General features: G+C 60.0%; 214 protein-coding genes, 4 tRNA genes and 1 pseudogene. 115 read left to right on the forward strand and 104 right to left on the reverse strand.

The window, feature by feature from the left end:
- Positions 1-60: 60 nt before the first annotated feature.
- Together alr and RHSP_RS20505 are read right to left on the reverse strand one after the other, a co-directional pair.
- Positions 61-1224 (reverse strand): alanine racemase, encoded by a 1164-nt coding sequence (alr, locus tag RHSP_RS20500; RefSeq protein ID WP_004122088.1) that lies wholly within the window; start codon positions 1222-1224, stop codon positions 61-63.
- Between the two features lie 112 nt (positions 1225-1336).
- Entirely contained in the window at positions 1337-2833 is a 1497-nt protein-coding gene (locus tag RHSP_RS20505; protein WP_037153392.1) for a replicative DNA helicase, read from the reverse strand.
- Between the two features lie 348 nt (positions 2834-3181).
- Here RHSP_RS20505 and RHSP_RS20510 point away from each other — a divergent pair, with 348 nt between their 5' ends.
- Genes RHSP_RS20510 through RHSP_RS20520 form a run of 3 tightly spaced genes read left to right on the forward strand, consistent with a single transcriptional unit; the run spans position 3182 to position 6366 of the window.
- Complete coding sequence (locus RHSP_RS20510) at positions 3182-3625, forward strand: MarR family winged helix-turn-helix transcriptional regulator (RefSeq protein WP_004122093.1); 444 nt, start codon at positions 3182-3184, stop codon at positions 3623-3625.
- Positions 3626-3633: 8 nt separating this feature from the next.
- Positions 3634-5280 (forward strand): MFS transporter, encoded by a 1647-nt coding sequence (locus RHSP_RS20515; protein WP_004122094.1) that lies wholly within the window; start codon positions 3634-3636, stop codon positions 5278-5280.
- A gap of 18 nt (positions 5281-5298) precedes the next feature.
- The gene (locus RHSP_RS20520; protein WP_004122095.1) at positions 5299-6366 is read left to right on the forward strand and encodes an HlyD family secretion protein; all 1068 of its coding nucleotides are present in this window, start codon (positions 5299-5301) and stop codon (positions 6364-6366) included.
- A gap of 89 nt (positions 6367-6455) precedes the next feature.
- Here RHSP_RS20520 and rplI read toward each other — a convergent pair whose 3' ends face one another.
- The 4 genes from rplI to rpsF form a co-directional block, all read right to left on the reverse strand.
- The gene (rplI, locus tag RHSP_RS20525; protein WP_004122097.1) at positions 6456-7034 is read right to left on the reverse strand and encodes a 50S ribosomal protein L9; all 579 of its coding nucleotides are present in this window, start codon (positions 7032-7034) and stop codon (positions 6456-6458) included.
- A gap of 19 nt (positions 7035-7053) precedes the next feature.
- Positions 7054-8034: a DUF2232 domain-containing protein gene (locus RHSP_RS20530; protein WP_004122099.1), complete on the reverse strand. Its 981-nt coding sequence runs from the start codon at positions 8032-8034 to the stop codon at positions 7054-7056.
- A 162-nt stretch (positions 8035-8196) separates the two neighbouring features.
- The gene (gene rpsR, locus RHSP_RS20535; protein ID WP_004122103.1) at positions 8197-8445 is read right to left on the reverse strand and encodes a 30S ribosomal protein S18; all 249 of its coding nucleotides are present in this window, start codon (positions 8443-8445) and stop codon (positions 8197-8199) included.
- A 12-nt stretch (positions 8446-8457) separates the two neighbouring features.
- Positions 8458-8910 carry a 30S ribosomal protein S6 gene (rpsF, locus tag RHSP_RS20540; RefSeq protein WP_004122105.1) on the reverse strand — a complete coding sequence of 151 codons (453 nt, stop codon included), beginning with the start codon at positions 8908-8910 and terminating at the stop codon, positions 8458-8460.
- A 401-nt stretch (positions 8911-9311) separates the two neighbouring features.
- Here rpsF and RHSP_RS20545 point away from each other — a divergent pair, with 401 nt between their 5' ends.
- Complete coding sequence (locus RHSP_RS20545; protein WP_004122107.1) at positions 9312-10058, forward strand: histidine phosphatase family protein; 747 nt, start codon at positions 9312-9314, stop codon at positions 10056-10058.
- A gap of 81 nt (positions 10059-10139) precedes the next feature.
- On the opposite strand, the gene RHSP_RS20550 is transcribed toward RHSP_RS20545, so the two are convergent.
- Positions 10140-11183, reverse strand: coding sequence for an aldo/keto reductase (locus RHSP_RS20550; RefSeq protein WP_037153396.1), 1044 nt, complete (start codon positions 11181-11183; stop codon positions 10140-10142).
- Positions 11184-11378: 195 nt separating this feature from the next.
- Between RHSP_RS20550 and fabD the strand changes: the two genes are divergently transcribed.
- The 7 genes from fabD (at position 11379) to gmk (ending at position 18189) form a co-directional block, all read left to right on the forward strand.
- Positions 11379-12323: an ACP S-malonyltransferase gene (gene fabD / locus RHSP_RS20555; RefSeq protein ID WP_037153404.1), complete on the forward strand. Its 945-nt coding sequence runs from the start codon at positions 11379-11381 to the stop codon at positions 12321-12323.
- 24 nt (positions 12324-12347) lie between these two features.
- Positions 12348-13085 carry a 3-oxoacyl-[acyl-carrier-protein] reductase gene (gene fabG / locus RHSP_RS20560; RefSeq protein ID WP_004122112.1) on the forward strand — a complete coding sequence of 246 codons (738 nt, stop codon included), beginning with the start codon at positions 12348-12350 and terminating at the stop codon, positions 13083-13085.
- Positions 13086-13369: 284 nt separating this feature from the next.
- Positions 13370-13606: an acyl carrier protein gene (locus tag RHSP_RS20565; protein ID WP_004122114.1), complete on the forward strand. Its 237-nt coding sequence runs from the start codon at positions 13370-13372 to the stop codon at positions 13604-13606.
- Positions 13607-13720: 114 nt separating this feature from the next.
- A complete protein-coding gene (gene fabF, locus RHSP_RS20570; RefSeq protein ID WP_037153408.1) occupies positions 13721-14983 on the forward strand; it encodes a beta-ketoacyl-ACP synthase II in 1263 nt (420 codons plus the stop codon).
- A gap of 218 nt (positions 14984-15201) precedes the next feature.
- Positions 15202-16416 carry an endolytic transglycosylase MltG gene (gene mltG / locus RHSP_RS20575; protein ID WP_037153609.1) on the forward strand — a complete coding sequence of 405 codons (1215 nt, stop codon included), beginning with the start codon at positions 15202-15204 and terminating at the stop codon, positions 16414-16416.
- A 219-nt stretch (positions 16417-16635) separates the two neighbouring features.
- The gene (locus RHSP_RS20580) at positions 16636-17523 is read left to right on the forward strand and encodes a YicC/YloC family endoribonuclease (RefSeq protein ID WP_037153617.1); all 888 of its coding nucleotides are present in this window, start codon (positions 16636-16638) and stop codon (positions 17521-17523) included.
- 3 nt (positions 17524-17526) lie between these two features.
- Positions 17527-18189, forward strand: a complete 663-nt coding sequence (gmk, locus tag RHSP_RS20585) for a guanylate kinase (RefSeq protein ID WP_037153411.1) — start codon at positions 17527-17529, stop codon at positions 18187-18189.
- A gap of 25 nt (positions 18190-18214) precedes the next feature.
- On the opposite strand, the gene rsmA is transcribed toward gmk, so the two are convergent.
- From rsmA to RHSP_RS20620, 7 genes are all read right to left on the reverse strand, one after another.
- Complete coding sequence (gene rsmA / locus RHSP_RS20590; protein WP_004122129.1) at positions 18215-19042, reverse strand: 16S rRNA (adenine(1518)-N(6)/adenine(1519)-N(6))-dimethyltransferase RsmA; 828 nt, start codon at positions 19040-19042, stop codon at positions 18215-18217.
- The gene (gene pdxA / locus RHSP_RS20595) at positions 19042-20067 is read right to left on the reverse strand and encodes a 4-hydroxythreonine-4-phosphate dehydrogenase PdxA (protein WP_004122132.1); all 1026 of its coding nucleotides are present in this window, start codon (positions 20065-20067) and stop codon (positions 19042-19044) included. Before pdxA ends, rsmA begins: the two co-directional genes overlap by 1 nt.
- A gap of 6 nt (positions 20068-20073) precedes the next feature.
- Complete coding sequence (locus tag RHSP_RS20600; RefSeq protein WP_037153414.1) at positions 20074-21018, reverse strand: SurA N-terminal domain-containing protein; 945 nt, start codon at positions 21016-21018, stop codon at positions 20074-20076.
- 210 nt (positions 21019-21228) lie between these two features.
- Positions 21229-23607, reverse strand: coding sequence for an LPS-assembly protein LptD (locus RHSP_RS20605; protein WP_004122152.1), 2379 nt, complete (start codon positions 23605-23607; stop codon positions 21229-21231).
- Positions 23608-24693 (reverse strand): LPS export ABC transporter permease LptG, encoded by a 1086-nt coding sequence (lptG, locus tag RHSP_RS20610; RefSeq protein WP_004122154.1) that lies wholly within the window; start codon positions 24691-24693, stop codon positions 23608-23610.
- The gene (locus RHSP_RS20615) at positions 24690-25868 is read right to left on the reverse strand and encodes an LptF/LptG family permease (protein ID WP_037153417.1); all 1179 of its coding nucleotides are present in this window, start codon (positions 25866-25868) and stop codon (positions 24690-24692) included. The genes lptG and RHSP_RS20615 overlap by 4 nt, the downstream gene beginning before the upstream one ends.
- A gap of 102 nt (positions 25869-25970) precedes the next feature.
- Positions 25971-26753, reverse strand: coding sequence for a phosphatase PAP2 family protein (locus RHSP_RS20620; protein WP_037153620.1), 783 nt, complete (start codon positions 26751-26753; stop codon positions 25971-25973).
- A 204-nt stretch (positions 26754-26957) separates the two neighbouring features.
- Between RHSP_RS20620 and RHSP_RS20625 the strand changes: the two genes are divergently transcribed.
- Together RHSP_RS20625 and RHSP_RS20630 are read left to right on the forward strand one after the other, a co-directional pair.
- Positions 26958-28454, forward strand: coding sequence for a leucyl aminopeptidase (locus RHSP_RS20625; RefSeq protein WP_004122164.1), 1497 nt, complete (start codon positions 26958-26960; stop codon positions 28452-28454).
- A gap of 32 nt (positions 28455-28486) precedes the next feature.
- The gene (locus RHSP_RS20630) at positions 28487-28936 is read left to right on the forward strand and encodes a DNA polymerase III subunit chi (RefSeq protein WP_004122168.1); all 450 of its coding nucleotides are present in this window, start codon (positions 28487-28489) and stop codon (positions 28934-28936) included.
- Between the two features lie 133 nt (positions 28937-29069).
- Here RHSP_RS20630 and RHSP_RS20635 read toward each other — a convergent pair whose 3' ends face one another.
- From RHSP_RS20635 to RHSP_RS20660, 6 genes are all read right to left on the reverse strand, one after another.
- Positions 29070-29615, reverse strand: a complete 546-nt coding sequence (locus tag RHSP_RS20635; protein ID WP_004122171.1) for a GrpB family protein — start codon at positions 29613-29615, stop codon at positions 29070-29072.
- A gap of 76 nt (positions 29616-29691) precedes the next feature.
- Positions 29692-30615, reverse strand: a complete 924-nt coding sequence (locus RHSP_RS20640; protein ID WP_037153419.1) for a Gfo/Idh/MocA family protein — start codon at positions 30613-30615, stop codon at positions 29692-29694.
- Positions 30616-30930: 315 nt separating this feature from the next.
- Entirely contained in the window at positions 30931-31821 is an 891-nt protein-coding gene (locus tag RHSP_RS20645; RefSeq protein ID WP_004122178.1) for a polysaccharide deacetylase family protein, read from the reverse strand.
- Positions 31822-31927: 106 nt separating this feature from the next.
- The gene (locus RHSP_RS20650) at positions 31928-33817 is read right to left on the reverse strand and encodes an ABC-F family ATP-binding cassette domain-containing protein (RefSeq protein ID WP_004122181.1); all 1890 of its coding nucleotides are present in this window, start codon (positions 33815-33817) and stop codon (positions 31928-31930) included.
- 49 nt (positions 33818-33866) lie between these two features.
- The gene (locus tag RHSP_RS20655; RefSeq protein WP_004122183.1) at positions 33867-34364 is read right to left on the reverse strand and encodes a hypothetical protein; all 498 of its coding nucleotides are present in this window, start codon (positions 34362-34364) and stop codon (positions 33867-33869) included.
- Positions 34365-34520: 156 nt separating this feature from the next.
- Positions 34521-35030, reverse strand: coding sequence for a DinB family protein (locus RHSP_RS20660; protein ID WP_004122186.1), 510 nt, complete (start codon positions 35028-35030; stop codon positions 34521-34523).
- Between the two features lie 192 nt (positions 35031-35222).
- Here RHSP_RS20660 and ndk point away from each other — a divergent pair, with 192 nt between their 5' ends.
- On the forward strand, positions 35223-35645 hold the full coding sequence (gene ndk, locus RHSP_RS20665; RefSeq protein WP_004122188.1) for a nucleoside-diphosphate kinase: 423 nt from the start codon (positions 35223-35225) through the stop codon (positions 35643-35645).
- A 181-nt stretch (positions 35646-35826) separates the two neighbouring features.
- On the opposite strand, the gene RHSP_RS20670 is transcribed toward ndk, so the two are convergent.
- The gene (locus RHSP_RS20670; protein ID WP_004122190.1) at positions 35827-36348 is read right to left on the reverse strand and encodes a hypothetical protein; all 522 of its coding nucleotides are present in this window, start codon (positions 36346-36348) and stop codon (positions 35827-35829) included.
- Positions 36345-36893, reverse strand: coding sequence for a CGNR zinc finger domain-containing protein (locus RHSP_RS20675; protein ID WP_004122193.1), 549 nt, complete (start codon positions 36891-36893; stop codon positions 36345-36347). The genes RHSP_RS20670 and RHSP_RS20675 overlap by 4 nt, the downstream gene beginning before the upstream one ends.
- 66 nt (positions 36894-36959) lie before the next feature.
- Here RHSP_RS20675 and RHSP_RS20680 point away from each other — a divergent pair, with 66 nt between their 5' ends.
- Positions 36960-37856, forward strand: a complete 897-nt coding sequence (locus RHSP_RS20680) for a branched-chain amino acid ABC transporter permease (RefSeq protein ID WP_004122195.1) — start codon at positions 36960-36962, stop codon at positions 37854-37856.
- A gap of 3 nt (positions 37857-37859) precedes the next feature.
- Here RHSP_RS20680 and RHSP_RS20685 read toward each other — a convergent pair whose 3' ends face one another.
- The 5 genes from RHSP_RS20685 to RHSP_RS20705 all read right to left on the reverse strand — a co-directional run bounded on the left by RHSP_RS20685 (position 37860) and on the right by RHSP_RS20705 (position 42192).
- Positions 37860-38330 (reverse strand): molybdenum cofactor biosynthesis protein MoaE, encoded by a 471-nt coding sequence (locus tag RHSP_RS20685; RefSeq protein ID WP_004122198.1) that lies wholly within the window; start codon positions 38328-38330, stop codon positions 37860-37862.
- A 4-nt stretch (positions 38331-38334) separates the two neighbouring features.
- Complete coding sequence (gene moaD, locus RHSP_RS20690; RefSeq protein WP_004122202.1) at positions 38335-38589, reverse strand: molybdopterin converting factor subunit 1; 255 nt, start codon at positions 38587-38589, stop codon at positions 38335-38337.
- Positions 38589-39176: a CDP-diacylglycerol--glycerol-3-phosphate 3-phosphatidyltransferase gene (gene pgsA / locus RHSP_RS20695; protein ID WP_004122205.1), complete on the reverse strand. Its 588-nt coding sequence runs from the start codon at positions 39174-39176 to the stop codon at positions 38589-38591. The genes moaD and pgsA overlap by 1 nt, the downstream gene beginning before the upstream one ends.
- 209 nt (positions 39177-39385) lie before the next feature.
- Entirely contained in the window at positions 39386-41428 is a 2043-nt protein-coding gene (gene uvrC / locus RHSP_RS20700; protein ID WP_037153422.1) for an excinuclease ABC subunit UvrC, read from the reverse strand.
- Positions 41425-42192: an SDR family oxidoreductase gene (locus RHSP_RS20705; RefSeq protein ID WP_004122213.1), complete on the reverse strand. Its 768-nt coding sequence runs from the start codon at positions 42190-42192 to the stop codon at positions 41425-41427. Before RHSP_RS20705 ends, uvrC begins: the two co-directional genes overlap by 4 nt.
- A gap of 365 nt (positions 42193-42557) precedes the next feature.
- Here RHSP_RS20705 and RHSP_RS20710 point away from each other — a divergent pair, with 365 nt between their 5' ends.
- Positions 42558-43190 carry an outer membrane protein gene (locus tag RHSP_RS20710; RefSeq protein ID WP_004122217.1) on the forward strand — a complete coding sequence of 211 codons (633 nt, stop codon included), beginning with the start codon at positions 42558-42560 and terminating at the stop codon, positions 43188-43190.
- Between the two features lie 71 nt (positions 43191-43261).
- On the opposite strand, the gene RHSP_RS20715 is transcribed toward RHSP_RS20710, so the two are convergent.
- Positions 43262-44104, reverse strand: a complete 843-nt coding sequence (locus tag RHSP_RS20715; RefSeq protein ID WP_004122220.1) for an oxidoreductase — start codon at positions 44102-44104, stop codon at positions 43262-43264.
- A gap of 123 nt (positions 44105-44227) precedes the next feature.
- Here RHSP_RS20715 and RHSP_RS20720 point away from each other — a divergent pair, with 123 nt between their 5' ends.
- Entirely contained in the window at positions 44228-45127 is a 900-nt protein-coding gene (locus RHSP_RS20720; protein WP_037153425.1) for a LysR family transcriptional regulator, read from the forward strand.
- 11 nt (positions 45128-45138) lie between these two features.
- Here RHSP_RS20720 and RHSP_RS20725 read toward each other — a convergent pair whose 3' ends face one another.
- Both RHSP_RS20725 and RHSP_RS20730 read right to left on the reverse strand, forming a co-directional pair.
- Positions 45139-45732: a glutathione S-transferase gene (locus RHSP_RS20725; RefSeq protein ID WP_037153428.1), complete on the reverse strand. Its 594-nt coding sequence runs from the start codon at positions 45730-45732 to the stop codon at positions 45139-45141.
- 33 nt (positions 45733-45765) lie between these two features.
- A complete protein-coding gene (locus tag RHSP_RS20730; protein WP_004122224.1) occupies positions 45766-46617 on the reverse strand; it encodes a 23S rRNA (adenine(2030)-N(6))-methyltransferase RlmJ in 852 nt (283 codons plus the stop codon).
- An 81-nt stretch (positions 46618-46698) separates the two neighbouring features.
- Between RHSP_RS20730 and RHSP_RS20735 the strand changes: the two genes are divergently transcribed.
- The 3 genes from RHSP_RS20735 to RHSP_RS20745 all read left to right on the forward strand — a co-directional run bounded on the left by RHSP_RS20735 (position 46699) and on the right by RHSP_RS20745 (position 50729).
- Positions 46699-48822, forward strand: coding sequence for a molybdopterin-containing oxidoreductase family protein (locus RHSP_RS20735; RefSeq protein ID WP_200863285.1), 2124 nt, complete (start codon positions 46699-46701; stop codon positions 48820-48822).
- Positions 48819-49412: an NUDIX domain-containing protein gene (locus RHSP_RS20740; protein ID WP_004122230.1), complete on the forward strand. Its 594-nt coding sequence runs from the start codon at positions 48819-48821 to the stop codon at positions 49410-49412. The genes RHSP_RS20735 and RHSP_RS20740 overlap by 4 nt, the downstream gene beginning before the upstream one ends.
- Positions 49413-49559: 147 nt before the next feature.
- Positions 49560-50729 carry an alpha-D-ribose 1-methylphosphonate 5-triphosphate diphosphatase gene (locus tag RHSP_RS20745; RefSeq protein ID WP_037153431.1) on the forward strand — a complete coding sequence of 390 codons (1170 nt, stop codon included), beginning with the start codon at positions 49560-49562 and terminating at the stop codon, positions 50727-50729.
- 3 nt (positions 50730-50732) lie between these two features.
- On the opposite strand, the gene purN is transcribed toward RHSP_RS20745, so the two are convergent.
- Together purN and purM are read right to left on the reverse strand one after the other, a co-directional pair.
- The gene (gene purN / locus RHSP_RS20750; protein ID WP_004122235.1) at positions 50733-51404 is read right to left on the reverse strand and encodes a phosphoribosylglycinamide formyltransferase; all 672 of its coding nucleotides are present in this window, start codon (positions 51402-51404) and stop codon (positions 50733-50735) included.
- A complete protein-coding gene (gene purM, locus RHSP_RS20755) occupies positions 51401-52474 on the reverse strand; it encodes a phosphoribosylformylglycinamidine cyclo-ligase (protein WP_004122237.1) in 1074 nt (357 codons plus the stop codon). The genes purN and purM overlap by 4 nt, the downstream gene beginning before the upstream one ends.
- Positions 52475-52696: 222 nt before the next feature.
- Here purM and RHSP_RS20760 point away from each other — a divergent pair, with 222 nt between their 5' ends.
- The 4 genes from RHSP_RS20760 to ppx all read left to right on the forward strand — a co-directional run bounded on the left by RHSP_RS20760 (position 52697) and on the right by ppx (position 58353).
- Complete coding sequence (locus RHSP_RS20760) at positions 52697-53827, forward strand: AI-2E family transporter (RefSeq protein WP_037153436.1); 1131 nt, start codon at positions 52697-52699, stop codon at positions 53825-53827.
- A gap of 2 nt (positions 53828-53829) precedes the next feature.
- Positions 53830-54543 carry a DnaA regulatory inactivator HdaA gene (gene hdaA, locus RHSP_RS20765; protein WP_004122241.1) on the forward strand — a complete coding sequence of 238 codons (714 nt, stop codon included), beginning with the start codon at positions 53830-53832 and terminating at the stop codon, positions 54541-54543.
- 76 nt (positions 54544-54619) lie between these two features.
- A complete protein-coding gene (locus RHSP_RS20770; protein WP_004122243.1) occupies positions 54620-56821 on the forward strand; it encodes an RNA degradosome polyphosphate kinase in 2202 nt (733 codons plus the stop codon).
- A gap of 11 nt (positions 56822-56832) precedes the next feature.
- Positions 56833-58353: an exopolyphosphatase gene (ppx, locus tag RHSP_RS20775; protein ID WP_004122246.1), complete on the forward strand. Its 1521-nt coding sequence runs from the start codon at positions 56833-56835 to the stop codon at positions 58351-58353.
- A 67-nt stretch (positions 58354-58420) separates the two neighbouring features.
- Here ppx and RHSP_RS20780 read toward each other — a convergent pair whose 3' ends face one another.
- The 4 genes from RHSP_RS20780 to RHSP_RS20795 form a co-directional block, all read right to left on the reverse strand.
- Entirely contained in the window at positions 58421-59779 is a 1359-nt protein-coding gene (locus RHSP_RS20780) for an esterase-like activity of phytase family protein (RefSeq protein WP_004122249.1), read from the reverse strand.
- Between the two features lie 164 nt (positions 59780-59943).
- Positions 59944-60996 carry an adenylate/guanylate cyclase domain-containing protein gene (locus tag RHSP_RS20785; protein WP_004122252.1) on the reverse strand — a complete coding sequence of 351 codons (1053 nt, stop codon included), beginning with the start codon at positions 60994-60996 and terminating at the stop codon, positions 59944-59946.
- 196 nt (positions 60997-61192) lie between these two features.
- Complete coding sequence (rnd, locus tag RHSP_RS20790; RefSeq protein WP_037153441.1) at positions 61193-62338, reverse strand: ribonuclease D; 1146 nt, start codon at positions 62336-62338, stop codon at positions 61193-61195.
- Between the two features lie 165 nt (positions 62339-62503).
- Positions 62504-63895 (reverse strand): multicopper oxidase family protein, encoded by a 1392-nt coding sequence (locus RHSP_RS20795; RefSeq protein ID WP_037153443.1) that lies wholly within the window; start codon positions 63893-63895, stop codon positions 62504-62506.
- Positions 63896-64077: 182 nt separating this feature from the next.
- On the opposite strand from RHSP_RS20795, the gene RHSP_RS20800 reads away from it, so the two are divergent.
- A complete protein-coding gene (locus tag RHSP_RS20800; protein ID WP_004122259.1) occupies positions 64078-64434 on the forward strand; it encodes an endonuclease domain-containing protein in 357 nt (118 codons plus the stop codon).
- Between the two features lie 395 nt (positions 64435-64829).
- Positions 64830-66620 carry an aspartate--tRNA ligase gene (aspS, locus tag RHSP_RS20805; RefSeq protein ID WP_004122263.1) on the forward strand — a complete coding sequence of 597 codons (1791 nt, stop codon included), beginning with the start codon at positions 64830-64832 and terminating at the stop codon, positions 66618-66620.
- 74 nt (positions 66621-66694) lie between these two features.
- Here the strand turns inward: aspS and RHSP_RS20810 are convergent, their stop codons facing one another.
- Positions 66695-67864 (reverse strand): serine hydrolase domain-containing protein, encoded by a 1170-nt coding sequence (locus tag RHSP_RS20810; protein WP_037153445.1) that lies wholly within the window; start codon positions 67862-67864, stop codon positions 66695-66697.
- 66 nt (positions 67865-67930) lie between these two features.
- Between RHSP_RS20810 and RHSP_RS20815 the strand changes: the two genes are divergently transcribed.
- The gene (locus RHSP_RS20815) at positions 67931-68587 is read left to right on the forward strand and encodes a TetR/AcrR family transcriptional regulator (protein ID WP_200863283.1); all 657 of its coding nucleotides are present in this window, start codon (positions 67931-67933) and stop codon (positions 68585-68587) included.
- A 66-nt stretch (positions 68588-68653) separates the two neighbouring features.
- Here RHSP_RS20815 and RHSP_RS20820 read toward each other — a convergent pair whose 3' ends face one another.
- Positions 68654-69841 (reverse strand): hypothetical protein, encoded by a 1188-nt coding sequence (locus RHSP_RS20820; RefSeq protein ID WP_004122270.1) that lies wholly within the window; start codon positions 69839-69841, stop codon positions 68654-68656.
- Positions 69842-70071: 230 nt separating this feature from the next.
- On the opposite strand from RHSP_RS20820, the gene parC reads away from it, so the two are divergent.
- Positions 70072-72327, forward strand: a complete 2256-nt coding sequence (gene parC / locus RHSP_RS20825) for a DNA topoisomerase IV subunit A (RefSeq protein WP_004122282.1) — start codon at positions 70072-70074, stop codon at positions 72325-72327.
- Positions 72328-72473: 146 nt separating this feature from the next.
- Here the strand turns inward: parC and RHSP_RS20830 are convergent, their stop codons facing one another.
- The 6 genes from RHSP_RS20830 to hemB form a co-directional block, all read right to left on the reverse strand.
- The gene (locus tag RHSP_RS20830) at positions 72474-72863 is read right to left on the reverse strand and encodes a type II toxin-antitoxin system death-on-curing family toxin (protein WP_004122284.1); all 390 of its coding nucleotides are present in this window, start codon (positions 72861-72863) and stop codon (positions 72474-72476) included.
- Positions 72863-73084, reverse strand: a complete 222-nt coding sequence (locus RHSP_RS20835; RefSeq protein ID WP_004122286.1) for an AbrB/MazE/SpoVT family DNA-binding domain-containing protein — start codon at positions 73082-73084, stop codon at positions 72863-72865. Before RHSP_RS20835 ends, RHSP_RS20830 begins: the two co-directional genes overlap by 1 nt.
- A 66-nt stretch (positions 73085-73150) precedes the next feature.
- The gene (locus RHSP_RS20840; RefSeq protein ID WP_004122288.1) at positions 73151-73996 is read right to left on the reverse strand and encodes a DMT family transporter; all 846 of its coding nucleotides are present in this window, start codon (positions 73994-73996) and stop codon (positions 73151-73153) included.
- Positions 73997-74031: 35 nt separating this feature from the next.
- On the reverse strand, positions 74032-74811 hold the full coding sequence (locus RHSP_RS20845; RefSeq protein WP_004122290.1) for an arginyltransferase: 780 nt from the start codon (positions 74809-74811) through the stop codon (positions 74032-74034).
- Positions 74812-74993: 182 nt separating this feature from the next.
- Complete coding sequence (locus RHSP_RS20850; RefSeq protein WP_004122294.1) at positions 74994-75452, reverse strand: RDD family protein; 459 nt, start codon at positions 75450-75452, stop codon at positions 74994-74996.
- An 88-nt stretch (positions 75453-75540) separates the two neighbouring features.
- Entirely contained in the window at positions 75541-76554 is a 1014-nt protein-coding gene (gene hemB / locus RHSP_RS20855) for a porphobilinogen synthase (RefSeq protein WP_037153452.1), read from the reverse strand.
- A gap of 144 nt (positions 76555-76698) precedes the next feature.
- On the opposite strand from hemB, the gene RHSP_RS20860 reads away from it, so the two are divergent.
- From RHSP_RS20860 to RHSP_RS20890, 7 genes are all read left to right on the forward strand, one after another.
- On the forward strand, positions 76699-77139 hold the full coding sequence (locus RHSP_RS20860; protein WP_004122300.1) for a DUF6163 family protein: 441 nt from the start codon (positions 76699-76701) through the stop codon (positions 77137-77139).
- A gap of 133 nt (positions 77140-77272) precedes the next feature.
- Complete coding sequence (gene ldtR / locus RHSP_RS20865; RefSeq protein WP_037153623.1) at positions 77273-77788, forward strand: transcriptional regulator LdtR; 516 nt, start codon at positions 77273-77275, stop codon at positions 77786-77788.
- A 614-nt stretch (positions 77789-78402) separates the two neighbouring features.
- On the forward strand, positions 78403-79716 hold the full coding sequence (locus tag RHSP_RS20870) for a L,D-transpeptidase family protein (protein ID WP_037153460.1): 1314 nt from the start codon (positions 78403-78405) through the stop codon (positions 79714-79716).
- 174 nt (positions 79717-79890) lie between these two features.
- Positions 79891-81189 (forward strand): serine hydroxymethyltransferase, encoded by a 1299-nt coding sequence (gene glyA, locus RHSP_RS20875; RefSeq protein WP_037153464.1) that lies wholly within the window; start codon positions 79891-79893, stop codon positions 81187-81189.
- Between the two features lie 9 nt (positions 81190-81198).
- Positions 81199-81675, forward strand: coding sequence for a transcriptional regulator NrdR (gene nrdR / locus RHSP_RS20880; RefSeq protein ID WP_037153468.1), 477 nt, complete (start codon positions 81199-81201; stop codon positions 81673-81675).
- A 3-nt stretch (positions 81676-81678) separates the two neighbouring features.
- Positions 81679-82788 (forward strand): bifunctional diaminohydroxyphosphoribosylaminopyrimidine deaminase/5-amino-6-(5-phosphoribosylamino)uracil reductase RibD, encoded by a 1110-nt coding sequence (ribD, locus tag RHSP_RS20885; protein WP_037153471.1) that lies wholly within the window; start codon positions 81679-81681, stop codon positions 82786-82788.
- Positions 82788-83408 (forward strand): riboflavin synthase, encoded by a 621-nt coding sequence (locus RHSP_RS20890; RefSeq protein WP_004122311.1) that lies wholly within the window; start codon positions 82788-82790, stop codon positions 83406-83408. Before ribD ends, RHSP_RS20890 begins: the two co-directional genes overlap by 1 nt.
- Positions 83409-83457: 49 nt before the next feature.
- Here the strand turns inward: RHSP_RS20890 and RHSP_RS20895 are convergent, their stop codons facing one another.
- The 3 genes from RHSP_RS20895 to RHSP_RS20905 are packed head-to-tail and all read right to left on the reverse strand — an operon-like array spanning position 83458 to position 85025.
- Positions 83458-83955, reverse strand: coding sequence for a GNAT family N-acetyltransferase (locus tag RHSP_RS20895; protein ID WP_004122314.1), 498 nt, complete (start codon positions 83953-83955; stop codon positions 83458-83460).
- A 1-nt stretch (position 83956) separates the two neighbouring features.
- Positions 83957-84481 carry a GNAT family N-acetyltransferase gene (locus RHSP_RS20900; RefSeq protein ID WP_004122316.1) on the reverse strand — a complete coding sequence of 175 codons (525 nt, stop codon included), beginning with the start codon at positions 84479-84481 and terminating at the stop codon, positions 83957-83959.
- Between the two features lie 34 nt (positions 84482-84515).
- Positions 84516-85025, reverse strand: a complete 510-nt coding sequence (locus RHSP_RS20905) for a cupin domain-containing protein (protein ID WP_004122318.1) — start codon at positions 85023-85025, stop codon at positions 84516-84518.
- A 199-nt stretch (positions 85026-85224) separates the two neighbouring features.
- Between RHSP_RS20905 and ribH the strand changes: the two genes are divergently transcribed.
- The 3 genes from ribH to RHSP_RS20920 all read left to right on the forward strand — a co-directional run bounded on the left by ribH (position 85225) and on the right by RHSP_RS20920 (position 88552).
- Positions 85225-85680, forward strand: a complete 456-nt coding sequence (ribH, locus tag RHSP_RS20910; RefSeq protein WP_004122320.1) for a 6,7-dimethyl-8-ribityllumazine synthase — start codon at positions 85225-85227, stop codon at positions 85678-85680.
- A 3-nt stretch (positions 85681-85683) separates the two neighbouring features.
- On the forward strand, positions 85684-86166 hold the full coding sequence (gene nusB / locus RHSP_RS20915; RefSeq protein WP_004122322.1) for a transcription antitermination factor NusB: 483 nt from the start codon (positions 85684-85686) through the stop codon (positions 86164-86166).
- Between the two features lie 247 nt (positions 86167-86413).
- Positions 86414-88552 carry a sodium-translocating pyrophosphatase gene (locus RHSP_RS20920; RefSeq protein WP_004122323.1) on the forward strand — a complete coding sequence of 713 codons (2139 nt, stop codon included), beginning with the start codon at positions 86414-86416 and terminating at the stop codon, positions 88550-88552.
- A 118-nt stretch (positions 88553-88670) separates the two neighbouring features.
- Here RHSP_RS20920 and RHSP_RS20925 read toward each other — a convergent pair whose 3' ends face one another.
- Positions 88671-89180 (reverse strand): outer membrane protein assembly factor BamE, encoded by a 510-nt coding sequence (locus RHSP_RS20925; protein WP_037153477.1) that lies wholly within the window; start codon positions 89178-89180, stop codon positions 88671-88673.
- Between the two features lie 279 nt (positions 89181-89459).
- Between RHSP_RS20925 and RHSP_RS20930 the strand changes: the two genes are divergently transcribed.
- The 7 genes from RHSP_RS20930 (at position 89460) to RHSP_RS20960 (ending at position 94757) form a co-directional block, all read left to right on the forward strand.
- Complete coding sequence (locus RHSP_RS20930; protein WP_037153480.1) at positions 89460-90011, forward strand: ubiquinol-cytochrome C chaperone family protein; 552 nt, start codon at positions 89460-89462, stop codon at positions 90009-90011.
- Between the two features lie 15 nt (positions 90012-90026).
- On the forward strand, positions 90027-90584 hold the full coding sequence (locus tag RHSP_RS20935) for a YceD family protein (protein ID WP_004122326.1): 558 nt from the start codon (positions 90027-90029) through the stop codon (positions 90582-90584).
- 102 nt (positions 90585-90686) lie between these two features.
- Positions 90687-91733 (forward strand): phosphate acyltransferase PlsX, encoded by a 1047-nt coding sequence (plsX, locus tag RHSP_RS20940; protein ID WP_004122327.1) that lies wholly within the window; start codon positions 90687-90689, stop codon positions 91731-91733.
- Between the two features lie 19 nt (positions 91734-91752).
- Positions 91753-92724 carry a beta-ketoacyl-ACP synthase III gene (locus tag RHSP_RS20945; RefSeq protein WP_037153483.1) on the forward strand — a complete coding sequence of 324 codons (972 nt, stop codon included), beginning with the start codon at positions 91753-91755 and terminating at the stop codon, positions 92722-92724.
- 108 nt (positions 92725-92832) lie between these two features.
- Positions 92833-93171, forward strand: coding sequence for an integration host factor subunit alpha (locus tag RHSP_RS20950; RefSeq protein WP_037153486.1), 339 nt, complete (start codon positions 92833-92835; stop codon positions 93169-93171).
- Between the two features lie 229 nt (positions 93172-93400).
- Positions 93401-93949: a MerR family transcriptional regulator gene (locus RHSP_RS20955; protein ID WP_037153495.1), complete on the forward strand. Its 549-nt coding sequence runs from the start codon at positions 93401-93403 to the stop codon at positions 93947-93949.
- 475 nt (positions 93950-94424) lie between these two features.
- Entirely contained in the window at positions 94425-94757 is a 333-nt protein-coding gene (locus RHSP_RS20960) for a hypothetical protein (RefSeq protein WP_037153502.1), read from the forward strand.
- 78 nt (positions 94758-94835) lie between these two features.
- Here RHSP_RS20960 and RHSP_RS20965 read toward each other — a convergent pair whose 3' ends face one another.
- Complete coding sequence (locus tag RHSP_RS20965) at positions 94836-95093, reverse strand: hypothetical protein (RefSeq protein ID WP_004122330.1); 258 nt, start codon at positions 95091-95093, stop codon at positions 94836-94838.
- Positions 95094-95269: 176 nt separating this feature from the next.
- On the opposite strand from RHSP_RS20965, the gene RHSP_RS20970 reads away from it, so the two are divergent.
- Positions 95270-95659: a BA14K family protein gene (locus RHSP_RS20970; protein ID WP_004122331.1), complete on the forward strand. Its 390-nt coding sequence runs from the start codon at positions 95270-95272 to the stop codon at positions 95657-95659.
- Between the two features lie 86 nt (positions 95660-95745).
- Positions 95746-95822: transfer RNA gene (locus tag RHSP_RS20975), tRNA-Pro, on the forward strand.
- Between the two features lie 37 nt (positions 95823-95859).
- Here the strand turns inward: RHSP_RS20975 and RHSP_RS20980 are convergent.
- Positions 95860-96576, reverse strand: a complete 717-nt coding sequence (locus tag RHSP_RS20980) for a thermonuclease family protein (protein ID WP_004122332.1) — start codon at positions 96574-96576, stop codon at positions 95860-95862.
- 91 nt (positions 96577-96667) lie between these two features.
- Complete coding sequence (locus RHSP_RS20985; protein ID WP_004122333.1) at positions 96668-97060, reverse strand: hypothetical protein; 393 nt, start codon at positions 97058-97060, stop codon at positions 96668-96670.
- Between the two features lie 243 nt (positions 97061-97303).
- Between RHSP_RS20985 and RHSP_RS20990 the strand changes: the two genes are divergently transcribed.
- Complete coding sequence (locus tag RHSP_RS20990) at positions 97304-97516, forward strand: hypothetical protein (protein ID WP_004122336.1); 213 nt, start codon at positions 97304-97306, stop codon at positions 97514-97516.
- 226 nt (positions 97517-97742) lie between these two features.
- Entirely contained in the window at positions 97743-98765 is a 1023-nt protein-coding gene (locus RHSP_RS20995) for an extracellular catalytic domain type 1 short-chain-length polyhydroxyalkanoate depolymerase (protein ID WP_240535478.1), read from the forward strand.
- 95 nt (positions 98766-98860) lie between these two features.
- Here the strand turns inward: RHSP_RS20995 and RHSP_RS21000 are convergent, their stop codons facing one another.
- The 6 genes and pseudogenes from RHSP_RS21000 to RHSP_RS21025 form a co-directional block, all read right to left on the reverse strand.
- Positions 98861-99151, reverse strand: a complete 291-nt coding sequence (locus RHSP_RS21000; protein ID WP_037153505.1) for a helix-turn-helix domain-containing protein — start codon at positions 99149-99151, stop codon at positions 98861-98863.
- 168 nt (positions 99152-99319) lie between these two features.
- Positions 99320-100498 carry a glycosyltransferase gene (locus RHSP_RS21005; RefSeq protein WP_004122345.1) on the reverse strand — a complete coding sequence of 393 codons (1179 nt, stop codon included), beginning with the start codon at positions 100496-100498 and terminating at the stop codon, positions 99320-99322.
- 161 nt (positions 100499-100659) lie between these two features.
- Positions 100660-101103: pseudogene (locus RHSP_RS21010) on the reverse strand (hypothetical protein); the annotation flags it as partial.
- On the reverse strand, positions 101100-102662 hold the full coding sequence (locus RHSP_RS21015) for an undecaprenyl-phosphate glucose phosphotransferase (RefSeq protein ID WP_004122349.1): 1563 nt from the start codon (positions 102660-102662) through the stop codon (positions 101100-101102). The gene RHSP_RS21015 and the pseudogene RHSP_RS21010, both read right to left, overlap by 4 nt.
- Positions 102663-102738: 76 nt before the next feature.
- Complete coding sequence (locus RHSP_RS21020; protein WP_004122351.1) at positions 102739-103884, reverse strand: glycosyltransferase family 4 protein; 1146 nt, start codon at positions 103882-103884, stop codon at positions 102739-102741.
- Positions 103885-103896: 12 nt separating this feature from the next.
- The gene (locus RHSP_RS21025) at positions 103897-104472 is read right to left on the reverse strand and encodes a polysaccharide biosynthesis/export family protein (protein WP_004122353.1); all 576 of its coding nucleotides are present in this window, start codon (positions 104470-104472) and stop codon (positions 103897-103899) included.
- A gap of 193 nt (positions 104473-104665) precedes the next feature.
- Here RHSP_RS21025 and RHSP_RS21030 point away from each other — a divergent pair, with 193 nt between their 5' ends.
- A complete protein-coding gene (locus RHSP_RS21030; RefSeq protein ID WP_037153509.1) occupies positions 104666-106870 on the forward strand; it encodes a GumC family protein in 2205 nt (734 codons plus the stop codon).
- Here the strand turns inward: RHSP_RS21030 and RHSP_RS21035 are convergent, their stop codons facing one another.
- Entirely contained in the window at positions 106871-108121 is a 1251-nt protein-coding gene (locus tag RHSP_RS21035; protein ID WP_004122356.1) for a GNAT family N-acetyltransferase, read from the reverse strand.
- A 135-nt stretch (positions 108122-108256) separates the two neighbouring features.
- Entirely contained in the window at positions 108257-108466 is a 210-nt protein-coding gene (locus RHSP_RS21040) for a DUF2842 domain-containing protein (protein ID WP_037153510.1), read from the reverse strand.
- A gap of 113 nt (positions 108467-108579) precedes the next feature.
- Here RHSP_RS21040 and RHSP_RS21045 point away from each other — a divergent pair, with 113 nt between their 5' ends.
- Entirely contained in the window at positions 108580-109683 is a 1104-nt protein-coding gene (locus tag RHSP_RS21045) for a COX15/CtaA family protein (RefSeq protein WP_004122358.1), read from the forward strand.
- 28 nt (positions 109684-109711) lie between these two features.
- Here RHSP_RS21045 and RHSP_RS21050 read toward each other — a convergent pair whose 3' ends face one another.
- The 9 genes from RHSP_RS21050 to RHSP_RS21090 form a co-directional block, all read right to left on the reverse strand.
- Complete coding sequence (locus RHSP_RS21050; RefSeq protein ID WP_037153517.1) at positions 109712-111064, reverse strand: DUF2778 domain-containing protein; 1353 nt, start codon at positions 111062-111064, stop codon at positions 109712-109714.
- 429 nt (positions 111065-111493) lie between these two features.
- Entirely contained in the window at positions 111494-112426 is a 933-nt protein-coding gene (gene argC / locus RHSP_RS21055; protein WP_004122362.1) for an N-acetyl-gamma-glutamyl-phosphate reductase, read from the reverse strand.
- 83 nt (positions 112427-112509) lie between these two features.
- Positions 112510-113463: an agmatinase gene (gene speB / locus RHSP_RS21060; RefSeq protein ID WP_004122364.1), complete on the reverse strand. Its 954-nt coding sequence runs from the start codon at positions 113461-113463 to the stop codon at positions 112510-112512.
- A complete protein-coding gene (locus RHSP_RS21065; RefSeq protein ID WP_004122366.1) occupies positions 113444-113821 on the reverse strand; it encodes an antibiotic biosynthesis monooxygenase family protein in 378 nt (125 codons plus the stop codon). Before RHSP_RS21065 ends, speB begins: the two co-directional genes overlap by 20 nt.
- Positions 113822-113887: 66 nt before the next feature.
- A complete protein-coding gene (locus RHSP_RS21070) occupies positions 113888-114151 on the reverse strand; it encodes a hypothetical protein (RefSeq protein WP_004122369.1) in 264 nt (87 codons plus the stop codon).
- A gap of 141 nt (positions 114152-114292) precedes the next feature.
- Positions 114293-114760: a 30S ribosomal protein S9 gene (rpsI, locus tag RHSP_RS21075; RefSeq protein WP_004122371.1), complete on the reverse strand. Its 468-nt coding sequence runs from the start codon at positions 114758-114760 to the stop codon at positions 114293-114295.
- A gap of 2 nt (positions 114761-114762) precedes the next feature.
- Positions 114763-115227: a 50S ribosomal protein L13 gene (gene rplM, locus RHSP_RS21080; protein ID WP_004122374.1), complete on the reverse strand. Its 465-nt coding sequence runs from the start codon at positions 115225-115227 to the stop codon at positions 114763-114765.
- Between the two features lie 237 nt (positions 115228-115464).
- Positions 115465-116301 carry an EamA family transporter gene (locus RHSP_RS21085; RefSeq protein ID WP_037153632.1) on the reverse strand — a complete coding sequence of 279 codons (837 nt, stop codon included), beginning with the start codon at positions 116299-116301 and terminating at the stop codon, positions 115465-115467.
- 820 nt (positions 116302-117121) lie between these two features.
- Positions 117122-117457: a hypothetical protein gene (locus tag RHSP_RS21090; protein WP_004122380.1), complete on the reverse strand. Its 336-nt coding sequence runs from the start codon at positions 117455-117457 to the stop codon at positions 117122-117124.
- 111 nt (positions 117458-117568) lie between these two features.
- On the opposite strand from RHSP_RS21090, the gene RHSP_RS21095 reads away from it, so the two are divergent.
- From RHSP_RS21095 to pstB, 7 genes are all read left to right on the forward strand, one after another.
- Positions 117569-117997 (forward strand): CoA-binding protein, encoded by a 429-nt coding sequence (locus RHSP_RS21095; RefSeq protein ID WP_004122381.1) that lies wholly within the window; start codon positions 117569-117571, stop codon positions 117995-117997.
- 152 nt (positions 117998-118149) lie between these two features.
- Positions 118150-119433: an O-acetylhomoserine aminocarboxypropyltransferase gene (locus tag RHSP_RS21100; protein WP_037153519.1), complete on the forward strand. Its 1284-nt coding sequence runs from the start codon at positions 118150-118152 to the stop codon at positions 119431-119433.
- 245 nt (positions 119434-119678) lie between these two features.
- Entirely contained in the window at positions 119679-120023 is a 345-nt protein-coding gene (locus RHSP_RS21105; RefSeq protein WP_004122388.1) for a cupin domain-containing protein, read from the forward strand.
- A 262-nt stretch (positions 120024-120285) separates the two neighbouring features.
- Positions 120286-121311: a phosphate ABC transporter substrate-binding protein PstS gene (gene pstS / locus RHSP_RS21110; protein WP_004122389.1), complete on the forward strand. Its 1026-nt coding sequence runs from the start codon at positions 120286-120288 to the stop codon at positions 121309-121311.
- Positions 121312-121384: 73 nt separating this feature from the next.
- Positions 121385-122356 (forward strand): phosphate ABC transporter permease subunit PstC, encoded by a 972-nt coding sequence (gene pstC, locus RHSP_RS21115; RefSeq protein ID WP_037153522.1) that lies wholly within the window; start codon positions 121385-121387, stop codon positions 122354-122356.
- Between the two features lie 11 nt (positions 122357-122367).
- The gene (gene pstA / locus RHSP_RS21120; RefSeq protein ID WP_051074120.1) at positions 122368-123219 is read left to right on the forward strand and encodes a phosphate ABC transporter permease PstA; all 852 of its coding nucleotides are present in this window, start codon (positions 122368-122370) and stop codon (positions 123217-123219) included.
- Between the two features lie 30 nt (positions 123220-123249).
- On the forward strand, positions 123250-124086 hold the full coding sequence (pstB, locus tag RHSP_RS21125; RefSeq protein ID WP_081615341.1) for a phosphate ABC transporter ATP-binding protein PstB: 837 nt from the start codon (positions 123250-123252) through the stop codon (positions 124084-124086).
- A 142-nt stretch (positions 124087-124228) separates the two neighbouring features.
- Here the strand turns inward: pstB and RHSP_RS21130 are convergent, their stop codons facing one another.
- Positions 124229-125479 (reverse strand): GGDEF domain-containing protein, encoded by a 1251-nt coding sequence (locus RHSP_RS21130; protein WP_037153524.1) that lies wholly within the window; start codon positions 125477-125479, stop codon positions 124229-124231.
- 403 nt (positions 125480-125882) lie between these two features.
- Here RHSP_RS21130 and clpP point away from each other — a divergent pair, with 403 nt between their 5' ends.
- From clpP to RHSP_RS21155, 5 genes are all read left to right on the forward strand, one after another.
- On the forward strand, positions 125883-126515 hold the full coding sequence (gene clpP, locus RHSP_RS21135) for an ATP-dependent Clp endopeptidase proteolytic subunit ClpP (RefSeq protein ID WP_004122396.1): 633 nt from the start codon (positions 125883-125885) through the stop codon (positions 126513-126515).
- 297 nt (positions 126516-126812) lie between these two features.
- Positions 126813-128090: an ATP-dependent Clp protease ATP-binding subunit ClpX gene (gene clpX / locus RHSP_RS21140; RefSeq protein WP_037153527.1), complete on the forward strand. Its 1278-nt coding sequence runs from the start codon at positions 126813-126815 to the stop codon at positions 128088-128090.
- A 419-nt stretch (positions 128091-128509) separates the two neighbouring features.
- Positions 128510-130930: an endopeptidase La gene (lon, locus tag RHSP_RS21145; RefSeq protein WP_037153529.1), complete on the forward strand. Its 2421-nt coding sequence runs from the start codon at positions 128510-128512 to the stop codon at positions 130928-130930.
- Between the two features lie 201 nt (positions 130931-131131).
- Positions 131132-131407, forward strand: coding sequence for a DNA-binding protein HupB (hupB, locus tag RHSP_RS21150; protein WP_037153530.1), 276 nt, complete (start codon positions 131132-131134; stop codon positions 131405-131407).
- 246 nt (positions 131408-131653) lie between these two features.
- On the forward strand, positions 131654-132565 hold the full coding sequence (locus RHSP_RS21155) for an agmatinase (protein ID WP_004122402.1): 912 nt from the start codon (positions 131654-131656) through the stop codon (positions 132563-132565).
- A 70-nt stretch (positions 132566-132635) separates the two neighbouring features.
- On the opposite strand, the gene RHSP_RS21160 is transcribed toward RHSP_RS21155, so the two are convergent.
- The gene (locus RHSP_RS21160) at positions 132636-133622 is read right to left on the reverse strand and encodes an aldo/keto reductase (RefSeq protein ID WP_037153532.1); all 987 of its coding nucleotides are present in this window, start codon (positions 133620-133622) and stop codon (positions 132636-132638) included.
- 223 nt (positions 133623-133845) lie between these two features.
- Between RHSP_RS21160 and RHSP_RS21165 the strand changes: the two genes are divergently transcribed.
- Positions 133846-135081, forward strand: a complete 1236-nt coding sequence (locus tag RHSP_RS21165) for a metallophosphoesterase family protein (RefSeq protein ID WP_004122406.1) — start codon at positions 133846-133848, stop codon at positions 135079-135081.
- Between the two features lies 1 nt (position 135082).
- The gene (locus RHSP_RS21170; protein WP_004122408.1) at positions 135083-138541 is read left to right on the forward strand and encodes a YhaN family protein; all 3459 of its coding nucleotides are present in this window, start codon (positions 135083-135085) and stop codon (positions 138539-138541) included.
- 28 nt (positions 138542-138569) lie between these two features.
- Here the strand turns inward: RHSP_RS21170 and RHSP_RS21175 are convergent, their stop codons facing one another.
- The 8 genes from RHSP_RS21175 to RHSP_RS21205 all read right to left on the reverse strand — a co-directional run bounded on the left by RHSP_RS21175 (position 138570) and on the right by RHSP_RS21205 (position 146971).
- Positions 138570-140756 (reverse strand): glycosyltransferase family 2 protein, encoded by a 2187-nt coding sequence (locus RHSP_RS21175; RefSeq protein ID WP_004122411.1) that lies wholly within the window; start codon positions 140754-140756, stop codon positions 138570-138572.
- 36 nt (positions 140757-140792) lie between these two features.
- Positions 140793-141911, reverse strand: coding sequence for a hypothetical protein (locus tag RHSP_RS21180; RefSeq protein ID WP_157385399.1), 1119 nt, complete (start codon positions 141909-141911; stop codon positions 140793-140795).
- 18 nt (positions 141912-141929) lie between these two features.
- Entirely contained in the window at positions 141930-143066 is a 1137-nt protein-coding gene (locus tag RHSP_RS21185) for a KpsE/RkpR family capsule polysaccharide export protein (protein WP_240535479.1), read from the reverse strand.
- Between the two features lie 157 nt (positions 143067-143223).
- The gene (locus tag RHSP_RS21190; RefSeq protein ID WP_004122418.1) at positions 143224-143877 is read right to left on the reverse strand and encodes an ABC transporter ATP-binding protein; all 654 of its coding nucleotides are present in this window, start codon (positions 143875-143877) and stop codon (positions 143224-143226) included.
- Between the two features lie 13 nt (positions 143878-143890).
- Positions 143891-145048 carry a KpsE/RkpR family capsule polysaccharide export protein gene (locus RHSP_RS21195; RefSeq protein WP_240535480.1) on the reverse strand — a complete coding sequence of 386 codons (1158 nt, stop codon included), beginning with the start codon at positions 145046-145048 and terminating at the stop codon, positions 143891-143893.
- 139 nt (positions 145049-145187) lie between these two features.
- The gene (locus RHSP_RS21200; RefSeq protein WP_004122421.1) at positions 145188-146252 is read right to left on the reverse strand and encodes a hypothetical protein; all 1065 of its coding nucleotides are present in this window, start codon (positions 146250-146252) and stop codon (positions 145188-145190) included.
- Entirely contained in the window at positions 146242-146382 is a 141-nt protein-coding gene (locus RHSP_RS34815; protein ID WP_157385400.1) for a hypothetical protein, read from the reverse strand. The genes RHSP_RS21200 and RHSP_RS34815 overlap by 11 nt, the downstream gene beginning before the upstream one ends.
- Positions 146383-146392: 10 nt before the next feature.
- Positions 146393-146971 carry a class I SAM-dependent methyltransferase gene (locus tag RHSP_RS21205; protein WP_240535481.1) on the reverse strand — a complete coding sequence of 193 codons (579 nt, stop codon included), beginning with the start codon at positions 146969-146971 and terminating at the stop codon, positions 146393-146395.
- A 969-nt stretch (positions 146972-147940) separates the two neighbouring features.
- On the opposite strand from RHSP_RS21205, the gene RHSP_RS21210 reads away from it, so the two are divergent.
- From RHSP_RS21210 to RHSP_RS21235, 6 genes are all read left to right on the forward strand, one after another.
- Positions 147941-149119 (forward strand): polysaccharide biosynthesis/export family protein, encoded by a 1179-nt coding sequence (locus RHSP_RS21210; protein WP_037153535.1) that lies wholly within the window; start codon positions 147941-147943, stop codon positions 149117-149119.
- Between the two features lie 329 nt (positions 149120-149448).
- Positions 149449-156894, forward strand: coding sequence for a type I polyketide synthase (locus RHSP_RS21215; protein ID WP_004122436.1), 7446 nt, complete (start codon positions 149449-149451; stop codon positions 156892-156894).
- A gap of 82 nt (positions 156895-156976) precedes the next feature.
- The gene (locus RHSP_RS21220; RefSeq protein WP_157385403.1) at positions 156977-158338 is read left to right on the forward strand and encodes an aminotransferase class I/II-fold pyridoxal phosphate-dependent enzyme; all 1362 of its coding nucleotides are present in this window, start codon (positions 156977-156979) and stop codon (positions 158336-158338) included.
- An 18-nt stretch (positions 158339-158356) separates the two neighbouring features.
- The gene (locus tag RHSP_RS21225; RefSeq protein ID WP_004122443.1) at positions 158357-159199 is read left to right on the forward strand and encodes an SDR family NAD(P)-dependent oxidoreductase; all 843 of its coding nucleotides are present in this window, start codon (positions 158357-158359) and stop codon (positions 159197-159199) included.
- A 144-nt stretch (positions 159200-159343) separates the two neighbouring features.
- Positions 159344-160921, forward strand: coding sequence for an LTA synthase family protein (locus tag RHSP_RS21230; RefSeq protein ID WP_157385401.1), 1578 nt, complete (start codon positions 159344-159346; stop codon positions 160919-160921).
- On the forward strand, positions 160921-162219 hold the full coding sequence (locus RHSP_RS21235) for a capsule biosynthesis protein (RefSeq protein ID WP_004122449.1): 1299 nt from the start codon (positions 160921-160923) through the stop codon (positions 162217-162219). The genes RHSP_RS21230 and RHSP_RS21235 overlap by 1 nt, the downstream gene beginning before the upstream one ends.
- Positions 162220-162578: 359 nt before the next feature.
- Here the strand turns inward: RHSP_RS21235 and RHSP_RS21245 are convergent.
- Positions 162579-162654, reverse strand: a tRNA-Val gene (locus tag RHSP_RS21245).
- A 390-nt stretch (positions 162655-163044) separates the two neighbouring features.
- Here RHSP_RS21245 and RHSP_RS21250 point away from each other — a divergent pair.
- The 25 genes from RHSP_RS21250 to RHSP_RS21370 all read left to right on the forward strand — a co-directional run bounded on the left by RHSP_RS21250 (position 163045) and on the right by RHSP_RS21370 (position 187145).
- Positions 163045-163121 (forward strand) — tRNA-Asp (locus RHSP_RS21250).
- Positions 163122-163171: 50 nt separating this feature from the next.
- Positions 163172-163248, forward strand: a tRNA-Asp gene (locus tag RHSP_RS21255).
- Positions 163249-163507: 259 nt separating this feature from the next.
- Complete coding sequence (locus RHSP_RS21260; protein ID WP_037153638.1) at positions 163508-163873, forward strand: NADH-quinone oxidoreductase subunit A; 366 nt, start codon at positions 163508-163510, stop codon at positions 163871-163873.
- Positions 163864-164445 (forward strand): NuoB/complex I 20 kDa subunit family protein, encoded by a 582-nt coding sequence (locus RHSP_RS21265; protein WP_004122454.1) that lies wholly within the window; start codon positions 163864-163866, stop codon positions 164443-164445. The genes RHSP_RS21260 and RHSP_RS21265 overlap by 10 nt, the downstream gene beginning before the upstream one ends.
- 18 nt (positions 164446-164463) lie before the next feature.
- Entirely contained in the window at positions 164464-165066 is a 603-nt protein-coding gene (locus RHSP_RS21270; protein WP_004122457.1) for an NADH-quinone oxidoreductase subunit C, read from the forward strand.
- 66 nt (positions 165067-165132) lie between these two features.
- Positions 165133-166323, forward strand: a complete 1191-nt coding sequence (locus RHSP_RS21275; RefSeq protein WP_004122459.1) for an NADH-quinone oxidoreductase subunit D — start codon at positions 165133-165135, stop codon at positions 166321-166323.
- Complete coding sequence (locus RHSP_RS21280; RefSeq protein ID WP_004122462.1) at positions 166323-166640, forward strand: hypothetical protein; 318 nt, start codon at positions 166323-166325, stop codon at positions 166638-166640. The genes RHSP_RS21275 and RHSP_RS21280 overlap by 1 nt, the downstream gene beginning before the upstream one ends.
- A 15-nt stretch (positions 166641-166655) precedes the next feature.
- On the forward strand, positions 166656-167651 hold the full coding sequence (gene nuoE / locus RHSP_RS21285) for an NADH-quinone oxidoreductase subunit NuoE (protein WP_004122465.1): 996 nt from the start codon (positions 166656-166658) through the stop codon (positions 167649-167651).
- Positions 167652-167661: 10 nt separating this feature from the next.
- On the forward strand, positions 167662-168966 hold the full coding sequence (gene nuoF / locus RHSP_RS21290) for an NADH-quinone oxidoreductase subunit NuoF (protein WP_037153541.1): 1305 nt from the start codon (positions 167662-167664) through the stop codon (positions 168964-168966).
- A gap of 5 nt (positions 168967-168971) precedes the next feature.
- Entirely contained in the window at positions 168972-169703 is a 732-nt protein-coding gene (locus tag RHSP_RS21295; protein ID WP_004122471.1) for a 5' DNA nuclease, read from the forward strand.
- Positions 169704-169946: 243 nt separating this feature from the next.
- Positions 169947-172028 carry an NADH-quinone oxidoreductase subunit NuoG gene (nuoG, locus tag RHSP_RS21300; protein ID WP_037153544.1) on the forward strand — a complete coding sequence of 694 codons (2082 nt, stop codon included), beginning with the start codon at positions 169947-169949 and terminating at the stop codon, positions 172026-172028.
- Between the two features lie 12 nt (positions 172029-172040).
- A complete protein-coding gene (nuoH, locus tag RHSP_RS21305; protein WP_004122482.1) occupies positions 172041-173084 on the forward strand; it encodes an NADH-quinone oxidoreductase subunit NuoH in 1044 nt (347 codons plus the stop codon).
- A 39-nt stretch (positions 173085-173123) separates the two neighbouring features.
- The gene (gene nuoI / locus RHSP_RS21310) at positions 173124-173615 is read left to right on the forward strand and encodes an NADH-quinone oxidoreductase subunit NuoI (protein ID WP_004122484.1); all 492 of its coding nucleotides are present in this window, start codon (positions 173124-173126) and stop codon (positions 173613-173615) included.
- Between the two features lie 149 nt (positions 173616-173764).
- Positions 173765-174379, forward strand: a complete 615-nt coding sequence (locus RHSP_RS21315) for an NADH-quinone oxidoreductase subunit J (RefSeq protein WP_037153549.1) — start codon at positions 173765-173767, stop codon at positions 174377-174379.
- 31 nt (positions 174380-174410) lie between these two features.
- Positions 174411-174719, forward strand: coding sequence for an NADH-quinone oxidoreductase subunit NuoK (nuoK, locus tag RHSP_RS21320; protein ID WP_004122490.1), 309 nt, complete (start codon positions 174411-174413; stop codon positions 174717-174719).
- A 7-nt stretch (positions 174720-174726) separates the two neighbouring features.
- Positions 174727-176721, forward strand: coding sequence for an NADH-quinone oxidoreductase subunit L (nuoL, locus tag RHSP_RS21325; RefSeq protein ID WP_004122493.1), 1995 nt, complete (start codon positions 174727-174729; stop codon positions 176719-176721).
- Positions 176721-178232, forward strand: a complete 1512-nt coding sequence (locus RHSP_RS21330; protein ID WP_004122496.1) for an NADH-quinone oxidoreductase subunit M — start codon at positions 176721-176723, stop codon at positions 178230-178232. The genes nuoL and RHSP_RS21330 overlap by 1 nt, the downstream gene beginning before the upstream one ends.
- Before the next feature lie 18 nt (positions 178233-178250).
- Positions 178251-179693, forward strand: coding sequence for an NADH-quinone oxidoreductase subunit NuoN (gene nuoN / locus RHSP_RS21335; protein WP_037153550.1), 1443 nt, complete (start codon positions 178251-178253; stop codon positions 179691-179693).
- Positions 179693-180457 (forward strand): biotin--[acetyl-CoA-carboxylase] ligase, encoded by a 765-nt coding sequence (locus RHSP_RS21340; protein ID WP_037153551.1) that lies wholly within the window; start codon positions 179693-179695, stop codon positions 180455-180457. The genes nuoN and RHSP_RS21340 overlap by 1 nt, the downstream gene beginning before the upstream one ends.
- Before the next feature lie 14 nt (positions 180458-180471).
- The gene (locus RHSP_RS21345; RefSeq protein ID WP_004122509.1) at positions 180472-182145 is read left to right on the forward strand and encodes a ribonuclease J; all 1674 of its coding nucleotides are present in this window, start codon (positions 180472-180474) and stop codon (positions 182143-182145) included.
- Positions 182146-182279: 134 nt separating this feature from the next.
- On the forward strand, positions 182280-182684 hold the full coding sequence (gene mce / locus RHSP_RS21350; protein WP_004122512.1) for a methylmalonyl-CoA epimerase: 405 nt from the start codon (positions 182280-182282) through the stop codon (positions 182682-182684).
- Between the two features lie 200 nt (positions 182685-182884).
- A complete protein-coding gene (locus tag RHSP_RS21355; RefSeq protein ID WP_004122515.1) occupies positions 182885-183163 on the forward strand; it encodes a DUF1467 family protein in 279 nt (92 codons plus the stop codon).
- Positions 183164-183787: 624 nt separating this feature from the next.
- Positions 183788-185110, forward strand: a complete 1323-nt coding sequence (gene proS / locus RHSP_RS21360; RefSeq protein WP_004122525.1) for a proline--tRNA ligase — start codon at positions 183788-183790, stop codon at positions 185108-185110.
- Between the two features lie 26 nt (positions 185111-185136).
- Positions 185137-186447, forward strand: a complete 1311-nt coding sequence (locus RHSP_RS21365) for a lipoprotein-releasing ABC transporter permease subunit (protein ID WP_004122528.1) — start codon at positions 185137-185139, stop codon at positions 186445-186447.
- Positions 186448-186461: 14 nt separating this feature from the next.
- The gene (locus RHSP_RS21370) at positions 186462-187145 is read left to right on the forward strand and encodes an ABC transporter ATP-binding protein (RefSeq protein ID WP_004122531.1); all 684 of its coding nucleotides are present in this window, start codon (positions 186462-186464) and stop codon (positions 187143-187145) included.
- Positions 187146-187152: 7 nt separating this feature from the next.
- Here the strand turns inward: RHSP_RS21370 and RHSP_RS21375 are convergent, their stop codons facing one another.
- Together RHSP_RS21375 and RHSP_RS21380 are read right to left on the reverse strand one after the other, a co-directional pair.
- Positions 187153-187620 (reverse strand): DUF5680 domain-containing protein, encoded by a 468-nt coding sequence (locus tag RHSP_RS21375; protein ID WP_004122534.1) that lies wholly within the window; start codon positions 187618-187620, stop codon positions 187153-187155.
- A gap of 79 nt (positions 187621-187699) precedes the next feature.
- Positions 187700-188293, reverse strand: coding sequence for a hypothetical protein (locus RHSP_RS21380; protein ID WP_037153640.1), 594 nt, complete (start codon positions 188291-188293; stop codon positions 187700-187702).
- 356 nt (positions 188294-188649) lie between these two features.
- Between RHSP_RS21380 and dnaE the strand changes: the two genes are divergently transcribed.
- Positions 188650-192144 carry a DNA polymerase III subunit alpha gene (dnaE, locus tag RHSP_RS21385; protein ID WP_037153642.1) on the forward strand — a complete coding sequence of 1165 codons (3495 nt, stop codon included), beginning with the start codon at positions 188650-188652 and terminating at the stop codon, positions 192142-192144.
- A 61-nt stretch (positions 192145-192205) separates the two neighbouring features.
- Here the strand turns inward: dnaE and RHSP_RS21390 are convergent, their stop codons facing one another.
- From RHSP_RS21390 to RHSP_RS21400, 3 genes are all read right to left on the reverse strand, one after another.
- Positions 192206-193477, reverse strand: a complete 1272-nt coding sequence (locus RHSP_RS21390) for a L,D-transpeptidase family protein (RefSeq protein WP_004122542.1) — start codon at positions 193475-193477, stop codon at positions 192206-192208.
- A 193-nt stretch (positions 193478-193670) separates the two neighbouring features.
- On the reverse strand, positions 193671-194711 hold the full coding sequence (locus RHSP_RS21395; protein ID WP_037153553.1) for a glycoside hydrolase family 25 protein: 1041 nt from the start codon (positions 194709-194711) through the stop codon (positions 193671-193673).
- 191 nt (positions 194712-194902) lie between these two features.
- Positions 194903-196192 carry a DNA polymerase IV gene (locus RHSP_RS21400; RefSeq protein ID WP_037153559.1) on the reverse strand — a complete coding sequence of 430 codons (1290 nt, stop codon included), beginning with the start codon at positions 196190-196192 and terminating at the stop codon, positions 194903-194905.
- An 82-nt stretch (positions 196193-196274) separates the two neighbouring features.
- Between RHSP_RS21400 and RHSP_RS21405 the strand changes: the two genes are divergently transcribed.
- Complete coding sequence (locus RHSP_RS21405; protein WP_037153562.1) at positions 196275-196853, forward strand: GNAT family N-acetyltransferase; 579 nt, start codon at positions 196275-196277, stop codon at positions 196851-196853.
- Between the two features lie 15 nt (positions 196854-196868).
- Here RHSP_RS21405 and RHSP_RS21410 read toward each other — a convergent pair whose 3' ends face one another.
- Both RHSP_RS21410 and RHSP_RS21415 read right to left on the reverse strand, forming a co-directional pair.
- Positions 196869-197516: a hypothetical protein gene (locus RHSP_RS21410; protein WP_037153565.1), complete on the reverse strand. Its 648-nt coding sequence runs from the start codon at positions 197514-197516 to the stop codon at positions 196869-196871.
- A gap of 2 nt (positions 197517-197518) precedes the next feature.
- Positions 197519-197827 carry a DUF3572 domain-containing protein gene (locus RHSP_RS21415; RefSeq protein ID WP_037153568.1) on the reverse strand — a complete coding sequence of 103 codons (309 nt, stop codon included), beginning with the start codon at positions 197825-197827 and terminating at the stop codon, positions 197519-197521.
- A 131-nt stretch (positions 197828-197958) separates the two neighbouring features.
- On the opposite strand from RHSP_RS21415, the gene RHSP_RS21420 reads away from it, so the two are divergent.
- A complete protein-coding gene (locus RHSP_RS21420) occupies positions 197959-198330 on the forward strand; it encodes a response regulator (protein WP_028754034.1) in 372 nt (123 codons plus the stop codon).
- A 16-nt stretch (positions 198331-198346) separates the two neighbouring features.
- Complete coding sequence (locus tag RHSP_RS21425) at positions 198347-199720, forward strand: PleD family two-component system response regulator (RefSeq protein WP_037153650.1); 1374 nt, start codon at positions 198347-198349, stop codon at positions 199718-199720.
- A gap of 816 nt (positions 199721-200536) precedes the next feature.
- On the opposite strand, the gene rpmG is transcribed toward RHSP_RS21425, so the two are convergent.
- The 9 genes from rpmG to RHSP_RS21470 all read right to left on the reverse strand — a co-directional run bounded on the left by rpmG (position 200537) and on the right by RHSP_RS21470 (position 212048).
- Positions 200537-200704, reverse strand: coding sequence for a 50S ribosomal protein L33 (gene rpmG, locus RHSP_RS21430; protein WP_003547442.1), 168 nt, complete (start codon positions 200702-200704; stop codon positions 200537-200539).
- Between the two features lie 96 nt (positions 200705-200800).
- Positions 200801-201985, reverse strand: a complete 1185-nt coding sequence (locus RHSP_RS21435) for an MFS transporter (protein WP_037153580.1) — start codon at positions 201983-201985, stop codon at positions 200801-200803.
- A 306-nt stretch (positions 201986-202291) separates the two neighbouring features.
- A complete protein-coding gene (locus tag RHSP_RS21440) occupies positions 202292-202747 on the reverse strand; it encodes a DUF983 domain-containing protein (RefSeq protein ID WP_004122557.1) in 456 nt (151 codons plus the stop codon).
- A 32-nt stretch (positions 202748-202779) separates the two neighbouring features.
- Positions 202780-205158 carry a ribonuclease R gene (gene rnr / locus RHSP_RS21445; protein WP_004122559.1) on the reverse strand — a complete coding sequence of 793 codons (2379 nt, stop codon included), beginning with the start codon at positions 205156-205158 and terminating at the stop codon, positions 202780-202782.
- Positions 205155-207830: a type I DNA topoisomerase gene (gene topA / locus RHSP_RS21450; RefSeq protein ID WP_037153652.1), complete on the reverse strand. Its 2676-nt coding sequence runs from the start codon at positions 207828-207830 to the stop codon at positions 205155-205157. Before topA ends, rnr begins: the two co-directional genes overlap by 4 nt.
- 175 nt (positions 207831-208005) lie before the next feature.
- On the reverse strand, positions 208006-209154 hold the full coding sequence (gene dprA / locus RHSP_RS21455) for a DNA-processing protein DprA (RefSeq protein ID WP_004122564.1): 1149 nt from the start codon (positions 209152-209154) through the stop codon (positions 208006-208008).
- A complete protein-coding gene (gene plsY, locus RHSP_RS21460; protein ID WP_004122567.1) occupies positions 209154-209771 on the reverse strand; it encodes a glycerol-3-phosphate 1-O-acyltransferase PlsY in 618 nt (205 codons plus the stop codon). The genes dprA and plsY overlap by 1 nt, the downstream gene beginning before the upstream one ends.
- 34 nt (positions 209772-209805) lie before the next feature.
- Entirely contained in the window at positions 209806-211095 is a 1290-nt protein-coding gene (locus RHSP_RS21465; protein WP_004122569.1) for a dihydroorotase, read from the reverse strand.
- Positions 211092-212048 carry an aspartate carbamoyltransferase catalytic subunit gene (locus RHSP_RS21470; protein WP_004122572.1) on the reverse strand — a complete coding sequence of 319 codons (957 nt, stop codon included), beginning with the start codon at positions 212046-212048 and terminating at the stop codon, positions 211092-211094. Before RHSP_RS21470 ends, RHSP_RS21465 begins: the two co-directional genes overlap by 4 nt.
- A 185-nt stretch (positions 212049-212233) precedes the next feature.
- Between RHSP_RS21470 and RHSP_RS21475 the strand changes: the two genes are divergently transcribed.
- The 6 genes from RHSP_RS21475 (at position 212234) to RHSP_RS21500 (ending at position 216599) form a co-directional block, all read left to right on the forward strand.
- Entirely contained in the window at positions 212234-213892 is a 1659-nt protein-coding gene (locus RHSP_RS21475; protein ID WP_004122575.1) for an acyl-CoA dehydrogenase family protein, read from the forward strand.
- Positions 213893-213987: 95 nt separating this feature from the next.
- Complete coding sequence (locus RHSP_RS21480; protein WP_004122578.1) at positions 213988-214233, forward strand: type II toxin-antitoxin system ParD family antitoxin; 246 nt, start codon at positions 213988-213990, stop codon at positions 214231-214233.
- Entirely contained in the window at positions 214223-214522 is a 300-nt protein-coding gene (locus tag RHSP_RS21485; RefSeq protein ID WP_004122581.1) for a type II toxin-antitoxin system RelE/ParE family toxin, read from the forward strand. The genes RHSP_RS21480 and RHSP_RS21485 overlap by 11 nt, the downstream gene beginning before the upstream one ends.
- Positions 214523-214589: 67 nt before the next feature.
- Positions 214590-215207, forward strand: coding sequence for a GNAT family N-acetyltransferase (locus RHSP_RS21490; RefSeq protein WP_004122583.1), 618 nt, complete (start codon positions 214590-214592; stop codon positions 215205-215207).
- A 104-nt stretch (positions 215208-215311) separates the two neighbouring features.
- Positions 215312-215968 (forward strand): TetR/AcrR family transcriptional regulator, encoded by a 657-nt coding sequence (locus RHSP_RS21495; RefSeq protein ID WP_004122586.1) that lies wholly within the window; start codon positions 215312-215314, stop codon positions 215966-215968.
- A gap of 298 nt (positions 215969-216266) precedes the next feature.
- Entirely contained in the window at positions 216267-216599 is a 333-nt protein-coding gene (locus RHSP_RS21500; RefSeq protein WP_037153583.1) for a DUF6105 family protein, read from the forward strand.
- On the opposite strand, the gene ruvX is transcribed toward RHSP_RS21500, so the two are convergent.
- Positions 216536-217030, reverse strand: a complete 495-nt coding sequence (gene ruvX / locus RHSP_RS21505; protein WP_004122590.1) for a Holliday junction resolvase RuvX — start codon at positions 217028-217030, stop codon at positions 216536-216538. The genes RHSP_RS21500 and ruvX overlap by 64 nt on opposite strands.
- A 117-nt stretch (positions 217031-217147) precedes the next feature.
- Here ruvX and RHSP_RS21510 point away from each other — a divergent pair, with 117 nt between their 5' ends.
- The 3 genes from RHSP_RS21510 (at position 217148) to gatA (ending at position 219777) form a co-directional block, all read left to right on the forward strand.
- Complete coding sequence (locus RHSP_RS21510; RefSeq protein WP_004122593.1) at positions 217148-217858, forward strand: metal-dependent hydrolase; 711 nt, start codon at positions 217148-217150, stop codon at positions 217856-217858.
- A 92-nt stretch (positions 217859-217950) separates the two neighbouring features.
- Positions 217951-218238, forward strand: a complete 288-nt coding sequence (gene gatC / locus RHSP_RS21515) for an Asp-tRNA(Asn)/Glu-tRNA(Gln) amidotransferase subunit GatC (RefSeq protein ID WP_004122596.1) — start codon at positions 217951-217953, stop codon at positions 218236-218238.
- 57 nt (positions 218239-218295) lie between these two features.
- Positions 218296-219777, forward strand: a complete 1482-nt coding sequence (gatA, locus tag RHSP_RS21520; RefSeq protein WP_004122598.1) for an Asp-tRNA(Asn)/Glu-tRNA(Gln) amidotransferase subunit GatA — start codon at positions 218296-218298, stop codon at positions 219775-219777.
- A 136-nt stretch (positions 219778-219913) separates the two neighbouring features.
- Here the strand turns inward: gatA and RHSP_RS21525 are convergent, their stop codons facing one another.
- On the reverse strand, positions 219914-220171 hold the full coding sequence (locus RHSP_RS21525; RefSeq protein WP_004122601.1) for a YjhX family toxin: 258 nt from the start codon (positions 220169-220171) through the stop codon (positions 219914-219916).
- 304 nt (positions 220172-220475) lie between these two features.
- Between RHSP_RS21525 and RHSP_RS21530 the strand changes: the two genes are divergently transcribed.
- The 6 genes from RHSP_RS21530 to RHSP_RS21555 all read left to right on the forward strand — a co-directional run bounded on the left by RHSP_RS21530 (position 220476) and on the right by RHSP_RS21555 (position 224623).
- Entirely contained in the window at positions 220476-220985 is a 510-nt protein-coding gene (locus tag RHSP_RS21530) for a GNAT family N-acetyltransferase (RefSeq protein ID WP_004122604.1), read from the forward strand.
- A gap of 88 nt (positions 220986-221073) precedes the next feature.
- Positions 221074-222579 (forward strand): Asp-tRNA(Asn)/Glu-tRNA(Gln) amidotransferase subunit GatB, encoded by a 1506-nt coding sequence (gatB, locus tag RHSP_RS21535; RefSeq protein ID WP_004122606.1) that lies wholly within the window; start codon positions 221074-221076, stop codon positions 222577-222579.
- A 3-nt stretch (positions 222580-222582) separates the two neighbouring features.
- Positions 222583-223086 (forward strand): GNAT family N-acetyltransferase, encoded by a 504-nt coding sequence (locus RHSP_RS21540; RefSeq protein ID WP_004122608.1) that lies wholly within the window; start codon positions 222583-222585, stop codon positions 223084-223086.
- 20 nt (positions 223087-223106) lie between these two features.
- Positions 223107-223574 (forward strand): GNAT family N-acetyltransferase, encoded by a 468-nt coding sequence (locus tag RHSP_RS21545; protein ID WP_004122610.1) that lies wholly within the window; start codon positions 223107-223109, stop codon positions 223572-223574.
- 106 nt (positions 223575-223680) lie between these two features.
- Positions 223681-224079, forward strand: coding sequence for an NADH:ubiquinone oxidoreductase subunit NDUFA12 (locus RHSP_RS21550; RefSeq protein WP_004122612.1), 399 nt, complete (start codon positions 223681-223683; stop codon positions 224077-224079).
- A gap of 103 nt (positions 224080-224182) precedes the next feature.
- On the forward strand, positions 224183-224623 hold the full coding sequence (locus RHSP_RS21555) for a DUF2155 domain-containing protein (RefSeq protein WP_037153587.1): 441 nt from the start codon (positions 224183-224185) through the stop codon (positions 224621-224623).
- Positions 224624-224689: 66 nt separating this feature from the next.
- Here the strand turns inward: RHSP_RS21555 and RHSP_RS21560 are convergent, their stop codons facing one another.
- The 7 genes from RHSP_RS21560 to RHSP_RS21590 all read right to left on the reverse strand — a co-directional run bounded on the left by RHSP_RS21560 (position 224690) and on the right by RHSP_RS21590 (position 230558).
- The gene (locus RHSP_RS21560) at positions 224690-225241 is read right to left on the reverse strand and encodes a DUF1062 domain-containing protein (protein ID WP_240535482.1); all 552 of its coding nucleotides are present in this window, start codon (positions 225239-225241) and stop codon (positions 224690-224692) included.
- Positions 225242-225662: 421 nt separating this feature from the next.
- Positions 225663-226622 carry a DUF2167 domain-containing protein gene (locus RHSP_RS21565; RefSeq protein WP_004122620.1) on the reverse strand — a complete coding sequence of 320 codons (960 nt, stop codon included), beginning with the start codon at positions 226620-226622 and terminating at the stop codon, positions 225663-225665.
- A 70-nt stretch (positions 226623-226692) separates the two neighbouring features.
- Positions 226693-227316: a leucyl/phenylalanyl-tRNA--protein transferase gene (gene aat, locus RHSP_RS21570; protein WP_037153595.1), complete on the reverse strand. Its 624-nt coding sequence runs from the start codon at positions 227314-227316 to the stop codon at positions 226693-226695.
- Positions 227317-227319: 3 nt separating this feature from the next.
- Positions 227320-228672, reverse strand: a complete 1353-nt coding sequence (accC, locus tag RHSP_RS21575) for an acetyl-CoA carboxylase biotin carboxylase subunit (protein WP_200863284.1) — start codon at positions 228670-228672, stop codon at positions 227320-227322.
- A 4-nt stretch (positions 228673-228676) separates the two neighbouring features.
- The gene (accB, locus tag RHSP_RS21580) at positions 228677-229147 is read right to left on the reverse strand and encodes an acetyl-CoA carboxylase biotin carboxyl carrier protein (RefSeq protein WP_037153598.1); all 471 of its coding nucleotides are present in this window, start codon (positions 229145-229147) and stop codon (positions 228677-228679) included.
- Between the two features lie 24 nt (positions 229148-229171).
- Positions 229172-229609: a type II 3-dehydroquinate dehydratase gene (gene aroQ / locus RHSP_RS21585; protein WP_037153600.1), complete on the reverse strand. Its 438-nt coding sequence runs from the start codon at positions 229607-229609 to the stop codon at positions 229172-229174.
- Positions 229610-229790: 181 nt separating this feature from the next.
- Entirely contained in the window at positions 229791-230558 is a 768-nt protein-coding gene (locus RHSP_RS21590) for a DsbA family protein (RefSeq protein ID WP_004122626.1), read from the reverse strand.
- Positions 230559-230686: the final 128 nt, after the last annotated feature.

The following is a 230686-nucleotide window of genomic DNA, read 5'->3' on the forward strand; positions in this document are numbered from 1 at the left end:
AAGGCATTTCCTGTAAACTCGTACAGCGGTTTTCCGCCGGAAATGCCCTAACGTTCCGGGCTATTCCTCGACCTCTTCCGAGATATACCGCCGCTCGTGCCTGAGACCCATGCTCGTCAGCATCTCGTAGCCGATCGTACCGGCTGCTCGGGCTGCATCGTCGACCAGGATATTGCTGCCGAAGAGCTCGATATAATCGCCGGCACGCGCCAGGTTTTCCGGCAGCTCGGTCACGTCGAAGATGGTGAGGTCCATGGTGATGCGGCCGGCAACCGGCACCTTGTGTCCGGCAATGAAGCCATGGCCGGCGGCGACGTCGGTCTGGCGCAGCGGCACGCCGGCGCTCGACAGGCTGCGCATGTAGCCATCCGCATAGCCGGCCGAGACGATCGCCAGCCGGCTGTCGCGTGTCAGCCGAAGCGCGCGGCCGTAGCCCACCGTTTCACCCGCTTTGACGGAGCGGGTCTGGATGATCCGCGCCTCGGCTGTTGCCACCGGGCGCATCGGATTGGCGATGCCGGGAACGGCCTCACCGCCATAGGTGGCGATACCGGGGCGGGTGAGATCGAAATGATACTCCGGCCCGAGGAAGATGCCGGCCGAATTGGCAAGGCTCGCCTCGATCCCGTCGAAAGCGGTGCTGACCTTGCGGAAGGCTTCCAGCTGCTGCCGGTTCATCGCATTGGAGGGATCGTCTCCGCAGGCAAGGTGGCTCATCACGAGCACCGGCGCGAAGCTTGCCGGGCGGGACACGTCGTCGGCGAGCGCGATTGCGTCCTCCATCGGCAGGCCGAGCCTGTTAAAGCCGGTATCGACCTGCAATGCGCAAGGATAGTCGCCGTATTCGGACAGCACCGACATCCAGAACGTCAGCTGCTCCTCGGAGGCGATGACGGGAACGAGATCGTTTTCGAAGAAGGTCCGTTCCATGCCCGGCCAGATGCCGCAGAGCACGAAGATGCGCGCTTCCGGCGCGTAGAGCCGCAAGGTCGCGCCTTCGTCGGCCGTGGCGACGAAGAAATCGCGCGCTCCGGCCGCGTAAAGGGTCTCGCCGACATCCTCGATTCCGAGCCCGTAGGCGTCTGCCTTGACGACGGCGGCGGTGCGGGCGCTCCCCGAACGGCGGGCCATCTCGCGCCAGTTTTCGACGAGAGCGCCGAGATCCACCGTCAACCGCAGGCCGGCGGAAGCGAAAGCGTCGTAATCATCGAAATTGTCTGTCATGGAGCCGCCTTAACGAAGAAATGGCCGGAGGTGATGTCGCTCCGGCCAGGATAATGATCATCGATGAAAAGAAAAAGTGCTGCGGCGCATTATGCGCCGCAAAGCTCTCTTGTCAGTGCTCTTCGTATTGAATGAACGAGGAGTCGGCGAGATCGGCGAAGCGCGTGAATTCCGACTGGAAGGCGAGCTTCACCGTGCCGGTCGGTCCGTGGCGCTGCTTGGCAATGATGACGTCTGCCGTGCCCTTCACGCGCTCGAACTGGGCTTCCCATTCGGCATATTTAGGATCGTTGATATCGCGTGGCTCGGAGTTCTTCACGTAATATTCCTCGCGGAACACGAAGAGCACAACGTCGGCGTCCTGCTCGATGGAGCCGGATTCACGAAGGTCGGACAGCTGCGGCCGCTTGTCTTCGCGGCTTTCGACGGCACGCGAGAGCTGGGAGAGCGCGATGATCGGAACGTTCAGCTCCTTGCCGAGCGCCTTCAGGCCGGTGGTGATCTGCGTGATTTCCTGGACGCGGTTCTCGTTCGATTTTCCCGAGCCGGTCATCAGCTGGACGTAGTCGACCACCAGAACGTCGAGGCCGCGCTGTCGCTTCAGACGACGCGCGCGCGCCGACAATTGCGCAATCGAGATACCACCGGTCTGGTCGATATAGAGTGGCACCTTCTGCATCATCATCGAGCATGCGACCAGCTTTTCGAAGTCTGCGTCGTTGATGTCGCCGCGGCGGATTTTCGAGGAGGAGACTTCCGTCTGCTCGGAGATGATACGGGTGGCGAGCTGTTCTGAGGACATTTCCAGCGAGTAGAAGCCGACGACGCCGCCGTTCTTCGCCTTGGTCGAACCGTCCGGCTGCACCTCGCCCTCGAAAGCGGCGGCGATGTTGTAGGCGATGTTGGTGGCGAGCGAGGTCTTGCCCATGCCGGGACGGCCCGCAAGGACGATCAAGTCGGAGCGCTGCAGGCCGCCCATCTTGCTGTCCAGCGAGTGGATGCCGGTCGAGATGCCGGAAAGGCCGCCGTCTCGCTCTTTGGCGACGGCGGCCATATCGATCGCCAGCGCCACGGCGTCGTTGAAGGCCTGGAAGCCGCCGTCGTAGCGGCCGTTTTCGGCAAGTTCGAACAGCCGGCGTTCGGTATCTTCGATCTGCGTCTGCGGCGGCATGTCGAGCGGCGCATCAAAGGCGATATTGACCATGTCCTCGCCGATGGTGATCAGCGCCCGGCGCAGAGCCAGATCGTAGATGGCGCGGCCGTAATCCTCGGCATTGATGATCGACACGGCTTCGACGGCGAGACGGGCGAGATATTGCGCGACCGTCATGTCGCCGACCTTCTCCTCCGCCGGCACGAAGCTCTTGATGGTGACCGGATTGGCAGTCTTGCCCATGCGGATGATGTCGCCGGCGACCTCGAAGATCTTCCGGTGCAGCGGCTCATAGAGATGGATCGGCTTCAGGAAGTCGGAGACGCGGTAATAGGCATCGTTATTGACGAGGATGGCACCGAGCAGAGCCTGTTCCGCCTCGATATTGTTGGGCGCTTCGCGATAATGCTGTTCGGCGGGAGCAATGGCGGCGAGCTTGCGCGCAGCTTCGTTCATTTTCCATCTCTTCATGCTTTAGGGTATCGACTGGTTTGCGATGATCCGGTGTCATGGTCAACCGCGCAAATGGGCGGCCATGCCAGGCGGGATGAATAGGCCCGGCCTATCAACGTTGTTCCACTCGTCCACAGGGACAAGTTTCCGCCACGTAAAAAATCCCTTGTGGCCACTTTGCAACGCAACGATCGACACACGAATCACTTATGCAAAGCATCCGTGGGGAATATTTTAGCCGGGTCTTGCGCCGCACGCATCAGCTGTTGCGGCTATCATGCTTGAAAAACTACGAAAATCCGGTTATTTCCTATAAATAGGGTAGGATGCTAATAGTATAAAGTTGCAATAATGCCAGGTGCGCCATCAAGACAAGAACTCTTCGACGACCTTTCTGCGTTCAATCGCAAGCTGAGAGCGACCTTTGACGCCCTCGTTCGCGAACACGGCATGACTCTCTCCCGCGCCAGGGTCTTTCGCATACTTGCCCGCCGGGATGGGATCAACCAGAGGGAGCTCGCCGACGACCTGGAGCTTGAGACGCCGACGCTTGTGCGTATCCTCGACGCCATGGAGGCGCAGAATTTCATCGAGCGCCGTGCGGCCCAATCCGATCGCCGCGCTAAGCAGATCTTCATGACGGAATCAGGAAAAGTCGTTGCCGCCGAGGTCGAGGCTCTTGCCACCAGTGTGCGCGCGGATATCTTGGAGGGGATTTCGGACGAGGATATCGGCATGGCGCTCACGGTTATCCGCGCTATGACTGCCAATCTCCAGAATGTGGGCAAATCATGAGGTAGCGCATGAGCGGTGATCCGGGCTCGGTCGCCAACGCGGAGGCCAACGCCGCCCCACCCGCACCGCCGCCTATGCCAGGCTGGAAAGTGCCGCTCTATATTGCGGCATCGGTCATGTTCTTCCTGACCCAGGGACTGGGTCTCAATCTCGCCTTCGCCAATCTCACGCAGATCCAGGGAAGCATCGCGGCGACGACGACCGAGTCCGTTTGGCTCTCAGCCGCCTATATGGCGCCCAATGTCAGTCTCGCCATCGCGCTGGTGAAGATCCGCCTGCAATATGGCGTACGCAATTTTGCCGAAGTCAGCATTCTCGGCTTCGTGCTCGCCTCGCTGCTCAATCTCTTCGTTTCCGATCTGCACTCCGCCATCGTCGTCCGCTTCCTGAGCGGCATTGCCGGCGCACCGCTCTCGACGCTGGGCTTCCTCTATATGCTGGAGGCCTTCGAGCCGGCAAAGAAGCTGACGGTCGGCGTCAGCCTGGCGATGATGAATACGCTGCTTGCCGCCCCGATCACCCGCCTCGTCTCGCCATCGCTGCTGGATTACGGCGAATGGCGCGGTCTTTATACGCTCGAGATGGCGCTGGCGCTGCTGGTGATGCCGATCATCTATCTGCTGCCACTGACGCCGCCGCCGCGCGTCAAGGTTATCGTAATGGGCGACATTTTCAGCTACATGCTTGTGGCGATCGGGTTCGGCTGTCTTGCCGTCGTCCTGTCGGTCGGGCGCCTTTATTGGTGGCTGGAGGTGCCTTGGCTCGGCGTCGTGCTGGCGGTCGGCATCGCCTCGATCACCGCCGCAATCGTCGTCGACCTGAGACGGGCAACGCCACTGATAGACGTCCGCTGGCTGCTGCGACCGGAAATCCTGCATCTGACGGCGATCCTTCTGATCTTCCGCCTGATCGCGGCCGAACAGACCTATGTCGTCATGACCCTCTATCAGAATGCGGTCGGTCTTCTCTATGATCAGCTGGCCATGCTCTATTGGATCATCCTGGCCTTCTCGATCATAGGCGGGCTCATCTGCACTGTGTTCATGAATTATGGATTCAGCTGGCAGATCCAGCTCGTCGCGCTCATCCTGATGGGGGTGGGCTCGCTGATGGATGCGCAGGTGACGAACCTCACCCGGCCCGAACAGATGTATCTCAGCCAGGCGCTGGTCGCGGCCGGTGCGGCCCTGTTTCTGCCGCCATCCATGTCCGAAGGCTTCAAGGCGGCGTTGAGCAAGGGGCCGCCCTATCTGGTGACCTTCTTCGTCGTCTTCACCTTCACCCAGAGCATCGGCGGCCTTATCGGCTCGGCCTTCTACGGCACGCTGATCATCATTCGCGAGAAGTTCCATTCCGCCGTATTGGTCGAACGTGTGCTTCTGGCCGACCCGCATGTGGCCGAACGCGCCAGCCAGCTTTCGTCCGCCTATGGCAAGGTGATCGGGGATAGCGCGCTTCTGAAGGGGGAGGGGCTGGCGCTGCTCGGATCGCAGGTGAGCCACGAGGCCAACATGCTCGCCTATGGCGACGCATTCTTCGTTGCCGCCATGATCGCCTTCCTGTCGCTTGCAGGCCTCTCAATCCATGTCTTCTTCCGCTTCGTCAGATCTCGCCTGATCGAGGATCGGACGCAGGCCGTGACATCCAACCCATGAGGATATGAAGTTAGCTCCATGCCGAGGCTCGTTCGCTCTCCCATCGAAGTCATCGCCGTTCTCGCCGGTATCGGCGGCGTCATGCTGGTGCTCTATGCCTGGCACCTGCCGCCATTCAAAACCTCCGTCGAGACCACCGATGACGCCTATGTCAAAGGCTATGTCACGACCATCAGCCCGCAGGTCAACGGCTATATCACCGATGTGCCGATCAAGGACTACAAGCTCGTCAAGGAGGGCGACGTGCTCGCCCAGATCGATGATCGCATCTACAAGCAGAAGGTGGCGCAGGCACGGGCGACGCTCGCCGGACAGAAGGCGGCACTCGCCAATTCGCAGCAGCAGGAGCAGGCGGCCAAGGCTGGCATCGCCTCCAGCCAGGCGCAGATCGATAGTGCCAATGCTGCGCTCAAACGCGCCCAGCTCGCCGCTGATCGCGTCACGACGCTGGTTTCCAGGGGCGTATCGACGACAAGCGATTCCGAACAGGCGCAGGCGACGCTGCAGCAGGCGCAAGCATCGCTTAATCAAGCCAAGGCCGGCCTTGACGTATCCCAGCAGAACCTGACGACGATCATCGTCAACCGCGCTTCGCTCGAGGCCGGCGTCAGTGGTGCGGAGGCCGCCGTGCAGCTTGCCGATATCGATCTCGACAATACGACGATCAGGGCGCCGCGCGATGGCCGGGTCGGCGAGGTCGGCGTGCGCCTCGGCCAATATGTGACACCCGGCACGCAGCTCATGGGTCTCGTTCCGAAGGACATCTGGGTCATCGCCAATTTCAAGGAGACCCAGCTCGACGGCATGAAGCTCGATCAACCTGTGACGATCACCGTGGATGCGCTCGGTCATCGCGATATCAAGGGCCGTATCCAGCGCTTTTCTCCGGCTGCCGGTTCCGAATTCGCCGTCATCAGGCCGGACAACGCTACCGGCAATTTCACCAAGGTCGCCCAGCGCATCGGCGTCAGGGTCAAGATCGAAGACGGTCAGCCTCTGGCGAATGAACTTGCGCCCGGCATGTCCGTGGTCGTTTCGATCGACAAGGATTCGGCTCCGTTGCCGGAGGTCAAGGACGGCGGCTGACCGACGAGCCAATCCAATACAGGCAAACAAAGAAGCCTGGGTCGAAAGACCCAGGCTTCTTCTTAGGCAATGCTGCGAAGACTTGAAGATCAAGCTTCGTCTTCGGCGTCACGCTCGGCTTCCGGATCGAAGAAGTCTTCCGGACGCAGGGCGTCTTCGTCGATGCCGTAGATGGCGTCAGCGGAGGTGAGGGTTTCGCCCTTGGCCTGACGCTCGGCTTCTTCAGCGGAACGGGCAACGTTGAGCTGAACATGGATTTCGACTTCGGCGTGAAGTGCGATGGCAACGTCGTGCAGGCCGATGGCCTTGATCGGCGTGTTCAGGTGAACCTGGCTGCGGCCGACGGTGAAACCTTCGGCGGCGAGGATTTCGACGACGTCACGGGCAGCGACCGAGCCATAGAGCTGGCCGGTTTCGCCAGCCGAGCGAACGACGATGAAGGACTTGCCGGCGAGAACGTCGGCAACCTTCTGGGCTTCGCTCTTGCGCTCGAGGTTGCGGGCTTCGAGCGTTGCGCGCTCGGATTCGAAGCGGGCCTTGTTGGCGGCGTTGGCGCGCAGCGCCTTGCCGAGCGGCAGCAGGTAGTTACGGGCAAAGCCGTCGCGAACCTTTACCACTTCGCCCATCTGGCCGAGCTTGGAGATGCGCTCGAGAAGAATGACTTCCATTTTCTTGTTCCTTTCGATGTCAGATTTTCGTGTCAGTTGGTTTGGATGTATCGGCATTCTTGTTCGGGGTCAGCGATATCGCCTTGCGGGTATCGTAAAGGCCGAGAACAAGAATGATGAAGAGCGGCAGCGTCGCAAGGACGCACACCAGGTAGCAGAGGATGAGTGCCGGCAGCCGCCAGTCCTTGCCCCGCGTCCGGTAGTGCAGCGAAGCAAAACCGGAAACGACGAAGCCTGCGCCAAAGGCGCCGAGCACGGCGGCGGCGATCAAGCCAGGGACGCCGCCAAAGAAAACGATCACGATCGCCGCGAGGAAGACGAAGATCGCATTGCGGTTCATGCGCAGCGAGGAGGGAATATCCTCGCGCGGACGAAGATTGTGCTTCGAGGCTGCAACGATCCGTGTCGCCACATAATAGGCGGCCAGCATCATCATGACCCAGATCATGCCCCAGGCGATCGGGATCGCGTAGAGCATCAGGAGCTTGGTCTTCGCAATCGCCACCTGATCGATCTGCAGCGCCGGCTGCTGCTGGTCCATGATCTTGACGTAAAGATCGATCATCTGGCCAACGAGATCGGCGCTATAGCCCATGATCGCGCCGACGATGACAATGACGACGGCTGCAAGCGCGCAAAGATGCAGCATGATGTCGGAGAGCGGATACCATGCCATCAGGTGATCCGGTCCGCCGAGTTCGGAGGCAGGTCGCGCCAGATTGGCGAGATGGCTGAGCCATGCCGGGATCAGCGCCAGCAGAACGACGAACAGCCCGAAATAGGTCGATTGCGCTATCGTTCCGACAATGCCTGCGGTGACGACCGCAACGATGACGGCCATGTTGCCCCAGCCGAGGCCGACGATCAGGATCGGAAGAGCGGAAAGCGCGCCGAAGAGGATGAACAGCAATGGCTGAAGCGTCGCGCCATACACGAGTAGGGCGGCGGTCAGACCGGCGAGCGCGCCGATGCCAAGCTCTTTTGCGTTCAACTTCTTCACGTCGCTGTCCTGCTTCGTATCGAGCAGTTAGAGGATGCCTTCGCCACTCGGGCTGAAAGCCGTCCCCAACATGGGGTTTCAAGGTTCCGATCCGCGCCCATCGCGAAAGGGAGAAGGGAAGGCATGGCTGCCTTCCCCTAATTCATCCGGCGTCGGCTTTAATTAAGCGACGACGTAAGGCAGCAGGCCGAGGAAACGGGCGCGCTTGATCGCCTGGGCGAGTTCGCGCTGCTTCTTCTGGGAAACGGCCGTGATGCGGGAAGGAACGATCTTGCCGCGCTCGGAAATGTAGCGCTGCAGGAGACGAACGTCCTTATAGTCGATACGCGGCGCATTGGCGCCCGAGAACGGGCAGGTCTTGCGGCGGCGATGGAACGGACGGCGGACCGGTGCGGAGGAAACTTCAGACATTCTCAAATCTCCTTATACGCGGTCTTCGCGCGGACGGCGCGGACGGTCTTCGCGATCACCACGGTCCGGGCGCGGACCACGGTCACGGTCGCCGAAGCTGCGCTCCGGGCGGTCGCCATCGCGGCGCGGACGGTCGTCACGGTCGCGCTTCTGCATCATGGCCGACGGGCCGTCTTCGTGCTTTTCAACAGCGATCGTCATGTAACGCAGGACGTCTTCGCTGATGCGCATCTGGCGTTCCATTTCCTGGATCGCAGCGGCCGGAGCATCGATGTCCATCAGGGCGTAGTGAGCCTTGCGGTTCTTCTTGATGCGGTAGGTGAGGGACTTGAGGCCCCAGTTTTCGATACGCCCGACTTTACCGCCGTTAGCTTCGATAACACCCTTGTACTGTTCTACGAGGGCGTCGACCTGCTGAGCGGAAATATCCTGTCGAGCAAGGAATACATGTTCATAAAGAGCCATGGATAGCTTTGCCTTTCTTGCGTTGATCTGACCCGATATTCGGCGGCTAAGCCTCAACGACTGCTCCTGAGAGGGGTAAACCCAAGCAAGAAAAGCGTTTCCGAGACGGTCGAGAGCGGAGACACGGGAGGCTGGAACGCTTCCGTTCCGAACGATTCCCCTTGCGGAAAACCGGCCCTCCGTTCAGCCACCAGCCAGAAGACCGGGTTGCGAACAGGGCGGCTTATACGGATTTTTCTGCGAAAGGCAAGGGGAGCGACGAAATTCCGCGGTCTCGCCTGAAGGCAACACGAAACGTCAGCGATGCTCAGACCAAATCGTGAGACCACGTCTGCTGCCACATTGCGCGTGCCGCGCTCTCCCCTATGATGGGACACGAATTGCAGCAATACGGATTGTTCATGCGCATCTTCCTCGTCCGGCACGGCGAATCCCTCGGCAATATCGATGACCGGGCCTATCGGCAGTTCGGCGATCACAATGTGCCGCTGACCGAATGGGGGCATCGGCAGGTGCTGCGGGCAGGCCAGGCGATCGCGGCCTATCTGAAAGGGCCGCCGAGTGGTGAACTGCGCAAGCTGAACGTCTGGTATTCGCCCTTTCTAAGGACACGCCAGAGCAAGGATGCGCTGCTCGAGGTTCTGCCGGCCGATCTGATCGGGGATGTCAGGGAGGATTATCTCTTGCGCGAGCAGGATTTCGGGCTCTTCACCGAAATCTATGATCATGCGGAACAGAAGCGGAAATTTCCCGACGAATTCGAGAAATGGGCGAGGCTGCGCAACAACAACGGCAAGTTCTATGCGCGGCCGCCCGACGGCGAGAGCCGCGCCGACGTTGCCCAGCGCGTGCGCCTGTTCCTGCAAACCGTCATGCACGACGCCGAAAACGGAAAGAACAATGTCATCATCGTCGGCCACGGCGTGACCAACCGGGCTTTCGAGATGAATTTCCTGCATCACCCTGTCGACTGGTTCGAGCACTCGGACAATCCGGGAAATGCCGACGTGACCTTGATCGAAGGGCGGCGTGCGCAAGGTTATAGCTCGATCCTGCTTCACAAGTCCGTGGACAGGGTGAAAGGGCAGGAAGAGTTGCGCGAGGCTTATGGTTCGGAATTGGCGATTACGCCGAAGGCGGAGCAATAGAGCCTCCGCAGAGCGTGTTCTGCTGCGACGCGCTTCCTCATGTTGCGGCGCCCCGCGGCGAAACGGGGCGCCTTTCAGGCCTTACATCGGCATCGGGTATTTCCGGTGAATCTGCTCGATCTCGGCCAGAGCCTCCGCCGGCAGCGTCACATAAGCGGCCGCGATATCGGTCTCGAGCTGCGCCATCGTCGTCGCGCCGATGATGACCGAGGTCATGAAGGGCTTGGTGAGGCAATAGGCGAGCGCAAGCTTCGATGGGTCGATGCCGTATTTGGCGGTGATTTCCAGATAGGCCTTGACCGGCGGTTCCTGCAGCGGCTGCAGGCGGCCGCCGATATCGGTGTTGATCGAGCCGCGCGAGCCGGCCGGACGCGCTCCGCCGACATATTTGCCGGTGAGGATGCCGCCGGCAAGCGGCGAATAGGCGAGCAGCCCGACATCTTCGTGATGCGACAGTTCCGCCAGATCGAGGTCGAAATGCCGGTAGAGCAGATTGTACTCGTTCTGCGTGGTGACGACGCGCGGCAGGCCCTTCTGTTCGGCGATCGTCAGATATTTCTGGATGCCCCAGGTCGTCTCGTTCGAGAGGCCGACGGCGCGGATCTTGCCGGCCTTCACCAGCTCGCCCATCGTCTCCAGGATCTCGGTGATATCGGCGACGGCTTTCTCGCGGCCCTGCGTGAAGGGGTTGTAATGCCAGTTCTGGCGGAAATGGAAATGGCCGCGGTTCGGCCAGTGGACCTGATAGAGATCGATATAGTCGGTCTTCAGCCGCTTCAGGCTAGCGTCGATAGCTGCATTGATATTGGCGGCATCCGGACCCTGGCCGCCGCGCAGATATTCGCGGCCGGGGCCGGCGACCTTCGTGGCAAGCACGATATCCTTGCGCTTGCCGGTCTTCGCAAACCAGGTGCCGATATATTCTTCCGTGCGCCCTTGCGTCTCCGGTCCCACAGGCGTTGTCGGGTACATTTCGGCGGTGTCGAAGAAATTGATACCCTTATGGACCGAATAATCCATCTGCTCATGCGCTTCGGCTTCGCTGTTCTGCGTGCCCCAGGTCATCGTGCCCAGGCAAATCTGCGAAACGGAAATATCGGTGCGGCCTAAACTCTTATATTTCATGGGAAAACCTTGGGGGATAGGAGAAGGTCAAAATGAATGAGGTCGCGCAAATTTAGGCCCGATCTGAGCAAGCGCAAGAAAAAAATCATTGCGTCTCGCAGGCGCAAAAGCCTGTGGCTGCGGGGCTTGCGCTATTGACTCCGGCGCAAACAATGTCATTGGGAAGCAAAACGACCCCTAAAAGGACGCTTTATAATGACTGTTGCTTTCACATTTCCCGGCCAGGGCAGCCAGGCTGTCGGCATGGGCAAGGACCTTGCCGACAATTTCGCCGAGGCGCGTGCCGTCTTCGAGGAAGTCGATGAAGCGCTCGGTGAAAAGCTCTCCGACGTCATCTTCAACGGCCCGGAAGACAAGCTGACGTTGACGGCCAATGCGCAGCCGGCGTTGATGGCCGTGTCGCTCGCCGTCATCCGTGTGCTGCAGGCTCGTGGCCTGGACCTGAAGGGCAAGGTCGCCTATGTCGCCGGCCATTCGCTCGGCGAATATTCCGCGCTTTGTGCCGCCGGCACCTTCTCGCTTGTCGACACGGCACGGCTGCTGCGCATCCGCGGCAACGCCATGCAGGCCGCAGTTCCCGTCGGCGTCGGCGCCATGGCTGCGATCATTGGGCTCGAACATGCGGATGTTGTCGCAGTCTGTGCGGAAGCGTCCGCTCTCGGCGCCTGCCAGATCGCCAATGACAATGGCGGCGGCCAGATTGTCATTTCCGGCGAGAAAGCTCCGGTCGAGAAGGCTGCCGAGCTTGCGACCGCCAAGGGTGCCAAGCGCGCTATCCTGCTGCCGGTCTCCGCTCCTTTCCATTCGACGCTGATGGCGCCTGCCGCCGAAGCCATGCGCGAGGCGCTTGCGGGTGTCGCCAAGGCCAATCCGGTCGTGCCTGTGATTGCCAACGTCTGGGCCGCTCCGGTGACGGATGCCGGCGAAATCGCAAAGCTGCTGGTCGAGCAGGTCACCGGTCAGGTGCGCTGGCGCGAGACGGTGGAATGGTTTGCCGCCAACAATGTCACGACACTATATGAGATCGGCGCCGGTAAGGTGTTGACGGGCCTGGCGCGCCGCATCGACAAATCGGTTAACGGCATCGCCGTCAATAGTGCGGCTGATATCGACACGGCGCTTGCCGCACTGCTCGGCTGAAAAAATTAGAAGCGAGGGACACACATGCTTGATTTGACCGGCCGTAAGGCCCTGGTAACCGGCGCATCCGGCGGCATCGGCGAAGAAATCGCCCGGCTCCTGCACAAGCAGGGCGCGATCGTCGGCCTGCACGGCACGCGCGTCGAAAAGCTGGAGACGCTGGCGTCCGAACTCGGCGATCGCGTCAAGATCTTCCCGGCCAACCTGTCGGATCGCGACGAGGTAAAGGCGCTCGGCGCCAAGGCCGAAGAAGAGCTCGGCGGCGTCGATATCCTCGTCAACAATGCCGGCATCACCAAGGACGGCCTCTTCGTGCGCATGAGCGATGACGACTGGGATGCCGTGCTGGAAGTCAACCTCACGGCCGTCTTCCGCCTGACGCGCGAGCTGACCCATCCGATGATGCGCCGCCGTTATGGCCGCATCATCAACATCACCTCGGTCGTCGGCGTCACGGGCAATCCCGGCCAGGCGAACTACTGCGCCTCCAAGGCCGGTATGATCGGCTTCACCAAGTCGCTGGCGCAGGAAATCGCCACGCGCAACGTCACGGTCAACTGCGTTGCCCCTGGCTTCATCGAAAGTGCGATGACGGGCAAGCTGAACGACAAGCAGAAGGAAGCCATCATGGGAGCCATTCCCATGAAGCGCATGGGCACAGGTCAGGAAGTTGCTTCCGCCGTTGCCTATCTTGCTTCCTCGGAAGCCAGCTACGTCACGGGTCAGACGATCCATGTCAACGGCGGCATGGCGATGATCTAAAGGAATTGCCATTGAAGGGAACTTTCCCTCCAATAGCATGTTGAGCAACCCGCAGCCGGCTATTTTCTGACTTTGCGACGGACTTAAACCGTGTTAAGCGGGCCATGACTGTGAACAGTCGTCCGGAAAATGCAGACGGACTGGGCCGCATTCAAGGCGCTGGACCGGATCTCAATGCCGGGCTGAACGGGTTTGCCAGCGGTGTCAGGACAGACGCTGCAGGTTTGAATAGGTAGGGATGTCACAGGGCATTCTGATCAGGATATAAGGTCGAGGAAACCGACATGAGCGATATCGCAGAACGCGTAAAGAAAATTGTTGTTGATCATCTTGGCGTTGACGCCGACAAGGTTGTTGAAAGCGCAAGCTTCATCGACGATCTGGGTGCGGACTCGCTCGACACGGTCGAACTGGTCATGGCTTTCGAAGAAGAATTCGGCGTTGAAATCCCGGACGATGCTGCTGACTCGATCCTGACCGTTGGCGACGCGGTAAAGTTCATTGAGAAGGCTCAGGCCTAATCTCTTGCGCTTTTTGAAGGGGCGGGCTGAAAAGTCCGCCCTATTTCGTCCGGCGGAGCCGGACGAACTGTGTTTATACGCATATCATCATAAAAAGACGGGGGTCTGCGGGCGATGAGACGTGTCGTTATCACGGGTACCGGCATGGTATCACCTTTGGGCTGCGGCACCGAGGTGTCCTGGACGCGTTTGCTCGCTGGGCACAATGGCGCGCGCCGCGTGACCGAATTCGAGGTCGAAGATCTCCCGGCAAAGATTGCCTGCCGTATTCCTGTTGGCGATGGCACCGACGGCACGTTCCATGCTGACGACTGGATGGAGCCGAAGGAGCAGCGCAAGGTCGATCCCTTCATCATCTATGGCATGGCGGCAGCGGACATGGCGCTCGCCGATGCACACTGGCACCCGAAAACGGATGAGGATCAGATCGCCACGGGCGTCATGATCGGCTCGGGCATCGGCGGCCTCGAAGGCATCGTCGAAGCCGGCTATACGCTGCGCGACAAGGGTCCGCGCCGCATCTCGCCTTTCTTTATCCCGGGCCGTCTCATCAACCTGGTTTCCGGCCAAGTCTCTATCCGCCACAAGCTGCGCGGCCCGAACCATGCGGTCGTCACCGCATGCTCGACCGGTGCCCACGCCATTGGCGATGCTGCCCGCCTGATCATGCTCGGCGACGCCGATGTGATGGTCGCCGGTGGCGCCGAAGCACCGGTCTGCCGTATCTCGCTCGCGGGCTTTGCCGCCTGCAAGGCGCTGTCGACGGACTTTAACGACACGCCGCAAAAAGCTTCGCGTCCCTATGACCGTGACCGTGACGGCTTCGTCATGGGCGAGGGCGCCGGTGTCGTCGTTCTGGAGGAGCTGGAACACGCCAAGGCGCGCGGCGCCAAGATCTACGCCGAAGTGGTCGGCTACGGCCTCTCGGGCGACGCGCACCATATCACCGCTCCTTCCGAGGATGGCGAAGGCGCGCTCCGCTGCATGACCTCCGCGCTGAAGCGCGCCGGCCTGACCCCGGCAGACCTGGACTATATCAACGCCCACGGCACCTCGACCATGGCGGATACGATCGAGCTTGGCGCAGTCGAGCGTCTGGTCGGCAATGCGGCTTCGAGGATCTCGATGTCGTCCACCAAGTCGGCGACCGGCCACTTGCTCGGCGCTGCCGGTGCGATCGAGGCGATCTTTGCGACGCTCGCCATTCGCGACAACATCGCCCCGCCGACGCTCAACCTCGATAATCCCGAGCGTGACACCGCCATCGATCTCGTTCCGCACAAGGCACGCAAGCGCGAAATCAATGTCGCGCTGTCGAACTCCTTCGGCTTCGGCGGCACGAACGCCTCGCTTGTCCTGCGCCGTTATGAGGCTTAATAACAGCGCGTAACTGCGAAAGCGGGATCTGTTCTTCGGCAAGCCCGCGCGCCGTTCCCGAATGTTACCGTGGTTGTGTGCGTCTCCGCGATGCATCGCGGTAACGTCTGATCGGTCTAAGTCGGAGCCCTGAGCGGGTTCCGCCTTATCTTCTGGACCTGTTTTTTGCCGCATTGCTTGGCCAAAGAGCAGGCAATCGAAAAAGGAAGGGATTGCCGGTGAGCGATACGAACCAGAGCAACGGAACTCCGAGCGGACAGAAGGGGCCGATCATCCCGAAATCGGCAAGCGAAGCCCTGCGTCCGGAGCGTGTTCCGGATCCGCCCAAGCGTTCGCGCAAAGCTCGCAGCCAGATGGTGATCTTTCTGAACTTTCTGATGACGCTGGTGGTTTTCGTCGTCATCGCGGCTGTTGCAGGCACCTATTACGCCTTCTCGATCTATCGCAGCCCCGGTCCGCTGACGACCAATACGAATTTCATCGTGCGCAATGGCGCGGGCCTGAACGAGATCGCCAATCGCCTCGAATCAAACAACATCATCACCGATCAGCGCATCTTCCGTTGGCTGACGACCACCTATCTGCATGACAATGAAACGCTTAGGGCCGGCGAATATGAGATCAAGGCCGGCGCTTCCATGAAAGACATCATGGAGCTGCTGAAGTCGGGAAAATCCATCCTCTATTCGGTCACCTTGCCCGAAGGGCTGACGGTACGGCAGATTTTCAACAAGCTGCAAGCCGATACCGTGCTGGAAGGCGATTTGCCGTCGGCGCTGCCGGCGGAGGGCAGTCTGCGACCCGATACCTACAAGTTCACGCGCGGCACCAAGCGCACCGAAATCGTCGAGCAGATGGCGGGGGCGCAGCAAAAGCTCGTCGAGCAGATCTGGGCCAGGCGCGATCCAAACGCGCAACTGGCGAACAAGCAGGATTTCGTGACGCTCGCCTCCATCGTCGAGAAGGAAACCGGCCTTGCGGATGAGCGAGCTCATGTCGCCTCCGTGTTCCTCAATCGTCTCGGCAAGGGCATGCGTCTGCAGTCGGATCCGACGATTATTTACGGCCTCTTCGGCGGGGAAGGAAAGCCGTCCGATCGGCCGATCTATCAGTCGGACCTGAAGAAAGAGACGCCTTACAACACCTATATCATCAAGGGTCTGCCGCCGACGCCGATCGCAAATCCGGGCAAGGATGCGCTCGAAGCCGTCGCCAATCCCTGGAAGACGCAGGATCTTTATTTCGTCGCTGACGGCTCTGGCGGTCATGTCTTCGCCGCAACGCTGGAAGAACACAATGCCAACGTCAAGCGCTGGCGCAAGCTGGTTGCCGAGAAGGGCGAAGATCCGAGTGCAATTGCCGTCGACGGCCAGCCCGACGATGCCACGACGGCTCCGGGCTCTGGCGCTCAGCAGAAGAAGAAGACCAACTGATCCTTGTTGCGCCATGGCTTCGATGAAGCAAGAGCATGATGCCGAAAAGTGTGGGCGGCTTTAGGTATCATGCTCTACTTTCTTGCTTCTGGAGCGGATTCAGATTTTAGGTCGAACAGACCTAAAATCATCCGGCTTCAGTGGCGCGGTTTCACTTTACATTGATCCCCAATCCGATGATTTTCGATGGGTTGGGGACAGGAATTTTCGGAGGCTTGCGTGGTATTGCAGTCCATGACCGGTTTTGCCCGGTGTGAGGGAACGAGCGGGCGCGGTCGCTGGGCATGGGAGCTACGGTCCGTGAACGGCAAGGGCCTGGATATCCGGTTGCGCCTGCCGCAGGGGCTCGAGCGGCTGGAGACGGATGTTCGCAAGCTGATCTCCGACCGGTTCTCCCGCGGCAATCTCCAGGTCGGCCTGTCGCTGTCCGTCGAGGAAAGCCGGGTCGAGGTCGTCGTGAACAAGGATGCCCTGTCGGCTCTGCTCGCGCTGCGGGATCAGCTCGCAGGGATTATCGACCCCGCGCCGCTGCGGCTGGATAGCCTCATGGCGGTTCGCGGCCTGGTCGAATTCAAGGAAGCCGAGGAGAGCGAGGAGGCAGTTGCCGCACGCGATGCCGATATCATGGCCGGCTTGACGGCAGCTCTCGCAGACCTTCACGACATGCGCGGACGGGAAGGCCAGGCACTTGGCCAGATCCTGCTCGGCCAGGTCGCCACGATTGAGACGCTGACGAGCATAGTCGAGCGCGATCCCTCGCGCTCGCCGCAGGAAATCGTAACGCGGCTGGCTGCACAGGTCGCGATGCTTCTTGAAGGATCGTCTGGCCTCGACCGCGACAGGCTGCATGCGGAAGCGGCCGTTCTTGCGACCAAGGCCGATCTACGCGAAGAGGTCGATCGCTTGAAGGCCCATGTGGCGGCGGCGCGCGACCTTATTTCCAAGGGCGGGCCAGTCGGTCGCAAGCTCGATTTTCTTGCACAGGAATTTAACCGGGAATCGAATACCATCTGTTCGAAGTCGAATGCAGCAGCGGTGACCGCGGCCGGCATCGAGCTGAAGGTGGTCATCGACCAGTTCCGCGAACAGGTCCAGAATTTGGAGTAGGCCATGAAGCCGGCGACATCCACATCCATTCCGATTGCCCGCCGGGGGTTGATGCTTGCCATCTCCTCGCCGTCAGGCGCGGGTAAATCGACGATCGCGCGCACATTGCTGGATAAAGACAAGCAGGTGAGCCTGTCCGTGAGCGTCACGACCCGCCAGCGCCGGCCGAGCGAAATCGAAGGGGTGCATTATCATTTCGTTTCGCAGCGTGAGTTCGAGCGCCTACGCGATTCCGACTCGCTGCTCGAATGGGCCGAGGTGCATGGCAACTTCTACGGAACGCCGCGCGAGCCCGTGGAAACTGCGATGTCGGAGGGCCGCGATATGCTCTTCGATATCGACTGGCAGGGTGCGCAGCAGCTGCAGGAGAAGATGCCGGCTGATGTGGTCTCCATCTTCGTACTGCCGCCGACCATGACCGAGCTGCAATCGCGCCTGCATCGTCGCGCCGAAGATTCCGAAGAGGTCATTGCCATGCGTCTCGCCAATTCGCGGGCCGAGATCGCTCACTGGCGCGAATATGACTATGTCATCATCAATGATGACCTGAACGTCGCCTTCGACGCCGTGCAGTCGATCGTCAAAGCGGAGCGACTGCGTCGTGATCGCCGGCACGGCATGTTCGATTTCGTTCGGGATCTGCTGGAAGAGACGCCGAAACTCTGATCCCGATCAGAAGCTCTGATCCCGATCAGAGACAATTCGCCAGTCGGCAGAACTCTTCCACGGAGAGCGTTTCAGCGCGGCGCTGCGGGTCGATATCGGCCTTGATGAGCAGCGCCTCGCCGCCGAGCGGCTTCAGGCTCTGGCGCAGCATTTTCCGTCGCTGGCCGAAGGCTGCCTGCGTCACTTTCTCCAGCTTGTCGACGGCGCAAGGGATGGGATTTTCCTTCGGCGTCAGGTGCACCACCGTCGACGTTACCTTTGGCGGCGGCGTAAAGGCCTGCGGGGATACGTCGAAGGCCATACGCGCCTCCGCACGCCAGCCGCAGAGCACGCCGAGCCGGCCATAATGATCGTCGTCTTCCTGCGCGACGATCCGCTGTCCGACTTCTTTCTGGAACATCAGGGTCAGCGACTGCCAGAAGGGCGGCCATTGCGCCGGCAAGAGCCAGTTGATCAGAAGCTGCGTGCCGACATTGTAAGGCAGGTTGGCGATGATTTTCACCGGCCCGTCGGGCGCAAGGGCGGCAAAATCCGTCTTCAGCGCATCGCCCTCGATCACTTCAAGTCGGCCGGGGTAGTGATCGGCAACCTCTGCCAGAGCCGGCAGGCAGCGAGCGTCACGCTCGACCGCAATGACCTTGGCTGCGCCAAGCGCCAAGATTGCTCGCGTCAAGCCGCCAGGCCCGGGGCCGACTTCGAAAACGGTGGCGCCTTCAAGCGACCCCGCGGTCCTCGCGACTTTCTGCGTCAGGTTGAGATCGAGGAGGAAGTTCTGGCCGAGCGCCTTGCGTGCGTCGAGGCCGTGGCGCTGGATCACATCGCGGAGGGGAGGCAAGCCATCGAGAGCGGCCATCAGGGATTGTTTCCGGTCTTGCTGCTGATCTCGCGTGCCAGCTTGAGGGCAGCGACCAGGCTGTCTTCCTTGGCAACACCCTTGCCGGCGATGCTAAAGGCGGTGCCATGGTCCGGCGAGGTGCGAACGAATGGCAGCCCGAGCGTGACGTTGACGGAGTCGTCGAAGCCGAGCGCTTTGGCCGGGATCAGCGCCTGATCATGATACATGCAGATGGCGACATCGTATCGGCGGCGAGCCTCGTCATGGAACATGGTATCCGCGGGCAGAGGGCCGAAGGCATCGATACCCTCGGAGCGAAGCGCGTCGATTGCCGGCCTGATGATCTCGTCGTCTTCCTTGCCGAGCGCGCCGTTCTCGCCTGCATGCGGATTGAGGCCCGCAACCGCCAGGCGCGGCTTGGAAATGCCGAAACGGGTGCGCAGGTCATGGTCGGTGATCCTGCAGGTGTCGAGAATGAGATCTGTAGTCAACGCCTGCGGCACATCTTTCAGCGGAATATGGATGGTCACCGGGATAGCGCGGAGCTTGGGGCCGGCCAGAAGCATGACGGGCAAAACTGGTTTGCCGGTCGCACGCGTTGCGAGATCCGCCAGAAACTCCGTGTGACCGGGAAAGCCGAAGCCCGCATCGTAGAGGACCGATTTGGCGATCGGGTTCGTAACGACCGCCGATGTTTTGCCGCTCACGCTGAGAGAGACGGCCATTTCGATGGCGGCGATCGTCCCTTTTGCGGTGGCGACATTCGGCTCACCGGCGACGACGCTGATTCCAGCTTCTATCGGCAGAATCGGCAAGGCATCGCGGAAGATGTCGCAGGCGGTAGCCGGATCGGCCTCCTTCTGAGGCACGTTCAGGCCCAACTGCGAGGCCCGCGCAGCAAGAACGGCCGGATCGCCAAGAAACAGAAAAGGTGGCAAATCAAGCTCGCCACGGCGCAACCATGCGGCGAGCGTAATATCTGGACCTATGCCTGCCGGATCCCCTTGCGTAAGCGCCAGGGGGAGGGATGGGCGCGACGGCATCGGCGATCAGCGATAGACAATCTGCGCCTTGGTGCGCAGTTCATCCACATACTTTTTGTCGTTGGCGCTGACGCCCTGGGCGTTGTTCTTGCCGATATCTTCGGCGCGGAACACAGCTGCTGCGGCGACGTCATCGTTGACCTGACGCTGCGAGCAGATTGCAATATATTCGACGCCGCGATCGGTGACGACAGACGCGGTCGTGTTGCCGGAGGCCTTTTCGAGCAGCGGCTTCCAGACTTCCGGAACGTCGGGTGCAAGCACGCGGCCAAGATCCTGAACGGAAACATCCCGCATGGTCGCGGCAAAGACCTTCGCCTGATCGCAACCGGGGAACTTGGCGCGCGATGCATCGGCTTCAGCCTTGCGCGACTTCAGGACGGCATTCCGCTTGGCTGCCGGAACAACGAAAACCATCTGCTTCAGGAAGTATTCCGTCGTGACCGGCTTCGTCTTGTTCTCCGTCATGCGGGTGACGAGAGCGTCGTTCGAGAGACGGCCGCTTGAGCCGAAGCGGGCATTGACCACGCGCGGCCAGCTCATGGAAATGGCGATATAGGATTTGAAGTGCTCGACGGTCACGCCCATCTTGTCGAGGATCTGCCCGAGCTGCTCCGTCGACATCTTGTTGCTGGAGGCAAAGCGGCCAAAGGCGGCATCGACGTCCGATGTCGATACCGACATGCGCAGGCGCGCGACTTCCGCACGCTTCAACGTCTCGTCGACAAGCTGTTCCTTTGCGAGCTTGTTCAGGTCGCCCTTCTGGCGCTGCAACTTGAGGAAGTTGACCCGCTTGGCGATATCGCCCGATGTAATGACCTGGTTGTTGACAAGGACTTTGACCTCACTTGCCGCGAAAGCGACATCGCTGCTCGGTACGGCGAAGCTTGCCATAACCAAGGCTGCGGCTCCGAACAGTGCAGCGCGCATCGGTGTCTTTCCAGAAAACATCAACTACCCCTTCCCAAAGGTCTTTCTGTCGGCATGTGCCATGTCGGCACGCGCCACAGGCGCAATACGGCGACTTTGCGCCATCTGTCTACATCAAGCGCGATGAATTGCAAAATCCTTGCGGCGAAACAATGACGCAAAGGGAATGGCGGCCCGCGTTGAAATAATAAAGCCGGCAATGAAGCCGGCTTTATCCAATCTTCATAGCGATCAGAATGTCGCGTTCTGAACGTTGCCGAGGTTGACATCGCCCAGCGTACGGAAGGTCAGGCGGGCGCCGACAGACCAGTCACTTGCGGCCTGCGCAGTCGAATCCTTCTTGTTCAGGAACGAGACGGTGAAGATCGTGCATTCGTCCTCATACGAGAGGCCGACACCCTGACGGGTGAAATCACCGCTGTTGATGTCATAGCTGACCGTTCCGAAGACCGACCAGTATTCCTTGAACTTGATCTGCGCGCGCGACTGGATTTCGTCCTGATTGCTGGTGAAGCCATATTGCGGCTGAGCAGCGATATGGGTGTAGATCAAGGACGTCTGGAATATATCATTCGAGAAGCCGACCGATGTGTCGCCGCGGCGGAAGGCGAAGTCCTTCTCGTCGAAGCGATAGGACGTGGCGAGCGAGATGCCTTGCGGCGTCGTCAAGCCGAACATCGTGACATAGTCGGATCGCGTGGTCTCAAGGCCAGAATCCGAGCCGACACCGGCCAGATCGGTGGTCGCGAAGGAGTTGCGGCCGCCAAGCTGATAGGACTGGCCGAAGATGTGCTGCAACTTGTAGCCGTTGTCGAAGCTGCCTGTGTAGCGCCAACCCACGTTTGCTCGCGTTCCGCCTTCCACACGGTCAAAACCGGAGAATTTGTCACGATCGAACAGATTGGTCGCATCGAAGACGAAGCTCTGAGCATCCTCATTCGGCAATCGGCCGGCAAGCTGCTCGTCCGGGCGCACATAAATCTGTGCGATCGGTTCGAACACATGCGTGCTGTTGTTTGTGGTGATGAGGAAGGGATATTTCGCCTCGAGACCCGCGGTGATCATGCCGCGTGTCGGATAGTCGCTGTTGTCGTAGTTGCCGGAATAAGTGCCGGCCCCCGGCGCATTCATATCCAGGCCATAGATGTCGCCCCGCGCGGCAGCCAGCGGCGTCAGCACCAGACCTTGATCGGTGGTGAAGGTGCGCTGCCACTGCAATTCGGTGCTGAGGCGCGTATAGTCCCCTTTAAGGCCGAGATAACGGTCGTTGAGGCTGGAATCGCCAAGAGCTGTGGTGGCGTCGAGCACGGAGGTCTTGTCACGCGACAGGTGCGTGAAGTTCATCGTCGCAGACAGCTCGCCGCCCAAAACCGATTTCGGATCGACATAGTGATAGTCGATGCTCGGATAGACATATGCCTGCTGCTTCTGCGCCGTGTTGCTGTTATCGGCGTCCTGGATATTGTAGTAGAAGGCGCGCATATCGAAATAATTGCGCTTTCCAAGGCCGGTCAGGTAGGCTTGGTTGGTGTGCGTGCTCTGATTGACGCCTTCCAGGCCGTAGGTGCGCGAGAAGTTGTTGTCGCTCTGCACCATCACATCCCAGCCGAAGGTCCAGCGGGGATTGATCCTGAAGTCCGCCTTGGAAGAGACCATCCCGCGTAAGTCGTGCTCGGCATCGCTAGAGCCGGCATTGAACTTGCCGGAATTCATCTGATCGATGCCGGCGATGCGCAGAACATGCGTGCCATTCTCGAAGCGTTGACGGAACTCGCCTTCGAGCAACAGACCCTGGTTGGTGAAGCCGGTGGCGGTCACCGTCGCGTCCATGCTGGGCGATATGACGTAATAGTAAGGGACCTTCACGCCAACGCCGAGGCGCTGCGAGATGCTTGCCGACGGAAACAGGAAGCCGGATTTGCGCTTTACTGTATTATCGGGAACTTCGATCCACGGGATATAGGCAATCGGCTGGCCGAACAGCTCGAAGCGGGCATGCTCGAGGCGCACAGTATGCGTGACGCCGTTCTGGATGACGCGTTGTGCCTTTACCTGCCACAACGGGGCGCGCCCTTGCTCGGAGCAGGCCTTACAGGCCGTATAGACGCCCTTCGTTAGAATGAGCTGCGTGCCGCCGACCCGTTCGCCCTTTTCCGCGACCATGCGGGTGTTGTCAGGCATTTCGACGCGCAGGGCGTTCACGAAGCCATCGGAAAAGCTGTCGGTGACATCCATCTTGTCACCATACATGCGGTTGCCGTCCGGGGTGATCAGCTCGACATTGCCGAGAGCCATCATCCGACCGGATTTCTGATTATATTCAACCTTTTGGGCGACCATTCTATAGCCGCCATAGTTGATCTGAACGGCACCGGTGGCGGTGACGATCTGTGCATCTTTATTATAGGTCAGTTCGTTGGACGAGAGGACGAGCTTGGAGCCCTCCGGCACGTTGACCTTGATAGGAGAGGTCACAGTGCCAGTACTGCCATTGTTGTTGTTGGCCTGGGCGTACGCGACGACTGGGCTCATAATATATGCGCATGCGGCCGTGCCCGTAACGAGGGCAGCCACAATCTTTCTGATACTCTTGCGGTTGCCTGCCGCCACTTAGCCGTCCTCCTGATGAAGCAGGATCGTTGCTCCGAATGCCAATGCGACGATCACGGGTATCCATGCCGCCACGAAGGGAGGAACCACTCCGCTGCTCCCGAATGCCTTTACAAGCACGGTGACAACATAAAGCACGAAGCCTGAGAGGATTCCACCCAGAATCACGGAGCGCGATTGGTTGAATCTACTGAATTTTAGAGACACAGTTGCTGCGATCAGCGTCATTGCCACCAGAAGGAGTGGTTGCGACGCCAGCGAGTGAAGCTGTGTTTCGAGTGCATTGGTCGATATTCCGAAGGAACGGGCGACCTTAATTCGACTAGGAAGATCATAAAAAGCAATGGTTTCCGGCTGCGCCAGGCGCTGGGAGACAAAATCCTGTTTCAGATTCGTACGGACCTGTACCGAACTCTTGTGTTCCGGCATTTCACCGGGCCGCCGTTCGACGACACCGTTAAGAAGCCAGTAACCATCTTGCAACTTTGCCGACTCCGCATCCTGGCGGAGAACGATATTTCCCTGTGAATCGAAGTGGATAAAGACGACGCCCATCAGCGTCGTTCCATTGTCCAGAATGGCCTTCGCGCCGATGATCGTGTCGTCCTTGCCGCTGGATTGACGCAGCCACGGAACCGAAAGCCTATTGTGATAGGAGGGATCGCCGCGCAGATCCGCTTCCATCGTTTCTGCCTGGCGCTGCCCCCAGGCGGCAACCGGATTAAGGGCGAGCATAGTCGCCAATCCCACGCAAAAGGCGCCTACGATGAACGGCGTCATGAATTGCCAGACGGAAATACCGGCTGCGCGCGCGATGACGAGTTCGCGGCGGCGGTTGAGCGCGATCAGCACCGTCATGCCGACAAAAAGCGAGATGAACGGCACCGTCTGCTGCAGAATGAATGGCAGCCTGACGGCGGTCATCATCAGACCGAGCGAAACCGTATAGCCAGGGAGCCCCGAGAGCCGGCCGGCATTCTCGCTGAAATCGACGAGATAGACGATCGAGAGAACGCCCAGGAAGAACCAGAGCGTCGTTATGATGTAACGACTGAAGAAATAGCGCCCGAGCGTGCTGAAAATCATGCACCGCTCCCGTTAGGTCCGCCTGGCGCCGTCGGCAGGCGGTCCTGGATTCTCTGCCGCCAGCTGCTGAGACGGTTGCGGATCGTGAGCGGCACCGTCATCTTGCGATTGCGTAAAAGCAATGCGATGGCAACAACAGCCGAAATAATGTTGATCGCGTAGAGAACGCCAACGAACCTGGGGTTGCTGTCGATCTGGTTTGCCGCATAGAAATCGGCCCAGCGCAGCGCGAAGGCGATCGTCAATGCCGACACCATCGGATGCAGCCTCGCTTCGCGATGCGAGCGCGCATCGCCGGCAATCACCAGAGAGATCAGCGCGAATATGGCGGGCAGGGCCCATTCATTGAGGCGGCGGTGCAGTTCCGACCGATAGTTGCCTGGCCGCGCTTTAACGTCCGGATCATTCGGATCCGGATTGAACAGGAAGGCAAGGCTGCGGTCGCTGGCACGCAGCGTCGCCTGGCCACGGCTCTGCGTCATGTCGGAAAGATCGAAGGAATAGGAATCGAACTTGATGACGGAGACGCTGCCGTCAGCCGTCTTGCGATGAACTTCGCCGTCCTTCATCAGCAGGGACGTGCCACTCGCATCGACCGCACCTTCCTTCGCATAATAGATCAGATCGAAAGCAGGATCGCGGGAATCCACGACGAACAGCCCCTTGAGGATGCGTCCTGACAGGCGCTGCGAGATCTGTACGTAAAGTCCGTCTTCGATACGCCGGAAATTCTTCTCTTCGATGACGGTCGAAAGAAGGTCAGCATAGGCTTCCGCCACCATCTGGCGGGCAACGACGCGAGCCTTGGGCTCGACCACGTTGTCGACGAAGAATGAGAACGCGCTGATCGTGATGGCGAGAACCATGATCGGGCGGATGATGATGCTGCGCTTGGCACCCGCCGCTTCCATGACGGTCAGCTCGGAATCGCTGTTCATTTGAGTCAGCGTCTGCGTGATGCCGATGACCAAAGCGAAAGGCAGGACAATCGGAATGATAGTCGGCAGAATGAGGGTCGCAAGCTTTGCGAACGAGCCCATCGACTGGCCGCTGTCGGTCACGAGATTGATGCGCTGCAGGACCTGCGTGGTCCAAATAATGGCAAGCACCGGCAGCAGGGCCACCAGGAACATCATACCGGCACGCCGTACGATATATGTCTCGAATAACTTCATGCCGGCCCTTAAACGCAACACTCGCCGGGCAAGCCGACAGAGATTCATCCTCCTCTACGCTGTTTGGGTTTTTTTGGCGACAACCAACTCGCAAAAAAATCGTTAATTTTCCGAGATTCTTCTGTTGTGTGTCGTTTGAGATAATGCCAGCAGCGCGGCGAATACGACGACCGAAGACAGCCAGCCGAGGACCGCGTCGGAGAGGTAATGCGCGCCGAACGCCACCCTAAGCGCCGGAATAAGCAGGGAAACGGCGGCAATCGGCAGAGCCACGGTAAGACGCAGTGGCTGCGGTATGATGAAGATCAGGCAAAATAGCCAACCTGCAGACGCAGCCTCGCCGGAGATGAACGAACAGTTGCTGACACATTTGCCGGCAAATGATCCCGCTTGCACGAAATCGAGCGCGCCGCCGAAGAGGTCCGTCTGCCGCGGGCGCGGGCGCCCGGAGAAGGCCTTTAGCCAGAGATTGACGATCAGCACCGGCCCGATCAGCAAGGAGCCGAGCGCGATCTTGAGATTGCGGGCTCTGAGCGCGTTGAAGGTCGCCCCGTGATGCTGCCAGCATCGGAACAGCATCCACACCAGCACGGCAGCGACGACGTAGGGAATCTGGAAGAATATCTCCCGGAGCAATTTCATGCTCGGATCGGCGCCATACGGGAAAATGCCGCAAATCTGATTGGGCTTCGCGGGAGCGGGACACTGCTGCGGCAGGAAAAACATGTTTGCGACAGCGAGGTCGATCTGTGGGAAAAGCGCAAACAGGCCCAGCAGCGCCCACCAGAGGCAGAAGAGGGTGACGAAAGCATCGCCGGCACTGCGCGGGCGCAGAATTCCGGGAAAGCGATCTCCGCGGTTCGGGCTGTTGAAGTTTGCGATCAAGATGGCTTTCCGGAAAAGATAGGCCGGCCGGGCGGCAGCGAAACAGTGTGGCTTGGCGTTGCCGTGCTGAATGACCGGAATTTGAAGTCGCCCAAATCGCTTGTCAAGGGAATGCTTCGCCAATCGCTTGTATTCCCTAGCGAAACCTTGAATGATGATTACAGCAAGTTCTCTTTATTATCATGCGTGATTATCGGAGCAGAAATGTCTGTGAAGTTCGAGATTTCCTTCGCCAAGTCGGCTCGCCTCAGCGGTGGGCTGGCTATCCTCATGAAAGGCACGGACGGGGACCTGCCGGCGGGCGCCGAGAGCGCCGATCCGGCCAATGTCTTCGCCAGAGCCGCGCCCGTATCGGGCTTTAAGGGCAAGGCGCTGAGCAGTCTGGATATCATCGCTCCCGAAGCTGCGCCCGTTGATCGGATCATCGTCATCGGTGCCGGCAAGGCGAAGGATCTGAGCGCTCATGATTGGCTGAAGCTTGGCGGCAGTGCGGCGGCGAAGGTCCGCAATGTCGAAAAGGTCGCCATCTTCCTCGACGCGCCTGGCATCGAGGTCGGGGCCAGGCAGGCCGCCGATTTTGCCCTGGGCATGCTGCTGCGTGCCTATAGCTTCGATACCTACAAGACGAAGAAGGTGGAGGATGACGAGAGGAACGGCTCCCGCAAGGCCGTGAAGGTCACGATCGTCACCAAGGACGCGGCTGCTGCCAAGAAGCTTCTTGCCGCGTCCGAAGCCATCGCTGACGGCGTGATCCTCGCTCGCGATCTCGTGAATGAGCCGCCGAACGTGCTTGGCCCGGTCGAGTTCGCGGCCAAGGCCAAGGAATTGGAGAAGCTCGGAGTCGAAGTCGAAATTCTGACGGAGCGCGAAATGCGCCGGTTCGGAATGGGCGCGTTGCTCGGCGTGGCGCAAGGCTCTGCCCGGCCGCCGCGGCTGGTCGTCATGCAATGGAAGGGCGGCAAGGCCAAGGACAAGCCGGTCGCCTTTGTCGGCAAGGGCGTCGTCTTCGATACCGGTGGCATCTCCATCAAGCCGGCGGCCGGCATGGAGGACATGAAGGGCGACATGGGCGGCGCGGCGGCCGTCACCGGCCTGATGCATGCGCTTGCTGCGCGCGAGGCCAAGGTCAACGCCATCGGCGTCATCGGCCTCGTCGAGAATATGCCCGACGGCAATGCCCAGCGTCCGGGCGATATCGTTACCTCCATGTCCGGCCAGACGATCGAGATCATCAACACGGATGCCGAAGGCAGGCTCGTGCTCTGCGATGCGCTCTGGTACACGAATGACCGCTTCAAGCCGCAATTCATGATCAACCTGGCAACCCTGACGGGCGCCATCCTGGTCGCCCTCGGCAACCTGCAGGCCGGCCTCTTCTGCAACGATGACAAGCTGGCGAACGAACTGACGGCGGCCGGGCTTGTTACCGACGAGCGCCTGTGGCGCATGCCGCTCGGCAAGGACTACGACAAGATGATCGATAGCAAGTTTGCCGATATGAAGAATACCGGCGGTCGCCACGCCGGCTCGATCACGGCCGCACAGTTCCTGAAGCGCTTCGTCGGGGAAACGGCATGGGCGCATCTCGACATTGCCGGCACGGCCATGGGCTCTGTTCAGGATGAAATCAATCAGTCCTGGGGCTCCGGTTTCGGCGTGCGCCTGCTCGATGAGCTGGTCCGCGCCAACTACGAATCGTGACCAGCCGGATTTTGTGCGATAGAGGAGGCGGCATGACAGACGTTCTCTTCTATCACCTGACAGAATCGAAGCTCGAAGACGCCCTGCCGCCGCTGATCGACAAAAGCGTCGAGCGCGGCTGGCAGGTCGCCGTCCAGATGCGGGAGCCGGCGCGGCGCGATCTTCTCGATACCCATCTCTGGACCTATCGCGAGGATAGCTTCCTGCCGCATGGCACCGATGAAGGCGAGATGGCGGAGCGGCAGCCCGTATTGCTGACGGTCTCTCCCGACAACATAAATGGCGCCACGGTGCGGTTTTTCATCGACGGCGCCGAGGCGACGGATGTCGGAGCTTACCAGCGTGTCGTGCTGATGTTCGACGGCTATGATCAGGAACAGCTGGAAAGCGCCCGCGCCCAGTGGAAGCGCCTTAAGAGTGAGGGGCATAGTCTCACCTATTGGCAGCAGACGCAGGATGGCCGCTGGGAGAAGAAAGCTTAACGCCTCTCTCGCTTTACCGGGTAGGCGCGTCTAAAACATGTCGCGCAAAAGTGTTTCGCGGTTTTGCGATAGCGACATGCAAAAGATCAAAAGACTAAAGCGTAAGAAGCGATCTGGAGGATCGCGATGGGTTTTAGTCGCCTTCCGAAAGGATCTTTTGGATAAAATCCTTCTTCGCGGCCGTATAGGCTGCGCGATCATTGGCATATTTCGCCGCGAGCTCGACCTTCAGCGCCTCATAGGCATGAGCCAAGTCCGGTTCCTTGCGCAACCGGTCGCGAAAAATGAGGAAGTTGCGCCAGGTCGGGCCGTCATATTCGACCACATGCACTAGATGGGTTCGGGTGTTGCCTTCGATGTCACGGCCGAAAATATGGTCGTCCGGAACGATATTGCTGCCGGCGTAGACGTAGCCGATCGATGCCATCGGTTCGACGCAGGCAAGACCGTCGTCGAAATGTCGGACACCCACCGCAATGTCGATGATCGGCTTGGCCTTGATCTCCGGAATGGAGGTGCTACCGAAATGCTGGATATCGACGACAAGGTCGCCGAGAGCGCCGCGAATGGCGGCCTCCTCCAGCAAATAGGCTTCATGCCAGCTTTGGTTCGGCTCGGCGAGCTTGACGGATTTGTTACCGACGCCGAGCCCGAAGGATTGTTCATGTTCCGATGCCATAGGCATCATCTCCGATGAGGACGATGTGCTACGCTAGCACGTTGCGGATCGAATTGTCTTCACCGGGAAATGCCTATCAATCGTAAAAAGCTTCGACGAATTTGCGTTTGCCGAGCATGAAGGCATCGGCGACGTGGCGCAGCGGCGAAACATCGACGTCCGAAGTGCCCGCCTTGACGATCTCGGCAAACCGACGGTAGAGCGAAGGATATTCGGCCTCGGGCGCCGAGAAGGTCAGCTCGCCGTTGACCGAAAGCTTGGAGCCGCCTTCGGCAAGAACCATCTGGCCGGCGGCCGTCTCGGCGACGATATCCCAGCTCTGCTTGCCGGTCTGGCGCCAGTCGAATTCGGCATGGACGGGAAGGCCCGCTCCGCTCTTGAAGTGCAGATCGGCGGCGATCGGAGAATCGCGGTTTTCCGGAAACTCCAGCGTCGCGCCGGTCAGGAAGAGCGGCGGCAGGATATGGGTGATGATCGACAGAGCGTTGATGCCGGGATCGAAGACGCCGAGGCCGCCGGCCTGCCAGATCCATTCCTGGTTCGGATGCCAATGGCGGACATCTTCCTTCCAGATCACATGGGCGCTGCGGATGGTCGTGCCGGCAAGAAAAGCCTTGGCAGCTTCCACCGCGGGCGCATAGCGCGAATGCCAGCTTGCAAAGAGAGAAACACCCTTTGCCTTGGCGAGATTTTCGAGATCAGCCACTTCGCTCAAGGTCGCGCCCGGCGGCTTTTCCAGGAAGACGTGCTTGCCGGCCGAGAGCGCCTTATAGGCCGCTTCGTAGCGATATTGCGGCGGCATGCAGAGCGAGACGGCGTCGATTGCAGCTACGGCATCGAGCATGGCTTCGATGGTCGTGAACGACGGAATGCCTTCGACCGTACCATGGCGGCTTGCCGTGGCGATCAGCTCGAAATCCGGATTATTCGCGATAGACGGGAGATGCTGATCACGGACGATCTTGCCGACGCCGACGATAGCGAGCTTGATGGGGGACATGGATGTTTCTCGATTAGTATGATTATTGATCTGATCTTTATCAGAATGGCGCCGATGGGCAAGGGCGGTAGATCGCAAATGCGGCCACATGTTCCACCTCAAATCCGGCTGTCATCAGCGCCTCCGTCGACCGCGCACCTTTCCGGCACCAAATTGCTGGATAAGGGAACGACCGTCGCGGTCAAGATGGCGATGCCCCGGCAGTGCAGCCGCTGTGTGTGACGGTAACGTCTGTGCTCAAACAAAATAAAGCCTCAGAGGCAACAATGCTTCCGAGGCTGCATCTCTTATGCTGCTTTGCGGCAGAGATCCGTCTCAACGCACCATTTTGGTTTCGGCCTGGGCGACAAGGCTGGTCGCTGGGGTGGGAGTGCCGCGGTGTTTCAGCGCGACGACCTTGTAGCCCTCTTTTTCCAGACGGTTCAGAAGAACAGGCAGCATTCTGACCGTGCGCTGATGGATATCGTGCATCAGGACGATGCCGCGGCCGCGCTGATGGAGCTGCTTCATGGTTCGATCCACCACCGCAGCGGGCGTCGAGGTGAAATAATCCTTGCTGTCGATATCCACGTCCATGACGATCATGTCGCGGGCGGCAATGGCCGTGCGCAGGCGCTTGGAGTCGGCAAGATAGGGGAAACGGAAGAAGGGCACATCGGTGCCGATCGCTTTGGTGACGGCATCCTTGCCGCGGGCGATTTCAGTCATCGCCGCGTCGAAGGTCATCTTGTCGAGATCGGGATGGCGGAACGTATGGCTGCCGATCGCGTCGCCATGCGCCAGAACCTCGCGCGCGGTCGCCGGATGTGCCTGCGCCATTTCCCCGACCATCATGAAGGCCGCCTTGACGCCGAACTTGTCGAGCGTGGCGAGAATGCGGTCGGTCTTGCCCGGCGCCGGACCGTCGTCGAAGGTCAGGATGACTTCCTTGTCGGCGAGTTTGATGTCCTTGAGCGCGGAGACTTCCAGCGTCCGGCCGGCAAGGCTGTGCGGACCGTTCATGCCTTCGAGCTCGCGCGTCTCAAGATCGGCGACGAGCCATTTCTTCGGCTCCATATCGACGGGATCATTGGCCTTCAGCGGCTTATGGCGCGGTTCTTCGGCCGCATAGCCGGTCTTGAGCGAGGCATCGGTGCTCGGCTTCGACGCGCATCCTCCCAATGCTAGGGACACGGCTATGCCAGCCAGCAAAACACGGTAGTTCATGGGAATCGCTCAACACTCAATGTCAATGAAGGTTGAGCGCACTTTCCGCAATTATGGTTAATGATCGGTTAGGATCAGTCTCGGAACCGTTAAGAATTCACCGGGATCAGCCGGCCATCGCGCTTTCATATTCCGACGAAAGTTCCAGCCATTGCTCCTCAGCAGTGGCGAGCTTGTCGGCTGCATCGGAGCGCTGTTTTGCCTTCTCCGCAGCCTTGGCGGGCGCCTTCTCGTAAAGGGTGGGATCCGCAAGTTCCGCATCAAGCGCCTGAATCAGTTTTTCAAGCTTACCGGTCAAGGATTCGATTTCGTTGATCTTTTTCTTGAGCGGCGCCAGCGAAGCGCGGCGATCTGCATTGAGCTTGCGCTGATCGGCCTTGGAAACTGAATCGTCGCTGCCGTTCCCCTTGGCCTTGTCGTCCCTCGGCTTCGGGCTTGCGACGACGAGGCTGCGATAGTCCTCGAGATCGCCGTCGAAGTTCGAAACCGTGCCGTCGCGCACCAGCCACAGCCGGTCGACCGTCGCTTCGATCAGATGGCGGTCGTGCGAGATGAGAATGACCGCGCCGGAATAGTCGTTCAGCGCCTGGATCAGCGCATTGCGGCTATCGATATCGAGGTGGTTCGTCGGCTCGTCGAGGATCAGCAGGTTCGGCGCATCGAAGGCGGCAAGGCCCATCAGCAGACGAGCCTTCTCGCCGCCGGAGAGATCCTTCACCTGCGTGTCCATCTTCTCGGTCGCCAGACCCATCTGCGCGACGCGAGCACGTACCTTCGCTTCCGGCGTTTCAGGCATGCGCCGGCGCACATGCTCGACGGCGGTCTGGTTGGGGATGAGATCGTCGAGCTGGTGCTGAGCGAAGAAGCCGATCTTCAGGTTCGGCGCCAGCCTGACATCGCCGCTCTCGGCGCCGAGCCGGCCCGAGATGAACTTTGCAAAGGTCGATTTGCCATTGCCGTTCGAGCCGAGCAGGGCAATGCGGTCGTCGGCATCGATGCGCAGGTTCAACCGCTTGAGGATCGGCTTTTCCGGCTCGTAGCCGACGGCGCCGCCGCTGATGGCGACGATGGGCGAGGCGGGCTGCTTTTCCGGCTCCGGGAAGCTGAAACCCATCACATGATCTTCGATGACGGAGGCGACCGTACCCATCCGCTCCAGCGCCTTGACGCGGGATTGCGCCTGCCGCGCCTTCGAAGCCTTGGCCTTGAAGCGGTCGATGAAGCTCTGCAGATGCTTGCGCGCCGCATCGTTCTTGGCTTTCGCCTTCATCTGCAGCTCGTCGGCTTCGGCCTTCTGCCGCTCGAACTGATCGTAGGAGCCGCGATAGAAGGTGAGCTTCTTCTGGTCGAGATGCACGATGGAATTGACCGCCGTGTTCAGGAGGTCGCGGTCGTGCGAGATGATGATGACCGTGTGCGGATAGCGGCGGACATAATCCTCCAGCCAGAGCGTCCCTTCAAGGTCGAGATAGTTTGTGGGTTCGTCGAGCAGCAGCAGATCCGGCTCGGAAAACAAGACGGCTGCGAGCGCCACGCGCATGCGCCATCCGCCGGAAAAGGAGGAGGCAGGGCGCTTCTGCGCCTCGTGGTCGAAGCCGAGACCGGCAAGGATACTGGCGGCACGCGCTTCGGCCGAATGCGCGCCGATATCGGCAAGCCGGGTCTGGATATCGGCGATACGGTGCGGATCGGTGGCAGTTTCAGCCTCCGCCAGCAGTGCCGAGCGTTCCTTGTCAGCCGCAAGCACGATATCGATCAACGGCTCCTCGGTGCCGGGCGCTTCCTGTGCGACCTGGCCGATGCGGGCATTACGCGGGATCGAGACCAAGCCGCTTTCGGCGGCGAGATCGCCGGTGATGATCCTGAACAGCGTGGATTTGCCCGCGCCGTTCTTGCCGACGAGGCCAGCCTTCGCGCCCGCCGGAAGCGTCACGCTGGCATGGTCGATGAGAAGGCGGCCGGCAATGCGGGCGGAGAGGTCTGAAATCGAAATCATGGCGCGGTTTTGGCCGAACTCGGCGCCGAAGGCAAGAGTGCGAAAGCGCTCAGGCGTTCGTGTTGCGCGCCGGCTTTCGCGGATTCGCGCAGTTTCTGAGCCTCTCGGTCAGCTCCGTCTCATAGAGCATCAGATTGCTGAGTGATGCATTGAGACTGTCGAGGGTCGCGCTGACATCAGGCGATTGGACGACTTCGCGGGCGAAGTGCTGCTTCTTGATCAGCCCTTTGGCGAGCTGATCCGCCACTTCGCGTAGCATTGCGGCAGCATCGCTTTCGGATTTGCGTGCGACCAATCCGCAATGGCTGACGAGGCGATGTTTCAGACCGATCTCGTCGAGCCCGCTTTGCGAGGGAAGAGAGCCGAGCGCCTCGATTTCCTCGGCAAGACCTCTGTCCTGTCCGTAGAGCGCCTCATGAAAGAGCTGGTAGTTGCGCGGCAGGTTCTTCACCTTCAGCCGCATCATGAAGCGGCCGATAACCTCGAGTTCGGTTTCCGTCTCGTCATCGGCGGAATATGCCGAAACGCCTGTCTGCGAGTTCTTCATGCCTGCTCATGACCGTGATCTGATATATCTCGTCAATCTGCAGGCCCCCAGGTTAAGGGAACATGAACAAAATGCCCCATCTACGCTGCGCCGCAACAAAATGAGGCACGCGCTCAACGCTTGGGCGAAGAAGGGAAATAACGGTTCGCCTCTCGCTCACATCCAGTGCTTCCCTTCGGTGCGCAGGAAGTGCAGCAGGTCCAGCACCAGCGACGGTTTGCCCATCGATGTCAGGATCATGTGGCACTGACCGCGGTGGTGGGTGTGGTGGTTGAACATATGTGATACCGCCAGATGCAGGGGAACGGTAATGGCGCCTGGTCGCAGGATCGAAGTATAGGTAATGTCGGTGGCCAGAGCACCGGCATCGAGCGTTTCCGCCCAGGCGATGATGTTTTGATCCTCCGCCTCGCGCGCTGCGCGAAGCCCTTCGAGATCGTAATGCAGGACGACATCAAGTGATGCCGGCACTTCGCCGGTGCCGTTGAAACGATGCATCCACAACCGGTCCGCTATCAGCAGATGGTTCAGCGTTTCGTGGAGCGAACCAAAGAAGGCGCCGCGGTTTTCGTTAAATTCGGCATCGCTGAGATCAACTGCCGCATTGTAGACCTGAACATTGGCCCAGCGATTGTAATCGGCGAGCATCCTGAAATGTTTGAGCATATGGCTTCTCCTCCATGGTGATGATGATGTTATCGCGAAGTTCGGCAATGGACAGCCGCTTCATCGCCCGGTCGATCGCGAATCGGCCGCGCGGACTGTGACAGCAGCGTGAAATTGGGCGATCCCCCTTGTTTTCGGGCTTTGAGGCAGGTAAACACCGCCCACTTTTCTCTGATTACAAGGAACGGACCCATGGCGATTGAACGTACTTTCTCGATGATCAAGCCGGATGCGACGAAGCGCAACCTGACCGGCGCTATCACCAAGGTTTTTGAAGACAACGGCCTGCGCGTCATCGCCTCCAAGCGCGTCTGGATGAGCAAGCGCGAAGCCGAAGGCTTCTACGCCGTTCACAAGGAACGTCCGTTCTTCGGCGAGCTCGTTGAAGGCATGACCTCCGGCCCGACCATCGTTCAGGTCCTCGAAGGCGAAAACGCCATCCTGAAGAACCGCGAAATCATGGGCGCGACCAACCCGGCCAACGCTGACGAAGGCACGATCCGCAAGACCTTCGCCCTGTCGATCGGCGAAAACTCCGTTCACGGCTCCGACGCTCCGGAAACGGCTGCTGTCGAAATCGCCTACTGGTTCTCCGAAACCGAAATCGTCGGCTGAATTAGCCTTTCAGCTTCAGCGCTGAACGAATTGAATTGACTCTGAAAAAGCCGGGATCGCATCCCGGCTTTTTTCGTTGCAGATGTAAGGACCTCCCTCTCCCCGCGGGCGGGGAGAGGGGACTATCCCGCAAACACCGCCTTCAAAGCCAAAAAATATGTCTAGGCACTCGCCGCTGCCTTCATGCCGGGCAGGCGGTGTCATGTCCATAATCGGCGCTGCCGTCGCTCTTGAAGACATCCGGATTGGCCGTGTAGACCGGCCCGACGACGAGCGGCTTCGTCGGCAATACGGTCTGGTCGAGATCGGATTTGACCTCGGTCTTGATGGTCTGGATCGTCTTGTCGCTGGCATCCACCAGCCTGATCGAGACGGAGTAGGGGCGATCCTTGCGCACGCAGCGCAGATCCGGGCTTTCGAGCGTGATCTTTTCCCAGAAGGAGTAGATCTTCTCGTGGATCACCAGTGGATCGCCGCCGGCAGGATTTTCGAATTCCGCAACCGCCGTTGTTCCTTCGGGGATCGGGGCGATCTTTTTAAGCGTGATCATATAGGTCGCGCTCGCCACGCGATAGTTGAACACGAAGATCCGGCCGGTGAGCTGGGTCGGGCCTTCATCGTCCTTCCTCTGGCAGCCGGCGAGCGTCAGGCTGGTGATTATCCCGACGCTGATCGTTGTCAGTATGATGCTTCGCATTGTCATGGCGCCGTCTCCTCCTTCTTGCGCCGGTAGTGCCGGCTGGCTTTGGCGCGGTTGCCGCAGACCGCCATGTCGCACCAGGCGCGGCTTTTGTTCTTGCTGCGGTCGATGAAGAGCCAGCCGCAGTTGCGGCATATTTTCATCCGTTCCGGATCGGGCATGGCGATGAGGCGCAGCGTCGAATGCACCGTCGCAGCATCAAGCCCGCCGGCTGCGGCGCGCTTCAGCACCTTCGCCAATGCGGCAAGCAGATCGGCAAGAAGCAGCTCTGCGGCCTCGCCCAGAACGCGCGCCCGGAAGTAGCGGTCGATCGTCTCGCGCATCGTGATGAAGTCGGCCCTGTTTTCCCGCTGCACCGGCAGGATATCGCCGAAAAGCGCCCGTTCGGCGCAGAAATTAGCGGCCGCCTTCGGGAAGCTTTCCATCTGCCCCGCCGTCTCGAAACGGTCGATCCGGCGCTCGTCGTCATGGCGCAGGATCACGCTGTTGGCGACATCGAGCGCCAGCGCGCCTCCGGAAAAACGATGTGGGGTCCAGGAAAAGCTCATGGCGAAAATTATAACTGGTAAAATTCATTTTGCCAGTTACTATTTGCTAGTTCTTCGGAGGGGTGGATGGCCTATCTTCTGCAGCAATTGGCGAATGCCGTTCCGATAGCTGCACTCTATGCGGCGCTGGCCTTCGGCTATTCCATCGCGTTCGGAGTGATGAAGCGGGCCGACATCACCTATGGCGCGCTGTTCGCCTTTGCCGGCCAGATGCTCGTGCTCTTTACCGATGTCGGCTACACGAGAATGTATCTGATCTTGCCGGCGGCTTTCACCTTCGGCGCCATCGTCGCCGTCAGCTATACGCTCGGCACCAGCTTTCTCGTCGGCCGGGCGATCATGCTGCCGCTGTCGCGGAAATCGCCGAACACCGTCATCGTCGCCGCGCTGGGCGTGATGATCATCCTGATGGAAACCGCGCGGCTTGCCTCCAATACACGCGGCATCTGGCTGCCGCCCCTTCTGAACGACGCGATCGTCTTCTGGGATAATGACGGCTTCCGGGTGACACTGACGGAAATCCAGCTGCTGAATACGGCGCTGATGCTCCTTGTCATCCTCGCAGGCGCCTTTGTCCTCAGATGTACGGGATGGGGGCGAATCTGGCGGGCGGTGACCGATGACGTGCTTGCCGCCGAGCTCTGCGGTACGAGCGCCAATCGCGTCTTTCTGCTCGCCTATGTCGCGTCCGCGCTGGTTGCGACCATCTGCGGCCTGCTGGCCACGTCCTACTACGGAACGATGGATTTCGGGGCAGGGCTGATGTTCGGGCTCAAGGTGCTGATGATCGCCGCGGTCGGCGGCTATTCCGACCCTTTGAAGTCGGCGGGTGGCGCGGCACTTCTTGGTCTCTCAGAGACCATGTGGGGCGCTTACGGCCCGTTCCTGTGGCGAGACTTCGTCATGTTCTCGGTGCTCGTGCTGTTGCTGGTGCTGAGCCGGCGGGAAAGGGTGGTGCCCTGAGGCTTATTTGTCCTCGGCCCATTTGGCGCGGGCTGCATCGTCGGCATCCTTGGCCGAAACCCAGCCGCCTTCCGCACCGTCTTTGCCATGTTCCTTCTTCCAGAACGGGGCGGAGGTTTTGAGGAAATCCATGACGAAATTGGCACCGTCGAAAGCCGCTTGCCGATGGGGCGCAGCGGCGATGACGAGCACGATGTTCTCGCCGGGCGCAATCTTGCCGTAGCGATGGATGGCCGTCAGGCCGAGAAGCTCGAAGCGCTCGATGGCGAGATTGGCAATGCGGCCGATCTCTGCCTCCGCCATGCCGGGATAATGTTCGAGTTCGAGCGCTCCGAGCGTGCCGCCTTCATCGCGGCAAAGCCCGGAGAAAGTGACGACGGCGCCGATATCGTGCCGCCCGTTCGTCAGCCGGTCGATTTCCGTCTGAAGATCTAAATCCTCGCGTTGAACGCGGACAAGCGGCTGTACGCTCATCAGCTTACCCTCCGGTCATCGGCGGGAAGAGCCCGATCTCCCGCGCCCCGGCGATCGGCTCGTCGTGATCGGCATGTTCCATATTGATGGCGACCCGGATCGCCTGAGGGAATTGAAGTGCAGCCTCGTATTCTTCGCCCAAGCCCTTCAAATGACTCAGGAGATCGCCGACGGTCACGACATCGGCCGGAAGGGAAATCTCCTCTTCGGCTTTGCCGATCCGCTCACGCACCCAGGCGAAATAGACGAGCTTGGTCATCATTCTTCATCCACGACATGCTTCAGCCCGGCGCGGAAATAATCGTAGCCGGTATAGATGGTCAAAAGCGCCGCGATCCAGAGCAGGCCGATGCCCATCTCCGTCGTATAAGGTAGCACCTTGTCGCCCGCCGGCCCAGCCAGCAGGAAGGCGATGGCCACGAGCTGGGCGGTCGTCTTCCATTTCGCGATGCGGGTCACGGGAACGCTGACCTTCAGGGCCGCCAGATATTCGCGCAGGCCCGAGACCAGGATTTCACGGCAGAGGATGATGATGGCTGCCCAGAGCGACCAGCCGGCAATGGTGCCGTCGGCGGCCACCAGCAGCAGGATCGCGGAGACCAGCAGCTTGTCGGCAATCGGATCGAGCATGCGGCCGATATTCGAGGTCTGGTTCCAGATGCGCGCGAGGTAGCCGTCGAGGAAATCGGTGAGCGAGGCGATGACGAAGATCCACAGCGCGACCCAGCGCGCGAAATCGGAACCTTCCAGCTTGCCTTCGATGAAGAAGCACAAAACGATCAGGGGTACGCAGAGAATGCGGCCGTAGGTGAGCAGATTGGGAATGCTGTAAGCGCGCGAAGCCATGGAAATCGTTTCGTCTCGTTTGTCTCTGCGGTCTCGGTGAGCCTCTATTCAAGTCTCATCTCGTCCCAGCCATTTGATTGAGCGTGACCTGGTCCAAAAACCGCTCCGCGCTTTTTGGGGCCATGCCTAGATGATGGTTTGACTAGCTTATCGTCAACATTGTTTCTGTTTTTTCACCGCTATTGCGTGGAATTTGCGACCGGGATTTTCTATTTCGCGGCGTCTTCATGAAAATGGTTATAGACCTGCCGAGCCACACCCTCCGATATGCCTTCCACGGCCATCAGATCGGAGAGCGCGGCGCGCGAAACGGCCTTGGCGGTGCCGAAATGCTGCAGCAATGCCCGCTTGCGCGAAGGCCCGATGCCACCGATCTCGTCGAGAGGGTTCTTCACCATCTCCTTCTTGCGCCGGGCGCGATGCGAGCCGATGGCAAAGCGGTGGGCTTCGTCGCGCATGCGCTGGATGAAATAGAGTACCGGATCGCGCGGCGGCAGCGTGAAACTTTCGCGCGAAGGGGCGAAGAAGCGCTCGCGCCCGGCATCGCGATCGACACCCTTGGCGACGCCGATGGCGATGACGCTGTCGGTGATTCCCAGTTCCTCGAGAATGGCGCGCACGGCCGTCATCTGCCCCTGGCCGCCGTCGATGAGGATGATGTCGGGCCAGGCGGGGAAGGGCTGGTCGGCCGCATCGGCTCCGGCAGACTCAACGGCAATAGTGCGGTCGGGCTTTCCCTCTTCCTTCAGCAGCCGCGAGAAGCGACGGGTCATGACTTCGCGCATCATGCCGAAATCGTCGCCGGGCGTGATGTCGGTCGATTTGATGTTGAACTTGCGATACTGGCCTTTGACGAAACCTTCCGGCCCGGCCACGACCATGCCGCCCACGGCATTTGTCCCCATGATGTGGGAGTTATCGTAGATCTCGATGCGCTGCGGCACGTAGGGAAGCTGGAATGTTTCCTTGAACCCTTCGAGCAGCCGCGATTGCGAGGCCGTCTCCGCCAGCTTGCGGCCATGCGCCTCGCGGGCATTGGCGACGACATGATCGACCAGATCGCGCTTCTCGCCGCGCTGTGGCACCAGGATCGCCACCTTATGTCCAGCCTTCTCGCCGAGCGCTGCTGCAAGCAGATCGATTTCCTCGACCGTCTCCGAAAGCAGGATCTGACGCGGCACCGGCTTGTCGTCGTAGAATTGCGCCAGGAAGGCATTCAGTACTTCAGCGCCCGAGAGCGACGGATCGGCCTTCGGGAAATAGGCGCGGTTACCCCAGTTCTGCCCGGTGCGGAAGAAGAAGACCTGAATACAGGAAATGCCGCCCTCGTGGTGGATGGCGAAGACGTCGGCCTCCTCGACGCCGGCCGGGTTGATGCCCTGGTGGCTCTGCACATGCGAAAGCGCAGCCAGCCGGTCGCGAAAGACAGCGGCGCGCTCGAAATCGAGATCCTCGGCGGCGGCGTTCATCGCCTCGGCCATATGCGCCTTGACGTTCTGGCTCTTGCCGGAGAGGAAGTCCTTCGCCTCCTGCACAAGTTCCGCATAGCCCGCATCGCTGATCTCATGCGTGCAGGGCCCGGAACAGCGCTTGATCTGGTAGAGCAGACAGGGGCGGGTGCGTGTCTCGAAGACGCTGTCGGCACAGGTGCGGATCAGGAATGCGCGCTGCAGCGAATTGATGGTACGGCCGACGGCACCCGCCGAGGCGAAGGGGCCGAAATAATCGCCTTTGCGGGCGCGAGCGCCGCGATGCTTGAAGATGGCCGGCGCGCGCTGATCGCCCGTGATCAGAATATAAGGAAACGACTTGTCGTCCCGCAGCAGCACATTGAAGCGCGGCCGCAAGCGCTTGATCAGATTCGCTTCCAGCAGCAGCGCTTCCGTCTCCGTGCGGGTGGTCACGAATTCCATATTGGCGGTTTCACGCACCATGCGGGCGATGCGGTTGGAATGAACCCGGCCCATCGCATAATTGGCGACGCGCTTCTTCAGGTTCCGCGCCTTGCCGACATAAAGCACGTCGCCTGCTTCGTTGAACATGCGGTAGACGCCGGGATTGTTCGGCAGCCGCTTGACGAATTCGGCGATGAGTTCCGCGCCGCGAAGCCCGGTCTCGTTCTTGCCGCCCTCGTTCCAGTCGACGGGCGCAACGGGGGAGGCGGCGGCATCGCCCTCCACCTCGATGTCGTCTTCCATGTCTTCCGATTCGTCGTAGAGAATGCCGCCGTCAGGCAGCTTTCGTCCATTCATTCCGCACTCTCCGCCACATCGGGCGTTTCCCAGGCAAGATGCTGGCCGCCGTCGAGCGCTATCATTTGGCCCGTGATCGAGGGCGTGTCAAAAAGAAAGCGGACGGTGCGGCCGAATTCTTCGAGCCCCGGCGCCGCCTTCAATATGAGGCCGTCGATCTGCGCCTGAAAGTCCTCTTCCGTCTGCCGCACGCTGCGCACGGTTGGGCCGGGACCGATCGCATTGACACGGATGCGGGGAGCGAAGCTCTGCGCCATCGTCTGCGTAGCCGCCCAGAGTGCGGCCTTTGACAATGTATAGGAATAGAAGCGCGGGGTGAGCGCCCAGACCCGCTGGTCGATGATATTGACGATCAGCCCCGGATAGGGCTCTGGAAGCTGCCGCATGAAATCGGCAGCCAGAATCGACGGCGCGCGGACATGCACCGCGAAATGCGCCTCGAAGGCTTCGGCGTCGAACCGGTCGGCGGAATCGCCGATGAAGGCCGAGGCATTGTTGACCAGCAGATCAAGCGGGCCGAGCGCATCGTTGACCTTTTTGACGAGGGTTGACGTCTCGTCCAAATTTTGCAGATCGGCCTTGATCGCAATCGCCTTTCTGCCCCGTTGCTGCAATTTCGCCACAATCTCCGCAGCCTCGTCGAAGGACTTGTTAGCATGCAGCGCCACAGCGAAGCCGTTGGCCGACAAATCCTCGGCGATGGCACGGCCTATTCTTTTGGAGGCGCCCGTTATCAATGCCGCGCGTAGTTTTTCCTGGCTCAAGAGATCGCCTTTTGCTCATCGTTACCCAATCGATGATCATATAGGGCGTGGATACACCTTATGAAAAGATGCCGCTGCAAGTGACGCTCTTGACGGCACTTATGTAAAACTTGAAGTATATTTAGATTAAAATAAGTATACACACTTTAACCATTGGTTATGGTTAATAATTCGTCTGTTGCGGTGAAGCAACATCGAAATTCAGCCATGTCTGTGCCACAATGAAATCATATTTTGGCTCTTCCAATTCCTCATTTGCCATTCAATTTCAACCTCGATCCGGGAGGGATGTGTTTTTTAATTGCTCGTGACGCTTCGAAGTCAAAGACAGTAGACGAAGCTCACGGGACTGAAAGGAGAAAAGTATGCGTACTCTCGTAACGACCCTTATGGTCTCCGCTTTCGCTCTCGGCGGTTTCACTGCAGCTCACGCTGCCGATGCCGTTGAGCAGATTCCGCAGCCGCCCGTCGCCCAGGAAGCAGCTCCGGCCGTCAACAACTGGTCTGGCTTCTACATCGGTGGCGAAGGCGACTGGAACAAAGGTCACTTCAACCGTACCGGCAATAGCTACGCCTTCGGCGGCGGTGCCTACACCGGCTACAACTGGCAGCAGGGCCAGATCGTATACGGTGTTGAAGCCGACCTCGGTTACGCCGACTCTCAAACGAGCCGTAACGGCCTGACCGCCAAGAACGGCGTCAACGGCTCGGTTCGCGGCCGCCTCGGTTACGACTTCAACCCGTTCATGCTGTACGGCACGGCCGGTCTGGCAATCGGCCAGAACAAGCTCGAAGACGCTACCTCGTCTGAAAGCAAGACGGCTGTCGGCTACACGGTCGGTGCAGGTGCTGAAACCTTCATCACCAACAACATCACGGCTCGTCTCGAGTACCGTTACACCGACTACGGCAAGAAGACCTTCAATCTCGACTCGGGCAGCTTCTCGCGCGGCTTCGACGAGCAGAGCGTCAAGGTCGGTATCGGCGTCAAGTTCTGATCATCTGCAGGCATAACCTGAAGAAAAAGCCGGGGTTTCGCCCCGGCTTTTTTGTTTTCTGCGCCTGAATATTATGCGGCGTCCTTTGGGAAATCCGTCGACACCGCCAGCTCGCGCCAGGCGTCCAGTTCCTCGGCGACATATTCATTCTTGGCCTCGATCGCGCCGACTGTATCGGAGCCGAAAGGCATGCGCAGCGGCGGGTTGGCCGCATGTGCAAGCGCGATCATCGACTTTGCCAGCCGTTTGGGATCGCCGGGCTGGCCATGGTTATGACCAGCGGCGAAATCGCGCATCGCCCCGGCAGGCGTGTCCCTGTAGTCGGCAATCGAGCTTGGGCTGACGGCAAGCGAGCTTTCGTCGAGGAAGTCGGTGCGGAAAAAGCCGGGTTCGACGACCGTGACCTTGATGCCGAGCGGCTGCAGTTCCGCCGCCATTGCCTCGGACAGGCCTTCGACCGCGAATTTCGTCGAGCAATAGACGCCCCAACCGGCAAAGCTCTGATAACCGCCGACCGAAGACATGTTGATCACATGGCCTGAACGCTGCCGGCGCATATGCGGCAGGATGGCGCGGGTCACCTTCAGCAAGCCGAAGACGTTGGTGGCATAGAGCTTCTCGATTTCCTCGGCGGTCGCTTCCTCGACCGCGCCCAGAAGTCCGTATCCGGCATTGTTGACGAGGATGTCGACCCTGCCGAAGCGCTTGACGGCGGCTGCCGCAGCTTCTTGGGCCTGTATCTCGTTCGACACGTCGAGACCGATGGCAAGTAGGTTCGGATGATTGCCGAACTTCTCCGCCAGGCCGGCAGGGTTGCGGGCTGTGGCAACGACGGCGTCGCCAGCGATGAGGGCTTCCTGGGTGATAAGGGCGCCGAAGCCGCGGGATGCACCCGTGATGAACCAAACGCGCATGATTTTCTCCTTTGTCGGTTTGCAAATCCGTGGATGGAATTTGCTTGCAGGAGAAAGGTAGCTTGATGGCATCGTTGAGATAATCTACCTTCTTCTCTACGAAGTGCTGAGAAAATCTCATTAATGCGACGCATCCGTTCTACCGATCTGTCAATCTTCCTGGCGATTGCTCAACATCGCAGCTTTCGCAAGGCCGCGGTGGAGCTTGGCGTGACCGCATCTGCGCTCAGCCATTCATTACGTGCGATCGAGGAACGATTGGATGTGCGGCTGGTCAATCGGACCACCCGCGGCGTCGGCTTGACCGAGGCCGGCGAGCGCTTGTTCGATCGCATCCGCCCGGCATTTCTGGACATCGATGACGCGCTGGAGGATCTCGATAAATTCCGCGGCCAGCCCTACGGCAAGCTCCGCGTCAATGCCCCACGCGCCGCCAAGAGGGTGTTGCTGCCCATCGTGTCAAAGTTCCTGAGCGCCTATCCCAACGTGGAAATGGAGGTCGTGGTGGACGATGCGCTGGTGGACACGGTCTCCGGCGGTTTCGACGCTGGGATCCGGCTCGGCGAAAGTATCGCCGCCGATATGATAGCCATCGCCATCGGCCCCCGTCAGCGGACGGCGATCGTCGGCGCGCCCGAACATTTTCAGCGTTTCCCGAAACCGGTCACGCCGCACGACCTGAAAGATCACCCTTGCATCCGCTACCGTTTTCCAAGCGGCGCCTATTATCGCTGGGAATTCGAACGTGGAGGTATCGAACTGGAAATCGAGGTACAGGGGCCGCTGACGCTCGGCGATCTCGACATGATGTTCGACGCCGCGGTTAATGGCTCCGGCCTTGCTTTCCTGTTTGAAGATTACGCGCTGCCAGCTTTGGAAGACGGCCGACTGATCCGCATCTTGGAGGATTGGTGCCCCTATTATCCCGGCTTCTTCCTCTATTATCCGAGCCGCCGGCAGTTGCCGACGGCCTTGCGCGCTTTCGTCGATTTCGTGAAGGCTGGCGATGTCAAACGGAGCTAAGCCGGGCGTCGTCAGGCTTGCGGCTTCATGGCCGGGTAATCCGGGAAATGCTTCTCGAATTTGTAGGCCCAGTCGACTAATCCCGCATAGTCCGCTTCCCATTGCCCTTCGAAGCGAAGCTGCAAGTAGCCGATGAGGGCGGCAAGCGCGAAATGGCCGGCATAGAGCTTCTTGCCGATTTTCGGCGGCTCGGCATCGAGGTGGGTAAGAGCGCGGCGGACCTTCGTCCACTGCCGGTCGATCCAGGGCTGGTGCTGTTTTTCCATCTCGCGAAAGCGGCGCTCGTAGACGATCGACAGGAGGCATTCGTTGGTGCCGTCGATCAGCGCTTCCAGAACTTCGATTTCGGTGCGCTTGCCCTTCTTCGATGGATAGAGCCCGCCTTCCTGCCGGTCGAAATAGTGCATGATGGCGCGGCTGTCGAAGATTGCTTCGCCGTTGCCGGTCAGCAATGTCGGGATCTTGCCGAGCGGGTTGTTGTCGATCAGCAGTGCCGGCCCGGCATTCGTGTCGACATGGATTTCCTCGAGCTCGATGCCGAGATGGCGCGCCGCCATGCGCACCTTGCTGGAGAAGGGGGAGGTGGACGAGCAAAGAAGTCTCATGAAATCACCTGTGGGGTATGTGCGGAAAGAAATCTAATGTTCGCCGCGCAGCCAGAAGGCGCGCTGCGAGGCGAAGCGGTCTTGCGCCAGCATGTCCTTTAAGGCAGGCAGCAGCGCATGCAGCTCGTCTTTTAGCGTGAAAGGCGGATTGACGATGATGAGGCCGGAACCGGTCAAGCCGGTAAAGCCGCGGTCGCTCTTGATGCTGAGCTCGGCACAAAGCATTTTCGGAATTTCCAGCGCGTGCAAAGCTTCATGAAACTGCTTGATCGGCGCATCCTTCTTGATCGGATACCAGAGGCAATAGGTGCCGCCCGGAAAACGCCGCCAGGCCTTTGCCAGGCCGTCGACCAGCCGCTCATATTCGCCTTCTTCCTCGAAAGGCGGGTCGACGAGCACGATGCCGCGTTTTTCCTTTGGCGGCAGATGCGCTCCGAGCGCCAGCCAGCCGTCCAACTCGGTGATGCGCGCGTGGTGATCGCCCTCGAACAGCCGGTGAAGCCGCTGAAAATCGTCCGGATGCAGTTCCATTGCCGAGAGCCGGTCCTGCGGGCGAAATAGCATGCGCGCGAGCTTCGGCGAGCCGGGATAGAGCCCGACGCCGCCTTCGGGGTTCAATTCGCGGATGGCGGCAAGATAGGGCTCCAGCAGCTCGGCCACCTGCGGCACAAGCTCCGCCTCCAGCAGCCGGCCGATGCCGTCGCGCCACTCGCCCGTCTTCTGCGCTTCTTCGGACGACAGATCATAAAGACCGATGCCGGCATGCGTGTCGAGGACGCGAAATGCCTTGTCCTTGTTCTGCATGTAGCGGACGAGGCGCGCAAGAACGGCATGTTTCAGTACATCGGCGAAATTGCCTGCGTGGTAGATGTGCCGATAGTTCATTGTCGGTGAAGTCCGCATGAATTGTTGAGATGGGCCGGATTGTCTCTAGTGGCCGGACATCGCTTGAAATATACAAACATCATGAACATTGCGACCCCCATCCAAGCCAAATCGCGCATAGGCCACACCGCCTGTCCGCATGACTGTCCCTCCACCTGCGCGCTGGAGGTCGATCTGACGGAAGACGGCAGGATCGGCCGGGTCCGCGGCGCCAACGACCATTCCTACACCTCGGGCGTCATCTGCGCCAAGGTCGCGCGCTACGCCGAGCGGCTCTATCACCCCGATCGGCTGATGAAGCCGCTGCGCCGCGCCGGTGCCAAGGGCGAGGGGCGCTGGCAGGAGCTTTCCTGGGACGACGCGCTGGACGAAATCGCCGAAGCCTTCGTCAAGGCCGAAGCCAAAGATGGCAGCGAGGCGATCTGGCCTTACTTCTATGCCGGCACCATGGGCTGGGTGCAGCGCGATTCCATCGAGCGCCTCCGCCACGCCAAGCGCTATTCCGGCTTCTTCTCGTCGATCTGCACCAACCCGGCCTGGACCGGCTTCACCATGGCGACGGGCGTGCTGCGCGGCCCCGATCCGCGCGAGATGGGCCGCACCGATTGCGTCGTTATCTGGGGTACGAATGCGGTCGCGACACAGGTCAACGTCATGACCCATGCGATCAAGTCCCGCAAGGAACGCGGCGCCAAGATCGTCGTCGTCGACATCTACGACAATCCGACGATGAAGCAGGCCGACATGGCCTTGATCGTCAGGCCGGGCTCGGATGCGGCACTTGCCTGCGCCGTCATGCACATCGCCTTCCGCGACGGCTATGCCGACCGCGCCTATATGGCCAAATATGCCGACGATCCCGCCGGCCTCGAAGAACACCTGAAGTCGAAGACCCCGGCATGGGCCGCTGATATCACCGGTCTTTCGGTCGACGAGATTGAAGCCTTCGCCAAGCTCGTTGGAACGACGAAGAAGACCTACTTTCGTCTCGGCTACGGCTTCACCCGCCAGCGCAACGGCGCGGTCGCCATGCATGCAGCGGCCTCAATCGCCACCGTTCTCGGCTCCTGGCAGTATGAAGGCGGCGGCGCCTTTCATTCGAACAGTGATATCTTCCGCATGGACGCGAGCGAACTGACCGGCCGCGCCATGAAGGATCAGGATATCCGCATGATAGATCAGTCGCAGATCGGCCGCGCCTTGACCGGCGATGCCGTGGCGCTGCGCCATCGCGGCCCGGTGACCGCCATGCTGATCCAGAACACCAATCCGGTGAACATCGCGCCCGAACAGCGGCTGGTGAAGCGCGGCTTTGCCCGCTCCGATCTTTTCGTGGCGGTACACGAGCAGTTTATGACCGATACGGCCGAGATGGCCGATATCGTCATCCCCGCCACCATGTTCGTCGAGCATGACGATATCTATCGCGCCGGCGGCCAGAACCACATCCTTCTCGGCCCGAAGCTTGTCGAGCCGCCGCCGACGGTTCGCAGCAACCTTTTCGTCATCGAAGAACTGGCCAAACGTCTTGGTGTTGCCGATCGCCCGGGCTTCGGCTTCTCCGCGCGCGAGATGATCGACAGGGTACTGTCGAGGAGCGGATTGCCGGATTACGATTATTTCCTCGAGCACAAATGGTTCGATCGCCAGCCGGATTTCGATGAGGCCCATTTCATCAATGGGTTCGCCCATCCTGACGGCAAGTTCCGCTTCCGCCCGGATTGGACCAACCAGCCGGCGCCGAACCGCCCGCCTGCGTCGGTCGGCTTGCTTGGGCCGCATGTCGAGCTGCCCGAGTTTCCGGATCAGGTCGACGTGATCGAGGTGGCCGATCCCGAGCATCCCTTCCGGCTTGCGACCTCGCCATCGCGCAATTTCCTGAATTCGAGCTTCGCGGAAACCAAGACGTCGCGGCAGAAGGAAGGTCGTCCCGAAGTGATGATCAATCCGGCCGATGCCGAAGCGCTCGATATTGCCCATGGCGAACTGGTTCGCATCGGCAATGGAAGAGGGGATATCCGTATTCATGCGCGCGTGACGACGGAAGTGAAGCCGGGCGTCTTGATCGCCGAAGGTCTGTGGCCGAACAAGGCCCATGTCGACGGCGAGGGCATCAACGTGCTCACCGGCGCCGATCCGGTCGCGCCCTATGGCGGCGCGGCTGTTCACGACAACAAGGTATGGCTCCGCAAGGATATGGCATGACTAAATTCGAAAAGGCGAAAGCCGAAATCGTCAGCGAAAAGACGCTGGCGGATCAATGGACGCGGCTGAGCAGCTTCGATCTCGACTACACGGATTCACGCGGCGAAAAGCATCGCCTGAAGCGCGAGGTCTATCATCGCACGCCGGCCGCCTGCATCCTGCTTTATGATCCCAAGCGGGAAACGGTGGTGCTCGTTCGGCAGTTTCGTCTGCCGGCCCAGCTTGTCGGCGAACCTGCCTGGATGATCGAAGTGCCCGCCGGCCTGCTCGATGGCGACGATCCGGAAGCCGCCATCCGCCGCGAGGCCATGGAAGAGACCGGTTTCCGCGTGCGCGATGTCCGCTTCCTCTTCAAGGCGATGACCTCACCGGGGGCCATTACCGAGATCATCCATTTCTTCGCCGCCGTGATCGATACCTCCGATCGTGTTGCCGATGGCGGCGGGCTTGCCGAGGAGCATGAGGATATCGAGGTGCTGGAAGTGCGGCTGGCGGAAGCCATGGCGATGATCGAGAGCGGCGATATCTATGACGCCAAGACGATCATGCTGCTGCAATGGGCAACGTTGAACGTCGCGACTTTGCGATAGACGCTGAGTGATCGGGAGCTTTGTTGAAAACTCAGCTCCTCATTCATCACAATGTCACGAATCGAGCTTACCCGGGCGTGCCGGCCGAAAACATTCGAATGTTTTCGAGCCTCCTTCGATCATGGACGCTGTTTCAGGAGAAAGCCGATGTGGCTCAGCAATTTCACGCTCGTTCTTCCCAGTGAAGTCGTCGAAAAGGGCGCGGTGCGCGTTGAGGACGGCGTGATTACCGAAATCCGCTCCGAGCCGGTGGAGCAGCCAACCTTCGACGGTGGTGGACGCCTGCTGATGCCGGGTTTCGTCGACCTGCACTGCGACATGATCGAGCGCGAGATCGCGCCGCGGCCAAACGCGATGATGCCGATCGATTTCGGTATTCACGAGCTCGACAAGAAGCTGGCGGCGGCCGGCGTCACCACCGCTTTTGCGGCACTCTCCTTTGCGACCGAAAGCGTCTACGGCCACGTCCGTTCGCTCGAAACCACCTCGGCGGTCATCCGTGGCATCGGCAGTCTGCGCGACGAACTCCTGATCGACCATCGCGTCCATGCCCGTTACGAAATCACCAATCTCGGCGCGGCTTCGACCTTGGAGCGGTTGCTGGAGGAGGGCTCTGTCGACATGGTCTCCCTGACCGATCACACGCCGGGGCAGGGCCAATATAACGACATCGAAAGCTATATCCGCAGCATGTCCGAGCGCCGCTCCATGTCGCGCGAGGCCGCCGAGGAAGTTGTGGCAACGCGTATTGCGCAGCGCCAGGATCCGGAGATCGAGCGCAAGCTGCATGATGTCGTCGCACTGTCGCTGAAGCATAAGCTTTCGCTGGCTTCGCATGACGATGACAGCGCCGAGAAGGTGGCGGCAATGCACGATCTCGGCGTGACGATCAGCGAGTTTCCAGTCACCGGCCCGGCCGCAGAAGAAGCCTGCCGCCGTGGTCTTTGGACGCTCATGGGTGCGCCCAACGCACTACGCGGCCAGTCGATGTCCGGCAATCTCAGCGCTCTGGATGCGGCCCGTGCCGGCCTGCTCGGCGTTATCGCAGCCGACTATCACCCGGCCGCCTTCGTGCCGGCGATCTTCAAGATTGCCGATGTTGTTGCCGACGGCCTACCGGCGGCAGTTGCGACGGCAACTTCCAATGCCGCCCGCTCGGCCGGCCTCAAGGATCGCGGTGAAATCGCCGTCGGCCAGCTTGCCGATCTGGTTGCCGTCGAGCCCGGTTCGGTTCATCGCATCCGCGCAACCTTCCGCGGCGGCCGCGTCGTCTATAGCGACGGCACGCTGCATCCGCTGATGGCGATGGCAGCTTGAAAGTTAGCTTCTGTCGCCGAGCAGTGACACGATCTGCCGCCCTTGGGTGGCAGATGTCTCGGCAAGGCTCACGGCCCGGCCGGCTTCCATCGTGACCTTGCCTTCCGCCACCAGCCGCAGCGACTGCGGATAGATCTGGTGCTCGACCGTGAGCACACGGGCGGCGAGGCTATCGGCGGTGTCGTTGGTCAGCACAGGCACCGCGGCCTGGCCGACGACCGGGCCTTCATCCATACCTTCGGTGACGAAATGCACGGTGCAGCCGGCGACGCGCATGCCGGCGTCGATGGCGCGCTGATGCGTGTGCAGGCCGGGGAAAAGCGGCAGCAGCGACGGATGGATATTGATGATCCGGCCCTTATAAGCCTGGATGAAACGCGCGGAAAGAAGCCGCATATAGCCGGCAAGGCAGATGATGTCGGGCGAGAGGGCTTCCAGTTGCGCCAGGATTGCCTCTTCGTGGGCTTCCTTGCTGGCAAATTCCTTGCGCACGAAGGCGAAGGTCGCAATACCTTCCGCCGCAGCCTTTGCCAGTCCGCCTGCATCGGCCTTGTCGGAAATGACGCCGACGATCTCGGCCGGATAGTCAGCCGCTTTCGTGGCTTGCAGAAGAGCCAGCATGTTGGAGCCGCCGCCCGAGATGAAGACGACGACGCGTTTGCGCGGCGTGGTCATAGAGCCAGCGTGCCCTTGTAGACGGTGCCGTGGGCGCCTTCTTCGCGGGGGATCATCCGGCCGAGCGTCACCACGGCTTCGCCCTCGGCCTCGAGTGCGGCCTTCACGGCCTCGACGTTTTCCTGAGCGACGACGACGATCATGCCGATGCCGCAATTGAAGGTGCGCAGCATTTCCTTGGCCTCGACGCCGCCGACCTTGGCAAGCCATGAGAAGACCGGCGGAACCTTGACGGCCGTCAGGTCGATTTCAGCCGCCAGATGCTTCGGCAGCACGCGCGGAATATTCTCCGGAAAGCCGCCGCCGGTGATGTGGGCAAGCGCTTTCAGAGCATGGGTTTCGCGGATGGCCTTGAGCAGCGGCTTCACATAGATGCGCGTCGGCGTCAGCAGCGCTTCGCCGAGCGCCTTGCCTTCTGCGAAGGGAGCCGGCGCATCCCAGCCGAGGCCGGAAAGCTCGACGATCTTGCGCACCAGCGAGAAACCGTTGGAATGGACGCCGGAGGAGGCGAGGCCGAGGATGATGTCACCTTCGGCAATATCGCCAGACGGCAGCAGCTGGCCGCGTTCGGCGGCACCGACGGCAAAGCCCGCCAGATCGTAATCGCCATGGGAATACATGCCCGGCATCTCAGCCGTTTCGCCGCCGATCAATGCGCAGCCTGCATCGCGGCAGCCTGCAGCAATGCCGCCGACGATCGCCGCACCCTGGTCGGGATCGAGCTTGCCGGTGGCGAAGTAATCGAGGAAGAACAGCGGCTCTGCGCCCTGGACGACTAGATCGTTCACGCACATCGCAACCAGATCGATGCCGACGGTGTCGTGATAGTTGGCGTCGATCGCGATCTTCAGCTTGGTGCCGACGCCATCATTGGCAGCGACCAGCACCGGATCGGTGAAGCCTGCGGCCTTGAGGTCGAAGAGGCCGCCGAAGCCGCCGATTTCGCCGTCGGCGCCAGGCCGGCGCGTCGAACGGACGGCAGGCTTGATCTTTTCGACGAGCAGGTTGCCGGCATCGATATCGACGCCCGCGTCGCTATAGGTCAGACCGTTTTTTCCAGACTGGCTCATGCTTCCGCCTCCGATGGCCGCCTGTCCATTATGACAGGGCTTTCATCGGGTCGCCATTGCATGATAGGGGCCTTTATGCAAGGCGCAAGCGCCGCAAACACCGCGATTTTCCCCGCTTCCCATCGTCGAGCGCAGATTTCCGGCCTCAGGCTTGACCATAATTGCGGCGTCATCCTATGTCCTAAGCACACGGCAAACGGGCTGGAAGCAACGGGGAAGACGATGGAGCAAAAGGTCAGCGGGGCGAGCCTCAAGCGTCAAGTCATCTTCTGGGTGATCGTGCTCGTCGCTTTCGTCTCCTTTGTCTATGTCTTCAGCACCATCCTGCTGCCGTTCATTGCCGGCATGGCGGTTGCCTATTTTCTCGATCCGGTCGCCGACCGGCTGGAGCGGATCGGCCTTAACCGTCTGATGGCGACGGTGGTAATCCTGGTATCCTTCGTGTTGATCTTCGCGCTGGCGTTGACGATCTTCATCCCGATCATCGTCAACCAGTTCAACGATTTCATTCAGCATATACCGACCTATGTGCAACAGGTGCAGCAGCTGGTCGCCAAGGCACAGACGATGGTGTTGCCGGACTGGATCCGCAATCAGCTTGGAGCCATCAAGGACAATTTCTCCAGCATCATGTCGGATGGGCTGAGCTTCGTCGGCGGGCTGTTCGCTCAGATCTGGAGCTCCGGAAAGGCGCTGGCCAACATCATCTCGCTGATGGTCGTCACGCCCGTCGTCGCATTCTACATGTTGCTCGATTGGGACCGGATGATCTCCAAGGTCGACGACTGGATCCCGCGCGACCATGTCGCCACCGTCCGCCAGATCGCTCGCGAGATCGATCAGGCGATTGCCGGCTTCATCCGGGGACAGGGCTCGCTCTGCATCATCCTCGGCGTCTATTACGGCGTCGGCCTCTCGCTCGTCGGCTTGAACTTCGGTCTTCTGATCGGCCTGTTCGCCGGCATGATCAGCTTCATTCCCTATGTCGGGTCGATGGTCGGCCTCGTTCTGGCCGTTGGCGTGGCGCTCGTTCAGTTCTGGCCCGATTACCTGTGGGTCGGCCTGACGCTCGTCGTCTTCTTCACCGGCCAGTTCCTGGAAGGCAATGTGCTGCAGCCGAAGCTCGTCGGCGAAAGCGTCGGCCTGCATCCGGTCTGGCTGATGTTCGCGCTTTTCGCCTTCGGCGCGCTTTTCGGCTTCGTCGGGCTGCTGATCGCGGTTCCGGCCGCAGCCGCCTGCGGCGTCCTTGTCCGCTTTGCCCTTTCGCGGTACCTTCAGAGCGATCTCTATCATGGACGCTCGGAAGCTGGCCGGGCGCGCAGAGCCAAGGCCGGCAAATCCGAGAACAGCTAGACATGACCGACGCAAAGAATGCTGATTTGAGGCGCAGGGCCGCCGAACAGCTACCCTTGGCCTTTACGCACGACCCCGCAAGCGGCCGAGACGATCTGCTCGTCGCCGATCCGCTGAGCGCGGCCGTGAGGATCGTCGATTCCTGGCCGCACTGGCCGTCGCCGGTCGTCATTCTGGCCGGTCCCGTCGGCTCGGGAAAATCGCATCTCGCCAGCATCTGGAGCGAGAGATGCGACGCAACCCCCATTCATCCCATGGCAGGCTCCAATGCGGCCGTTATTGCCGCGGACGGTCCGGTCATTTTCGAGGATGTGGATCGCCTGGGTTTTGACGATACGGAACTCTTCCACGTCATCAACAGCGTCCGCGAGAATGGCACGAGCCTGCTGATGACGACGCGTCTCTGGCCGATGTCCTGGCCGGTCGCGCTTCCCGATCTGCGCTCCCGTCTGAAGGCGGCAACGGTCGTCGAGATCGGAGAGCCCGACGAGGAACTGCTGTCGCAGATCATCGTGAAACTCTTCGCCGACCGCCAGCTTTATATCGATGACAAACTTGTTCTTTATATCGTCAATCGGATGGAGCGCTCGATGAATGCGGCGCAGCTGATCGTCGACCGTTTGGACCGGCTGGCGCTGGCGCGAGGCACGAGGATCACGCGCGTATTGGCCGCCGAAGTCTTGAATGAGCTGGGCAGCGCCGGTCAGCCGGATTGAGTTGATGCAGAACTGTCACAGTTCCGTCGTCAAACTGATATACGTGGCACAAGATTAGAAAGAGGGTAGGTGGAACATGGACTCGGCACTCACGGAACATCAGGATGCCAACCAGCAGGCCCCGGAGGCAGCACCTTCCGTCAGCGAGCTGCTGACCAGCCCCGAGCGCTTCATCAACCGTGAATTTTCCTGGCTGCAGTTCAATCGCCGCGTCCTTGAAGAGACGCTGAACACCGCCCATCCTCTGCTGGAGCGGGTGCGCTTTCTCTCGATCTCCGCCGCCAACCTCGATGAATTCTTCATGGTGCGCGTCGCCGGCCTCGAAGGTCAGGTCCGCCAGAAGATCCTCGTGCGCACGCCCGACGGCAAGACGCCCGCCGAGCAACTCGACGACATCCTGCGCGAGATCGACAATCTGCAGATGGAGCAGCAGGCATCGCTCGCCGTCCTGCAGCAATATCTCGCCAAGGAAGATATTCTGATCGTCCGCCCGGCCGCGCTTTCCGATGCCGATCGCCAGTGGCTGCACACCGAGTTCGAGCAGGCGATCTTCCCGGTTCTGACGCCGCTGTCCATCGACCCGGCGCATCCTTTCCCCTTCATTCCGAACCTCGGCTTCTCGATCGCGCTGCAGCTGAAGAGCATGAACGGCCGCGAGCCGATGACGGCTCTGCTGCGCCTGCCGCCGGCCCTCGACCGCTTCGTCCGCCTGCCGGATGCGAGCAACGTCATCCGCTACATTACGCTTGAAGATGTCGTGAACATCTTCATTCACCGGCTCTATCCCGGCTATGAAGTGCAGGGCTCTGGTACGTTCCGCATCATCCGCGACAGCGATATCGAAGTCGAGGAAGAGGCCGAAGACCTGGTGCGCTTCTTTGAAACCGCGCTGAAGCGCCGCCGCCGCGGTTCCGTGATCCGTATCGAGACCGATTCCGAAATGCCGCTCGAGCTTCGCCAGTTCGTGGTGGAATCGCTGAACGTACCGGAAAACCGCATTGCGGTTCTGCCGGGTCTGCTCGCGCTCAACACGCTGTCTGAAATCTGCAAGGCGCCGCGCGATGATCTGCGCTTCGAGCCCTACAACGCCCGATTTCCTGAGCGCGTCCGTGAGCACGCCGGCGATTGCTTCGCCGCCATCCGCGAAAAGGACATGGTCGTCCACCACCCCTACGAGTCCTTCGACGTGGTGGTCCAGTTCCTTCTCCAGGCTGCGCGCGATCCTGACGTTCTGGCGATAAAGCAGACGCTCTACCGTACCTCCAACGATAGTCCGATCGTCCGCGCACTGATCGATGCCGCCGACATGGGCAAATCCGTCACTGCACTGGTGGAGCTCAAGGCCCGCTTCGACGAAGAGGCGAACATCCGCTGGGCGCGCGACCTGGAGCGCGCCGGCGTGCAGGTCGTCTTCGGCTTCATCGAACTCAAGACCCATTCGAAGATGTCGATGGTCGTTCGCCGCGAGGACGGTAAGCTGCGGACCTATTGCCACCTCGGCACCGGCAACTACCATCCGGTCACTGCCAAGATCTATACCGACCTCTCATACTTCACTTGCGACCCGAAGATCGCTCATGACATGGCGAACATCTTCAACTTCATCACCGGCTATGGCGAGCCGGAGCACGACATGAAGATCGCGGTTTCGCCTTACACGCTCCGCAGCCGCATCCTCCAGCATATCGAGGGTGAGATCGAGCACGCCAAGAGCGGCCAGCCGGCGGCGATCTGGATGAAGATGAATTCGCTCGTCGATCCCGATATCATCGACGCGCTCTATCGTGCCAGCAATGCCGGCGTCGAGATCGACCTCGTCGTGCGCGGCATCTGCTGCCTGCGTCCGCAGGTGCCCGGTCTTTCCGAGAAAATCCGCGTCAAGTCGATCATCGGCCGCTTCCTCGAGCACAGCCGCATCTTCTGTTTCGGCAACGGTCAGGGCCTGCCGTCGGAAAAGGCGCTGGTCTATATCGGCTCAGCCGACATGATGCCCAGAAATCTCGATCGCCGCGTCGAAACCCTCGTGCCGCTGACCAATAAGACCGTGCATGAACAGGTGCTTTCACAGATCATGCTGGGCAATATCATTGACAATCAACAGAGCTACGAGATATTGCCGGACGGTACTTCACGGCGCATGGAAGTGCGCCAGGGAAAAGAGCCATTCAATGCGCAGCAGTATTTCATGACCAATCCCAGCCTGTCCGGCCGTGGTGAAGCCTTGAAATCCAGTGCGCCGAAACTGATCGCTGGGCTGTTGTCGGGCCGCAACAAATAAACTGGACCTGCATGGTTGAATCAGAAGCCCAGGGGCGCCTTCCCGGTATTGCCCCTGTCTCCGTTGTCGATATCGGGTCGAACTCGGTCCGTCTCGTCGTCTATGAAGGCCACTCGCGGTCTCCGACCATTCTTTTCAACGAGAAAGTGCTTTGCGGCCTCGGCAAAGGCATAGCACTGACCGGGAAGATGGATGAGGAAAGCGTCGGCCGGGCCCTTGCCGCATTGCATCGCTTCAAGGCGCTCTCCGACCAGGCCCGCGCGTCGACCATCTATGTGCTCGCGACCGCAGCGGCGCGCGAAGCCAGCAACGGCCCCGAATTCATCCATCAGGCCGAAACCATCCTGCAGCGCAAGGTGCGTGTGCTTTCGGGCGAAGAAGAAGCGCGCTTTTCTGCGCTCGGCATCATCAGCGGCTTCTTCCATCCGGATGGCATCGCCGGCGACCTCGGCGGCGGTTCGCTAGAGCTGATCGACATCAAGGACCGCGAGATCGGCAAGGGCATCACGCTGCCGCTCGGCGGTCTGCGCCTGTCCGAATATGCCGGCGGCTCGCTCGATAAGGCGCGCGGCTTCGCGCGCAAGCACGTCAAGACGGCGAAGCTCTTGAGCAAGGGCGAGGGCCGTACCTTCTACGCCGTCGGCGGCACATGGCGAAATATCGCCAAGCTGCATATGGAACTCCGCAAATATCCGCTGCACATGATGCAGGGCTACGAAGTCCAGCTCGACGAGATGGTGCGCTTCCTGGATCAGATCGTCGAATCAAAGGATTCGAAGGATCCGGCCTTCCAAGCCGTTTCCAAGCATCGCCGTTTGCTGCTGCCCTTCGGCGCCGTCGCCATGCGCGAAGTGCTGACGGCCATGAAGCCGTCCATCATCTCCTTTTCCGCACAGGGTGTGCGCGAAGGCTATCTCTATTCGTTGCTGACGGAGGTGGAGCGCCATGGTGATCCGTTGCTGGTGGCCTCGGGCGAGCTTGCCATCCTGCGTGCCCGTTCGCCGGAGCATGCCCGCGAGCTTGCGGAATGGACCGGCCGGATGATGCCGTTCTTCGGGATCACCGAGACGGAAGAGGAAAGCCGTTATCGCCAGGCAGCCTGCCTGCTTGCCGATATCAGCTGGCGTGCCCATCCCGACTATCGAGGCTTGCAGGCGCTGAACATCATCGCCCATACGTCCTTCGTCGGTATCACCCATGCCGGCCGCGCCTTCATTGCGCTTGCCAACTACTATCGTTTCGAGGGGTTGAACGACGACGGCGCGACCGAGCCGCTGGCGACGATCGCCACGCCGCTCTACATCGAACGGGCGAAGCTTCTCGGCGGCCTGTTGAGGGTCGTCTATCTGTTTTCGGCATCGATGCCGGGGATCGTGCGCAACCTGTCGTTCCGCCGTTCGACAAACCCGGATTTCGATCTCGAATTCGTCGTTCCCTCTGAATATCACGATTTTGCCGGTGAGAGGCTCGAGGGCCGCTTGCAGCAGCTCGGCAAGCTCACGAACCGCCGGCTGGCTTTCTGCTTCGAATAAATCTGCCTGCTTCCAGCGGGCCTGAAGCCTCTCCCCGCATCGCAGGGAGAGGCGGTTTCGTCGCTGCTTACTTCGCGTTCAGGAAATCACCCACTTCAAGCAGGCTGAATTCATTGTCGTCAGCCTTGTTGACGGCGCGGCCTGCCGAGAAGGGCAGGTTGTTGTCGTTGCCGATGACGATGTGCGTGGCATCGACGCGGTCGACATTCTCGATGGTGACGAAAGGCATGTCGTAGAAGCCTTCGCCGCCGCCCTGGCGGCGCTTGTGGTCCGGATCCTCGATGCGCATCAGGTCGATATAGCCGATCTTGCGAACGGACTTGCCGACATTGGCGTCGCTGAACTCGATCTTGTAGACGCGCTTCAGCTCGGCCGGAGCCTCGAAGCAATCCGGCTTCGGCTGCTTGGGATCGGCGCAAGCCTTGTCCTTCGTGCCGGCGCCATTGTCACGTTCGATGACCAGGGCCGTCGTTTCGTCGAGCATGTTGAAATCGCCGATGGCGATGCCCTTGTCGGCGAAGGGGTACAGCCAGCTGCGGCCGGTCCAGCTCTTCGAAGCGACGTCGAATTCGATGACGCGGATGGCCGTCTTGCCGTCTACATTCTCCACCTGACCGTCTTCCTTGTAGATCGGGCCCTCCAGCAGACCATAGAGCTTGGAACCGTCCTTGGACATGGCGAGACCTTCGAAGCCGCCAGAGCGCTTCAGGTTGAAGGCCGGCATCTTCTGCGTCGGGTTGCCCGGCAGCTGCAGCAGCGGATTGTCGGGGGACATGACAGGCTTGCCGTCAAGCGTCGTGGCAAAGACGTCCGTCAGCTGGCCGTTCGTATCGAACTTCAGCAGGTAGGGGCCGAATTCCTCGCCGATCCAGAAGCCGTCGGCGACCGGCTGGATCGATTCGATGTCGAAATCGGCGCCGGTCAGATAGCGCTTGTCGGCGCCTTCCATGACGATTGGGAAGGGAGCTTTCTTGTTCGGATCGGACAGGAACAGGTTCTTGACGACTTCGACCTTGCCGCTATCCCAATCGAACTTGAGTTGGTGCAGGAAGAGCATGGCGTCGCTGGAGTTCTGCTTGGAGCCGAAGCCGTTGTCGGAGAGCGTCCAGAACGTGCCGTCGGGCATGGTCTTGATGCCTGAGAAACCCTGGATCGGCTGGCCGGCGAAGGGCAGCTTCACGTCGGTGATGCGGGCGCCATCCTTGCCCGGTACGGTGCCGAGCGCCTCGGTGCGCTTGCGATCCGGCGTGGTGAACTTGCCGGAGGTCTTCAGGAATTCGGACGCATCGGCAGGAGCCGCGGCAATGGTGTTGGCCGGCAGGATAGCCTGGCCGACGAGCTTTGCCTTGAACTGCTGCTCATTTGCCTGGGCCGATGCGGCAAGCAGAATGAAGAGTGCCGTGGAGGCGGAAAGAATTCGGGTCATCATGTCACCTTGTTGGTGGGGAGTGGCGAAAACACCCCCGCTTAACAGGCGAGCCATATCCGCGAATTAACGCTTAGGTGAAGATTTGGTGACTGTGGACAACCCATAGGGTGTGAAGCTAACGCGTGTACCGATATCGATGCGCAGCCAATGATATGCATTGCTTACAGTCTGCCACGGATTGCCTTTAGCGCTTGCCGGTCCTGCGTATGAAGCGCGATCACTCCGAGGTGTTGATCGCGCCCGCGTACGGCGTGATCGCCGAGCTCTTCCTTGACGACCGCTTCGGGAAGCTCGATCCGTTTGGCAAGATCGCTCGAAATCAGCACTTGGCGTTCCAGCGTCTTGCAGAGCGACTCCAGTCTCGCGACGGTATTCACCGTGTCGCCGAAATAGGCGATCTTGTGATGGTCGACGCCGATTTCGGCCGTGACGATGCTCCCGCCATGCAGGGCGGCGCGCAGGCGCGGCACCCTGCCGTAGGATTTCAGCCAGGTTTCGGAGTTCGCTTCGATATCGTCGAGGATATTGAAGACGCAGCGCACGCAGTTGGCGTTCTTGATGCCACGGCGGAGCGGCCAGGTGATGATGGCGGCATCGCCGATATAGTCGTCGATCGCGCCCTTGTGCCGGCGCACGGGCTCGGCCATGGCGGCAAACACGGCGCCGAGAAATTCCTGGGTCTTGAGGTCGCCATGTTCCTCCGCAAAGGCGGTGGAGCCGACGAGATCGATGAACAGGAAAACGCGCTCCTCCTGTGTCGGATTACGGTAGCGGCCGGTCAAAAGGCTAAGGAAGACGTCGCGGCCCAGCAGCTCCCGCACCCGGCCGATGAAGATGATGACGGCGGTCACCAGGACGGCGTAGAGATAGACGTTGAACTTGAGGAGCGTGAGCTGCTCCCACGTGCCGTCCACCAGGCCCAGCAGTTTCATCAGGCTGCCCGCCACGGCATAGCCGACGCTCATCAGGATGAAATCGACGATGAGCGCCGAAAGAATAAAGGCCGGTGTCGGCAGGCGATGCATCCAGACGTTCAGCCGCGGCAGGATCATGCGGCGCTCGAAGGCGAGCAGCGGCATGCCGCAGAACAGCGCGAAGACTGCACCGATATACAGCGGCGATTCATGAAAGAAAATCTTGCCATAGATGACGCCGGTCGAGGCGACAACCAGCGACGTCAGGGTCCAGTTGCGTATCGAATGGAAAATGCCCATTCACTTTTCCGCCGAGAAGCGACGTCTGTCATCGACGCGGGATTGCGCCGGCAAACCGGAACGTCATCGATTAAAACGATTACATCAGACGTTCATTCCATGAGATTTGCGGCGCAATCGTGATGACCGCGGGCATCTCCTTCCGCGAATCATACGCAATCGCGGCGCTGTCGGGAAGAAGAATGTCACGCCCGGGCTAAAGGGTGATTGTTTCGATCCGCTTTCCGACGAAGCGTAGGGCCACCTGCCCCTGAATGAGCTGCAAGGCCGTTTCGCCGAAGAGATCACGTCGCCAGCCGGTGAGGGCGGCGACATCCGCCTTCCCACCCTCGGCAGCGATCTTGTCGAGGTCCTCGCTGTTGGCGATGACTTTCGGTGCGACGCCATGCTTCTCAGCGATCAGCTTCAGCAGGACTTTCAGCAGTTCGGCAGCCGCAGCGGTGCCTTCGGGTGCCTGTTGATGGCGTGGCGGATGCGGCATTTCGGATTTCGGCAACTCCAGCGCCGCATTGATCGCCTCGAGCACGGCATTACCTGCAGCCGAGCGTTCCCAACCTTTCGGGATGGTGCGCAAACGGGCCAGCGCCTCAGTATCCTTCGGCTGCTGCTGGGCGATCTCATAGATCGCATCATCCTTCAGCACACGGGCGCGCGGAACGTTGCGATTGCGTGCCTCGCGCTCGCGCCATGCGGCCACATATTTAAGGACTGCGAGTTCCTGCGGCTTGCGCAGCCGCATCTTCAGTCGCTGCCAGGCATCGTCGGGGTGCAGATCATAGGTATCGCGCGCTTCGAGAATTGCCATTTCCTCCTGCAGCCAGGAAGCGCGCCCCTCGCGCTTCAGCTGCTCAGCAAGCGAAAGATAGACGTCACGCAGATGGGTCACGTCGGCGAGCGCGTAATCCAGCTGCTTTTCCGAGAGCGGCCGCCGGCTCCAGTCGGTGAAGCGCGAGGACTTGTCGATGTGAACATTCTTGATGCGGCTGACGAGCTGGTCGTAGGAGACGGAATCCCCAAAGCCGCACACCATCGCCGCGACCTGCGTATCGAAGATCGGATGCGGAATGAGATTGCCGCGATGGAAAATGATTTCGATATCCTGGCGCGCGGCGTGAAAAACCTTCAGCACGGAAGGATTGGCCATCAGCTCGAAAAAGGGCGTCAGATCCAGCCCCTTGGCGAGCGGGTCGACTAAAACTTCGGTGGTCGGGCTTGCCATCTGTATCAAACACAGCTCCGGCCAGAAGGTCGTTTCTCGCAGGAATTCGGTATCGATGGTAATAAAATCCGACTTGGCCAGCTCTCGGCAGGCCGCCTCCAATTGGGCGGTAGTTTCGATCATCTCAACACATTCATCGATAAAATAGTTCTTTAACTTCCTTCTCCTTTCAGCCGGATATGTCAATACTTTCACGAGCAAAGCTCAGGCCGCATTTCGCTTTTGTCTGAAATTGGCCTAAACATGATGCCGCTTCGACGCGTGCGGAGAGCGGCCCAAGGCTTTTCGCTAGGCCACACGGAAGTAGCTGGTCATGCCGGTCTTCTGATGTTCGATGATATGGCAATGCAGAAGCCAGTCGCCGGGATTGTCGGCGACGAAGGCGAGCTGCACCTTTTCGTCCGGCTGAATGAGATAGGTGTCGGATACGAACGGCTGAACCTGCCGTGTCGAAGAGGAGACGACCGTAAAGCTCATTCCGTGAAGGTGGATCGGGTGGCTGTGCGGCGTCAGGTTCTCCATATCGATGATATAGCTCTTGCCGAGCTTGAGATCGGCAAGCGGCGCGGTCGGATCGGGCGTGTCGCCTGGCCACGGCACCTTGTTGATCGCCCAGAAACTGTAGCCGAGCGAGCCGCAAATGCTGTTGTCGGCTCTGTTTTCCGCCGTGGCGCTGAGAGCCAGAGGAATGCGGGTCGCCGACCCGAGATCGGCCTTCTTGACCGGATTGTCTTCGAGAGATGCCAGGTCGCGGACATCGCGCTTCAGCGAGGAGCCCACCGCGCTCAGTGTCGCCAGCACCTTCGGGTCGGTGCCCTTGATATCCTCAAGCTTGACGATCCCACCCTCGGTGTCCGGCATGCGCACGGCCAGCTCCAGCCGTTGGCCCGGCCCGAGCTGCAGGACATCAAGTGGGAAACGCTGCGGCACGGGATTGCCGTCGATCGCGATCACGGTCGCTTCGGCGCCGTCCATGCGAAAGGAATAGATTCGGGTGACATCGGTGATCGCGATGCGCAGCCGCACGAGGCCGCCGGAGGGGGCGTCATATTGCGGCTGCTGCTGCCAGTTCGCGGTCCGCACCGTGCCGTAGGTGCCGGACTTTGCCGCATCGCGCGGACGGAACTGCGTGATGAACTGACCGTCGCTGCCGAGCCGCCAGTCGCGCAGATTGAGCACCACTTCCGAATCAAAAGACGGGTCCTTCGGATTGTCCACGACGATCACGCCGGTCATGCCGTGGCCCATCTGCTCCAGCGTGTTGCAATGGGGATGATACCAGAAGGTGCCGGCATCGGGCGGCGTGAAGGCGTAGTCGAAATGATCGCCGGTATAGACATAGGGCTGGGTGAGGAAGGGCACACCATCCATATTGTTCGGAAGGCGGATGCCGTGCCAGTGAATGGTCGTCGGATCGTCGATGCCGTTGATCAGCCGGGCCGCGAAAGCCTCGTCCTTCTTCATGCGCACGACCGGCGGCATGCCGGCTTCGCCATAGGTCAGGACATTCCTGGTTGCGCCGCCATCGGCAAGATTTGCCTCGATCTTGGCGGTCTTCATCACGCGCGGTTCGGCAGCGGCCGCGCTGCCCGCAAACTTTCCGGCGATGCCGAGGCCGACACCATAGGCACCGGTGACCGCTGAGGCTTTCAGGAGATTGCGGCGGGTGAGGATCGGCATGGTCAGGCTCCGGGGGTGGCGAGATATGGATGCCTGTTTAAAGTTGACTACGGCGTTCAGCAATAGCATCAAGGTGGCCAAACTGCCGCAGCGGCTACTTGCGGGTGCTGGCAGAGGTGGCGAATGATTCTCGTTGCGATTGGGTAAACTGCATGCTCTCTAAACGGTAACCGGGAGAGCTCATGCGCCGCAACGTTCCAGATCGGCTGCGCCACTTCGCCAAAACAATGCGCCACGACGCCACCAAGGCTGAGAATATGCTTTGGCAAGCGCTACGCCGGAGCCAGCTTGAAGGCTTCAAGTTCCGGCGACAGGTTCCGATCGATGGTTACATTCTTGATTTCGTGTGTTTCAAAGCGAGGCTGATCGTTGAGGTCGATGGTGCGCAACATGCCGAAAGCACCAAGGATCTAGCGAGAGATGCGCATTTTTCGAAGCAAGGCTTTCGCATCGTACGAGTATGGAACCACGAAGTGACGACGAATCTGGAGGGAGTCTGCCTGACGATTCTGGCAGAGTTGAAAAATAGCGGAGAATGAGCGGGAGGATGAAGCTGGCGCGCGCCTATCTCGCCCCGGCGGGCGAGAAAGCAATTTCACTGGTTTAGGAATTGCGAAACAGGGATTTCAAGGCATTCTGAAGCCTTGCGCAATTTCTAAGTCATTGAAATTGCAAGAGCGGGGGTCCTCTTCTCGCTTGTACAATTTCAAGGCTGGCTGCGTCCCTGCCTTCCCCCTCTCTTGCAATTTCTAACACTTAGCCTTGCGGCTAAATGTAAGAAATTGCTTTCTCGCCCGCCGGGGGCGAGATGGGCTGCGCGTTCGAGCCTTGACAAATCGGGCGCGCCATGCGCTTTTCCGCCCGATTTTCTCGTCGGCAGGCGAGGGGCTTGCATGTCCTTTCGCCGCCGCCCGCCAAGTCCAGGATATATACTATGCATCGCTATCGCAGCCACACATGCGCCGCCCTGCGCAAGTCCGACGTCGGTTCGACCGTCCGCATCTCCGGCTGGGTTCATCGCGTCCGAGATCATGGCGGCGTGCTGTTCATCGACCTGCGCGATCACTACGGCATTACCCAGGTCGTCGCCGACCCCGATTCTCCGGCTTTCAAGCTTGCTGAAACCGTTCGCGGCGAATGGGTCATCCGTATCGACGGTCTGGTAAAGGCCCGTACGGAAGACACCGTCAACAAGAACATGCCGACCGGCGAGATCGAGCTTTACGCCCGGGAGATCGAAGTGCTCTCCGCCGCCAAGGAGCTGCCGCTGCCCGTCTTCGGCGAGCCGGACTATCCGGAAGACGTGCGCCTGAAGTATCGCTTCCTCGATCTTCGCCGCGACACGCTGCACCGCAACATCGTCAAGCGCACGCAGGTTATCTCCTCGATGCGCCGCCACATGGGCGAAGTCGGCTTCACCGAATACACGACCCCGATCCTGACGGCCTCTTCGCCGGAAGGCGCGCGCGACTTTCTCGTGCCGAGCCGTATTCACCCCGGCACCTTCTACGCGCTGCCGCAGGCGCCACAGCAGTACAAGCAGCTGCTGATGGTTGCCGGTTTCGACCGCTATTTCCAGATCGCGCCGTGCTTCCGTGACGAGGACCCGCGTGCCGACCGTCTGCCGGGCGAATTCTACCAGCTCGACCTCGAAATGAGCTTCGTGACACAGGAAGACGTCTGGGACACGATGGCTCCGCTCATGACCCAGGTGTTCGAAGAGTTTGCCGAAGGCAAGCCGGTCACCAAGGAATGGCCGCGTATCCCCTATGACGTCGCCATCCGCAAGTATGGCTCCGACAAGCCGGACCTGCGCAACCCGATCGTCATGGAAGCCGTCACCGAGCATTTCACCGGCTCGGGCTTCAAGGTCTTCGCCAACATGATCGCCTCCAACCCGAAGGTTGAAGTCTGGGCGATCCCGGCCAAGACCGGCGGTTCACGCGCTTTCTGCGATCGTATGAACGCCTGGGCGCAGAGCCAGGGCCAGCCGGGCCTCGGCTACATCTTCTGGCGCAAGGAAGGCGAGAAGCTCGAAGGCGCCGGTCCGCTCGCCAAGAACATCGGCGAAGAGCGCACGGATGCGATCCGCACCCAGCTCGGCCTCGATGACGGTGACGCCTGCTTCTTCGTCGCCGGCGACCCCTCCAAGTTCTACAAGTTTGCCGGTGAAGCCCGCACCAGGGCCGGCGAAGAGCTGAACCTGGTCGATCGCGACCGTTTCGAGCTTTGCTGGATCGTCGACTTCCCGTTCTTCGAATGGAGCGAGGAAGAAAAGAAGGTCGATTTCGCGCACAACCCGTTCTCGATGCCGCAGGGTGGTCTTGAGGCGCTGCAGAACCAGGATCCGCTGACGATCAAGGCATTCCAGTACGACGCCGTCTGCAACGGCTTCGAAATCGCTTCGGGTTCAATCCGTAACCAGTCGCCGGAGACGATGGTCGCCGCCTTCGAAAAGGTCGGCCTCAGCCAGGCTGACGTCGAAGAGCGCTTCGGCGGCCTCTACCGCGCGTTCCAATACGGCGCGCCTCCGCACGGTGGCGCGGCCTTCGGTATCGACCGTATCGTCATGCTGCTGGTCGGCGCCAAGAACCTGCGCGAGATCTCGCTGTTCCCGATGAACCAGCAGGCACAGGATCTGCTGATGGGCGCTCCCTCGGCCGCAACGCCGACGCAGCTGCGCGAGCTGGCAATCCGCCTGATCCCGCCAGTCAAGAAGGACTGAGGCTTTCAGGCTTGTTGAAACACAAAACCCGGCGACCGAAATCGCCGGGTTTTTGTTTGGCATGACGGTGTCAGTTAGATCCCGGCATAAACCGCTTTGGCGAGATCGGTCGTGAACTGCCCCCACATGCCCTCGAGAGTCGTGTTGGTCAGAGCGACCACCGTCAGGCCCTTTTCGGCATCGACGAACCAGCTGTGGCCGTAGACGCCGCCCCATTTGATCGTGCCTGCCGAGAAGGGGACTTGCGCCACACCAGGATCGGCAACGACGGACCAGCCAAAGCCGAAGCCGAAGCCGGCTTGCTGCGTCTGCATATTGCCGCCTGCCTGATCGGCCATCATCACCTTCACCGTATCGGCCGACAGCAGCGGCGCGCCGCCTTTGCGCACGGTTTCCAGAATGGCAAGCACGTCGCTTGCCGTACCGGCCATGCCGGCGCCGCCGGAGTGATAGGACGCCGGATCGAAAATCCTGCCCGGCACGAAGCGGATCATGCCGTCGAGGATCGGGAGGGTCGCCTCGTCCCCCATCCGTTGCGGTTCGGGAGCGCCATTCACATAGGCGGCTGCCAGGCGGCGACGATCCCGGACCGAGAAGGCCGTGTCGGACAGGCCGAGCGGCTTCATCACCAGATCGGCGACGGCATCGCCGAGCGCGCCGCCGGTTTCCTTCTCGATAATGCCGCCGAGCACATCCATCGCCAGCGAATAACGCCAGCTTTCACCGGGGGCAAAAAGGAGGGGAGCGCTGGCGAGGCGCTTGAGGTTGTCGTCCAGCGACCGGCCCGGCGTGTCCAGGCCGTCGGATACGCCGGCGCGATGATAGGGGCCGTCCTGTTCTTCCGCGAACGAGTAGCCCAGCCCCGACGTGTGCGTGAGGAGATGCCGGATGCGGATGACGGCTTCGGCTCCATCAGGCAGGCGCGGCCGGAACTCGGGCAGCCATTTGGTGATCGGGTCGTCGAGCCCGATGCGGCCCTGTTCGACGAGGCGCATGGCCGTGATGGCGACGATCGGCTTGGTGACGGAGGCAAGGCGGAAGATGGTATCTTCCCGTGTCGCCATTTTGTTTTCACGATCAGCCAGGCCCGCGGCGCGGGCATAGACAAGCTCTCCGTCCCGGGCGACCAGGACCACGGCTCCGACCAGCCTCTTGTCCGCCAGGGCGGAATCAATCGCTGCATCGAGGCCTGTGGCAGCGATACCGCGGCTCGGTCGGGCGGAATTTTCCAGGGGAAGACTCATGGGACAAAACCTTGTATAATCACAATGACCATTCCTGAATAAATCAAGTCGGAGATTATTTCTAGAGTGACTATTGTGAAAAATGAGCAGGAGACGAAAAATTCTTCGCCGCGGAAGCGTGGACGCCCGCCCGCATTCGATCGCGAGACGGTTCTTGCCGCCGCGCGGGACACGTTCTGGAAGCATGGCTATGACGGCTCCTCGATCGCCGATCTGACGGCGGCGATGGGGATCACGCCGCAGAGCCTCTATGCGGCCTTCAACTCAAAGGCGGAGCTCTATCGCGAGACGCTTGAACAATATCGACGGATGCCTCGGGCAGAGCCCGGCAACCCCTTTCAGGACAAGCTGGATACGGTTGCCGCCTTCGAGCGCTTTCTGATGAATTCCGCCAAGATCTTCACAGCGCCGGAACATCCGAAAGGCTGCATGATATCGACGGCGGTATTGAATTGCGCCGAGGAGAACGAGCCGGTCGCTCATCACGTCGCGTCCATGCGCCTTCAGTCGCTGGATATCTTCGCCAAACGCATCGAGCGCGGCATCGCCGAAGGCGACATGCGGCCGGATGCCGACCCTCGCTCGCTTGCCCGCTTTCTAGGCGCCATCGTGCAGGGCATGTCCGTTCAGGCGCGGGATGGCGCAACGACGGCGGAACTGCTTGCTCTGATGTCCCATGCGCTGAGCGAGCTCAGGAAATACCAGCTGCCGCGCGATAGCTGAATCAGGGAAAAGAAAAACCCGGCGACCGAGATCGCCGGGTTTCCGGATGCTTGGACGAACGGTCGCTTAGTCGTTCGACGAAACCTTCAGGCCGATGACCTGCGGGATCGACTGCGGAGCGCCCATGGCGGCGCCGATGATCATCGGAACCGGAACCGGCTTGCCGGGGGCGGCCGTGACCGTCAGGCTCTTCGGATTGTCGAGATAGGCGTTGACGGCGCTCGAGACGGCGTTCTGCAGTTCCGGAACGTTGAGCTGCGCCATCATGATCGGTGTCATCGCCTTCAAAGTGTCCGCCAGCTGCTTGCCGCTGACGCCCTGCTGCTTGCCGGCGAAATCAAGCGCGCGTCCAGTGATCGACGCGTCGTCGAAGCGGATCTTGGCGCTATTGAAGGTCAGCTGCTGAAGCAGGCCGAGCATGGCGAGACCGGCCGACTGCTGTGCTTCCTGCTGGTTCGGGTTGGAGCGAACCGTCTTAAGCGCTTCCTGCATGGACTTTGCAAATGCAGGCGTGTAGCCGGAAATGCTGAAGGCCAGGTTCAGCTTGCCGATATCCTTGAAGTCGAAGGAATATTCGCTGACGTCGATGGTGCCGGGACCGATTTCCCAGCTGCCCTTCATGGCGACGGTGCCGTCGATCTGCTGCAGCTTGAGTGCTTCGATCGCTTCCTTGGCCTTCGGATCGTCGACCTTGCTGAGATCGGCCTTGATGCCGTTGATCTTGGCGTCGAAGTCGATGCCAGACTTGTCGCCGCGCTTGTTCATGGTGGCGTCGGCGCCCTCGATCGAGAACACTTCGGCGTCGTCCTTGGTAACCGACACGGCGCCGGCATGGGCGCTCTTGTAGTAAAGGAGCGAGCCGAGGTCGCCCTTGCTCGTATCCGCCGGGATCTCGACGCCGTTCAGCTTGAGGTCGGTAGCGGAAACGGCAGCACCATCCTTATCGAAATCGACATCGGCGAAATCGATCTCTTCGATCGTGTAGCCGCCGTCTTTTTCTTCGACGCCGTCCATGGTGATGTCGCCGAGCGGAATGCTGGCGTCCATACCGGCTGCCTTGACGGTGGCGCCCTTCAGCGTCACGGTGCTGCCGTCGATATCGATACCTTCGGCGGCTATCGAGCCGCCCTGCTGGCCGTAAACGTCGTTGATCTTCTTCAGCAGGTCATTGCCGTCAAGCGCGAAGGCTGAGCTGGCGAAAGACAGGATGGCGGCGCTGCTCAGCATCAACCGCGTGGTCCGATAGAAAGTCATGATGGCGTTTCCTCGTTAAGCCGGTGTGTCGGCGGGGGCGTACATATTGAGCGTGTACTGCGGCGATTTATATTGATCTTTCTCCAAAAATCCAATGACAAAGAGGCTTGTGTGCAAGCGCAGCAAAAATCTGTGTGCATCGGCGTTGAAAGGCGCCGGAGCCGTCTTCATCCACAGGTGCTTTCGGCTGATTTCTTGCCGGGAATCGCCATCTCCGATAGTCAAGAGCCATGGGAAAAAATCTTACTCCGCCGTCCGGCGATGGCGACAATATCCTTCCGGTCGATCTGAAGGCCGCGCTCGAAGAGCGCTACCTGGCCTATGCTTTGTCGACGATTACGCAGCGCGCGCTTCCCGACGTCCGCGACGGGCTGAAGCCGGTGCATCGCCGTATCGTTTATGCGATGAGCGAGATGGGGCTTCGCCCCAACGCCGCTTTCCGCAAATGCGCCAAGATCGTCGGCGAGGTGATGGGTAACTATCATCCTCATGGCGACCAATCGATCTACGATGCGCTGGCGCGCCTGGCGCAGGATTTCTCGCAGCGCTACACGCTGGTCAACGGCCAGGGCAATTTCGGCAACATTGATGGCGATAGCCCCGCCGCAATGCGTTACACCGAATCCAAGATGACGGCGGTCTCCGAACTGCTGCTCGAAGGCATCGACCAGGATGCGGTGGATTTCCGCGATACCTACGATGAATCCAATTCCGAACCGATCGTGCTGCCGGGCGCTTTCCCCAATCTGCTCGCCAACGGTTCCTCCGGGATTGCCGTCGGCATGGCGACCTCGATCCCCTCACACAATGCCCATGAACTCTGCGACGCCGCGCTGCATCTGATCAAGGATCGCGAGGCCACCGTCGAGAAACTGGTGGAACTCTATATTCCAGGCCCGGACTTTCCGACCGGTGGCATCATTATCGACGATCGCCGGAGCATCATCGAAAGCTACAAGACCGGCCGCGGCGGCTTCCGTGTCCGGTCTAAATGGGAGATCGAGGATCTCGGCCGCGGTGGCTACCAGATCGTCGTCACGGAAATCCCCTTCCAGGTGCAGAAGTCGCGCCTGATCGAAAAGATCGCCGAGCTTTTGCTGGCGCGCAAACTGCCGCTGCTTGAGGACATTCGCGACGAATCCGCCGAGGATATCCGTGTCGTTCTCGTGCCGAAGAGCCGCACAGTCGACGCAACGATCCTGATGGAATCGATGTTCAAGCTGACGGAGCTGGAAAGCCGCTTCCCGCTCAATATGAACGTCCTGTCCATGGGCCGCATTCCGAAGGTCATGGCACTGAACGAGGTGCTGAAGGAGTGGCTGGATCACCGTCGCGAAGTCTTGCTGCGCCGCTCGCGCTTCCGGCTTGCCGCCATCGAAAAGCGGCTCGAAATCCTCGGCGGCTTGCTGATTGCCTATCTCAACATCGATGAGGTCATCGCCATCATCCGCGAGGAGGATGAACCGAAGCCCGTCATGATGGAGCGGTTCGGCCTCACGGATAATCAGGTCGAGGCGATCCTCAACATGCGGCTGCGCTCCTTGCGTAAGCTGGAAGAGTTCGAGATCCGTAAGGAATTCGACGGCTTGACCAAGGAGAAGGCCGATATCGAGGCGCTGCTCGCCTCGGAAGAGAAGCAGTGGCAGACAGTGTCCTGGGAAATCGGCGAGGTGAAGAAGAAATTCGCCAAGGCGACCGAGATCGGCCGCCGCCGCACGCAGTTTGCCGAAGCACCCGAAGCCGACGATGCCGCCATTCAGCAGGCGATGATCGAGAAGGAGCCGATCACGGTCGTCGTCTCGGAAAAGGGATGGATCCGCGCTCTGAAGGGCCATATTTCCGACACTGCATCGCTCACCTTCAAGGAAGGCGATGGGCTGAAGGTTGCCTTCCCGGCCCAGACGACGGACAAGATCCTGATCATGACGACGGGCGGCAAGGCCTACACGCTCGGCGGCGACAAGCTGCCCGGCGGGCGCGGTCACGGCGAGCCCTTGCGCATCATGGTCGATATGGAAAACGATCAGGACGTGCTGACGGCCTTCGTCCACGATTCCCAGCGCAAGCAGCTGATCGCGTCGACGGCGGGCAATGGCTTCATCGTCGCCGAAGCGGAACTGGTTGCCAATACCCGCAAGGGCAAGCAGATCATGAACGTCTCCTATCCCGACGAGACGAAGCTTCTGGTGCCGGTTTCCGGCGATCACGTCGCCGTTGTCGGCGAGAACCGCAAGATGGTCCTCTTCCCGCTGTCGCAGGTTCCCGAAATGTCGCGCGGCAAGGGCGTGCGTCTTCAGAAATACAAGGATGGCGGCATTTCCGACATCCGCTGCTTCGTGATCGCCGATGGCCTGACCTGGGAAGACAGCGCCGGCCGCACCTTCACCAAGACCAAGGACGAACTGACGGAATGGCTCGGCGACCGCGCCGGTGCAGGCCGCGGCGTGCCGAAGGGCTTCCCCAGAAGCGGCAGGTTTTCGGGGTGAGGAGCGGTCGGGCGAAGACCGAGCGATCGACCCAGTGGGTCGATCGCAGCGACGAACGCCCTGAGCCCTAGCGAAGGGCCGGGTGGCAGGTCGTCTGAACGGTGAAGAGCCTCAGCCTTGACAGGGATGGTCGGTGCCTGAGCGATTCAATCACTGCAGGGAACGCAGACGTCTCGCAGGAAATGTGTCGCTCCCTCTTCATCGATTTCTCCGGCGGCCACTGCTACGACGAAGCTGTAAAGATTGGCGTCCGTCGTTTGAATTCGGTGGCCGTTGTCCATGAGAAAGACCGCCGTCGCGACGATGGCGATGCGTTTGTTGCCATCTATGAAGGCATGGTTTTTCACCAACCCAAATAGATAGGCCGCCGCCAGTTCGATGATATCGTCGCTGCCGTATCGGGCTTTGTTAATCGGGCGTGCCAAGGCGGATTCGAGGGAACCTTCGTCTCGCAAGCCATAGGAGCCGCCGAACCTTTTGATCTGCATCTTGTGCAATTGTTCGATGAGTGGCCTAGTCAGGAAAATAAACGGCATTACTCCGCCAGCTTCTTGAGTGCCACTTTATACTGATCCATGAAACGTTGTGCGTGTTCTATCTGACGCGCAAAATCAGCGTCGGTTGGCTGCATGAGCAGTCCACCATCTTTGAGGCTGAGTTCCAATGTGTCGCCAGCGCCGAGCCCCAGCTGGTCGAGAACTTCCTTCGGAATGATAACGCCTTCGGAATTACCGATTTTGCGGATGGTGACGTTCATGTCCTGGCTCTCCATGTAATAACCAAGTTATAACATAGGATGCTTATTGCTTCAATGCGCAAGGGCCTACGCTGCCAACGCCGCTCTCGCCTTCACCCGCGCCTGCCACAGCGAATGAGCGGCGAGCGCCAGGATCAGTATCGCGCCGCCGGCGAGCGTCATGTTGGCGGGCGCCTCGGCGAAGATCAGCCAGACCCAGATCGGCGCCAGGATCGTTTCCAAGAGATAGAACATTGCGACTTCCGGCGCAGTGAGAAAGCGTGTGCCTGTCGCAAGGCACCAGAAGGAGAGGGGCATCAGCACGCCGCCATCGAGGAGGATCCAGCCGGGATGATCGATGGAAAAGCCGGTCGGCAGCATGTGATAGAGTCCGACGACAGCAGGAAGGGCGGCGGCCAGCAGCGGGGCAAAGCCCATATCCCGCCGGGAGGCGCGGCTGATGGTGATGGCGCAGGCGCTGGAAAGCGACGCGAGCACGGAGAGTGCATCGCCCAGCAGATGGCCAGACTCCATGCCATCCCCAACGATCAGACTCACTCCGAGGATCATGACCGCCATGGTGATGAAGGTCGAAACGGCAGGGCGCTCCTTGAGGAAGATCCAGGAAAGCAGCGCGGTGAACATCGGGTTGAGGGCGATGATGAACACCACGTTCGCCGCCGTCGTGTAATAGACGGCGAGAAGAAAGCAGATCGTCGTCAAACCATAGAAGAAGCCGACAGGAACTCCAAGCCTGCCCGGCAGCACGTTTCGCACCGAGCCGGTGACGCGGCGGATGACCAAGAGTGCGGCAACCGCCGCGATGACGGTCGCCAGGCTGCGCGCCGATAGCACCGACCAGACCTCGCCGCTGGAAAGCCGAATCAGCGGTATGTCCATCGACAGGACCAAGCCGCCAAACGTGGTCAGCAATAGGCCTTTCCTGTGGTCGAGAGATTGGCGAACATTCAGCGGGCGTTGTCTTTGTCGCCGTCGATGGCGGGATCGAACCGCTCCCAGCCGCGGGGGGTCAGATGCTCCTGCGGCTGAAAGCGTGTCTTATAGTCCATCTTGCGCGATCCCCTGACCCAGTAGCCGAGGTAGACGTGCGGCAGTCCCAGCGCCTTTGCCCGCTTGATGTGATCGAGGATCATGAAGGTGCCGAGCGAGCGTTGATCGAGATCGGGATTGAAATAGGAATAGACCATCGACAGGCCATCGCTCATCACGTCGGTCAAGGCTGCCGCTAGAAGCTCGCCTTTCGGGCGCTGTTCCAATCCCGAACCTTCTTCACGGCGACGATATTCGATGATGCGGGTGTTGACATGCGTGTCCTCGACCATGATCGCATAGTCGAGCACGGTCATATCGGACATGCCGCCCTGCTGGTGACGGTAGTCGAGGTATCGGCGGAAGAGGGAATATTGTTCGCTGGAGGGCTGTGCCGGGAATTCGGTGGCGATGACGTCGTTATTTGCTGCCAGCACGCGCTTCATCGAACGGGTGGCCTCGAATTCATGGGCGAGGATGCGGACCGATATGCAAGCGCGGCAGGCTTCGCAGGCGGGGCGGTAGGCAATGTTCTGTGAACGTCTGAAGCCGCCCTGGGTGAGGATATCGTTCATCTCAGCCGCACGTGGGCCGACAAGGTGCGTGAAGACCTTGCGCTCCATCTCATGCGGCAAGTACGGACAGGTAGCCGGTGCCGTCAGGTAAAACTGCGGAGATGGCGTCGACTGCGTATTCATCTGCCGTTTATTGCCTTTCTTTCGGCATCAGTGTTTTCACAAGCATGGCCCAAGTTTGGAAAACGTCAACTGTGTCCTTTGCTAAAGATCACAGTTTCCTAATTGACCGGACAAGAGAATACCACCCTGCGCACCAATCGGTGCTGCAGGGAATTCACATCGCGTAATGGGTTGCCTTGGTTTTATGCCGTGCGGGCGATGACCGTGCCAAGCAGCAGGTCATGGATCAGGCGGCTGCGGTCGGTGAAGAGGCCTGCCAGCAGGATCAGCGGCGTCAGCACCGAGTTCAGAATCCAGAACAGCGCGAGATGCACGATCGCCATCAGGAAGTCCATGCGGCGGCTGTCGACCCGCACCATGGTGATACCCATGGCACGCATGCCGAGCGAAGCCTGATAGGGGCCGCCGAGCGTCCAGCCGAAATATAGTCCTGCGACAAGGATGAAGAGCACCGGATAGAGGACGAAACCGAGCCCAAACGTCAGGATCGACACGAAGAACAACAGCACCGCCGCGGGAATGCAGAGCAGGGCGACGATGATATAATCGACGATGAAGGCGAAGACGCGCCGGCTCAGCACGCCACTATAGGCGCGCCAGTCATCCGGTGCTGCGTAAAGCGGGCTGGGGTTCAGGCTCATCGTTTTCCTCCTTGGGGAAACATTTGCCGAACATATGGTATCCGGGCCTGCAAATACAATAAGCAGGCCACCGGCGCGCGGTTTGAAACTATTTTTTCGCCAGCTGCCTTGCCACATCCATCGCAAAATAGGTGAGGATGCCGTCACAGCCGGCGCGCTTGAAGGCAAGCAGGGTTTCGAGCATTACCTTGTCGCCGTCGATCCATCCGTTGGCGGCCGCGGCCTTGATCATCGCGTATTCGCCGGAGACCTGATAGGCGAAAGTGGGAAGGCCGAAGGCCTCCTTCAGCCGCCAACAGATATCGAGATAGGGCAGGCCGGGCTTGACCATCAGCATGTCGGCGCCTTCCTCGACGTCGAGCGCGGCGTCACGCACGGCCTCGGTGCCGTTGGCCGGATCGATGTAATAGGTCTTCTTGTCGCCCTTCAGCAGGCCGCCGGTCGAAATCGCCTCGCGATAGGGGCCGTAGAAGGCCGAGCTGAATTTCGTCGCATAGCTCATGATGCCGACGTTCTGGTGGCCGGCGGCGTCGAGTGCCTGGCGGATCGCACCGATGCGTCCGTCCATCATTTCCGAGGGCGCGATGATGTCGGAACCTGCGTCGGCCTGATAGACCGCCGCCCGCGCCACCTGCTCGACCGTTTCGTCGTTGACGATTTCGTTGCCGCGCAGGATGCCGTCATGGCCGTGACTGGTGAAGGGGTCGAGGGCGACGTCGGTGATGACGCCGATGTTCGGCACGGCCTTCTTGATCGCCGCGCTGGCAAGATTGATGAGGTTGTTCTTCTCGAGGCTGTTCGAGCCGGTCTCGTCGCGCAGCGCCATTTCGATGTTCGGGAAGGTGGCAAGCGCTGGAATGCCGAGATCGGCCGCTTCCTTCGCCGCTTCCACGGCCTTGTCCACCGTCATGCGGTTGACGCCGGGCATGGCGGGAATGGGCTCCAGGATGCCGGTGCCGGGAATGAGAAAGATCGGCCAGATCAGATCGTCGACCGTCAGCCGGTTTTCCTGCACGAGGCGGCGCGTCCAGTCGGCCTTGCGGTTGCGTCGCATGCGGCGATGTCCGGTGATCTCGTCAACGAGATGCGTCTTGTTTTCCATGATGCCGCCATCCTTTTTCGTCTATGAAAGGCCTATTATATGGAGAGCGTACCTATCACGCTGTCCCCAGAATTCAAAAGCGGGCGAAAGGCCGCAGCCAAGATCTCTCTGGCGAGGCATGAGCCTCCTACGTATTGTTCGCGCATGGAACCTGATTCTTCGACCGTACCCAAGAATACGCTGACGGACATCCTGTTCGTGCTGTTCCTGCGGCTGATCGCGATCGCCTGCTTCTGGCTCGGCCTGCAATATTGGGCGATGCTCGTCGGCTATTCGCTGGATGGCCATGCCCGCTTCGATCTTCTCAATCTTCCTTGGAAGGTGGCGGGCGCCGGGCTTGCCGTCGTCTTCCCGGTCGCGGCCCTCGGATTGTGGCTGACCGTATCCTGGGGACCGGTCATGTGGGTGCTCGCTGCCGGCGGGCAGGGATTGATGTACGGCTTGTGGCCGGAGGTGTTCGGATCCAATCCGCTGATCATGATCTTGCATGCCTGCGTCGCCGTGCTTTATTGCCTGTTCCGCGTCCTGCTGTGGCAGGAAAAGCGCCGGCGCCGTCGTCAGCAGGTAATGGTTGATTTACCCTGAGACAGCAACACTTCCTGGTAAGGTGCTGTTAAGCCTGCAGTTTAAGTAGAATTTTATGTGTATTCGATAGGGTCTCACTCAAGGCGGGAAGAAAACGACACCGCCAAACAAAACAGAGTGAGGCCAAGTCATGATGAACACGAAAATCAAGCCGCAGGCAGTTGCGAACGCTCGGGACCAGCAGGTTGACGATATCCGGGCTCTCTACATGGAATCCCTCCACCTGGTCGAGCGTTTGCACCGCCGCCTGCTTGATGTCATTAAGGACGAGTTCGACCGTCAGGGTCGCGACGACGTCAACGCCGTCCAGGCACTGCTCCTCTTCAACATCGGCAATTCTGAGCTGACGGCCGGCGAACTGCGCTCGCGCGGTTTCTACCTCGGCTCCAACGTTTCCTACAACGTCAAGAAGCTGGTCGACCTCGGCTTCATCAACCACCAGCGCTCGCGCATCGACCGTCGCTCGGTCCGCATTAGCCTGACGGAAACCGGTCAGGATATCGCCGAAACGGTCGCCAGGCTCTATGAGCGCCACATCGGCTCGATCGACAAGGTCGGCGGCATTGGCACCGACGAATTCACCCAGATGAACAAGCTCCTGCAGCGCCTCGACCGCTTCTGGAACGACCAGATCCTGTATCGCCTGTAAAGTATGTCGCGCAAAAGTGCGCAGCGGTTTTGCGATAACGACATGCGAAGTATCAAAGGCTTAAAGCGCTCACGGCGAATCTGAAAGATCGCAACGCGCTTTAAGCAACGGCGACGGATAACCGTGAGACCCTCCGGTACATGCAAGCCGGACACGTTCCCTGCGTGTCTGGCTTGAACCTGTTACCAGCTTGCAATTGTGCGCTTTTTGCCACGTCCGTCCTTCACCTTGTGTCACAGGTAACGCTCCAGGCGTCTGCGCCATTGACGGCGGGTTAATACACGCTATGAACCACCCGCACTTGTGGTATTTTAGCAATCGCAACATGGCTTTTCTTTCGTGGCGGTATGACAGGGCAAGTTTCATGCCGGGTGACACGAATTGGCCATATTACTGTGACAGCGGAAACTCACGGCAAGCGGCGTTCTCAAGTTCCGATTTTCCTGCCTTCAAGCCTGGGCTTCGCAATATTGTGATAGTTCGGGGCGAAGTTCTTGATGGCACTTTAAGGGGACGGATCGATACTGAGCTGCGTTACTTGGCGCGAACCGCGCTATTTACTGCTTCCTCTCTAAGCTGCGCATAACTGGATCGCAGCGTTGAACGGTAGGGATATGTCAAAGAAAAACGGAATTGAACCATTCTCGCGCCGCTCCTTCTTGCGGTCGGTCGCAACGTTCGGCGCCGCCGCATTGGCCGCGCCGGCCCTCGCGCAAAACGCTTCCCCGCTGGAAGCGCTGATCAATGACCGTTCTCGTGGCAATTGGGATGATCAGTTCGACGCCAAGGCCGCCGCACGCACGGCAGCCGCCGTCCTGTCCAACACGCCGATCCTCGGCCCCGATTCCGTACCGAATATCCAGCGCGCGATTGCTCAATATCAGAGCATCGTCGCCAATGGCGGCTGGCCGCAGATCAACCCGACCAGCCAGCAGTCGCTGCAGCTCGGCGCGACCGATCCTGCCGTGCAGGCGCTGCGCCAGCATCTGATGATCACCGGCGATCTGCCGCGCGAGGCAGGCGTCTCGTCGGCCTTCGATTCCTATGTCGACGGCGCCGTCAAGCGCTTCCAGGCCCGCCATGGCCTGCCGCCGGATGGTGTTATCGGCGACTTCACGCTGAAGGCGATGAATATTTCCGCCAATGTTCGCCTGCAGCAGCTCAACACCAACCTCGTTCGCCTGCAGACGTTCCCGTCCGATCTCGGCCGCCGCCATGTCATGGTCAACATTCCGGCGACCTATATCGAAGCCGTGCAGGACGGCCAGGTGGCGCTGCGCCACGAGGCGATCGTCGGCCGCATCTCCCGCCCGACGCACATCATCAATTCGAAGATCTACGAGGTCATCCTCAACCCATATTGGACGGCGCCGCGTTCTATCGTCACCAAGGACATCGTGCCGCTGATGCGCAAGGATCCGACCTATCTGAAGCGGAGCAACATCCGCCTCATCGACGGTAAGGGTCAGGAAGTCGCGCCGGAGACGGTCGACTGGAATTCGGACAAGGCGCCGGATTTGATGTTCCGCCAGGACCCGGGCAAGACCAACGCCATGGCGTCCACGAAGATCAACTTCCACAACCCCAACAACGAATACATGCACGACACGCCCGAGCAGGGCCTGTTCAACAAGCTGATGCGTTTCGACAGCTCCGGCTGCGTCCGCGTTCAGAACGTGCGCGACCTGACGAACTGGCTGCTTATGGACACGCCCGGCTGGCCGCGCCAGCACATCGAGCAGGTGATCGCCAGCCGCGTCAACACGCCGATCACCCTGGCGACGGAAGTGCCGGTCTATTTCGTCTACATCTCCGCCTGGAGTGCGGCCGACGGCATCGTCCAGTTCCGCGACGATATCTATCAGCTCGACGGCAATTCCGAGCTGGCGCTCGACACGACCCAGGGCATGGAAAAGCCGGTTCAATAATCGGCCTTTCGCCCTTAATTATTGTCGAAGCCGCGTCCTCGGGCGCGGCTTTTTCATTGGCCGGCGCCGCTCAGCGTAGAATGCCCAGCAAATGTCGCTGATCGTATTGCTCTCCGGCGACCCTGACGCTAATACCGTCTGCATTGCCGTTCCGGCCGTTCAGGAGCTTTCACGATGACAAATGCGTCCACCGAATCCTTCTTCAACCGCTCGCTTGCCGATACCGATGCGGAAATCTTTGGAGCGATCGGTAAGGAATTGGGTCGCCAGCGGCACGAAATCGAGCTGATCGCTTCGGAAAACATCGTGTCGCGCGCCGTGCTGGAAGCACAGGGCTCGATCATGACGAATAAATATGCTGAAGGCTATCCGGGCAAGCGCTATTACGGCGGCTGCCAGTTCGTCGATATCGCGGAAGAGCTCGCCATCGAGCGCGCCAAGAAGCTGTTCGGCGTCAACTTCGCCAACGTTCAGCCGAACTCCGGTTCGCAGATGAACCAGGCCGTCTTCCTCGCGCTCTTGCAGCCGGGCGATACTTTCATGGGTCTCGACCTGAATTCGGGCGGTCACCTGACGCATGGTTCGCCGGTCAACATGTCCGGCAAGTGGTTCAACGTCGTGTCCTACGGCGTGCGCGAAGGCGACAACCTGCTCGACATGGATGAGGTTCAGCGCAAGGCCGAAGAAACCAAGCCGAAGCTGATCATCGCCGGTGGCACGGCCTATTCCCGTATCTGGGACTGGAAGCGCTTCCGCGAGATCGCCGACAGCGTCGGCGCCTATCTGATGGTCGACATGGCCCACATCGCCGGCCTCGTTGCCGGTGGCCAGCATCCGTCGCCGTTCCCGCATTGCCACGTTGCCACCACCACCACGCACAAGTCGCTGCGCGGCCCGCGCGGCGGCATGATCCTCACCAATGAAGAGGATCTGGCCAAGAAGTTCAACTCGGCGGTCTTCCCCGGTCTCCAGGGTGGTCCGCTGATGCACGTCATCGCCGCCAAGGCCGTGGCTCTCGGCGAAGCGCTGCAGCCGGAGTTCAAGGATTACGCCGCTCAGATCGTCAAGAACGCCAAGGCTCTGGCCGAAACGCTGATTTCCGGCGGCGTCGACGTCGTCTCCGGCGGCACCGACAACCACCTGATGCTGGTCGACCTGCGCAAGAAGAACGCCACCGGCAAGCGTGCGGAGGCCGCCCTCGGCCGTGCCTACGTCACCTGCAACAAGAACGGCATCCCGTTCGACCCTGAAAAGCCCTTCGTCACGTCGGGCGTCCGCCTCGGCACGCCGGCCGGCACGACGCGCGGCTTCAAGGAAGCCGACTTCCGGGAAATCGGCAATCTGATCATCGAAGTGCTCGACGGCCTGAAGGTCGCCAATTCCGACGAAGGCAATGCTGCCGTCGAGGCTGCCGTGCGCGAGAAGGTGGTCAAGCTCACCGACCGCTTCCCGATGTACGGCTATATGGGCTAAGGAGGGCGCATGCGCTGCCCCTATTGCGGTACGGAAGATACCCAGGTTAAGGATTCGCGCCCGGCGGAGGATAATACCTCCATCCGCCGACGGCGGATCTGCCCGGATTGCGGCGGTCGCTTCACCACGTTCGAACGCGTGCAGCTTCGCGAGCTGATGGTCATCAAGAAGACCGGCCGCAAAGTGCTTTTCGATCGCGAAAAGCTGGTGCGCTCGTTCGATATCGCGCTGCGCAAGCGTCCGGTCGATCGCGACCGCATCGAACGAGCCGTGTCCGGCATCGTCCGCCGCCTCGAAAGCTCGGGCGAAACCGAGATCAGTTCGGAACAGATCGGTCTCCAGGTGCTGGAAGCGCTGAAGAGCCTCGATGATGTCGCCTTCGTACGCTATGCGTCCGTCTATCGCGATTTCTCCCATGCGGAGGATTTCGAGCACGTCATCAACGAGATCAACGCGAAGATCGCCCGCGATCCGCTGGACACCTGACCAATGGCGCAGCGGCCGGAAGACGAGCGTTTCATGGCGGAAGCAATCCGCCTGTCGCGCGCGCATCTGGGGCTGACCTCCACCAATCCGTCGGTCGGCTGCCTGATCGTCAAGGATGGCGTGGTCATTGGCCGTGGCGTCACGGCTGTCGGCGGTCGTCCACATGCCGAGCCTCAAGCGCTTGCCGAAGCCGGTGAAGCGGCGAGGGGCGCGACGGCCTATGTATCGCTCGAACCCTGCTCGCATTACGGCAAGACACCACCCTGCGCCGAGGCTTTGATCGCCTACGGCGTCGCGCGCGTCGTCGTCAGCGTCACCGATCCCGACCAGCGCGTTTCCGGGCGCGGCATCAATATGCTGCGCGACGCCGGCATTGAAGTCGATACCGGCATTCTCGAGACGGAGGGCAGGCGATCCCTGGCAGGCTACCTCATGCGCCAGACGAGGAACCGTCCCTACGTGACTCTGAAGCTTGCCATTTCCGCCGATGGCATGATCGGCAAAACGGGCGAGGGGCAGGTTCGCATCACCGGCGATGCCGCCCGGGCGGATGTGCAGATGCTGCGCGCCGAAAGCGACGCCATCCTCGTCGGCATCGGCACGGCGATTGCTGACGATCCGGAATTGACCTGCAGGATTCCCGGCCTCGAAGATCGCTCGCCCTTGCGCATCGTCATCGACGAGCAGCTCCAGCTTCCCCTCGGCAGCAAGCTGGTACAAACGGCGCGGAAGTATCCGGTCATCGCGGTTGCCGCTCATCCGCCGTCCTTCGATGACAACACTGATGCCGCCTTCCTGGGGCGCCGGGCGGCCCTGGATGCTGCGGGCGTCGAGGTATTGCAATCGAATGCGAGCGAGCTGGGAGAATTGCTGGAGGCGCTCGGCACCCGCGGCGTCTCGTCTCTGCTGGTGGAAGGCGGCGCCAAGACTGCGCAGCGTTTCCTCGATGCGGATCTGGTCGACCGCATCCTGTTGTTTCAGGGGCCGGCCGATATCGGCAAGGGCGGTATTGAATCGCCGATCACCAAATCCAATATCCCAGCCAGTTTCATGCATATCGGACGGAGCCGCTTCGGCGACGATCTCTGCGACGAATACGAAAGAGGTTTTTGATGTTTACCGGAATTGTCACCGACGTCGGCACGGTCGAATCCATTTCCCCCATGAAGGAAGGCATCAAGCTGCGCGTTGCCACCAATTACGATCCAGCAACGATCGACATGGGCGCCTCGATTTCGCATGCCGGCGTCTGCCTGACGGTCACCGGACTGCCGGAACAGGGCAGCAATGGGCGTTGGTTCGAGGTCGAGGCCTGGGAAGAAGCCTTGCGCCTGACGACGATCGGCAGCTGGGAAGCCGGTAACAAGATCAACCTCGAGCGCTCCCTCAAGATCGGCGATGAGCTCGGCGGTCACATCGTTTCCGGTCATATCGACGGCAAGGCGGAAATTCTCTCCGTGACATCAGAGGGCGAGGCCACTCGTTTCCGCCTGCGTGCGCCGGAACACCTCGCCAGATTCGTCGCACCGAAAGGGTCGGTCGCGCTCGACGGCACCTCGCTGACGGTCAATGCCGTCGATGGCACGGAATTCGACGTGCTGCTGATCCGCCATTCGCTCGAGGTCACGACTTGGGGCCAGCGCAAGGCTGGCGACTTCGTCAATTTCGAGGTCGACACCATGGCGCGCTATGCCGCACGGCTGGCGGAATTCCCGGTCGTCCGCGAAGCCTGAGCTTCGCTGGCTAGCTGCCGGGGAAGTGCTCTGTGGGCGCCTCGGAGCCCTATGTGAGACTCTTCTCCATGAGAAAATTTGCCAGTGTCTGCCCGCGCTTTTCGACCTTCTGCGCTGCCGCGACGACAAAGCCTTTGCGCTCAAAGAAGGGGCGGGCGGTCAGGCTCGCTTCGGTGAAAATCCGCTGAAGACCCTGTTTGCAGGCCACACTTTCGACAGTCGCAAGCAACAGGCTGGCGACACCTCTTCCCTGATAGTCGGGCGCAACAAACATCATATCCAGGCAGCCATCTCCTCTTAGATCGGCAAAGCCGATGGGCGTGGAGGCATCCATCGCAAGCCAGGTCGGCCGGCTTGCCCGATGCTGCGCCCAGACTTCGGCGTCATCGACCTTCGCCCAGGCGGCAATCTGCGCCGGGTTGTAGTCTTTCGACGCTACCTCGCGAATGGCCCGCAGGAAAATGTCGATCGTTGCCTGCGAATCACCCGGATCGTAAGCCTTGATGGAGAAATTCTCTCCAGAAGCCGGTGTGCCATGCGCTCTCATATCAGGCGCAACGTTCGAACATGGCGCTGTGCTTGTCTTTGTAGATGATATCGTCGATCCGGCGGAAACCGATTTTCTCGGCCACGCGTAGAGAGGATCTGTTCTCCAGCTCGACGATGCAAGTCATGCGCCGACCCGCGAACTGGCTGTCGGCCCAGGCGATAGCCGCGTTCATGGCTTCCGTCGCATAGCCCTTGCCCTGCATCGGCGGCGTAATGCCCCAGCCGGCCTCCAGCGTGCCTTCCGTCGTAGGGGTCATGTCCCGATGCAGGTCGAGAAACCCAACTTCGCCGATCAGTCGGCCGCTTTCTCGTTCCTCTACGGCAAAGAAGCCGAAGCCGAGATGGTGCCACAGGCCGGCATAGCGCAGGAGGCGAGCCCAGACCTGCTCGCGCGTCGGCATCTCGCCGCCGATGAAACGGACGAGCTCCTTGTGCTTCCAGAGAGTCAGGAAGTCGTCGAAATCATCCAGCCTGTGTCCGCGCAGCAAAAGCCGGTCGGTCGTCAATGTCGGAATAACGGTCATAGCTTTGGTCTTTGCTGAAAAAATTCGGTGGTGTTCAGTCCTTCGTGGCGCCAGGCTCGCCGTCCCAATAATCGAGGTTGGTAGCAGCGGCGCGGCCGATCGCGCGGAACGCCGTCTTGCCGTCGCTGTAGGTCTTGGCCAGGAACTTGCCGGAATCGGGATATTCGACGATTTCGGTCCGCGCCTTCGTGGAAATGGCGAGATAGACGAGCACGCCGGGGCCGTTATTGATCAGCTGATGTGCCGTCTCCCGGCCGCCTGCCGGAGCGCCGAGCACATCGCCCTTGCTGACCGCGATACGCTGATCGCCGAAGCGGTATTCGCCTTCGCCGTCGAGAATGACGAACATCTCTTCCTCGACGTGGTGATTGTGAAACGGACAGCCGGATTTGCCTGGAGGCACTTCGTTATAGCTGATCCCGAGCTGCTTCAGCCCGAGCATCGCCCCGAACGACGTATCGCTGCCGGCAAAGAAGCTGCCCTGTTGCCAATGCTCCAGCTCAAGCGCGCCGACATTGACGGCGGGTGCGGATTTCTTCGTCATGAATTCCCCCTTTTGCAGGCCCGAAATTATTATCGAAGCGGTTGCGGGCGTGGAAGCCACAATTTCTGCGTTGCTCCGATCATTTCCAAATAGGGTCGGAATCGGCACGGACCATTGAAAAACACTTGCCAAGCGAGGCCCGCCGTGGTTTGACCCGGCCTAATAAGGTGCCGCACCCCTCTCAATCCTCAGGTGATGTATGTCCAGCTCTTCCAATGCCCATATCCTCATCATCGAAGCCCGCTTCTACGATGATATGGCCGATGCCCTGCTCGACGGCGCCAAGACCGCTCTCGACACGGCTGGCGCGACCTATGACATCGTTACCGTGCCTGGCGCGCTGGAGATCCCGGCTGCGATTGCCATGGCGCTCGACGGCGGCGATAATGGCGGCGTCATCTATGATGGCTATGTCGCCCTCGGCTTGGTCATCCGCGGCGAAACCTATCATTTCGATATCGTCGCCAATGAATCTTCGCGGGCGCTGATGGATCTGGCCGTTAGCGAATCCCTAGCGATCGGCAACGGTATCCTGACCGTCGAAAACGATGAGCAGGCTTGGGCACGCGCCCGCCGTTCGGACAAGGACAAGGGCGGCTTTGCCGCTCGCGCGGCGCTGACCATGATCGCGCTGAAAGAGAAGTTGGGTGCATAATTCATGAGCAATCAGGATAACGAGCGACCGGCAAAGCCCGCCAACCAGCGGGGCGCAGCGCGCCTTGCGGCGGTTCAGGCGCTCTATCAGATGGATATCGGCGGAACCGGCGTTCTCGAGGTGGTGGCTGAATACGAGGCCCACCGTCTCGGACAGGAGCTGGACGGCGAGACCTATCTGAAAGCCGACGCATCCTGGTTCCGTTCCATCGTTTCCGGTGTCGTGCGCGAGCAGACCCGGCTCGACCCGCTGATCGGCTCCGCCCTTCAGGACGACTGGGCGCTGTCGCGTCTCGACAGCACCGTGCGCGCCATCCTGCGTGCCGGCACATTCGAGCTGCTCGATCGCAAGGACGTGCCGGTTCCGGTCATCGTCACCGAATATGTCGAGATCGCGCATGCCTTCTTCGAGGAGGACGAGCCGAAGCTCGTAAACGCCGTGCTGGACCGAATCGCCAAGCAGGTTCGTGGCGAAGCGAAGAAATAGTCTTCGCCGGCCGCTCCGAGGGCTGCGCAGGGCACTTTCGTTTCCTTCGTTCGCGCCTGATTTCATCGTCGAATATTCTTTTGAACCTCCTGCCGGTGTTTTAAGCGCGGGCGGTCTTGACGCCGCGTTTTCCCGACAGCAATCTCGCATTGTACATCCGTCGATTGCCTTGGAGGAGGGGATTGACGGATGCCGCAGGCGGCCGGAGGAGGAGTGAACCGCCGGCTTTTTGGAGGGAAAAAGCGAAATGTCGATTCTTTTAGGAGTGATCGCATGCGGACTGCTCTCGGTCATCTATGCCGTATGGGCAACCCGGTCGGTGCTCGCTGCCGATCAGGGCAATGGCCGCATGCAGGAGATTGCTGGGTATATTCGTGAAGGAGCGCAAGCCTATCTTGCGCGTCAATATAGAACCATTGCCATTGTCGGGGTCATTGTTTTCATCGCGGCCTGGCTCCTTTTGTCGTCCGAAGCCGCTTTCGGCTTTCTAATCGGCGCAATCCTCTCAGGCGCCGCAGGTTTCATCGGCATGCACGTCTCCGTGCGCGCCAATGTCCGCACCGCGCAAGCCTCGTCACAGAGCCTGTCCGCAGGCCTCGACATCGCCTTCAAGTCGGGCGCCATCACCGGCATGCTCGTCGCTGGTCTCGCCCTGCTTGGCGTCTCCATCTATTTCTGTGTTCTGACGAGGGTTCTCGGCCATGAAGCCGGTTCGCGCGATGTCATCGACGCGCTCGTGGCCCTCGGTTTCGGCGCTTCGCTGATTTCGATCTTCGCTCGTCTCGGCGGCGGCATCTTCACCAAGGGCGCCGACGTCGGCGGCGACCTCGTCGGCAAGGTCGAAGCTGGCATTCCGGAGGACGATCCGCGTAATCCTGCCACCATCGCCGACAATGTCGGCGACAATGTCGGCGACTGCGCCGGCATGGCCGCCGACCTGTTCGAAACCTATGCTGTCTCCGTCGTCGCGACGATGGTTCTGGCGGCAATCTTCTTTGCCGGCTCACCGATCCTCGGCTCGGCCATGATCTATCCGCTGGCGATCTGCGGCTCTTGCATCATCACCTCGATCATCGGCACTTTCTTCGTGAAACTAGGAGCCAATGGATCGATCATGGGCGCCCTTTACAAGGGCCTGATCGCTACGGGCGTCCTGTCTATTCTCGGCCTGGGCGCAGCGACCTCGCTGACCATTGGCTGGGGTTCGGTCGGCACCGTTGCAGGCTTCGACGTTACCGGCGCGAAGCTGTTCACCTGCGGCATCGTCGGCCTGATCGTCACGGCGCTGATCGTCGTGATCACCGAATACTACACCGGCACCAACAAGCGGCCGGTCAACTCGATCGCGCAGGCCTCGGTCACCGGTCACGGCACCAACGTCATCCAGGGCCTTGCCGTCTCGCTCGAATCGACGGCGCTGCCCGCGATCGTCATCGTCGGCGGTATCATCGCCACCTATCAGCTCGGCGGCCTGTTCGGCACTGGTATCGCTGTCACGGCGATGCTCGGCCTTGCCGGCATGATCGTCGCGCTCGACGCCTTCGGCCCGGTCACCGACAATGCCGGCGGCATTGCGGAAATGTCGCATCTTCCGCCGGAAGTGCGCAAATCGACCGACGCGCTGGACGCGGTCGGCAACACCACCAAGGCCGTCACCAAGGGCTACGCCATCGGTTCAGCCGGCCTCGGCGCGCTGGTACTGTTCGCCGCCTACTCCAATGACCTGCAGTATTTTGCGGCTCACGGCGACAAGTTCCCCTATTTCGCCAACGTGGGCACGATTTCCTTCGAGCTCTCCAACCCTTACGTCGTTGCCGGACTGCTGTTCGGTGGCCTCATTCCCTATCTCTTCGGCGGGATCGCCATGACGGCGGTCGGCCGTGCCGCCGGTTCGATCGTCGAGGAGGTGCGCCGGCAGTTTCGCGAGAAGCCCGGCATCATGCAGGGCACGGAGCGTCCCGACTACGGCCGCGCCGTCGATCTGCTGACCAAGGCCGCCATTCGCGAGATGATCATCCCGTCGCTCTTGCCGGTTCTAGCACCCATCGTCGTCTATTTCGGCGTTCTGCTGCTTTCCGGCTCCAAGGCTTCGGCTTTCGCCGCACTTGGCGCTTCGCTGCTCGGTGTGATCATCAACGGCCTCTTCGTCGCCATTTCGATGACGTCGGGCGGCGGCGCATGGGACAATGCCAAGAAGAGCTTCGAGGATGGCTTCGTCGACAAGGACGGGACACGCCATATGAAGGGCTCCGAAGCGCATAAGGCCTCGGTCACGGGCGACACAGTCGGCGATCCCTACAAGGATACGGCCGGCCCTGCGGTCAATCCGGCGATCAAAATTACCAATATCGTCGCATTGTTGCTGCTTGCCGTCCTTGCCGGATAGAGCATTTCTGCGATTCAAGGAAAAGCGGAAACGCGCTAGGCAAAGCGAACCGAATGCATAAAGAAAACCCGCGGGGGGCGCGAGCCTCGCGGGTTTTTCTCTGTCGCAGTTTTCCGGCTTATTGGCCCGGATTGAGGTTGTTGAGGAAGTTCCTCGCGCCGTTGATGCCGTTGCCGCCGCCCTGCAGGATCTGTTGCAGGAAGGTGATGTCGCGGCCGCCGGTCGGCGTTGTACGGCTGATCATGTCGAAGACCTTGCCGTCCTTCAGCGTATAGTTGGCTTCCTGCTTCACGATGCCATCCTTGTCGAAGTAGATCGCCAGGATGTTCTGGTCGACCAGCTTCGGCTTCATGAAGGCCGCCGCGCGCGTACGCTTCTGCGAAATGTAATAGAAGACTTCGCCGTCGAAGGTCGCGGTGGTCGAAGGCGTGCCGAGCGAGAGCAGAACCTGCTCGCGGCTCGAGCCAACCGGCGCAAGCGCAAGCGACTGCGGATCGAAGATGTAGCCGTTGTTCATGACCTCGCTGGTCTTGCAACCCGAAAGGCCCAAGGTCGCAATCACCAGGGCGATGGCGGCAGTGCTGCTGAAAGATATGTCAGACTTGAAATACCGTCTGGTCAACGACATCTCATCTCCCCTAATGAATCAATCCGATGGCCGGTCGGCCGGTATGACCTTGCTGTGCACATCATTGTGGCCTTTCCGCGATTGAAAAAGGCACAAGATGCTGTTCGGCACTCTTCATCACCGATCATTCACAACGTGACGACGGTTTGGGGCAGGAGCCTCGAAGCGGGCAAAACGGCATTGCAATTCGCGCCTGCTTCGGTAAACCAGCTTTTGCGTGGATGCAACAAGGCCAAGCAAAAACGGCGCGCTCTGAATGAGCCAATACCGGGAATTCTCATGATTTTTGGGCTCTTTCGCAAAAGAAATCACAATCAGATCATCGTCGTCAGGCAATACGAGCTTCTGACATCGATGGCGCGGCAGCCGGTCTTCTATACCGACTATGACGTGCCCGACACGGTGATGGGACGCTTCGAATTGCTTTCGGTCGTCATGATCCTGTTTTTTCGCCGCACGCGGTCTTCCGCGACCAGCGGCCAGGAACTAGCGCAGGAAATCGTCGATGCATTTTTCGAGGATATCGACTATTCGATCCGTGAACTCGGAATCGGTGACAACAGCGTGCCGAAGCGCATGAAAAAACTGGCCGGTATGTTTTACGGGCGGCTTGAAAGCTATGCCGCCGCCATGGACGTCGATGATCGCATCGCCCTTGCGGCAGCGCTTCGGCGCAACATCTATCCGAAGGCGGATGAGGGCGCTGCGTCGATGGTTGCTCTGGCCGACTGGATGATGACGGCGGAGGCGCATCTGGCCGCAGTAGCGGAGGCAGAGCTTGCCACCGGCTCGGCGGCGCTGCCGCTGCCGCCCAGGCGCGGCCAAGAATAGTTACAGGAGACAGACATGAAAACACACGGTTCCGACGAAACGCCCTTCTCCTATCTCGTGAAAGTCGGTCATATCTCGGCCAATCCCGTCGACGTGCATGTCGAAGCGGATAAGCGCGAGCTTGCCGGGCTTGCGGAGCTCTGGGATGTCCTTTCCGTGGAAAAGCTGGAGGCCGACCTCAAGATCTCGCGCTGGAAGCGCGACGGTGTGCGGGTCAAAGGCAATGTGAAAGCAAAGATCGTCCAGGCTTGTGTCGTCACGCTCGAGCCGGTCGAATCCGATATCGATGAAGATTTCGAGCACATCTTCGTGCCGGAGGATTCCAAGCTGGCGCGCTCGCCTTCGATGGATGCGGGCGAAATGGTGCTCGATCCCGACGGTCCGGACCTTCCGGAAACATTTACAGGCGATACGATCGATGCCGGTGCCGCCGTTGCGGAATTCGCCGCTCTTGCCATCGATCCTTATCCGCGCAAGCCCGGTGTCGAGTTCGAAGGACATATAGAAGATACTGGTGAAAACGACAGGAAGCCTTCGCCGTTCGCTGTTCTGAAAGATTGGAAAAAGGAATAGGCCCCGGCGCCAATTGCGCACAATTCAGTTGTAACCGGGGGAGAAAACGGTATTTTGACGCCAAATTCGCCGGTCTCGGCGGAGAAAAAGGACTAGGGACGCGTGATCAGAATTTCTCTTGACCTAATGGGTGGCGACTTCGGCCCTGAGGTTGTTGTTCCCGGCGCGGCCAGGGCGCTGGATAGGCATCCCGATATTGCATTCGTCATGTACGGACAGAAGGATCGCTGCGAAGCGGTCCTTGCCAAATATCCGAAGCTTCGCGAAAAGTCGGTCTTTCACGAATGCGACGTTGCCATCAGCATGGACGAGAAGCCGAGCCAGGCGCTTCGCCGCGGCCGCTATGTCTCCAGCATGTGGCGCTCGATCGACGCGGTGAAGGCAGGCGACGCCGATGTGGTCGTATCGGCCGGCAATACCGGTGCCCTCATGGCGATGGCGAAATTCTGTTTGCGCACCATGGCAAACATCGAGCGTCCGGCGATCGCGGCGATCTGGCCGACGCTGCGCGGCGAAAGCATCGTGCTCGATGTCGGCGCCACGATCGGTGCCGATGCGCAGCAGCTGCTGGACTTCGCCCTGATGGGCGGCGCCATGGCCCGCGCACTCTTCGAGATCGAACGCCCGACCATCGGCCTGCTGAATGTCGGCGTCGAAGAAATCAAGGGCCAGGAAGACGTCAAGGATGCCGGCCGCCTGATCCGCGAAGCCAATCTCGAGTCGCTCGAATATTTCGGCTTCGTCGAAGGTGACGATATCGGCAAGGGTACGGTCGATGTCGTCGTCACGGAAGGCTTTTCTGGCAATATCGCGCTGAAGGCAGCTGAAGGCACCGCCAAGCAGATCGGCTCGTATCTGCGCGCTGCCATGTCGCGCACGCTGCTGGCGCGCATCGGCTATGTTCTTGCCAAGGGCGCTTTCGATCTGCTGCGCGAAAAGCTGGATCCCAGCAAGGTGAATGGCGGCGTCTTCCTCGGCCTTAATGGCATCGTCATTAAGAGTCATGGTGGCGCGAATGTTGAAGCTTTCGCTGCTGCCATCGATGTCGGCTATGACATGGCCAAAAATGGGCTGACACAGAAAATCGAAAACGATTTGAAAAAATACCATGCCAAACGGCTGCCCCCGATAGGGCCGGAAGCGGCATGAGTCACGGGGTATAAGCGAAATGATCCGTTCAGTTGTTCGCGGATTTGGGGCGGCGCTCCCCAAGCGCGTCATGACCAATGCCGAGATGGAACAGGTTGTCGACACCAGCGATGACTGGATTGTCCAGCGCACCGGTATCCGTCAGCGTTATATAGCCGGCGAAGGCGAGACCACGGCCTCGCTGGGCGAACAGGCGGCACGGGCTGCTCTTGCCAATGCCGGGATGACGCCCGACGATCTCGATCTGATCATCGTCGCGACGTCGACGCCGGACAACACCTTTCCGGCAACCGCGGTCAATATTCAGAACCGGCTCGGCATGCATCACGGCTTTGCCTTCGATGTTCAGGCCGTCTGCAGCGGTTTCGTCTATGCGGTGACGACTGCCGACGCCTATATTCGCTGCGGCCTTGCCAAGCGTGTGCTGGTCATCGGCGCCGAGACGTTTTCCCGCATCCTCGATTGGACGGATCGCACGACCTGCGTTCTCTTCGGTGACGGCGCCGGTGCGCTGATTCTCGAAGCGGGCGAGGGGAGCGGCGCCAACACGGATCGCGGCGTGCTGGCCGCAAGCCTGCGCTCCGATGGCGCGCACAAGGAAAAGCTCTACGTCGACGGCGGGCCTTCCTCGACGGGCACGGTCGGCGTTCTGCACATGGCGGGGCGCGAAGTGTTCAAGCACGCCGTCGGCATGATCACGGATGTCATCCAGGCTGCCTTCGATGCGGCCGGCGCGACCGTGGACGATCTGGACTGGCTGGTGCCGCATCAGGCCAACAGGCGCATCATCGACGGCTCCGCCAAGAAGCTCGGGATTGCTCCCGAAAAAGTTGTGGTCACCGTCGACCTTCATGGCAACACCTCGGCCGCTTCGATCCCGTTGGCGATCGCGGCTGCTGCCGGTGACGGGCGAATCAAGAAGGGCGATATGGTGATGCTTGAGGCCATGGGCGGCGGCTTTACCTGGGGTGCCGTGCTGCTGCGCTGGTAACGCCGTATCTCTAAAAGCCGATTCCGAACAAGAGCTTGACCGTTTGGCGCAAGGGCAATAGTCTCGCACCGCTAGAATGAGATCACCTATTAGTATGGGCGGGGAGCCATGACGGGCAAGACAGTGACGCGCGCAGATTTGGCCGAGTCGGTATTCCGGAAAGTCGGCCTCTCCCGGACGGAATCGGCAGAGCTCGTTGAGACGGTGATCGATGAAATTTGCAACGCCATCGTGCGTGGCGAGACCGTAAAGCTTTCCTCGTTCGCGACGTTTCAGGTGCGCGACAAAAACGAACGCATCGGTCGAAATCCGAAGACGGGTGAGGAAGTGCCGATCTCTCCGCGGCGTGTCATGACTTTCAAGGCATCGAATGTTTTGAAGACCCGCATTCTGAAGGCGCATGCCAGCCGCAAGGCGAAAGCAAGACCAGTCAATCCGGCTACCTAACGCAGTCGGACGACCGATTTTTCGATAGGCCGCACGCTCTGCGCTGCGGCCTTTGTCGTTCGTTTTACCCCTGCTTCTGCAGCTTGCTTGTGCAGCGGCTGCACAAGCCACTTGAATTTCCACTGCCAAACCGTTGAAATATGGTGATTCGTATCCTGATGAGATACGAGGTCGATATCCGGTTTCGCGTGATCCGGCCTGAATGGCGCCGCGTCCGCGCTGTGGGAGTATGATGATGGACAAGAGCCCGGATGCATTTCGCACGATCAGCGAAGTCGCGGAAGACCTTGATCTGCCGCAGCATGTCCTACGGTTCTGGGAAACCCGCTTTCCGCAGATCAAGCCCATGAAGCGCGGCGGCGGCAGGCGTTATTATCGACCCGAGGACGTCGATCTGCTGAATGGCATCCGCCATCTGCTCTACGATCACGGCTATACGATCAAGGGTGTCCAGAAGCTCTTGAAGACCAATGGCAACAAGTTCGTCATCGCGGTCGGTCATGGGGATCTCGCCAGCGTGGAGGCTCTGGCCTCTGCGGCGCAGGAACACGCACCCGTCGAGCCGCGAGTAGGCTCCGCCCATCCGGATGAAGATCAGGTGGTCGGCCGCGCCAAAGCACCGATAAGCCGCCGCTTTTTCAATTTCGTGAGCGGCGACGATGGTGTGCCAGATGTCTCCATCGGCAAATCAAGTGTCGGTAAGGAAGATCGGGCTTTGCTGCAGGAAACGCTCTACGACCTTCTGGAGTGCAAGCGCCTGCTCGATCAGGTGCGCTAACACCTTACCTCATAGCGGAAGCATGCGGTCGAAGATGACCTGCATAGGCGAAGGTGCGAACGATCGAATGCAATCTTTGGTAGCTTGAGACGCGTCGCTTTTGCGGCGCAAACTTGTTTCCTGTCTACGGCCGCGAACGAATGCAAGGGCGATTTCGTCACGCGATTGCGCTCCACACTTGAGGAATTCGCTCGGCACCCATTGACTTGCCTGACCTCATCTCCGGGTTCAGTTGCCATAATGAACCTCCGTTGCTTCATGTTTTGGAGGGGCAGCCGGTCTCGCTATGAAGAGGTAAGAAACTATCCGCTGGAGGACTCCGTTGCAGGCCTCCCAATCACGGCGTCATTTCCACACGCAGCTATATGTCATATCTCGATATTTCGCGCACAGCTTGATGAGCTCGTCTTGCGAAAGATAACCATTGGCTGTATTTCGCTATCACGGGGTTGTAGTGTTGGGTGCCGGAGGGAATATGCGTATACGTGCCACCATGGCGGCAAGCCTTGTCGCGATATCAACCATTCTGTCGAGCTGTCAGACACCGCAGGAATCTGCGATGAATGCCGAAATGACCTGCCAGTCGCAGGGTTACCGCCCTGGCTCGCAGCGTTACGCCCGCTGCGTCGGTGCCACCTATCAGGCCAACCGCGTCCAGGCACAGCAGGCCGAAAATCAGGCGGCAGCGCTTGCTGCTGCGGGCATCATCGGCGGCGTTCTGATCGGTGCTGCAGCCAGCGATAACCGCCATCATCATCGCCGCTATTACGACCGGCCCTATTATCACCGCTGCTATCGCTGCTGGTAGTTGCCGCGCTCACGCTGGCATGAATTCGGAAACTCCGCCGGTTATGCTGGCGGAGTTTCTTGTTTGCATGACTAACCGTTATAATGGCGGCGCTGCCTCTACGCGGCTGACGAGCTTGAGGCTCCGGTCCGGCTGAAGAATATAGGTTTCGTAGACATCCTGTCCCCATTGATTGGTGAAGCTGTGCTGGATGCGGCTGCCGACTGGTGATTCCGTCAGTTTCATATGCGGCTGGCCGCCATAGGTGATGCTGCCGGGAATGGGCTGCAGAGACTCGGCTGTGTTGCATGCGGCAAGCAGCGGAGCACATAGCAAAAGAGCAAAAAAGGGCTTCATCGTTTCGACTTTCTGCGCGCTTCCCGTCTCCGCAGAATCGCCGCGCAATAAAGACGGAAGTGCATCTATGAGTGTGGCTTCAAATCACTATATAGAGGTAATATCGGCAGGCCCGGCGACAAGGTTTTTCACGTAGACGTGCTTGGCTCTGCCGCCGGATTTCGAAGGAGTCGCCTATGTTTACGATTGCCAGGTCGATAACTGCCGCGGGCTTCGGTTTGCTGCTGGCGGCAGGTGCCGCAATGCCAGCCGGCGCCATCACGATGCCGGCGCTGTCGGTGCTCCAACAGTCAGACGTCATCCAGGTTCATGATCACGGCCATTGGCATCACCACAACCATTGGGGCAGCGGCCACCGGCTGCACGGTTCCGATAGCTATTACGACGACGATTCGGACAGCGGCGTCCTCTTTAAATCCTTCGTTACAGGCACCCTGTTCAGCTGGCAGCGCTCTCGCGGCTACTACGATGGCCATGCCCGCGCCTGCGCGAGCCGCTATCAGTCCTATAATCCCGCCGACAATTCCTATCAGCCGAGCCAGGGGCCGCGGCGGGAGTGCCGCTAGGCCGGAACTTTTTCTGAGCAAGCCGCCACTTTTCGCTTGCGTCGGGAAACTCTAAACTCTAAACGAAACAAGCCGTTTCGGCAGGTCGGGGCGTAGCGCAGCCCGGTAGCGCACTTGACTGGGGGTCAAGGGGTCGCTGGTTCGAGTCCAGTCGCCCCGACCATTTATCTCCTTGAACTCCCAATCAAATTTCTAGTGATTTAGCTGCACCACGAGGATGTCTGGCCAGTCCAGCGCCGTGCGAGCCCTTCCGAGACCATTTGGTCGCCGATCGAGCGGCCGGCGCGCATGGCGATGCGCAGCTTGCCGCCATTCTGATCGTCGCGGCGGTTGCTGCCGGAAAGCACGAAAGTCCCATCGTTGAGAATGGCCTGCAGGCGCAGTTTTGCAGTCATGGCCTTCTGCCTCTCGCCCGGGCAGTGCGCAGCCTCCATGCCCGGCACGTCGATATCGGCGAGCTGGATCCTGATGCCGTCCTGCCAGAACGTATTGCCGTCGACCACGCAATTCGTGCCCGAACCGGCGCTGCAAAGCACAAACCTGCCGCCGGTCTGAGCCCGCAATCCGGGCACTGGCCGGTCGATGGGCGGCTTGCTGATCGGCAGCGCTACGGGGATAGCGGCTGGCACTAGCGGGATAGAAGCCGGCGGCACGGGGAGGGCCGATGTCGCACGCGGTTCCGGAATGACCGCAGCCGTCCTGACTTTCGGCTTGGCCGTCGGCACCGGTGTTTCCTGGGCCATGTGCGGCATGCCGGCGACCGTGCCTGCATGGGCGAGCATGGAGGGCATTTCCTTGCGGTACTGATAGGCGTACAGGCCGGCCACAGTCGCCAGGCCGACGAAGCCCCATAGCCACATCGAACTGCCCGCTCTCGGTTGCGGCTTGCGCCGCGTGCGTCGTTTCGCTTTAGCCATGATGTCATCCCTCGATTGCGAGGGGATTATCGCCGCGATTTCTTACCGATCCGTTGGCTTTCCGTCGTCCGACGACGAGTGCGGGGGATTCCTATTTTGCCGATCCGGTCGCGGGTTTTAGCTTCACCGACATCGTGACCTGTCCGCTCACCGAAAGTTTCGGCCCGCGGCCGTCGAAACTATTGACTGCCGTATTGCTCGACATGGCGCTGATTTCGCAGGCATCTGCAATCGTATCGAGGAGGGTCGCGCAGCTGCTTGCCGCGATCTTATAGAAGGATTTCAAGGCCTTCTCCTGCTGCTCCTCGCTGTCGCCTTCCGGCACGGAATAGAAAATCGATATTCCCGACTGCACGGAAATATATCCTTCCGGCACCTGGCGGGGATTGCGCAGGGGAAGATTCTGAAGGTTCTGCGCAAAGGCCGGCAGGGCCGAGCCGGCGAGCAGCAGGCCGAGAATGGCCGGAGTCAAAAATCTGGTCATCATCACCTCTTCGTTTCCGCCGCTTATCGCAGGTGCGGATGAAGGCTTGGTAATGGTGTGACTCAAAATTGTACGAATGGAAGGATTTACCGCATTATGTGCGAATCAGAAAAGCGTCGGCACAGGCGATTGCTTCCTTGCCAAGCCCGGTGCCAGAGCGCATAGTCCACTCATATTGTCGGGTATGAAGCGGACGCCGACAAGGTTCTGCGTGTTCCGGCCCAAAGGATTGAGACCGCGCGAATGTTGGAAACCCCTATCCATCCACGGGACTTGCCGCTGTTTTCAGAGGATTTGGATCGCTTGGAGAAGGTGCTGGATACGGTCTGCCAGGATCGCGGTATCAATTTACGCAGCCAGCAAGCGGAGCGTCTCGGCGCATTGATCATTCAGGTTTATCGCCAGGGCGTGAAGGACGACGCCAAGCTTCTTGCGCTTGCAAGGGCTTATTTCTGACACAACCGCGTTTTTTTATGGGCTTGAATCTAATCGGTTTAAGCTGATTTCACATAGCAGCAATGACGCTTTGTTGCTGTTCGAAGCCGCACTTCCACCCTATATTTGCTGCATTGCACAAAGAGAGTCTGTCTCTCGATGTCACTGGTTCCCCACTGGGGACAGTGCGCGGCTGCCGTGACGAAAGAAAAATACATGCGGCAGGCGTGGATAATCTGAAAGGTCCATGATGAATTTCAAAGTTCCGAGCCGGCTTCGCCGCCTGCTTCCCGAATCCGTCGAGCTGCCGCAGCTCAAGTTTCCGGTGACTCAGCCGCAATCGTCGCCTTCGCGTCGCCGCGTCTTCACGCGACCGGTCCCGCAGCGGTTGACCGAAGTTCTGTGGTTCGGTCGCAATCCTGGTGGCCTGCGCATGCTCGAATACGTACCGCCTGCCGTTAAAGGCCCGATGCCGCTCGTCGTCGTCCTGCATGGCTGTCATCAGAATGCCGAGGATTTCGATCGTGCCAGCGGTTGGTCCGCACTCGCCCGGCAGCATGGGTTTGCCGTGCTCTACGCCGAGCAGAAAGCAGCGAACAATCCCAATCTCTGCTTCAACTGGTTTCGCCCGAGCATGGTAACGCGCGATCGCGGCGAGCTCGGCTCCATCCGCGAGATGATCGATTTCAGCCGCCGGGTGCATGAGATCGACGACGGGAAGATTTTCGTAATGGGCCTTTCGGCCGGCGGCGCCATGGCCGCAGCACTGCTTGCCACTTATCCGGAGCTGTTTGCCGCAGGCGCCATCATCGGCGGCCTGCCTTTCGGTGCTGCCCGCGATGCCATGTCGGCCCTGGACGTCATGAAGCGCGGCTCCACGCGTTCGGCCGATAAATGGGGCGATCACATTCGCGAGGCCTCTCCCGACGCCGATCGCTTTCCCGTCGTTTCCATCTGGCATGGCGATGCCGATGAGGTCGTTTCCTTCGTCAATGCGGAGTCGTCCGTCGCACAATGGCTTACCGTGCGCGAACGTCCGCGCACCAAGGGGCGCCTGCGCCTCTTCGAAGGTGGCGAGCGGCGCGAATGGCGTGACGACTACGGCAATATGATCCTGGAACTGGTCACGCTGACCGGCTTCGGACATGGCCTGCCGGTCTGTCCGCTCGTCGAGGGCAGGGAGCCGGCAAACGATACCGAGCGCTTCATTTTGCCGGCGGCTGTTTCTGCACCCGAGCAGTTGGTCAAAGGCTGGGGTTTGGCGGTCTGAAGTCTCTTCGGGGACAATGTGCATCGGTCTTCGGTCGAAGAGCGATGCAGAAGAGCGGTTAGACTGCGTAGTAAAATACGGAACTGCTCCGCCCATCAATCATCATTGGTGGCATTCAGGTTTTCCGGCCGGATGCCGTCATTCTCAGCCCAATGCTTGAAACGGATACCGGCACCGCCGGTTCCGTCGCTGCCGCCGGCGAGGAAAAGCAAGCCGTGGGTTTCCAGAACGGAACGAACGGCAGCGAGGGCCTTGATGTCAGCGGAACTTCCGTCCCGCTCCAGTGCTTCGATGGCCGAAACCGGAAGCCCGGTTTCGGTGGCGAGCACTTCCACCGTCAGTCCGAGCATGGCGCGCGCGCCGCGCAATTGTGCTGATGTGATCATGGCTTAACTGTATCGCATAAGCTCGAGAATCGGAACTGGTTTCCGGTGAAAAACGCGTGGAAAGCTAACGCATGTCGCGCAAAAGTGTGCAGCGGTTTTGCGACAGCGACATGCGCAAAATCAAAGGCCTAAAGCGCAAGAAGCGAATCTGAAAGATCGCGATGCGCTTTAGAATGCAGCGACATTCTGCGGCCTGACCTTCTCCGGCATCTTCAAGGGGGCCGGCACCGGATAGCCGAGCATGTCGTAGTAGATCTTCTCCGTGGCGTCGGCCATGCCCGCAAGCGTATAGCCATCCTTGCGGCGGCGTGCCTCGGCCGTGAGGCTTGCAAGCAGCTTGGGATCGGCAAGGCGCGTCATTGCAAGGGCCAGCTCTTTCGGATCGTCGCTGTTCGGCACGATATAGCCGTTCTTGCCGTGCTCGAGCACCGTGCGCGCCCCGCCGACATCGGCAAGCAGCAGCGGCTTGCCGGCCGCTGCGGCTTCCAGCATCACATAGGACATCGCTTCGTAACGGCTCGGCATGACCACGACGTCGACCGCATCGATCGCGGTGACACCCGGCACGCTGCCGTCGATGCTTGCGCGATGCTCCAGGCCTGCTGTCTTGATCATGTCGGTGACGGTGCTCGCCAATTCGCCGATCCCGATCATCAGCAAATGCGCCTGCGGCAATTGCTGGGCAATGCGGGCAAAGGCGGCAACCAGCCGTTCCGGTGCCTTCTGCCGGGTCATTCGGCCGACGAATCCGAAGAGCAGGGCGTCCTGCGCTATGCCGTAGCGCTTGCGGATGGCAACGCCCTGGCTGATCGGCGGCGCGTTGACGCCATTGACGACGATACTGAGGCGCGCTTTGGAAATTCCGAGCGACAATGCGTGGTTATATTCATCCTGCGATACGCAGATCAGGCGGTCCGTCAGCCAGTTGCCAAGCAGGCGCTCGATGCCGCCATAGATCAGGCGGCCCTTTGAGCCCAGCGTCGGATCCATGGTGCGAAACGCATGCGGCGTATAGAGCACGGGGACGTGCTTTCCCGGCAAGCGCAGCCGCGTCAGGGCTCCGGCCTTCGAGCTATGACCGTGGATCAGATCGAACGGCCCTTGCTCGGTGGCGATCTTGCGGAGATATCTCCATGCAGTGATATCCCATGGGCCTGGCGCGCGTCGCATGCCGAGAGGGATGACCCTGTCGAGGCCGATGCCCTCCAGTTCCGAGACGAAGGCGGCTTCGGCGCGCACCGGCGAATAGACAGCCGTCACCGAATGGCCGCGATGCTGCATCGCCCGACACAGATCGAGGAAGTGCCGCCCAGAGCCGCCGCCGCTCGGTTCGAGGACCTGCAACATTGAAAGACGCTTGATGCTGGTGCGGATATTCAAGGTGCTGCTTCCCTTCCACTCAAGCTACGCTGATACTTTTGCTCGAGGGCGCCGCAGCCCCAGACGATGCCGATCAATATGTAGAAATGGCGCCAGTGGTCGGTATCGATGACGTTGCCGATGCCGACATGGCCGAAAATGCCGAGGCTGGCCGTGATCAGCGCCGCCACAACCCATGTGTTGAAGATCAGCTTCAGCCGTCTTTCGCTATCCTCGACGATGGCGGCGTAGAAGACGGAACTCAGGGCCAGAAAGGTGGAGACGGCGATATAGATCGGGCCGTCGAGATGGTCGCCGGCCTTGAGAGCACGCATTTGCGCGATCGAGAGCATGCCGCCGATGTTGAAGGCCAGAAAGAGGACCAGAAGCGGCGCGACGCCGCGGGATATCTTCAGACCGATAATGAACCAGATGCCGATGAGAAGGGCGAGCCACACCTCATAGGGGGCGGGTTCCGCAATGACGAAACCCGACAGGAATACCCCTATTGTGACACAGGCCGTCCCGATCAGCCGCATGGTGATGAGCTGCGGCTGGGCGACGCCCGAAGGTGGGAGCTCGATCGCGGTCAATAGGCGTTTTCCGTATTGAGTAGACTGAACGGCGTCTTGAACAGGATCTTCAGGTCGAACAGCAGCGACCAGTTCTCGATGTAGTAGAGATCGTAGGCCGTGCGGAACTTGATCTTGTCATCGCTGTCGATCTCTCCGCGCCAGCCGTTGATCTGCGCCCAGCCGGTCACGCCGGGCTTGACGCGATGGCGCGCGAAATAGCCCTCGACGACATCGGCATAGGTGCGGTTGTGGCTGGCGGCGAGTACGGCATGCGGGCGCGGGCCGACGAGCGAGAGACTGCCGAGCAGCACGTTGAAGAGCTGCGGCAATTCATCGATCGAGGTTCTGCGGATGAAGCGCCCAACTGGCGTGACGCGCGGGTCGTTCTTGGTGACGGCATTGCGTGCGGTCGGATCGCTCATATGCGTGTACATCGAGCGGAACTTGAAGACCTTGATGATCTCGTTGTTGAAGCCGTGGCGCTTCTGCATGAAGAAGATCGGCCCCTTCGAGGTCGCCTTCACGGCAATCGCCGCGCCGAGCATGATCGGCCAGAGCAGGGCGAGCGCGAACAGGCTGAAGAAAATGTCGAAGATGCGTTTGGCGACGCCGTCCCAATCGCGGATCGGCTTGTTGAAGATGTCGAGCATCGGCACGGCGCCGACATGCGAATAGGCGCGCGGCCGGAAACGCAGCTTGTTGGCATGGGCTGCCAGGCGAATGTCGACGGGTAGCACCCAGAGCATCTTCAGCAGCTGCAGGATGCGGTCCTCGGCGCTGCTCGGAAGCGAGATGATGAGCATGTCCACCCGCGCCAGCCGGGCAAACTCGACCAGCTCGGCGACCGTGCCGAGCTTCGGATAGCCTGCCACCATGACCGGCGAGCGCTTTTCGCCGCGATCGTCGAAGATGCCGCAAATGCGGATGTCGTTATCGGGCTGGTGCTCGAGAGCGCGGATCAGTTCCTTGGCCGGCTCGCCGCCGCCGACGATCACAGCGCGGCGTTCCATGAGCCCGTTGCGAGCCCAGTTGCGAATGCCATAGGCGAAAAGGAACCGTGCCAGGAGAATAAAGGCCGCGCCGGTCGCCAGCCAGGCGCCGAGGAGGGGTATCGAATAGATGCTGTTTATGTCGAATGGAAAGAGGGCGACGGCCATCACCGCGAAGGCGGCGGCCCATGGCCCGAGGATCCGATAGAGGTAGCGGTAGGGCGAGCGTAGTATCGGTATCTGATAGGCATCCGCCACCTGCAGAAATACGATGGCGAGGCCGCTCACCGCAATGGTCACCGCGGCTTTCGACAGGAATGGATGATCGCCCGGCGCCGTTCCGAAAAAGAGGAGCGTGAGCCCGAGAGCGAGCAACGACAGGAATTCGAACAGCCGATACTGTCCGATGATGATCGCCGGCGTCTGATTGGTTTCGCGAAATTGCTCGGCGATCTGCCGCGCATAGGCGTTGATTTCGCTGCTCGGACGGTTGTCCTGGGTCTCGTCGGTGCCGCGGGTGCGGATTTCCGAGACCTGCTTGCGAATATTGTCCAAGTTAAATTGCTCGGACTGTTCAGTAGTGTTCATGGCAATTTATCCGGTCGTTACCGGAAAATGCCTAGCAGATATCAGCTAAGAAACACTTACAACACCTGCTTGTATTCTAATGTTCGCCACGATGAGCAAGTATATTTTGGTACAGGTCCAAAGTATCCCGTGCCATGACCGGAGCAGAGAAGTTTCGCCGGATTGTCTCGATATTGGGCATGTTGCGGCGGCCCCACTCCTGATCCTTGATGGCTTCGGTCATCACGCGGGAGAGGTCGTCGGCATCGTCCGGTTTGGCAAGGGCTGCACTCTCTTCTCCAAGCGCTTCGGGGATGCCGCCGACGCGCGAAGCGATGACGGTCTTTCCGGCCGCCAGTGCCTCGAGAACGATGTAAGGCATGGCCTCCGCGCGCGAGGGAACAACGACGTTCTGGGACACGGCGAAAGCTTCTTGCACGCGCATGGCCGGCAACATGCCGATGCGGTGGCCGAGGCCGCGCTCGATCATCATCCTGTGATATTTGTCCCTGTCAGGCCCGTCGCCGATCATCAGCGCGGAAAGCGGCCTGCCGATCCGCCGTTCCGTTTTGGCGAAAGCGTCAACGAACAGATCGGGACCTTTGAGGTCTCTTAGCATGCCGATATAGACGAAATGCACGGAGTCCGATCGCGTAGGGATATCGCGGAAATCGCGTTCGCTGATACCGTTATAGATCAGCACCGAGCGCGTGCGCGGCTTGCCGACTTTCTTCTCGTAGGCGCGCCGTTCGAAATCGCAGATGAAGATCAGACCGTCGGTCAGAAATTCCAGCATACGCTCCATGCTGTGCACCAGCATGCCTTGCAGCGAGGTGCACGAGAAGTGCAGGCTACCGCCATGCGCAGTATAAAGGCGGGCTACGCGATACCTGTTCACCCGCAGGATCGAGCCGAGAACGCGCGCAAGCAGGCCGCCTTTGGCGCCATGCCCGTGCAGCACATCCGGCCGCAAACTCTTGATTTCCTTGTAGCCGTTCCAAAGCGTGGTGACATCGGACAGGCTGATTTGACGCCGGATCGGCAACCGGACTACGCCGAGTGCCAGATAAGGCGCAATGTCTTCGAACAGATGGTCCTCATGCTCTCCGCCGGTAAGGCTGTCGCAGAGGATACCGACTTCGTGCCCCGCTTTGGTCTGTTCCTCCGCCAGATCGCGGACATGGCGGAAGACCCCGCCGACGGGCGATCTGAAGCAGTGAAGGATGCGGAGCGGTTTTGCCATGGGCGGGCGCGGTCAGAACAACCGCTCTCTAACGTAGAGGGTGTCACCCGCGAGGACCGGATCGGAGATGCCGACACGACCCGTGATGACATGGCCGTTGATCTTGCGCGTGACGTCCGCGTTGGATTGATTGGCGCGGCTGCTGAAGCCGCCGGCAACCGCGATGGCATTCTGGACCGTCATGCCCGGCACGTAGGAATATTGGCCCGGCTGGCCGACTTCCCCCATGATGTAGACAGAACGGTAACGATCGACATCGATAGAGACGTCTGGATCGCGAATGTAACCCTGGCGCAGCTTCTGGGCGATCTGGCCGGAGAGTTGTTGCAAGGACCGGCCGCGGGCAGGGACCTGGCCGATCAGCGGAAAGGCAATATAGCCGGCCTGGTCGACAGTATAGGTGTTGCTGAGGCCGGGCTGATCGAACACCGTCACGCGCAACCGGTCGCCGCTGTCCAAAGTATAAGGCTGGATCGTGGCCTCGCTGAAGGCCTTCGGCGCAGGCTTATAGGTATTGCAGCCGGCAAGCGCGGCGCTCATGACTAGCATGCCGAGTGCAAGGGCTATCTTTGGCTTTGCGAAGGGCATTTCGCGCTCATTGGAAAGGAAGAAAACACAGCCGCCGTTATCGATCCGTTAGGGTTAACGGTCGGTAAAGAGCAAGAAAAATTCCCGCAAAAATTAGCAGTGCTAAAAATAATGCACGCGAAATACTATTAACGGTTGGGTTACCATAGTCGTTTACGATTATTCCTGGCTTTCTATTACGGAGTTTTTGCACATGTCCGGTGTCAACAGCACCCAGCAGGATGTGGACATCGATCTTGCGCAGCTCTTTCGCGCCGTATGGCGGCGGCGGCTGAGGGTCGTTGCCATCACCTTGGCAGGGGCCTGCCTGGCGTTCGTTGTCGCCAAGGTGATTTCGCCGGAATACCGCAGCGAAACCCGTATCCTGATCGAGCCGCGTGCGCCGGCCTTTGCAACCACGACCAGCAATGATGCCGGCTCCGCCCCGCTGCTGGACGAGCTTAATATTGCCAGCCAGGTTCAGATCCTGCAGTCGGCGGACCTGATCAAGCAGGTCATTACCAATCTCAAGCTCTACGAGCGCCCGGAATTCGATGCCGCCAACAACAGGTCCGCGCTTTCCGATATTCTCGTCAAGCTGCATCTGAAACGTGCTGCCGGCGACAAGGCACCGGAAGAGCGGATGCTGGATGCCTTCACCGGCCGGCTGCAGGTCTACCAGATCAACACTTCGCGCGTGATCGGCGTAAGCTTCAGTTCCCGCGATCCATCCTTGGCCGCAAGCGTGCCGAATGCGATCGCGCAGGTCTATCTGTCCATGCAGAGCGGCGCCAAGCTGGATTCCAACAGCGAGGCGACGCGCTGGCTGGAGCCGGAAATCACCAAACTGCGCGAAAAAGTCAGCGAGGCCGAAAAGAAGGTTGCAGATTATCGCACTGCCAATGGTCTGCTTCAGACCAGTCAGAACAACAATTTCGCCACCCAGCAGCTCGCCGATATCTCCACGCAGCTCGCACAGGTTCGCGGCGACAAGGCCAGTGCCGAAGCGCGCGCTCAGGCAGTGCGCAACGCGCTCTCCAGTGGCCGCTCCACCGACACCCTCTCCGACGTTTCCGGGTCGCAGACCGTTCAGCGGTTGAAGGCGACGGAATCCAACCTGGAATCGCAGATTTCGGACCTGTCCACGACCCTGATGGACGGCCATCCGCGCCTGAAGAGCCTGCGCGCCCAGCTTGCCGATATCCGCCAGCAGATCAACCGCGAGACCCAGAGGATACTTGCCAGCATCGGCAATGAGGCCAAGGTAGCGCAGCTACGCGAACAGCAGCTGCTGGCGCAGTCGAATACGCTGAAGGCCGCGAGCGCCAAGGCAGGGGAGGACGAAGTCGGCCTCAATGCGCTTGAACGCGAAGCCGCAGCCCAGCGGCAATTGCTCGAGACCTATCTTGCCCGCTATCGTGAAGCGGCATCTCGTGTGGATAAGAATTCAAGCCCGGCCGATGCCCGCGTCGTTTCGACAGCGGTGGAGCCGGTCGATCCGGCTTTCCCGAAGGTTGGCCCGATCGTCGTCGTCGCAACCCTCGCAACCTTCCTTCTGACCTCCATCGTGATCATGCTTGCGGAATTGTTCAGCGGCCGCGCCTTGCGACCTGTAGGGTCGGGCGGTCGTCAGGAAAAAAACGAAGCCAAGGTTGCGCTTCATGATCAGCCCGACACCCCGGCAGAGGCTGTCACCGTCAAGCGCGCCAATGCGCCCGCCAGCATGCTTTCAGTCCCCGCCGCCGAAACCTTGGCGCCGGAGTTGGAAGCGCCTGTTGATCCCGCGCACAAGCCGAAGGAAACAGTCAGGAAATCGGAGGAGGAAGAGGATTTCTCCATCCAGTCCGTCGCCGATTACCTGATCGACAGCGGCTCTCGGTTGGCAATCGCCATATCACCGAGCGGTGATGATGGCTCCACCGCGACCGTCATGCTCGCAAGGACGATTGCGGATGCGGGAAATCGCATCGTGCTGGTCGATATGACGGGAACCGGTTGCCCCTCCAGGCTCATGGCGGAGCATCACGAACTTCCCGGCGTCACCGATCTACTTTGCAGCGAAGCGGCCTTTGCCGATACGATCCATCCGGACCGGCTTTCGGATGCTCATCTCGTGCCGCAGGGTATGAGCGACCTCGGCCGGGCGATGCGCGGAGCAGACCGCCTCTCCCTGATCCTCGACGCTCTCGGCTCGGCCTATGACATCGTTCTGGTGGAATGCGGCGCAGCGGACGTGTCCGGAGTGGCACGGCTGACCCGGAGCAAGGAAACGGAAATCATTCTGTCGATGCCGCAGCCCGACGAGAAGCAGTTCATCTCGGCGATGACGGGATTCCAGAAGGCTGGCTACGAGCACATCATCCTGATGTCCGGCTGGCGCGAGGAGCATGATCCGGATACGCGCCGCGACGCCGCCTGATCAATCTTTTTCGCTTTCGTCCGCCGGAGCCGGGCCGGCGCTCCGTCGAGCCCGCAGCCTTTGCAGAAAGGCATAGAGCTGCCGGTTGCCCTTGATGGCCGTTTTGGCGCGCGTGACGCTGCGCTGTATCGCCGCCGCCGCATAGCCGGCGGTGGAGATGGGTAGGAGCAGATCATGTTGCGTGGTTTCCACCGGGCACCACGAGCGCTTGTAGGTCTGATCGCCGATCCCGAAATCGAAGAGGCCGGCACCTTCACGATGCAGCCGTTCTATCATCAGCCAGAACAGCAGTTCGCCGGGGCTGGCCTCCGCCACCAGCGACTCGTCGATCGAAGCAAACTGGCAGATCACATGATCGCCTTTGCGCGATAGGGCGGCGATGGCAGCCATATGGCCCTCATGCTCGCCCTTGAGCCTGAGCGCGTGCATCTGCAGCGTGGCGTCGAAGCCATCCTTTGCCTGGCGAAGCAGCAACCGGTGCAGCACCGTCTGCGTAGGATCGTCGGCAAAGACGTCGGGCAAGCCGGCTTCCTTGAAGCGAACCGCCTTCTGGCGGAAAAACATGTCCAGCAAAGCATCCTGCTGATCGGGGGCGGCAATCACATGCTCATATCCGCCCTTGGCATCGAGGATACGGCTCTGGTGCTTGAACTTCTTGCGCCGCCGCTTGGCGTTCACCTGTTTCAGGCTGGCTTCGAAACTGCCGAGGAAAGGCAGCTGAAAGGCGTGGTTCTGGTTCTCCACGGCCGACAGCGAGGTGAGAGGGCTTCTGCGGCCGCGCCATTCGAGCGGCACATTGCGCAGGATGGCCAGATCAGCCTTGCCACGTAAGGCTGCCGCCACGGCCGCCATCTGTATCGATGTCAACGCGCCGCTTGCCAGAAACTCGGGGGAGAAAAGGCCGGTATTGATGTTGCTATGGCGTGCGCCAATGAATTCGGCCCGCTTGACGCCACGGCTGCGGATGATCTCCAGCGGCAGGATAAAGGCGGTCCGACCGGCGAGAGAGCCGCGAATGATGGCGAGCGGACGACGGAGGGTCTCTACCCAGGGCACACACCAGTCATAGCTCTGATGCAGAGAAGCAAGATCGTCTTGTTCCAGCGCGCGCCATTCGGCCTCGAGCGGCGCCATGCTGTCGAAGATTTCAATCCGCAGATCGCCGCGCAGCATCGGCCGCGTTGGCGTATCCCGCTTGTCTGTTGCCGGAGCAACGGCGGTGACGACGATATCTTGCTCCTGCGTCTGCATTCGATCCTTCCCGCATCGGCGGCGTTCGAATGCAGTGTCGAGGGTAGCGACTTATCTTTGGCTTAAGATGGCGCGATCTGCCCGCATATCCCGTGGATCAGGGTTAGCGTTGCGTAAACGGCCGGAATACGCTCGTTAGTGAGGACGCGGCCCCGCCATCCATTTGATGATGCCCATGGCGGGCAGCACCCAAATCGTGCCGCTGAGGAGGAAGTAGAGGAATTGGACCCAGCCGGGCTGATCTCCGAGCGTGCGCACGGCAACGATCATGGCGACGATTGCGTAGATTGCAACCAGCAGCACAAGCAGGATCATGCCGATGAATTTGCGCAGGCGAAGGGGCACGGGATGGTTTCTCCTCTTACAACGACATGCCGCGACGGCATGCCGCAAACTCCCGGGACTTGTTTTGCACGCCCCTATCGGGCAAATCAACAGCCTGATCGAAGGGAGACGTCATGGCTGCCACTAATTTCACCTCGGAACAGGCTATTTTGAAGGAAGTCGGCCGTCAGGATCGCAATCGCCGCGCCATCCGCCTTTGGCTCGCCTGTGTCCTGCTGGTTCTCTTCGGCCTCGTGCTGGTAGGCGGTGCGACGCGGCTCACCAATTCGGGCCTGTCGATCACGCAATGGCAGCCGATCCACGGCGTCATCCCGCCGCTGAATGCGCAGGAATGGCAGGACGAGTTCGAGCTCTACAAGCGCATCCCGCAGTTTCAGATCCTGAACAAGGAGATGACGGTCGATGAGTTCAAGGGCATTTTCTGGTGGGAGTGGGCGCATCGGCTGCTCGCGCGCGCCATCGGCGTGATCTTCGGCGTGCCTCTGTTGTTCTTCGTGCTGACCGGCCGGGTCGAGCGTAAGCTCTGGCTGCCGCTTGCCGGCATCTTCCTGCTCGGTGGTCTTCAGGGCGCCATCGGCTGGTGGATGGTCTCCTCGGGCCTCGAAGCGCGCACCGATGTCAGCCAGTATCGTCTCGCGACCCATCTCGTGACGGCCTGTCTGATCTTTGCCGCCTGCATGTGGTTCATGCGCGCGCTGTCTCCGCATTCGAACGAGCCGCCCCCGACACGCTATTCGGCAAAGCTTGCCGGTCTCATCGCCATCATGGCTCTGTTCCAGATCTATCTCGGCGCCCTGGTCGCCGGTCTCGATGCCGGCATGAGCTACAATACCTGGCCGCTCATGGATGGTGCCATCGTCCCCGATGGATTGCTCGTACAGTCACCGGGCTGGATCAATTTCTTCGAGAATCCGAAGACGGTACAGTTCGTCCATCGTCTCGGCGCCTACGCGCTCTTTGTCGTTGTCGCTTTCAACATGATTGTCTCACTACGCGCCGCGCCACAGACGACACATGCGCGCCGCTCGGTCGTCCTGTTCCTGCTTGTGCTGATCCAGGCGATACTCGGCATCACCACGCTGCTGCTGCAGGTGCCGCTACATCTGGCATTGGCGCATCAGGCGGGTGCTCTGATCGTCTTTGGTTTCGCGATCGCCAATTGGCGGGGCTTTTATGGCGAATTGCCGCGCCAGACGTCGATCGTCGTGGGAAATTGAGGCGCATCGCGCCTCAACTCAATCCGTCCTAGCGCGCCGAGGCGACACTTGCCGCCGACGACATCCGCGACACGACTTTCAAATGCTTGATTTCGCCGCGCTTGAAGGCAGCCAGAAAGCGGCTGTAATCCTTGAAGACCACGCAGCCATTCGATTCCGCACGGCCGCCTCTGAGCATGTAGGTATGAGCCAGCAAGCCGTCGCGGCCATAGACGCGTCCGCCGCCTGTGGGCGTCAGGCGCAGCGCCTGCACACCATGGAACAGGCTTTCCCTATATGTCAGCTTATAAGTCTCAGGCGGCGTCGGGCCGGTGTTCTTGCGGTCGACATAGCGGGGATTGTCACGCATGTGGCCGAGGCCGGAATGGGCTTCGAGACGCTCGCCGCTTGGCAGATAGACCGTCTTCGCTTCGATATCGTAGATCGCCGTACCGCTGCCCGGGCTGATGGCGGCAAAGGGATTGATGAAAGGCTTGGCCTTGCGCACGGAGCTTTCATCCGGGTCGGCATAGGCGAGGAGACGTGCCGGCGGCTGTGCAGGCGTATCCTTGACGGTTGCCCTGGCGATGGCGGCTGAAGCGGGGGTGTTCACACGCCGCAGTTCCGGCTCGCGGTCAGGGCGGGCCAACGGCACCACGCTGAGTACGGCTTCCGTCATCGCGATGTCGGCATCCTTGGCCGGCAGCGGTGTTGCCTCGGCAATAGCCGGCAGTCCTGCAGGAGTCGCCGCGGCCACTGCGACCGGCAGCAGATCGGCCTTCGCCGGACCCGCCGCGGGTATGGATGCGGCGGCATACTTCACTTGTGCCAGCGACTGTACCGCGGCGGCGAAGTTGACGGCGATCACCTTGCGCAGATGATCCAGGGTTTCCGGCGAGGCGGCTGCGACTTCGATGCGGCCACTCTTGATGCTTGCCGCTGCGCTTTGCTCCAGCTTGATCTGCGACGCCTGCTGCACCAGAGCGTTTGCCAATTGCGAACGAATGGCGTCTTTGCTGGCGGTTTTCGTCTGAACATTATCCCCGGCGGGCGTAGAGGCTGCCCAATTTACCGAGGCGCTTGCGGGCACTCCGGCGAAGCGGCTTTGCCCGTTCAGCGATGCGGCCTGGCTGGAAAGACGGGCAGGGTGGGCCATATGGCCCTGCGGCACGATGAAAGCCGATGCGCGCGGCGTCAGGAAGTCGTTCGCCGTCGTATTGGCGCCGGGCAGGGACAGCACCATCGACTGGGTGGTGATCAGCGTTGCCGCAACCCAGGTCAAAGCCATAACGGCGACGCCGGTGGCCAAAGTGCCGGGACTTATGCTGAAGGATTTTTTCCGTCGCGAGGCGTAGCCGGAACGCGAAATGAAGTTACCGAAGTCTTCGGTGACAAACGCCATGATACTCGTTATCCAAACTACACAGACACTATGCCGGCTCACAGATGCACACGCGTCTTGACGCGGAATCCGCGTCCGACCACCACATTGCCGACTGTCTGGAAGCATGCCGAATTATGGTAACCAATTCCTTTACACTGGCTCATTCTTGGATATTCATTGAAAAAAGAGATAGGTTTAACGCCCAATTCATCCCGGCCCGCGAAGCCGTAAAAGAACGAATTCGGCCGACAATAGGCCGCATCGCGTCACAGGGATCAATTCTTCGTGTAGTGGCTGCTAATTTAGCTGGAAGGCAAAATTGTGGCCGCAGACGCACGAGTGCCTAAATTGGCGAGGGACGTTAGCCCGATAAAAAGCCCGGCCAATCTATCCCCAAAGAGGAGATGATCGACCGGGCTTTCAGATTCTCAGGTTATGCTCTGCGCCTCAGGCGCCCAGCATCAGATCCATGTTCTGCACGGCGGCGCCCGATGCGCCCTTTCCAAGATTGTCCAGCAGCGCGGCCAGATTGACTTGGGCAGCGCCCGGCGTGCCGAAGACGAAGAGCTTCATCGTATCCCTGCCGGCGAGCTCGACGGCGTTGATGCGCGGCAGCGCCCGGCTCTCCTCGAGGGAGACGACCTGGACGATATCCTGGCCGGCATAATGCTCGACGAGTGCGGCGTGGATGCTCTCCAGCGTCGCGCCTTCCGCCAGGTCGCCGAGATACAGCGGCACCTGCACGATCATGCCCTGCGGGAACCGGCCGACGGATGGCGAGAAGATCGGCGCGCGATCAAGCAGACCATGCGTCGTCATCTCGGGCACATGCTTATGGGTCAGCGTCAGACCGTAGAGGAAATGTGGCGCGCTGATGGCGTCCGGGTGATCGGCATTCTCCATCTGCGCGATCATCTGCTTGCCGCCGCCCGTGTAACCGGACACGGCGTTGACCGTCACAGGATAGCCAGCCGGAAGGATGCCGGCGGCGCGTAGCGGCCGGATGAGGCCGATCGCACCCGTCGGATAGCAGCCAGGATTGGCGACGAAGCGCGAAGTCTTGATACGGCCGCCCTGATCCTTGTCCATCTCGGCAAAACCATAGGCCCAGTCGGGATGGATGCGGAAGGCCGTCGATGTGTCGATGACGCGGACATTGTTGTTGGCGGCCACCATCTTCACCGCTTCCTTCGACGCATCGTCGGGCAGGCAGAGAATGGCGATATCGGCGCTGTTCAGCATGTCCTCGCGCATCGCGGCATTGCGGCGCTCGGCTTCCGGAATGGACAGGAGTTCGACGTCGCGGCGGTCGGCCATGCGCGTGCGGATCTGCAAGCCCGTGGTTCCGTGTTCGCCATCGATGAAGATCTTCGGTGCCATGTTATTCCTGCTCTTTCAATAGGTTCAGAGTGTTTCCGGACTCAGTTTGCCATGGAGTTGATTCAATATGATAACAGCCGGACTTAGCGCCCGGCCGCACGCCTTTCGGCATGCAGACCGAGCATATACATCGCCACCGTTGCCCCCGCAATGGCGGTGATGTCGGCATGGTCATAGGCCGGCGACACTTCGACGACATCGGCGCCCCTGACATCGAGCTGATGCAGCCGCTGCAGGGCAGAGAGGATCTTCGCACTGGAGGGGCCGCCGGCAACCGGCGTTCCCGTACCCGGCGCGTAGGCCGGGTCGAGGCAGTCGATGTCGAAGGTGAGGTAGGCCGGAGCCCCCTTGGTGTGCGAAATGATCGTCGAGGCAATGTCGGCGGCGCTCATGTCCTCGACCTGGTGGCCATAGAGAATATGGATGCCGAAATCGTCAGGCGCATGCGTGCGGATGCCGATCTGGATAGAGCGATCCGGGTCGATCAGGCCGTCGCGCACGGCGCGGGCAACGAAGGAGCCATGGTCGATGCGCTTGCCGTCGTCGAACCAGGTATCTTGATGGGCGTCGAACTGCACGAGCGCCAGCGGACCATGCTTGGCGGCATGGGCCTTCAGGAGCGGCCAGGTGATGAAATGATCGCCGCCGAGCGTCAGCATGAAGGCGCCGCTGTCGAGGATGGTCGTTGCCTGCCGTTCGATCGCGGCCGGGGTGTCCTGATGGTTTCCGTAGTCGAGCAAACAGTCGCCATAGTCGATGACGGCCATCTCGGCGAACAGGTCGCGGTTGAAGGGATATTGCGGATCGTTGTCGAAGATAGCCGAGGCGCGGCGGATCGCCTGCGGCCCGAAGCGCGTTCCCGGCCGGTTTGACGTCGCTGCATCGAATGGAATGCCCCAGACGACGGCGTCGACGCCTTCAAGCGACTTGGTGAAGCGGCGGCGCATGAAGGAGAGCGCGCCGGCAAAGGTCGGATCGCTGGCGGCCGAGGTCAGACTGGTGGCAGTAAAGGCGTGATCAATCGATGTGCTCGGCAAGGGCATCTCCTTTGCCTGCATGAAAATCATAGGCCCGTTCTACGCGTCCTATGCGAACCTTGTATTCCTCGTACCAGCGCTCGCGCCCGAGCTTCTGCGCCGCCAGATGCGACACCACATTCTTCCAGGCAAGAATGCTTTGTTCGTCCCGCCAGAAGGAATTGGTGATGCCGAAGCCATCCGGCCCCCTTGCCCCCTCAAGCCCGAGACAGCCGTCCTGTGCGAGCGCCAGAGCCTCCATCCGTTCGCCCATGGCACCGTAGCCGTTGTCGCCTTCGGTTCGGATGGAAGCGAATGTGACGATGTAATAGGGCGGCTCGGGAGTAGCCGCGAAACGCGATGATATGCCGTTGCTCATGATGTCTCTCCGGATGCCGTCAAATTTCGGGATTTGGCCGGAATCGCAACCCAATTGATCCAGTAACTATTTGCCTGATCGAGCCGTGCATTGATACGGCTTTTTCACGCAGGCGATCTGCGGCGTCGAACATATGGCAGAACCATCGGTCACGCGGCAGTAGGAGCAACTGTCGGTGAATTCGCGGCAATCCGGGTTCGCCTGAAGAAAGTCCTTCATGCTCTGCATGTCGGCTGCTTTGTCGGCGGGTGGTGGCTGTCCCGTGTCGTCGCACAGGGCAGGCGAGACGCTGGCAACCGTCAGCAAAAGCGTCAGAATGAGTCTGATCATTGCAATCCCCCGATGTTTGCGGCGCGACTCTGCCACAAAACATTGTGGCGCGCCTGGTGGATCTACATCATGTCGCCATTGCCAAAAGAAAAAGGCCGGGGAAACCCCGGCCTTTCCAAAAATCCGATCTCGGATAAGCGATTAACGCTTGGAGAACTGGAACGAACGACGTGCCTTTGCGCGGCCGTACTTCTTGCGTTCGACGACGCGGCTGTCGCGGGTCAGGAAGCCGCCCTTCTTCAGGACCGAGCGCAGGCCCGGTTCGAAGTAGGTGAGCGCCTTGGACAGGCCGTGGCGAACGGCACCGGCCTGGCCGGAGAGGCCGCCGCCGGCGACGGTTGCGATGATGTCGAACTGGCCGTCACGGGCAGCAGCGACGATCGGCTGACGCAGGATCATCTGCAGAACCGGACGGGCGAAGTAAGCCGTGTAGTCCTTGCCGTTGACGATGATCTTGCCGGAGCCGGCCTTGACCCATACGCGGGCAACGGCATCCTTGCGCTTGCCGGTCGCGTAGGAGCGGCCGAACGAGTCGACCTTGCGGACGTGAACCGGAGCAGCAGCTGCTTCAGACGTGCCGAGGTCCTTCAGGGAAGAGAGGTCAGCCATTATCAGGCGCTCCTTACGTTCTTCTTGTTCAGCTTGGCGACGTCGAGGACGACCGGCTGCTGAGCTTCATGGGGATGGTTGGAGCCGGCGTAGACGCGCAGGTTCTTCATCTGGCGACGGCCGAGCGGGCCGCGGGGAACCATGCGTTCGACAGCCTTTTCAACGACGCGCTCCGGGAAGCGGCCTTCGATGATCTGGCGAGCCGTACGCTCCTTGATGCCGCCGGCATAACCGGTGTGCCAGTAATAAACCTTGTCTTCGTACTTCTTGCCGGTGAAGACGACCTTGTCGGCATTGATGACGATGACGTTGTCGCCGTCGTCGACGTGCGGCGTGAAGGTAGCTTTATGCTTGCCGCGCAGACGCATTGCGATGATAGAAGCGAGACGGCCAACGACAAGCCCTTCGGCGTCGATGAGAACCCACTTCTTCTCCACCTCTGCAGGCTTCTGGGAGAAGGTTGCCATGTTGCATACTCTCTTTTGAGACCCTTGGCCCGAAGGCATCAGGGCGTTTCTTGTTGCTTGATTTAGCGTGCGCGATGCGCGCCAAAAAGAAAGCAGCCCGGAAAGGCTGCAATCTGCGGCGGCTTATAAAGCGAATGCGGAGCTGGGTCAAGGCAGGCGAATTGTATGCCCGTAAAAATTTGCAAACGAAATCAATAGTTTACTTATATGGTATTTTTATACCACACATTTCTCCCATTATCCTAGCCGCAAAACGAGGACGCCAGCGGCAATAATCGCGCCGGCAATGTAGCGCCATATGCTCGACCGCTCCTTCAGAAAGGCGACGGATATGACCAGTGCAAGGAGGATCGACGTCTCGCGCAGCGCCGCAACCATGGCGACCGGTGCCTTGGTCATCGCCCACAAGGCAACGCCATAGGAGGCGATCGAGCCGCCGCCGCCGATCAGCCCGCGCCACCAGTTATAGCGGATGTGGGCGGCCACGGCATTGACGCCGCGTTGCGAGACTGCCCACGCAAACAAGAGGACCGGCGGCAGGAGCGACATCCATAGAGTATAGGATATGGAGTTGCCCGAGATTCGCGCGCCGATGCCGTCGACATAGGTATAGGTCGCGATGACGATGGCATTGGCAAGCGCCAGCAGGATCGCCCGCCGGCCACCCTTTCTTGCCTCGAAGGCAAGCGTCAAGATGCCGGCGCAGATGGTCATCGTGCCGATCAATGCTCCGCCCGAGAGCGTCTCCTTGAGAATGAAGCTGCTGGTGGAGACAATGATCAGCGGCGCTACGCCGCGCATCAGCGGATAGACGAGGCCGATGTCGCCGGCGCGATATGCGGCGGCGACGAGCTGGAAATAAGCGAACTGCAGGATCGCCGAAGCGCCGATGAACGGCCAGGCGGCGGATGCCGGCAATGGCAGGAGCGGTAAAAGGGGGAGGGCGGCAGCGGCGCCACCTGCCGAGACCAGCGCGGCATCGAGGGATTTGTCGGTTCCGGCCTTGATGATCGCATTCCATGTCGCGTGCAGTAGGGCGCCGAAAAGCACAAGCGCGATAACGTCGAGAGACACGAAAACCTCGGAAATCAGGTAGGGGAGCACAAAAGCTTGGCATTTTGTGGGAGTCTGGCTCCCATATGATCCTCAATGCATCAAAAAGCAACGAGAATGCTGCATGCGTCTTTACTTCGCGCCGCTATTTCGCGCCGCAAATCGCAACAGGAATGTTCTCTATGTGTTCTATCAAAGGGTTGTATCTATCATAAATTACTAATTTATTGTGGTATGAATCGCGAACAAACGTCGCATGCTATGTGAACGCATGGGTAGAACTGGCGCTTTCATTCAAGGTCGTCGCCGCTCCACGCTGTTGCAAAGGTGTTATTCGATCATGTAGGATATAATGGTTGAAATTGCGGCGGTTTTCTCCCGCTTTAATTGAATTGCGCCTCAGTATAGCGCAAAAATTTTCAAATAATGTAAACTATTACAGGCGATGATTGTCGTTGTCAGCGTGCAGATCACATGAAAAGTATGATTATTTCAGGCATAAAACTGAGATCTAGGTGATTCGTCTGGTATTTGATTGAGCAAAGTGCAAAACTATATCCAGAGAATATCTATAGGGGCGCATATATTCTTTGTTCGCCGTCGGTTCTCGTTCCGCTTATCTTATTCATTAGGTGTTTCTAATTGTATGGTGAATGAATAGCGAACAAAGATCGTATTTCACGGGAACATGTCTGGCGGTGTCCGGAAAGCCTGTGAAAGCGCTTTGAAAGACACTTTCAATTGAAGCGCATTGCAACCCCTGCATGAATGTTGCTCGCCATTCCAGGGATAATCAGCGGTCGTGTCGGCGGCATGGTTGCAAGCGGCGACAAAACATAGCTCATCGTGATCGCCGGCGCAAAAGCAACAGATCGTCCTCAAGGTCGCTTGTCGGCCGGCATATGTAAACGGGGCAGGCGGCCCGGTCCTTCGTCGGCAGATAGTCCTGATCGGCATAATAGCCGACATCGCACGCGTTGCTGTCTGCTACGTAGCGGTCATAAAGCGTCATCTTGGATGTTCTCTTGGCCGGATAGCGCATGATGACCGCCCGCTCCCGGTTGATGGTCGCCCTGGCTTCCGCGCAGGTCATCGACATGGAGTTATAGCGTGAAATCGCCAGCGCCGGCGTGGAGGCAGAAGCGATCAGCAGGCCCAGGAGAATGATCTTTTTCATCGGGTTAATCCTCCCTGAAATTGTTATAATGTAATATATACGTGGAAACTGCGGCTGCGGTTTCCATTTTTGCGGTAAAACGCAAGTTTGATCGCCTAGGGAGGCTTCGTGATGAACCACGATAGTTATGACGATTCTTATATCGCCGATATCCTTCTATCCGTCAGGACCATCGCGCTCGTCGGCGCGTCGCCCAACCCCGCGCGGCCGAGCAATGGCGTCATGGCCTATCTGCTGAACAGGGGCTACCGCGTCATCCCCGTCAACCCCGGGCAAGCCGGCAAGGAAATCCTCGGGCAATGGGTCTATGCGCATCTGGCCGATATTCCCGAGCCTGTGGATATGGTCGATGTTTTCCGGGCGCCGGAATATCTGAGGTCGGTGGTCGAGGAGACCATCATGATCGATCCCCGGCCGCCGGTGATCTGGGGGCAGCTCGGCGTACGCGACGATGCGGCCGCGGCAAGAGCGGAAGCCGCAGGCGTCAGGGTCGTCATGGACCGCTGTCCGGCCATCGAGTATCCGCGCCTGGTCGCCTGATCCGAAGCAGCTATTTATCGCGCGATCTTGCTGAAAAATGGCAAGTTTTTCCTGCAAGTTGAGAAGCGCGGCAAAGTTCGCGGTTAACTTTCGTATCGCGGCCGTTATGATCCCGTCCCATCGCAAAAGAGAATCTGGCGGGAGGGAATATCATGCCAACGAACAATCCGGGTTTCGACACACTCGCAATCCATGCAGGCGCGCAGCCGGACCCGGCGACAGGGGCCCGCGCGACGCCGATCTACCAGACGACCTCCTTCGTTTTTCAGGATGCCGATCACGCCGCCGCTCTGTTCGGCTTGCAGCAATTCGGCAATATCTATACCCGCATCATGAACCCGACCCAGGCCGTGCTCGAAGAGCGCGTGGCGGCCCTTGAAGGCGGAACGGCGGCGCTTGCCGTCGCCTCGGGCCACGCTGCCCAGCTGCTCGTCTTCCACACCATCATGCGGCCAGGCGACAATTTCGTCGCTGCCAAGCGGCTGTACGGCGGCTCGGTCAATCAGTTCGGCCAGTCCTTCAAGAATTTCGATTGGCGTGTTCGCTGGGCCGATCCGGCCGATCCCGCCACCTTCGAGGCGCAGATCGATGAGCGCACTCGCGGCATCTTCATCGAAAGCCTGGCCAATCCCGGCGGTACTTTCGTCGACATCGCGGCGATCGCCGCCGTTGCCCACAAGCATGGCCTGCCGCTGATCGTCGACAATACGATGGCAAGCCCCTACCTCATCCGCCCGCTGGAACACGGCGCCGATATCGTCGTGCATTCGCTGACGAAATTCCTCGGTGGTCACGGCAACTCCATGGGCGGCATCATCGTCGATGGCGGCACATTCGATTGGTCTGCATCGGGCAGTTATCCTATGCTCTCCGCACCGCGGCCGGAATATAACGGCGTCGTGCTGCATTCGACCTTCGGCAATTTCGCCTTCGCCATCGCGTGCCGCGTTCTCGGCCTGCGCGATCTTGGCCCGGCAATCTCGCCGTTCAACGCCTTCCTGATCCTGACCGGCATCGAGACCTTGCCGCTGCGCATGCAGCGTCATTCCGACAATGCGCTCGCCGTCGCGCGCTGGCTGAAGGGGCAGGACAAGGTTGCCTGGGTCAATTATGCCGGCCTTGAGGATGATCCAAACCATGCGCTGCAGCAGCGCTATTCGCCGAACGGGGCAGGCTCGGTCTTCACCTTCGGGCTCAAGGGCGGCTATCAGGCCGGCAAGGGGCTGGTGGAGGGGCTGGAGCTCTTCTCACACCTCGCCAACATCGGCGACACCCGCTCGCTGGTCATCCATCCTGCATCGACGACGCACAAACAGCTCACCGACGAACAGAAGGTCGCAGCCGGTGCCGGTCCCGATGTCGTGCGTCTGTCGATCGGCATCGAGGCCGTCAAGGACATCATCGCCGATCTCGATCAGTCGCTGGCGAAGATCTAGAGCGTTTCTGCTTTTCCTTGAATCGCGGAGACGCTCTATCTTCCTGTTTTCTTACGCATTCCAGACGGAAAGCCGCTCCGCACTTTTCCTGGAAATGCTCTAAAGGCTGGATCGGAAAAGGCTGAAAAAGCCGGAGGCTATCTTTGATGGCCCGGCATTTCGTGCTTCTGTCGCCCCGCGGTCGCAAGAAGAGCGGCTGCGGGGCGATCGTTTGTCGGCCGAAGCGCAATCGACGGGAGGCATTTATGGCAACCTATCTGCAACTGGATCTCGATGGCGTCGAGCCGGAGAGCGGTGCGCCCGCCGCGGACCGGCTTGTCTCGGGTGCACCGAGCTTCCGCACCTGGAGCCTGGACGAGGCCGATGGCGGCCTTTATGCCGGCATATGGGAGGCGACGCCGGGGAAGTGGAGGATCGTCTATGACGAGTGGGAATACTTCAATATCCTCTCGGGCTATTCCGTCGTGACGGCAGACGACGGGGAGACCCTCCATTTGCGCGCCGGCGACCGGATGATCTTGAAGCCGGGCTTCAAGGGGACTTGGGAAGTCGTTGAAACGACTCGCAAGGACTATGTGATCCGTCTCTGACGACCTTGTTGAATCAAAACATGAAGTTTGCGCTCGCCCGCTGCCTGAAGCGGCCCATTTCATGCAGTTCCGCAATGGTCGCGATGATTGCCATAGGTTGTGTCACTGCCGCTTCATTAAACTGTCATCAAACTGAAACAATGCGGCATTAGAGCCATCATTGTCGCCAGGAGATTGATGGTGGGGAGGTCATTTACCATGGGGACCTCGCGCCGATCTTCTGCTCGCCATCCTTTCATTCACTTGAGGAAGTGAGTCTACTATGCTTAACCTGAAAATCCGTTCCCTTTGCCTGACCGCCGGCTTGGTCGTCGCCATGGCTGCTTCGGCTTCGGCTGCCGACATCACGGGCGCCGGCTCGAGCTTCATCGCGCCGGTTCTGTCCAAGTGGGCCGAAGGCTATAAGGCTGCGACGAAGAACGTCGTCAACTACCAGTCGGTCGGTTCAGGCGCCGGCATCAAGCAGCTCCTCGACAAGACCATCGTATTCGGCGCTTCGGACAAGCCGATGAGCGACGCTGACCTCGAGAAGAACGGCATTGCCCAGTTCCCGATGATCTCCGGCGGTATCGTCGTTTCCTATAACATTGCCGGCGTAAAGCCGGGCGAACTCGTTCTCGACGGCAAGACGCTGTCCGACATCTTCCTCGGCAAGATCACCAAGTGGGACGATGCCGCCATCAAGGCTCTCAACGCCGACGTGAAGCTGCCTTCCGCGCCGATCTCCGTCGTCTATCGCGCCGACAGCTCGGGCACGACCTTCAACTTCACCGATTACCTGGCGAAGGTTTCGCCGGAGTGGAAGGAAAAGGTTGGTTCGAACACGGCTGTTGAATGGCCGGTCGGCTTCGGCGCCAAGGGTTCCGAAGGCGTTTCCACCACCGTCAACCAGACGGCTGGTTCGATCTCCTACGTTGAATATTCCTACGTCGTCGCCAACCACATCGGTTTCGCGAAGATGAAGAATGCTGCCGGCAAGGTTATCGAGCCGAGCCTCGACACGTTCAAGGCTGCCGCTTCCAACGCCGATTGGGCCAATGCCAAGAACTTCAACCTGATCATCACCAATCAGCCGGGCGAAAAGAGCTGGCCGATTGCAGCTTCGACCTGGGTTCTGCTCTACAAGAAGCCGGCCGATCCTGCTCTGAACGAAGAGGCGCTGAAGTTCTTCAAGTGGTCCTACGAGCACGGTCAGAAGGACGCGAGCGCCCTGTCGTATCTCGCGATCCCGGACAATGTCGCCGAGGTTGTCGAGAAGTCCTGGAAGAAGGACTTTGGCACGAAGTAATTTGTGCTGTGAGAAGTTGCGGCGGGCAGGGTATAACCCTGTCCGCCTTTCGTGACAGGACAAGGGGAAATCGATGGCTGACGCGACTCAGACGGCTGGCTTCCAGGTGATGGATACCACCGCCGCGACCAGAAAATTCCGGACGCAGGATCGGATTTTCTATTTCTTGACGCTTGGCTCGGCTACTCTTGTCGTGCTTCTGCTGCTGGCAATCCTTGCGGTTCTTGTCATTGATGCCTTGCCGACCTTCCAGGCCTTCGGGCTTTCGTTCCTCTGGGGCACGAAGTGGAGCGCTCCCGCCGATATCTATGGTGCAGTGCCTGCTGTAGTCGGTACGCTGGTGAGCTCGATCATCGCCATGCTGATTGCCATTCCCCTGGGCATCGGCATCGCCATCTTCCTCACGGAGCTTTGCCCCGGCAGCCTGCGACGCCCGATCAGCACGGCCATCGAGCTTCTGGCTGGCGTTCCCTCCATTATCTACGGCATCGTCGGTCTCTTCATTCTCGTGCCGCTGATGCAGAATTATATCCTGCCCTTCCTCGTCATGACGATCGGCCAGGTGCCGGTGATCGGCCTGCTGTTCCAGCCGCCGGCGCCGGGTGTCGGCCTGTTGACGGCAAGCCTCGTGCTGGCCGTCATGATCCTGCCGTTCATCACCGCCATCTCCCGCGACGTGTTCAGTACCGTGCCTCCGATGCTGCGTGAATCCGCTTACGGCATGGGCATGACCACATGGGAAGTGGCTCGTCACATCCTGATCCCCTATACCCGTCGGGGCCTCGTCGGCGGCATCATGCTCGGCCTCGGCCGTGCGCTTGGCGAAACCATGGCCGTCACCTTCGTTGTCGGCTCGGTGAGCCGTCTGCAATCGTCGATCATCTCGCCGTCCACCACCATTTCCGCCCAGATCGCTAACAACTTCGGCGATGCTGATGGTCTGCAATTGTCGAGCCTGATTGCGCTCGGTCTGCTCCTGTTCGTCCTCTCCTTCTGCGTGCTTGCGCTCGCAAGGTGGATGATCGGTCGCGGCGACTCGCTCTGAGGAGCAAAACGATGGAAAATGCAATTCGTCAGAACCTCGTCTCGAGGCGCTATGGGAAGAACCGGGTGATGATGGCCTTGTGCTTTCTCGCGGCTATCCTCGGCATATTCTTTCTCAGCGTGATCCTTGTGAGCCTGGTTTATCGTGGTGTATCGGCGCTCAGCCTCGACGTCTTCACCATGTCGATCCCGGCCCAGGGTTCGCGTGGTGGATTGATCAACGCAATCTACGGTACCGTGCTGGTCACGGGCTGCGCCATCCTGATCGCCGCGCCGATCGGCATTCTCGCCGGCACCTATTTGGTGGAATATGCCAACGGCACGAAGCTCGCCGAGTTTGCCAAGTTCATCAACGACATCCTGTTGTCCGCACCCTCGATCATCGTCGGCGTATTCATCTACGGCGCCGTGGTCGTTCCCATGCACGGCAACTCCGCCATCGCCGGCATCCTCGCGCTGGCGTTGATCGCCCTCCCGGTCGTCAACCGCACGACCCAGGACATGCTGCTGCTGGTGCCAAATGCGCTTCGCGAGGCGACCGCCGCGCTCGGTGCGCCGCGCTGGAAGTCCATGATGATGGTGATCTACCGTTCCGCCTGGACGGGCATCCTCACCGGCATCCTGCTGGCTGTCGCCCGTATCAGCGGCGAAACAGCGCCGCTTCTCTTCACGGCCGGCTATAGCAAATTCATGAATGCGGGCCTGACCGGTCCGATCGCCACGCTGCCGGTGGCCATCAACACACTCGCCGCCGATCCTGGCGAGGATCTCAAACAATTGGCCTGGGCCGGCGCGCTGATCATCACCGTTGCCATCCTCGTCCTCAACGTCCTTGCCCGTGTCTTGAGTGGGCGCCGCCAGTGACGCAGCCGCCCGAACGATAGGAATGAGACCATGAACATGAGCGACAGCAATTTCCAGAGCGTCAACGCACAGCCGGGGAAGGACGCCGTTTCCCAGTCGGATATCGGTGCGCTCGCGAAACTTGAGGTGAAGAACCTCGATTTCACCTATCAGAACGGCCATCGCGTTCTGAAGAGCGTGAATATGAATATCCGCAAGAATGCGGTCACCGCCTTCATCGGCCCTTCGGGTTGCGGTAAGTCCACGCTGCTGCGCACTTTCAACCGGATGTACGATCTCTATCCGGGCCAGACGGTTGCGGGCGAGATTCTGCTGGACGGCCGCAACATTCTCACCAAGGATGTCGATCTGAACGATTTGCGCGCCAAGGTCGGCATGGTGTTCCAGAAGCCCACGCCGTTCCCCATGTCGATCTATGAAAACGTCGCTTTCGGCATCCGGCTCTATGAGAAGCTTTCCAAGGCGGAAATGGACGTCCGCGTCGAAGCGGCACTGACGGAAACGGCGCTCTGGAGCGAAGTGAAGGAAAAGCTGCACCAGAGCGGACTTGGCCTTTCCGGCGGCCAGCAGCAGCGTCTCTGCATCGCTCGCGCCATCGCGGTCAAACCGTCCGTGCTGCTTCTCGACGAGCCGACCTCGGCTCTCGATCCGATCTCGACCGCCAAGGTCGAGGAGCTGGTTTCGCAGTTGAAGGGCGATTTCACGATCGTCATCGTCACGCACAACATGCAACAGGCAAGCCGCATTTCCGACAGCACTGCCTTCATGTATCTTGGCGAGCTCATCGAATATGGCGCGACCGAGCAGATCTTCCAGGCCCCGAAGGTCAAGCGTACGGAAGACTACATCACCGGCCGTTACGGCTGATCCGTCGGGGTATCTAGAACCATCCTGGATGGCGCGCCGTCAGGCGCGCCATTTTGCATTTGCGTATAGGCGCTGCCGGGCAACAGCGCCGGTCTGCTCAAACCAGGAGGTTATCGAACCCGATGTCCGGGGGGATGGATCGTCACATCCTGGAGAGCGTACCCATGCGACGCAAGACCCGGATCTGATCGTCGAGGGTCGGCACCAGCTCGCCCTCATTCGCAGCAGGCGCTGTGTCGGCATCATTGGCGGCCTCCAGTTCATTGAAGACGATGGAGCAATTGCGGCCCGCGCGTTTGGCGGCGTAAAGTGCGCGGTCTGCGGCCGAGACCAGCCGGTCCCAGCTGACGGCGTCACGCGGCATGATCGCAACGCCGATGCTGACCGTTGCAGGCACCGGAGAGCGGCCGGCAAGCAGCGGCACACGGCAGAAGTCGGCGCGGATGGTTTCCGCAAGCGCCTCCGCCTCCAATTGCTCGTCCACGGGGACGAAGGCCACGAATTCTTCGCCGCCCATTCGACCGAATGCGCCGTTGCGAGGCACGAATTGATAGGCGACGCGGGCAAACTCGACAAGCACCGTATCGCCCGTCTGATGGCCATAACGGTCGTTGATCTTCTTGAAATGATCAAGGTCGAATAGCAGTGCGGCAAGTTTCTGCTGCTGCTGGCCTTCGCCGGCAAGGATCTCGTAGCTTTCCTGAAGGCCGCGCCGATTCAGAACGCCGGTCAGCGTGTCGGTAATGGAAATTGCCCGCCAGCGGTGTTCGGCGCGTTCCATCAAAAGCTTGCCGTTGAGGACGATGGCGACGACGACGACCAACCCGTAGCCGAGCGCGGTGTAGCTGCGGTAGATCTGGGCCTGCTCCAATGTCGGGGCCGTGAATACCAGCCAGAGGGCAGAGCCGAAACAGAGGCATGCGAGTGCCGTGAAGACGATAGCAAGCTGCCTGCGAGCCGGCTCGCGTCGATCGGCAGCCGGCTGAACGGCAAAGGCGAGCAATGTCGCGCCGACAGCGCCGGCGAGGTCGTAGACGACGATACGATTGAGGAAATTGTCGGTGACCCAGGGCAGGCTGACGCCGAACAGCCAGACGACGGGCGGCAGCAGCGCAGACCATTCAAGCTTGCGCTTATCCATCAGCCGGAAACCGGCAATCCAGGCACTTTCGCCGAGCAGCGCGACGGCATTCCCGATCTGGACGGACCAAATGTCGGGGATGATGCCGCGAGCCGCCACCAGGGCGAATCCTATGGCGCTGACGGCAAAGCCCAAGGCCCAGACGAGATAGACGGGGGATTTGCGGTCGTGCGCCCAGGCAAGAAGGAGAACGGTCGCCAGGGTAATGGCTTCCGAGCACCAAATGGTCAGGCCTGTGGTCATATTCAGCACGATGGGTGTTTCTCCACTCCCGGCAGCCTTCCGTCGGGCGTAATCCAACGATGGCGGCATTTGCCCTATCCTTGCCCAATAAGGTGGCAAGTTCATTAAGTGAGTTGGTAAATTTTGCCTGTGTGCCCCGCTTGGACTGTGCGCCGATAGTCCTTCATGTTTCCTTCACCTTGTCGCCTGGAAAATCGGTGGGTTGCACAAAGGCACGATACCCGTGCTGTTGGCACCGCGAAAGCGGAGTTTAGAAATGCTTTGTCAACGCTTCACGCGGCATTACAGCTTTTTGAGGTTATGCTTTCGTGCGTCTTGAAGTGCAGGGCAGGGACACTCTATGTAGGGGTAAAGGATTTTTACTCGATTCCCGGCGTTCTCGTCGCCGGGGCAAGCTTGGTAAAGGACGCACATGAGAAATCCAGTCGATACAGCTATGGCTCTGGTGCCGATGGTTGTTGAGCAGACCAACCGCGGGGAACGGTCTTACGACATCTATTCCCGTCTGCTGAAGGAACGCATTATTTTCCTCACCGGGCCGGTTGAAGACCATATGGCCACGTTGGTGTGCGCCCAGCTTCTCTTCCTCGAGGCCGAAAACCCGAAGAAGGAAATCGCGCTCTATATCAATTCGCCGGGCGGCGTCGTCACCGCCGGCATGGCGATCTACGACACGATGCAGTTCATCAAGCCCGCCGTTTCGACGCTTTGCATCGGTCAGGCCGCTTCGATGGGCTCGCTGCTTCTCGCCGCCGGCGACAAGGATATGCGCTTCGCGACGCCGAATTCCCGCATCATGGTTCACCAGCCTTCGGGTGGTTTCCAGGGTCAGGCTTCGGACATCGAGCGTCACGCGCGCGACATCATCAAAATGAAGCGTCGCCTGAATGAGGTCTACGTCAAGCATTGCGGCCGGACCTATGAAGAAGTCGAGCAGACGCTTGATCGTGACCATTTCATGTCCTCGGATGAGGCCAAGGAATGGGGTCTTATCGACAAGGTGCTGACCTCGCGTACCGAAATAGAGGGAGAAAGCGCCTCGTGATTTATCCACGAGGCGGTAGCTTCTACGCCACAGTTCTATCCCATTTGTGATCGAATAGGGGTTTAATGTGGAGCGGAACGCGGTAATAGTAAGCATTAATGTTATGTAGCGATTTTGTGACATAGCATTCGGCATTCGAAGGGGAATCGTTGCCACGCAGTTCTGGTTGGCCGGCCTGCGTTCAGTACCCCGAAGGGCGCCGCGATCTGCCAGTAAACGAGGGGCAGGTCCGGCGGGCGCATTGAGTGGACCGCGATTTCGACTTTGAAATTGGCGGCGTGCTGGAAGGAAAGTGATATGAGCAAAGTCAGCGGCAGCAACGGCGGCGACTCCAAGAACACGCTTTATTGTTCGTTCTGCGGTAAGAGCCAGCATGAAGTCCGGAAGTTGATCGCCGGACCGACCGTCTTCATCTGCGACGAGTGCGTCGAGCTGTGCATGGACATCATCCGCGAGGAAAACAAATCCTCGATGGTGAAGTCGCGTGACGGAGTGCCGACCCCGCAGGACATCATCAAGGTTCTCGACGAATACGTCATCGGCCAGCGGCAGGCGAAGAAGATCCTTTCCGTTGCCGTTCACAATCATTACAAGCGTCTTGCACACGCATCGAAGAACGGCGACGTCGAATTGGCGAAGTCGAACATCATGCTCGTCGGTCCGACCGGCTGCGGCAAGACCTATCTCGCCCAGACGCTCGCCCGGATCATCGACGTGCCGTTCACCATGGCTGACGCGACGACGCTGACCGAGGCCGGTTATGTCGGTGAAGACGTCGAAAACATCATTCTCAAGTTGCTCCAGGCTGCCGACTACAACGTCGAGCGCGCACAGCGCGGCATCGTCTACATCGACGAAGTCGACAAGATTTCCCGCAAGTCGGATAATCCGTCGATCACGCGCGACGTCTCGGGCGAAGGCGTGCAGCAGGCGCTGCTGAAGATCATGGAAGGCACGGTGGCTTCGGTTCCCCCGCAGGGCGGCCGCAAGCATCCGCAGCAGGAGTTCCTGCAGGTGGATACCACCAACATCCTCTTCATCTGCGGCGGCGCCTTCGCAGGCCTCGACAAGATCATCTCCGCCCGCGGCGAGAAGACGTCGATCGGCTTCGGCGCGACCGTCAAGGCACCGGACGACCGTCGCGTCGGGGAAGTGCTGCGCGAGCTGGAGCCGGAAGATCTGGTGAAGTTTGGTCTCATCCCGGAATTCATCGGCCGTCTGCCCGTTCTGGCGACGCTGGAAGATCTTGACGAGGATGCGCTGATCCAGATCCTGTCCGAGCCGAAGAATGCGCTGGTGAAGCAGTATCAGCGCCTGTTCGAGATGGAAGACGTCGAACTGACCTTCCACGAGGATGCACTGCGCGAGATTGCTCGTCGCGCGATCGTCCGCAAGACGGGTGCCCGCGGTCTGCGCTCCATCATGGAAAAGATCCTTCTCGACACCATGTTCGAGCTGCCGGCGCTGGAAGGCGTTCGCGAGGTGGTCATCTCCGAGGAAGTGGTTCGCGGCTCCGCCCGCCCGCTCTACATCTATGCCGACCGGCAGGAAGAAAAGGCCAACGCAACGGCCTGATGCCTGCATCAGCGATCACGAATCGAGGGGCTCGTCGTCGACGGGCCCCTTTCTGTTTGAAAAGTCGCGCACTTTGCTGATAAAGTCTTGGATAAGCTTATGGGAACGCAGTCGAAACCGGTTGTTAAGAACTCTCGCTGCGGCCATGATGGCATGATTCTGGAGTATCCGATGGACAGGGCTCAGCCCGGCGTCTTATCTTCGGATTTAGCTTCGCCAGCCTTGTTTGAGTAGCTGGGCCTCGGTGTTTTGTTGTTGCGTTCGTCCTCGTGAATGTGTGGTTTGCTGTTTGACTGCGGTGCGTCCTGTGTGACTTGAAATAGATAATGTGAAGCTCCACTTGTTTACCAAGTGAGAGAGCCGGCTAATCCTCCCAGCCGGCAAAGAGCCCGGGAACGGGACGACGGAAAGGAAATAAAATGACTAAGAAAACGTCTGCGGCAAATGAGAGCATTGCCTATCCGGTATTGCCGTTGCGCGACATCGTGGTCTTCCCCCACATGATCGTGCCGCTGTTCGTCGGACGGGAGAAGTCCATTCGGGCGCTGGAAGAAGTCATGGGTTCGGACAAGCAGATCATGCTGGTCACCCAGATCAATGCCAGCGATGATGATCCGGCGCCGGACGCAATCCATAAGGTCGGCACCGTAGCCAATGTTCTGCAGCTGCTGAAGCTGCCCGACGGCACCGTCAAGGTGCTGGTCGAAGGCCGTGCGCGCGCACAGATTGATGAATATACCGGCCGCGAGGATTTCTACGAAGCGCTTGGTCACGTTCTGCATGAGCCGGAAGAAGATCAGGTCGAGCTCGAGGCGCTGAGCCGCTCCGTCGTTTCGGAATTTGAGAGCTACGTGAAGCTCAACAAGAAGATTTCTCCGGAAGTGGTCGGCGCCGCCAGCCAGATCGACGACTATTCCAAGCTCGCCGATACGGTCGCGTCGCATCTGTCGATCAAGATCACCGAAAAGCAGGAGATGCTGGAAACCACCAGCGTCAAGGGCCGGCTGGAAAAGGCGCTCGGCTTCATGGAAGGTGAGATCTCGGTCCTGCAGGTCGAAAAGCGCATCCGCTCGCGCGTCAAGCGCCAGATGGAGAAGACCCAGCGCGAATACTATCTGAACGAGCAGATGAAGGCGATCCAGAAGGAGCTCGGCGACGGCGATGAAGGCCGCGACGAGATGGCTGAACTGGAAGAGCGCATCTCCAAGACCAAGCTGTCGAAGGAAGCGAAGGAAAAGGCCGATGCCGAGCTGAAGAAGCTTCGGCAGATGAGCCCGATGTCGGCTGAAGCGACCGTCGTGCGCAACTATCTCGATTGGCTGCTGGGTATTCCCTGGCACAAGAAGTCGAAGATCAAGACAGATCTGAGCAATGCCGAGAAGATCCTCGAAGCGGATCATTTCGGCCTCGACAAGGTCAAGGAACGCATCGTCGAATATCTGGCCGTCCAGGCACGCGCCACCAAGATCAAGGGCCCGATCCTGTGCCTCGTCGGCCCTCCGGGCGTCGGCAAGACCTCGCTCGCTCAATCGATCGCCAAGGCGACCGGCCGTGAGTATGTCCGCATGGCGCTTGGCGGCGTTCGTGACGAAGCCGAGATCCGCGGTCACCGCCGCACCTATATCGGCTCGATGCCCGGCAAGGTCATCCAGTCGATGAAGAAGGCCAAGAAGTCCAATCCGCTGTTCCTGCTCGACGAAATCGACAAGCTCGGCATGGACTACCGCGGCGATCCGTCTTCGGCTCTGCTGGAAGTGCTGGACCCGGCGCAGAACTCGACTTTCATGGACCACTACCTGGAAGTCGAATATGACCTGTCGGACGTCATGTTCATCACGACGGCGAACACGCTGAACATCCCTGCGCCCCTGATGGACCGCATGGAGATCATCCGTATCGCCGGCTACACCGAAGACGAAAAGCGCGAAATCGCCAAGCGGCACCTGCTGCCGAAGGCCATCAAGGAGCATGCATTGCAGCCGAGCGAATTCTCGGTCAGCGATGAAGCTCTGATGGTCGTTATCGAGCAGTACACCCGCGAAGCCGGTGTCCGTAACTTCGAGCGCGAACTGATGAAGCTCGCCCGCAAGGCGGTCACCGAGATCATCAAGGGCAAGACCAAGTCGGTCACCGTGACTGCCGAGAACGTCCCCGACTATCTCGGCGTGCCGCGCTACCGCCATGGCGAAGCCGAACGCGAAGATCAGGTCGGTGTTGTCACCGGTCTCGCCTGGACGGAAGTCGGCGGCGTGCTGCTGACGATCGAAGGCGTGATGATGCCGGGCAAGGGCCGCATGACGGTTACCGGCAACCTGAAGGAAGTCATGAAGGAATCGATCTCCGCCGCGGCCTCCTACGTCCGCTCGCGTGCTGTCGATTTCGGCATCGAGCCGCCGCGCTTCGACAAGAGCGACATCCATGTGCACTTGCCTGAAGGCGCAACGCCGAAGGATGGTCCCTCGGCCGGTGTCGCCATGGCAACCGCGATCGTCTCGATCATGACCGGCATCCCGGTTTCCAAGGATGTCGCCATGACCGGTGAAATCACGCTGCGCGGCCGCGTGCTGCCGATCGGCGGCCTGAAGGAAAAGCTGCTCGCAGCGATGCGCGGCGGCATCAAGAAGGTGCTGATCCCGGAAGAAAACGCCAAGGATCTGGCGGAGATTCCGGACAACGTGAAGAACAGCATGGAGATCATTCCGGTCTCGCGCATGGGCGAAGTCATCAAGCACGCGCTCATCCGCCGGCCGGAACCGATCGAATGGGATGGCACCGTCGAAACGCCCGTGATCGCAACGGTTGAAGGCGTTGATGACGTGGGTGCGACGATCGCACATTGAGGCTCTCCGCCTCAATTCCGTCGAATTGCCAGAAATGGCGAAAAGACCGGCAATTTTGCCGGTCTTTTTTTGTGAAAAGCGTCTGGCAACGCTTGCTTTTCCCTGGTTTGCAGGGTTTTTGGGGTTGCGGCGGGTAAGAGCATTCCTATTTGCACCCCGCTTACTGATAAGTCGTTTCATACCAGAGAAAGGGGTGGAAACATGAACAAGAATGAGCTCGTGTCCGCAGTGGCCGAGAAGGCCGGTATCACGAAGGCTGACGCTGCTTCCGCTGTTGACGCTGTTTTCGAGACCGTCCAGGCTGAACTGAAGAAGGGCGGCGACATTCGCCTCGCCGGTTTCGGCAGCTTCACTGTTTCTCACCGTGCAGCCACGAAGGGCCGTAACCCGTCTACGGGCGCTGAGGTCGACATCGCTGCTCGCAATGTACCGAAGTTCACGCCCGGCAAGGGCCTGAAGGACGCGGTCAACAGCTGATTTCGTTTTCACCCGCCGCGAGGTGTTAGCCTTGCGGGTGGAGAACATTGAGGGTCCGCTTTGCGGACCCTTTTTCGTTTCCGGGCGGGGAGGGCTCGGCTACGTTCGCCGACCTTGACCCGATAAGGCGGAAGACGCCGACGGCGCAGACTGTTCGGGCGCTCCCTTGCGAAGAGGACTTCACAGCGTATTTTCGAATATCCAGCGCTGACGTTTCAGCGGAATGATCACCGGGGCCATCAAGAAATGACCGCATCTCCTTCCTTCCTCAGCCTTCCTGATGGCCTCGCCGATGGCGTCTTGCCTCGTGCGGTCATTTTCGGAGCCGGCCACGGCAGTACCTATCCGAACAGGGACAGCAGCGGTTATGCCCTGGCGGCCGGCGCCATTCGCGATGCGAGCCAGAGCGACGCGCCGTTGATCGAGCATTGGGATTTCGATCTCGGCGGCCCATTGTTTGACGGCAAGTCCTTCTCCTGTGTCGACGCCGGTGATGTCTCCACCATCATGCGCGACAATGCCGGCAATCGGGAGCGGATCGAGGCCAAGACGCGTGAAGTCCTGGCGCTGCATGCCGTGCCGATCCTGTTCGGGGGAGATTGCTCCGTAACCATTCCCTTCCTCACCGGCTTTGCCGATCGGGGGCCGATCTGGGTCATGCAGATCGATGCGCATATCGATTGGCGCGACGAGGTGCAGGGCGAGCGATACGGCTATTCGAGCCCGATGCGTCGGGCAAGCGAGATGCCGCATGTCGCCGGCATGGTCCAGGTCGGCCTTCGCAGCGTCGGCAGCGCGCGCCTTACCGAAATCGAAGATGCACGGCGCTATGGCAGCCGCTTCGTGACGGCGCGCGAAATCCATGCTCAGGGCGTTGGGGCCGCTTTGCAACATATTCCGGAAGGGGCACAGGTGGTGGTCACCCTCGACTGCGACAGCATCGATCCATCAATCATGCCGGGCGTAGCGGCGCGCACGCCCGGCGGTCTGACTTACACGCAGATCATCGACCTGATCGCCGGTCTCGGAAAGCGGGCCAGGATCACAGGCTTCGATCTGGTCGAATTCTATCCACCCACCGATATTGACGGCCTATCGGCCATCACCGCCGCGCGTATTCTTACCAACGTGATCGGAACTATCGTCCGGCAGGTCTGACCGGAAATTCTCTCAGGAGGGAGTAGGGGCCGGGCTTGCACCCGGCCTTTCTCGTTCGCAGGGGCTCCGCTTACCAGCGATGACGAACCTGCGGAGCGATCAGTCGCTCATAGATCTCGCGCGTCGCTGCCATGACGTCGGCGGAAAGCGGTGCAAGATCGGCTGCCGCCGCATTGGCCTTGGCCTGCTCGGCATTGCGGGCACCGGGAATGACGACGGTGACGGCTTCGTTCATCAGGATCCAGCGGAGCGCAAAGGCTGCCATGCCGGCGCCGGCGGGAACCAGCTTGCGCACCTCCTCGACGGCCTGCAGACCGACTTCGAACGGAACGCCGGCAAAGGTCTCGCCGACATCGAAGGCCTCGCCATGGCGGTTGAAGTTGCGGTGATCGTCGCTGGCAAATTGCGTGTCGCGGGTGATCTTGCCGGAAAGCAGGCCCGAGGCCAGCGGCACGCGGGCGATGACCGCCACGTTCTTGCGCTTGGCTTCCTTGAAGAAGAGATGATCGGGACGCTGGCGGAAGATGTTGTAGATGATCTGGATGCTGAGCACGCCCGGATACTCGATCGCCTTCAGCGCTTCCTCGACCTTCTCGACGCTGACGCCGTACCCCTTGATCTTGCCGGCCTTCTGCAGCTCGTCGATACCGGCGAAAACTTCCGGCCGGTAGAGAACTTCGGTCGGCGGGCAGTGAAGCTGCACGAGGTCGAGGCTCTCGACGCTGAGGTTCTTCAGGCTGCGGTCGATGAAGCCTTCGAGATTGGCCTTGGTGTAGCCGTCGGCCACATGCGGGTTGAGGCGGCGTCCGGCCTTGGTCGCCACCATCGGGCGCGCGCCGCCGCGGGCCTTCAGCACATCGGCGATGATCTTTTCGGAGCGGCCGTCGCCATAGACGTCGGCGGTATCGATGAAGGTCATGCCGGCATCGAGGGCGCCGTTCAGCGCCGCGCGGCCATCTGCGTCGCTGACTTCGCCCCAGGCGCCGCCGATCTGCCAGGCGCCGAAGCCGACATCCGTCACGATAAAGGGCGTCCGTCCGAAAGCATGATGTCTCATGAGAAATCTCCTCGTCATAGGTGATGAAATGCCAGCGCAGTAGCAGCCGGTTGGGTCGGCGGCAAGCACATGGGAGGTGAGCGGCATCGCAATCGCGTGAGCCTGAAATATGACAGCTTCCGACCGGCTACGAAACCATTGGATGAAGCAAGTGGTGCAGTGTTCATTGCGCCTCCGCTTCCTTAAAAAGGGGAGATCGGATTTCTGACTGTTATCGGAGCCCATGTCCTCTTTCAGCTTCATCCATGCGGCCGATCTGCATCTTGGCAGCCCCTTCCAGGGGCTGGCGCTGAAAGATGCCGCCGTTGCCGCCATCTTTGTCGAAGCCAGCCGCAAGGCCTTCTCGACGCTGGTAGGACTGGCGATCGAACGGCAGGTCGATTTCTTCGTGATTGCGGGTGACGTCTATGATGGCGATTGGAAGGACAACAAGATTGGCCTGTTCTTCAATCGCGAAATGGCGCGGCTGGAGCGGGCCGGCATCCCGGTTTATCTGCTGCGCGGCAATCACGACGCGGCAAGCGTCATCACCAAGACAATCACCTTGCCCGCCAATGTGCACGAGTTTCCGACTGCCAGGCCCGGCAGCGTCAAGCTCGATGCGCTGCAGGTGGCGCTGCATGGCCAGGGCTTCGCCGAGCGCTCGGCCAATGATAATCTGGCGCTCTCCTATCCCGCGCCTGTCGCTGGCTGGTTCAACATCGGTATTCTCCACACGTCGCTCACCGGCCGCGAGCCGCATGCGCCCTATGCGCCATGCTCGGTCGATGATCTGCGCTCGCGCGGCTACGACTATTGGGCGCTCGGTCATGTGCATGACTATGAAGTCGTGGCCAAGGACCCGCTGGTAATCTTTCCCGGTAACCTGCAGGGTCGCAATATCCGTGAGCGGGGCGCCAAGGGTGCGGTGCGGGTGACGGTCGAGGACGGCCGCATCGAATATGAGCGCCTGATCGTCGACGAAGCACGCTTTGCGCAAGTCGATGTTGACATTAGCCCCGATGATGATCAGGCGGCGATCCTGCGCCGCATCGAGCAGGCGGTGCAGCCTATCGCCGACGACATGGCGGAAAGAATGACTGCGCTACGCGTGCGGCTCTCCGGCATCACGCCATTGCAAGGCGTCATTGCTGCCAATCGCCAGCAATGGCGTGACGAGGTCGAAGCCGCATGCCATCGCGTGCACGAGGATATCTGGCTCGAAAAGCTGGAACTGCGGCTGGAGCCGCCGGCAGCATCGGTCGCGGAAGCAGACGGTGCGCTCGATCTTCGCCAGTTGCTGGCCGAGCATGCGGGGGATGCCGGTATCGCTGCAGAGGCCAGCCGGCTGGTTGACGAGATCGCGGTGCGCCTTCCGGGCGGACTTGGCGCAACGGCGACGCCGCTGGACGACAGCCCGGAAGCCCTCATCGAAGAAGCTCGGCAATTGCTGCTGGCGCGCGGGCAGGGGGCAGGCTGACATGCGCTTCGATCGTCTCGACATTCTTCGCTACGGCGCGCTGACCGACCGCACGCTCGATTTTCGGGCCGGCGCCAAGCTGCACGTCATCTTCGGCCCGAACGAGGCCGGCAAGTCTTCGGCCCTGAGTGCGATCTCCGATCTGCTCTTCGGCTTTCCCGCCGCCGCCGAGCAGAGCTTTTTGCATGAGCCTGGCACCTTGCGCATCGGTGCGGATATCAGCGCAGGCGACGGCGCCAAGCTGGCCTTCCGCCGCCGTCGCGGCCGCAAGAGCACGCTTCTTGCACCTGACGAGAAGGAGACACCGCTTGCCGAGGATGCCCTTGCCCCATTTATCGGCAATTTGAGCCGGGATGTCTTCGAGCGCGCCTTCGGCCTTGATTCACAACGACTTCGGCAAGGCGCTACGGCCATGCTGCGCAGCGGCGGCGAGATTGGCAGCCTGCTGTTTTCGGCAGCCTCCGGCCTGACCGGCCTTTCACGGCTGCGCCAATCGCTGGAAGCGGCAGCCGACGGCATCTATGCGGCCCGCCGCTCGAAGGATCGCGGTTTCTATCAGGCGCTGGATCGCTACGAAGACGCCCGCAAGGCCGAACGCGATCATGAACTCAAATCCGGCGACTGGAAGAAGCTGCTGGCGGAGGCAGCCGAAATCGAGGCCGAGCTGGAGCGATTGCAGGCAGAGCGCCGTGAGACGCGCCAGGCTCTGGATCGGCTCAAGAAGCTGAAGACTCTCCAGCCCTTGCTTGCCGAGATCGATGCGGAGGGCATGGCTCTCGACCAACTGACCGATCTCTCCGCCATTCCCGAGAGCCTTGCCGACAGGCTCGAGCAGAGGCTGCGCGACAAGAAAGTCGCCGAGGAAGAAATGCGTCGCGTGGGCCAGACGGTCGCCCGCACCGAGGAGGATCTGTCCCGCATTCAGGTCGATGACGCCTTGCTGCAAATATCGGGCGATATCACTCAGCTCTTTGCCGATACCGGCAACTATCGCAGCCAGCGCCACGATCTGCCGCGCGTCGATCAGGAACTGGCCAGTTACGATGCTGCCCTTGCCCAACTGGCCCGCCGCCTGGGCGTCTCCGATAGCGCAAAGCTTGAAGCGCATCAGCCAAGCGATATCGATCTGGCCCGCCTGTCCGAACTGGTGGAGCAGGGCAGGAGCCTCTCACGCCAGCTACAGGGGCTCGCCGAACAGGCAGAAAGCGAACGCTCTCAGCTTGCCGCATTGGAGAAAGACAGCTTTGCCGGGCGTCTGTTCGATCCGGGGCCTTATGGCGATCAACTGGATTCATTGACGGCGGATCTCGCAAGCCTTGCGCGCCTCGATGCCCTGGAGACGCAGATACGCCGCGTCGAGGCAGACCTTGAGGAAGCAGCCGCACGACTGCGGCCACCGGTCGGCGACATCTCCGTGCTCCTTGCGGCTCCTTTGCCGGAGCTATCGGAGATCGGTGCCCATCGCGAGGCGATCGATGCCGCCCGCGCCAAGATGCGCGAGACTGCCGAAAAGCTGCGAGCCTATGATGATCAACTGGCGGAGATCGGGCAGGCCTTGGCGGATGCGGAACGCACAGGTCCGGTCGTTACCCGCGAGCACGTGGCGGCGGCGCGTGAAGACCGCGATGGCCGATGGCTATCGATCCAAGACATGTTGGCGGATGGCCGCCCTCCGAATGCCAAGACCATTGCGGCACTGACCGTCAGCATCGGTGATGCCGATCGCCTGGCCGACACCGTTCTTAGCGACGCCGATCGTGTCGCCCGCCATGCGGACTATCGTCTGCGCGAAGCCCGTCTACGGCGGGAGCGCGAGGATGTATCGGGCCGGCTGCAACAGCACGCGGGGCTATTGGCGGAGGCCGAGGCATCCTTTGCAGGCCTCTTCGATCCTTGCGGCGTTGCTGCACTGGATCCATCGACCATGCTTGAATGGCGCCGCGGCGTCGAAGGCCTGCTGCGCCAGCGCAAGGCTCTGCGCGATCTGCTGGACGAACGCGAGGAGAACGCTCTGGCGGAAGCGCGCGTGCTGCCCGCCCTGCAGGATATTGTCGAGGAGACGGGCTACAGAAGCGGACGCCTGCCGCCCGTCGCGATGGCGGAAGGATTGCGCAAGCACCTGCGCCTGGCTGCGGAGCGCTGGAGCGAAAGCCGAACGCGGGAAGGGGAGATAAGCTCGGCGCGCGACCGCTTGGCACGACTTGAAGAGCAGCATCAGACCCTCGAACGGCGGCACGCCGATTGGCGAGAGTTGTTTGGCAAGGCCTTGGTTCCTCTCGAGCTGCCGGTGGATGCGACGCTGGAAATGGCGGCGGTGGCTTTGAAGGCATGGGAAGAGCTGCCCGACGCTCTGGCGGAGCACGACAACAGGTTGCGTCGCGTCAGCGGCATGCGGCGCGACATGGCGGACTTCGAGCGACGGCTCGCAACGCTCGTGGCCAGCTCCGGCTATGAACTGGAGCACCTGCCGCCGGATGCCGCAGCCGAGGCGCTGCACAGCCGCGCCAACGCCATGCGCGGCGAGTTGAAGAAGCGCGAAAGCCTTGAGGAAGATCGGCAGCGCGCGGAAGGATCGTTTGCCCGCCATGAGGAGGCGCTTGCGGCAATATTGAGCGATCTCGATCAATTGACCGCCGGCCTGCCGGGGGCCACGGATCTACCTGCGCTACTATCGCGTCTGCGGGAGCGTAGCCGCTTGAATGCACGGCTGCTGGAAAGCCGCGATCGTTTCCGCCAGCAGGCCGAGGGGCGGGCGGAGGATGAGCTTCGCCGCCAGCTTCATGATTTCGAGCGGGTTGCGGCCGATCTCGAAATCGAGCGATTGACCGAAGAAGATCAGCGGCAATTCACACGGCATGGCGAGCTTTCGGCCCGGCTGGCGGAAAATCGGCGGCAGCAACAGACACTCGAAACCGGTATCAGTGCCGAATATGCGGTTTTCGAAAAGCTCTCGGCCGAGCAGGAGGCCAAGGACCTCGCCCGGCAATGGGTGGTCCTGAAGCTTGCAGCACGAATGCTGGCGGGCTCGATGGAATCCTATCGGGAAAAGCAGGCGGACCCGGTCATCAAACGCGCCGGCGAATTGTTTTCGCAGCTCACGGGAAGTCGTTTCATCCGCTTGATCGAGGCTCATGATGAGAGCGATACGCTGCAACTGCTGGCAGAGCGGGCGGGCGGCGAACGCGTGCCGCTGGAGGGCCTGAGCGAAGGTACGGGCGACCAGCTCTATCTCGCTCTTCGCTTGGCTTTTCTGGAGGACTATTCTGCTCGCAACGAGCCCGCTCCCCTGATCGTCGACGATATCTTCCAGACCTTTGACGATGAGCGGGCGAGCGCCGGACTGAAGGTGCTTGCGACCACTTCCCAACGTTTCCAGACGATCCTATTCACGCACGAGATGAGCGTGGTGGAGATCGCTCAGCGCGAAATCGGCGCGGATTTGGATCTGATCCGGCTTTGAACTCAGAGATTACCGGACACCATCCCCGCTACGACATCGATGGAATGAACAATCGTGTCGGGACGACGATATTCGGGTCCGATTTATCACGGCTATAGGCCGGATTGAGCGCCCTGTCGGTGAAATTCTGCGTCTCATGCAGCCGGCGCAGGTTCTGCTTTTCCTGCTCGAATCGCTTCCTCCGTTCTCCCGACTTGTCCGATCCCCGCGACAGCGATTCATGGTGATAGAGGCAGGCAAAGGGCGTCCAGATGATGCGGTAGCCGGCCTTGTGGGCGCGCAGGCAATAGTCGACGTCGTTATAGGCGACGGCGAAATTCTCTTCGTCGAACAGGCCGATCTTCCCAACGCAGTCGCCCGAAATCAGCATGACTGCGCCGGTTACGCAGGTCATGGTGTTGCGCAGATGCAGCCGGTTCATCGGGCCGCCGAATTCCTTTGGCTTGTTCATATACCAATGGCCGGCCAATCCGCCGAAGCCGATGACCACGCCTGCGTGCTGCATCTTGTCGTTCGGGAAAAGCAGCTTGGCGCCGACGATGCCGGTCCTGTCATAGGCAAGGCAAGAGACCATCTCCTTCAACCAGCCGGCCTCGATGACTTCGACATCATTGTTCAGGATCAGATAGTGCTCGCCCGTCGCGGTGCTCAGGCCGCGATTGACCGAGCGCGAGAAATTGAAGGCTTCCGGCGTGACTGTTGCTGAGAAGTTTTGATGCGTCTGGCGATAGCGCTCGTAGAGATCGAGCACCGCCTTATCCGTGGACCCGTTGTCGACAACAAGCACCTCGAAATCCGGATAGTCCGTCTTCTCGAAGAGATCGTGAAGGATGCGTGAAATAAGATCGAAATTGTCCTTGCTGGGAATGACGACAGAGATTTTAGGCCATTCGCCAGGCGGTTCAAACATCACGCGATGCAGTGTCTTGGTCAGTGCCCCTTCGACCTGAATTGCTTGCTGCTGCCGTTCGAATCTCTCCGTCAGCGCCTTCCTCGCATTCGTTGTCGCGGCATCCATGAACTTGCGCGAATAGGTCTTGCCATTGCGGCGCCACCAGTAGGCCGGGTAGGGCAGATGGAGGATGCCTTGCTCGGAAAGCCCCTCCAGATAACGCAGCAGCAGATCGTAGTCCTGCGACCCGTCATAACCGGTGCGAAGGTAGCCGATCTCCCGAAGCCGGCTGTGGCGATAGACCGAGAAATGATTGATGTAGTTGACGCCGCTCAGCAGAACGGAGTCATAGGCCGGCTTCAGCATGACGCCGGTCGGCTTCAAGGTGTCGTCGACGACGAGCTCGTCGGTATAAAGGAAATTGGCGTCCGGGTTCTGCTCCAGCGTATGCCGGATGAGCTTGAAGGCGTGAGGCGCAACGACATCGTCATGGTCGAGAAAGGCGATCCACTGGCCGCGCGCCTGGGACAGGCCGGAATTGGTGGCGGCTGCGATGCCGCCATTGCGTTCATTCAGCACGAAGCGGATATTGTCCTTCGCCTGCTGCGACTTATACCATTGCCGCGTTTCCGCGGACGTCGAGCCATCATCGCTCAGAATGAGCTCCGTGCCCTGTTCCGCCTGCATTTCGAAAGATCTGACGAGATCGTCCAGATATCGCGGCGGCGCATTGTAGACGGGCACGACGACGCTCAGCCAGCTCCCCGCCGTTGCCGATACCGGTAAGGCGACGAGATCAGAGCCAAGCCGATAGTTCGCATCCGCATATTGGATCGTCAGGCTGGCGGCTCGCTTTCCGAATCTGAGCTTCGGTATTTTGGTCCAATGCCGCGGAAGCTTGCCGAGATCGACGCGCTCGGTCTTTTCCTCCGTGTCGAGGAGCTGCGCTATATATTGTTCGGCCGATTTTGCGGAGGAGAAGGCCTTGATCTCAAAGCTGAATGTCGTCGGAAAGCTCACCGGATCGGCGCGCAGGGCGCAGATGGAACCAACCGATCCAATATCCGCCGTGACGATGAAGCGGCGTGCTTCGGTGAGGGAAACCGCATCCTTCTCGCGAAAGCCGTAGCCGCGATTGACATAGAATTTTGGATCTATCGGTTCGTCGGTTGCGGCTATGTGAAGGACGAGCAGTCTCTTCCTGACAGGTGAAAACCTGATCTCAAAGGCCGGATCATCGCCCTGGGACTTCCACAGATTGGAATCCGCGCTCGTTGTGATTTCACGCTCCAGGTCGGTGTTCGGTAAGATCTTCAATGTCATCGATTTGTTTCTATTCCGACGTCAATAACGCATTGTTCAAAGAGTAGCGGTTTCAAGCGGGGTCACCGACGGATTCAACCGAACACCGGGAAATTCCGGTGTCGCATACTCGCGCATCTTTTCAATCGAGTTTCGCGTCGCATCGCGGGCGGCAAGGCGACTCTCCTTGTCCGTCGCCAGCCGGTCGATTGCCGCCAGCCACTCTTCGGTCGTGTTGCCGACGTGGAACTCTCCGGAGACGGCACAGCGCGAAAATGTCGGGCATCGCGAAAAAATGGCGGCAGCTCGCAGGCGGCTGATATCGACCCGCTTTGTGTCGGCTCGGCTCGCATTCGTCTTTCCCGGCAGCAGAGGGGCGAGAGCGATATCGGCATTCTGCTGCGTCGTTCTAGCGAGATAGGCTGGCCAGGATAGCGGGGTGACGATCGTCATTCTCGCGGGATCAATGCCTTGACGATTCCAGCTGCGCGCAAGCGTGCCGCTGGCGAAGACCTCGAAATGCAGATTGGCATGCTTCTCCATCGCAGCCTTGACGATCGGCATCAGGAATTCATGTTCGTGACGATGAACGCCGGTTGCGTGGTACACCATCCGCAGCGGCTTCACGTCCTCGTCCATGGCGCCTAGGGAGGTCCTGGCAGGAAGCGCCGGCATGGGGTTCAGAATATCGATCCGGTGGTCGGTGGCGGCAAGGGTGCCGGCCAGGACTTCGGTGGAGACCCATATATGGGTCAGCAACCGATTGATCCGCGGCAAGGGACGGACCGCCAGCGTCATCAGCCTGAATTTGTAGGGCCAGCTCGCCTCTTTGCCGGTCATGACGGCTCTGATGTCGTCATCGACGAAATAAGCCACGCCGGCAAGGCTTTCGCGCCTCTTTTCCAGCCAGCGCAGTTGCGGCTGCTTGATGTAGCGGCAAATGATAACGAAGAGGCCATCGTTGTCGATCGCATCCAGCGGATCATCGAGCCCCTTCATGATGACCGGGACCTCGGCGAGCTTGGCGCGCTCATCGAGATAATAGCTCACGGTCGGGTTGGGATATCGCGAGAGGATAAGCAGCCGCTTTGCCGCGCGATGAGGGGCCTTCTCCTTAGCGGCTAGAGGTTGCGGCTTTGGAAGCAACCGGTAGGCAATGTCTCGCAGCGTTTGCATGGGGCCGTCCATGCGATTCTAAGCGAGGCGGTTTCGGAGGTTCACTAAGACCCCGAACACTGCTCCCCAAATCAACAACGTCGCGCCAAAAATGCCGCTGATCCAGAGCAAGCGTTGTGGATATTCCGCCTCATCAGGCAGATCCGGCGCGAGGAAGGTATCGAGGTAGAGAAGCTGCTGCTTACTGACGAACCGAACCTGTTCCAGCGTCTTCATGCTTGTTGCGAATTGCTGTTCCGCCAGATTCTGCTCGAGTTCGCGCTGAGACAAGTCAACGGAAACGTTGGCAAGATTTTGTTCGGATTTGTTCTGTCCGGCGATCTGGTTGTTCAGCTGGTCCAGCTGCGCTTGCTTGCTGTCGATTTCTCGCTTGAGAACGCGCATCTGCGGAGCGTTGGCCGACACGGTCACAAGCTGCGCATCATATCTTTGCTGAAGATCGATTTTCTCCTTCCGCACGGACGAGATCAGGTTGGTCAGAACCGTTGACGATCCCTCGACGCTGAGGACGCCGCTTTGGTTGCGCGCCGTCAAAAGCCGATCCCGCGCATCCTGCAACTGGTTCTTGGCGTTATCCAGATTCGTTTGAGCCGTCGCAATGACATCGCGCCAGATGCGGTTATTGACGTCGTTGACGACGGCTTCGGAAGCCGCGACGACCTCCTGCAGCACCTTCCGGGCATCGACTGCCGAGAACGCCCGGGCCTTGACCGTCACGATACCGCTATTCGCGTCGATTTTGACCGAGATCATATCTTCCCAATAATCAAGCAGCTTCTCCGAACTCGTGTCGCGCTTGAGCCTTGCAATGGGATCGATCGACTGGTCCCCGTAGATCCTTTGGAAGTCGACCTTGCCTTGGAGGGCCGTCACCATATCCTTGCTTTTGATGAAGTTGGTGACGATCAGCGTGTCCTGAACGATTTGAGCCGCCGGCAGGCCCGTGACCTTGGTCAGCTGGTTTCCACCGAGTGCCGGCGTCGAAGTCCGCACGGTGAAGCGCGTCTCCGACTGGTATTGATCGGACGCCATGAAGGTAAAATAATAGATCGACGCGACGTTGGGGACGAGAAGCAGCAGGAAGATAGACGCCAGCATCGCCCTGCCGATGATCTGCTGCATCGGACGCGGCCGCAGGCCGACGGCCTTGAACAATTGGCTTCGCCTCGATGTCGAAAAGCGCAATTTCCGCGCGGTCACGGACAGATTCGCAGCAACGCTACGGCTGTGCTCCGTGGCGCTGAGTTGAATCGTTTTTGACGCGTTTTCGGTGTCGTGAGCCATATCGGGCCTTGTCGGCAATCCCTCGAGTCTATCGGTTCAGTCTATAATAGGCTTCGATAGCCTGCTCTACCTTATCGAACACGATAAGCCTGCCGTCGACAAGCAGCATGCCCTTGTCGCAATGCGTACTGATCATGCTCATACTATGGGAAACCATGATGATGTCGGACGTCTTGCGTCTGCTTTCGAATGCGATACGGCAGCGCTCCTGAAACCGGGCATCGCCGACGGCAAGCACTTCATCCACCAGATAGCATTCGAATTCTATGGCCATCGAGAGCCCGAAAGCCAGGCGCGCGCCCATCCCTGAGGAGTAGGTGCGCACGGGCGCATCCAGGTAATCCCCCAGTTCTGCGAACTCTTCCACGAAGCGGGAGACGCGCCTGACATCCTCGCCATAGGCACGGGCGACGAAATGAACATTCGCCCGCCCGGTCATGAGGGGATTGAAGCCGCTGCTCAAGCCGAGCGGCCAGGAGACGCGCACATCCTTGGCGATCCTGCCCGAATTGGGCAGCATCGTTCCGGCGATCATTCGAATGGTGGTCGATTTTCCGGCGCCGTTCACCCCCAGCAGGCCATAGGAATAGCCCGTCTGGAATTCGCAGTTGACGCGATCGAGAATGACCTTCTTTCCGGCTTGGGTCTTGAAGAACTTCGACACGTTGTTGAAGCGGATCATGACGCACACCCTCTCATATCCGATGGTCCTCCACGGAGGCCCAGATGAGGGAAAGCGTCGCCCATGTCACGATCAGTGCGAGCAGGATGATCAGTGGCGTACTGACACGGCGGGGGAAGATCGACTCTTCCGGCCGCACCGGTTTGACGAAGACGGCAAGGTATAGCGTCTTGCGCAGCGCTTCGGCGAGCACCGCATCGTAGTTCTTCTGCGAACTCTCGTACAGCTTTTCGGCGATCATGCGATCGGTTTCGAGCCTCGAATATTCCACCAAGGCTTTCGCCAGACTTGCATTCTCCGGACCGGTCAGCTCCGATTTCATCTTGTCGATCTGCGCATCCAAACTGTCCTTGGTGAGGTTCAGCTGCTGATAGGTTGGGGAGCTTTGGGCATTGGATTGCCGCATGACGAAGAGGCGCGTCTCAAATTCCATCTTCTTGGCAAGCAAGCCCGTAAGAAGCGTGCCGCTGCTTTTGGCCTGCATCTGCGGGCTGAGCAGCCCCGATGCGTTTTGAAATTGATTGAGAGCGATCAGCGTATCGCCGTAGGTCTTGCCGCTTTTTTCGACCTCCGCCTTCATGCTCCTGACGATATCGTTGCGTGCCCGGACGGAAAGCTCGTTGATCAGCTTTTCGCTTTCATCGATGATCGCATCGGCGAGTTTTACGGAATCGTCCGGCGCGAAAGTCCTGACTTTCAGCGTGATGATGCCGGAGGTGACGTCTATGTAGGCGGTGACATGGTCGTTCCAATATTTCAGGAACTCCTCGTCGGATTGGGAAGAACGGAAGCGTGTCAGAAAATCCGCATCCTGCTTCGTAAACATCGACCGGTAATCGAGTTTCGTACCGATCCGTTTCAAGATTTCCGTCGAATGAATGAAGCTGGTGACGACATAGGCATCCTGCGAAGCCGAGCGCATATTGAGAGCGCTGGCCGCCCCCCCTGCGCTGCCGGAGGAATCGCTGCTGCTGCTGCCGCTGTCGCCGGCTCCCGACACGGCGCGAACGGCAAAGCGCGCTTCCGCCACATATTGGTCGGAAGCAATGAAGGCGTAGTAGACCGTGCTCGCCAAGAAAGGGAGAATGACGAGAAAGATGAAGCCAACCAGCCTTAGCGGCGGCTTGCCGCCGGATTGGCTCTCCGGCTCCTGCCCATCATGGACAGGCATGTACTCGATTTCCTCCAGGTCAGCGCTCTTGCGCTGGCTGGGCATTCTGCGCCGAAACAGGGATGGCAGAATATGCCGACCCTGTTTTACCTGCGGACGTTCCTGAACGATCGCGTCTTCGATGACTGGTTTTGGCATATCAGCTTACAATCGTTTCCGGCAGTTCAGATGCGGTCGGCTTCATCGCCTCGCGGACATAGTGGTCGAAAATCAGATCCTCTTCGAGCATAAGTTCAGCAATATGCAATGAACGCAACCGTGTAGCAACGTCCTCAAGAGCGCTATGCCTTGGCGGCAGCGGGAAGTCGTCAACCGAAATCCCGAGCAGCCCGCTCACGGCATGCTGGAAATAGAGGCTGTCGGTATCGCGTCCGACGATGGCAAAGCGCGACAGAAGATCAATCGCGGTGGCGACATCGGAGCGCGTCACGGTCTGCTCCGGTATGGTTGTCGCCAATTGCCGGGTGACGGGCGAGACCAGCACGGTACGGACATTCTGCGGCGCCTTCTTGAGGGCCGCCTTCAAGGAGACTTCGCTGTCAAGATTGACGTCGGCAAAATGTTCGGCCGCGGGCGCCAGGATGATCTTGTCGCGGTCACCGAAGAAAGAGATCTGGGTTTTCGCCATTCGCTTCAGAAGAAATATCCGCAAGGCCATCTCGTAATAGGGGTCGGTGAGCAGAGCGATCGCCTTGAACCCCTTGTCCAGAAACTCCTCGTAATTGCGCATCAACAGGCGACCGCTAATGTAGATCGACTGTATGGCGTTCAGATGAAAAGCTTGAAGCGCGGTCTCGTGGCCGAAGCGCTCCACCGACGAAAGTTCATATTGAAAATGGCGGCCGCAATGATGATCGAATTTGACCATCGGCAGCAGTTGCGTTTCGAGCCGCACGACCTTCAAGGGGACGGGTTGCGACACCTGTGGCCGCCGATAGATCAGCAGCCCGGACTTTGCGTCATGGATCGTGAGTGAAGCGCGTTCCGCCAGATCGGGAATGATCGTGGTATCGAGCTTGAAACCGACGCGGCCGTCCTCGTGCCGACCCGAATCGATGACCGCCTGTTTGACCTGATCGCAGGGCAATATCATCATTTCGCCGCTGGCATCGGATACCTTGATCTGCGGCTTGTCTGAAAAGCCGTCGGGGATCAGATATCCCTCAAGCAAATCACCCTGATCATATTCGAGGTTAAAAAGCACGGATGTCCTCCGCTGCCTCCACCCGGCACGGGTTGTATCCAGATCGACCAACGAAACGCATCAAATTATCCGCCGCATCACAAAACGCATGAGCCCGTTCTTCGATATCGCTGACATCGATTTCCGCCATGGGATTTTCGTCAGGCGTCGCCAGACGTTTTACGCGCCAGCAGCGAAAAGCTCGGACCGCCAGGATGATTCAAGTCTTCATCTCTGATGATGACTTCATTAAAGCCAAATTCGCGCAACAACATCAATATATCGTTCCGATGCATCCAAAAATGCCGATCTTTCATGCCGCCGCAGAAGGATGCATTGGCATTGGCATGATGGTAGCTGCGCTCGTAGTAGCGGACCGGATTGCCGTCGACTATTCTCGTTTCGACGTTGCCGCTGAAAGGCAGCCACCGCACGTCGTCGGTCGGCATGGCCTCCTCCAGGACGAAATGTGTCCAGATGAAAACTGCATTGGCGCGCAGTGCCAGTAGCCGAAGAAACTCGCCAGGGTCGGCCATATGATAGAGAACGCCGGATGCGAACGCCAAGTCGTAGACGCCTTCCCGTTCTTTCAGCCATGCCTGGATGTCACCCAGCACAAATGAGGCATTATTGATCCTGAGGATCTCCTTGGTGACGAGGCATCTTAGGAAACAGAGGCGGTTTGCTTCGATCGCGTCGATTCTTGCCGCTTGATGCTGATGCAACATATAGGTGTGCATCCCTTCAAGCGGGCCGATTTCCAGAACCGTCTTGCCCTCGATCGAGCCGAAAGTTCGCAGTGCCCAATCGATGCGGTCGTCCGCATAAAGAGGCAGCTTTCCGGCCTCTAGGTTGAACTCCGGCGGAAAGGCGCAATTCCATCCCGGAAGGGCGTTGATGGCGTTCTGGTGGCTCGGCGCACCTTGTTCGTACTGATCGAATATCTTCAGCGGATTCTTCGACGGTTTCTTTCGCGGGCGTTTTGAAAAGCTAAGCATTCACATAACCTTCGTTTCCATCGGCATTAAGCCGATCTGGTGGAGTTGCCAGGTTCGCCCCGGATGGAATCGCGATCGGCGTCATCCTTCTTTGCCTCGAAAATACGCTCCGTAGCAAACCGGGGTATTTTATGAAGGCCTTGATCGTGCCTCGATTTGCCGAGGCTGCTTTCGTATAAACGTAAAACTGCGTCGCCTGATGCCCGGAAAGCCTGCTTCTCTTTCGACCGCCGCCGTCGGGTGATTGTCTCGATGAAGGCCGAGATTCGACAACTTTAATATCGTGACCTGTCGTTTCGTTGTGAGCTGCGGTTTAGGATTTCAGTCTCTTATAAGCGATAGAAAGCGGCTGAAAAGCGGGGAAAGTGCGAATTCATGAAAGTTAATTTCGTTGCCCCGACGGGTTTCCATTGACGTCACTGCTTAACGAGTCTTTACCATCTTTCAGAGAATTTTAATTTAAAATCCCCAAAAAGTAGCTAGGCAAATTGCCCAGCTCCGCTTTGCCCTCTATAGGGTGATCAGACGTTTAGCGAACTCCAGGTGTGTTCGGATGACCGCATCTGACTTTTTTTGATTGTATTCCCAGTGTTATGGGCTTGTTGATGGGCGCCCGTTATGCTTTTCAAAGCGTCGTTAAACTTAGATGCATACGATGCCGGTCCGAGCCACTGGGTAATGACGGCAGCTAATAGGTTTGAGGTTATTCAGTTGATTCGTATTGGCGCCGTACTTTGTTGTGTAGCCTTGGCGGGCTGTAATGCTGTTTCGAGTGAAGGACCGCTTGCCGGTGCCATTAACAGCGATGCTGGGCAGTCCGGCGCCGAGCTTGGCCGCAAGAATGCAGCCGTTTTTGATATTGTCGACATCGACAGTCGCAGCGCGCGACTGGTTTCAGATTATGTTTCTTCGACGCTTAGCCGCCGGTTTGGCATCGGCGGCGGCGTAGGACCCGTTGCTATCGGCGTCGGCGATGCATTGAAGGTAACCATTTTCGAAGCAGGCGCGGACGGTTTGTTCTCGACGGCGCAATCGAAACAGGTGTCCCTGGATATCGTCGTGCAGCCAGATGGGAAGGCAGCGATTCCCTATGCCGGCTCGGTTCGATTCGCCGGCAAGACGCTCGACGAAGCGCGCAAGGCGATTTTGGCCGCCCTGGCTACCAAGGCCGTCGAACCCGATGTCATCGTAACGAGCATGGGAACGCCGTCGCGAACCGTCACGGTTTCCGGCACGGTCGGCCGTCCTTCGATGGTTTCATTGAACCTGACTAAGGAAAAGATCACGGAAGTCATCGCCAAGGCCGGTGGGCCTTCGACGCAGCCGTATGAAACCTATGTCACGCTGGTTCGCGGTAGCAAGACAGGAACGGTTCTGCTGAAGTCGATCATCGAGCATCCCTCGGAGGACATTTATGTTCAGCCGGGCGACCAGATTTTCCTCTTGCGTGATCCGAGAACCTTTACGCTGCTTGGCTCTGTTCGCGGCGACGGCCGTATCGAGTTTGGGGCTAACGATCTCAATCTTCTCGAAGCCGTTGCCCTGGGGCATGGTGCGATCGACGATTCGAGCAACGCCAAGGGCTTCTTCCTGTTCAGATACGAAGAGCCTGAAATCGTCAGCAGCCTGCTTGGTCCGGCGCGGTTCCAGGGGCTGCTGCGCAAGGGAATGCTGCCGGATTCGAAGGGACGTTATCCGATCGTCTATCGTTTCGACATGTCTCATCCCGACAGCTTGATCGTCGGGCAGACGTTCCCGATCAAGAGCCGCGACGTGATTTATGTATCGCGTCATCCTTCCGTGGATATTCGCAAGTTCCTGAGCATCGTCGGTGCGCCGTTGGGCATCGCGGCGCAGGGCGCTGCGACGGCGGCGGTTCTCAATCAATAGCCGGAAGGCGGAGATGGCGGCCCGAATACCAGCTGCTGCGTGCCAGCCGGCAAACGCCGCATTTATATACCGTCGAGATGGATGACCTTATCCAAGGCTTGAGATTGGCCGTGAATTGATCCAGATAACGATCGGCGTTAGAGAGAACCTGGAAGTACGATTCTGGATAATGCACGCTTAACGTGTTGTTTTGGCTATTGCGCCGCAGCATACTGGCTGGGAGTGCGGCTTTTATCAGTGACAACCACGGATAATTATGGTGTGAACGATCAACAACGAAATTATCCAGCTTGATACGACGCACTTTGTAAAAATATTGCCGAGAGATCATGACAGTTGAAATTATCGGACGCGCAAGCGTTGCCCCCGGAGCGGGTTCGATCGAAGAGCTTCAGCTCCTTCTCAAGGAAGGGCGTAGCACCGTAAGCCGCATACCTGAGGAGCGCTGGGACCTTGCGCGCTTTTGGCATCCGGCTGTTGGAGTTCAGGGAAAGACCTACACTTACGCTGCCGGTGTTATCGACGATATATTCGCCTTCGATCCCGCGGTGTTCGGCCTTTCGCAACGCGAAGCCATGCAGATGGATCCGCAGCAGCGTATCCTTCTCAATGTGATATGGCGCGCGCTGGAAGATGCGAACTTGCCGGTCGATGGTTTCGAAGGCCAGAAAGTTGGCGTCTACATCGGCGCATCGTCGCTCGAGCACGGTAATCTGACGCTTGAGGATCCCGCCTCCGGCAGCCCGTATTTCATGACGGGCAACACGCTTTCCATCGTTTCCAACCGTATCTCTCACATATTCGGGCTGCGAGGCCCGAGCATGACGATCGATACGGCCTGTTCGTCGTCGCTGGTCGCTTTGGATCAGGCCATGCGGGCGCTGGAATGCGGCGAGATCGATACCGCCATCGTCGGCGGCATTAACATACTGCTCCATCCGATGTCCTTCGTCGGCTTTGCGCAGGCACGTATGCTGTCGCCGGAGGGGCTCTGCCGGGCCTATGACGACAACGGTCGCGGCTATGTCCGTGCCGAAGGCGGCGCGGCGATCGTGTTGCGCCGGACCGATGTTGCCTTGCGCGAAAAAGATCGCAGCTACGCGAGAATCCATGCCGTCGGTGTCAACTCCTCCGGCCGCACGAACGGTATCTCACTGCCGTCACGGGATGCGCAGGCCGCCTTGCTGCGTTCGATCTATGAAGGGCACAATATCGACGTCAATCGCATCGCCTTCGTCGAGGGCCATGGGACGGGAACCAAGGTCGGCGATCCCGCCGAGATCTGGGCGATCGGCGAAGTCATCGGACGGAAGCGTCGGGCGCCGGTGCCGGTCGGCTCGATCAAGACCAATATCGGACATACCGAGCCGGCATCCGGCCTTTTCGGCCTGCTGAAAGCGGTGATCGCGCTTGAAAACAACTTCCTGCCGGCATCACTGCATTTCGACCTGCCGAATGAAAATATCGACTTCGAAGGATTGAACGTCCGGATCAACACCTCTGCGATCGAACTCCTTCCCGCAAAACAACCGCGCTTCGCCGGCATCAATTCCTTCGGATTCGGTGGCACGAACGCCCACGTCGTGATCAGCGATCCAGATCCCGTTGCGCCGCCTGAGCCGCAAAATCGCGGCGAAGGGGTGGTTTTCGCCGCGAGCGCCCATACGGCATCCGCGCTTTCCAAATTGCTCGAAGACTACAAGATCCGCCTTGAAAATGCCGAGCCTAAGGAGGCTCGCCAGATCGTTGCCTCCGCTGCTGCCAATCGCGAGCCCATGCGTCATCGCTTCGCCGTCCGCGCCAAGGACAGCGCGGCGGTGCTTGCCGCAATCGATGCGCATCTTGCCGGCGAGAGCTCGGTCGGCGAGGCCGGCGAAGCGCCTGTACAGGCTGCGAAAATCGCCTTCGTCTTTTCAGGCAACGGTTCGCAATGGGCAGGCATGGGCGTTGGCGCCTATCAGGAAAACCGCCACTTCCGTCAGTGTTTTCAGTCCTTCAGCGCGCTTTTCGAATATTATCTCGGCGAGAAGCTGACGGATATTCTGGTCGCTCCGGATCTTTCCGTGCGGCTGGCCGATACCAAGATCGCGCAGCCGCTGCTGTTTGCAGTCCAGGCCTCGCTTTCGGACAGCCTGTGGGCCATGGGCGTCAGGCCGGATGCGGTTTTCGGCCATTCGGTCGGGGAAATTGCCGCCGCCTATGCCGCCAAGGCGCTGACGGCGGCTGAGGCTGTCGCCATCGTTGCTAAACGTTCGGTGCATCAGGATCTCCTAGCCGGCGAAGGCAAGATGGCTGCCGTGGTGCTCAACGAGGAAGCCGCGCTTGCATTTGCGAGGTCGCACGGGCTCGACAATATCTGCATTGCGGCGATCAATGCCCCGAATTCTGTGACGATTTCCGGACCGATCGATGAGATAGAGGCGTTCAGGGATGCTGCGCGCAAATCCCATATCGTCGCTCACGTCCTCGACATCAATTATCCCTTCCATCATCCGATCATCGACCGCGCCAAGGATGCATTCCTGGCGGATCTGCCCGATGTGGCACCGGATGGCGGGGCAGGGACCTTCATTTCGACCGTGACGGGTGAACTGCGCGACGGACGGCTGCTCGATGCGCAATATTGGTGGCGCAACGTGCGCGATCCCGTGCTTTTCAAGGCCGGCTGCCAGGCAGCCATGGCGATGGGATGCAATCTCTTCATCGAGATTTCGCCCCGTCCGATCCTGTCCAATTATGTAGCGGATATCGCAAAGCAGGCCTCTATGCAGGTTGTCGCCATCCCGACCCTGCTGCGCGAAGCTTCTGTGGCAGGTCACGACCCGGTGTCGCAATCATTTGCGCGTGCTGTTGCCAATGGTGCACCGGCGTTGCGGGGGCGCGGCACTGCCGGGCGCAACGCTTTCGTCAAGCTGCCGCCGCTTCCGTTCGAGCCGGTGGAACTGCGTACCCACGCGACGAGCGACGAGATCGATATTTTCGGTCGCGATGGCAAAAGCTCGTACAGCTTGCTCGGCTGGCGAACCGATCCCAATGGTTCGAGCTGGAAGAACCACATCGATGCCCAGCTCTTTGCCGACCTTGCCGAGCATGTGGTCGATGGCAAGGCAATCCTGCCGGGCAGCGGCTTCATCGAGATCGCGACCACCGCTGCACGGCAGTATTATGGTGCCGATGAGGTTGAAATCGGCAATCTGGAGATCGTTCGGCCGCTTGAGCTGCGCCAGGATCGTATGTCGGAATTGTCGACGATCCTGTCGCCTGAAACCGGAGATATAGAGATCCGGTCGCGTGAACGTCTCAGCCATGACGATTGGACCATTCACGCCGTTGCACGCTGCCGCAAGCCGATCGAGGGCGAAGGTTTCGACGATCGCCTGGCGCCGCAGGGCGGGGGGCGGAAAACTGTCCTGACGTCCGACGCGACCTATGAAACGGCGGAGCGTTTCGGGCTGCACTATGGCCCGTGCTTCCAGCTGCTGTCGAAGGCTGTTGCCTATGGACGGAATGCGATCGAGGTGGATCTCAAGCCGGCGGCCCCGCCGTCGCATCCCTTCGGGGCATATAATCTCAACCCCATGTCGGTCGATGCTGCATTTCATGGGCTTGTCGCCCTCTTCGACCAACTCTCCGGCGACGAAGCCGGCGCACCCTATATTCCCGTTCACTTCGGCACGATCAGGGTGTTCGGCAAGGGTGGGGCGATCGTCAGGGCGCTTATCGAGATCGATCGGTTCAGCGCCAATTCGATCAAGGCGCGCTTCAGCCTGTTCGATGCGAATGGCGAGCGTGTTGTCGTTCTCGACGACTGCCGTTTCCGCCGCACGCAGCTGCGCCGCCGCGCGACGCTCGATTCCGTCGCATTTCATTATGAGGCGGTCCCTTCAAACATTTTTGCTCGCCGAGAAAATTCGGACATGCAGTTGGCCGATGCTCGGCCGTTGCAGGGCGCAGGCGAGGATTATTCGTCCAGCAATGCGACCCTTCTGTTCGATGCGGCGATCTATCGTTCCTGCCATGATATCGCCCTGGCGGTTGCCGATCGCCGTGGTGTCGTGTCAATTTCCGATCTTCCCGGCGACAAGGAATTCAGATCCTTCCTGGTCAACTGTCTCTATATTCTGGAGGATGCCGGCATAGCTTCGGCGAGTGGTGGCGAATGGAAGATACCGCAGGAGCCGACGCTGCCGCCGGTTGCCGAACTTCTGCAGGAAATTTATCGCGAGGATGCCAGCCGAGTGGCCGAGGCCGTTCTCGTCAACAATGCCTATCGCGAAACGCTTGAGCGTTTGGCGGCCATGCGTCCGCATAAACTCGGGCATGAGCCGGCGATTGCGAGCTTCAATCTGCCAGGGGGGGCGACGCTGGAGCATGTGCTCGTTCAGTCCCCGCTGAGTGACAGAAGGCTTGCGATCCTCAAGGACGCTTTGACGTCCTCCATCGATGCCAACCCGGGTGCGATCCGGCAGATTGTCGAAATAGGGTCGATATCGGCTGCCTTCAGCCGCAAGCTGGCCGCCGTCGCGACTGCTGCGGGTGCCTGTCTCACCATCGCCGAGCCGCGCGAGCAGCTGCGTCGCGCGCTTGAAATCGCCTTTGAACGCGACCCGAATGTCCTCATAACCGAGCCGGCCAAACTCGCAGATTCGGCAGTTGCCGATATCCTCGTCACATCCAGCGACCAGAGCCGGCACCTCCTGCTGCATGATGACGGCATCAAGGCCATTGTTCGGAAAGTCGCCACCCGCGGCGGGCAGCTGCTGCTCGCTGATCGTGCGCCGAGCGCCTTCAATGATTTCGTTTTCGGCCTGTCGGAAGGCTGGTTCGAGGACAGTCAGTCGCCGGAATTTCCTGTGGGACGGCTTGGCACGATGCAGCAGATCGAGGATCTGCTTGCAGGCTTGGGCTTTGCCACGGCCCAGGTTCGTGAACTGACTTTCCCCGAAGGGACGCTGATTGCTGCGTCCGCCGTAGCCGAACCGCTGCCGGGGGCAATCGGCCAGGTGGAGATTTCCGAGCAGCTACTGATCTTGTCCGAGAAGGGCAGGAATGGCATGAGCGGCGTGGACAAACGAGCCGTCGTCGTCGAGCTGGGTCAGCGGCCCGTAGATGTTGTCGAAGCCCTTGAGGCGCTCGATCGCAATCCGCGTCGGATCGTTTATCTCGCGAATTCGAAGCACGACCGCGACCTCACCGAACTCTCGCTGTTCCGTCTTTCGACCTTTACCGAATTGGCGACCGTCTTGTCGCGAAACGGCGGTGGTGCGCGGGCGAGATTGGTCATCGTCGCACCGGGCGGTTCGCCATTGGCCAATGGATCAATCGATGTCGCCAATGCGGGCCTGTGGGCCTTTGCGCGTGTCCTTAAGAACGAATATGACGCCTTCGACGTGCATCTGTTGGATGCCGAAGCGGACGATAAGCGAGCGCTTGCGGCCGTCGAAACCATTCTAGCGGCTGAGACCGCAAACAGGGAGTGGTTCCTTGATCGCTCGACCGGAGAAATCCGGGAGATACGGGCGGCGGCCGGGCCTTTCGCGGCCATCGAAGCGAACCGGCATGATTTTGCCGCCGCCACGATCCGGCAACATGCGAGCGGCCGCCTGGATAGCCTGGCCTGGGAGGAGACGAAACTTCCGGCACCAGAGGAGGGGGAGATCGTCGTTTCCGTCGAAGCGACCGGCCTCAACTTCCGTGACGTCATGTGGGCGATGGGTCTTTTGCCGGAAGAGGCGTTGGAAGACGGCTTTGCCGGCGCCACGATCGGCATGGAATTCGCCGGACGGGTATCCGCCGTCGGAGACGGCATCGAGGATCTGTATGTCGGCGACAAGGTCATGGGTATCGGACCCGCGGCCTTTTCGACGCATGTTCGCGTCCGTCGCGATGGCGTAACCAGATTGCCGGAGACGATGGAAACGGTTGCCGCTGCGACGGTGCCGGTCGCCTTCCTGACGGCCTATTACGCAATGGTCGAACTGGGGCGCATTCAGCCCGGCGAAACCATCCTGATCCATGGAGCCGCCGGCGGCGTTGGTTTGGCAGCGCTTCAGATCGCAAAGCTCAAGGGAGCCAGGGTGATTGCAACGGCCGGCACGGTCGAGAAGCGCCGCTTCCTCGAATTACTCGGGGCAGAGCATGTGCTTGACTCCCGCTCGCTGGATTTCGTCAACGGCGTTCGTCGTGTGACGGGCGGGGAGGGCGTCGATCTTGTTCTCAACTCGCTCTTCTCCGAAGCGATGGAGCGCAGCATCGAGCTGGTCAAACCCTTCGGGCGCTTCCTGGAACTGGGCAAGCGTGACTATTATTCCGATCGCAAGATCGGGCTGCGGCCGTTCCGTCGCAATGTCAGCTATTTCGGCATCGATGCCGATCAGCTGCTGGTCAACGTGCCCGAGCTGACGCGACGGATTTTCGCGGAGATCGGCGAGCTCTTCGTCGATGAAAAGCTGACACCGCTGCCGTATCGCGCCTTCGGCTATGACGAGATCGGCAATGCGTTCCGGCTGATGCAGAATGCAGGCCATATCGGTAAGATCGTCGTGCGGCCGCCCATTCCCGAGGTGGATAGCGTCCTGCCCGCGCCGGCCAAGTCTCTGCGATTTGATTCCAACGGCATTTTCCTTGTCGTTGGGGGCATCGGCGGCTTCGGGCTTACCGCTGCCGATTGGCTTGTTTCCAAGGGCGCGCGTCGCATCGCATTGAGCTCGCGCCGCGGCGAAGCCGATGCCGACACGAAGAAGGCGATGGGCGATTGGGCGAAGAAGGGCGTTGTGGCAACGCTGCATGCCTGCGATGTCACCGATGAGGCCGCCGTCGAGACATTGCTTGCTTCGCTTCGTGCCGAGGGTGCGCTGAGGGGCGTGATTCACGCGGCAATGGTCCTGGATGATGCGCTGCTTGCCAATCTGACGCCCGAGCGCAATCGGCCCGTTCTCGAGGTCAAGATACGCGGCGCCGAGATTCTCGATCGCTTGACGCAAAAAGACCATCTGGAACTTTTCCTGCTGTTCTCGTCGGCCACGACCATGCTCGGCAATCCCGGGCAGGCGAACTATGTCGCGGCAAACGGCTATCTGGAAGGCTTGGCGCGGGCGCGGCGCGCGGCCAGCAAGCCGGCGCTCGCCGTCGGATTCGGCGCCATAGCGGACAAGGGTTTCCTTGCACGCAACAGCGAGGTCAACGATCTGCTGTCCAAGCGCATCGGCAAGGCTGCGCTGAAGGCGCGCGATGCCCTGGAGCAGGTCGAGCGCTATATGCTGGCCGATAAGGGGGCCGTCGATGCCGCTGCTGTCATGATCGGCGAAATCGATTGGAATACCGTTCGTTTGCTGCCGATATCAGGCCGGTCCTTGTTCGAGCCACTGATGCGTCACGCGGGAAGCCATCAGTCGCTCAACGAAGGCGACAGCATCGATCTCACGGAACTGATCAGGGGCAAGTCGGAGGAGGAGGCGCAGGCCGCGCTCCACGCACTTGTCGCCGCGGAGATCGCTGCCATTCTGCGTGTGACCGAAGATACCGTGACGCCGGACAAGGTACTGAAAGACATCGGTCTCGACAGCCTGATGGCGATGGAGCTCGGGATGAGCTTCCAGCAGAAGACCGGCTTCGATATACCCTTGAGCGGTGTGGGTGAGGGTACGACCGTGAGCGACGTGGTCAGCCGTCTGCGCGACCGTGTCATGAATCGTGGCGGCGATGGCGCGGAGAGCTCTCCGACAATCGAGGATCAGGTGGTCGAACGCCTGGCCCGCAGCCACGCCGCCGAATAGGAAAAAGGGCCATCCAGTGACGACGCAAGATGCCAATGGCGGCAGTCCGGCAGGGCAGAATAAAAGCAATCTGCTCGAACAGATGCGCCGCGTCGGCGAATCCTCTGGGCGCAATCGCGCCGAGCGGCTGAACCGGCAATCTCTGCCGCAGCAGCGCCAGGCGATCCGCTTCGAAGACCTGCCGGAATTCAAGCGTGTCGCGACACAGCGGATGGCCGGCGAAATGCTTGGTGTCGCCAATCCCTTCTATCGTTCGCACGACGTTGCCGCTGGCGCGACGACGCGCATCGGCGGGCGCGAATTCGTCAATTTTGCCTCCTATGACTATCTCGCAACCAATACCCACCCGCACGTGGCCGCGAGCGCCAAGGAGGCGATCGACCGCTTCGGCATTTCCGCCTCCGCCAGCCGCCTCGTCGCGGGCGAGCGGCCCGCGCATATGGAGCTGGAGAAGAAGCTTGCCCATGTTTACGGCGTCGATGCAGCGGTTTGTTTCGTCAGCGGCTACCTGACCAATGTCGCGGCGATCGGCTGCCTTATGGGGCCTCAGGATCTGGTGATCCATGATGAATTCATCCACAACAGCGCATTGGCCGGCATCAAGCTTTCGGGTGCCGCGCGGCGGCTTTTCAAGCACAACGACATGGAGAATCTCGAGAGCATCCTGAAGACGCTGTCATCGGATTTTCGGCGTATCCTCGTCATCGTCGAAGGCATCTATTCGATGGATGGCGATGTTGCCGACTTGCCGGCTGTGCTGGAGCTGAAGGCGCGCTACGGCTTCTGGCTGATGGTCGACGAGGCGCATGCGCTTGGAATCCTCGGCAAGACGGGGCGCGGAACTTTCGAGCATTTCGGGCTCGATCCTCGTGACATCGATATCTGGATGGGCACTCTGTCGAAGACCACCTCGAGCTGCGGCGGCTATATCGCGGGCAGCAGCGCGCTTGTGGATATTCTGAAGGCGGAAGCGGGCGGTTTCGTCTACAGCGTCGGTCTTTCGCCCGTTCTTGCGGCGGCTGCGATCGCCGGCCTCGATATTCTTCAAGCCGAGCCCGAGCGAACGGAGCGCCTCGGTCGTAACGGCCGGCTGTTCCTGGAATGTGCCAGGGCGGCGGGCCTCGATACCGGCCTCAGTATCGGCCGCTCGGTCGTGCCTGTCATCGTCGGCGATTCGCTTCGCGCGGCACAACTGTCTAACGATCTGCTGGCTGAAGGCGTCAATGTGATGCCCATCATCCACCCGGCCGTGCCGGAGGGCATGGCGCGCCTTCGCTTCTTCATCACCTGCAATCATACCGAAGAGCAAATCCGCCGCGCAGTTGCCTTGACCGCCGCCAAACTCAAGAGCTTGGAGGACCGGAAATTCGGTCTGGCCTCGCTTGACATCGACAAGATGATGCAGTTGTTGCCGGCAGGCCAGATTTCGGGTGACAGATCGTAGCATCAGGGTGTGAATTTCATGCACGTTATCGTCACCGGAGGCTCAAGCGGAATTGGTCTGGCGATAGCGAAACTCTATGCCAGCCGAGGTAACCGAGTATCTCTTCTCGCACGCCATCAGGGCCGCTTGGAGCAGGCGCAGGCGGAGATCCTGTCGCTTCCGGGTATCAAGAGTTCCCAGGTCCAGATCGCATCCGTCGACGTGGCGTCTGCCGCACAGGCCGCGTCGTCTGTCGAGAGCTGCGAGGGCTCCTTTGGGCCATGCGATATTCTGATCGCGGCCGCCGGCATCGTCGAGCCGTGCGCTTTCGATGCCATGCCGGCCACCGTCTTCGATGAACAGGTTTCCATCAATCTCCTTGGCACCGCAAATGCCGTGCGCGCGGTTTACAAGGGAATGAAGGATCGCCGCGATGGCCGGATCATGATGATTTCCTCTGGGGCCGCCTTGATCGGTATCTTTGGCTACACCGCCTATTGCGCATCGAAGTCTGCATTGAGCGGCTTTGCCGAGGCCTTGAGCGCGGAGGCCGCCGCCTTCGGCGTTCGCGTCTCGATCTGCTTCCCGCCCGATACGCTGACGCCGCAATATCGGCGGGAGATCTCCATGCGCCCGGCCGAAGCGGAGATTCTGATGGACTCCGTCAAACCATGGAGCGCGGAGACGGTAGCCGCAAGGATCGTTCGCGGGGTCGATCGAGGCAAGGCGAAAGTTCATTTCGGGTGGTCGCTCGCGATGCTTGCCTATTTCGGCCCTTTGATAAAGCCGCCGTTGATGTGGTGGTTTTCGCGAAAGACGCGAAAAATAATTGGGAAAAAAGCAGGCTCAGGTCTTGGCGAAGGCGGCAGACTGAGGTTTTGATCATGATAAGTAATACGAAATAATTGTCGATGTGCGCCTTAGGGTAGAACATAGGCAGCAAACGGTGATTTAGGGAATTGGCGGCCCGTTCCCGATGGGCCGAGAAAACGCTGCCACGAACGGCGGGCATTGGATGGCGCAGTCTTGAAGCTTCATGATTTTCCGGTTCTTTTGACCGTCGCCTGCTTTGCGCTTTCTTGCGCGGTTGTATTCCTGACCGACATTTTCGCAATGCCGGCAGCCATCAATGCACAGAACCGTACCGAGAGAACATGGCGACGCCGTCTTGGCGACTTTGCCGTCAGAATTCCCGTCATCGCATTAATCTTCGCCTTCTTTTTTGCGATTTCCTGGCGCCCGATCTACAGCAGTCAGGCCGTCATCAGCTTCTTTGTGATCTTCACCGGGATTTCCCGGGCAAAATTCGAGTTCATCCGCGAGCCCCTGGTATTCTCCGACATCGCGCTCGTGGTCGACGTCTTCAAGTACAAGGAGATTTTCTACGCGACATCGCTGAACATCTTCTTCTGGATCATCGCCTTCGCTTATGTGTTCGGCCTAAGTGGCCTCTATATGTATTGGGAACCGGCGATCCTGCCGGCCCGGAACGGTGTTCTTTGGGTTTTTCTGATGTTTGCCGTGGCCATTGCGCCATGGCTCGCTCTCTTCAGCAGGATTGTCAGTGAACCGGTCTGTCGCTTCACGCAAAAATATCTCGTCAGGGTCGATGTCAAAATGGACACTGTCCGCTTTGGCACCTTCGCCTCGGTGGTCTTTCATTTCGTCATCTGGGTCGGCGTCAGGCGCGAGGCGATCGTCGCGGATCTGTCCGGACGTCTTATCTCCGCTTTGCATGAGCTTTGGGAGCACGGCGACGAGGAGCCGCTCATCGTCGTCTGGCAGTCGGAATCCTTCATCGATCTCAGACATTTCGGCGTCGAGAGCGTCAGGCTTCCGAATCTAGACCGGTTGCGGGAGCAGGCCGCTCAATGGGGCCGGATGTCCAGTGTTTTCGAAGGCGGTTATACGCTTCGCACCGAATTTGCGGTGCTGAGCGGGCTGCTGCCGGAAAACGTGCATATCGATGCCAGTTATCCCTATCTGCGCGCCAGCCACTACAAGGATGTCGTCTGGCCGGCGCGGTTGAAGAAGGCCGGCTGGAAAACGCAGTTCATTCATCCCTACGACAAGACTTTCTTCCTGAGGCATAAGGCGATGCCGCAGCTCGGCTTCGACCGGATGATGATGCTGGACGAGTTCGATCACAATTCGGAGCGCGATGGTCCTTATGTCAGCGACCAGTCGCTGACGAAGAGTGTGATTCGGGCGATCGACGAGGACGGAACGGACAAGAATTTCGTGTTCGTCGCATCCATGGCGAATCACGGCCCCTGGGAGCCGGGCCGCTGCGGCGACCTCGTCGATCCGGTGGATATCTATGCGGAGCTGCTGATGCGCGCCGATCATGCGCTCGGTAACCTGGCCCATCATCTCGACAGGCTTGATCGTCCGGTCTGGCTTCTGTTCTACGGCGATCATGCGCCGTTGCTGAAAGCGTTTGCCGATCCTTTCCCCGATCCACGCACCGACTATGTCATCGTTCCGCTCGGGCGGGCGCGTGCGCATTCGCAGAAGCCCACGCCGCCGCAGGAAGAAGCGCCTTGGAATTTCATCGGCGCCATGCTGCGCTATGCCGGATTGAGCACCGAGGTTCCGGAGTAATGGCCGGCGGGAAGGGGGAGGCGGATGATTCCCCACAGGTGTTCCTTTTCCTGCAAGGACCGTCCTCGCCGTTATTTGCGGAAACAGCCAGGATGCTTCGGGCTGCCGGCAGCCGATGCATTCGCATCAATCTGAATGCCGGCGACTGGATTTCCTGGCGCGCCGCCGGCGCTGTCAACTATCGAGGCAATTTTGCCGGTTGGCGTGACTATGTCCGAGGCCGAATCGAGGCCGACAATGTCACGGACATGATTTTGCACGGCGAGGAGCGCCCCTATCATCGCGTCGCAATCGAGGAGGCGCGACGATCGGGCGTCCGCGTCAACGTTGTGGAAATGGGATATTTGCGGCCGGATTGGGTCACACTCGAGCGGGACGGGCTATCCTCCAATTCGCATTTTCCGACGGATCCGGCCCATATCGTCGACGCCGCCTCGAATCTGCCCGAGCCGGATTGGACGCGTCGCTTCAGCCAGACCTTTCTCGCGGAAGCGCTCTACGATCTCGTCTACTATCTTCCGACCGTCCTTCTATGGTTTCTCTACCCCGGCTATCGCCGCCACGGGCTCTACCATCCTTTGATGGAATATGCCGGCTGGCTGCGCAGGCTTCCGGCTAGCGGCACGAAGTCTCGCGAGGCCGAAGGCCTGATCGAGGAGCTGATTGCCGGCGACAAGCGATTCTTCGTCTATCCGCTACAGCTCCAAACCGATTATCAGCTGCGCTCGCACTCGCCCTTTCATCAGCAGCAGGACGCCATCAGGCTGATTCTCCGATCTTTTGCGAAAAATGCCGCTCCCTGGACTGAGCTCGTTATCAAGCTGCATCCGCTCGACAGCGGGCTTGTGAATTGGAGAGCCTATATAAACCGCATCAGTGCCGCGTATGGTTTGTCTTCCCGCGTCCATTTCCTCGATGGCGGCAATCTCGACCGGTTGATCGTTGCCAGCCAGGGCATGGTGACAGTCAATTCCACCGCGGCGCTTTCGGCATTGCGTGTCGGCAAGCCTGTGAAAGTCCTGGGAACGGCGGTCTACGACATCGAGGGCTTGGGCGATCAAGGCCCCTTGGACCGATTCTGGACCCGCCCGGCACAGCCATCGGCGGAGCTTTGCGCGGCATTCTTCAAGCTGCTTGCCGCAGCAGTACAGGTGCGCGGCAACTTCTGCTCCAAGGAGGGAGCAAAATCAGCCGCCGAGCAGATCGCCAAGAGATTATTGTCGCGTACAGTCAATCTGCCCGGCGCCTATATCGAGCCGGCACCGCGGCAAAGGCCCTCGAAGATCTCGATACCCTGATCGCACGAGGAAACGCCGAGTTAAGATCAACACTCGTTTGGTCGTGGCGATGAAATCAACATCCCGGCTACTTACATGCGGATTTGTAGTAAACTGATGCAGCGATTCGGCGTTGGGGCCAAAGCGCACAGTCGTTTGTTGGGAGCAAACGCCATGGGTGGAAGTAAGATGGAAAGATTCATGCTGAAAGAACTGCTTATGATCATGGCAGCTCTTGGACTTGTTTCCGTGGTTCTTCTGGGAATTGTTATAACAGGCAATTACTGAGCGGCCGCCATCGCGATCTACAGAGGACCATCGAAGCACAGCGCAACGGTCGTTCCGTTTCGGCTAATCGTTCAATCCGTGCGCTTTGGAAATGGTGGGCGATGAGAGACTCGAACTCCCGACATCCTCGGTGTAAACGAGGCGCTCTACCAACTGAGCTAATCGCCCTTCAGGCAAGCGGGTCATCGGCCCGCCGCATCCGGTGGCCGTGATCTATGCGGAACGAGGAAAAACCGCAAGAGTGTTTGTGAAGATTTTTTGATTTTTTTGATTTTTCCCCACCCCGGTTCCGGTCGTCCATATGCACGGATGTGAAGCCTGCGGGATTATCCCTGTGCATATCAGGCTCGCATGAAATGCGCGGGGCGGGAAGCTGCCATGCCAAATCGCGGGAACGGAAACTCGAGGGCGAGCTTGTCCAAAACAATTCGCACTCTGTCATCGATTTGTATTCAAACCTGCTTGACACCCAAACACGAACCCCGTAGTTAGCCGCTCATCGAACGGCGAGGGCCGCTTTGATGGGTGCGGAAGCATCTGGACTGCTTGAAATGAAATGCGGGTGTAGCTCAGTCGGTTAGAGTGCCGGCCTGTCACGCCGGAGGTCGCGGGTTCGAGCCCCGTCACTCGCGCCATTTCAAGGTCAAATCCGGATCGTGCGCCCGGCCGAAAGGTCAAGCAATGCGCGGGTGTAGCTCAGTCGGTTAGAGTGCCGGCCTGTCACGCCGGAGGTCGCGGGTTCGAGCCCCGTCACTCGCGCCATTTTCTCCAAGCCATTACAATCAAACATCAATTTATTGCGATTGCGAAAGAGCCTATTTCGCCTTTGCGCCAATTTGTCGCGATGCCGTCGCAACATATTGATATCTACCGCTTGGCAGTACTTTAAACGACAGATTCAAAAGGCTTGCGCCCGCGCTCCGCCTGCGCTAACCACGGCTTTGTTGCAACGCTCTTTCGCTTGCTGGGCATTTGCTCAAATGCGCCGCCCCGGCGCTGATCGCAAGCAGGGATGGACATGATGACTGGACTGCTCAGTTCCTATATTCCGATAGCGATTTTCATTGGTGTTGCCTTGGTGATTGGCCTGGCGCTGTTGATCGCGCCGTTTGCCGTCGCCTTCAAGGCGCCGGATTCCGAAAAGCTGTCGGCCTATGAATGCGGCTTCAACGCATTCGATGACGCCCGCATGAAGTTCGATATCCGCTTCTACCTGGTATCGATTCTCTTCATCATCTTCGACCTGGAAGTCGCCTTCCTTTTCCCCTGGGCCATATCCTTCAGTGCGATCGGCTGGTTCGGATTCTGGTCGATGATGGTGTTCCTGGCGGTGCTGACCATCGGCTTTATCTATGAATGGAAGAAGGGGGCCCTGGAATGGGAGTAGCTCCGACGAACGCGACGCTCGTAGCACCGCAGCCGAAGGGGATCATCGATCCCGCGACCGGCAGGCCGGTTGGCAGCAACGATCCGTTCTTTGGCGAGATCAACAACGAACTCGCCGACAAGGGTTTTCTGGTCACGTCGACCGACGAACTGATCACCTGGGCTCGCACCGGCTCCCTCATGTGGATGACCTTCGGTCTCGCGTGCTGCGCCGTCGAGATGATGCAGGTTTCCATGCCGCGTTACGACGTCGAGCGTTTCGGCTTTGCGCCGCGCGCTTCGCCGCGCCAGTCCGACGTCATGATCGTTGCGGGCACGCTGACGAACAAGATGGCGCCTGCGCTCCGCAAGGTCTACGACCAGATGCCGGAGCCGCGCTACGTCATCTCGATGGGCTCCTGCGCCAACGGCGGCGGCTACTATCACTATTCCTATTCCGTCGTGCGCGGCTGCGATCGCATCGTGCCGATCGACATCTATATCCCGGGCTGTCCTCCCACGGCAGAAGCGCTGCTTTACGGCGTGCTTTTGTTGCAGAAGAAGATCCGGCGCACCGGCACGATCGAACGGTAAGGCAGGGGACAAGGTATTATGAGTGAAGCCCTGAACGAGCTTGCCGCCTACCTCACGGAAGTTCGCAGCGCCCTGATCTCCTCGATCGAGATCAAGTACGGCGAGCTGAATGTAACGACGACGACCGAAAACGTTATCGCCCTGCTGACATTCCTGCGTGACGACGCCAAGTGCGGCTTCGTCAACATGACGGATATTTGCGGTGTCGACTGGCCGCAGCGCGCCGAGCGTTTCGACGTCGTCTATCATCTGCTGTCGCCCAAAAAGAACCTGCGCATCCGTGTCAAGGTTCCGGTCGGCGAAGACCAGCCTGTTCCCTCCGCCTGCGGCATCTATCCCGGCGCCGACTGGTTCGAGCGTGAAACCTGGGACATGTACGGCGTTCTCTTCACCGGTCATCCGGATCTGCGCCGTCTGCTGACGGACTACGGTTTCGAAGGCCACCCGCTGCGCAAGGACTTTCCGACGACCGGTTTCGTCGAAGTTCGTTACGACGATGCCGCCAAGCGCGTCGTCTACGAGCCGGTGGAACTGAAGCAGGAATTCCGCAACTTCGATTTCCTGTCGCCGTGGGAGGGCACCGACTACGTGCTCCCGGGTGACGAGAAGGCGAAGGCCTAATTGTTGGCGTGTGGCAGGCTTCGGCCTGCCATTCTCTGAAATTCTGAAAACGCGAGCATCGCCGCCATGACAGAACATAACGTTCGCAACTTCAACATCAATTTCGGTCCGCAGCATCCGGCTGCGCACGGCGTTTTGCGTCTTGTCCTCGAATTGGACGGCGAAATTGTGGAACGCGTCGATCCCCATATCGGCCTGCTGCATCGCGGCACGGAAAAGCTGATCGAATCGAAGACCTATCTTCAGGCCGTTCCTTATTTCGATCGCCTCGACTACGTGGCGCCGATGAACCAGGAGCATGCCTACGCGCTTGCGGTCGAAAAGCTGCTCGGCATCGACATCCCGATCCGCGGCCAGCTGATCCGCGTGCTCTATTCGGAAATCGGCCGCATCCTGTCGCATCTTCTGAACGTCACGACGCAGGCCATGGACGTCGGCGCTCTGACGCCGCCGCTCTGGGGCTTCGAAGAGCGTGAAAAGCTGATGGTGTTCTACGAGCGCGCCTCCGGCTCGCGCATGCACGCAGCCTATGTCCGTCCGGGCGGCGTTCATCAGGATCTTCCCGAGAAGCTCGTCCAGGACATCGGCGATTGGTGCGATCCCTTCCTGAAGGCGCTCGACGATATCGACGATCTCTTGACTGGAAACCGCATCTTCAAGCAGCGCAACGTCGATATCGGCGTGGTCTCGCTCGAAGACTGCTGGGCCTGGGGCTTCTCAGGCGTCATGGTCCGCGGCTCTGGCGCTGCATGGGACCTGCGCAAGGCTCAGCCTTACGAATGCTATTCCGATCTCGAATTCGACATTCCGATCGGCAAGAATGGCGACTGCTACGACCGTTATCTCATCCGCATGATCGAAATGCGCGAATCCGTCCGCATCATGAAGCAATGCGTCAATCGCCTGCTCGGCGATGCTAAGGCCGGACCGATCTCGTCGCTGGATGGTAAGGTCGTTCCGCCGAAGCGCGGCGAGATGAAGCGTTCGATGGAAGCGCTGATCCACCACTTCAAGCTCTACACCGAAGGCTATCACGTGCCGGCCGGCGAGGTTTATGCGGCTGTCGAAGCGCCGAAGGGCGAGTTCGGCGTCTATCTCGTCTCCGACGGTTCCAACAAGCCTTACCGTTGCAAGATCCGTGCACCGGGCTATGCGCATCTGCAGGCCATGGACTTCATGTGCCGCGGTCATCTGCTCGCCGACGTCGCTGCGGTCCTCGGTTCGCTCGATATCGTGTTCGGCGAGGTGGATCGCTGATGCGGGTTTGGCAGGTGGTTATCCCGGCGCTTCTGGTCGCTTGCGGTGCCTCGGCACAGCAGACCGGAAAGACGCAGAGCCTGCCGACCATCAACCTGCAGGGTTCGAATGCGCCAGGCGCGAATTCTGCGAAGGGCGGAAATGCGGCTACGCAGGGCGGAGATTCGACGGTGGCGGATCTCCTCTCTCGCGGGTATCAGATCAAGGCCGCTGTGCCGAACGGCGGTAAGTTTGTTGTGTTTATGCAGAAAGACCAGTCGGCCTATGCCTGCGAATTCTCGTCTCTGACGAATACGCGGTGTGGGTCCTTAAACTGAGATAAGGCGTGAAAGATGTCCGTTCGTCGACTAGCCGAAGATCAATTCCAGCCTGCCGCTTTCGCCTTCAATGCGGAGAATGCGGTCTGGGCTGAAAAGACGATCATGAAATACCCCGAGGGCCGTCAGCAGTCCGCGATCATCCCGCTGATGATGCGGGCGCAGGAGCAGGAGGGCTGGGTCACCAGGGCAGCGATCGAGAAGATCGCCGACATGCTGGATATGGCCTATATCCGCGCGCTCGAAGTTGCGACGTTCTACACGCAGTTCCAGCTGAACCCGGTCGGCACGCGCGCCCACGTTCAGGTTTGCGGCACGACGCCCTGCATGCTGCGTGGCGCCGAAGGGCTGATCAAGGTCTGCAAGAGCCGGATCCATGACCACGCCTTCGAACGCAACGCCGACGGCACGCTCTCCTGGGAAGAGGTCGAATGTCAGGGCGCCTGCGTCAACGCACCGATGGTGGTGATCGGCAAGGATACCTATGAGGATCTGACGCCGGCACGTCTCGAAGAGATCATCGATGCATTCGCCGCAGGCAAGGGCAGCGAAGTTCCGACCGGTCCGCAGATCGACCGCGTCTTCTCCGCTCCGGAAGGTGGACTGACCTCTCTCCTGTCGGATGAGGCGAAGGCAAAGAGCGTTGCCGGCAAGGCCAAGGCTGCGGCAGAGCAGCCGTCGACCGAAGCTGCGCCGGAGAAGGGCGAGGCTGCCAAGAAGCCGTCGCTTGACGACAAGGATCGTCCCGCCGGTATCGAAAGACCCGCGCAGCCGGACGATTTGCAGCTGATTTCCGGCGTTGGGCCGAAGATCGAGTCCATCCTGCATGAGCTCGGCATCTTCACCTTCGCGCAGGTCGCCAGCTGGCATCAGGCCGAGCGCCATTGGGTCGACGGCTATCTCAATTTCAAGGGCCGGATCGAGCGCGACGACTGGGTCAGGCAGGCTGAGGCACTCGCTAAGGGTGGCGAAGCGGAATATATCAAGGTCTTCGGCAAGAAGCCGCGGTAAGAGGTGAAGCATGTTACAGGATCAGGATCGCATCTTTACCAATATCTACGGCCTCAAGGACAAGTCTCTCAAGGGCGCGATGTCGCGCGGCCATTGGGATGGCACGAAGCAAATCCTCGAAAAGGGTCGTGACTGGATCATCAACGAGATGAAGGCCTCCGGCCTTCGCGGTCGCGGTGGTGCAGGCTTCCCGACCGGCCTGAAGTGGTCGTTCATGCCGAAGGAGAGCGACGGCCGTCCGCACTATCTCGTCGTCAACGCCGACGAATCCGAGCCCGGCACCTGCAAAGACCGCGACATCATGCGCCACGATCCGCATACGCTGATCGAAGGCTGCGTCATCGCCGGCTTTGCCATGGGCGCTAATGCCGCTTACATCTATGTTCGCGGCGAATACATGCGCGAGCGCGAAGCCCTGCAGGCGGCGATCGACGAGTGTTACGACGCCGGATTGCTGGGCAAAAACAATAAGCTCGGCTGGGATTTTGATGTTTTCGTTCATCATGGCGCCGGCGCTTACATCTGCGGCGAGGAAACCGCGCTGCTCGAAAGCTTGGAAGGCAAGAAGGGCCAGCCGCGCCTGAAGCCGCCATTCCCGGCCAACATGGGTCTCTATGGCTGCCCGACCACCGTCAACAACGTCGAGTCGATCGCCGTTGCCCCGACGATCCTGCGCCGCGGCGCCGGCTGGTTCTCCTCCTTCGGCCGTCCGAACAATGTCGGCACGAAGCTGTTCATGCTCTCCGGTCACGTCAACCGTCCCTGCACGGTTGAAGAGACGATGGGCATCACCTTCCGGGAGCTGGTCGAAAAGCATGGCGGCGGTATTCGCGGCGGCTGGGACAATCTGCTCGCTGTCATTCCCGGCGGTGCGTCGTGCCCGGTCGTTCCGGCTGCCGATATCATCGACTGCCCGATGGATTTCGACGGTCTGCGCGAAGTCAAGTCGTCCTTCGGTACGGCAGCGGCGATCGTCATGGACAAGTCGACCGACATCATCAAGGCGATCGCCCGCATCTCGGCCTTCTTCAAGCACGAGAGCTGCGGCCAGTGCACGCCGTGCCGCGAAGGCACGGGCTGGATGTGGCGCGTTCTTGAGCGCATGGCGCGCGGCAACGCGCAGAAGCGCGAGATCGACATGCTGTTCCAGGTGACGAAGCAGATCGAAGGTCATACCATCTGTGCGCTCGGCGACGCAGCTGCATGGCCGGTGCAGGGCCTGATCCGCAACTTCCGTCCCGAGATCGAAAAGCGCATCGACCAGTACACAGCCAACGCGACGAGCCGCGGCGCGGTTCTGGAAGCAGCAGAGTAGGGACGATGATGGCGAAGACCACGGATATCAGGCAGGACAGCGGAGCGGCGGATGATGCATCGGCCGATCTTGGCCGTATCGCTGCCGATATGCTGCGGAATTCGCTCGTCATGCCGATCAATCCACTGATGGCTCATCCGGCGGCGGCATTTGCCGCTGCCGCAGCCATCGGTTTCGGCGTTACCTCGCAGATCGCCGGCGCATTCTTCGGTGCGCTTCAGGGTGCCGTCGAGGTTACCGGCAAGCGTGCTGCCGAGTCAGACCAAGAAAATGAAGTCGCCGCCGAAGAGAAGACGGTGGTGAAGAAGAACGGGGCGGGGGAAGCGAAACCCGTAAAGGCATCGCCCGCCGCCGAACAGGTCGCATCGAAGCCGGAGGCTGCAAAGCCGAAGCCCGCTGTCGCAAAGAAGGTCGCGCCAAAGCCGGCTGCGGCTACGGCAGCGCCTGCCACGAGCAAAGCCAAGGTCGAGGTGGCGGCGTCTGTTGCAGCAAAGCCGGCTCCTGCGCGCAGCCGCAAGGCCGCGCCGAAAACCGATGACCTGAAGCTCATTTCGGGCGTCGGCCCGAAACTGGAGCAGGTGTTGAACGGACGCGGCATCAGGCGCTTTGCCGATATCGCTGCCTGGACAGATGCGGATATCGATCAGATCGACGCGGAGCTCGGCTTCGACGGCCGCATCCGGCGCGATGATTGGGTTGGCCAGGCGAAGGCGCTGCTGCCGAAGGGCCGGAGCTGAGATTTTTCCCTGGCTCTATCCAACGGCCGGGGAGGGTGAATGAAGGCGGTGGAAATGTTGCGGGCAAGCTCCGCATGTTTCGATCGCAACGCTGATCTTGCGGGGACAAGATTCGGCAAGGCTTATTGTGAGCGAACCGGTGCCCTGCGGCGGCCATGCCGCGCCGGTGGCAGTTCGGTTTGCGATCATGAAATTGTCTGCGGCCAGGTTCGGCTGGAGACGTGATATAGGACTGAGTGGACGATGGCTAAACTGAAGATTGACGGTAAAGAGATCGAAGTTCCGGATCACTACACGCTTATCCAGGCGTGCGAGGAAGCCGGCGCCGAAGTTCCGCGCTTCTGCTTCCATGAACGACTGTCGGTGGCCGGCAATTGCCGCATGTGCCTGGTTGAAGTAAAGGGCGGCCCGCCGAAGCCGCAGGCATCCTGCGCCATGGGCGTGCGCGATATTCGCGGCGGCCCGAACGGCGAACTTCCGGAAGTCTTCACCAACACGCCGATGGTCAAGAAAGCCCGCGAAGGCGTGATGGAATTCCTGCTGATCAACCACCCGCTGGATTGCCCGATCTGCGACCAGGGCGGCGAATGCGACCTGCAGGACCAGGCTATGGCCTTCGGTATCGATAGTTCGCGCTATCAGGAAGACAAGCGCGCCGTCGAAGACAAGTACATCGGCCCGCTCGTCAAGACCGTGATGAACCGCTGCATTCACTGCACGCGCTGCGTCCGCTTCACGACGGAAGTCGCCGGTATCTCCGAACTCGGCCTGATCGGCCGCGGCGAAGACGCCGAAATTACCACCTACCTCGAGCAGGCGATGACCTCCGAGCTGCAGGGCAACGTCGTCGACCTTTGCCCGGTCGGCGCGCTGACCTCGAAGCCCTTCGCCTTCACGGCCCGTCCGTGGGAACTCAACAAGACCGAATCGATCGACGTCATGGACGCGCTCGGCTCCGCCATCCGCGTCGATACGCGCGGCCGCGAAGTCATGCGCGTGCTGCCGCGTGTCAACGAGCAGATCAATGAAGAGTGGATCTCCGACAAGACCCGCTTCATCTGGGATGGCCTGAAGACCCAGCGCCTCGACAAGCCCTATGTCCGCAAGGACGGCCGTCTGCAGCCGGCGACCTGGAACGATGCCTTTGCCGCCATCAAGTCGGCTGTTGCCGCCACCAGCGGCGACAGGATCGGCGCCATCGCCGGTGACCTCGCTTCCGTTGAAGAGATGTACGCACTGTCCGAGCTGATGAAATCGCTCGGTTCGGAGAACCTCGACTGTCGCCAGGACGGGACGGCGCTTGATCCGTCGCTTGGCCGCGCAAGCTACATCTTCAACCCAAGCATCCAGGGTATCGAAGCCGCCGATGCGCTGCTGATCGTCGGAGCCAATCCACGCTTCGAAGCTGCCGTGCTGAATTCGCGCATCCGCAAGCGCTGGCGCCGCGGCAAGTTCCCGATCGGCGTGATCGGCGAACATGCCGACCTGCGTTACTCCTACGACTATCTCGGCGCCGGCCCGGATACGCTCGCCGATGTCGTCAACGGTTCGCACGGCTTTGCCGAGGTTCTGAAGAAGGCCGAAAAGCCGATGATCATCATCGGCCAGGGCGCACTAATCCGTGAAGACGGCGCCCAGGTGCTGGCAAATGCGGCCAAGCTCGCCGCCGATGTCGGTGTCGTCAAGGACGGCTGGAACGGCTTTGCCGTGCTGCACACGGCAGCTTCCCGCGTGGGTGGCCTCGATCTCGGTTTCGTTCCCGGCGAAAAGGGCGTCAACGCTGCCGCTATGCTGTCGTCGATGGACGTGCTCTTCCTGCTCGGCGCCGATGAGCTGGATTTCAGCCGCAAGGGCGCGAAATTGACAGTCTATATCGGCTCGCATGGCGATCACGGCGCTCAGAACGCCGACGTCATCTTGCCGGCGGCCGCCTACACGGAAAAGTCAGGCACCTGGGTCAACACAGAGGGCCGCGTCCAGATGGGCAACCGTGCCGGTTTCGCGCCGGGCGATGCCCGCGAGGACTGGGCGGTCATCCGCGCCCTTTCCGACGTGCTCGGCAAGAAGCTTCCCTTTGATTCGCTGAGAGAATTGCGCGCGAAGCTCTACGCAGCCTTCCCGCATTTCGCCGGCATCGACGAGATTGCCGAAGCCGATAGCGCCCAAATTGCCGCACTTGCGAAAAAAGCCGGCGCGATGGGCAAATCGGCATTTGCTTCGCCGATCAAAGACTTCTATTTGACGAACCCGATAACGCGCGCGTCGGCTGTCATGGCCGAATGCTCGGCATTGGCCCGCAACAATTTCCAGGCTGCGGCAGAGTAAGGGCAGAAGACTATGGATTCATTCGTTTCGACCTATCTCTTGCCGGGCCTGATCATGTTCGGCCAGGCCCTGCTGCTTCTGGTCCCGCTTCTGATCTTCATCGCCTTTATCCTGCTCGCCGACCGAAAGATCTGGGCGGCGGTTCAGCTGCGCCGCGGCCCGAACGTGGTCGGCCCCTTCGGTCTGCTTCAGTCCTTTGCCGACCTTCTGAAGTTCATCTTCAAAGAGCCGATCATCCCGGCCGGCGCCAACAAGACCGTATTTCTGCTGGCGCCATTGGTTTCCGTGGTGCTGGCGCTGTCCACGTGGGCCGTCGTGCCGCTGGCCAAGAATTGGGTCGTCGCCGACATCAACGTCGGCATCCTTTACATCCTGGCGATCTCGTCGCTGGAAGTATACGGCATCATCATGGGCGGCTGGGCTTCGAACTCGAAGTATCCGTTCCTCGGCGCGCTGCGTTCGGCGGCGCAGATGGTGTCCTACGAAGTCTCGATCGGCTTCGTCATCGTCACCGTGCTGCTTTGCGTCGGTTCGTTGAACCTGACGGATATCGTTCTCTCGCAGCAGACGGGCCTCGGCACCAAGCTCGGCCTGCCGGCCTCGTTCCTCGACTGGCACTGGCTGTCGCTGTTCCCGATGTTCGTCGTGTTCTTCATTTCGGCGCTCGCTGAAACCAACCGTCCGCCTTTCGATCTTCCGGAAGCGGAGTCGGAACTGGTTGCCGGCTTCATGGTCGAATACAGCTCCGCCCCGTACATGATGTTCATGCTCGGCGAGTATGCGGCCGTCGTGCTGATGTGCTCGCTGACGACGATCCTCTTCTTCGGCGGCTGGCTGCCTCCGGTCGATATCTGGATCCTGAATTGGGTTCCGGGCATCATCTGGTTCCTGCTGAAGTCGTGCCTTGTGTTCTTCATGTTCGCGATGGTGAAGGCTTTCGTGCCGCGCTACCGCTACGACCAGCTCATGCGTCTTGGCTGGAAGGTTTTTCTGCCGCTGTCGCTCGCCATGGTCGTTATCGTTGCATTCGTGCTGAAGCTGATGGGATGGGCGTGATGATGTCTGTCCCCGCTTCTGGCAGTTTTGGAGGTTAAGATGGCCGGTTTGTCCAATGCCGTCAGCTCGCTGTTCCTCAAGGAATTTGTCGGCGCATTCTTTTTGTCGATGCGTTACTTCTTCAAGCAGAAGGCGACGATCAATTACCCCTTCGAGAAGGGGCCGGTCAGCCCGCGCTTCCGCGGCGAACATGCGCTGCGCCGCTATCCCAATGGCGAAGAGCGCTGCATCGCCTGCAAGCTCTGCGAAGCCATCTGTCCTGCCCAGGCCATCACCATCGAGGCCGGGCCGCGCCGTAACGACGGCACCCGCCGCACGGTGCGATACGATATCGACATGGTGAAGTGCATCTATTGCGGCTTCTGCCAGGAGGCATGCCCGGTCGACGCTATCGTCGAAGGGCCGAACTTCGAATTCGCCACCGAGACCCGCGAAGAGCTCTACTTCGACAAGGCGCGGCTCTTGGACAATGGCGACCGCTGGGAACGCGAAATCGCGCGCAACATCGCGATGGATTCGCCGTACCGCTGAGCGGAGTTTTGAGTATGCCGTGACGGGCGGCCTATAGTTGCCGTCGCGGTTGAATCTAGACCGGGGCTTTGCCGGACGAGGGTCCGACCGAGCTCCATCGGGCAGGGGAAGCACCCCGCTGCCCGGGGGAAGACGAAAAAGGCACCAACATGGGTCTGCAGGCTCTTTTTTTCTATATCTTCGCCTTTGTCGCAGTGGCGTCGGCGTTCATGGTCATCTCAGCGCGGAATCCGGTCCATTCGGTCCTGTTCCTCATCCTGGTTTTCTTCAACGCAGCCGGCCTCTTCCTGTTGATGGGGGCCGAGTTCCTGGCGATGATCCTGCTGGTCGTTTATGTCGGCGCCGTGGCGGTTCTCTTCCTTTTCGTCGTCATGATGCTTGATGTCGATTTCGCCCAGCTCCGGGCGGGCATTCTGGAATATGCGCCGATCGGCGCGTTGATCGGCGTCATCCTCGCGGCCGAGCTGATCGTCGTCATCGGCGGCAGCGTGATCTCGCCCCAGATCGCCAAGTCGGTCGCCATGCCGATTCCCGCCATCACGCAACGCACCAACACCGCCGCCCTCGGCGACGTGCTCTATACCAACTACGTCTATTTCTTCGAGATCGCCGGCCTTGTTCTGCTGGTCGCGATGATCGGCGCGATCGTGCTGACGCTTCGGCATCGCACGCACATCAAGCGCCAGAATATTCCCCAACAGGTCGCCCGCACGCCTGCGACCGCCGTCGAGGTGGTCAAGGTCAAGCCGGGGCAGGGCGTCTGAGGCGAGGCACGAGGATCAAAGGAACAAGAACATGGTCATCGGACTTTCCCACTACCTGACGGTTAGCGCCATTCTCTTCGTGCTCGGCGTCTTCGGTATCTTTCTCAACCGCAAGAACGTCATCATCATCCTGATGTCCATCGAGCTGATATTGCTCGCGGTCAACATCAACATGGTCGCCTTCTCGTCGTTCCTCAACGACATCGTCGGCCAGGTTTTCGCTCTGTTCATTTTGACCGTCGCTGCGGCTGAGGCTGCGATCGGTCTTGCAATTCTCGTCGTCTTCTACCGTAACCGCGGCTCCATCGCGGTTGAAGACGTCAACGTGATGAAGGGCTGATACAGCTATGTTCTTATATAAGGCTATCGTCTTTCTTCCTCTGATCGGTGCGATTATCGCCGGCCTTTTCGGCCGCGCCATCGGCGCCAAGGCTTCGGAATATGTTACCACCGGCCTGATGATCGTCGCCGGCGTCCTCTCCTGGGTCGTCTTCTTCACCGTGGCTCTCGGCCATACGGATGGCCCGATCAAGGTCGAAGTTCTGCGCTGGATCCAGTCCGGGGGCATCGATGCATCCTGGGCGCTGCGCGTCGATACGCTGACCTCGGTCATGCTGATCGTCGTGAACTCGGTATCGACCCTGGTTCACGTCTACTCGATCGGATACATGCACCACGATCCGCATCGTCCGCGCTTCTTCGCTTATCTCTCGCTCTTCACATTCGCCATGCTGATGCTGGTGACCTCCGACAACCTCGCCCAGATGTTTTTCGGCTGGGAAGGCGTCGGTCTGGCCTCCTATCTGCTGATCGGCTTCTGGTTCAAGAAGCCGTCCGCGTCCGCAGCGGCTATCAAGGCCTTCATCGTCAACCGCGTCGGCGACTTCGGCTTCGTGCTCGGCATTGCGGGCGTCTTCGTCCTCTTCGGCTCGATCAACCTCGACGTCATCTTCGGCAATGCGCAGAGCTTTGCCGCAGGGCAGGGCGGCCAACCGACCGATGTCGTCCTCAACTTCCTCGGCATGCATCTCGATCGCGGCCATGCGCTCACCGCCGTCTGCCTGCTGCTCTTCATGGGCGCGATGGGCAAGTCGGCGCAGTTCCTGCTGCACACCTGGCTCCCGGACGCCATGGAAGGCCCAACCCCGGTTTCGGCGCTCATCCACGCCGCGACCATGGTCACCGCCGGCGTCTTTCTCGTCGCCCGCATGTCGCCCATCTTCGAACTGTCGCAGGATGCGCTGACCGTCGTGACCATTATTGGAGCGATCACGGCCTTCTTCGCGGCGACCGTCGGCCTCGTGCAGAACGACATCAAGCGCGTCATCGCCTATTCGACCTGTTCGCAGCTCGGCTACATGTTCGTCGCCCTCGGCGTCGGCGCTTACGGCGCTGGGATCTTCCATCTGTTCACGCACGCCTTCTTCAAGGCTCTGCTCTTCCTTTGCGCCGGCTCGGTCATCCACGCCGTCGATGGCGAGCAGGACATGCGCCATATGGGTGGCCTCCGTTCGCACATCAAGAAGACCTATTGGATGATGATCATCGGCACGCTGGCGATCACCGGCGTCGGTATTCCGTTCTCGCCGATCGGCTTTGCCGGCTTCTTCTCCAAGGATGCGATCATCTCTGCCTCCTACACGTCGCACAATCCGGCTGCCGGCTTTGCCTTCACGCTGCTGGTCATCGCCGCGCTGTTCACCAGCTTCTATTCCTGGCGTCTGATCTTCATGACCTTCTACGGCAAGCCCCGTGCATCGCACGAAGTCATGCACCATGTGCATGAATCGCCGAATGTCATGCTGATCCCGCTCTATCTGCTGGCAATCGGCGCCGTCTTCGCCGGCTGGTATTTCCATGACTACTTCGTCGGTCACGCCTACGAGGAATTCTGGAAGCAGGCGCTCTTCACGCTGCCTGACAACAAGATCCTCGAAGAGATGGAGCATGCTCCGCATTGGGTCGAGCTCAGCCCGTTCATTGCGATGGTCGTTGGCTTCGCGGTTGCCTGGTATATGTACATCCAGTCGCCGGAAACGCCGCGCCGCCTCGCCCAGCAGCAGCGTCCGCTCTACGAGTTCCTCTTGAACAAGTGGTACTTCGACGAACTTTACGACTTCCTCTTCGTTCGCTCGGCCAAGCGCCTTGGCCGCTTCCTTTGGAAGCAGGGCGATATCGGGGTCATCGACACCATCGGCCCGAACGGCATTGCCGCGCGCGTCGTCGATGTCACCAACCGCGTCGTGCGCCTGCAGACCGGCTACCTCTATCACTATGCCTTCGCGATGCTGCTCGGCATTGCGGCCCTCGTTACCTGGATGATGCTCGGGAGTTCCCTCTGATGACCGATTGGCCTATTCTTTCAACGGTCACGTTCCTGCCGCTGGTGGGCGTCCTTCTCCTGCTGTTCACGCGGGAAGACGGACCCAACGGCCGCCGCAACATCCTGAACATTTCGCTGGCGACGACGGTCTTCACCTTCATCGTCTCGCTGTTCGTCTGGATCTGGTTCGACAATGCCAATCCGGGCTTCCAGATGATCGAGAAGCATGACTGGCTGACCAGCGGCATCAGCTATCACATGGGTGTCGACGGCATTTCGATGCTGTTCGTGATCCTGTCGACTTTCCTGATGCCTTTCTGCGTGCTGGCAAGCTGGCTTTCGGTCGAAAAGCGGCTCAAGGACTACATGATCGCCTTCCTCGTCCTCGAGACGATGATGGTCGGCGTGTTCGTCTCGTTGGATATCGTGCTGTTCTACGTCTTCTTCGAAGCCGGCCTTATCCCGATGTTCCTGATCATCGGCGTCTGGGGCGGCAAGGATCGCGTCTACGCCAGCTACAAGTTCTTCCTCTACACGCTGCTCGGCTCGGTGCTGATGCTGCTCGCCATCATGGCGATGTACTGGCAGGCCGGCACGACCGATATCCCGTCGCTGCTCGCTTACAAGTTCCCGCCGCAGCTGCAGACGTGGCTATGGCTGGCCTTCTTCGCCTCCTTCGCGGTGAAGATGCCGATGTGGCCGGTCCATACCTGGCTTCCCGACGCGCACGTTCAGGCGCCGACGGCCGGCTCGGTGATCCTGGCAGGCGTCCTGCTGAAGCTCGGCGGTTACGGTCTCATCCGCTTCTCGATCGGCATGTTCCCGAACGCGTCGGAATATTTCGCGCCGCTCGTCTTCGCGCTCTCCGTCATCGCCATCATCTACACCTCGCTGGTGGCGCTGATGCAGGAAGACATCAAGAAGCTGATCGCTTACTCTTCGGTCGCCCATATGGGTTACGTGACGATGGGTATCTTCGCGACCAATCAGCAGGGTGTTCAGGGCGCTATCTTCCAGATGCTCTCGCACGGCATCGTTTCGGGCGCGCTCTTCCTTTGCGTCGGGGTCATCTACGACCGGACCCACACCCGCGAGATCGCTGCTTACGGCGGCCTCGTCAACAACATGCCGAAATATGCCGTCGCCATGATGGTCTTCACCATGGCCAATGTCGGTCTGCCCGGCACCTCCGGCTTCATCGGCGAATTCCTGACCCTGATCGGCGTCTTCCGTGCCAACACCTGGGTTGCGCTCTTCGCCGCCACCGGCGTCATCCTGTCGGCCGCCTATGCGCTCTGGCTCTACCGCCGCGTCATTTTCGGCGTGCTCGACAAGGAAAACCTGAAGAAGCTTCTGGACCTGTCGCCGCGTGAACAGCTGATCCTCTATCCGCTGATCGCTTTGACGATCCTCTTCGGCGTCTATCCGGCTCCGATCTTCGATGCCACGGCCGCTTCGGTGGATCTGCTGGTCAACAACTATACCGCTGCCCTGCACGCTGCGCAGAATGTTGCGCTGTCGATGAATTGATGACGGGACCTATTCGACATGACTGCTGACACAATTCTTGCAAGCCTGCATCTTTCCATTCCGGAGCTCATCCTCGCGGTCGGTGCGCTTGCGTTGCTCATGATCGGCGTCTTCTCGGGCGAGCGGTCCGGACCGATGATCACCGGTCTTGCCATCGCGCTTCTCGCGGTGGCCGGTCTTTGGATCATCTTCGTGCCGGGCGAGGGGCTCGCCTATGGCGGCGCCTATCTTGCCGATGGCTTCTCGCGGTTCATGAAGATCGTCGCCCTGATCGGCTCGATCGTTGCCATGTTCCTGAGCATGGGGCATGCGCGAGAGCAACAGCTCGATCGCTTCGAGTTCCCGGTTCTGCTCGTTCTCGCGACCCTCGGCATCCTGCTGATGATCTCGGCCCATGACCTGATTTCCCTCTATCTGTCGCTGGAACTGCAGTCGCTGGCGCTCTATGTCGTCGCCGCCATCAACCGCGATAGCGTGAAGTCGACCGAAGCCGGCCTGAAGTACTTCGTTCTCGGTGCGCTCTCCTCCGGTATGCTGCTCTACGGCATGTCGCTGGTCTATGGCTTCACCGGCCACACGACTTTCGACGCCATTGCTACGGCCCTCAGCGCCGAGACCCGTTCGCTCGGCCTCGTCTTTGGTCTGGTGTTCGTGCTCGCCGGTCTGGCCTTCAAGATCTCCGCCGTGCCGTTCCACATGTGGACGCCGGACGTTTACGAAGGCGCTCCGACCCCGGTCACCGCCTTCTTTGCAGGTGCGCCGAAGGTTGCGGCCATGGCGATCCTGACCCGCATCGTGGTTACGGCTTTCCATCCGGTGCTCGCCGACTGGCAGCAGATCATCGTGTTCATCTCGATCGCCTCGATGGTGCTCGGCTCCTTCGCCGCGATCGGTCAGCGCAATTTCAAGCGACTGATGGCCTATTCCTCGATCGGCCACATGGGCTATGCGCTCGTCGGCCTTGCCGCCGGCACCAAGACCGGCGTGTCCGGTGTCATGCTCTATATGGTCATCTACATGGTCATGACGCTCGGCTCCTTCGCCATCATCATGGCGATGCGCCGCAAGGACGGGCGTCAGGTCGAAAGTATCGAAGATCTTGCTGGTCTCTCCGCGACGAACCCCTTCATGGCGGTCGTGCTGACGGCGCTGATGTTCTCGCTGGCAGGCATCCCGCCGCTGGCAGGCTTCTTCGGAAAGTACTTCGTCTTCGTCGCGGCCATCCAGGCGCATCTCTATGCGCTCGCCATCATCGGCGTTCTGGCCTCGGTCGTCGGCGCCTACTACTATCTGCGCGTCATCAAGGTGATGTGGTTCGATGAAGCCAAGGACGAGTTCACGCGCACGGCGGGCTCGCTGCGCCTCGTCTTCGGCCTCTCCGGCCTCTTCGTCATCACCTACGTCTTCTTCGGCGGCGTAATCGGCGGTGCTGCCGATCTGGCAGCCGCGACGCTGTTTTGATGGTGTCTGACATGAATAGCCGGAAGTCGCTTGCCGACTTCCGGCACGATGCCCTTTCAGAGACTTCCTCTACAAATAGCGTGTGTCTGGAAAGAGCACGCTCTGGCGATCCCGGAAACCTGTGGGTGACCGCCGAGCGCCAGACCGGCGGGCGTGGTCGCCGCGGTCGTCCATGGGTTTCCGAACCCGGCAATCTCTACGCATCGCTGCTTTTGATCGATCCCGCACCGATGGACCGCCTCGGCTCACTGCCGCTTGCGGTGGCGGTTGCCGTGCATCAGGCGGTGCGCGCGGTATTGCCGCTGGCGGCCGAGCCGGCCGAGATCAAGTGGCCGAACGATATCCTGATCGGTCGCAAGAAAACCTGCGGCATCCTGATCGAGGGCGAAGCGCTCCGGGATGGACGCTATGCGCTTGTCATCGGCATCGGTATCAATGTCACGACCATGCCCGACAATCCGATGTATCCGGTGACCAGCCTGCGCCAACAGGGCTCCATGGTTTCGGCGGAAGAGCTGTTTGCGCATCTCTATGCGGCGATGGCAGAGGTGCTGGCTGTCTGGAACCGCGGCAAGGGTGTCCGGGAGATTACTGCCCGCTGGCGGGAAGCGGCGTGCGGCATCGGGGAAAAGATCACAGTGAATTTGCCGGACCGGTCGATTTTAGGCCAATTCGTTGGAATCGATGATAATGGCTTGTTGATGCTCGAAACCGACGACGGCAAGACTATGCCGATCGCGGCGGGCGATGTTTTTCTTAAGTAGTGGTTGGGAACGAAATGGCGAAACAAGACGAACTGGTGTTTCTGCCACTCGGCGGCGTCGGCGAGATCGGCATGAATCTCGCGCTGTACGGTTATGGTCCGTCGGAGCATCGCCAGTGGATCATGGTCGATTGCGGCGTTACCTTCCCAGGTCCCGATCTGCCGGGTGTCGATCTGGTGCTGCCGGATATCCGCTTCCTCGCCAAGGAGCGCAAGAACCTCAAGGGCATCATCATCACCCATGCGCATGAGGATCACTACGGCGCGCTGAACGATCTTTGGCCAGGCCTGAACGTTCCCATCTATGCGTCCGCCTTCACCGCAGGTCTTCTGGAAGCCAAGCGCGACTATGAAAAGACGATGGGTGAGATTCCGATCACGCCATTCAAGGCCGGCGATCGCATCAATGTCGGCCCCTTCGAGATCGAAGGCGTCGCCGTCAATCACTCGATCCCCGAGCCGATGTCGCTGATGATCCGTACGCCGCTCGGCAGCGTCATTCACACCGGCGACTGGAAGATCGATCACGAGCCCTCGCTCGGGCCTTTGACCGACGAGACCCGCTTCCGCCAGCTCGGCGACGAGGGCGTGCTGGCGCTGATGTGCGATTCCACCAATGCGCTACGCGATGGCGTCTCGCCTTCCGAGAAGGACGTCTCCGAAAGCCTGCGCAAGATCATCGAGGATGCCGAAGGTCGCGTGGCTGTCACCACCTTCTCCTCGAATGTCGGCCGTATCCGCACCGTCGCCGAGGCTGCTGAAGCCGCCGGTCGTGAAGTTCTCCTTTTAGGTAGTTCGCTGAAGCGCGTCGTCGATGTGGCTCGCGATATCGGTCTGATGGAGGGCATCAAGCCGTTCATCGCCGAGGACGAATACGGTTATATTCCGCGCGATAAGGTGGTGGTCATCCTCACCGGCAGCCAGGGCGAGCCGCGCGCAGCCCTTGCCAAGCTGGCGAGGGATGAAATGCGCAACGTCGCGCTGGCATCAGGCGATATCGTCGTCTTCTCCTCGCGCGCCATCCCCGGAAACGAGAAGGCTATTCAAGATATCAAGAATGGCTTGATCGAGCAGGGCGTGCATATCGTGACGGATGCCGAAGCGCTCGTTCATGTGTCCGGCCACCCCCGGCGCAACGAGTTGCAGAAGATGTATCAGTGGACGCGGCCGAAGATCGTGGTTCCCGTGCATGGCGAGGCCACGCATCTGACTGCGCATAAGGAACTGGCCGAACAGAGCGGCATTGCCATCGTACCGCGCGTGCGCAACGGCGATATCTTGCGCCTTGCGCCGGGACCGGCCGAGGTGATCGATGAGGCGCCGCATGGGCGTATCTTCAAGGACGGCATCCTGATCGGCGATTTCGACGAGATGGGAATCGGCGAGCGCAAGAAGCTCTCCTATGTCGGCCATGTCGCCGTCAACGTCGTGCTCGATGCCCGTTACGACATCGTCGGCGATCCGGATATCGTGCCGATCGGCCTGCCGGCTTATGACGACGAGGGTGACGAGATGGAAGACACGCTCTTCGATGCCGTCGTCAGCGCCATCGAGAGCATTCCCCGTGCTCGCCGCAAGGATCTGGACATGCTGCAGGAAGCTGCCCGCCGCGCCGTGCGCGCCGCCGCGAACCAGGGTTGGGGCAAAAAGCCTTTGGTTACCGTCTTCGTCACGCGTACCGGCGGCTGACATCCGCCATCCGATCTAGAGCATTTCCAGGAAAAGTGCGCAGCGGTTTTCCGTTCGGAATGCATAAGAAAGCAAAAAGATAGAGCGTTTCCGCGATTCGAAGAAAGGCGGAAACGCTCTAGGAGGAGAGATCCGTGCTTGGACGCATCAATCATGTCGCGCTCGCTGTTCCGGATATCGCAACGGCCAGTCGCGCTTATCGCGAGACGCTTGGCGCCGTTGTGTCCGCACCGCAGGCTTTGCCCGAGCACGGAGTAACGGTCGTTTTCGTCGAATTGCCGAACAGCAAAGTCGAGTTGCTGGAGCCGCTCGGCGAGGCATCGCCGATCGCGGCCTTTCTTGCGAAGAACCCGGACGGCGGCATGCATCACATCTGCTACGAGGTTGCCGATATTCTGGCGGCTCGCGATCATCTGGCCGCTGCAGGCGCCCGGGTACTTGGGAACGGCGAGCCGAAAATCGGCGCGCATGGCAAGCCGGTGCTCTTCCTGCACCCGAAAGACTTCTTCGGCACGCTGATCGAGCTTGAGCAAGTGTGACATTAAAGCGCTGGAACGCGCTTTGAAAGATGGCGGTTTTGCCCCTATAAGCAACTTGGAAGAGGGAAGGGCGAGCAGGCTCGTCCTTGGAGCAATTTCGCGAAAAGTGCGCAGCGGTTTTCCGTCTGGAGTTGCGTAAAACAACAAGGTCGAGCGGTTCGGAGATTCTGTGAAGAACTGAACCGCTTCAAGGGAGCATAATGGCCCAGCAGATTGCAGCGAGCTTCGCGGTTTATTTCGTCATCTGGTGGATTACGCTTTTTGCCGTACTGCCCTTCGGTTTGCGCACGCAGGCCGAGGACGAGCATGTGATCGCCGGAACCGTCGAAAGCGCGCCCACTAAGTTTCGTGCCTGGAGAGTGGTATTCTTCACCACGCTGGTCTCGGCCCTCATCTACGGCGCCTGGTATGTCGCCTCGCATTATTTCGGTCTGAGCATCGACTCCATCCCGAAAATCATTCCCGATTACGACAAATAGTCGATCGGCGCAGCCTGTAGCGTGGGTTGAAATCAAAACGCCTTGCAATCGCCTTCAATTCGTCACACGCCTGTCATCTGAGTGAAGCAAAGAGGCTGCAGAACATGGCTGCAAGGTCATGATGGGAAGGCCTCGGCAGCGCTTTCCGACGGGGCGCGTTCAAGGCATAGTTGGCCATCGTAAAAGCAAAAAAAAACAAGGCTATAAGCCTTGTTTTTAAGTATCGCGTGATCCTTATCCGTTGCCGGGGCAGCGAGCAAGCGCGCCTAAGATCTGATCCTCCCAAGACTTGACCGCGAAACGGCAAGAATTTAGCCTTCCTGCCTCTTTTGTGAGCTAAAATTAGCTCAAACATTGAGCTTTGTCATCTGTTTTTTTGCTTTTTTACTACAGTCGCGCAGATTTTTTCTGTTGACAGATTTTCGTCGTAAATCCTTATAAACGCGCATTTTTTCGGAATCATGAAAACAAGCCGCATCGCCTGCATCCTCGGGCGTTTGCCAAATTCCCTCATGGAGAATGCGGGTTTCCTTCCGGCGCCGAAGCAGTTATGAACTGCCCTTATACATAATTTGCTAACGATTCCGTATAGAGCGGATCGTCAAACCATCTGGAACAAGCGTCATGCGTCTGTCTCGTTACTTCATGCCCATTCTGAAGGAAAATCCTAAAGAGGCTGAAATTGTTTCCCATCGGCTCATGCTGCGTACCGGCATGATCCGTCAGCAGTCGCAAGGCATCTATTCCTGGTTGCCACTGGGCAAGCGCGTGCTTGACAAGGTCAACAGGATCATCCGCGAGGAGCAGAACCGCTCCGGCGCCATCGAGCTTCTGATGCCGACGCTGCAATCGGCCGAGCTCTGGCAGGAAAGCGGCCGCTACGACGCCTATGGCAAGGAAATGCTGCGCATCAAGGACCGGCAGGACCGGCCCATGCTTTACGGCCCGACCAATGAAGAGATGGTCACCGACATCTTCCGGTCCTACGTCAAGTCCTACAAGGACCTGCCGCTGAACCTCTATCACATCCAGCTGAAGTTCCGTGACGAGATTCGCCCGCGCTTCGGGACGATGCGCTCGCGCGAATTTATGATGAAGGATGCCTATTCCTTCGATTTGACGCAGGAAGGCGCCGTGCATTCTTACAACAAGATGTTCGCCGCCTATCTGCGCACCTTCAATCGTCTCGGCTTGAGGGCAATTCCGATGCGGGCCGACACCGGCCCGATCGGCGGCAATCTCAGCCATGAATTCATCATTCTTGCCGATACCGGCGAGTCGGAAGTCTTCTGCCACAAGGACTTCGTCAATTTCGACATTCCCGGCGAGGACACGAATTTCGACGACGTCGCCGGCCTGAAGGGCATCTTCGACAAGTGGACCTCGGTCTACGCGGCCACTTCGGAAATGCATGACGAAGCTGCCTTCAACGCCATCCCGGAAGGCGAACGCCTCTCGGCGCGGGGTATCGAGGTCGGCCACATCTTCTACTTCGGCACGAAATATTCCGAGCCGATGGGCGCGAAAGTGCAGGGTCCCGACGGCAAGGAACACGCTGTCCACATGGGATCTTACGGTATCGGCCCGACCCGCCTTGTTCCCGCCATCATCGAAGCATCGCATGATGAGAACGGAATCATCTGGCCTGCGTCGGTTGCGCCGTTCGATGTCGCGGTGATCAACATGAAGTCCGGCGATCAGGCTTGTGACGAAGCTTGTGAAACGGTCTATGCCGCTCTTTCGAAGGCCGGCAAGGACGTGCTGTACGACGATCGCGACGATCGTGCCGGAACGAAGTTCGCGACGGCGGATCTGATCGGTGTGCCAGTGCAGATCATCGTCGGGCCGCGTTCGATCGCGGGCGGCGAAGTGGAAGTGAAGGACCGCAAGACCGGCGCTCGCGAAACGATGACGGTCGAAGCGGCAATCAAGCGGCTGGCAGGCTGATAGCCTGTAAATAGGATGGAAGACGAATGGCGGTGAGCGCGGCAGTGGAACAGCAGGAAAATTCGTTCAAGGCCGGCCCATCGTCTCGTCCGTTTTCCGGGTTCGAGCGGCTCGTGGCCTGGCGCTATCTGCGCTCCAGGCGCAGGGAGGCATCGATCTCGGTCATTGCCGGTTTCTCGCTGGTCGGCATCATGCTCGGCGTTGCCGCGCTGATCATCGTCATGGCCGTCATGAACGGTTTCCGGGCAGAGCTCTTCAAGCAGATCCTTGGGTTCAACGGTCATGTCGTCGTGCAGCCGATCGATTCGCCGCTGAATGATTACGCTGAACTGGCGAAGAAGTTTTCCGCCGTCCCTGGTGTCACCATGGTCCTGCCGCTCGTCGAGGGCGAGACGCTTGCCTCCGGCCGTGGCGGCTCCGGCACCGGCGCGCTGGTGCGCGGTATCCGCTCGGAGGATCTCACCAAGCTCAAAACGGTGTCCGATCACGTCGTTTCCGGCGACATGGTCGGTTTTGTCTCGGGGCAGGGCGTGCTGATTGGCAGCCGTCTTGCGCGGCAATTGGGCCTGACGGTCGGTGACCAGATCACGCTGACGGCGCCGGATGGGGATGTCACGCCGTTCGGCGTCAATCCGCGCGTCAAGGCCTACACGATCTCAGGCATCTTCGAAGTTGGCATGTCGGAATATGATTCCTCCGTCGTCTTCATGCCGCTGGAGGAGGCACAGGTCTTTTTCAATGCCCAGGGTATCGTTGAAAAAATAGAGCTCTTTATCACCAATCCCGATGATGTCGATCAGTTGCGACCAAAGATCGAAGAGGCGGCCGGACGGCAGATCTTCCTGACCGACTGGCGGCAGGTCAACGCCACCTTCTTCTCGGCTTTGCAGGTCGAGCGCAATACGATGTTCATGATCCTGACGCTGATCGTCCTCGTCGCCGCCCTGAACATTATTTCAGGCCTGATCATGCTGGTGAAGGATAAGGGCAGCGATATCGCCATCCTGCGCACCATGGGCGCGACGTCGGGCTCGATCATGCGCATCTTCTTCATGACGGGGGCGGCCATCGGTGTCGTCGGCACGCTTGCAGGCGTGATCCTTGGCGTCTTTGTCTGCCTGAACATCGAGTCCATCCGTCAGTTCTTCAGCTGGATTTCGGGTACGGTGATTTTCAATCCGGAAGTCTATTTCCTCAGCAAACTACCGGCCAAGATGAATATGGGTGAGACCATCTCCGTTATCGTGATGGCTCTGACGTTGTCTTTCCTTGCCACGATCTTTCCGGCCTGGCGTGCCTCGCGGCTCGATCCGGTGCAGGCGTTGCGCTACGAATAAGGAATCCGCATTTGATGAAACGCAACGTCGTTCTTCAGCTCTCTGGCGTGGAGCGTCATTATGGGCAGGGTGAGACGCGCCTGCCGATCTTGAAGAAAGCCGATTTTACCCTGCGTAGCGGCGAGATGGTCGCGCTTGTCGCTCCATCAGGCACAGGAAAGTCGACGCTCCTGCATGTCGCCGGCCTGCTCGAGCACCCGGATGGCGGCGAGGTGCTCGTCAACGGCCAGGCCTGCGAAGCTTTGTCCGACGACAAGCGCACGGCCGTGCGCCGCAGCGAGATCGGCTTCGTCTATCAATTCCATCACCTGCTGCCGGAATTCTCGGCTCTTGAGAACATCATGATGCCGCAGCTCATTTCCGGTCTCTCGCGCAAGGATGCGAGCGCGCGGGCCGCTCAGCTTCTCGATTACATGCGCATCGGCCATCGCGCCGATCATCGTCCGGCCGAATTGTCCGGCGGCGAACAGCAGCGCGTCGCGATCGCCCGCGCCGTCGCCAACGCACCGCTGGTGCTGCTGGCGGACGAGCCCACCGGCAACCTCGATCCGGATACCGCGCATTACGTATTCGATGCATTGGAAGCGCTGGTGCGCCAATCTGGCCTTGCGGCCCTGATCGCCACCCACAATCACGAACTCGCCGCCCGCATGGACCGCCGCGTCACGCTGAACGACGGCAAGGTGGTCGAGTTCTGATCGTTCGTTATGGAACGATCAAGCCGCCGCGATAATCCAGCTCGTAGGCCTTGCGCTCCTTCACCATGATGGCCTCGTGGCCGGTGAAGTGGTCGCAGGCGCCCGTACTGTGGTCGATATAGTGGCCATAAGCATGTTCGAACTCGTAGCCGCCGAGAAAGCGTTTTTCGTCCAGGTAGAGACGCATGAGCGCCGCCTTGATGACCATGCCGGCGCGCGTCCCGTCAATCAGATCGGGCACGATGATATGGCCGAAATAATTCATCGCCCAGATCGGCTCGTCATCGTACCAGATGATCTCCTGCCCGGCGAAATCCGTGCCGCCGAAATAACTGTCGAGATAGCGCCAGCGGCCGCTGACATAGCCGATGTCATGCGAGCCGTTGCGGCTGGACGGCAGGTGCTCGCCGTCGCCCACATAGGTCTCGGCCTTGGCGATGACAATAAAATCGTTCAGCTCGGCAAGATCCGGCATGACGCGCTCCAATTCTGGTGAGCGGCCATAGTGTCACCGGCTGGGCCATTTGTAAAGAACAAATAGTGAACAAACTGATTTATTCGCCATTTCCGCAGGCCTTCTGACCGATATCGTCCTGCCAGTCCTGAATGCTGACGGTCTTGGCTTCGGCTTTCAGGGTCTTGCCGTCCTTGGTCACTTTGCCTGTCAGCACATTGTAGTCGCAGCTATGGCTGTTATCCGGCTCGAGCGTATCGCGGGAGTCGTAGGTGTAGCCGGCGACCACGAAATTGTTGTTGCGATAGGCAAGCGTCAGCGTTTGATGCCAGCGATCCCGCCCGATGGCATCATTCTGCGAGACGATTGCGATGGAACCGTTCGGCAGCGCCGAGATCGACGGTTCCTGGCCGACGATGCCGCCGGGCGCGACGCTGCCCCATATCTTGTTCGGAGCGCTTGCGGCGAGCTTCAGCAGGGAGTGTTCCTCATCGCGCAGATAGACATAGACGCCGATCGGATTGTCGGCCTGATCGTCCTCGGCGCCTGCCACAAGCAGGGCGAGATCCGGCTTGCCATCCTTGTTCCAGTCGCCGATCGCGGCGTCAATGACGCGGCCGGGCGCGACGGTGTCATCAGCATGAGCAATCGTTGCAGCCGAAAGAAGAATGAGAGCGCAGGCAAGTGATTTCATCGTAATGTCCCCATTTGCTTCTGCATAGCGCCGGACCATTTCCGCGTCCATCCGCAGGCGGAAAAGTCGAGTGATGAATTTATTGACGCCTCTATTGACTCTCGAACAAAAATAGAACAAAAAAGAAACATAACGGGTAAGGAGAGCGTAAATGACCGATATCATTCGAGACGTTGCAGCATTCACTTCCATCGTCATGTTCGTCGCCAGCTTTTCCCTCATCATGATGGCGATGTGAATTTTATCCTCCATATGCACATGCCTGCTCCCGTATTTGATGGGAGCAACTTCTGGACTTTATGATCCGCAATGCCGAAAATAGCGTTGATTCATTTTGGCATGCGGAAGGGTATGAGATGGCAGATGCGGGTGGCAGCGGCGCGGTTGCGCCGGTCGGCGAAATGCCGGAATTCGTGCACCTGCGGGTTCATTCCGCCTATTCTCTGCTAGAGGGCGCATTGCCGCTCAAGAAGATACTGGCCAAGGCCGCCGGCGACAGCCAGCCGGCCATCGCAATCACCGATACCAACAACCTTTTCGTTGCACTGGAATTCTCGCAGAAGGCGATGGACGAGGGCCTGCAGCCGATCATCGGCTGCCAGGTATCGATCGACATGGAAGATGGCGGCGAGGGCGAGAAGCGCGGACCGCAGCAGGCATTGGCGAAGCTGCCGTCCATCGTGCTGCTTGCCGCCACCGAGCAGGGCTATGAGCGCCTCGTCGATCTGGTGAGCCGCGCCTATCTCGGCGGCGAAGGCAATAGCGCCGTTCACATCACCACGTCATGGCTGGAAGAGATCGGCACGGAAGGCATGATCGCCCTGACCGGCTCGTTGAGCGGGCCTGTCGATATGGCGCTGAAGGAAGGGCACGCCGGGCAGGCGCTCTCCAGATTGCTGACGCTAAAGCGTCTCTTCGGAGACACGCTTTATGTCGAGTTGCAGCGTCACGGCACCTATGATCGCCGCCACGAGCAGAAGATGATCGCGATGGCTTACGAGCATGACATTCCGCTCGTTGCGACCAACGAGGCCTTTTTCCCGACGCGTGATGACTATGACGCGCACGATGCGCTGATGGCCGTCGCCCACAATGCCATCGTCTCGGACGATACGCGGTTCCGCCTGACGCCGGATCATTATCTGAAGAGCCGGGCCGACATGGCGAAGCTTTTCGCCAATCTGCCGGAGGCGCTGGAAAATACGGTCGAGATCGCCCGCCGCTGCTCCTTCATCCTGAAGACGCGCAAGCCGATCCTGCCGCGTTTCACCGGCGCCACCGACGACGCGGAAGAGGCCGAACGCGCCGAGTCGGCGGAACTGCGCGCCCAGGCCGTGGAGGGGCTCGACCAACGCCTGGCTTCGCTCGGCATGGCACCGGGTTATGAGGAAAGGGAATATCGCGACCGGCTGGAATTCGAGCTCAGCGTCATCGAGCGCATGAAGTTCCCCGGCTACTTCCTGATCGTTGCCGACTTCATCAAATGGGCGAAGCGCCATGATATTCCAGTCGGCCCGGGCCGCGGTTCCGGTGCAGGCTCGCTCGTCGCCTATGCGCTGACGATTACCGACGTCGATCCGCTGCGCTTCTCGCTGCTGTTCGAGCGCTTTCTCAATCCGGAACGCGTCTCGATGCCGGACTTCGATATCGACTTCTGCCAGGACCGGCGCGAAGAGGTGATCCGCTATGTGCAGGCCAAATATGGCCGCGAGCAGGTGGCGCAGATCATCACTTTCGGTTCGCTGCAGGCGCGTGCCGCCCTTCGCGACGTTGGCCGCGTGCTGGAAATGCCCTATGGCCAGGTCGACAAGATCTGCAAGCTGGTGCCGAACAATCCCGCCAATCCGACCCCGCTCAGCAAGGCGATCGAGGAGGAGCCGCGTCTGCAGGAGGAGGCGGACAAGGAGCCGGTCGTCGCCCGCCTGCTCGATATCGCCCAGAAGATCGAGGGCCTTTATCGCCATGCCTCGACGCATGCCGCCGGTATCGTCATCGGCGACCGGCCGCTTTCGAAGCTGGTGCCGATGTATCGCGATCCGCGCTCCGACATGCCGGTCACCCAGTTCAACATGAAATGGGTGGAGCAGGCCGGCCTCGTGAAATTCGACTTCCTTGGTTTGAAGACGCTGACGGTTCTGAAGACCGCGGTCGATTTCGTTGCCAAGCGCGGCATCAGCATCGACCTCGCCAGCATCCCGCTCGACGACAAGAAGACCTACGACATGCTTTCGCGCGGCGAGACGGTCGGCGTGTTCCAGGTGGAAAGTGCGGGCATGCGCAAGGCGCTGATCGGCATGCGCCCGGACTGTATCGAGGACATCATCGCGCTCGTGGCGCTCTATCGCCCCGGCCCGATGGAGAACATCCCGGTCTACAACGCCCGCAAGCACGGCGAGGAAGAGATCGAATCGATCCATCCGAAGATCGATTACCTCTTGAAGGAAACGCAGGGCGTTATCGTCTACCAGGAGCAGGTGATGCAGGTCGCCCAGGTGCTCTCTGGCTATTCGCTCGGCGAGGCCGATCTTCTGCGCCGCGCCATGGGCAAGAAGATCAAGGCCGAGATGGACCAGCAGCGCGAGCGCTTCGTCGACGGGGCCATCAAGAACGAGGTTTCGAAGGGGCAGGCCGACGTCATCTTCGATCTGCTCGCGAAATTTGCAAACTATGGCTTCAACAAGTCGCACGCCGCCGCCTACGCCATCGTCTCCTACCAGACCGCCTATATGAAGGCGCACTATCCGGTGGAGTTTCTGGCAGCGTCGATGACGCTGGATATGTCCAATACTGAGAAGGTCAACGATTTCCGTCAGGATGCCAAGCGTCTGGGCATCGAGGTCATTGCGCCTTCGGTACAGACCTCTTTCCGCCATTTCGAGACCGGCGACAGCCGCATCTATTATGCGCTGGCGGCGATCAAGGGCGTCGGCGAATCCGCGGTCGACCATATCGTCGAGGTGCGCGGCGATCTGCCCTTTGCCGGCATCGAGGATTTCTGCCTGCGCATCGATCCCAAGCAGATCAACCGCCGCGTTCTGGAAAGCCTGATCTGCGCCGGCGCTTTCGACTGCTTCGAGATCGACCGTGCGCAGCTGATCGCCGGCCTCGACCGCATTATGGGCTATGCCCAGGTGGCGCAGGAAAACAAGCGCAGCGGACAGCACGACATGTTCGGTAGTGCGGCGTCCGGCCCGGAAAAGATCGTGTTCCCGACCTATACGCCCTGGCTTGCCTCGGAGCGGCTGCTGCGCGAGTTCCAGGTGCTCGGCTTCTATCTGACGGCGCATCCGCTCGACACCTATAAGGGCGTGCTCGACAAGATGCGCGTCCAGCCCTTCGCCGATTTCTCCGCCGCGGTGAAGCAGGGCGCCAGCAACGGCCGCCTGGCCGGAACGGTGATCTCGAAGCAGGAGCGCAAGACGCGCACCGGCAACAAGATGGGCATCTTCGTCTTCTCCGACGCCTCCGGCCAGTTCGAAGCCGTGCTCTTCTCCGAAACGCTCAACCAGTATCGCGACGTTCTCGAAGTCGGCAAATCCTTCGTCATCACCGCCCAGGCGGACGAGCGCCCGGAAGGCATCAGCCTGCGCCTGCAGACGGCGCAGTCGCTGGAGGAGAAATCGCTGCAGATGCAGAAGGCGCTGCGCGTCTATGTCCGCGATTCCGGCCCGCTGAAGGCCGTTGCCGCGCATCTGAACGCCAAGGGCGACGGCCTCGTCTCGTTCATCGTCATCAAGGAGGAAGGCTTGCGCGAAGTGGAGGTGGCGCTGCCGGAGAAATATCGCATCACGCCGGAAATCGCCGCAGCATTGCGTACGGCGCCTGGTGTCATCGATGTGGAGCTCGTTTAGAGCAATTCCGGGAAAAGTGCATGGCGGTTTTCCGTCCGGAATTGCGCAAAAACAAAAGGCGCTAACCCTTCTTACCCAGTGCGCCGTTGTTGGTGATGGTGATGAAATCGGTCTCGCTGCCGGTTTCGGGTCCGACGCCGGTGTCGGAGATCGTCAGCGATGAGCCTGATGTCAGCAGGTCCTCGATGCGATGACGGACATCGTCGGGAATGCTGACGCGGCCGAGTGCCTGTCCGGCCGCATCGAGCGATTGCGATTGTTCCTCGCTGGTGATGCCGTACCGTTTCTTCGCCTGTTTGCTCAGATCTTCTTCCAGGGTCATGCCGAACCAATCGGCCTTGCCGTTGATGCGGTCGATTGCATTGGCGGTGAAGAAATGCACGCCGAGCGCCTCTTGCGGCTCGGCGATGATGGCAGGCCCTTCAAAGAGCGGCTTGAAATTCTGGCGCACCATGATCGCTCCGTTCGGCGGTTCGCCTTTGCCGGCGGCGGCATAGACCGCTTTCATCAGAGCGGGGCTGACAAGGCCGCCCGTCGTCTTGATGTCATGTGCCTTCTTGAAGTCTTCGATCGCCTGCACCGTCGACGGTCCGAGCATGCCGTCGGGCGTGCCGGTGATGAAACCCATCCCGTTCAGGAGGCCTTGGAGGTCGCGCACATTTTCGCGCAGGCCGCGCCGGGTGATCAGAATGCTGAGCGGCGCAAGATCGGGGGCAGGCGCAATGATTTGCTGCGCTTTCGGCATCTGGATCGAGGTCACGTCATTCGTCGCGACCTGAAGGGACTGCCCCTGCTGCAGAAAGCTCGCAGTCATGGGACGAAGCTCGATGTCGGAAAACAGCGCCGGCGGTGGCGCGGCTTGCGGCTGGAACAGCATCGCGTTTTCGAAGGGCTGGGGCACCAGCGGCTGATCGGCGATGACGACATGCACGCCGCGCTCGGTCATCTGGTAGAGCATCTTGGCAAAGGCCTTCGGCATGCGCACGCAGCCGTGGGATGCCGGATAATTCGGAACCGAGTTGGATTCGTGCAGCGCAATGCCCGACCATGTCAGCCTCTGCATGAAGGGCATGGGAGCGGCCGAATAGAGATTGGATTCGTGATAGACCTTCTTTTCCAGAATGGAGAAGATGCCGCTCGGCGTCGTATGGCCACGCCTGCCGGTCGAGACCTTTGACGTCGCCACCACCTGATCGCCGTCATAGACGGCGAGCGATTGCCTGTCCTTCGATACAACGATCTGCAGGGTGCGGGCATCCGACGCGGCAAAAGCGGGCTGGGAAAGGGCGGTGGCTGACAAAAGCCCGAGCCCAAGCAACAAAAACGGCTTCATAGACACAAACCAAAACGCAATACTCGTAGCGCCCGAGGTTAGACTTCGAAGTTTAAGGAAGACTTGCCGAAAAGCAGTGCCCTGTTGCTCCGATGAAAGCGTCAGTCTGTTTGGTTATCGCCAAATGCGGCATCGCCGAAGCGGAGCGGTCAAACTCGGCTTCGGCGATGACTGAAATGTCGATCTCCAGGGATCAGTGAGCGCTGGAGGCCACCCAGTTGTGCCAGTCCTGCTCGCTGCCATGGAAGGCGTTGAGGTCGATCTTGCCGTCGACGCCGTGGGAGACGCCGGAGCCGGAATACTGCCAGAACAGCCATTTCCGGCCGGGATAGACCTTGGATGGATGGGCGGCAACCGAGCGCAGCCAGAAGGGATAGCTGAGCAGTTCGCCGCTCAGATTGTCACGATAGAAATCCGGAGCCGTGTAGACGATCGGGCGCTGACCGTAATGCTTTTCCAGCCTGTCCAGGAAGACCTGCATCTTGGCAAGTACCTGTTCGCGCGAAGGGCGCCGCTTGCAGCTCGACTCGCCGTTCCATTCCACGTCGATGACCGGCGGCAGCGCGCCGGCTTCCCTCGGGACGTTGCGGATGAACCAATCGGCCTGTTCGCCGGCCGTCCGGCACCAGTAGAAGAAATGGTAGGCGCCGTGCTTCAGACCGGCTTGCTGGGCAGCTCGCCAGTTCTTCTTGAACATTGGATCGAGATGATCGCCGCCATCCGTCGCCTTGATGTAGACGAAGTTCGCACCCTGCGTGCGCAGCGTATCCCAGTCGATTTCGCCCTGCCAGCGCGAGACGTCGACGCCATGGACGGCGAGCTTGCGGGGAGACGTTGAGGAGCCGAAGTTGATCGGCTTGGCATCGCGGAAACGATGGCCGTAGATCTGCATCGGCTGCTGCCGCAAAGCGCGGGGGATCGGGTTCGACGGCGCGAGCATGGCGAGCGGCCGCTGCAGCGGCACCGGAGCGTCGCCGCCACCCTGGTTGGACGGCACGAATGCTTCCGGCCGGATGTCGGTCGGCATCGCGACTGCCAGAGCCTGTTGCCGCTCGACGCGTGAAACCGTTTCGCCGATTTCGACCGACGGCACCGCTCGGCCGGTCTTTGTGATGGAGCTGGTCATTTCTTTCGAAGGCGGGCTGGCTTGCGCGGCTTCGCGCTCACCCCGTGCGGCGCAGCCCGAGATCGTCAGGCAGGCGAGAAAAATGGTCGATACAGCCGATAGACGCATAGGAACCCGTACGCAAAACACAATCGACGACGAATCCACGCCGCCCGGAAGTTACAGACTCCGAGTCCTAATGGAAATTTACCAAAAAAGTTTGAATCCGAGCTTTTCTCGCGCAAGGAATCGCGCACGTGAGCGGATTATTTGCCAGGCGGTCAAATATCACTGGATAGTGACTTACTGGTAAACGATTGTTATTTATGGCGTTTATCGCCGAATGTGTAACCAGTCTCGACCGTCTTGTTGCCGAATTTTTCTCGCAGCTTATCCATCGCAGCCTCGGCAGCGGCCCGTCGCGTCGCCTGTTCGTCGATGAGATCGGGCGGATCCGCGCGACCGGCATCGCCAAGATCGGTGACGCCGATGCCGATGAGGCGGAACCTCGTCCCGTCGGTTTCTGCTTCAAGCAGGCGCAGACCGGTGCGGAAAATCCGGTCCGCCAGCTGCGTCGGGTCCTCCAGGCGGCGATTGCGCGTACGGCTCTTGAAATGCGACGTCTTCAGCTTGAGGACGACGGTTTGGCCGGCAATGCCGCTGCGTTTCAGGCGCCGCGAGACCTTTTCGGAGAGATCGCGCAGGATCGGCACGAGATCGTCATGGCGGGAGATGTCTTCGAAGAAGGTGGTTTCGGAAGACACGCTCTTTGCCGCTTCGTTCGGATGCACCGTCCGGTCGTCGATGCCGCGCGAGAGGCGGAAAAGCCGCTGTCCGATGACGCCGTAACGGCGCATGAGGTCGCCTTCCTCCATGCCCTGCAATTGGCCGATGGTGCGAATGCCATCGCTTTCGAGCGTTGCGGCGAAGGCTTTGCCGACCCCCCATATGATCGTGACCGGTCGCGGCTCCAGGAAGGAGAGCGCCTCTTCCCGTCCGATGACGGAAAAGCCGCGCGGCTTCTGCAGGTCAGAGGCCACCTTGGCGAGGAATTTGCAATAGGAGAGGCCGATGGAGATGGTAATGCCGATTTCCTGTTCCACGCGTCGGGCGAACTTTGCCAGGATGCGGGCAGGTGGATCGTGATGAAGCCGCTGTGTGCCGTCGAGTTCCAGAAAGGCTTCATCGATCGAAAGCGGCTGCACCAGGGGCGTCAGATCCTGCATCATGCCACGGACCTCCCGGCCGACACGGACGTATTTTTCCATGTTCGGGCGGATGACGACGGCCTGAGGACAGGCTTCCAGCGCCTTGAACATCGGCATGGCCGACCGGACGCCGTGGATACGGGCGATGTAGCAGGCGGTTGAGACGACGCCACGCTTGCCGCCGCCGATGATAACGGGCTTGTCGGCCAAATCCGGATTGTCCCGTTTTTCGATCGAGGCGTAGAAGGCGTCGCAATCGATATGCGCCAGCGTCAGGGCATGAAGTTCCCGATGGTAGAGGAGGCGAGGGCTGCCGCAGGCGCGGCAGCGCGTCCGCATTGCCGATTGCTCGCTCAAGCAATCGCGACAGAAGCCGGGAGTTTTGTCGGGCGCACTGGTCATTGAATGAGAACAAAAATTGAACATCGCCACTTTATGTTCTAACTTTGCGAGTCTCAAGCTGGAAAGCAACGGGGAGGAAGGTGTGGAGAATTTAAAGGTACAGCCGTTGACGTCGGATCGCTGGGGCGATTTCGAGACGCTCTTCGGGCCGAGTGGCGCCTGTTACGGTTGCTGGTGCACCCATTTCCGCATTCCGACATCTGAGCGCAACACGATGGACGGAGACGCCAAGAAACGCTTCATGCAGGAGCGCATCGCCGGCGGGCCGCCGCCCGGTCTTCTCGGCTATATCGGCGAGCGCCCGGTTGCCTGGGTGCAGGTCGGTCCCCGTTCGGAGCTGCCGCAATGGAATTCGCAGAAAACGGTATCGCGCCCGCTCGATCCGGCGGATGCCGAGGATGGCTCCGTCTGGGCCGTGAGCTGCTTCTTCATGAATTCCAGGGATCGCGGCAAGGGATATAGCCATCGCATGCTGTCGGAAGCCGTGAATTTCGCAAGGGCTTCCGGCGCGCGCCTGCTCGAGGGCTGTCCAATCGAACGCACGAAGCAGTCGAAATCTGTCGGTCTTTATGTTGGCTCGCTGCGGATATTCGAGGCGGCCGGATTTTCCGAAGTTGCCAAACGCAAGGACGGGCGGCCGCTGATGCGTCTCGTCCTCTGAAATGGGCGGCTGGCTTCAGCGGATGATATGAGCCCGGAGCAAGGGAGCCGCCTGGCTCCATTCGTTGGCTTCGCTGATACCCGCCGGTGCGGAGGGCGCCATGCGATGAACGATGGAATCCGGTTTCAGATTGATCAGGAGGCAATCCGGAACATGTTCGCTGACCGAATGCAGATTGTGAGCCATGTCGTCGATGAAGGCGACCGGCAACGTGCGCTCCGCATGCAGCGACCGCACGATCGGCCCTTTCGGCTGCAGCGACGCAAGCAGGGGATAGGCGAGGTCGAGCCGGTCGAGAAGACGCCGCCGCTGAGCCCAGAACTGCGGCGGCATGGCCGTGAGGAAAACGATATCGGCATCCCTGGAGAAATCGCCAAGCGTATCGACAACCCGATCGAATGGCGTCTGCCACTGTTCCTGTGCCTCGAAGAAAGCGTCGATCAGCCGATGGACGTCCTTCTCCTCCAGCGCCGTCCCATTGAGCTTGGAAACGATATTGCCGGTCAGCCGGAAGGATCTGGGCAGGAATTCATGGCCCTCGCCATCGAGGAAGGTCAGGAAAGGCGCAAAGAAATGCAATACGACGTCATCGACATCGCAGACGATCAGAGGCCGATCCTGGAGACGGATATGCGATGTATCGAATTCGAGCGGAGCATCCATCGTCAATATTCTCCGGAAGCGAGGCCAGGCGGCGAGAAATGCGCCGATGCGGCAGCAACGGCTTCGGGCGGAATGCCGCGTGCCTCGCAGAAGGCCAGCAATGTCGGCTCGTGGTTCATCAGGAAGTCGAGCATGCCTGCCAGAAAGGCCGGCTCGTTGATTGCATTGCGCACCTGCGCCGGCTCGACGCCGGTGAGCGCCAGGAAGCGCCCGAACATATCGGGCTCATTGGCGAGCCAGCCGAGTACGGCGATCGCTGTCTCTTGCGGGTCGGCCGCATTCTTCTTCGGGTTCTTGAAGTTACTTTGCATTTTGAAGGGTGATTTACCTATTTTTCAACCAAATCCCGGTAGTGTCCGATTCAAGTATTTGTGGAATCGGTTCCTCGCGACCCTATATTTCGAGAGAATGGATGCAATACCGGATGCAGGGACAGCTCTCCATGCCTAAGCAGGTAATGATTGTAGAAGACAATGAGCTCAATATGAAGCTCTTTCGCGATCTGATCGAAGCGTCCGGCTATACGACGATCCAGACCCGCAACGGCATGGAAGCGCTCGATCTCGCGCGCAAGCACCGTCCGGACCTGATCCTCATGGATATCCAGCTTCCGGAGGTTTCCGGCCTGGAAGTCACCAAATGGCTCAAGGAAGATGACGATCTGCACGTCATCCCGGTGATCGCGGTCACGGCTTTCGCCATGAAGGGGGATGAGGAGCGCATTCGCCAGGGCGGATGCGAAGCCTATGTCTCGAAGCCGATTTCCGTGCCGAAATTCATCGAGACGATCAAGACCTATCTTGGCGACGCCTGAAGATGGGAAGGGAATGATGACAGCGCGCATCCTGGTAGTCGACGATATCCCCGCCAACGTAAAGCTTCTGGAAGCACGGCTGCTGGCCGAATATTTCGAAGTGCTGACGGCCGAAGACGGGCTGAAGGCGCTCGCCATCTGTGCGAGCGCGCAGGTGGACTTGATCCTTCTGGATATCATGATGCCAGGCATGGATGGCTTTGAGGTGTGCGAACGCCTGAAATCCGACCCCCGCACCGCCCACATACCCGTGGTCATGGTCACTGCGCTTGATCAGCCCGCCGACCGCGTGCGCGGCCTCAAGGCCGGTGCCGACGATTTCCTGACCAAGCCGGTCAACGACCTCCAGCTCATCTCACGCGTCAAGAGCCTGCTGCGCTTGAAGACGCTGAGCGATGAGCTGCATATGCGCAACGAGACCGCGCGCAACTTCGGTATCGACGACTTGCTTCGTGCTGGCGATGGCCGTGCCGAAGAGGCCGGGCAGGTGCTTCTGGTCGACGGCCGCGCCAATTCGCAGGAACGAATCATCCGCACGCTCAAGCCGATCGCCCAGGTCGTCGCCATGTCCGACCCGCAGGCGGCCTTGTTCGAAGCGGCGGAGCGGCCGTTCGAGCTCGTCATCGTGAATTCGAATTTCGACGATTACGATCCACTGCGGCTCTGCTCCCAGCTTCGCTCGCTGGAACGCACGCGTTTCCTCCCCGTCCTGCTGGTGACCGAGCAGGGTGCAGACGACATGATCATTCGCGCGCTCGATCTGGGCGTCAACGATTACGTTATCCGCCCGATCGATCCGAACGAGCTGGTGGCGCGCTGCCTGACGCAGATACGCCGCAAACGCTATAACGACCGTCTGCGCGCCAGCGTGCAGCACACCATCGAGCTTGCCGTCACCGATGCGCTCACCGGCCTGAACAACAGGCGCTATCTCGATAATCACCTGAAGATCCTTTTCGACCGGTCATTGGCGCGCGCACGGCCGCTCTCCGTCCTGATCGCCGATATCGATCGCTTCAAGCTGGTCAACGACACCTATGGTCATGATGCCGGTGATGAGGTGCTCAAGGAGTTTGCCAGCCGCATCCGCTCCACTGTGCGCGGCGCCGATCTCGCCTGCCGTTATGGCGGCGAAGAGTTCGTCGTCGTGATGCCGGATACGCCCGCCGATGTTGCTGCCGGCGTCGCCGAGCGTCTGCGCGCTGCGGTAGAAAATATGCCGGTGCGGCTGAGGGATAGCGGCGTGGCACTTAACATTACCGCTTCGTTTGGAATCTCGTGCCGTTTGGAGACGGTGGAGACGCCGGAGCAGTTGATGAAGCAGGCCGACCGCGCGCTCTATGAGGCAAAAAGGGCGGGGCGCAACCGAGTTGTCGCGTCAGCTGCTTGACCGAAAATGGGCCATTATAGGTAAAATTTCCAGTAAATATTCGGGGGATTTCTGAAGTTTTGAACAAGGCAGAAGTGCTTTTGAACTTCAAATTCTGATCATAGCTATTTGGACATCGTAAAAAACAATTCTCCGAGTTTTGCTTATTATTGAAGTGACGGTTGGTTGTTATGACGATTATTTTAGTTTGTGCCGTATGAGTTGCTATTAAATCAAGATTTATTTTTGAAGATCTGAGCGTGAGCGTGAAAATAGATTGATTGGTAGTCAAAAATTGCTTTTATGTGCGGATTTTCTTAAGTATGTGTATTTATAATTTGCTATTTATGCGAGAGTTGTCTCTTTTCTATTTATAGATTTTCAAATTTAATTTGTTAATTCTGTAGAAAATGCCTGCCGGCGAAGATGTGAATTTTAACCATCTGGGCAAACAGGTATTTTTCATCATTAAGAATTTGTTGATTTTCTTCCGATTTCGCGCGAATTTAGTCCCGTACAGAGACAGCCCCTCAGGGGTTCGAGATACCCCATGATGCTCAGGTCCGCCGCATCTCCTGGGTCGTGGGGTCGGTCGGCTGGCAGGCAAGAGATAACGGTTCCTCGTGCCGTTTTGCATGCTAGCCGGCCCCCAAACTCAAAACGCCGCTCTTCGGTTTTCGAAGGCGGCGTTTTTCTTTGAGGCAGCCAGGCAATCTCTCTTCCATGGCGTCCTGAACCGATACGTTCGGGCGAGCTTGGAGCCGAAAAATGGCGGCAAAACAAAAAAAGGCGCTAGCCCGCAGGCAGCGCCTTCTTGAAACCCAGGGTTTAGGAAACTTACTTGATCTTCGTTTCCTTGAACTCGACGTGCTTCTTAGCAACCGGGTCGTACTTCGTCTTCGTCATCTTGTCCGTCATCGTACGGCTGTTCTTCGTCGTGACGTAGAAGAAACCGGTGTCGGCCGTCGACAGCAGCTTGATCTTGATGGTGGTAGCCTTGGCCATGGTCGTCCTGCCTTTAATAAAAATGAACGCCGTGGACGGCCAGTGCGGAGGTCCACGGCGAATTCTGGCGCGAAACTACAAATCGCGCCCGAAAAGTCAACCCCTGTTGCCCATGAAAAGCAGCCGTATCCCCGAAAGCAGGACATAAAGGCCAAAGAAAAAGGCAACAGCCCAGGCAAAGCCGCTGGGATTGGCCAAATCCATGGCCGTGCCGATGGTCGGCGGCCCGAGAACCATGCCGATGGCATAGCAGAAAACGAAGGCCGCATTGGCCGCCACGAGATCGGCGCCGGTCAGCCGCGTGCCCAGATGGCTGAGTCCGACGGTGTACATGCCGGAGACGCAGCCGCCCCAGAAGAGCAGAATGACAGCGAGAATGATCCAGTTCGAGGAGAGAGACGGCAGCAGCAGCGCGCCCACGAAGCCGATGAGGGCCATGATCGACAACAAGGGTCGCTTATCGCGCATGCGATCGGCAAGCAGCCCGAGCGGGATCTGAAAGACGAAATTGCCGACGCCCATGACGGTCAGCAGCAGCGCCGCTTGTGATTCGTTGAAGCCGAGCCGCGTCGCATAGCTGGTGAACAGGGATCCGCCGCCGACGGTGACGGCGCCGAATACGAATACCGCAGCCGTCGCCGTCGGGACCAGGAAGATGTAGCGCACGAAATGCAGCTCGGGCTTCTCGTCGACGAGCGGGCTTTCATTGCGGGCGATAAAGATCGGTATGGCGGCCGCCAGAATGATGCAGGCGCCGATGACAAAGGGCATGAGCCCTTCGCTGCCGACAAGCGAGAACAGCAGAGGACCGGCCGCAAAACCGAGCGAGAAGACCGTGGAGTATAGGCCGAGCACGAAGCCGCGCTTGGAAGGCGGCGAGGCGGCATTGATCCAGAATTCCGACAGGATGAACAGCGTGGTCGTCGATCCGTGGAAGATGATGCGCAGCGGGAACCACAGGAGGAGGTTTTCCGCGTAGTAGAAGCCCAGCGAACTCAGCGCGGAGAGTATGACCGCCCAGATCATCGTCTGTACGACGCCGAAACGATGCGCAAGCTTCGTCGTGATGATCGCGGCAAGCATGGCCGCGACGCCCATCATTGCCGTGTTAAGCCCGATCAGGCTCGAGGGGATGCCGCGTTTTTCCAGAATGATGCTGAGAAGCGGCAGGCCCAACCCGATGGCAATGCCCACGGCGGACACGGACGCGATGGCTGCGACGAGCGAAGGCCAGTGAATCTCTTCGACATGGCCGGCCTTGTCGTTCGTCGGTTCAAGCATAAACGGATCCTTGGAGCGTATGGCAGGCGAATCGATTCGGACGTGGGAAACAGAAAGGCACGGCTCGGCCAAATTTAGGTGACGGGTCGGCTTTCATGTGATCGGTCATATCCCCCGCAATGATCCTTTCGACGCCCGGCATGTACAGACAAGAAATGCCGCTGATGTCAAGTCGTTGCCGGCAAAGCAATTCTTGCGAAGCGCGAATATGCGGCGAATCGATGCCGGTTCTCGGTAGAAAGCCGCGGCGATACCAAATGGCCACGGCTTGCCGGGCGGGCCGGCGATACAGGCTGGCCGGCACGGTCACGACCGGCTGTTTCCCTGATCCCATTCGTCCGGGCTGTCGTCGTGGCCGCCGAAGCCATGCATGCGCAGCGCCCATTGCAGGCCGATAACGCCGCCTTTGATGGGTTGGATGATCGCAAGTGCCGCGATAACGGTGATGGGAGCCCAGATGGCAAGATGCGCCCACATTGGCAGGCTGAAGGCCATGTCCGTCATCATGTAGCCGCCGACGATGAGATGACCGAGAACGAAGATCACGAGGTAGGGCGGCAGATCGTCGGCCCGCTGATGGAAGATCTCTTCGTTGCAAACGGCACAATGATCGACCGGCTTCAGGAATGTGCTGAAGAGTTTACCCGTACCGCAGCGCGGACAGCGATTGAGCATGCCGCGGGAAATCGACCGGCCGAGCGGGCGTTCGTTTTCATCGGAGCCGCCATAGCGGATGGGGGAATCGGATGGACTGCCCGTCATGAACGCTCTTCCTTCTGGCCGACAGCCGCCCCTTATCGGCGGCCGCGCGGCGGTCTCGTCCCCGGCGCTTTGCGTGCAGGGGCCTTGTTGCGGCGAGTTGCCTTGTGGAAGGAACGCACCGCCGTCGGCATCGGCCGCCCGTCGCTCAGCATTTCGAAGCGCAGCGCCCCGGCAAGCGGCACGGCTTCTACCAGTTTTACGGTCACATCGTCGCCGAGACGGTAACCGAGCCCCGTCTTCTCGCCGGTCAGCGCCTGATGCGCCTCGTCGTAGATGAAGTAATCGGTGCCGAGCGTAGATATAGGGATGAAACCATCGGCGCCATAGTCGGGCAGGGTGACAAAAAGTCCCGACTTGGTGACACCGCCGACGCGTGCCTCGAATTCCGCCCCGACGCGGCCGGCGAGGTGATGGGCGATAAGCCGATCCACCGTTTCGCGTTCGGCCGCCATGGCGCGGCGCTCGAAAGTCGAGATTTCGGCGGCGATATCGTCGAGCGCTGCCTCTTCGTCCGGCGTGATGCCACCCTCGCCGAGGCCGAGCGAGCCGACGAGCGCACGGTGCACGATCAGATCCGCGTAGCGGCGGATCGGCGAGGTGAAGTGCGCGTATTTCATCAAGTTGAGGCCGAAATGCCCGATATTGTCCGGGCTGTAGATCGCCTGGCTCTGCGAGCGCAGCACCATCTCGTTGACCATGGTCTGATGCGGCGTATCCTCAGCTTTCGCAAGGATGCCGTTGAAGCTGTTGGCTCTAACGTTGCCGCCTTTGGCGAGCGAAATGCCGAGCGTCGCCAGGAATTCGCGCAGCACCTCCTGTTTGGCGAGCGTCGGCCCGTCATGGATGCGGTAGATCAGCGCCTGCTTCTTCTTCTCGAGCGTCTCGGCGGCAGCGACGTTCGCCTGGATCATCATCTCTTCGATGAGCTTGTGGGCGTCGAGGCGCGGCGGCACGAAGACGCGATCGACCGTACCGTCCGGCTTCAGCAGGATCTTGCGCTCGGGCATGTCGAGCTCGAGCGGCTGACGCCGGTCGCGGCCCTTCTTCAGAATGCCGTAGGCGTGCCAAAGCGGCTTGAGGATCGGTTCCAGCATCGGCCCGGTCTTGTCGTCGGGCTGGCCGTCGATCGCCGCCTGCGCCTGCTGGTAGGAAAGCTTGGCCGCGCTCTTCATCATGATGCGATGGAAGGTGTGGCCTGCCTTGCGACCTTCCTTGGAGAAAATTATCCGCACCGCGAGGGCAGGGCGGTCGACGCCCTCCTTCAGCGAGCAGAGATCGTTGGAGATGCGCTCCGGCAGCATGGGCACGACGCGGTCGGGGAAATAGACCGAGTTGCCGCGCTTCAGCGCTTCGCGGTCGAGCGGCGAGTTCGGGCGCACGTACCATGAGACGTCGGCAATGGCGACGGTGACGATCACCCCGTCGGGATTGTCCGGCGAGGGGTCCATCTCGGCATAGACGGCGTCGTCATGGTCCTTGGCGTCCGCTGGATCGATAGTGATCAGCGGCAGGCTGCGCCAATCCTCGCGATGCGACATGGTCGCCGGCTTGGCTGCGTCGGCCTCCGCGATGACAGCGGCCGGAAAGACGTGGGGAATGCCGTGGGCATGAATGGCGATCATCGAGATCGCCTTTTCCGAAGCGACCGAACCGATGACAGACAGTACCTTGGCGCGCTGCAGGCCGAAACGGCCGAGACGAGCGACTTCGACCTCGACCAGATCGCCGTCCTTGGCACCGCCCGTATAATCCGGATCGATCACCATTTCCTCGCCGCGCCGTTCGATCGGCATCAGTCGGCCGCCGCCGCCGGGCGTCTCGCGGAAGACGCCCATGGAGGCGCCTTGCCGTTTGTCGATGACCTTGATGATGCGCGCCGTATAGGCCGGGCCGCCGCGATCCACCGCCGGGAAGATCTTGGCAAGGATGCGGTCACCCATGCCGGCGACCGGCGCCTTGCCCTTGCCGTTACGGCCGGCGGGCGATGAGGATTGCTTGATCATCACGGCCGGTGCGACACCGTTTTCGTCTGCCCATTCGGCCGGGCGGCCGATCAAACTGCCGTCCTTGTCGCGGGTGGTGATATCGAGAACGGCGATCGGTGGCAGCGCGCCGGGGCGGATGAGCGACTTGCGGCTCTTCTGCACCATGCCTTCTTCTTCGAGTTCGCGCAGCAGTTCCTTCAGCGCGACGCGGCTTTCGCCCTTCAAGCCGAAGGCCTTGGCCAGTTCGCGTTTGGAAGCCTGCTGCGGATGATCGGCGATGAAGCGCAGGATGATTTCGCGCGGCGGCAGCACGCCGTGGACGATAGCCATCATCGGCTCGTCGTTGCCGCTTGCCTTACCGGCGCGGCCGGGTTTGCCGGAACGCCGTTCCGACGATGGAATCCTGCCGCGCGGTTCTCTGCTCACTCTGCACTCTTCTTTTTCGCTGCCGTCTTGGCCGCAGGCTTCTTTGCAGTAGCCTTCGGTTTGGCGGTCGTTTTCGTCGCTTTTGCGCCGGCGGCCGCCGCCTTTGCCTTGGCGGGCGCTTTCTTGGTCGTGCTGCCGCTCTTGCCGGCCTTGGCTGCGATCAGAGCCAGGGCTTCCTCGACCGTGATTGCCTGCGGATCCGTGCCCTTCGGCAGGGTGGCGTTGACCTTGCCCCAGTTGACATAGGGACCATACTTGCCGTCGCGCACCGTGATCGCGCCGCCGCCATCCGGATGCTCGCCAAGCTCCTTCAGCGCTGCAGGAGTGCCGCCGCGGGCTCTGCCGCCGGCCGCCTTGCTCTGCTTCTCGGCAATCAGCGTCACGGCACGGTTCAGGCCGACTGTGAAGACGTCTTCCACGCTTTCGAGATTGGCGTAGCCGCCATCATGCAGCAGGAAGGGGCCGTAGCGGCCGATACCGGAAGAGATCATCTTGCCGCTTTCCGGATGCTTGCCGATGTCTCGCGGCAGCGAGATCAGGGCCATCGCCTTCTCATAATCGATATCCTCGGGCTTCCAGCCGCGCGGCAGCGATGCACGCTTGGCATCCTTGCCGTCGCCGCGCTGGATATAGGGCCCGAAGCGACCCGAACGCAGCGTCAGCTCTTCGCCGGTCACAGGATCTGCGCCGAGAGCTTTCGGTTCGTTCAATCCGTTGGATTCGGCTTCCGCGCCGCCTTCGGAAGAAAGCTGGCGCGTATAGTTGCACTCCGGATAGTTCGAGCAGCCGACGAAGGCGCCGTATTTCCCGAGCTTCAGCGACAGGTTGCCCGTGCCGCAGACCTGGCAGATGCGCGGATCGCTGCCGTCTTCGCGCTTCGGGAACACCAGCGGCGCCAGCGCCTCGTTCAGCGCGTCGAGCACGTTGGTGACGCGCAGTTCCTTGGTGTCCTCGATCTGCGCGAAGAAATTGGTCCAGAAGTCGCGAAGTACGTCCTTCCAGTTCAATTCGCCGGCGGAAATGCGGTCGAGCTTCTCTTCAAGATCGGCGGTGAAGTCGTACTCTACGTATTTGGTGAAGAAGCTTTCGAGGAAGGCTGTCACCAGCCGACCCTTGGCTTGAGGCAACAGCTTGCGCTTGTCGATCGTCACGTAGTCGCGGTCACGCAGCGTCGCGAGCGTCGCGGCATAGGTCGACGGACGGCCGATGCCGAGCTCTTCCATCTTCTTGATCAGCGATGCTTCCGAGTAGCGCGGCGGCGGCTCGGTGAAATGCTGGGTCGAGTTGATCTTCTGCTTGGCGAGGTTTTCGCGCGCATTGATCTCCGGTAGGCGACCATCTTCGTCGTCGGCATCGTCGCTTTGCTCGCCGTCTTCCTTCTGGTCTGTATAGGCGGCGATGAAGCCGTCGAAGCGGATCACGGAGCCGACGGCGCGCAAGCCGGCTTTCTTACCGGCATTGTCGGCAAGGATTTCGACGGTCGTGCGCTCGATCTCGGCGGATGCCATCTGGCTGGCGATGCCGCGCTTCCAGATCAGGTCGTAGAGCCGCAGTTGGTCGCCATCGAGGAACTTGCGGACGCGGTCCGGCGTGCGATCGAAATCGGTCGGGCGAATGGCTTCGTGCGCTTCCTGGGCGTTCTTCGCCTTGGTCGAGTAGAAGCGTGCCTTTTCCGGCAGGTAGCGGTTGCCGAATTGATCGGCAATGGCGCGCCGTGCTGCATCGATCGCTTCCGGCGCCATCTGCACGCCGTCCGTACGCATATAGGTGATGAGACCGACGGTCTCGCCGCCGATATCGACGCCTTCATAGAGTTTCTGCGCGACCTGCATGGTGCGCGAGGCCGAGAAGCCGAGCTTGGAGGATGCGGCCTGCTGCAGCGTCGACGTGGTGAAAGGCGGCGCCGGGTTGCGCTTGACCGGCTTTGCCTCGACGCTGTCGACGACATAGGCGGCACCTTCCAGCAATGCCTTCAGCTTGCCGGCCTCTTCACCGTTGGCAATCGAGCGCGCCTGCAGGCGCTTGCCGTCGGCGGCAACCAGGCGCGCCTCGAATTCATCGCCGCGCGGTGTCTTCAGGATCGCCGAGAGGTTCCAGTATTCTTCGGAAATGAAGCGCTCGATCTCGGACTCACGGTCGCAGACGAGGCGAAGCGCGACGGACTGCACGCGGCCGGCAGAGCGGGCGCCAGGCAGCTTGCGCCAAAGGACCGGCGACAGGTTGAAGCCGACGAGATAGTCGAGGGCGCGGCGGGCAAGATAGGCATCGACCAGCGGCACGTCGATATCGCGCGGATCGGCCATCGCGTCGAGCACGGCCTTCTTGGTAATGGCGTTGAAAACGACGCGCTTCACCGGCTTGCCGTTGATGACGCGCTTCTTGTTAAGCAGGTCGAGAACATGCCAGGAGATCGCTTCACCTTCGCGATCCGGGTCGGTCGCGAGGAAGAGAGCATCGGAGGATTTCACCGCGTCGGCGATGTCCTTCATGCGCTTTTGCGAAGCGCCATCGACTTCCCAAAGCATTTCGAAATCCTGATCCGGCAGTACCGAACCGTCTTTGGCGGGCAGGTCACGCACATGGCCGAAGGAAGCAAGAACCTTATATCCGGGTCCCAGATATTTGTTGATTGTCTTGGCCTTGGCAGGCGATTCCACCACTACTACGTTCATCATTAAGTCTCTGAATAAGAGGTCGTGCCTTTGCAAGGCGCGGAAGAAACCGGGCTTTTCCGTCTTCTTGGCCTTCCGACATGGACAGGGAATTCGTCGCGGTCAAGAGGCGAAGGCAATTTTTGCGCTTGGCGCGGCGATGCGATGCTTAGAATTGGTATGCGTGTCACAGTTTTCAATCCAGCATGGAGATCGACACCAATCCGCCGGGATGGCGGTGCAGTCGGCCGGCCATGTCCAATTCGAGAAGGACGGAATGAACGGCCGATATCGGCAGGCCAGTGTGACGGACGATATCGTCGATCTCGACCGGTGTCGGCCCGAGCGCATCGACAATGTGATCACGTTCGGCGTCGTCTGGCGGCGTGGAGAGCGGGTTGCTCTTTTCAGCGGGCGGTACAGCGGGGCGCGGGCGAAAGAGATCGGGCTCTGCGAGCGGCCGCAGTGCCTCGACGACATCGTCCGGTGCGGTCACGATCATCGCGCCGTCTTTCAGCAGTCCGTTCGTTCCTTCGCAGCGCGGATCGAGCGGCGAGCCGGGAACGGCAAAGACGAGCCTGCCGAATTCGCCGGCAAGGCGCGCCGTGATTAGCGAGCCGGATCGCGTTGCCGCCTCGACGACCACGACGCCGAGAGAGATTCCGGCGATGAGGCGATTACGCCGTGGAAAGTCACGTGCTCGCGGCTCCCAGCCGAAGGGCATTTCGCTGACGGCGAGCCCGTTGCCGTCCCATATGTCGCTGAGCAGCCCGATATTCTCAGGCGGGTAGGGCTGGTCCAGTCCGCCCGCCATGGCAGCGATCGTGCCCGTCGCAAGGCTGGCGCGATGCGCCGCCGTATCGATGCCACGCGCCAGGCCGGAGACGACGGCATAGCCGGCCTCGCCGCAGGTGCGCGCGATCATCGCCGTGAATTTTGCACCGCTGATCGAGGCATTTCGCGAGCCGACCATGCCGATGGCCGGTCTCGTCGCCGTTGGCATGTTGCCCTTGACCGCAAGCAGCGGCGGCGCGCCGTCGATCTCTCGAAGGGCAGGGGGAAAGTCCGGTTCACCGATGCCGACGAAGCGTGCGCCGAAGCGATGTGCCGCTTCCAGCTCCCGCAATGCATCCCGCTCGTCGGCTATGCGGACGGCGCGCGTCGAGCCGCCGCGCTGCGACAGCTCCGGCAGCATCGCAAGCGCCGCCTCTGCGGAACCGTAGTGATTGATAAGGTCGCGAAAGGTGGACGGGCCGACATTGTCGGAGCGAATGAGCCTGAGCCAGGCGATCCTTTGTTTTTCGGTCAGCGCAACTCCATTTCGTTTTGCGCTGCCTGCGTCCATTACCCCTTCGCTCCGATCTTGCTTTCCGTCCCGGTGGTGAGGCGGGCGATATTGGCCCTGTGCTTGTACCAGGAGATGATGGTCATCAGCGCCATGGCACCGGCGATCTTATCGACGCCCAATATCCATAATACAACCGGAATGACAAGAGTTGCAACCAGCGCGGAAAGCGAGGAGTAGCGGGTGGTAAAGGCAATTACCAGCCAGATAATAGCGAAGATCAGGGCCATCAGCGGCGCCAGGCCAAGCAGGATGCCGAGATAGGTGGCCACGCCCTTGCCGCCCTTGAAGCCGATCCACACCGGAAAGATGTGACCGATAAAGGCGGCGAAGCCGGCGAGAACGGCAGCATCTTCACCGAAGAAATGTGCGACGATCAGAACGGCAGCCGTGCCCTTGAAAGCGTCGAGCAGCAGCGTCGCTGCAGCAAGTCCCTTGTTGCCGGTGCGCAGCACGTTGGTCGCGCCGATATTGCCCGAGCCGATGTTGCGCACGTCGCCGAGGCCGGCCATGCGCGTCAGCAACAGGCCGAAAGGGATCGAGCCGAGCAGGTAGCCGATGACGAGGGCGGCCAGCGCGGTTTGCGGGGAAAGCTGCCAAGTCCAGAAATCCGCCATCACGTCTTATTCTCCGTAAACCCTTGGGGCCGCCCTAGAGACTATGAACCAGCCTGCCGGCGACATAAGTTGCAACCGCTCGGCCCGTCATCCTTGCATCTTCGAAGGGTGTATTCTTCGAGCGCGACAGAAGCATGTCTTTGGCGACAAGCCAAGGCTCGTCAAGATCGACGAGCGCAATATCGGCCTTGGCGCCGGGCTTCAGCGTGCCGGCATCGAGCCCGAAGATCTGTGCCGGCCGGGTCGACAGCGCATCGACGAGCCGCATCAGGCTCACCTGGCCGCTATGGTAGAGGCGCAGCGCCGCCGGAAGCAGCGTCTCGAGCCCGACGGCACCGTCTTCCGCTTCGCCGAACGGCAGGCGTTTCGTATCGACGTCCTGCGGGTCATGCGAGGAAACGATGATGTCGATCGTGCCGTCCGCCAGCGCTTCGATCATGCCCGTGCGATCATCCTCGGAGCGCAGAGGCGGATAGAGCTTGAAGAAGGTCCGGTATTCGCCGATGTCATTCTCGTTGAGCGCGAGATTGTTGATCGAGATGCCGCAGGTAACCTTGGCACCGCGCGAGCGGGCGAGGCGGATCGCCTCAGCCGACTCAGGAACCGAGATCATTGCCGCATGATAATGACTGCGCGTCAGCGCCGCGATGCGAAGGTCGCGCTCCAGCGGGATCAGCTCGGCTTCCTTCGGAATGCCCGAGAGGCCGAGCCAGCTGGCAAGCAGTCCCTCGTGCATGACGCCGTTTGCGCCGAGATATTTGTCGCGCGTTTCGCAGGAGATCACCGCGCCGAATTCGCGCGCATAGGTCATCAGACGGCGCAGAACCTGGCTGTCGTGCACGCTGGAATGAGCATCGGTGAAAACAACGGCGCCGGCTTCCCGCAGCAGGCCGATCTCCGTCATTTCCTCGCCGGCAAGCCCCTTGGTGAGGGCCGCAGCCGGATAGACATTGACGACGGCCGTGTCGCGCGCCGTCTTCCGGACGAACTCGACGAGGGCGATATCGTCGATGACCGGATCCGTATCCGGCATCATGATGAAGGAGGTCACGCCGCCCGCAGCTGCCGCGCGGCTCGCGGAAGCGATGGTTTCGCGATGTTCTCCGCCGGGCTCCCCGACATGCACGCGTGCATCGACGAGGCCCGGAATGGCGACGAGGCCGCTGCAATCGCGAACGATCGCGCCCTTGGGAACGCCGTGGTTCTTCGCATCCTTGCCGGAGGCTGCGATTACGCCATGTTCGACGACGATCGTGCCGATTTCATCGAGGGTGCGAGAGGGATCGATGATGCGAACGTTCTGGAGGACGATCGAATTGCTCATGCGCCGGCTCCCTCGGTACGCGGTCCCTGGTTCTGTGAAACGAGCAGGGTCTCCATGACGGCCATGCGCACGGCGACGCCCATCTCCACCTGTTCTGCGATGACGCTTTGCGGGCCGTCGGCCACCTCGGAAGCGATCTCCACACCGCGGTTCATCGGGCCGGGATGCATGACGAGCGCATCTTCCTTGGCGACCTTGAGGGTTTCGGCGTCGAGCCCGTAGAAATGATAGTATTCGCGAACCGAGGGCACGAAAGCGCCGGACATGCGCTCGCGCTGGAGCCGCAGCATCATGACAACGTCGGCGTCCTTCAGCCCTTCCTTCATCGAATGGAAGACTTCGACGCCCATGTCGGCGATGCCGGCCGGCAGCAGTGTGGCGGGGGCGACGACACGGACGCGCGCGCCCATGGCGTTGAGAAGCAGAATGTTCGAGCGGGCAACGCGCGAATGCAGCACGTCGCCGCAGATCGCGACGACGATGCGCGAAAGCTTGCCCTTGGCGCGGCGGATCGTCAGCGCGTCGAGCAGGGCCTGGGTCGGATGCTCGTGCTGACCGTCGCCGGCATTGACCACGGAGCAGGAGACCTTCTGTGCCAAGAGCGCGGCAGCGCCGGCGCTCGAATGGCGGATGACAAGCACATCAGGCCGCATCGCGTTTAGCGTCATCGCCGTATCGATCAGCGTCTCACCCTTTTTGACGGAGGAGTTGCCGACCGACATGTTCATCACATCGGCGCCGAGCCGTTTGCCGGCCAGCTCGAACGAGGACTGCGTGCGCGTCGATGCCTCGAAAAAAAGATTGATCTGCGTCAGGCCGCGAAGCGTCGACGTCTTCTTCTCGCGCTGGCGGCTGATCTTTACGGCCTCGTCGGCCTTGTCGAGAAGATAGGTGATATCCTGCTCGGTGAGGCCCTTGATGCCGATGAGGTGGCGGTGGGGAAAGAAGACCATGAACCTGCCCTCTGGATTTCGTCAGGCGGTCTATAAAGAGGGAGCGCCGATGGGGCAAGCGGGGGTGTGCGCCGAGCTCGTTTGTTCCCCATGCAATTTCGCCCGAATCCCGCTACAGGAGCTATGCCGGTGGGAGACCTAACTTCCAGTTTCCCTTTGCAACCTACTTGCTCTACAAGCGATTCATGACCCAACCGACCCGGACTGACGACCCATTTGCCGAACTGAACCAGCCGAGCCTCTGGTCCGGTATCAATGCCTATCGTTCCGATCCGCTGATTGTCGATCTGACCTCCGCATTGCCGCGTTCGATACGGGAAGATCTGGAGCAGCACGGTCGTTTCGTCACCTCGCACGAGGCGCAGGAACTGGCGCGCATGGCGAACCAGGGCACGCCGCAGCTGCGTAGCCACGGCCCGCGCGGTGAGCGTCTCGACGTCGTCGAATTCCACCCTGCCTGGCATGCGCTGATGCGCCGTTCCATGGCGATGGGCCTGCATTCCTCGATCTGGGATGCGCAGGCCGACCCCGAAGCCAAAGGCCAGTCGCACAAGGTGCGCGCCGCCCGCTTCTATCTGACGGCGCAGCTCGAATGCGGTCATCTCTGCCCGCTGACGATGACCAGTGCCTCCGTCGCGGCGATGATGGCGTCGCCGGCCGTGCAGAAGGACTGGGCGCCGAGGATTCTGTCGCGCAAGTACGATTCGTCCAACAAGCCAGCCATGCAGAAGACCGCCGTCACCATCGGCATGGGTATGACGGAAAAGCAGGGTGGCACCGATGTGCGCGCCAACAGGACGACCGCCGACAAGGTGAGCGAAGGAATCTATCGGCTTTCGGGCCATAAATGGTTCATGTCGGCGCCGATGAGCGACGCTTTCATCATGCTTGCTCAGACCAAGGACGGCATGGGCTGCTTCCTCGTGCCGCGGCTGCTGGAGGATGGCTCCGCCAACGGCCTGCATTTCCAGCGGCTCAAGGACAAGCTCGGCAACCGCTCGAATGCCTCCTCCGAAGTCGAATTCACCGATACGTTCGGTTTCCTGCTCGGCGCGCCCGATGGAGGCATCCGCACGATCCTCGACATGGTGACGCTGACGCGGCTCGACTGCGCGCTGGCGTCTGCCGGCATCATGCGCGCATCGCTCGCCGAAGCCGTTCATCATGCCCGCGGCCGCAGCGTCTTCGGCAAGATGCTGGTCAACCAGCCGATCATGACGCGCGTGCTCGCCGACATGGCGCTTGATGTCGCGGCGGCAACTGCGCTTGCCTTCCGCCTGGCCGAAGCCTTCGACAAGGCGAGCGGCAGCACCGAGGATGCGGCCTATGCCCGCGTTATGACGCCGGTCGCCAAATACTGGTGCTGCAAGATCGCGCCTGCGCTGATCTATGAAGCCATGGAATGCATCGGCGGCAGCGGCTATATCGAGGAGCGCCCGATTGCCCGCCATTACCGCGAGGCACCGGTCAACGCGATCTGGGAAGGCTCCGGCAATGTCATGGCGCTCGATGTGCTGCGCGTATTGAACCGGGGCAGGGACCTGTTCGAGACCGTCTTTGCCGGTCTTGCCCGCGATCTCGGCCCCGCCGGCAAGAAGACCATCGAGGTCCTGCGTGCTGCTATGGCGCTTTGCGAGCAGGACGAGGGCGCGGCCCGCCTACTGGTCGAGCAGATGGCGCTCGCAGCCGGTGCCGCCGAACTCTACCGCCTCGGCGCTGGCAAGATCGCCGATGCCTTTATCGAAACCCGACTGGCCGGCGGCTGGCGCGCGACTTACGGCATGCTCGATGCCCGCTTCGACGCCAGCTACATCGTCGATCTGCTGTATCCACCGGCGACTTAGAACCGCGCCTGCCGTCCGGTGGTTTCGCCGCGGCAATCTCCAATTGATGCGATACCAATATTTACTATATATTGGTATCGACAAGGGAGAGTCTCATGGCTCGCAACACATCCGTTTCACTTGGCGATCATTTCAGCGCCTTCATTGAGGCTCAGATACAGACGGGTCGATATGGCTCTGCCAGCGACGTTGTTCGCGCGGGTTTGCGCCTGCTCGAAGAGCATGAAGCAAAGGTCAAGGCTCTTCAGGATGCGTTGATTGCCGGTGAAGAATCCGGAGAGGTTGCATCTTTTGATAACGCGGCATTCTTAAGGCGAATGCGTGCGACCTATGGCGAATAGGTATCACAAGATCGGCCTATCCCCGCTTGCGGAGGCTGATCTTGAAAACATCTGGCGATATACCGTCGAGAACTGGTCAATAGCACAAGCTGAAACCTACCATGCCGAAATCGTTGAAGCTTTTGAGGGGTTGGCGTCCGGTTTGAAAATCGGCCGCCCCGCTGATATTCGCGACGGTTATTTCAAGTACGCCGTCGGTTCCCATGTGGTCTACTATCTTTTACGGGATGCTGAGATAGCGATCATCCGCATATTGCATCGGCGGATGGACGTAGGTCGGCATCTTTGAAGAAGCACTGGGAATTTTTCGTCGATTTGGCCGTATATAATCTTTACCTTCACCTATGGAGGCGTCCATGATCAACCTCCGTTCAGTCCAACCCGAGGATATAGACCAGCTCTACGCTATCTCGCTGGCGACAGGCGATGCCGGCAAGGACGCGACGCCGCTCCATCGCGACGGCCGCCTGATCGGGCACATCTATTCCGCGCCCTACGCCACACTTCATCCCGAGCTGGTCTTCGTCGCCGAGGATGAGGAGGGTGTCTTCGGCTACATCGCCGGCGTTTTTGACACGATCGCCTTCGGGCAGCGGCTGGAGCGTGAATGGTGGCCCGCTCTGCGCCAGCGCTATGTCGATCCGATAGGCGATCCGGCCATTTGGGATGCGGATCAGAAACGGATCTCGGCGATCCATCATCCAAAGCGGACACCCGCGCCTCTTGTCGAAAGGTTTCCAGCACATATTCATATGAATCTGCTGCCGCGAGCCCAGGGTAAAGGCGTGGGTACGGCACTGCTGGATCGGTGGATGGAGAATGCCCGTGCCAACGGCATCAAGGGCATTCATCTCGGTGTTAACTCCGGCAATCACGGCGGTATCCGCTTCTGGTCGTCGCGCGGTTTCATTCCGGTGGAGCTCCCGCCGGGTCTGGCGTCCGAAACCACTATATGGTTTGGTCAATCTCTCTAATCTGTGGATTCGCGGGCTTCGATCGGCTCGTATCTCAGTGGCTTTGTTGTTTGGGCCTGCGCGGCTTGCTATTCACCGCTCGGTGACAAATTGGAGTCGAGTCGATGGCCGTCGCAAACGCTGCCGTTAAAATCCCTTTGGAAGCGCCTGTCGTGGAGAGGCGCGTGCGCAATCGCGCTGCGACAGAACAGGCGATCCTTGATGCCGCCAAGAGACTTCTGGCGGAGGAGGGGTTTCAGAATTTCGGCATCAATGCCGTGGCGCGCGGTGCCGGCTGCGACAAGCAGCTGATCTACCGCTACTACGGCGGTCTCAATGGCCTCTTGGAAGCCATCGGCACCGACCTTGGCAGCTGGGTAGCGGATCGCATCCCCGACGATACCGGCGGCATGTTTCTCCTGACCTATGGCGACCTGATGGAGCGGCTTTCTATGCTGTTTCTTGATGCCTTGCGCGCCGACCCCCTGATGCGCCGTATCGTCGCCTGGGAAGTGTCCGAAAGCAGCGAACAGGTGCGTCGCCTGTCTGAAGCGCGCTCCAAGGCGCTTGCCGGCTGGATCGAGCGGATGCGCGGCTCGCTGGTGCCGCCCAAGGGCGTCGATGCCCCGGCGGTCAACGCCATGATCTTTGCGGCGATCCAGCACATTGTGCTGGCTTCGGCCGTCAGCGATCAATGCGCCGGCCTCGCGCTGAAAAACTCAAAGGATTGGGAGAAGGCGGCAACGGCGCTGAAGCGGATCGTGCGCGGCGTCTACGGCTGACGCCAGGCTCGGGGAGGGATATCCACAAGCCCGCTCCGCCGTTAACCTTAACAAATGGTTTACGTTGCGCGGCAACGGTTAACTCGTCACTGTGCAGAGACGAATAGTTAACCATCAAGCGTGCAGCCATGGGGTCGAAGCCCGCAAAATTAGTGTTTCTCGTTACGGCGATGATGTTCTTCGCCGTGCTCGCACTAGATATAACGCTGCCAGCAATGGTGTTGAGCGCCATGACGCTGTCGAACTGGCTCGTCCTGTCGGCTGGCACGACGCAATATTCGCGTCGGAGAGGTACCGCATGAAGTGGTTGTTGCTTTGCTGGGCCGCCCCAGTCTCTTTCCTCGGGGCATGGTATTATCTGTCGTATTACGATATGAGCTTCGGCATCTTCATGCTGACGCGCCAGATGCACGATCTGGTCTTCGAGATCTACGGCAAGATCCTCGGCATCCCGCCGGAGACCATCCCGCCGCTGGTTGCGCGCGCCATCGCCTTCGATAGCCTGCTGGTCTTTGTGATCTACGGCTTTCGCCGTCGCGCTGCCATCATCGAATGGTGGCACCGCCGTCAGGCGTCTGGGTCGGAAAAGGCCGTTCTTCCGAGCGCTGACAGCCTGTCCAACGCTCCCTGAAGAATGAAGCTCGCAGCGGCCGAGTCGATGCGCTCGGCGCGCTTGGCTCGCGAAACGTCCATTTCCAGCAGTGCCCGTTCGGCGGCAACGGTCGAAAGCCGCTCGTCCCAGAAGACGAAGGGCAGGGCGGTCTTTTCCGACATGCTGCGCACGAAGGCGCGCGTTGCCTGCACGCGCGGCCCCGAAGAGCCATCCATGTTGACAGGCAGCCCTATGACGAAGGCCGCGACCTTTTCCTTCTCGGCGAAGGCAAGCAGCGTTTCGGCATCCTGCGTGAACTTCACCCGCTTGATGACGGGGCGTGGCGTCGCAAAGCGCCGCCCGAGATCGGACATCGCAAGCCCGATCGTCTTCGTGCCGAGATCGAGACCGGCTATCGGCTGGCCGGGCAGCAGCATCACGGCTAGGTCTTCGATGGTCAGTGTCGTCATCGGGGTCATGCTCCTGTCAAAACAAATTGAAGCCAAGGCCGCTTTTCTTTGTCGCGGTTTGGGATATTTCCTAGACACCAGCACTGTATTTCACATCAAGTCTTAAGGAGAAATCCAATGAAGATCACCTGGCTCGGCCATGCCGCCTTTCGTATCGAAACGGGCAAGGCGAAAATACTGATTGATCCTTTTCTGACTTACAATTCCTCCTTTGCCGCTGCCGGCCTCAACATCAAGGACGTCGCCGAAGGTGTGACCCATATCCTCCTGACGCACGGCCATGCCGATCATGTCGGCGACACGGTTCAGATCGCCAAGGATACGGGTGCCGTCGTTCTCGCCAATGCCGACCTCGCCTCCTGGCTCGGTATCAAGGGTGTGGAGAAGCTGGAAATGGGCAATACCGGCGGCACGGTCGGTCTCGGCAGCTTCTCGGCTACCTTCACCAATGCGCTGCATTCCTCCGCGCAGATCACCGAGGATGGCGTTTCCCACGCGCTCGGCAACCCGAACGGCCTGATGCTGCATTTCGACGACGAGCCGACGCTGTTCCATATGGGCGATACCGACATCTTCTCGGATATGGGCCTCATCAACGAGCTGCATCAGCCCGATATCGGCATCGTGCCGATCGGCGACCGTTTCACCATGGGCGGTGCCGTGGCCGCGCTCGCCTGCCAGCGCTTCTTCAACTTCAAGACCGCTATTCCCTGCCACTACGGCACTTTCCCGATCATCGATGCGACCCCGGAAAAGTTCATCGCCGGGCTGGAGGGCTCCAAGACCGCGGTTGCAGCGCCGAAGGCTGGCGAGAGCGTTTCTGCATAACGATACCCGTTGCGTCTGGCGGGCATGGCCTTTATAGCGGGTGTGAAAAATACCTACCTGCAATGTAGGTAAAACCTACCTCGGAGAATGCCATGTCCGTCGATCTCGCCACCGTCAAACGCGTCGCCCATCTTGCCCGCATCGCCGTCAATGAAGACGAAGCGCAGCGGATGATGGGTGAGCTGAACGGCATTCTAGGCTTCGTCGAGCAGCTCTCCGAAGTGAATGTAGATGGCGTCGAAGCCATGACCTCGGTAACCCCGATGGCGATGAAGAAGCGCACTGACGAGGTGACGGACGGCGACAAGGCCGCCGATATCGTCGCCAATGCGCCGATTACCGATCAGAATTTCTTCCTGGTGCCCAAAGTCGTCGAATAACGGTTCCTTTGAGCCTTTCCGACCCGTTGCCCAATTCCAGATCTGAAGCGAAACAAAATGAGCGAACTGACCAGCCTGACCATTGCCGAAGCCCGCGACAAGCTGCGCGCCAAGCAGATTACCGCCACCGAACTGACCGAGGCCTATATCTCGGCAATCGATGCGGCCAACGGTCAGATCAATGCCTATATTGCGGTCACACCGGACAAGGCGCGTGAGATGGCCAAGGTCTCGGACGCCCGTCTCGCCGCCGGCAAGGCCGGTGCGCTCGAAGGCATTCCGCTCGGCATCAAGGACCTCTTCGGCACGGAAGGCATCCATACCCAGGCCTGCAGCCACATTCTCGATGGTTTCAAGCCGCGCTACGAATCGACCGTCACGCAGAACCTCTGGAACGACGGCGCCGTCATGCTGGGCAAACTCAACATGGACGAATTCGCCATGGGCTCCTCCAACGAGACCTCCTACTACGGTCCGGTGATCAACCCCTGGCGCGCCGAAGGCTCCAACCAGCAGCTCGTTCCGGGCGGCTCCTCCGGCGGCTCGGCCGCTGCCGTTGCCGCGCATCTCTGCGCCGGCGCGACGGCCACCGACACCGGCGGCTCCATCCGCCAGCCGGCCGCCTTCACCGGCACCGTCGGCATCAAGCCCACCTATGGCCGCTGCTCGCGCTGGGGCGTTGTCGCCTTCGCCTCATCGCTCGACCAGGCCGGCCCGATCGCCCGCGACGTGCGCGATGCCGCCATTCTCCTGAAGTCGATGGCAAGCGTCGATGCCAAGGACACGACCTCCGTCGACCTGCCGGTGCCGGATTACGAAGCCTCGCTCGGCCAGTCGCTGCGCGGCATGAAGATCGGCATTCCCAACGAATACCGCGTCGACGGCATGCCGGAAGAGATCGAGACGCTCTGGCAGCAGGGTATCGTCTGGCTGAAGGACGCCGGCGCCGAGATCGTCAACATCTCGCTGCCGCACACGAAATATGCGTTGCCGGCCTATTACATCGTCGCGCCCGCCGAGGCGTCATCGAATCTCGCCCGCTATGACGGCGTGCGCTACGGCCTGCGCGTCGACGGCAAGGATATCGTCGACATGTACGAGAAGACGCGCGCCGCTGGCTTCGGCCAGGAAGTGAAGCGCCGCATCATGATCGGCACCTATGTTCTGTCGGCCGGCTACTACGACGCCTATTATCTGCGCGCCCAGAAGGTCCGCACGCTGATCAAGCGCGACTTCGAGCTTGCCTTCAACGCCGGCGTCGACGCGATCCTGACGCCCGCCACGCCGTCCTCGGCCTTCGGCGTCGCCGACGAAGACCTCGCTTCCGATCCGGTGAAGATGTATCTCAACGACATCTTCACGGTGACGGTCAACATGGCTGGCCTGCCCGGCATCGCCGTCCCCGCCGGCCTCGACTCGAAAGGCCTGCCGCTCGGCCTGCAGCTCATCGGCAAGCCGTTCGAAGAGGAAACCCTCTTCAAGACCGCCCACGTCATCGAACAGGCCGCCGGCAAGTTCACGCCGGCGAAGTGGTGGTAATGGGTCTAGCGATCCGAGCGATGAACACGGCCGACCATGGCGCTTTCGCCAGTCGAAAAGGTTCATCTCGGGAAAACGTTGGTTTGATTTTACGCTAACGGCGTATCGCGGCGGCAGAAGCCGCCGCGACCGATTGCTATCGATTATTCAACTGCGCCCTCACCAGCCGCAGCCCTTTGTCGCTGATGCGGTAGGGATGGCCGTCGGTGGATTTGATGGTCTTGAGGCGTTTCAGCCTGCGGAAGAGGTCGATGTCGAAATCGGGATAGAGCCAGCCGTCACGCGTGAAGCAGCAGACGGTCTCGATCTTCTTGCTGTCGCTGCGTTCGATTTCGATGCGGCCGCCTTGGGCGAGCAGGTGCAGGATGCGCTGTTCGGCGCGGGAAATATCCATTGTTGTCAGAATCCGTAAAGCGCCAAAAGGCGCACAAAAACGATCCGAAGCTTCCATCACGGGAAGTCGGGGCTTGGTTTTTTTAGGCCCGGCACGCAAGAAGACTTGCGAGCGGGGCCTTTACCGGGACTGACAAAAGTTAGACATCAAAACTCCATTGACGTGGTCTGTCTAAAGTAGGTTGCATTCCTCAGTCAAGCTCAACCACGCCGGTGCCGTCTCGTCATCGGGCATGGTGGCCGAATCTCGTCGCTGGCAAAAGCCTCCGGCCGGTGCTTTACTGCTGACAAATGACGGGGGACCGATGATCCATATTCGCAATGCCCACGAAGGCGAAACCAAGGTGCTGGCAAGCATCGGCCTGCGCTCCTGGCAGAAGGCGATGGGCGCGATCGGTGGGACGGGCGAGCTGCTGGAAAGCGCAAACGAGGCCTTTGAGAATTTTACCCGCAATCTCTGGCTGACGATCACGGTCATCGAGCTGAACGGCGAGGCGGTCGGTTGGGCAGCGCGCGAGGCGCTGGACGAGGCGATCTCGGATTTCTGGATCGATCCCGATTTCGTAAGGCGCGGTCTCGGCTCGGCACTTTTGGAGCGCATCGAGCAGGATGTGCGCGAGCAGGGGCTGGAAAAGATTTCGCTGCAGAGCCATGCGGGAAATACGGATGCCATCGCCTTCTTCAAGGCACGCGGCTTTGAGATCCATTGGCTTTCGATCGTCTATTCCCCGAAGCTCGACAGCGATGTTCCCACAGTCGGGCTTTCGAAATCGCTGGCTGATGAGAGCGATGGCGCCTACGGGCCGGGCATATAGCGCATCCGCAGATGCCGAAAGCCTTGCGCCGCCTCGCCAATTGCTCTACCTCACCAAAGCAGAAAACAGCATCATACAAGAGCTTCCCATGACCATTGTCGACGTCCGTACGCCAGATCCGAAACGCTTCATTCCCGGTGCCACCGGTGACTGGGAAGTCGTTATCGGGATGGAAGTCCACGCCCAGGTACTGAGCAACTCCAAGCTCTTCTCCGGCGCCTCGACGGTGTTCGGCAATCCTCAGAATTCCAACGTGTCGCTGGTCGATGCCGCCATGCCCGGCATGCTGCCCGTCATCAACGAGGAGTGCGTCAAGCAGGCCGTGCGCACCGGTCTCGGCCTGAAGGCTGAGATCAACAATCGTTCGATCTTCGACCGCAAGAACTATTTCTATCCCGATCTGCCGCAGGGCTATCAGATCTCGCAGTTCAAGGATCCGATTGTCGGCGAGGGCAAGATCGTCATCTCGCTTGGCCCGGATCGTCAGGGCCAGTTCGAGGATATCGAGATCGGCATCGAGCGCCTGCATCTGGAACAGGACGCCGGCAAGTCGATGCACGACCAGCACGCCACCATGTCCTATGTCGATCTCAATCGCTCCGGCGTCGCGCTGATGGAAATCGTCTCCAAGCCGGACATCCGCTCGTCGGACGAGGCGAAGGCCTACATGACGAAGCTGCGCTCGATCGTGCGCTATCTCGGCACCTGCGACGGCAATATGGACGAAGGCTCCATGCGCGCCGACGTCAACGTTTCGGTTCGCCGTCCCGGCGGCGAGTTCGGCACGCGCTGCGAAATCAAGAACGTCAATTCCATCCGCTTCATCGGCCAGGCGATCGAATACGAAGCGCGCCGGCAGATCGGCATTCTGGAGGACGGCGGCACGATCGATCAGGAAACCCGCCTGTTTGATCCGAACAAGGGCGAGACGCGTTCGCTGCGCACCAAGGAAGATGCGCATGACTATCGCTATTTCCCCGATCCGGATCTGCTGCCGCTTGAGTTCGACGATGCTTTTGTCAAGGAGCTTGCCGCGCATCTGCCGGAATTGCCGGACGACAAGAAGGAGCGTTTCGTTCGCGAGCTCGGCCTCTCGATCTACGACGCTTCCGTTCTGGTGTCGGAAAAGGCGATCGCCGATTATTTCGAGGCCGTTGCCGCCGGCCGCGACGGCAAGATGGCTGCCAACTGGGTCATCAACGACCTCTTGGGCGCCTTGAACAGAACCGGCAAAGACATTGAAGAGACTCCGGTTTCGCCCGCTCAGCTCGGTGCGATCATCGATCTCATCAAGGCAGAGACCATCTCCGGCAAGATCGCCAAGGATCTGTTCGAAATCGTGCTCAACGAAGGCGGTGATCCCGCCGAGATCGTCGAAGCGCGCGGCATGAAGCAGGTCACCGATACGGGCGCGATCGAAAAGGCCGTCGACGAGATCATTGCGGCTAATCCGGACCAGGTTGCCAAGGTCAAGGCCAAGCCGACGCTTGCCGGCTGGTTCGTCGGCCAGGTGATGAAGTCGACCGGCGGCAAGGCCAACCCGCAGGCCGTGCAGGCGCTGGTCAAGGCCAAGCTCGGCATCGAAGAGGAATAATCGGTGTTCTTCGTGCGCACCGCCAGCGAGCAGGACCTGGAAAAGGTCCGTGCTCTGCTGGGCGAGACCTGGCATGCGACCTACGACCGGATCTACGGTCCGGAAAAGGTCAAGGAGCTACATGCCTCCTGGCATTCGCCGGCTTCGCTGAAAGCACGGCTGGCGAACAAGAATTCCGAATTCCTGGTGGCCGATGACGGCAGGACGATCGGCGGCATGGGCTATGCCGCCATGTCCAAGGAGATGACGAAGACTGTCACGCTCCACATGCTCTATGTCAGCCCAATGCACCAGCGAGAGGGCATCGGCCGCGATATCTTCGCCGAATTGGAAACCTGCTTCCCGGACGCCGAGATCATGCGTCTGGAGGTCGAGCCGCAGAACGAGGCGGCTATTGCCTTTTATAAGGCCCATGGCTTTGTCGAGGTCGGCCGCACTGAAAACTGCGGAAATGGGCAGTCGGGCATTCCGGCGCTGATCTTCGAGAAGCCGTTGGCCGGCCATTGAAAGAATAGACGAGATCGTTCATGGAAGACGCCCGCCTGGTAATCCGCAAAGCGGAAGAAGCCGACCTTCCTTCCCTGATCGGCCTCTTCGCCGCCGACACCATGGGCGGCCACGGCGATACGACCGATGTCGACGCTTATGACGACTACCTTCGGGCCTTTCGCACCATCTCCACGTCCTCTGACCAGACGCTCTACACGACCGAGCTTAGAGGAGAGATCGTCGGTACGTTCCAGACGATCGTCGTCACCTCACTGCATGGGCGGGGCTCATCCGCCATGATTATCGAGTCGGTCCAGACGCGTGCGGATCTGCGCGGGCAGGGGATCGGGGCCGCGATGATCAATTTCTGTATCGACGAGGCAAAAGGCCGCGGTATGCGGATGGTGCAGCTGACCTCGAATGCGGTCCGCAAGGATGCACACCGCTTTTATGAAAGACTGGGCTTCAAACCGACGCATCTTGGCTTCAAGATGACATTGAAATGAGGCTGTTTGCCCACTGGAATCACTGGACAAGCCGGTTCCATGGCGGCATAAGCAAACGAACAAATTCTGGTATCGCCCGCCCTTCAGCGGGTATCGAGGAAAAGACATGTGGAATTTCATCGTACAGTTCTTCACTTGGTGGAATGGTCAGACAATGGGAACGCGTTTCGCGACCTGGCGTTTTGGCAAGCGCGTCGGCGAAGATGAATTCGGCAATGTCTATTATGAAGGCGGCATGTCCTCCTACGGCCTCCCGAAGCGCTGGGTGATCTACAAGGGCTATGCCGAGGCTTCGGCAATTCCTCCGGGCTGGCACGGCTGGATGCATCACCGCACCGACGTTCCTCCGACCAAGGAAAATTACGTCACCAAGGAATGGCAGAAGCAGCATCGCGCCAATCAGACCGGAACGCCGCAGGCCTATCGCCCGCCGGGTTCGCTGGCCGTTGCCGGTGAGCGTCCGCGCGTGACCGGCGACTACGACGCCTGGACCCCTGGCAACTGAGCACGGGAGCCGGCTCGTCCTTTGGCCACAATTGGCCATTAGGCGCGAGATATGCCGACTCTTGCTCGGCGCTTTGACCGAGACCAAGCGGAGATTGGCGGATATGACGTTTTTCACGCGGAGCGCTTCTTTGCGTGCAATAGCGGGAGTCGGAATTGCTCTCCTGGCTGGCATCATGTCCGCGCCCACTGCCGAAGCGGCCCGCATCGCCAATCCGGTCGCCGTTTTTTCCGGCCTCGACAAGATCACCGGTCGCATCACGACATTCGATGTCTATATCAACGAGACTGTGCAGTTCGGCGCCCTGCAGGTAACGCCGCGCACCTGTTATACGCGCGACGAGACAGAGCAGCAGAAGGTGGACGGCTTCGTCGAGGTCGACGAGATTACGCTGGACCGGCGCATCCGTCGTATCTTCACGGGCTGGATGTTTGCAGACAGCCCCGGCCTCAATGCCGTCGAGCATCCGATCTATGACGTCTGGCTGAAAGAGTGCAAGCAGAAGTCCGACGTTCCGCCGCCGAACAATGCCGGCGCGAAATAATCGCTTTCAAGAGTTTTGCCGCAGATTTTTAACGCCCGCAGAAGCCTTGCTCCTGCGGGCTGAATTTTAGCGTCCTTCCGAATGGCCGGCCGCCTGTCCGATCGCCTGGCGATCGACGGCGTCCGATAGGTCGAGCAGGATTCTCATCCCGTCTCTTGCCCTATGGCGCAGAAAGTCGCTGCGGTCCGGCCGGGCGTTCAATCGGCCACTATCGTGGAGGAGCTGGAGCCTCGAACGCGAGATCGCCAGTTCCGAGGCCAGCAGCCGGTCAAGGCGGAGGTTCGCGGAGAGTTCGGCTGCTATTGCGATTTCCAGCATCGCCCAGCCGACGGCCTCTCGCACCGTCTCTTTCACAACGACCGCATCCGGCGGTTCCTCGATGCGCTTGGCTTTGCGTTTCAGCGCGTCGAGATCGAATTCCTGCGCGCGCACCCAACTGGGGTCGCTGTGCTGCAGTGCCTCCAGCGTCGCGGGGGTGAGATCGCGAAGGTTTCGCCGCTCGAAAAGCGTTCTGTTCCATGTCTTGTCGCAATCGACGCATTTGTAGATGAGCCAGGCATCGAGCTTTCTGCCATTGGCGTTGAGCCTGACCTTGCCGCTCGATCTGAAGGGCCTCACGCAACCGCAAGTGCTGCAGGCGATCCATGGGCGTGGTGCGGTCTGGGGAGAAATGGTCCAACGGACCTGAAGAATATTGCACATACCGTCTTGGTCTTCCGTCTGGAAGTCCACCAAGCTGGCGGTAAGACAAGCCCGTCAGGGCACGGTATGGCGATGTTGCGGGACGGCTGAAGAGCTGAGACAGCAATGGCTGCGCAAGGCGCGTTGTCACAATGCCAAACCGGTCTCAGGCCACCACCCGATGAACATGAATATGCTTCGAGGGACAAGCTGTCGCCACGACGCACTGGGTGAAACTGGATGAGACCGGTATTTACAAAGGCAAAGTAGAACCTCTATGCGCCAACGCTCTTCGCGTCGAGCGATAGCAAATAACAACCGGCGTTTGAAGCCATAAAAATTTCAGGCTGGGATTGTTTCAGGCGCCCGTATTTCCCTTGCGGCGAAACAGGCCGAGAATCTTGCGTCCGGCGGCAACGACACCCACCAGAATGACAACCAGCCCCTTCTTCAGAGCGAGCAGGGCGACACCAAAACTCTTGAAGAAGCCGAGAACGATCGCAAGGAAACCAAGCTTTGCCGCGATCTTCACACCGGCACCGGCGGCGATCATCCCCGCCATGCTGTATGCGGCGATCTTGTCGCCGTTGACGAAGTCGGCATAGCGCTTGCCGCTGTCATACTGCACGGTATTGATGACGTTCGGAATCGCAGCATTGATCTGCTGCAGCTGGTTGAGCCCGGCGATGAATTCGAGCTCCGTGACACCCTCGCGGCCGAGAACGCGAACCGAGTAGTTCAGCGTATGCCCGCCATTCGGATCCTTGCCGAAGATCAGGTCGCGAGCCCAATGCAGCGCATGGGTCGCCTTGTCATAGCGCGGTGGTTCCGCCCAGCCGACGAGCGTAACCGGATCGTAGCCTTGCTGTTCGCGTTCCGGATTTTCCTCGTTGATCGCATCCTGGATTTGTTTCAGCAGTGCATTGTAGTCCGTCGATGCTGCATCGTCGTCGGAAACGTGGCCGCTGTCCTCATAATCGATCAGCGCGCCCCATGATCGCTGATCGGTCGGTGGATATTGTGCTGGAAAGATCATGCCGAGCGTGGTGCCGGCCGCACTCTCCGGATTGCCCCAGAGCTGCACCAGCACTCTCCTCGAGTCATCCGGATTGAGATAGTAGAACTGATCCGGAATGTTCAGTGTCGCATTTGCCGTGGAAAGTCTGATTGCACCTTGCTGGAAATTCAGCTGCTGTAGCACAACGCCCTGCGGTCCGGCCGGCGGCTCGGCGCCGAATATGTCGTGAAAAGATTTGGCGTCAGCAGGTGCAGCGACGGCCAATGCGGCAAGCAAGACGATTGCAAAATGATTCCTCAAGATTCTACCCCCGGCTGTTGAGTCGAACTTAGGGCACTTACCATTGGAATCAATTCAGTTCGGGAAATTATCAACCGTTTGAGAAGCTGAGATTGGGCGATTCCATCGCCTTTTCGAGCAGTTTCGCATAGTCGTCCTTCCGCACGTCGATTGCGCCGAATGTCTTCAGGTGCTCGGTGGTGAACTGGGTGTCGAGCAGAGTGAAGCCGCGTTGCCGCAGACGCTCGACGAGATGGACGAGGCAAATCTTGGAGGCGTCCGTGCGGCGGGAGAACATGCTCTCGCCGAAGAACGCCGAACCGAGCGAGACGCCGTAAAGCCCGCCGACCAGTCTGTCGCCCTCCCATGCCTCGACGGAATGCGCATGGCCGATATGGTACAGGGTGAGATAAAGCGAACGGATCGTCTGGTTGATCCAGGTGCTCGGCCGACCGCTTGTCTGCTCGGCGCAGGCCGCGATCACGCCCTCGAAATCCGTATTGAAGCGAATGTCGAAGGGATTTTGGCGGATCTTCTTAGCGAGGCTCTTGGATACGTGGAACGTATCCAGCGGGATGATGCCCCGCAATTCCGGCTCGACCCAGAAGATCTCCGGGTCATCGGCCGATTCCGCCATCGGGAAGAGCCCGATGGAATAGGCGCGCAACAAAATCTCCGGAGTAACGCCGGGATGTCTGCTGCGCGTTCCTGGCACGGCCTAGGCCGAGGTCTTGGCCAGGTAGTCTTCCAGCCAATGGATATCGTAATCGCCATTGGCGATATCCTGATTGGAAACCAGATCCTGGAACAGCGGCAAGGTGGTCTTGATGCCGTCGACGACGAATTCGTCGAGCGCGCGGCGCAGGCGCATCATGCATTCGACGCGGGTCCGGCCATGCACGATCAGCTTGCCGATCAAGCTGTCGTAGTAGGGCGGGATCCGATAGCCCTGATAGGCGCCGGAATCGATGCGCACGCCAAGGCCGCCGGGCGCATGGAAATGTGTGATCGTGCCGGGCGACGGAACGAAGGTGCGTGCGTCTTCGGCATTGATGCGGCATTCGATGGCGTGGCCATGGAAATGCACTTCATCCTGCGTCACCGAAAGACCGCCGCCGGAGGCGACACGGATTTGCTCGTGCACAAGGTCGATGCCGGTAATGGCTTCCGTGACCGGATGCTCCACCTGCAGGCGGGTGTTCATTTCGATAAAATAGAACTCGCCGTTTTCATAGAGGAACTCGATGGTGCCGGCGCCGCGATACTTCAGCTTCTTCATGGCGTCGGCGCAGATCTTGCCGATCTTCATGCGCTGCTCGACGTTGAGTGCTGGAGAATTTGCCTCTTCCCAGACCTTCTGGTGGCGGCGCTGCAGCGAGCAGTCGCGCTCGCCGAGATGGATCGCATTGCCTTCGCCGTCGCCGAACACCTGGATTTCGATGTGACGCGGCTTGCCGAGATACTTTTCCATGTAGACGGATTCGTTGCCGAAAGCGGCGCCCGCTTCCGTGCGAGCCGTCGTCCAGGCTTCGATCAGGTCCTCTTCGGTGCGGGCGACCTTCATGCCGCGGCCGCCGCCGCCGGCGGTTGCCTTGATGAGCACGGGATAGCCGATCTCGCGTGCGGTCCTCAGCGCATCCGCCTCGGTCTTCACCTCGCCGTCGGAGCCGGGAACGACCGGAATGCCGAGCTGCTGCGCCGTTGTCTTGGCGGTGATCTTGTCGCCCATGATGCGGATATGCTCCGCCGTCGGCCCGATGAAGGTGATGCCGTGCGCCTCGAGAATATCGGCGAACTTCGCATTTTCCGAAAGGAAACCGTAGCCTGGATGCACGGCGTCGGCGCCGGTGATTTCGCAGGCGGCGACGATCTGGTGGATGTTGAGATAGCTTTCGCGCGACTGCGGCGGGCCGATGCAAACGCTCTCATCCGCAAGCCGCACGTGCATCGCGTCCGCGTCGGCGGTAGAGTGCACCGCAACGCTCGCAATGCCGAGCTCCTTGCAGGCGCGCAGCACGCGCAGGGCGATCTCTCCGCGATTGGCTATGAGAATCTTCGAAATCATGGGCATGGGCTTACTCGATGACCACGAGGGCTTCGCCGTATTCGACCGGACGTCCGTCCTGAACGACGATTTCGGTTACCGTGCCGGACTTCGGCGCGGGGATCTGGTTCATCGTCTTCATCGCTTCGATGATGAGGAGGGTCTGACCCTCCTTGACGGCCGAACCGACCTGGATGAAGGCGGCCGAGCCTGGTGCCGGCGCCAGATAGGCGGTTCCGACCATCGGTGCGCTGACGACGTTGTCGGGATTGCGGGTTTTGCCTGCGGGAGCAGCAGCCGGTGCTGCGGCAGCGGCGGCAGGAGCGGCAAAAGCAGCCGGGGCGGCGATCGGAGCCTGCACATATTGCATGGTGCCGGCACGCGACACGCGGATACGCATATCTTCCTGCTCGACTTCGATCTCGGTCAGATCCGTCTCGTTGAGAATGTTGGCGAGATCGCGAATCAGCGCCTGGTCGATACCCGATTTCTTTTCAGCCATTGGATTTCTTGCCCTGTATTTTTGTTATTGGGTGATGGATTTCAGCGCATGAAGCGCCAGGATGTAGCTATGAGGTCCGAAACCGCAGATCATACCCTTAGCGGCGGGCGCGATCATCGATTTGTGCCGGAATTCTTCGCGTGCGTGGATGTTGGAGATATGCACCTCCACGACGGGAATGGAAATGGCGCGGATTGCGTCATGCAACGCGATCGACGTGTGCCCATAGGCACCGGGGTTGATGGCGACGCCGGCGGCCTTGTCGCCTGCCTCGTGCATCCAGTCGACCAGCACGCCTTCGTGATTGCTCTGGCGGAAATCGACGATAAAGCCCAGGCTTTGGCCCACGGACTTGCAATCTGCCTCGATATCCTTGAGCGTCTTGCCGCCATAGATGCCCGGCTCGCGCTTGCCGAGAGCGTTCAAATTGGGTCCGTTGAGGACAAAAATAGTTTGCGCCATCAGTGGTTCCGTCAAAGTGCAGCGCAACCTATAGACTCCCGAGACCATATAGGAAAGCCCCGGAGCGCAGGTTGCGTGTCTCTAGGTGTGGAAACGCCGCGATTTTGGCATTTTTGAGCCCCATCGGAATCCAAGGGGTTTCGATGAGGCCTCGAATGAAGCGCGACGTCGGGTGGTGATCTTAGCAGGCGGTCTTGCCGCAGCTACGGACGTTGGCAATCTTCTCCTGGATGGCTTCGAGCCCGATAGCGCCCGAAATGGTTTCGTTGCCGATGATATAGGCGGGGGTGCCGGTAACGTTCAGATCGGTGGCGAGCTGATAGGTTGCCTTGATCATATTGTTGTTGGGGCTCTTCGTCATCTCGGTACGGATGGCCGCTTCGTTGACGCCGAGAGAGCTTGCAACTTCGATCGCGCTGTCTTCCGATGCGCGACCGTCGCTGCCCAGCAGCTTGTGATGGAACTCCGCATATTTTTCGGGTGCAAGCTTGCGGAATGCATTGGAAACCCGCGATGCGGCAACCGAATCCGCCCCAAGGATCGGGAATTCCTTCAGCACGAAGCGAACGTCCTTGTCCTGCTTCAGCAGCTTGTCCATGTCGCCGAGCGCGTGGCGGCAATAAGTGCAGTTGTAGTCGAAGAATTCCACCACGGTGATGCTGCCCTTCGGATTGCCGATGACAACATCATCCTTGGAGTTGAAGATGGCATCCTTGTTCTGGTCGATCACCTGGGAGGCTTGAGCGAGGCGAGCGGCATCCTGCTTCTTTTCCAGTGCTGCCTGTGCATCCAGCAGGACCTCCGGATGCTCGACGAGGTATTCCTTGATGAATTCCCCGATTTCCTTCTTCTGCTGATCGTCCAGTGCGGCGGCGGGCTGGATTGCCGCGAAGGACGCTGCGAGGGCAATCGTCGAAACCGTCAGCAGGCTTTTGAAAGAAAAGGTCATTGGGTCCTCGTTTTGAATTTCTGCAGAAACTTCATTCTCGGATGCGGCATAGCACCGTCGGGTTAACATCCGCAAATATGGATGGGCAATTTACGGCGCATGCCTATTTCCAGAAATAGGAAATTTCA

It is taken from the genome of Rhizobium freirei PRF 81, from assembly GCF_000359745.1.
GTDB lineage: Bacteria > Pseudomonadota > Alphaproteobacteria > Rhizobiales > Rhizobiaceae > Rhizobium > Rhizobium freirei.

Coding starts and splice junctions, on each gene's coding strand:
- alr (WP_004122088.1), bottom strand. CDS start 1,224: ATGACAGACAATTTCGATGATTACGACGCTTTCGCTTCCGCCGGCCTG.
- RHSP_RS20505 (WP_037153392.1), bottom strand. CDS start 2,833: ATGAACGAAGCTGCGCGCAAGCTCGCCGCCATTGCTCCCGCCGAACAG.
- RHSP_RS20510 (WP_004122093.1), top strand. CDS start 3,182: ATGCCAGGTGCGCCATCAAGACAAGAACTCTTCGACGACCTTTCTGCG.
- RHSP_RS20515 (WP_004122094.1), top strand. CDS start 3,634: ATGAGCGGTGATCCGGGCTCGGTCGCCAACGCGGAGGCCAACGCCGCC.
- RHSP_RS20520 (WP_004122095.1), top strand. CDS start 5,299: ATGCCGAGGCTCGTTCGCTCTCCCATCGAAGTCATCGCCGTTCTCGCC.
- rplI (WP_004122097.1), bottom strand. CDS start 7,034: ATGGAAGTCATTCTTCTCGAGCGCATCTCCAAGCTCGGCCAGATGGGC.
- rpsR (WP_004122103.1), bottom strand. CDS start 8,445: ATGTCTGAAGTTTCCTCCGCACCGGTCCGCCGTCCGTTCCATCGCCGC.
- rpsF (WP_004122105.1), bottom strand. CDS start 8,910: ATGGCTCTTTATGAACATGTATTCCTTGCTCGACAGGATATTTCCGCT.
- RHSP_RS20545 (WP_004122107.1), top strand. CDS start 9,312: ATGCGCATCTTCCTCGTCCGGCACGGCGAATCCCTCGGCAATATCGAT.
- RHSP_RS20550 (WP_037153396.1), bottom strand. CDS start 11,183: ATGAAATATAAGAGTTTAGGCCGCACCGATATTTCCGTTTCGCAGATT.
- fabD (WP_037153404.1), top strand. CDS start 11,379: ATGACTGTTGCTTTCACATTTCCCGGCCAGGGCAGCCAGGCTGTCGGC.
- fabG (WP_004122112.1), top strand. CDS start 12,348: ATGCTTGATTTGACCGGCCGTAAGGCCCTGGTAACCGGCGCATCCGGC.
- RHSP_RS20565 (WP_004122114.1), top strand. CDS start 13,370: ATGAGCGATATCGCAGAACGCGTAAAGAAAATTGTTGTTGATCATCTT.
- fabF (WP_037153408.1), top strand. CDS start 13,721: ATGAGACGTGTCGTTATCACGGGTACCGGCATGGTATCACCTTTGGGC.
- gmk (WP_037153411.1), top strand. CDS start 17,527: ATGAAGCCGGCGACATCCACATCCATTCCGATTGCCCGCCGGGGGTTG.
- rsmA (WP_004122129.1), bottom strand. CDS start 19,042: ATGGCCGCTCTCGATGGCTTGCCTCCCCTCCGCGATGTGATCCAGCGC.
- pdxA (WP_004122132.1), bottom strand. CDS start 20,067: ATGCCGTCGCGCCCATCCCTCCCCCTGGCGCTTACGCAAGGGGATCCG.
- RHSP_RS20600 (WP_037153414.1), bottom strand. CDS start 21,018: ATGTTTTCTGGAAAGACACCGATGCGCGCTGCACTGTTCGGAGCCGCA.
- lptG (WP_004122154.1), bottom strand. CDS start 24,693: ATGATTTTCAGCACGCTCGGGCGCTATTTCTTCAGTCGTTACATCATA.
- RHSP_RS20615 (WP_037153417.1), bottom strand. CDS start 25,868: ATGAAGTTATTCGAGACATATATCGTACGGCGTGCCGGTATGATGTTC.
- RHSP_RS20625 (WP_004122164.1), top strand. CDS start 26,958: ATGTCTGTGAAGTTCGAGATTTCCTTCGCCAAGTCGGCTCGCCTCAGC.
- RHSP_RS20630 (WP_004122168.1), top strand. CDS start 28,487: ATGACAGACGTTCTCTTCTATCACCTGACAGAATCGAAGCTCGAAGAC.
- RHSP_RS20635 (WP_004122171.1), bottom strand. CDS start 29,615: ATGGCATCGGAACATGAACAATCCTTCGGGCTCGGCGTCGGTAACAAA.
- RHSP_RS20640 (WP_037153419.1), bottom strand. CDS start 30,615: ATGTCCCCCATCAAGCTCGCTATCGTCGGCGTCGGCAAGATCGTCCGT.
- RHSP_RS20645 (WP_004122178.1), bottom strand. CDS start 31,821: ATGAACTACCGTGTTTTGCTGGCTGGCATAGCCGTGTCCCTAGCATTG.
- RHSP_RS20650 (WP_004122181.1), bottom strand. CDS start 33,817: ATGATTTCGATTTCAGACCTCTCCGCCCGCATTGCCGGCCGCCTTCTC.
- RHSP_RS20655 (WP_004122183.1), bottom strand. CDS start 34,364: ATGAAGAACTCGCAGACAGGCGTTTCGGCATATTCCGCCGATGACGAG.
- RHSP_RS20660 (WP_004122186.1), bottom strand. CDS start 35,030: ATGCTCAAACATTTCAGGATGCTCGCCGATTACAATCGCTGGGCCAAT.
- ndk (WP_004122188.1), top strand. CDS start 35,223: ATGGCGATTGAACGTACTTTCTCGATGATCAAGCCGGATGCGACGAAG.
- RHSP_RS20670 (WP_004122190.1), bottom strand. CDS start 36,348: ATGACAATGCGAAGCATCATACTGACAACGATCAGCGTCGGGATAATC.
- RHSP_RS20675 (WP_004122193.1), bottom strand. CDS start 36,893: ATGAGCTTTTCCTGGACCCCACATCGTTTTTCCGGAGGCGCGCTGGCG.
- RHSP_RS20680 (WP_004122195.1), top strand. CDS start 36,960: ATGGCCTATCTTCTGCAGCAATTGGCGAATGCCGTTCCGATAGCTGCA.
- RHSP_RS20685 (WP_004122198.1), bottom strand. CDS start 38,330: ATGAGCGTACAGCCGCTTGTCCGCGTTCAACGCGAGGATTTAGATCTT.
- moaD (WP_004122202.1), bottom strand. CDS start 38,589: ATGACCAAGCTCGTCTATTTCGCCTGGGTGCGTGAGCGGATCGGCAAA.
- pgsA (WP_004122205.1), bottom strand. CDS start 39,176: ATGGCTTCGCGCGCTTACAGCATTCCCAATCTGCTCACCTACGGCCGC.
- uvrC (WP_037153422.1), bottom strand. CDS start 41,428: ATGAATGGACGAAAGCTGCCTGACGGCGGCATTCTCTACGACGAATCG.
- RHSP_RS20710 (WP_004122217.1), top strand. CDS start 42,558: ATGCGTACTCTCGTAACGACCCTTATGGTCTCCGCTTTCGCTCTCGGC.
- RHSP_RS20715 (WP_004122220.1), bottom strand. CDS start 44,104: ATGCGCGTTTGGTTCATCACGGGTGCATCCCGCGGCTTCGGCGCCCTT.
- RHSP_RS20720 (WP_037153425.1), top strand. CDS start 44,228: ATGCGACGCATCCGTTCTACCGATCTGTCAATCTTCCTGGCGATTGCT.
- RHSP_RS20725 (WP_037153428.1), bottom strand. CDS start 45,732: ATGAGACTTCTTTGCTCGTCCACCTCCCCCTTCTCCAGCAAGGTGCGC.
- RHSP_RS20730 (WP_004122224.1), bottom strand. CDS start 46,617: ATGAACTATCGGCACATCTACCACGCAGGCAATTTCGCCGATGTACTG.
- RHSP_RS20735 (WP_200863285.1), top strand. CDS start 46,699: ATGAACATTGCGACCCCCATCCAAGCCAAATCGCGCATAGGCCACACC.
- RHSP_RS20740 (WP_004122230.1), top strand. CDS start 48,819: ATGACTAAATTCGAAAAGGCGAAAGCCGAAATCGTCAGCGAAAAGACG.
- RHSP_RS20745 (WP_037153431.1), top strand. CDS start 49,560: ATGTGGCTCAGCAATTTCACGCTCGTTCTTCCCAGTGAAGTCGTCGAA.
- purN (WP_004122235.1), bottom strand. CDS start 51,404: ATGACCACGCCGCGCAAACGCGTCGTCGTCTTCATCTCGGGCGGCGGC.
- purM (WP_004122237.1), bottom strand. CDS start 52,474: ATGAGCCAGTCTGGAAAAAACGGTCTGACCTATAGCGACGCGGGCGTC.
- RHSP_RS20760 (WP_037153436.1), top strand. CDS start 52,697: ATGGAGCAAAAGGTCAGCGGGGCGAGCCTCAAGCGTCAAGTCATCTTC.
- hdaA (WP_004122241.1), top strand. CDS start 53,830: ATGACCGACGCAAAGAATGCTGATTTGAGGCGCAGGGCCGCCGAACAG.
- RHSP_RS20770 (WP_004122243.1), top strand. CDS start 54,620: ATGGACTCGGCACTCACGGAACATCAGGATGCCAACCAGCAGGCCCCG.
- ppx (WP_004122246.1), top strand. CDS start 56,833: ATGGTTGAATCAGAAGCCCAGGGGCGCCTTCCCGGTATTGCCCCTGTC.
- RHSP_RS20780 (WP_004122249.1), bottom strand. CDS start 59,779: ATGACCCGAATTCTTTCCGCCTCCACGGCACTCTTCATTCTGCTTGCC.
- RHSP_RS20785 (WP_004122252.1), bottom strand. CDS start 60,996: ATGGGCATTTTCCATTCGATACGCAACTGGACCCTGACGTCGCTGGTT.
- rnd (WP_037153441.1), bottom strand. CDS start 62,338: ATGATCGAAACTACCGCCCAATTGGAGGCGGCCTGCCGAGAGCTGGCC.
- RHSP_RS20795 (WP_037153443.1), bottom strand. CDS start 63,895: ATGCCGATCCTCACCCGCCGCAATCTCCTGAAAGCCTCAGCGGTCACC.
- RHSP_RS20800 (WP_004122259.1), top strand. CDS start 64,078: ATGCGCCGCAACGTTCCAGATCGGCTGCGCCACTTCGCCAAAACAATG.
- aspS (WP_004122263.1), top strand. CDS start 64,830: ATGCATCGCTATCGCAGCCACACATGCGCCGCCCTGCGCAAGTCCGAC.
- RHSP_RS20810 (WP_037153445.1), bottom strand. CDS start 67,864: ATGAGTCTTCCCCTGGAAAATTCCGCCCGACCGAGCCGCGGTATCGCT.
- RHSP_RS20820 (WP_004122270.1), bottom strand. CDS start 69,841: ATGACTTTCTATCGGACCACGCGGTTGATGCTGAGCAGCGCCGCCATC.
- parC (WP_004122282.1), top strand. CDS start 70,072: ATGGGAAAAAATCTTACTCCGCCGTCCGGCGATGGCGACAATATCCTT.
- RHSP_RS20830 (WP_004122284.1), bottom strand. CDS start 72,863: ATGCCGTTTATTTTCCTGACTAGGCCACTCATCGAACAATTGCACAAG.
- RHSP_RS20835 (WP_004122286.1), bottom strand. CDS start 73,084: ATGAACGTCACCATCCGCAAAATCGGTAATTCCGAAGGCGTTATCATT.
- RHSP_RS20845 (WP_004122290.1), bottom strand. CDS start 74,811: ATGAATACGCAGTCGACGCCATCTCCGCAGTTTTACCTGACGGCACCG.
- RHSP_RS20850 (WP_004122294.1), bottom strand. CDS start 75,452: ATGAGCCTGAACCCCAGCCCGCTTTACGCAGCACCGGATGACTGGCGC.
- hemB (WP_037153452.1), bottom strand. CDS start 76,554: ATGGAAAACAAGACGCATCTCGTTGACGAGATCACCGGACATCGCCGC.
- RHSP_RS20860 (WP_004122300.1), top strand. CDS start 76,699: ATGGAACCTGATTCTTCGACCGTACCCAAGAATACGCTGACGGACATC.
- ldtR (WP_037153623.1), top strand. CDS start 77,273: ATGAACACGAAAATCAAGCCGCAGGCAGTTGCGAACGCTCGGGACCAG.
- RHSP_RS20870 (WP_037153460.1), top strand. CDS start 78,403: ATGTCAAAGAAAAACGGAATTGAACCATTCTCGCGCCGCTCCTTCTTG.
- glyA (WP_037153464.1), top strand. CDS start 79,891: ATGACAAATGCGTCCACCGAATCCTTCTTCAACCGCTCGCTTGCCGAT.
- nrdR (WP_037153468.1), top strand. CDS start 81,199: ATGCGCTGCCCCTATTGCGGTACGGAAGATACCCAGGTTAAGGATTCG.
- ribD (WP_037153471.1), top strand. CDS start 81,679: ATGGCGCAGCGGCCGGAAGACGAGCGTTTCATGGCGGAAGCAATCCGC.
- RHSP_RS20890 (WP_004122311.1), top strand. CDS start 82,788: ATGTTTACCGGAATTGTCACCGACGTCGGCACGGTCGAATCCATTTCC.
- RHSP_RS20895 (WP_004122314.1), bottom strand. CDS start 83,955: ATGAGAGCGCATGGCACACCGGCTTCTGGAGAGAATTTCTCCATCAAG.
- RHSP_RS20900 (WP_004122316.1), bottom strand. CDS start 84,481: ATGACCGTTATTCCGACATTGACGACCGACCGGCTTTTGCTGCGCGGA.
- RHSP_RS20905 (WP_004122318.1), bottom strand. CDS start 85,025: ATGACGAAGAAATCCGCACCCGCCGTCAATGTCGGCGCGCTTGAGCTG.
- ribH (WP_004122320.1), top strand. CDS start 85,225: ATGTCCAGCTCTTCCAATGCCCATATCCTCATCATCGAAGCCCGCTTC.
- nusB (WP_004122322.1), top strand. CDS start 85,684: ATGAGCAATCAGGATAACGAGCGACCGGCAAAGCCCGCCAACCAGCGG.
- RHSP_RS20920 (WP_004122323.1), top strand. CDS start 86,414: ATGTCGATTCTTTTAGGAGTGATCGCATGCGGACTGCTCTCGGTCATC.
- RHSP_RS20925 (WP_037153477.1), bottom strand. CDS start 89,180: ATGTCGTTGACCAGACGGTATTTCAAGTCTGACATATCTTTCAGCAGC.
- RHSP_RS20930 (WP_037153480.1), top strand. CDS start 89,460: ATGATTTTTGGGCTCTTTCGCAAAAGAAATCACAATCAGATCATCGTC.
- RHSP_RS20935 (WP_004122326.1), top strand. CDS start 90,027: ATGAAAACACACGGTTCCGACGAAACGCCCTTCTCCTATCTCGTGAAA.
- RHSP_RS20945 (WP_037153483.1), top strand. CDS start 91,753: ATGATCCGTTCAGTTGTTCGCGGATTTGGGGCGGCGCTCCCCAAGCGC.
- RHSP_RS20950 (WP_037153486.1), top strand. CDS start 92,833: ATGACGGGCAAGACAGTGACGCGCGCAGATTTGGCCGAGTCGGTATTC.
- RHSP_RS20955 (WP_037153495.1), top strand. CDS start 93,401: ATGATGATGGACAAGAGCCCGGATGCATTTCGCACGATCAGCGAAGTC.
- RHSP_RS20960 (WP_037153502.1), top strand. CDS start 94,425: ATGCGTATACGTGCCACCATGGCGGCAAGCCTTGTCGCGATATCAACC.
- RHSP_RS20965 (WP_004122330.1), bottom strand. CDS start 95,093: ATGAAGCCCTTTTTTGCTCTTTTGCTATGTGCTCCGCTGCTTGCCGCA.
- RHSP_RS20970 (WP_004122331.1), top strand. CDS start 95,270: ATGTTTACGATTGCCAGGTCGATAACTGCCGCGGGCTTCGGTTTGCTG.
- RHSP_RS20980 (WP_004122332.1), bottom strand. CDS start 96,576: ATGGCTAAAGCGAAACGACGCACGCGGCGCAAGCCGCAACCGAGAGCG.
- RHSP_RS20985 (WP_004122333.1), bottom strand. CDS start 97,060: ATGACCAGATTTTTGACTCCGGCCATTCTCGGCCTGCTGCTCGCCGGC.
- RHSP_RS20990 (WP_004122336.1), top strand. CDS start 97,304: ATGTTGGAAACCCCTATCCATCCACGGGACTTGCCGCTGTTTTCAGAG.
- RHSP_RS20995 (WP_240535478.1), top strand. CDS start 97,743: ATGATGAATTTCAAAGTTCCGAGCCGGCTTCGCCGCCTGCTTCCCGAA.
- RHSP_RS21000 (WP_037153505.1), bottom strand. CDS start 99,151: ATGATCACATCAGCACAATTGCGCGGCGCGCGCGCCATGCTCGGACTG.
- RHSP_RS21005 (WP_004122345.1), bottom strand. CDS start 100,498: ATGTTGCAGGTCCTCGAACCGAGCGGCGGCGGCTCTGGGCGGCACTTC.
- RHSP_RS21015 (WP_004122349.1), bottom strand. CDS start 102,662: ATGAACACTACTGAACAGTCCGAGCAATTTAACTTGGACAATATTCGC.
- RHSP_RS21020 (WP_004122351.1), bottom strand. CDS start 103,884: ATGGCAAAACCGCTCCGCATCCTTCACTGCTTCAGATCGCCCGTCGGC.
- RHSP_RS21025 (WP_004122353.1), bottom strand. CDS start 104,472: ATGCCCTTCGCAAAGCCAAAGATAGCCCTTGCACTCGGCATGCTAGTC.
- RHSP_RS21030 (WP_037153509.1), top strand. CDS start 104,666: ATGTCCGGTGTCAACAGCACCCAGCAGGATGTGGACATCGATCTTGCG.
- RHSP_RS21035 (WP_004122356.1), bottom strand. CDS start 108,121: ATGCAGACGCAGGAGCAAGATATCGTCGTCACCGCCGTTGCTCCGGCA.
- RHSP_RS21045 (WP_004122358.1), top strand. CDS start 108,580: ATGGCTGCCACTAATTTCACCTCGGAACAGGCTATTTTGAAGGAAGTC.
- RHSP_RS21050 (WP_037153517.1), bottom strand. CDS start 111,064: ATGGCGTTTGTCACCGAAGACTTCGGTAACTTCATTTCGCGTTCCGGC.
- argC (WP_004122362.1), bottom strand. CDS start 112,426: ATGGCACCGAAGATCTTCATCGATGGCGAACACGGAACCACGGGCTTG.
- RHSP_RS21065 (WP_004122366.1), bottom strand. CDS start 113,821: ATGAGCAACGGCATATCATCGCGTTTCGCGGCTACTCCCGAGCCGCCC.
- RHSP_RS21070 (WP_004122369.1), bottom strand. CDS start 114,151: ATGATCAGACTCATTCTGACGCTTTTGCTGACGGTTGCCAGCGTCTCG.
- rpsI (WP_004122371.1), bottom strand. CDS start 114,760: ATGGCTGACCTCTCTTCCCTGAAGGACCTCGGCACGTCTGAAGCAGCT.
- rplM (WP_004122374.1), bottom strand. CDS start 115,227: ATGGCAACCTTCTCCCAGAAGCCTGCAGAGGTGGAGAAGAAGTGGGTT.
- RHSP_RS21090 (WP_004122380.1), bottom strand. CDS start 117,457: ATGAAAAAGATCATTCTCCTGGGCCTGCTGATCGCTTCTGCCTCCACG.
- RHSP_RS21095 (WP_004122381.1), top strand. CDS start 117,569: ATGAACCACGATAGTTATGACGATTCTTATATCGCCGATATCCTTCTA.
- RHSP_RS21100 (WP_037153519.1), top strand. CDS start 118,150: ATGCCAACGAACAATCCGGGTTTCGACACACTCGCAATCCATGCAGGC.
- RHSP_RS21105 (WP_004122388.1), top strand. CDS start 119,679: ATGGCAACCTATCTGCAACTGGATCTCGATGGCGTCGAGCCGGAGAGC.
- pstS (WP_004122389.1), top strand. CDS start 120,286: ATGCTTAACCTGAAAATCCGTTCCCTTTGCCTGACCGCCGGCTTGGTC.
- pstC (WP_037153522.1), top strand. CDS start 121,385: ATGGCTGACGCGACTCAGACGGCTGGCTTCCAGGTGATGGATACCACC.
- pstA (WP_051074120.1), top strand. CDS start 122,368: ATGGAAAATGCAATTCGTCAGAACCTCGTCTCGAGGCGCTATGGGAAG.
- pstB (WP_081615341.1), top strand. CDS start 123,250: ATGAACATGAGCGACAGCAATTTCCAGAGCGTCAACGCACAGCCGGGG.
- clpP (WP_004122396.1), top strand. CDS start 125,883: ATGAGAAATCCAGTCGATACAGCTATGGCTCTGGTGCCGATGGTTGTT.
- clpX (WP_037153527.1), top strand. CDS start 126,813: ATGAGCAAAGTCAGCGGCAGCAACGGCGGCGACTCCAAGAACACGCTT.
- lon (WP_037153529.1), top strand. CDS start 128,510: ATGACTAAGAAAACGTCTGCGGCAAATGAGAGCATTGCCTATCCGGTA.
- hupB (WP_037153530.1), top strand. CDS start 131,132: ATGAACAAGAATGAGCTCGTGTCCGCAGTGGCCGAGAAGGCCGGTATC.
- RHSP_RS21155 (WP_004122402.1), top strand. CDS start 131,654: ATGACCGCATCTCCTTCCTTCCTCAGCCTTCCTGATGGCCTCGCCGAT.
- RHSP_RS21160 (WP_037153532.1), bottom strand. CDS start 133,622: ATGAGACATCATGCTTTCGGACGGACGCCCTTTATCGTGACGGATGTC.
- RHSP_RS21165 (WP_004122406.1), top strand. CDS start 133,846: ATGTCCTCTTTCAGCTTCATCCATGCGGCCGATCTGCATCTTGGCAGC.
- RHSP_RS21170 (WP_004122408.1), top strand. CDS start 135,083: ATGCGCTTCGATCGTCTCGACATTCTTCGCTACGGCGCGCTGACCGAC.
- RHSP_RS21175 (WP_004122411.1), bottom strand. CDS start 140,756: ATGACATTGAAGATCTTACCGAACACCGACCTGGAGCGTGAAATCACA.
- RHSP_RS21180 (WP_157385399.1), bottom strand. CDS start 141,911: ATGCAAACGCTGCGAGACATTGCCTACCGGTTGCTTCCAAAGCCGCAA.
- RHSP_RS21190 (WP_004122418.1), bottom strand. CDS start 143,877: ATGATCCGCTTCAACAACGTGTCGAAGTTCTTCAAGACCCAAGCCGGA.
- RHSP_RS21195 (WP_240535480.1), bottom strand. CDS start 145,048: ATGCCTGTCCATGATGGGCAGGAGCCGGAGAGCCAATCCGGCGGCAAG.
- RHSP_RS34815 (WP_157385400.1), bottom strand. CDS start 146,382: ATGGCGGAAATCGATGTCAGCGATATCGAAGAACGGGCTCATGCGTTT.
- RHSP_RS21205 (WP_240535481.1), bottom strand. CDS start 146,971: ATGCACACCTATATGTTGCATCAGCATCAAGCGGCAAGAATCGACGCG.
- RHSP_RS21215 (WP_004122436.1), top strand. CDS start 149,449: ATGACAGTTGAAATTATCGGACGCGCAAGCGTTGCCCCCGGAGCGGGT.
- RHSP_RS21220 (WP_157385403.1), top strand. CDS start 156,977: ATGCGCCGCGTCGGCGAATCCTCTGGGCGCAATCGCGCCGAGCGGCTG.
- RHSP_RS21225 (WP_004122443.1), top strand. CDS start 158,357: ATGCACGTTATCGTCACCGGAGGCTCAAGCGGAATTGGTCTGGCGATA.
- RHSP_RS21235 (WP_004122449.1), top strand. CDS start 160,921: ATGGCCGGCGGGAAGGGGGAGGCGGATGATTCCCCACAGGTGTTCCTT.
- RHSP_RS21260 (WP_037153638.1), top strand. CDS start 163,508: ATGACTGGACTGCTCAGTTCCTATATTCCGATAGCGATTTTCATTGGT.
- RHSP_RS21265 (WP_004122454.1), top strand. CDS start 163,864: ATGGGAGTAGCTCCGACGAACGCGACGCTCGTAGCACCGCAGCCGAAG.
- RHSP_RS21270 (WP_004122457.1), top strand. CDS start 164,464: ATGAGTGAAGCCCTGAACGAGCTTGCCGCCTACCTCACGGAAGTTCGC.
- RHSP_RS21275 (WP_004122459.1), top strand. CDS start 165,133: ATGACAGAACATAACGTTCGCAACTTCAACATCAATTTCGGTCCGCAG.
- RHSP_RS21280 (WP_004122462.1), top strand. CDS start 166,323: ATGCGGGTTTGGCAGGTGGTTATCCCGGCGCTTCTGGTCGCTTGCGGT.
- nuoE (WP_004122465.1), top strand. CDS start 166,656: ATGTCCGTTCGTCGACTAGCCGAAGATCAATTCCAGCCTGCCGCTTTC.
- nuoF (WP_037153541.1), top strand. CDS start 167,662: ATGTTACAGGATCAGGATCGCATCTTTACCAATATCTACGGCCTCAAG.
- RHSP_RS21295 (WP_004122471.1), top strand. CDS start 168,972: ATGATGGCGAAGACCACGGATATCAGGCAGGACAGCGGAGCGGCGGAT.
- nuoG (WP_037153544.1), top strand. CDS start 169,947: ATGGCTAAACTGAAGATTGACGGTAAAGAGATCGAAGTTCCGGATCAC.
- nuoH (WP_004122482.1), top strand. CDS start 172,041: ATGGATTCATTCGTTTCGACCTATCTCTTGCCGGGCCTGATCATGTTC.
- nuoI (WP_004122484.1), top strand. CDS start 173,124: ATGGCCGGTTTGTCCAATGCCGTCAGCTCGCTGTTCCTCAAGGAATTT.
- RHSP_RS21315 (WP_037153549.1), top strand. CDS start 173,765: ATGGGTCTGCAGGCTCTTTTTTTCTATATCTTCGCCTTTGTCGCAGTG.
- nuoK (WP_004122490.1), top strand. CDS start 174,411: ATGGTCATCGGACTTTCCCACTACCTGACGGTTAGCGCCATTCTCTTC.
- nuoL (WP_004122493.1), top strand. CDS start 174,727: ATGTTCTTATATAAGGCTATCGTCTTTCTTCCTCTGATCGGTGCGATT.
- RHSP_RS21330 (WP_004122496.1), top strand. CDS start 176,721: ATGACCGATTGGCCTATTCTTTCAACGGTCACGTTCCTGCCGCTGGTG.
- nuoN (WP_037153550.1), top strand. CDS start 178,251: ATGACTGCTGACACAATTCTTGCAAGCCTGCATCTTTCCATTCCGGAG.
- RHSP_RS21340 (WP_037153551.1), top strand. CDS start 179,693: ATGGTGTCTGACATGAATAGCCGGAAGTCGCTTGCCGACTTCCGGCAC.
- RHSP_RS21345 (WP_004122509.1), top strand. CDS start 180,472: ATGGCGAAACAAGACGAACTGGTGTTTCTGCCACTCGGCGGCGTCGGC.
- RHSP_RS21355 (WP_004122515.1), top strand. CDS start 182,885: ATGGCCCAGCAGATTGCAGCGAGCTTCGCGGTTTATTTCGTCATCTGG.
- proS (WP_004122525.1), top strand. CDS start 183,788: ATGCGTCTGTCTCGTTACTTCATGCCCATTCTGAAGGAAAATCCTAAA.
- RHSP_RS21365 (WP_004122528.1), top strand. CDS start 185,137: ATGGCGGTGAGCGCGGCAGTGGAACAGCAGGAAAATTCGTTCAAGGCC.
- RHSP_RS21370 (WP_004122531.1), top strand. CDS start 186,462: ATGAAACGCAACGTCGTTCTTCAGCTCTCTGGCGTGGAGCGTCATTAT.
- RHSP_RS21375 (WP_004122534.1), bottom strand. CDS start 187,620: ATGCCGGATCTTGCCGAGCTGAACGATTTTATTGTCATCGCCAAGGCC.
- RHSP_RS21380 (WP_037153640.1), bottom strand. CDS start 188,293: ATGAAATCACTTGCCTGCGCTCTCATTCTTCTTTCGGCTGCAACGATT.
- dnaE (WP_037153642.1), top strand. CDS start 188,650: ATGGCAGATGCGGGTGGCAGCGGCGCGGTTGCGCCGGTCGGCGAAATG.
- RHSP_RS21390 (WP_004122542.1), bottom strand. CDS start 193,477: ATGAAGCCGTTTTTGTTGCTTGGGCTCGGGCTTTTGTCAGCCACCGCC.
- RHSP_RS21395 (WP_037153553.1), bottom strand. CDS start 194,711: ATGCGTCTATCGGCTGTATCGACCATTTTTCTCGCCTGCCTGACGATC.
- RHSP_RS21400 (WP_037153559.1), bottom strand. CDS start 196,192: ATGACCAGTGCGCCCGACAAAACTCCCGGCTTCTGTCGCGATTGCTTG.
- RHSP_RS21410 (WP_037153565.1), bottom strand. CDS start 197,516: ATGGATGCTCCGCTCGAATTCGATACATCGCATATCCGTCTCCAGGAT.
- RHSP_RS21415 (WP_037153568.1), bottom strand. CDS start 197,827: ATGCAAAGTAACTTCAAGAACCCGAAGAAGAATGCGGCCGACCCGCAA.
- RHSP_RS21420 (WP_028754034.1), top strand. CDS start 197,959: ATGCCTAAGCAGGTAATGATTGTAGAAGACAATGAGCTCAATATGAAG.
- RHSP_RS21425 (WP_037153650.1), top strand. CDS start 198,347: ATGACAGCGCGCATCCTGGTAGTCGACGATATCCCCGCCAACGTAAAG.
- rpmG (WP_003547442.1), bottom strand. CDS start 200,704: ATGGCCAAGGCTACCACCATCAAGATCAAGCTGCTGTCGACGGCCGAC.
- RHSP_RS21435 (WP_037153580.1), bottom strand. CDS start 201,985: ATGCTTGAACCGACGAACGACAAGGCCGGCCATGTCGAAGAGATTCAC.
- RHSP_RS21440 (WP_004122557.1), bottom strand. CDS start 202,747: ATGACGGGCAGTCCATCCGATTCCCCCATCCGCTATGGCGGCTCCGAT.
- topA (WP_037153652.1), bottom strand. CDS start 207,830: ATGAACGTAGTAGTGGTGGAATCGCCTGCCAAGGCCAAGACAATCAAC.
- dprA (WP_004122564.1), bottom strand. CDS start 209,154: ATGGACGCAGGCAGCGCAAAACGAAATGGAGTTGCGCTGACCGAAAAA.
- plsY (WP_004122567.1), bottom strand. CDS start 209,771: ATGGCGGATTTCTGGACTTGGCAGCTTTCCCCGCAAACCGCGCTGGCC.
- RHSP_RS21465 (WP_004122569.1), bottom strand. CDS start 211,095: ATGAGCAATTCGATCGTCCTCCAGAACGTTCGCATCATCGATCCCTCT.
- RHSP_RS21470 (WP_004122572.1), bottom strand. CDS start 212,048: ATGGTCTTCTTTCCCCACCGCCACCTCATCGGCATCAAGGGCCTCACC.
- RHSP_RS21475 (WP_004122575.1), top strand. CDS start 212,234: ATGACCCAACCGACCCGGACTGACGACCCATTTGCCGAACTGAACCAG.
- RHSP_RS21480 (WP_004122578.1), top strand. CDS start 213,988: ATGGCTCGCAACACATCCGTTTCACTTGGCGATCATTTCAGCGCCTTC.
- RHSP_RS21485 (WP_004122581.1), top strand. CDS start 214,223: ATGGCGAATAGGTATCACAAGATCGGCCTATCCCCGCTTGCGGAGGCT.
- RHSP_RS21490 (WP_004122583.1), top strand. CDS start 214,590: ATGATCAACCTCCGTTCAGTCCAACCCGAGGATATAGACCAGCTCTAC.
- RHSP_RS21495 (WP_004122586.1), top strand. CDS start 215,312: ATGGCCGTCGCAAACGCTGCCGTTAAAATCCCTTTGGAAGCGCCTGTC.
- RHSP_RS21500 (WP_037153583.1), top strand. CDS start 216,267: ATGAAGTGGTTGTTGCTTTGCTGGGCCGCCCCAGTCTCTTTCCTCGGG.
- ruvX (WP_004122590.1), bottom strand. CDS start 217,030: ATGACGACACTGACCATCGAAGACCTAGCCGTGATGCTGCTGCCCGGC.
- RHSP_RS21510 (WP_004122593.1), top strand. CDS start 217,148: ATGAAGATCACCTGGCTCGGCCATGCCGCCTTTCGTATCGAAACGGGC.
- gatC (WP_004122596.1), top strand. CDS start 217,951: ATGTCCGTCGATCTCGCCACCGTCAAACGCGTCGCCCATCTTGCCCGC.
- gatA (WP_004122598.1), top strand. CDS start 218,296: ATGAGCGAACTGACCAGCCTGACCATTGCCGAAGCCCGCGACAAGCTG.
- RHSP_RS21525 (WP_004122601.1), bottom strand. CDS start 220,171: ATGGATATTTCCCGCGCCGAACAGCGCATCCTGCACCTGCTCGCCCAA.
- RHSP_RS21530 (WP_004122604.1), top strand. CDS start 220,476: ATGATCCATATTCGCAATGCCCACGAAGGCGAAACCAAGGTGCTGGCA.
- gatB (WP_004122606.1), top strand. CDS start 221,074: ATGACCATTGTCGACGTCCGTACGCCAGATCCGAAACGCTTCATTCCC.
- RHSP_RS21545 (WP_004122610.1), top strand. CDS start 223,107: ATGGAAGACGCCCGCCTGGTAATCCGCAAAGCGGAAGAAGCCGACCTT.
- RHSP_RS21550 (WP_004122612.1), top strand. CDS start 223,681: ATGTGGAATTTCATCGTACAGTTCTTCACTTGGTGGAATGGTCAGACA.
- RHSP_RS21555 (WP_037153587.1), top strand. CDS start 224,183: ATGACGTTTTTCACGCGGAGCGCTTCTTTGCGTGCAATAGCGGGAGTC.
- accC (WP_200863284.1), bottom strand. CDS start 228,672: ATGCCCATGATTTCGAAGATTCTCATAGCCAATCGCGGAGAGATCGCC.
- accB (WP_037153598.1), bottom strand. CDS start 229,147: ATGGCTGAAAAGAAATCGGGTATCGACCAGGCGCTGATTCGCGATCTC.
- aroQ (WP_037153600.1), bottom strand. CDS start 229,609: ATGGCGCAAACTATTTTTGTCCTCAACGGACCCAATTTGAACGCTCTC.
- RHSP_RS21590 (WP_004122626.1), bottom strand. CDS start 230,558: ATGACCTTTTCTTTCAAAAGCCTGCTGACGGTTTCGACGATTGCCCTC.